The following is a 230,686-nucleotide window of genomic DNA, read 5'->3' as shown; positions in this document are numbered from 1 at the left end:
ATTCGATGGTCGACCCGTTCTACATGCTGTTGCTGATGGAGCAACTGGGCCGCGACTACATCGTCTGGGACAAGGCCGCGAGCATCGACTTCATCGCCCCGGGCAAGGGCCCGGTGTATGCCGAGTTCCACGTCGACGATGCCTTGCTCGACGAGATCCGCCAGCAGACCGCCAATGGCAAGAAGTACCTGCCGCGATTGCAGGTGGATATCCGCGACGGTGCCGGCGAGCTGGTGGCGCGGGTCGATAAAACCCTATACGTGCGGCTCAAGCCGCAAGCGAGGCAGGCGTAAGGCATGGAAATGCGCGCAGATCTGTTGATTGTCGGTGCCGGTATGGTCGGCAGCGCCCTGGCCCTGGCCTTGCGCCACAGTGGGCTGGAAATCTTCCTGCTCGACGGCGGCCCGTTGGCGGTCAAGCCGTTCGACGCCCAGGCGCCGTTCGAGCCGCGGGTCAGCGCCTTGTCGGCGGCCAGCCAGCGCATCCTCGAGCGCCTTGGCGCCTGGGAGGGCATCGTCCAACGGCGCTGTTCGCCGTATTCGGACATGCAGGTCTGGGATGGCAGCGGCACCGGGCAGATTCACTTTTCCGCCACCAGTGTGCATGCCCAGGTGCTCGGCCATATCGTCGAGAACCGCGTGGTCCAGGACGGCCTGCTCGAGCGCCTGCACGACAGCGATGTCGGCCTGCTGGCCAACGCCCGCGTCGAGCAACTGCGCCGCTCGGGTGACGAGTGGCTGCTGACCCTGGCCGATGGCCGGCGCCTGCGCGCGCCGCTGGTGGTGGCCGCCGACGGCGCCAACTCGGCGGTACGACGCCTGGCCGGCTGCGAGACCCGCGAGTGGGACTATCTGCACCATGCCATCGTCACCAGCGTGCGCTGCAGCGCGCCGCACCAGGGCACGGCCTGGCAGCGCTTCACCGACGAGGGGCCGCTGGCGTTCCTGCCGCTGTCGCGCGATGGCCTGCAGGACTGGTGCTCGATCGTCTGGTCGACGACGCCCGAGCACGCCGAGCAGGTCATGGCGACGGACGACGCGACCTTCCGTACGGCCCTGGAGCGAGCCTTCGAGGGGCGCCTGGGTCAGGTGCTGGAGGCCGATCCGCGGGTCAGCGTGCCGTTGCGCCAGCGCCACGCCAAGCGCTACGTGGACGAAGGCCTGGTGCTGATCGGCGATGCCGCGCACACCATCCACCCGTTGGCTGGGCAGGGCGTCAACCTGGGCTTTCTCGATGCCGCGGTGCTGGCCGAGGTGCTGGTCAATGCCTGTGAGCGGGGCGAGCGGCTGGCGGATGTGAAGGTGCTCAGCCGTTATGAGCGCAGGCGCATGCCGCACAACCTGGCGTTGATGGCGGCGATGGAGGGCTTCGAGCGGTTGTTCCAGGCCAATCCGCTGCCGCTGCGCTGGTTGCGCAACAGTGGGTTGAAGCTGGTGCAGCAGATGCCCGAGGCCAAGGCGTTGTTCGTGCGCCAGGCGCTGGGGCTTTCCGGGGATTTGCCGGAATTGGCCAAGGTTTGAGAGCGTTGGGGCCGCTTTGCGGCCCTTTCGCCACACAAGGCCGCTAACACAGGCGTTCTTCAGCAACATCCGGTAACGGCTCGGTGGGTGAGCCGGAAAATGGGATTCACTACCATTCGCACCTCTATACGATCCCGAGGAGCGCTTCCCATGTTGCCACGCAAGCCCCTACTGGCCGCCCTGGCCCTGACCCTGTTCGGTGGCGCCGCCCAGGCAGCTGACGAAGTGGTGGTGTACTCCTCGCGCATCGACGAGCTGATCAAGCCGGTGTTCGATGCCTATACCGCCAAGACCGGGGTCAAGATCAAGTTCATCACCGACAAGGAAGCGCCGCTGATGCAGCGCATCAAGGCCGAGGGTGAGAACGGCGTGGCCGACCTGTTGCTGACCGTCGATGCCGGCAACCTCTGGCAGGCCGAGCAGATGGGTATCCTGCAGCCGATCAAGTCGAGCGTCATCGACCAGAACATCCCGCCACAGTACCGCGCCTCGTCCCATGACTGGACCGGCCTTAGCCTGCGCGCCCGGACCATCATCTACGCCACCGATCGGGTCAAGCCCGAAGAGCTGAGCACATACGAAGCCCTGGCCGACAAGCAATGGGAAGGCCGCCTGTGCCTGCGCACGGCGAAGAAGGTCTACAACCAGTCGCTGACCGCCACCCTGATCGAGACCCACGGCGAGGCCAAGGCCGAGCAGATCGTCAAGGGCTGGGTCAACAACCTGTCCACCGACGTGTTCTCCGACGACAACGCCGTGATCCAGGCCGTCGAGGCTGGCCAGTGCGATGTCGGTGTGGTCAACACCTACTACTACGGGCGCCTGCACAAGGCCAACCCGAAGCTGGCGGTGAAAATCTTCTGGCCCAACCAGAACGACCGTGGCGTGCACGTCAATTTGTCGGGTATCGGCCTGACCAAGCATGCCCCGCATCCGCAGGCGGCCAAGGCGCTGGTCGAGTGGATGACGGGCGAGGAGGCGCAAAAGCTGTTCGCCGACATCAACCAGGAATTTCCGGCCAACCCGAAGGTGAAGCCTTCGGACGAGGTCGCGGCCTGGGGTAGCTTCAAGGCCGACAGCATTCCAGTGGAAATCGCCGGCAAGCGCCAGGCCGAGGCCATTCGCCTGATGGACCGGGCTGGCTGGAACTGAGTATTCTTGGGGCCTGTAACGGCCCTGTCGTCGGCAAGCCGGCTCCTGCAGGTACCGTACCGGCCCTGGCAAACGGTGAAGATCCTGTAGGAGCGGGTTTACCCGCGAACGACCGCGCAGCGGTCGCATTCCATTACCGAGACCAAACCTTTGCCCCACACCCGCCAACGCCGCTGGTACCTGCCGGTCGGCCTGATCGCCGCCCTGGTGCTGCTCCCCCTGAGCGTGTTGCTGCTGGCCTGGCAGTCGATCGACACGCAGATCTGGTCGCACCTGCTCGACACCCAGATGAGCCGCCTGCTGGGCAATACGCTGACCCTGGTGCTAGGCGTAGGCGTCGGTGTCACCCTGCTTGGCGTGAGCCTGGCCTGGCTCACCAGCCTCTGCCAGTTCCCCGGCAGGCGCTGGCTCGACTGGGCGCTGATGCTGCCGTTCGCGATTCCGGCCTATGTGCTGGCGTTCGTCTTCGTCGGCCTGCTGGACTTCGCCGGGCCCGTGCAAAGCGTCTTGCGCGAGGCGTTCGGGCCCCTGCGCCTGCCACGGGTGCGCTCCACGGGCGGGGTCATCGTCGTGCTGGTGCTGGTGTTCTATCCCTACGTCTACCTGCTGGCACGTACCGCCTTCCTGGCCCAGGGCAAGGGCCTGATGGAAGCGGCGCGGGTGCTCGGCCTGTCGCCGCTGCAAGCGTTCTGGCGGGTGGCCCTGCCGATGGCGCGCCCGGCCATCGGTGCCGGCATCGCCCTGGCGCTGATGGAAACCCTGGCCGACTTCGGCGCGGTGGCGGTGTTCAACTTCGATACCTTCACCACGGCGATCTACAAGACCTGGTATGGCTTCTTCAGCCTCTCCAGCGCGGCGCAGCTGGCCAGTCTGCTGCTGCTGGCGGTGATGCTGGTGCTGTATGGCGAGCGGCGTGCCCGTGGTGCCAGCCACAGCACCAACGAGCGGCCGCGAGGGCAGGCGCTGTATCACCTGCGCGGCTACAAGGCGCTATTGGCCAGCGGTTGGTGCCTGCTGGTGTTCGCCTGTGCCTTCGTCATCCCAGTGCTGCAGTTGCTGGTGTGGTGCTGGCAGCGCGGCCGCCACGACCTGGACGAGCGTTACCTGGGGCTGGTCATGCATACCCTCTACCTGGGCGCCCTGGCGGCGCTGCTGACGGTGTGCGTGGCCTTGCTGCTGGCGTTCGCCCGGCGCCAGGCACCCAGCGGGGCGATCCGTGCCGGCGTGGGCATCGCCAACCTGGGTTACGCCTTGCCCGGCTCGGTGCTGGCGGTGGCGATCATGCTGGCCTTCAGTTACCTCGACAACCACTGGGTGATCCCCTTTTCAAACTGGCTGGGCGGCGCCGGCAAGCCACTGCTGCTGGGCAGCATCGGCGCCTTGCTGCTGGCCTATCTGGTGCGTTTCATCGCCGTGGCCTACGGGCCGCTGGAAAACAGCCTGGCGCGCGTCCGTCCGTCGCTGCCCGAGGCCTCGCGCAGCCTCGGCGTGGGTGGCGCGAAGCTGTTCTTCAAGGTCTACCTGCCGCTGCTGGTGCCGGGTGCGCTGAGTGCCGGGCTGCTGGTGTTCGTCGATGTCCTCAAGGAAATGCCGGCCACCTTGCTGATGCGCCCGTTCGGCTGGGACACCCTGGCGGTGCGGGTTTTCGAGATGACCAGCGAGGGTGAATGGGCGCGCGCCTCGCTGCCGGCGCTGACTCTGGTGCTGGTGGGCCTGCTACCGGTCATCGGGCTGATCCGCCGTTCCGCCAGGCGGCCCGGTCACAGTCACTAAAGGTGCCAGCCTGCGTCCTTGCGGCTACAATGCGCGGCATTCTCGCGGCGGTACCAACAACAAGAGCTGACGGCCCCACGTCATCACCCGCCGCCGCTTCGCCACGCCCGGAAGGAGAAACCCATGGGACAGCGCACGCTATTGTATGACCTGCACCTGGCACTCGGCGCCAAGACCGTCGACTTCGGTGGCTGGGACATGCCCCTGCACTATGGCTCGCAGGTCGAGGAGCACCATCAGGTGCGCAGCGATTGTGGCGTCTTCGATGTCTCCCACATGACCGTCATCGATGTCACCGGCAGCGACGCCCGTGCCTGGCTACAGCGTCTGCTGGCCAACGATGTCGCGCGGCTCGACGACGTCGGCCAGGCCCTGTACAGCCCATTGCTCAACGAGCACGGTGGGGTCATCGACGATCTGATCGCCTACAGCACCGAAACCGGCTACCGCCTGGTGACCAATGCCGCGACTCGGGAAAAGGTCCTGGCCTGGCTGGGCGGGCAACGCGAAGGCTTCGAGGTGGACGTCCAGGTCCGCCCGGATCTGGCGATCCTCGCCATCCAGGGCCCTCAGGCCCACGACAAGGTCGCGGCATTGCTCAGCGCCTCGCGCGCCGCGCTGATCCGTGAGCTGCGTCCGTTCGAAGGCGTCAGCGAAGGCGACTGGTTCATCGCCCGCACCGGCTACACCGGTGAGGATGGCCTGGAGATCATCCTCCCGGGCGCCGAGGCGGTGGGCTTCTTCAACGACCTGGTGGGCGCCGGTATCGCCCCCAGCGGCCTGGGTGCGCGTGACACGCTGCGCCTGGAGGCTGGCATGAACCTCTACGGACAGGACATCGACGAGACCCACACCCCGCTGACCTCCAACCTGGGCTGGTGCATCGCCTGGGAGCCGGCCGAGCGCGACTTCATCGGCCGCGCCGCGCTGCTGGCGGAAATCGAGCAGGGCGTGCAGAGCAAATTGGTCGGCCTGGTGCTGGAGGAACGTGGCGTATTGCGCGCCCATCAGGTAGTTCGTGTCGCCGGGATTGGCGAAGGAGAGATCACCAGTGGTAGTTTCTCGCCTACGCTGAGCAAATCCATTGCCCTGGCGCGCGTACCCATGGCCACGGGCGACCGGGCCGAGGTCGAAATACGCGGCAAGTGGTACCCGGTGCGGGTGGTCAAGCCGACCTTCGTGCGCCACGGCAAGATTCTGATCTGAACATTTATTGGCGGGCCGACCGCTGACCCTATCGAGGAATTCAAGACATGAGCAATATCCCCGCCGACCTGCGTTTTGCCGAAAGCCATGAATGGGCACGCCTGGAAGCCGACGGCACGGTGACCGTGGGCATCAGCGACCACGCCCAGGAGGCACTGGGTGACGTGGTGTTCGTCGAGCTGGCCGAGGTCGGCAAGGTGTTTGCCGCTGGCGATACAGCAGGCGTGGTCGAGTCGGTCAAGGCCGCTTCGGACATCTACTCGCCGGTTGCCGGTGAAGTGATCGCCGTGAACGAAGAGCTGGCCGAAAGCCCGGAGCTGCTCAACGAAGCGCCCTATGAGGCGTGGATCTTCAAGCTCAAGCCAAGCGACAAGGCTGAGCAGGAAAAGCTGCTCGATGCCGCAGGTTACAAAGCTGCCATCGGCGAGTGATAGCGCATCGCCCTCTCGCGGGCAAGCCCGCTCCCACAGGTACGGCGCGGGTTTTCGGCCTGTAACTGTCCTGTAGGAGCCGGCTTGCCGGCGATGGGGCCGGCCCTGCAAAAGCAAGTTTCCCCGCAAAATCGACAATCCTTCCTAGACTTAAGAATCTCCATGAGAACGGGTCCAGGAAGAGATCGTCGCCATGTCCCAGTCGCCATCCCTGCATCAACTGCAAGCGCTCAACCCGTTTCTGCATCGCCACCTGGGGCCCGACACCTCGGAGCAGCAAGCCATGCTCAGCGCCCTGGGCGTCGCCAGTCGCAGTGAACTGATCGAGCAGACCGTCCCCCCTGATATCCGCATCAACCGCCCCCTCGACCTGCCTGCGGCGCTGGACGAACAGGCGGCCCTGGCCAAGCTTGCCGGCTATGCCGAGCAGAACCAGGTGTGGACCAGCCTGATCGGCATGGGTTACCACGCCACCATCACGCCCACGGTCATCCTGCGCAACGTACTGGAGAACCCCGGCTGGTACACCGCCTACACCCCCTACCAGCCGGAGATCGCCCAAGGCCGGCTGGAGGCGCTGCTGAATTTCCAGCAGATGGTCATCGACCTGACCGGCCTGGCCCTGGCCAATGCCTCGTTGCTCGACGAGGCCACCGCAGCCGCCGAGGCCATGGCCCTGGCCAAGCGCGTGGCGGGCAACAAGAGCAACGCCTTCTTCGCCGATGAGCACTGCCATCCGCAGACCCTGTCGGTGCTCAAGACCCGTGCCGAGGGCTTTGGCTTCGAGCTGATCGTCGACAGTGTCGACAATCTGGCCAAGCACTCGGTATTCGGCGCCTTGCTGCAATATCCCGATACCCACGGCGAAGTGCGCGACCTGCGTCCGCTGATCGACCAAGTGCACGCGCAGCAGGGACTGGCCTGTGTCGCTGCCGATTTGCTCAGTTTGCTGGTGCTGGCGCCTCCGGGTGAGCTGGGGGCCGACGTGGTGCTCGGCTCGACCCAGCGTTTTGGCGTGCCCATGGGCTACGGTGGGCCCCATGCGGCCTATTTCGCCTGCCGTGACGACTACAAGCGGGCCATGCCCGGGCGGATCATCGGGGTATCGCGTGACGCCCGTGGCAACACGGCCCTGCGCATGGCCCTGCAGACCCGCGAGCAGCACATCCGCCGCGAGAAGGCCAACTCCAACATTTGCACGGCGCAGGTGCTGCTGGCCAACATCGCCGGCTTCTATGCGGTCTATCATGGCCCCGAGGGGCTGCGGCGCATCGCCCAGCGCGTGCACCGCCTGACCTTCATCCTGGCCGCCGGCCTGCAGGCCAAGGGCATCGCACGGCTCAACCAGCACTTCTTCGACACCCTCACGCTCGATGTTGGCGGTGCCCAGGCTGCGATCATCGAGAGCGCCGAGGCGGCGCGGATCAACCTGCGTATCCTCGGCCGGGGCCATCTGGGCGTGAGCCTCGACGAGACCTGCAACGAACAGACCGTGCTGCGCTTGTTCGACATCTTCCTCGGGGTCGACCATGGGCTGGACATCGCCACCCTCGACCAGCAAGCCCTGCCCGAGGGTATTCCGGCCGCGCTGGTGCGGCGCTCGGCGTTTCTCGAGCATCCGGTCTTCAACCTGCACCACAGCGAAACCGAGATGCTGCGCTACCTCAAGCAGCTGGAGAACAAGGACCTGGCGCTGAACCAGTCGATGATCCCGCTTGGCTCCTGCACCATGAAACTCAACGCCACCAGCGAGATGATCCCCATCACCTGGCCCGGCTTCGCCCTGCTGCATCCATTTGCGCCTGCCGCCCAGACCGTGGGCTACCAGGCGATGATCGACGAACTGGAGCGTTGGCTGTGCGCCATCACCGGCTTCGACGCCATCTGCATGCAGCCCAACTCGGGCGCGCAGGGCGAATACGCCGGGCTCATGGCGATCACCCGCTACCACCGCAGCCGTCATCAGCCCAAGCGCACGTTGTGCCTGATCCCATCCTCGGCGCACGGCACCAACCCGGCTTCGGCGCAAATGGCCGGCATGGAGGTGGTGATCGTCGACTGCGACGAGCACGGCAACGTCGACCTCGGCGATCTCAAGGCCAAGGCGCAGGCCGCAGGCGAGCGGTTATCCTGCCTGATGGTGACCTACCCCTCCACCCATGGGGTGTACGAGGAAGGCATCCGGGAAATCTGCGAGGTGGTGCACCAGCACGGCGGGCAGGTGTACATGGACGGGGCCAACCTCAATGCCCAGGTCGGCCTGGCGCGGCCGGCGGACATCGGCGCCGATGTTTCGCACATGAACCTGCACAAGACGTTCTGCATTCCCCATGGCGGGGGCGGCCCGGGCATGGGCCCGATTGGCGTGCGCGCGCACCTCACGCCCTTCGTCGCCAGTCACCCGGTGGTGCCGGTGCCTGGGCTGGACCCGAACAACAGCGCGGTCAGCGCCGCGCCCTGGGGCAGCGCCAGCATCCTGCCGATCAGCTGGATGTACATCGCCATGATGGGGCCGCAACTGGCCGATGCCAGCGAGGTGGCGATCCTTTCGGCGAACTATCTGGCCAGCCAGTTGGGCGGCGCCTTCCCGGTGCTTTACCGCGGGCGTAACCTGCGCGTGGCCCACGAATGCATCCTCGATCTGCGCCCGCTGAAGGCGCAGACCGGCATCACCGAGGAGGACGTGGCCAAGCGCCTGATGGACTATGGCTTCCATGCGCCGACCATGTCGTTCCCGGTGCCGGGCACCTTGATGGTGGAGCCGACCGAGAGCGAGTCGAAGGCCGAGCTGGACCGCTTCGTCGAGGCGATGCTGGCGATTCGCGAGGAGATCGATCTGGTGCAGGACGGCACCTGGCCGGCCGAGGACAACCCCCTCAAGCACGCGCCGCACACCCTGGCCGATGTGCTGGCGCCGTGGAATCGGCCGTATGGCCTGGAGCGCGGCATCGCGCCCAGTGCCCACGTGCGCCAGCACAAGTATTGGCCAGCGGTGAACCGGGTCGACAACGTGTATGGCGATCGTAATCTGTTTTGCGCGTGTGTGCCGGTGGAGGCGTATCGCTGAAGCTGAGGTAACCGTTCAGACCGCTCCCATAGAACAAAACATAACTCACTGATTTAGCGGGTATCTGTGGGAGCGGGCTTGTCCCGCGAACACCGGCGAAGCCGGTGCCATCCACCGCGTCGCTTCATTCGCGGGACAAGCCCGCTCCCACAGGGGCCACAGTTCTCTGGGCGACAGCGCAGCCCACCCACAGGTGCTTTTAATCGGCTCGTGCGTTCTTGGCCAGGATGGCGTTGGCCAGTTCCATGTCGCTGGCTTGCAGATCGGGTTGTTCGGCGCGCACCTGGCGAATGGCAGCCTCGAGGAACGGGCCGCGGATCTCACCGTCGCTGGCGACGAAGCTGCCGGCATCGTCCTGGGCTGCCATTACCAGCTTGTGATCGCGCGAGGTGATGTAGGACGTTGCGGTGGTTGCACCGGATGTCATGATATTGCGCCAAAAGGTGTCGGCAACGGCGGAGCCAAGTGGCAGGGAGGCCAGGGCGGCGGCTGCAACGAGGGTTTTGAGACGCATGGTGAATTACCTCTGAGGATGAGGGCGATAGGGTGCCGGTTAGTCAGATTGGCCTGAGCCAAGTTCCTTGTGCACAAGGAAATTTTGCTCACCCACAGACCCGCATGACCTCGCTTTCGCACGTCGCCCCGCAGGCCACCTTGGCTTCCCCGCAGGCACGCAGGTCGACCAGCCCTTCGGCCCTGGCCTGCGTGCGCAAACCGGCGAGGTCGGTGCTTGGGCCGAGCAGCGCCCGTAGCCCATCGCTCACCACGAGTATTTCGAACAGCCCAGTGCGGCCCTGGAACCCGGTACCACGGCAAGCACGGCAGGCCTGGCCGTCGGTCGTGGCCGAGCAGCCCTGACAGCTGGCGCACAGCATGCGCACCAGGCGCTGGGCCATGACGCCAGCAAGCGTGGCCTTGATCAGGTAGTCGGCAACGCCCAGCTCCTGCAGGCGGATGACCGCGCTGCAGGCATCCTGGGTGTGCAGCGTCGACAGCACCAGGTGCCCGGTCAGTGCTGCCTGCACCGCGACCTGGGCAGTTTCACGGTCGCGAATTTCGCCGATCATGATGATGTCCGGGTCCTGGCGCAGCAGGGCGCGCACGCCGTTGGCGAAGCCGAGGTCCAGGGCGGGCTGGACCTGCATCTGGTTGAAGCTCGGTTCGAGGCGCTCGATGGGATCTTCGATGGTGCACAGGTTGACCTGTGGGGTGGCCAGTTGCCGGAGGCTGGTGTACAGCGTGCTGGTCTTGCCCGAGCCGGTCGGGCCGGTGACCAGGATGATGCCCTGGCGCCGCGCCAGCAGCGCCTGCCACTGCGCCAGTTGCGCGCCTTCGAGCCCCAGCTGGGTGAACCCCTGCAGGGGTTGTCGGGCATCGAACAGGCGCAGCACGAGCTTTTCGCCAAAGGGCATGGGCAGGCTGGACAGGCGCAGTTCGACTTCGCCGCCGCCGGGCAGGCGGCTCTTCACCCGGCCATCCTGCGGCCTGCGTTTTTCCGCCACGTCCATACGTGCCAGGTGCTTGAGGCGGCTGATCAGGGCCAGGGTGACGCTGGCCGGAAACCGGTAAACCGTGTGCAGCAGCCCGTCGATGCGATAGCGCAGGTGACCTTGGTCGCGGCGCGGCTCCAGGTGGATATCGCTGGCGCGCTGATCGATGGCGTACTGCAGCAGCCAGTCGACGATGTGCACGATATGGGCATCGTCGGCGCTGGCATCGGCCTGGCGCCTGCCCAGCTCCAGCAGTTGTTCCAGTTCGCCCAGACCGGTCGGTTGCTGGTGCTGGGCACCTTGCACCGAGTGAGCCAGGCGCAGCAGCGATTGCGCCAGTTCGCGCAGTTGTACCGGGCTTGCCAGGACCCGGCGGATCGGCTTGCCGAGGCTGCGCGAAAGGTCGGCCTGCCAATCGTCCTGGTAGGGCTGCGCGCTGGCGATGGTGACGCCTTCGGCGTCGGTGGCAACGGCGAGAATGCCATGGCGTTGGGCGAATGCTGGTGACATCAGGCCACCGACCAGGGCTAGGTCCAGGCGCAGCGGGTCGATGCGCAGGTAGGGTTGGCCAACCTTGCTCGCCAGCCATTGGCAGAGGCGCTCCAGGTCCAGAGGCTGGCCGGGCTGTCGGCGGTCTTCCAGGCCAACGGCGGCAATGGCTTCCAGCGGGTGAACGGTGGCCCGGTCGGCGGCGTGTTCCAGTACCTGCAGCGTGTCACCGGCATCGAGTCGTCGGTCGGCCAGCAGGGCGTCGAGCACGCGACGCAGGTCGAGTGCATGGGTGTGGGGGTTGTTCATTTCGGCATCCGTGCCAGGTAGCGGGGTCCTGCTCAAGGCTAGCCGGCGATGCCGAGTGCGCAGCGCCGAAAGCGTTTCCGGGCGTTGCCGGAGGCTTCAGACGGCGGCCAGTTCCACGCGTGCCAGGTTGTCCAGGCTGACTTCGCACACGCACACCAGATTGCGCATTTTTTGCGCAATTACCTGCGCCCGATGCCAACTGAGCCCGCCAATGCCGATTTCGATGTCCAGCAGGTCGTCCTGCTGGCTGACCTGCACGCTGTATGGCGTCAGAAATTGCAGGGCGAACAGGTTGAGCACGCGGCACAGGGTGTCGGGCTCGGCTTCGGCCTGCAAGCGGTAGTAGACCGTGCTGTGGCTGGCCGAGGCGGCCCAGGCATCGGTGCGGGGCGAGGGGCGTTCGAGTGCGTTCATGCTGGTCTCCGCGAATGTGGGAGAAATTCTTGCACGTTGGGCGGGGTATTTTTTCGCTATGATTCGATCAAAATCCCTACATGACGAATTGAACAATTCGTTTAAAAATGTCCTGGAGAATTATCTATGCAAGGCGAACTGGATGCCTATGACCGACGTATCCTGGAACTGCTGCAGGAGGATGCTTCGCTGTCCAGTGCACAGATTGCCGAGCGTGTGGGGCTGTCGCAGTCGCCGTGCTGGCGACGCATCCAGCGCTTGAAGGAGGAGGGGGTGATCCGTGGCCAGGTGACCTTGCTCGACCGCAAGAAGGTCGGCCTGAACACGCAGATTTTCGCCGAGGTGAAGCTCAACGCCCACGGGCGCTCCAATTTCACCGAGTTCACCGATGCGATTCGCGGCTTTCCCGAGGTGTTGGAGTGTTATGTGCTGATGGGGTCGGTGGATTTCCTGCTGCGCATCGTCACGTCGGATATCGAGGCGTATGAGCGCTTCTTCTTCGAAAAGCTATCGAACGTGCCGGGGATACAGGAGGTGAACTCGATCGTGGCGTTATCCGAGATCAAGTCCACCACCAGTCTGCCGCTATCGCGCTAGGCCCATCAGCCCTTGAGCAGATGCTTCCAGCCGCGGCTCTGATCGACGGCACGGGCCTGCTCGATACGCGCTTCCAGCAGCTCGTCGCTCAACGGTTGCTCGGCCAGCTCATGCAGCTTCTTGAGGTCGCCATACAGGCGGTCCATCTGCGGTGCGTCGAGCACCTGGCGGGCGTGGTGCAACCAGGCCAGCAGCTGTTTGATACGTGGCAACTGCTCGGCCAGGTCTTCGGGGCGCTGGGTGTACAGCGGCAGTTTCAAGGCACGGCCTTCCTCGCCCAGCAGGTGCGCGACCCAGCTGGCCAGCTGCGCCTTGCCCTGGCGTTCGCCCCGGCCCTTGCGCTCCGCGGTCCAGCCACGGGCCAGCAGCCAGCGCGAGGTGCCCAGGGAGAACTGGCCCCAGCGCACGTCTTCGAGCTCTTCGCTGAACTGCTCCGGCGCGACACGACGGATGTCTTCGTCGTCATTGCCGGCCAGCACCAGCGGGCGCCAGTCTTCGAGCAGCGCGTCGAGACTGGCGCGCAGTTCGCGGGTGGTCGCGCGCGGCGCCGCCTGGCCCATGCTGGCGACCAGCGCGCGCAGTTCGGCCAGGCACTGCACCCAGTCCTGCAGCAGGCGCCAGTGGCCATTGTGGCGGTACTGCTCGGCCAGGCGCTGGCTGCTGCCCAGCAACTGCCAGGCGAGCGCGGCGAAGGCGTCGTCCAGGGCCATTTCCGCGTCCAGCTCGGTGCCGGGCAGGCCCAGGTCGTAGCTGTCGGGGTCGAGCAGGCGGTAACCGCGCTCGGCCTTGCTGATGTCGCATGGCATCAGCGGCAGGCTTGCGGCCAGCTCCGAGGCCAGCTCGAGCAGCGCCTCGGGTGCGCCTTCCCGCAGCTCCAGCTCCAGTTCGCAGATTTCTTCCTTGCGCTTGCCGGCGATCACGAAGCCCTGGTCCAGGGCGGCCTCGATCACCACCTTGCTCTTGCCACGGCCCCAGGCGATCTCGGCGTATTCGCGGGTGAAGTCGGTGGTGAACAGCGGCTTGATGGTCTTCTTGTCGAGCCCGGCCAGTTGCTCGGGCCAGCAGGTGGCGTCGAGTTTTTTCAGGTCCAGCTTGACCTTGTCCAGCTGCCATTCGAATTCGTTGCGCTCGGACAGGCCGGCGACGCTCTGGCCACGGCACTTGAGGGTCTGGATGATGACCTCGCCGTCGCGGCGCAGGCGCAGGGCGACGCGAGCGGCGCTGAGGTCGCGTTCGGGGGTGTCGAAGTACTGGTTGAGCAGTTCGCGGGTCTGCCAGCCTGACTTGTTGCGCTTCTTCAGCAGGGGGTGCTCGCGCAGGGCGGCGAGGGTCTCGCGGCTGGCGCGGAGCTTGAGTTCGGTTTCTTTGTGCATCGCAGGCTCGAAGGAAGGGCGTGATGGTGCAGAGTCTACAGGAGTCGGCAGTGGGCTGCCGGGTTGTGGTGGTCGGTTCAAGGGGGTTGCCCTGCCAGAGCACGGCGTTGCTATGATGGGCAACGCTTTCCGAGGAGTACGCGCATGCCGTTGCCGACACTGAAAGACCAGTTTGCCGCATTGATTGCCGCGCCCTCGGTCAGTTGTACCCAGCCATCCCTGGACCAGTCCAACCGCCAGGTCATCGACCTGTTGGCCGGCTGGCTCGGCGACCTGGGCTTCAGTTGCGACATCCAGCAGGTCAGCCCAGGCAAGTTCAACCTGTTGGCCAGCCGCGGTACCGGCCCAGGTGGCCTGGTGCTGGCCGGCCACAGCGACACCGTGCCCTACGACGAGCAACTGTGGGCCAGCGATCCACTCAAGCTGACCGAGACCGATGGTCGCTGGGTGGGCCTGGGCAGCTGCGACATGAAGGGCTTCTTCGCGCTGATCATCGAAGCCGTGCTGCCGTTGCTCGAGCATGACTTCAAACAGCCGCTGCTGATCCTCGCCACCTGCGACGAAGAAAGCTCCATGTCCGGTGCCCGCGCCCTGGCCGAGGCAGGCCGCCCGCTCGGTCGCGCGGCGGTGATCGGCGAGCCCACGGGCCTGCGGCCGATCCGCATGCACAAAGGCATCCTCATGGACCGTATCGACATCCTCGGGCGCAGCGGTCATTCCTCCGACCCGAGCCTGGGCCACAGCGCCCTGGAGGCCATGCACGCGGTGATGGGCGAGCTGATGGGCCTGCGTCGGCAGTGGCAGGAAAGCTACCGCAACCCGCAATTCACCGTGCCCACGCCGACCATGAATTTCGGCTGCATCCACGGTGGCGACAACCCCAACCGCATCTGCGGGCAGTGCGCCCTGGAGTTCGATCTGCGCCCGCTGCCGGGCATGGATGTCGAGCAGTTGCGCGCTGCCATCGGCGAAAAACTCCGGCCATTGGCCGAGCGCCATGAGGTGCGCATCGACTATGCGCCGCTGTTCCCGGCGGTACCGCCGTTCGAGCAGCAGGCTGACGCCGAACTGGTGCAGGTGGCCGAGCGGCTGACCGGGCATCGCGCCGAAGCGGTGGCATTCGGCACCGAAGCGCCTTATCTTCAGCAACTGGGTTGCGAGACCCTGGTACTGGGCCCTGGCGACATCGCCTGTGCCCACCAACCGGGCGAGTACCTTGAAATGTCACGTATCGAGCCTACCGTGCGTCTATTGCGTGACTTGATCAGGCACTATTGCCTGCAGTAAACGTCCATCGAGTTGTTTCGTATTTGTCTAGAGGAGACCACGCGTGACCGCAAGCCTGTTCCGACGATGATCCTGAACGCCGTGTGAATCACCGTTCTCCGTCCACTTTATCCACAGGCCCTGTCATGCCCGAATACGTCAACTGGCTGCGTCATGCCTCTCCGTACATCAATGCCCATCGCGACTGCACCTTCGTGGTCATGCTCCCCGGCGATGGGGTGGAGCATCCCAATTTCGGCAATATCGTCCATGACCTGGTCCTGCTGCACAGCCTTGGCGTGCGGCTGGTACTGGTGCATGGCTCGCGCCCACAGATCGAGAGCCGCCTGGCCGCTCGCGGCCTGAGCCCGCACTACCATCGGGGCCTGCGCATCACCGACGCGGCTACCCTCGATTGCGTGATCGACGCGGTCGGTGCGCTGCGCCTGGCCATCGAGGCGCGCCTGTCGATGGACATCGCGGCTTCGCCGATGCAGGGTTCGCGCCTGCGCGTGGCCAGCGGCAACCTGGTCACTGCGCGGCCGATCGGCGTGGTCGAAGGCGTCGATTACCACCACACCGGCGAGGTCCGGCGGATCGACCGCAAGGGCATCGGCCGCCTGCTCGACGAACGGTCCATCGTGCTGCTGTCGCCGCTGGGCTACTCGCCGACCGGCGAGATCTTCAACCTGGCCTGCGAAGACGTCGCCACCCGTGCGGCGATCGAGCTGGGCGCCGACAAATTGCTGCTGTTCGGTGCCGAGCCTGGCTTGCTCGACGAAAAAGGCAACCTGGTGCGCGAGCTGCGTCCTCAACAGGTCGCGCCGCACCTGGCGCGCCTTGGCAGCGATTATCAGGGCGAGCTGCTCGATGCCGCCGCCGAGGCGTGCAAGGGCGGGGTGCCGCGCAGTCATATCGTCAGCTACGCCGAGGATGGCGCGCTGCTGACCGAGCTGTTCACCCGTGGCGGTGGCGGTACCCTGGTGTCTCAGGAGCAGTTCGAGGTGGTGCGCGAGGCGACCATCGACGATGTCGGCGGCCTGCTGGAGCTGATCAGCCCGCTGGAAGAGCAGGGCATCCTGGTGCGGCGTTCGCGTGAGGTGCTTGAGCGGGAGATCGAGCAGTTCAGCGTGGTCGAGCGCGAGGGCATGATCATCGCCTGTGCGGCGCTGTACCCGATCGCCGATTCCGAGGCCGGCGAGCTGGCGTGCCTGGCGGTGAACCCGGAGTATCGTCACGGCGGGCGCGGCGACGAGCTGCTCGAACGGATCGAGAGCCGGGCTCGGCAGTTGGGCTTGAATACCCTGTTCGTCCTTACCACGCGCACGGCGCACTGGTTCCGCGAACGTGGCTTTGCGCCCAGCGGCGTCGAGCGGCTGCCGTCGGCGCGGGCTTCGCTGTACAACTACCAGCGTAATTCGAAGATTTTCGAGAAGTCCCTGTAAGCCAGCGGCGGCCTCTGTGGGAGCGGCCTTGTGTCGCGAAAGGGCCGCGCAGCGGCCCCAAGGCCAGCACCGGGGGCTGATCCCTGGGGCTGCTGCGCAGCCCTTTCGCGACACAAGGCCGCTCCCACATCGCTTACACGGTATGCAGGTACCAGTTGTATTCGAGGTCGGAGATCGAGTGCTCGAACTCTTCCAGCTCGCTCTCCTTGCACGCGACGAAAATGTCGATGTACTTCGGATCGATGTACTTGTTGAGGATCTCGCTGTCGTCCAGCTCGCGCAGGGCATCGCGCAGGTTGTTCGGCAGACTCTGCTCCAACTGCTCGTACGAGTTGCCTTCGATCGGCTCGCCCGGCTCGACCTTGTTGGTCAAGCCATGGTGTACGCCAGCCAGTACCGCGGCCATCAACAGGTAAGGGTTGGCGTCGGCACCGGCCACGCGGTGCTCGATGCGCACGGCGTCGGGCGAACCGGTCGGGACGCGCAGCGCCACGGTACGGTTGTCCAGGCCCCAGCTCGGCGCGTTCGGAACGTAGAACTGAGCGCCGAAGCGGCGGTACGAGTTGACGTTCGGGCAGAGGAACGCCATGGACGCGGGCAGGGTCTCGAGCACACCGCCGATAGCGTGACGTAGCGCGGCGTTCTGCTCGGGATCCTCGCTGGTGAAGATGTTGTTGCCATCTTTGTCCAGCACGGAAATGTGAACGTGCAGGCCGTTGCCTGCTTGCCCCGGATAGGGCTTGGCCATGAAGGTGGTGTCCATTTCATGGTCGTAGGCGATGTTCTTGATCAGGCGCTTGAGCAGCACCGCGTAGTCACAGGCCTTGAGCGGGTCGGCGACGTGGTGCAGGTTGACTTCGAACTGCGCTGGGGCGCTTTCCTTGACGATGGCATCGGCCGGAATGCCTTGCTCCTTGGCACCTTCGAGGATGTCCTGGAGGCAGTCGGCGTATTCGTCGAGGTCGTCGATCAGGTAGACCTGGGTCGATTGCGGGCGCTTGCCGGAAATCGGCGAGCGTGGCGGTTGCGGGCGGCCGTTCACGTTCTCCTGATCGATCAGGTAGAACTCCAGCTCGAACGCGGCGCAGATGGTCAGGCCCATTTCGGTGAATTTGCTGACGACCTGACGCAGCACCTCGCGCGGGTCGGCGAAGAACGGCTCGCCTTCGAGCTCGTGCATGGTCATCAGCAGCTGGGCGGTAGGGCGCTTCTGCCAGGGTTCGTTGGAGAGTGTGTCCGGGATTGGATAGCAGATGCGGTCGGCATCGCCGATATCCAGGCCCAACCCGGTACTTTCGACGGTGGAACCGTTGATGTCCAGGGCAAACAGGGAGGCAGGCAGGTTGATGCCTTTCTCGTAAACCTTGTGGAGGCTGGTGCGCTCTATGCGCTTGCCACGCACCACACCATTCATATCTGCAATCAGAAGGTCAACGTAGAGAACCTCAGGATGTTCCTTAAGGAACGCGTTCGCTTCGTTAAGCTGAACGGCACGCGGGGGTACCGACATGATGCAACACCTTTGTTGTTAAAAATATCAATCAAGGGGGGCTTGCAGGTCCAGTCAATCGAAAAGACATACTGATGTCAAGCCGACCCCATGATGCCCTGAAATGGCACATCGACGGCAGATTTGCTGCATATCGGGGCGTGCCATTATCCGCTATTTCACCCTTGAAGGGCTATCTCCGACAGCCCGTGTTTTATTTTTTACGGAGGTGTTGTGTAAAAAAATGAACAAGGCTAAGCTCGGTCACAACCCAGAACACAATAATACGAGGGTCACATGGTCCGCTTTTTGCGACCTGAAAGCGCTGCATGCGCAGTGCGGTCGGGTGAATTCGCCGTCCTTGCCCGCCTCCGGGGTGCTCTACCTACGCTGGCCGCAATAATTGACGGAAATGGCCTTCACGCCTCACGTCGACGTGACCCTTCGCACGCTCCAACCTCTTTCTGCCCAATCTGCTCATCCGAGGTACGCTGTTCTCAGTGTATCCACTGTGCTCCTGCGCGGGGGTTTTTGCTTTAGCAATGTACTCCATCCAGAATCAACGCGCGGACCACCTTACCTCCTGAGGTATTTATGAGTAACAACCTCGACCAGCTCACCGATTGGTTGAAAGAGCACAAGATCACCGAAGTCGAATGCCTGATCAGCGACCTGACCGGCATCACCCGCGGCAAGATCTCGCCCACCAACAAGTTCATCGCCGAAAAAGGCATGCGCCTGCCCGAGAGCGTGCTGCTGCAGACCGTGACCGGCGACTATGTCGACGACGACATCTACTACGAACTGCTCGATCCGGCCGACATCGACATGATCTGCCGTCCCGACGAGGACGCGGTGTTCCTGGTGCCCTGGGCCATCGAGCCGACCGCCCAGGTGATTCACGACACCTACGACAAGAAGGGCAACCCGGTCGAACTGTCGCCGCGCAACGTCTTGAAAAAGGTCCTCAAGCTATACGCCGACAAGGGCTGGCAGCCAATCGTCGCGCCGGAGATGGAGTTCTACCTGACCAAGCGCAGCGAGGACCCGGACTTCCCGCTGCAGCCGCCGGTGGGCCGCTCCGGGCGCCCGGAAACCGGCCGCCAGTCGTTCTCCATCGAAGCGGCCAACGAATTCGATCCGTTGTTCGAGGACGTCTATGACTGGTGCGAACTGCAGCAACTGGACCTCGACACGCTGATCCACGAAGACGGCACGGCGCAGATGGAAATCAACTTCCGTCACGGCGACGCCCTGCACCTGGCCGACCAGATCCTGGTGTTCAAGCGCACCATGCGCGAGGCCGCGCTCAAGCACAACGTGGCCGCCACCTTCATGGCCAAGCCGATGACCGGCGAGCCGGGCAGTGCCATGCACCTGCACCAGAGCGTGGTCGACGTGGCCACCGGCAAGAACATCTTCAGTAATGAAGATGGCAGCATGAGCGAGCTGTTCCTGCATCACATCGGTGGCCTGCAGAAGTTCATCCCCGAGGCGCTGCCGCTGTTCGCGCCCAACGTCAACTCGTTCCGCCGCTTCCTGCCCGACACCTCGGCACCGGTGAACGTCGAGTGGGGCGAGGAAAACCGCACCGTCGGCCTGCGCGTGCCGGATGCCGGCCCACAGAGCCGCCGGGTGGAAAACCGCCTGCCGGGCGCCGACGCCAACCCCTACCTGGCCATCGCCGCGAGCCTGCTGTGTGGCTACATCGGCATGGTCGAAGGCATCGCCGCCAGCGCGCCGGTGCAGGGCCGTGGCTACGAGCGGCGCAACCTGCGCCTGCCGCTGACCATCGAGGACGCCCTCGAGCGCATGGAAAACAGCCGCGCGCTGGTGCAGTACCTGGGCAAGAAATTCATCACCGGCTACGTCGCCACCAAGCGCGCCGAGCACGAGAACTTCAAGCGCGTCATCAGCTCCTGGGAGCGTGAGTTCCTGCTGTTCGCCGTCTGATCAACCCTGAGGCCGCCTGGCGGCGGCCGCTGGAAACTGGAGAGGCACATGAGCGTCAACAACCCGCAAACCCGTGAATGGCAAACCCTGAGCGGCGAGCACCACCTTGCACCCTTCTCTGACTACAAGCAGCTGAAGGAGAAGGGGCCGCGCATCATCACCAAGGCGCAGGGTGTGCATTTGTGGGACAGCGAAGGGCACAAGATCCTCGATGGCATGGCCGGCCTGTGGTGCGTGGCGGTGGGCTATGGCCGTGAAGAACTGGTGCAGGCGGCCGAGAAGCAGATGCGCGAGCTGCCGTACTACAACCTGTTCTTCCAGACCGCCCACCCGCCAGCGCTGGAACTGGCCAAGGCGATCACCGAGGTGGCGCCCGAAGGCATGACCCATGTGTTCTTCACAGGCTCCGGCTCCGAAGGCAACGACACCGTGCTGCGCATGGTTCGCCATTACTGGGCGCTCAAGGGCAAGCCGCACAAGCAGACGATCATCGGCCGCATCAACGGCTACCACGGCTCCACCGTCGCCGGCGCAAGCCTCGGCGGCATGAGCGGCATGCACGAACAGGGCGGCCTGCCGATCCCGGGCATCGTGCACATCCCGCAGCCGTACTGGTTCGGCGAAGGCGGCGACATGACCCCGGATGCATTCGGCGTGTGGGCGGCCGAGCAGCTGGAGAAGAAGATTCTGGAAGTCGGCGAGGACAACGTCGCCGCCTTCATCGCCGAGCCGATCCAGGGCGCCGGCGGCGTGATCATTGCGCCCGATACCTACTGGCCGAAGATCAAGGAGATCCTCGCCAAGTACGACATCCTGTTCGTCGCCGACGAGGTGATCTGCGGCTTCGGCCGTACCGGCGAGTGGTTCGGCTCCGACTACTACGACCTTGCACCCGACCTGATGACCATCGCCAAGGGCCTTACCTCCGGTTACATCCCCATGGGCGGTGTGATCGTGCGTGACAAGGTCGCCCAGACGCTCAGCGAAGGCGGCGATTTCAATCATGGTTTCACCTACTCCGGTCACCCGGTCGCGGCCGCGGTAGGCCTGGAAAACCTGCGCATCCTGCGCGACGAAAAGATCGTCGAGCGGGCTCGCACGGAAGTGGCACCCTACTTGCAAAAACGTCTGCGTGAGCTGCAGGACCACCCACTGGTGGGCGAGGTACGCGGCCTGGGCCTGCTCGGTGCGATCGAACTGGTCAAGGACAAGGCGACTCGAAGCCGTTACGAGGGCAAGGGCGTGGGCATGGTGTGCCGCAACTTCTGCTTCGACAACGGCCTGATCATGCGCGCGGTGGGCGACACCATGATCATCGCGCCGCCGCTGGTGATCAGCCATGAGGAGGTCGACGAACTGGTGGAAAAGGCACGCAAATGCCTGGACCTGACCCTGGAAGCGATCAAATGATCAGCTGCTAGGCTAGCAATGTGACATTAAGTCGTTACAAGGGGCTGCTTTTCTTGAAACAGCGCCTTGTAACTTGCCAGACTAGCGACTGTTTCAGTCGCCCAGCGCTTGCACCGTGGGACCTGGCCGCTGAACAGATGGCTAAACAAAAAATTCTGGAGCATTACGCATGAAGAAATTGGGCAAGACGTTGCTGGCCGCCGCCCTGATGGGTGCCATGGCGACCGCTGTGCAGGCTGAGGACAAGGTGCTGAACGTCTACAACTGGTCGGACTACATCGCCCCGGACACCATCGCCAAGTTCGAGAAGCAGACTGGTATCAAGGTCAAGTACGACGTCTTCGACAGCAACGAAACCCTCGAAGCCAAGCTTCTGGCCGGCAAGTCCGGCTATGACATCGTGGTGCCGTCCAACAACTTCCTGGCCAAGCAGATCAAGGCCGGCGTGTACGAGGAGCTGGACCGCTCCAAGCTGCCCAACTGGAAGAACCTCGACGAGGACCTGCTCAAGGCCGTGGGTGATGCCAGCGACCCGGGCAACAAGTACGCCTTCCCCTACATGTGGGGCTCCATCGGCATCGGCTACAACCCCGAGAAGGTCAAGGCCGCGCTGGGCGTCGACCACATCGACTCGTGGGATGCCGTGTTCAAGCCCGAGAACATCGCCAAGCTCAAGAGCTGCGGCGTGAGCTTCCTCGATGCCCCGACCGAGATGCTGCCGGCGGCGCTGCACTACCTGGGCCTGCCGAGCAACAGCACCAAGAAGGAAGACCTGAAAGCCGCCGAGGACCTGTTCCTGAAAATTCGGCCTTCGATCACCTACTTCCACTCGTCCAAGTACATTGGCGACATGGCCAACGGCAACATCTGCGTAGCGGTCGGCTACTCGGGTGACCTGGAGCAGTCCAAGGCCCGTGCCCACGAAGCCGGCGACAAGGTCAAGGTCGACTACGTCATTCCGAAAGAAGGTGCCGGTACCTTCTACGACATGGTCGCCATTCCCAAGGATGCCGAGCACAAGGAAGCCGCCTACAAGTTCATGGACTTCCTGATGCAGCCGGAAATCATGGCCGAGATCACCAACGCCGTGCGCTTCCCGAACGGCAACGCTGCCGCCACCCAGTTCGTGGACAAGGAAATCACCAGCGACCCAAGCATCTATCCGCCAGCTGACGTGAAGAAACAGCTGTACGCGATCGCCGCGCCTGAGCAAGCCGCCCAGCGCGTCATCACCCGCAGTTGGACCAAGATCAAGTCGGGCAAGTAAGCCCGTAGCGGTGCCCTCTGGGCCGGGGGTTTCCGGCCCGGAGGCAGTTTATGGCAATTCATGATTGCGGCATCGAAGCTGCGAAGGTAAGTTGCGCGCCGGTTTTGCGTATGCGGTTGCGTGCAGGCCTGTAAGCATGCCGCCACCGAAGGCACTGATTGTGAGGACCACCCACTTGTCTATTTCTGTATTGCGCAAGGCCTTGATGGCTGGAGCGGGCCTGACGCTGGCTTGCAGCGTCCAAGCGGCGCCAACGGTGCACCTGTACAACTGGTCCGACTACATCGGGCCGACCACGCTCGCGGACTTCGAGAAAGCCACCGGCATCAAGCCCGTGCAGGACGTTTTCGATTCCAACGAAACCCTGGAAGGCAAACTGTTGGCCGGCAACACCGGCTACGACGTGGTCGTGCCGTCAAACCATTTCCTCGGCAAGCAGATCAAGGCGGGCGCGTTCCAGAAGCTCGACCGGAACCTGCTGCCCAATTATTCCAACCTGGATCCGGCGTTGATGAAGCGCCTCGAGAAGAACGATCCGGGCAACCAGTATGCCGTGCCTTACCTGTGGGGCACCAACGGCATCGGCTACAACGTCGACAAGGTCAAGGCCGTGTTAGGCGTCGATACCATCGATTCGTGGGCAGTGCTGTTCGAGCCCGAGAACATGAAGAAGCTCTCCAAATGTGGCGTGGCCTTCCTCGACTCGGCTGACGAGATGCTGCCGGCGGTGCTGCAGTACATGGGCCTGAACCCCAACAGCACCGACCCCAAGGACTATAAAAAGGCCGAGCAGAAGCTGCTGGCGGTACGTCCTTATGTCACCTATTTCCACTCTTCGAAATACATCACCGACCTTGCCAACGGCGACATTTGCGTCGCTGCCGGCTTCTCCGGCGATGTGTTCCAGGCCAAGTCCCGCGCTGAAGAAGCGAAGAAGGGCGTCAACCTGGCCTACGCGATTCCCAAGGAAGGCGGCAACCTCTGGTTCGATGTACTGGCGATCCCCAAGGACGCCAAGAACGTCAAGGAAGCCCATGCACTCATCAACTACCTGCTGAAACCTGAGGTTATCGCCCAGGTCAGTGACTATGTCGGTTATGCCAACCCGAACCCCAAGGCTGGCGACCTGATGGACCAGGACGTGAGAACTGACACTGCGGTCTACCCGCCGCAGGAAGTGCTGGACAAGATGTTCGTCAACGCCGAGTTGCCCCCCAAGGTGCAACGTCTGATGACCCGTAGCTGGACCAAGGTCAAGTCGGGCAAGTAACAACTATCCAGGCCCGCGCCGGTCTTGCGAAACAGGCGCGGGCACACAAATCTTGTTGGGAGTTTCACTCATGGCAGTTGCCTCCGGTGCCTATAAGAAAGCCCTCGAGGGTGGCCAGCAACCCAAGCAGGTGCTGGTCAAGATCGACCGGGTCACGAAAAAGTTCGACGAAACGGTCGCCGTGGACGATGTGTCCCTGGAGATCCGCAAAGGCGAGATCTTCGCCCTGCTGGGCGGCTCCGGTTCCGGCAAGTCGACCCTGCTGCGCATGCTGGCGGGCTTCGAGCGTCCGACCGAGGGGCGGATCTTCCTCGATGGCGTAGACATCACCGACATGCCGCCCTACGAGCGGCCAATCAACATGATGTTCCAGTCCTACGCGCTGTTCCCGCACATGACCGTGGCGCAGAACATCGCCTTCGGCCTGCAGCAGGACAGGATGCCCAAGGCCGAGATCGACGCGCGTGTCGCCGAGATGCTCAAGCTGGTGCACATGACCCAGTACGCCAAGCGCAAGCCGCACCAGCTGTCCGGTGGCCAGCGCCAGCGGGTGGCGCTGGCGCGTTCGCTGGCCAAGCGGCCGAAGCTGCTGCTGCTCGATGAGCCGATGGGCGCGCTGGACAAGAAACTGCGTTCGCAGATGCAGCTCGAGCTGGTGGAGATCATCGAGCGCGTCGGCGTGACCTGCGTGATGGTGACCCACGACCAGGAAGAGGCTATGACCATGGCCCAGCGCATCGCCATCATGCACCTGGGCTGGATCGCCCAGATCGGCTCGCCGGTGGACATCTACGAGACCCCGACCAGTCGCCTGGTGTGCGAGTTCATCGGCAACGTCAACCTGTTTGAGGCCGAAGTCATCGACGACGCCGAGGGGTATGCGGTCATCGCCTCGCCGGAACTGGAGCGCAAGATCTACGTCGGCCACGGCGTCTCGACCTCGGTCGAGGACAAGCACATCACCTACGCACTGCGCCCGGAGAAGATGCTGGTCACGACCCAGCAGCCAGAGTTCGAGCACAACTGGTCGCGCGGCAAGGTCCACGACATCGCCTATCTGGGCGGCCACTCGGTGTTCTACGTCGAGCTGCCGAGCGGCAAGATCGTCCAGTCGTTCGTCGCCAACGCCGAGCGCCAGGGCACGCGTCCGACCTGGGGCGATGAAGTGTACGTGTGGTGGGAAGACGACAGCGGCGTGGTACTGCGGTCATGAAACTGCGCAAGCTCAAGCGAGCCTTCCAGCGCATCACCCCGCAGGGGCGGCACGTGGTGATCGGCGTGCCGTTCATCTGGCTGTTCCTGTTCTTCATGCTGCCGTTCTTCATCGTGTTGAAGATCAGCTTCGCCGAAGCCGACGTGGCGATCCCGCCGTATACCGAGATCTACAGTTACGTCGAGGACAAGGTCCAGCTGGTGTTGAACCTGGCCAACTACGGGCTGCTGACCGAGGACGAACTTTACATCTCGGCCTACCTGGGTTCGTTGAAGATGGCGTTCTTCAGCACCCTGTTGTGCCTGCTGATCGGTTACCCGATGGCCTATGCCATCGCCAATGCCAAGAAGGAGACCCAGACGGTCCTGCTGTTGCTGATCATGATGCCGACCTGGACCGCGATCCTGATCCGCGTCTATGCCTGGATGGGCATCCTCAGCAATAACGGGCTGCTCAATGGCTTCCTGCTGTGGACGGGGCTGATCGACCAGCCGCTGCAGATCCTCAATACCAACCTCGCGGTGTATATCGGCGTGGTCTATTCGTACCTGCCGTTCATGATCCTGCCGCTGTTCGCCAACCTGGTGAAGCATGACCCGAGCCTCCTCGAGGCAGCATCGGACCTGGGTTCGAGCACGTTCAACAGCTTCTGGAAGATCACCGTGCCGCTGTCCAAGAACGGCATCATCGCCGGCTGCATGCTGGTGTTCATCCCGGTGGTGGGCGAGTTCGTGATTCCTGAGCTGCTGGGCGGTCCGGAAACCCTGATGATCGGTAAGGTGCTGTGGCAGGAATTCTTCAACAACCGTGACTGGCCGGTGGCCTCGGCCCTGGCGGTGGTGATGCTGGCGATCCTGATCGTGCCGATCCTGCTGTTCAACCGTAGCCAGGCCAAAGAGATGGAGGGCAGGGCATGAAGCGCTTCGGTTTCTCCAAGCTGATGCTGGTGCTCGGCTTGCTGTTCATCTACCTGCCGATGCTGATCCTGGTGATCTACTCGTTCAACGCCTCGAAGCTGGTGACGGTGTGGGGTGGCTGGTCGGTGAAGTGGTACGTCGGCCTGCTCGACAACACCCAGCTGATGGGTTCGGTGATGCGTTCGCTGGAAATCGCCTGCTACACCGCGGTGGCCGCGGTGGCCCTGGGTACCCTGGCGGCCTTCGTGCTGACCCGGGTCACTCGCTTCAAGGGCCGCACGCTGTTCGGTGGCCTGGTCACCGCGCCGTTGGTGATGCCCGAGGTGATCACCGGTCTTTCGCTGCTGCTGTTGTTCGTGGCCATGGCGCAGATGATCGGCTGGCCCCAGGAGCGTGGCATCGTCACCATCTGGATCGCCCACACCACGTTCTGCGCGGCCTACGTGGCGGTCGTGGTGTCGGCGCGCCTGCGTGAGCTGGACCTGTCGATCGAGGAAGCGGCCATGGACCTGGGTGCCAAACCGTGGAAGGTGTTCTTCCTGATCACCATCCCGATGATCGCGCCGTCGCTGGCTGCTGGTGGCATGATGTCGTTCGCCCTGTCGCTGGATGACTTGGTATTGGCGAGCTTCGTGTCCGGCCCGGGTTCGACCACGCTGCCGATGGAGGTGTTCTCGGCTGTGCGCCTGGGCGTGAAGCCCGAGATCAACGCCGTGGCCAGCCTGATCCTGCTATCGGTGTCGTTGGTGACCTTCCTGGTCTGGTACTTCAGCCGCCAGGCCGAAGAGCGCCGTCGCAAGGCCATCCAGCAGGCCATCGAGGAAGGCGCCGCCGCCAACGCCTCGCAGCCGCAGGTCAAGCGCCCGGTCCAGGCAGCAGCTTCGGCCTGACCGGCCCATTCGCGGGTAAACCCGCTCCTACAGGTCTACCACTGATCCCTGTAGGAGCGGGTTCACCCGCGAATGCCTCACCACCGTTCTACAGCCATACCGCATCCCAATGCGGATACTCCCTGACACTCCTCACCAACCCCGCCCTCAGGGGATTGGCGACTATGTACCTGGCTATGTGCCGGATACTCTCCTCGCGCCTTAGAGCGCGGTCCTGGTAGCCGGGTTGCCAGATACGCTCATGCGCTACCCCGGCCCGATGCAGAGCAAGGCTGGAGCGCGACTTGAACTTGCGCATCAGCGTGGCCAGCGAGGCGTCCTTGAGCTCGACGAGCCAATGTAGATGGTCGGGCATCAGTACCCAGGCGAGTGACTGACAGGTCCCTTCTTGCACCGATAACTGCAGTTGATGAATGACCAAGCGTGCCAGGTGAAAATCATGGAACAGCGGTTGGCGGTTTTGGGTCACGGTGGTCAGCAGATATGGCCTGCCGGGCTCCGAGTAGCGACCACGGCGAAGCAGATGAGCATGGTAGCGAGGCATTCGGGTTTACTCGGGAAGGATAGGTGTCGCAAGGCTAGCGGTCGCGTTGGCTTAGTGGCGTGTGGTTTGGTTTCTGGATATGGCTGCGGCTTTGCCGGCCTCTTCGCGGGTAAACCCGCTCCTACAGGAACAGTGTTGTTTTCCAAGACAGTGGTGATCCTGTAGGAGCGGGTTTACCCGCGAAAGGGCCAGCAGCCACACCTCATGCCTGGGGGACCTGCACCACCCCACCGCCTTTACCGATTCAGTCCAAGTGATGTTTATCGAACCCTGATCTACGCTAAGAGTCGCATCTCACAAATCATTTGTGCGCAAGCTTAGGAGCCTGCATGACGTTGATTCGTCCGCTGTCGGTCGTTTGCCTGGGGCTGTTGTACCTGCTCGGCGGCTGTAGCAAGGAGGAAGCCCCCGAGGTACTGCCTCGAGTCGGCGTGCTGCAGGTCCAGCCTACCGATTTCGCCGCCAGGGTGACCCTGACCGGTGACGTGCAGGCGCGGGTGCAGACCGACCTGTCGTTTCGCGTCGGCGGCAAGATCATCTCGCGTAGCGTCGATGTCGGGGACCACGTCAAGGCCAACCAGGTGCTGGCGCGGCTCGATCCCAAGGACCTGCAGAACAACGTGGACTCGGCCAAGGCCGAGGTGTTCGCCGCCCAGGCGCGTGTCACCCAGACCAGCGCCGCCTTCGTTCGCCAGCAAAAACTGCTGCCCAAGGGCTACACCAGCCAGAGCGAGTACGATTCGGCCGAAGCGGCGCTGCGCAGCAACCAGAGCGCGCTCAAGGCCGCCCAGGCGCAACTGGCCAACGCCCGCGAGCAACTGAGCTATACCGAGCTGGTGTCCGAAGCCGATGGCGTGATTACCGAGCGCCAGGCCGAGGTCGGCCAGGTAGTGCAGGCGACCATGCCGATCTTCGGCCTGGCCCGCGACGGCGACCGCGATGCGGTGTTCAACGTCTACGAGTCGTTGCTGGTCGCGCCGCCGAGCGAGGCCGGAGTGATCGTCAGCCTGCTCGACGACCCCAAGGTCCAGGCCCATGGTTACGTGCGCGAAGTCACCCCGACCGTGTCGGCGCAGAGCGGTACGGTCGAGGTCAAGGTCGCGCTCAAGGATGTGCCGCCGCAGATGCAGCTGGGTGCGCCGGTGACCGCCACCACCAACGCCCAGGGCCGGCCAAGCATCGAGCTGCCATGGTCGGCGCTGACCAAGGCCCTGCACGAGCCGGCGGTGTGGGTGGTGGGCGCGGGCGACAAGGTCGAACTGCGCAAGGTCGAGGTCACTCGCTACCTCACTGGCAAGATCGTCGTCGCCAGCGGTCTGAAGGGCGGCGAGACCGTAGTGGTCAACGGTGGCCAACTGCTGCACCCGGGCATGCAGGTGGAGAAGGTCGATGGCAACGCCCCGGGGGGTGAGCTATGAAGCGCCTGCTGCTGATGCTTGCAGCGAGCCTGTTGGCCGCCTGCGGCAGTGAAGAACAAGCCCCCGAGCCGATTCGCCCGGTGCTGTCGGTCAAGGTCGAGCCCCAGGCGCTGGCGCAGCTGGGGCGTTTCGCCGGGACCATCCAGGCGCGCTTCGAAAGCACCCTGGGCTTCCGTGTGTCCGGGCGCATCGCCCGGCGCTGGTTGGACGTCGGTGCCCAGGTCAAGCCGGGCGATACCCTGGCCACGCTCGATCCGACCGACCAGCAGAACCAGCTGCGCGCCGCCGAAGGCGACCTGGCGCGGGTCCAGGCGCAATGGATCAATGCCCAGGCCGATGCCCGCCGCCAGCAGCAACTGTACGACCGAGGCGTGGGCGCCCAGGCCCAGCTGGACATCGCCCAGACCAACCTGAAGACCACCGCTGCGGCATTGGAGCAGGCCCGTTCGGCGCTCAGCCAGGCCCATGACCAGCTCGACTACACCACCCTGCGCAGCGATCACGCCGCCGTCATCACCGACTGGAAGGCCGAGGCCGGGCAGACCGTCAGCGCTGGCGAGGCAGTGGTCACCCTGGCCCGCCCGGATGTGAAAGAGGCGGTGATCGACTTGCCGATCGGCCTCGCCGAGCAATTGAGCGAGGGCCTCACCTTCACCGTCGCCTCGCAACTTGAGCCGAGCATCAACACCACCGCCAGCCTGCGTGAACTGGAGCCACAGGCCGACGCCACCACCCGCACCCGACGTGCCCGCCTGACCCTGGCCAGCACCCCGGCGGCCTTCCACCTCGGGACCGCGATCAGCGTCACGCTCACTTCAGAGGTCACGCCGCGCAGCGAACTGCCGCTCAGTGCCCTGCTCGAGCGCGATGGCAAGCATCAGGTGTGGGTGATCGACCCCGGCAGCAAGACCGTGGCCACCCGCGACGTCACCCTGATCGATCGTACCGACGAGACCTTCGTCCTCAGCGCTGGCGTGCAGCCCGGAGAGCGGGTCGTGACGGCCGGTGTCAACAGCCTCAAGCCTGGCCAGAAGGTCGTCTTCGAAGAGGATGCGCAATGAAAGGAAGCTTCAACCTCTCCGAATGGGCGCTCAAGCACCAGTCCTTCGTCTGGTACCTGATGTTCGTTGGCCTGCTGATGGGGATTTTCTCGTACTTCAACCTGGGCCGTGAGGAAGACCCTTCCTTCACCATCAAGACCATGGTCATCCAGACCCGCTGGCCGGGCGCGACCCAGGACGAAACCCTGTACCAGGTCACCGACCGCATCGAGAAGAAGCTCGAGGAGCTGGACTCGCTGGACTACACCAAGAGCTACACCCGGCCTGGCGAGTCCACGGTCTACGTTTACCTGCGCGACACCACCAAGGCCGCCGACATCCCGCAGATCTGGTACCAGGTGCGCAAGAAGATCAACGACATCCGCGGCGAGTTCCCCGAGGGTATCCAGGGCCCTGGCTTCAACGATGAGTTCGGCGACGTGTTCGGCTCGATCTACGCCTTCACCGCCGACGGCCTCACCTTCCGCCAATTGCGCGACTACGTCGAGCAGGCGCGGGCAGAGGTGCGCGGTGTGCCGAACATCGGCAAGATCGAGCTGGTCGGCACCCAGGACGAAGTGCTCTACCTGAACTTCTCGACCCGCAAGCTGGCGGCGTTGGGCATCGACCAACGCCAGGTGATGCAGGCCTTGCAGGCACAGAACGCGGTGACCCCGGCGGGGGTGATCGAGGCCGGGCCCGAGCGCATCTCGGTGCGTACCACCGGCCAGTTCGCTTCGGAAAAGGACCTGCAGAACGTCAACCTGAAGATCAATGACCGCTTCTTCCGCCTGGCCGACATCGCCGACATCGAACGCGGCTACGTCGACCCACCTTCGCCGATGTTCCGCTATAACGGCCAGCCCGCCATCGGTCTTGCCATCGGCATGAAGGCGGGCGGCAACATCCAGGTGTTCGGCGCTGCGCTGAAAGAAAAGATGAACAGCGTGGTGGAGGAGCTGCCGGTGGGCGTGGGCGTGCACACCGTGTCCGACCAGGCAGTGGTGGTCAAGCAGGCCGTGGGCGGCTTCACCAGCGCGTTGTTCGAGGCGGTGGTGATCGTGCTGGCGGTGAGTTTCGTCAGCCTCGGCATGCGTGCCGGGCTGGTGGTGGCCTGCTCGATCCCGCTGGTGCTGGCCATGGTCTTCGTGTTCATGGAGTACAGCGGCATCACCATGCAGCGGATCTCGCTGGGCGCGCTGATCATCGCCCTGGGCCTGCTGGTGGACGATGCGATGATCACCGTCGAGGTGATGGTCACGCGCCTGGAGATGGGCGAGAGCAAGGAGCAGGCGGCGACCTTCGCCTACACCTCCACGGCGTTCCCCATGCTCACCGGAACCCTGGTGACCGTGGCCGGGTTCGTGCCCATCGGGCTCAACGCGAGTTCGGCCGGTGAGTACACCTACACGCTGTTCGCGGTGATCGCCGTGGCGTTGCTGGTGTCGTGGGTGGTGGCAGTGTTCTTCGCCCCGGTGCTTGGCGTGCACATCCTCAGCAGCAGCAAGATCAAGCCCCACGACGCCGAGCCGGGTCGCCTGGGTCGGGCGTTCGAGCATGGCCTGCTGTGGTGCATGCGCAACCGCTGGCTGACCATCATCGGCACCGTGCTGTTGTTCGTGCTGGCGATTTTCTGCGAGCGCTTCGTGCAGAACCAGTTCTTCCCGTCATCGGACCGGCCGGAGATCCTGGTCGACCTCAACCTGCCGCAGAACGCCTCCATCGAGGAGACCCGCAAGGTGGTCGATCGCCTCGAGGCGAAGATCAAGGACGATCCGGACCTGGTGCACTGGAGCACCTACATCGGCCAGGGCGCGATTCGCTTCTACCTGCCGCTGGACCAGCAGTTGCAGAACCCGTACTACGCCCAGTTGGTCATCGTCAGCAAGGGCTTCGAGGAACGCCAGGGCCTGATGGACCGCCTGCAGAAGCTGCTGCGCGAAGAGTTCGTCGGCATCGGCACCAACGTCCAGTCGCTGGAGATGGGCCCGCCGGTGGGCCGGCCGATCCAGTACCGGGTCAGCGGCAAGGACATCGACCAGGTGCGCAAGCACGCCATCGAGCTTGCGACCTTGCTCGACCAGAACGAGCACATCGGCGAGATGATCTACGACTGGAACGAGCCCGGTAAGGTGCTGCGAGTCGAAATCGCCCAGGATAAGGCCCGCCAGCTGGGGCTTTCGTCCGAGGACGTGGCGAACGTGATGAACAGCATCGTCAGCGGCGTGCCGATCACCCAGGTCAACGACAACATCTACCTGGTCGATGTGGTCGCCCGCGCCGAAGACAGCGAGCGTGGCTCGCCCGATACCTTGCAGAACCTGCAGATCCTCACGCCCAACGGCACGTCCATCCCGCTGCTGTCGTTCGCCACCGTGCGTTACGAACTGGAGCAGCCGCTGGTATGGCGGCGTGACCGCAAGCCGACCATCACCATCAAGTCGTCGGTGACCGGCGACATCCAGCCAACCGACCTGGTGGCCCAGCTCAAGCCCGACATCGACAAGTTCATCAGCGAGTTGCCGCCTGGCTACGAAGTGGCCACCGGCGGTACGGTGGAGGAGAGCGCCAAGGCCCAGGGGCCGATCCGCAAGGTCATCCCGTTGATGCTGTTCCTCATGGCGACGTTCCTGATGATCCAGCTGCACAGCGTGCAGAAGCTGTTCCTGGTGGTCAGCGTGGCGCCGCTGGGGTTGATCGGCGTGGTGCTGGCGCTGGTGCCCACGGGCACGCCGATGGGCTTCGTGGCGATCCTCGGGATCCTGGCCTTGGCGGGCATCATCATTCGTAACTCGGTGATCCTGGTGACCCAGATCGATGAGTTCGAGGCCCAGGGTTTCGAGCCCTGGGACGCCGTGGTGGAAGCCACCAACCACCGGCGCCGGCCGATTCTGCTGACCGCCGCCGCAGCCAGCCTGGGCATGATCCCGATTGCCCGGGAAGTGTTCTGGGGGCCGATGGCCTACGCCATGATCGGCGGGATCATCGTCGCCACGCTGCTGACGCTGTTGTTCCTGCCGGCGTTGTATGTGGCCTGGTACAAGATCCGCGAGCCGCAAAAACAGAGTGAAGCCCGGCGCAATCCCCTGTAGGAGCGGGTTTACCCGCGAATGCGATGGTGTGATCACCGACGCATTCGCGGGTAAACCCGCTCCTACAGAGCCTTGTTTATTTTTGGTTATATAAACATTCTTAAACAGTATTTTTAAGAATAACTCTGCCTCACTACTATTGCCCTCAAGCCAGGCGCAAATCCCCTTCACACTTCTGCCCGGCACCCTTACTCACAGGAGAACGAGCATGAGTGCATCTCTGCGTAGCATCGACGGTCAGGACGAAGCCACCATTCTGCGTGAAATCCAGAGCGCGCTGCGCGATCTGCGCTTCGGTGCGGTGGAGATCACTGTGCACAACGCTCAGGTCGTGCAGATCGAGCGCAAGGAGAAATTCCGCCTGCAACAGCCCGGCAACAAGTCCGGCTGATTTCGCGAAACATCCAAAACTAGAAAAATGCCAATCGGGAGCTTCACCATGTCCATCCGCCGTTATGCGCTTGCCGCCTTGGCCAGCGCCGTTTTTGCCGGTTCCGCCATCGCCAAGGACTACGAACTGCTGAACGTGTCCTACGACCCGACTCGCGAGCTGTACCAGCAGTACAACGCTGAATTCATCAAGCACTGGCAGCAGTCCCACCCGGACGACAAGGTGAAGATCCAACAATCCCACGGTGGTTCGGGCAAGCAAGGCCGTGCCGTGATCGACGGCCTGCGTGCCGACGTGGTGACCCTGGCCCTGGCCGGCGACATCGACGAGATCGCCAAGCTCGGCAAGACCCTGCCGGAGAACTGGCAGACCCGACTGCCGGACGCCAGCACCCCCTACACCTCGACCATCGTGTTCCTGGTGCGCAAGGGCAACCCGAAAGGCATCAAGGACTGGGGCGACCTGATCAAGAAGGATGTCTCGGTCATCACCCCGAACCCGAAAACCTCTGGCGGCGCCCGCTGGAACTTCCTCGCCGCCTGGGCCTATGGCCTGAAGACCGGTGGCAGCGAAGACAAGGCCAAGGAATACGTGAAGGAGCTGTTCAAGCACGTACCGGTGCTCGATACCGGCGCCCGTGGCTCGACCATCACCTTCGTCAACAACGGCCAGGGCGACGTGCTGCTGGCCTGGGAAAACGAAGCCTTCCTGGCACTGAAGGAAGACGGCGGCGCCGACAAGTTCGACATCGTCGTGCCTTCGCTGTCGATCCTCGCCGAGCCGCCGGTGGCGGTGGTCGACAAGAACGCCGAGAAGAAGGGCAATACCGAGATCGCCACCGAGTACCTCAAGCATCTGTACAGCCCGGCTGGCCAAAAGATCGCCGCCGAGAATTTCTATCGACCACGGGACGCGAAAGTCGCTGCCGAATTTGGCAAGCAATTCCCGAAATTGGACCTGGTGACCATCGACAAGGACTTCGGTGGCTGGAAGACTGCACAGCCTAAGTTCTTCAACGATGGCGGTGTGTTCGACCAGATCTACCAGGCACAGTAAGCGCCAAGGAACAGCGGGGCCGCTTTGCGGCCCTTTCGCGACGCAAGGCCGCCCCCACAATCAATCGCGATCCAATGTGGGAGCGGCCTTGCGCCGCGAAAGGGCTGCACAGCAGCCCCAGGATTCAGCAGCCAGCACCGGCCCGGGATATGTTCCGGGCTTCGTGCGTTCAACCAGGGACTTTTATGTCACGTCGCATTTCCCCCGTCATACCCGGCTTCGGGCTGACGCTGGGCTACACCTTGGTGTACCTCAGCCTGATCGTGCTGATACCGCTGGCCGCCATGTTCGTGCATGCCGCCCAGCTGACCTGGGAGCAGTTCTGGAACATCGTCAGTGCGCCGCGGGTGCTCGCCGCGCTCAAGCTGAGTTTCGGCACTGCTCTGTTCGCCGCCATCATCAACGGCGTGATCGGCACCCTGCTGGCCTGGGTGCTGGTGCGCTACACCTTCCCCGGACGCAAGATCATCGATGCGATGATCGACCTGCCGTTCGCCCTGCCCACCGCCGTGGCCGGCATCGCCTTGACCGCCCTGTATGCCCCGGCAGGCTGGGTGGGGCAGTTCGCCACCGACCTGGGCTTCAAGATCGCCTATACGCCGTTGGGCATCACCCTGGCGCTGACCTTCGTCACCTTGCCGTTCGTGGTGCGGACCGTGCAGCCGGTGCTGGCGGACATCCCGCGTGAAGTCGAGGAGGCTGCCGCCTGCCTGGGCGCCAAGCCGTTGCAGGTGTTCCGCCACGTGCTGGCGCCGGCATTGCTGCCGGCCTGGTTGACCGGCTTCGCCCTGGCCTTCGCCCGCGGCGTCGGCGAGTACGGCTCGGTGATCTTCATCGCCGGCAACATGCCGATGAAGACCGAGATCCTGCCGCTGCTGATCATGGTCAAGCTCGACCAGTACGACTACACCGGCGCAACCGCCATCGGCGTGCTGATGCTGGTGGTTTCCTTCATCCTGCTGCTGCTGATCAACCTGCTGCAGCGCCGCATCGAAACCCCTTGAAGGAGGCCGGCATGTCCAGTTCATCCCTGAGCGCAAGCGCCGCCGCCAATGCTGCCCGGCGTGGCAGCGCCACCTCGCGGCGTATCCTGATCGGCCTCGGCTGGCTGGTGTTCGCGCTGTTCCTGTTGCTGCCGCTGGTGATCGTGGTGTCCCAGGCGTTGAAAAACGGCTTTGGCACCTTCTTCGAAGCGATCTTCGAGCCCGATGCCTTGTCCGCCCTCGAGTTGACCCTGCTCGCGGTAGTCATCTCGGTGCCGCTGAACCTGGTGTTCGGCGTCAGCGCCGCGTGGTGCGTGAGCAAGTACACCTTCCGTGGCAAGAGCGTGCTGGTCACCCTGATCGACCTGCCGTTCTCGGTGTCGCCGGTGATCGCCGGCCTGGTTTACGTACTGATGTTCGGCGCCCAGGGCCTGTTCGGGCCGTGGCTGCAGGACCATGACATCCAGATCGTGTTCGCCCTGCCGGGCATCGTCCTGGCCACCATCTTCGTCACCGTGCCCTTCGTCGCCCGTGAGCTGATCCCGCTGATGCAGGAGCAGGGCACCCAGGAAGAAGAAGCCGCGCGCCTGCTCGGCGCCAATGGCTGGCAGATGTTCTGGCACGTGACCCTGCCGAACATCAAGTGGGGCCTGATCTACGGCGTGGTGCTCTGCACCGCCCGGGCCATGGGTGAGTTCGGCGCCGTGTCGGTGGTCTCGGGCCACATTCGCGGCGTGACCAACACCTTGCCGTTGCACGTGGAGATCCTCTACAACGAGTACAACCATGTCGCGGCCTTCAGCGTGGCCAGCCTGCTGCTGATCCTGGCGCTCTTCATCCTGCTGCTCAAGCAGTGGAGCGAGAACCGTATTAACCGCCTGCGCCACAGCGCAGCGGAGGAATAATTCATGTCGATCGAAGTTCGTAACGTCAGCAAGCGCTTCAACAGCTTCCAGGCCCTGGACAACATCAACCTGGATATCAACAGCGGCGAGCTGGTGGCCCTGCTGGGCCCGTCCGGCTGCGGCAAGACCACGCTACTGCGCATCATCGCCGGCCTGGAGACCCCGGATACCGGCAATATCGTGTTCCATGGCGAAGACGTGTCCGGCCACGATGTGCGTGATCGCAACGTCGGGTTCGTGTTCCAGCACTATGCGTTGTTCCGCCACATGAGCGTGTTCGACAACGTCGCCTTCGGCCTGCGCATGAAGCCCAAGGGCGAGCGCCCGAGCGAGAGCAAGATCGCCGAAAAGGTGCACGAGCTGCTGAACATGGTTCAGCTCGACTGGCTGTCCGATCGTTACCCCGAGCAGCTTTCCGGTGGCCAGCGCCAGCGTATCGCCCTGGCCCGGGCATTGGCGGTGGAACCCAAGGTACTGTTGCTCGACGAGCCCTTCGGCGCCCTCGACGCCAAGGTGCGCAAGGAGCTGCGCCGCTGGCTGGCACGGCTGCACGAGGACATCAACCTGACCTCGGTGTTCGTTACCCACGACCAGGAAGAAGCCATGGAGGTGGCTGACCGCATCGTGGTAATGAACAAGGGCGTGATCGAGCAGATCGGCTCGCCAGGTGAGGTGTACGAGAAGCCGGCCAACGACTTCGTCTATCACTTCCTCGGCGATTCCAACCGCCTGGCCTTGAGCGAGGGGCACCATGTGCTGTTCCGCCCGCACGAGGTGTCGTTGTCGCGGCATGAAACCGAGGGGCACCATGCCGCCGAGGTCCGTGACATCCGGCCGCTGGGCGCGACCACGCGGGTCACCCTGAAGGTGGAAGGGCAGAGCGAGCTGATCGAGGCCGAAGTGGTCAAGGATCATGACAGCCTGACTGGCCTTGCCCGTGGCGAGACGCTGTTCTTCCGGCCGAAGGTGTGGCAGAAGGTGGCGGATATCTGAGGCAACGGCATCGCATGAAAACCCGGGCTGGCCCCTGATGCTGTTGACTTGAGAATGCTGGGGCTGCTGCGCAGCCCATCGCGACACAAGGCCGCTCCCACATGTCCGTGCTTGCCCTGTAGATGGGGGGGACGCGGTCAGTGTGGGAGCGGCCTTGTGCCGCGATGGGCCGCAAGGCGGCCCCAAAGCCGGCGATGTAGAGCTTAAGTGAACAGCATTAGGCTGGCCCCGGGTTTTTTATTGCCTGCTCGATCGCCCGGGCAACATTCGATGCCATGCAGGCATATTTTCGATGCCGATGATGCATTCCCTGCAACGCCAGTTGCCACACCCCGCGAAACCCGCGGGCTTGAGCCTTCCCTTCAAATTCTATATTCCTAGAAGAACTAACTTTAATTTTAAACATTACTTTCAGAGATAAGTCTTGGGCCCGATGATTCAACCACACACCTGAATCGAGACCCCAGGAGTTTGATCAATGGGTAATGTCCAGTCGGCCGTCAGGGCCTACGACCAGCCATGGCGCCCGTCACCGGGTGACCTGGTCGACCTCGGACGGACGCTACGCCTGCCACTGGGCCAGTTGCGCCTGCAGCGCACCCCGGTCAGTGGCCTCAAGCGCCGCGACAAGTGGGCATTGGGCCTGCTGGTGCTAGCGCTGCATGGCGCCGCCGCCTACTGGATCAGCCAGGCGCCTACGCCTGAGCTGCCGGTCGTGCCGCCACAGATTCCACCGATGACCATCGAGTTCGCTGCGCCCGCACCACCGGTGGTCGAGCCACCACCGCCGGCACCGGCACCGCCCGTGGTCGAAACCCCGCCACCGCCGGTGGTCGATGAGTTGGCCGCCAAGCCCAAGCCCAAGCCAAAACCTGTGCCCAAGCCGGTGGTCAAGCAGCCGCCCAAGCCACAGCCCAAGCCGGTCGAAGCGCCGCCGCCGGCCCCGGCGCCGGTAGCTGCCCCAGCACCGCCTGCGCCACCCGCGCCGGCGCCGGTCACGCCGCCATCGGCCAACGCCGCGTACCTGAAGAACCCGGCGCCGGAGTACCCGCAGATGGCCCAACGCCGGGGCTGGGAAGGCACCGTGCTGCTGCGTGTCGAGGTCCTGCCCAGCGGCAAGCCGGGGCAGATCCAGATCCAGAAAAGCAGCGGCCGCGATGCGCTGGACAGTGCTGCCTTGGCAGCGGTCAAGCGCTGGAGTTTCGTCCCCGCCAAGCAGGGTGACGTGGCCCAGGCCGGCTGGGTCAGCGTACCGATCGATTTCAAGCTTCGTTAACTTTGCCCGAACATAGGAAGACATCATCATGAGCCTGTTGGCATCCCCTCTCGAATCCGTCGAAAGCGCAGTCATCTGGCTGCTGGTCGGCTTCTCCGTCGTCACCTGGGGCCTGGCCCTGGTCAAGGTCGTGCAGTTCGTACGGCTGAAGAACCAGGACAAGCGCTTCCACCAGCAGTTTTGGGCAGCTTCGAGCCTCGACTCGGCCGCCGAGCTCAGCCACGAACTCCCAGGCCCAGCGGCGCGGGTGGCGCAGTCCGGCTATGCCGCGATCGCCGTCGGCGATACCCAGGCCAACGACCTGAGCCATGCCATCAACCACCAGGATCGCCTCGAACGCGCCCTGCGCCAGCAGATCGTGCGTGAACGCCGCTCGCTGGAAACCGGCCTGGCGGTGGTGGCGAGTATCGGCAGCACCTCGCCGTTCATCGGCCTGTTCGGTACCGTGTGGGGCATCATGGAAGCGCTCAAGGGGATCAGCGCGGCAGGTTCGGCGAGCCTCGAGACCGTCGCCGGGCCGATTGGCGCGGCGCTGGTGGCCACTGGCGTGGGTATTGCCGTCGCGGTGCCGGCGGTGCTGGTCTACAACTACTTCCTGCGCCGTCTCAAGCTGACCGCCGCCGACCTCGACGACTTCGCTCACGACTTCTACAGCCTGGCGCAGAAGAATGCCTTCCGCGTGCTGGTGCACCCTGCCGTGCACAAGGCCCAGGCCGGCTTCACCCAACCGGTGAAGGAGGCGTCCTGATATGGCCTTTTCGACCCAGGACAGCGACGAAGTCCTCAGTGAAATCAACGTCACGCCACTGGTCGACGTCATGCTGGTGCTGCTGGTGGTGTTCATCGTCACCGCGCCGCTGCTGACCAATGCCATCCCCATCAACCTGCCCAAGACCGAGGCCGTGGCCCCGGTGGAGCAGAAGGACCCGTTGGTGGTGAGCATCGATGGCGACGGCAAGCTGTTCATCAACAAGGATGAGATCCAGCCCGACTTGCTGGAAACCAACCTCAAGGCGGCCAAGGAAAAGGACGCCGAGGTACGGGTGCAGCTGCAGGCCGACGATGGGGTGAACTATGGCGAGGTGGCGCGGGCGATGGCGGCCATCGAGCGTGCCGGGATCAGCAAGCTGGCGGTGATTACCGCGCGCTGATCGGCGACAGACTTCAGGCAAGTGACTCTCGCTCGTGCGAGGGGGGCCAAATCTCTTGGCAGGGGTTGGCCCTTTTTTTTGTCTGTGCCGGCCCTTTCGCGGGTGAACCCGCTCCTACAGGTCCCCCGCCTCCTGTAGGAGCGGGTTCACCCGCGAAAGGGCCGGTAAAGACAAAACTTACAGTTATTAATAAATAGCTTCTTATTCCTTTACTGATATAACTCCCGCCCTATACTTGTTGCCAAGCACGCAAACTTCACGGAGGCGTTCCCATGCGCAATGAGTCGATTCGTTACCTGATTGTGCCGGGCTGGCAAGGATCGCCAGACAACCATTGGCAAAGTCACTGGCAGCGCACCCTGCCCAACAGCGCCCGGGTCGAGCAGTACGACTGGCTGACCCCGCAGCGCCGCGACTGGGTGCAAGCGCTCGAGCAGGCGATTGCCGTCGACCGCTCGCCGGTGATCCTGATCGCCCATAGCCTGGGCTGCGTCACCGTCGCCCATTGGGCGGCGCAGGCCAGCCCGACGTTGCTGCGTCGCGTACGTGGCGCCCTGTTGGTGGCCCCGGCGGATGTCGAGCGACCTACCTGCGCGCCGGCCTTGCGCAACTTCGCGCCGATCCCGCAGCAGCCGCTGCCGTTCCCCAGCCAGGTGGTCAGCTCCGACAACGACCCGGCGGTAAGCGTGCCACGGGCGCTGCACCTGGCCCAGGCCTGGGGTGCCGAGGCAGGGTTGCTGACCAATGCCGGGCACATCAACGTCAAGTCCGGGCACGAGCGCTGGGAGCAGGGCTTCGCCTACCTCTACCGCCTGCAAAGCCGGGTCGAGCAGCGGGCGCTGCGCCGCGCCTGATCGGCCCTACCGTTCACCGTTTGCCTGACACCCGGCCCCGCAAGGCCTGGGGTGGGAGTTTCTCATGACGTTTCAAAACCCGTTCGGCCAGCCGCTGCTGACCTTCCCCGAAGTGGACAAGAGCCCGCTGAGCGTCCGTGCCAAGGCGCTGGTGTTCATCGACCCGCGCTCCCAGCAGTTGCGCCAGGCCCTCGAACGCCTGGCGCCGCAATCGCTACCGGTACTGGTGCGCGGCGAGACCGGTACCGGCAAGGAATTGCTGGCGCGACAGATCCACCGGGCCAGCGACCGGGGCGGGTTGTTCGTGTCGGTCAACTGCGCCGCCATCAGCCCCACCTACGCCGACGCCGAACTGTTCGGCTACACCGCAGGCGCCCACGGCGGCACGGCCAGCAGCCGGGCCGGCTGGTTCGGCTCGGCCAACGGCGGCACGTTGTACCTGGACGAAATCGCCGACCTGCCGCTGGCCATCCAGGGCAAGCTGCTGGCCGCGCTGGAAAACCGCGAGGTGACCCGTGTCGGGGCGCACCAGCCGCAGCCGGTGGACGTGCGCCTGGTGGCCGCGACCAGCATCGACCTGGCGCGCGTGGTCCGCGCCGGGCGTTTCAACGAGCGTCTGTACCTGTATCTGCGCGAAGGCGCGTTGGAGCTGCCGCCGCTTCGCGAGCGTCCGGGAGATATCCTGGCATTGGCCGAATACTTCGTGGGGATCTACAGCGCGCGCCTGCAGCGCGATGTGCCCTTGATCAGCGAGGCAGCCCAGCACGCGTTGGAGGCTCATGCCTGGCCGGGCAACACCCGGGAGTTGGAAAACGTCATTCACTTCGCCTTGCTGGTCAGCGAAGGCGAAGAGATCCTCCCGGAAGACCTCGACCTGCCCAATGCCGCGAGCTAGACGGGCGCGTAGCGGCTCATAAGCAAAAGTCATGATGGCAAGTTGTTTCTGTTATAAAAACCAAATAAAAAGATATTGTTGAGGAATAAAAAATCTCGGTATCGTCCGCCTCACGCCCGTAGGCCTGGCCGCGGGCACCCAGATATCGCCATCGAAGATGGCTCCCGCTCAAGTAAGGAACACCATGAAGAAGACCCTGCTGACCACGGCCCTGGCCGCCGCCCTGTCGTTCGCTGGCCTGGCCAATGCCGCCGAGAAACTGGTGGTCGCCGCCACCCCGGTGCCACACGCCGAAATCCTCGAATTGATCAAGCCGACCCTGGCCAAGGAAGGTGTGGACCTGGAAATCAAGGTCTTCACCGACTACGTGCAACCCAACGTGCAAGTCGACCAGAAACGCCTGGACGCCAACTACTTCCAGACCCTGCCTTACCTGCAGAACTTCAACGAAGGCAAGGGCACCCACCTGGAAACCGTGATCGGTGTACACGTCGAGCCGTTCGGTGGTTACTCGAAGAAGGTCAAGAGCCTGGACGAGTTGAAGGAAGGCGCCACCGTCGCCATCCCCAACGAGGGCAGCAACAGCGGTCGTGCCTTGCTGCTGCTGCAGAAGGCTGGGGTGATTACCCTGAAGGATCCGAAGAATGCCCTGGCGACCCCCAAGGACATCGCCGAGAACCCGAAGAAGCTGAAGTTCCGCGAGCTGGAATCGGCCATGCTGCCGCGTGTACTGGACCAGGTCGACCTGGACATGATCAACACCAACTATGCGCTTGAAGCTGGCCTGAACCCGGCCAAGGACGCACTGGTCATCGAAGGCAGCGACTCGCCGTACGTGAACTTCCTGGTTGCCCGCCCGGACAACAAGAACAGCGAAGCCATCCAGAAGCTGGCCAAGGCCCTGACCAGCGCGGAAGTCAAAGCCTTCATCGAGAAGAAATACCAGGGGGCGGTGCTGCCGGCGTTCTGATCGGTTGCAGGCCCTGTCATGAAAACGCCGACGCATTTGCGTCGGCGTTTTCATGTGTGGCGGGTGACAAAACCGCGTTAGCGCGGCCCACCCAGGGCTCGGCGCAACGCCATCAACCACAACAATTGTTCGTTCGGATCATTCAAGCAGGCACTGTTCATCAATTATCGTCCTTGTTGGTTTGATGGCCTTGCAATCACGGCAGGTGAAGCCATTTGAGGCGTGCGGGAGAAGAAAGTTTCAGTGATATCAATATGCAATAAAGGTATTTATTAAAAGTTTTTTATACCTTTAAAGTCTAGCGATCGCGGTCTCCGCCTACGCCAGATCTTCTCATGCCGTTTTTCGCAAAACTTGTGTCGAGGCGACATCCATGACCTTCGACACCGCATTCATGCTCAGCACCCTGCCTGCGTTCTTTCAGGCCGTGGGCGTTACCCTGAAGGTGGGCGCGATCGCCATCGTCACCTCGCTGCTGGTGGCCGTGGCCAATGCCATGATCCTGGTGCTGCGTACGCCTTATCTGTGGCGCCTGGTCAAAGGCTACGTCGAGCTTGCGCGCAACACGCCGTTGCTGATCCAACTGTTCTTCGTCTATTTCGCCTTGCCCGCCCTGGGCGTGAAGGTGTCCGGCTTCACCGCCGCGATCGTCACCATGACCTTCATGGGCGGCGCCTACCTGACCGAGGTGCTGCGTGCCGGCGTCGAGGCGGTACCCCGCGCGCAGCTGGAGTCGGGGCGCTCGATCGGTTTGTCGGAAGGACAGTTGCTGCGCCATGTGATCCTGCCCCAGGCGGGAATCCTCAGCCTGCCGGCGCTGTTCGCCAACTTCATCTTCCTGCTCAAGGAAACCACCGTGGTGTCCGCCGTGGCGGTACCGGAAATCCTCTACACCACCAAGAACTACATCGCCCTGTACTACAAGACCTACGAGATGCTCGCGGTCCTGACGTTGCTCTGCGTGGTGCTGTTCCTGCCGCTTTCGCTGTTGCTGCGTTACCTGGAAAGGAGGCTGCAACATGGCCAGTACGGCGCCTGAACTGTTATGGGTATCGCTGCCGCTGCTGGCCAAGGGCGCGGCGCAGACCTTGGCCATTTCCGCCCTGGGGATTCTCTTCGCCACGCTCGGCGGGGTGCTGTATGGCGTGCTCGCGAGCCTGGGCAACCGCGCACTGGACATCCTCTTGCAGGTCTATCTAGAGCTGTTTCGCGCCATCCCGGTGTTGGTCTGGCTGTACCTGGTGTTCTTCGGCTTGCCGATCTTCTTCGCCATCAGCATCCCCAGCTTCTGGTGCGCGGTGCTGGTGCTGGGGCTGTGGGGCGCCAGCGAGGTCGGCGAGGTGGTACGCGGCGCCTTGCGTTCGTTGCCCCGCGGCCAGCGTGAAGCGGGGCTGTCGATCGGCCTGTCCGGCTGGCAGTTGTATGGCTACGTGCTGCTGCCCCAGGCGCTCAAGCGCATGACCCCACCGACCATCAACATCTACACGCGGATCATCAAGACCAGCTCGCTGGCCGTGTTGATCGGCGTGGTCGAGGTGATCAAGGCCGGCCAGCAGATCATCGAACGCACCTACGAATCGGTGCTGATCTACGGCGTATTGTTCTTGTTCTTCTTCATCGTCTGCTATCCGCTGTCCGCCGCCTCGCGCGTGCTGGAACGCCGCTGGGCCCACTCATGAGCGCATTGATCGAATTCCAGGGTTTCAACAAGTATTTCGGCGAGCATCAGGTGCTCGACCATGTCGACTTGCAGGTGCATTCGGGGGAGGTGGTAGTGATCCTCGGCCCCAGTGGCTGCGGCAAGAGCACCTTGCTGCGCTGCCTGAACGGCCTGGAGCAGGCCCACAGCGGCCACTTGCGCCTCGATGGCGTGGACCTGCTGGCACCCGGCACCGACTGGCGCCAGGTGCGCCAGCGGGTCGGCATGGTGTTTCAGAGCTACCACCTGTTCGGCCACATGAGCGTGATCGACAATCTGCTGCTTGGCCCGCTGAAGGTTCAACGTCGTCAGCGCGCCGAAGCCCAGGCCCAGGCCGAGGCGTTGCTGGCGCGAGTCGGTCTGCTGGACAAGCGCGACGCTTTTCCCAGGCAGCTGTCGGGCGGGCAGCAGCAACGCATCGCCATCGTCCGTTCGCTGTGCATGAACCCCGAGGTGATGCTGTTCGACGAAGTCACCGCCGCCCTCGACCCGGAAATGGTCAAGGAAGTGCTGCAGGTGATCCAGGGTCTGGCCCGCGAAGGCATGACCTTGCTCATCGTTACCCACGAAATGGCCTTCGCCCGCGCGGTGGCCGACCGCATCGTGTTCATGGAGGCCGGCAGGATCCTTGAACAGAGCGACCCCGAGAGCTTTTTCAGCCAACCGCGGACCGCACGCGCGCAGCAGTTCCTGGACAAATTCTCCTTCGTAGAAAGCCTGCCAAAGACACTACACAAGGAACTGTCATGAAAACTGCCAACTTCACCAAGCTGCTGGCGCCGCTGTTCGGCCTGGCCCTGCTGGCCGGCTGCAACAAGGCCGAAGAGCCGAGCAAGCCCACCGCCGCGTCCCCTGCCACCAGCTACCTGGAGACCATCAAGGCGCGCGACAAGCTGATCGTCGGCGTATTCACCGACAAGCCGCCGTTCGGCTTCGTCGATGAGAGTGGCCGCTATGTGGGCTTCGATACCGACATCGCCCGCCGCCTGGCCAAGGATTTGCTCGGCGACGAGAACAAGGTCGAGTTCGTGGCGGTGGAGCCGGCCAGCCGGATTCCCTTCCTGCAAAGCGACAAGGTCGACCTGATCCTGGCCAACATGACCGTGACGCCGGAGCGTAAGGAGGCGGTGGACTTCACCAACCCCAATCTGCGTGTCGCGGTACAGGCCATCGTCGCCGACGCAAGCCCGGTCAAGCAGCTCGATGACCTGGCGGACAAGACCATCATCGTCACCACCGGCACCACGGCCGATATCTGGCTGACCAAGAACCACCCGGACTGGAAGCTGCTCAAGTTCGAGAAGAACAGCGAGTCGCTGCAGGCCCTGGCCAATGGCCGTGGCGATGCCTACGCCCAGGACAACCTGATCCTGTTCAGCTGGGCCAAGCAGAACCCGGGCTACCGCGTGTTGCCGCAGTTCCTTGGCGATGAAGCACCGATCGCGCCTGCGGTGAAGAAGGGCAACACCGAGCTGCGTGACTGGGTGAATGCCGAGCTGGCCAAGCTGGGTGAGGAGAAGTTCCTGCTCAAGCTGTATGACCAGTACGTGCGCAAGGAACTGAGCGATGACACCAAGCCTGAGAGCGTGATCGTCGAAGGGGGCAAGTGGCAGGGTTGATGGGTTGATCTGGAGGGGGCCGCTGAGCGGCCCAATCGCCGGCAAGCCGGCTCCTACTAGCGGTTGCGCGGCAGCCAGTTCAGCAGGAAGTCGTTGATCACCTGCGGGTTCTCCTGGCTCGAGATATGCCCGGCGAATGGAATCTGCGCTGCCAGGCAGCCGATGAGCCGCGCCATCTCGTTGCTCTCTTCGGGCGGGCGGGGAATGTCCTGGTCGCCGCACATCACGATGGTTCGTTCGCTGGGTAGTTCACCCAGTCGCGCCAACAGGTCGGGCCGGCCAAAAATCACCCGGCCCAGCGGGTCGAGGCTTTGCCGGATCACCTCTGCACTGCTCGACTTGAGCGCCGCACGAAACGCCTCGCGCAGCTCCGGCACCGTTTCGCCGCTGGCATGGAAGAAGATCGGCACGATGATATCCAGCAGCGCGTCTGGGAAGCAGCCTGCGGCGCTGGCCGCATCGAGCAAGGCGAAGTACTTGAGCCGGGTGGCTTCTGGTTCGGCGCCCAGGTAGGTATCCATCAACACCAGGCGGTCGACCCGCTGCGGATGATCGATGGCCAGTTCTGCCCCCCACATGCCGCCCACCGACAGCCCGACCAGGTGGCATTGGGCGATGTCCAGGGCATCGAGCAGCGCCAGGTGCTGGCGGGCCAGTGCGCTCATGTCGGTGGTGGTCGTCGGTGGTGCCTCGGAGTCGCCGTGGCCCCAGAGCTCGGGCACGATCACCCGAAAGTGTCGGGACAAGGCGTCGATCTGCGGTTGCCACATCGCCGCCGACCACAGGTAGCTGTGGCCCAGTACCACCGGGAAGCCCTGGCCTTGGTCGACATAGCTCATGCGCGCGCCGTCGATCTCGATGAAGTGTTTTTGCATGGGAAATCCTCGATCTGGAAGGGTTACCGACTGGGAACCAGGCGCAGGGTACTCTCGGCAGGTATCACCGCCATCAGCGCCTTCTGATACTGGCCCTGCACATAGCCTTCGGCCTGGTCGGAATAGTGCTTGTCGAATGGCACGCCACTCTGACCGACCGGGTTGGCGGTCAGTGCCTGGCCGGCGTCGGCGAAGTCGATCAGCCGCCGCGTGGAGGGGCCATAGTTCACCGCCCAGGGGGCGGGCCCGATCTTCGCCGACAGGTTGTTCGGCACCTCATGGCTGCCGGGCGCGGCGAACGGCCCGACGTTGAACAGCAGGTTGAGTGGCTTCTGGCCGCCCAGCGGGTGGTTGTGGGTCAGCGTGTGCGCCTTGCCCCACTGCCAGCTGGCGGGATCGCTGCCAAGGGTGGCGCGCAGGTGCTCCAGGCTCTTGCGCCAGGCCATGCGCACGATGGCGGTGCGATCGGTGCGTTCGCTGGCGCCGCGCAGGTTCCACCAGGGCGACTGTGCATCGGCGGCCAGGCGCGGCAGGGCCGCATCGATGGCGCGGGTGCTGAGCAGCACCGGGAACCAGGTGTCGCCGAGTTCGTCATGCAGGGCCGCGTAGGCGAGTTCGTAGAGGAACTGGTTGAACAGCGTGGCGCTGGTGGAGTCCAGCGGGTAGTCGCCGCGCCAGGCCGCCAGTTGCTCGACCAGCTCCTGTTCTTCGTCGCCCTCGGCGATGCCGCGCAGGGTCGCCAGCAGTGGCGCCAACGTGCGTGGGCCATAGTCGTTGCTGGTGTCCAACTGCAGCGCCTGGCTGTTCTGGGTGTCCCATTTCACCTCGGGGTTGGCCAGTTGCCGGTCCAGTTGGCGGCCACGGTCGGGCAGGTTGTAGTAGCCGGGGATCGGCACCACCGCAGGCGGCTGGTAGTTGGCCGAGACGATGTAGCCGCTGGCGGGATTTTCCTGCTGCGGGTTGACGCTGAAAGGGTAGAAACCGAGCTTGTCGGCTTGCGCGCTGCTGCCGTCGAGGATGAATGTCGGCTCGGCGCCATCCGGGCGAATCGGCAGCTTTGCCGCGGCCCACCAACCGATGTCGCCACGGGCGTTGGCCCATACCAGGTTGAGCCCCGGGGCCTGGACCTTCTCGGCGGCCTCGCGCATCTTCGCCAGGGTGTCGGCGCGGTTGATCTGGTAGAAGCCTTCGAGCACCGGGTTTTCGGTTTCCAGGAACGCCCACCACATGGCGATCGGGGCGCTACCGGAGGTGGCGCCGAGCACCGAGTTGACGATCGGGCCGTGGGGTGAGCGCAGCAGGGTGAGGGTGACGGGCGCCTCGCCCTTGACGGCAATCGTCTGCTCGGTCTTTTCCAGGGTTTGCCATTGGCCGTGCACCAGCACCTGGTCGGGGTTTGCCGGGTTGGTCTTTTCCGCGATCAGGTCGACGTCGTCGTTCTGGAACATGGTCAGGCTCCAGCCGAAGTCGCGGTTGTGGCCGAGCAGGGCGAAGGGGTTGAGCGCCTGGAAGTAGCCGTACAGGTTGAAGTCCGGCGCCGACAGTTCGGCCTCGTACCACACGGCGGGCACAGCGAAGCCGATATGGGGATCGCCCGCGAGCAGGGGCTTGCCGCTGCGGGTACGGCTGCCGGAAACGGCCCAGGCATTGCTGCCTTCGAACGCAGGGATGCCGGCCGCCCCCAAGGCCTCATGACTGACCCGCGCCAGGGCCTCGAGGCTGTGCCAGTCGGCAGCGGCCAGCGGGGTGGCGAGCTGGCCTTGCGGCTGCCAGTCGAGGTCGAAGATCTTCAGGTAGTCGGGGCCGAGCTGGTCACGCACGTAGGTCAGCGCAGGCTCGGTGCGAAAAGCGGCTGCAAAGCTGTAGGCCAGGTAGCCGGCGACGCTCAGGGTGTCTTCGGCTGTGAACGGCCGAGGGGTGATGCCGATCAGGTCGAACTCGACGGGCTTGGGGTGGCTGGCCTGCCAGCTGTTGATACCGTCGAGGTAGGCTTGCAGGGCTTGCCAGGCGGGGCTGTTCGGGTCGTGGCGCTGGACCATGGCTGCGGCGCGTTCGCGAATGCGCAGGCTGCGGAACAGGGTGTCGCTGGGCACCAGCTTGCTTCCCAGCACCTCGGCCAGTTCGCCACGGGCCAGGCGTCGGACGATTTCCATCTGGAACAAACGATCCTGGGCGTGCACGTAGCCGAGGGCGCGATACAGGTCCTGCTGGTTGCGTGCCTGCAGATGCGGTACGCCACGGGCGTCGTAGCGCACGCTGACCGGGGCCTGCAGGCCGGCGATCGCGACCTCGCCCTGGCGTTGCGGCAGCTTGCCGTGCACGTACCAGTAACCGCCGGCGCCAGCGGCCACGGCCACCAGGACGGCGAATAGGGTGAGGCTGCGTTTCATCGAGACTCCTTGTAGACGCGAGCGCAATGCCAGTGCCGGTCTTCGACGGGCCGGCGCACACAGCTTAGCCGCTCCAGGAGCAATAGCAGCCCACGGCCAAGGTGTTTGAGGCATTGACCGGGCGGCCGCCCTGCAGTGCCTTGATGATCGGTTCGACGAAGCTGTTGCTGGCGTTGCACACCGCCCCTTCGCTGTAGGGGCCGAAATAGGCGAGCTTGCCCTGTTGGTCCCAGATCGCCACGGCCGGCGAAGCGGGCAGGTGCTCGCTGCCGGGCAGGCTGGCGATGGCGTGCAGGCGGGCGAGGTTGGCCGGTAGCTGGCCATGGCTGCCGGGTTTTTGCAGCACATGGAAGGTGACGCCCTGGCCTGCGAAATGCTCGATCAGTTCGCCCAGGTGCTGCTGGTTGCCGACGTTGCACGGGCAGGCCGGGTCCCAGAGGTGCACCACGCGAATCGGACCCGGGCCGGCAAGCTCAGGGGGCAGGCGCAGTTGGCTGCCGTCGAACAACGTGGCCTGGCTGGCGAACGGGCGCAGGTAGCGGGCCTGGAAACTGCTGTAGGCCTGCCAGAGCACGGCGGCGCAGAGCACGAGTGCGAGGGCGATACCTAGCTGTCTGGTTCGGATGGACATGGGTGATCCTGGGTTGCCCGAAACGCGATGGAAAGCGGCCAAGCTTGCCACGATGCCGGCCAGAGCTGAATATCGCAGGTCAATACTCGTTGCGTTGTGGATTTGCCTGATGCCCGCTGCTTTTCATCCCGACCTCCTGCGCGCCAGCCTGGCGCCCCTCGCCGAGCGCCAGGCGCTGACCGACCAGGCGCGGGACTACCAGCGCTTCTACGGCCTCGACCTGCCCGCGCAGAGCTGGCTGGGCCGCTTCCGGGCAGCGGGGTTCGATGTGGTGGGGCAGGTATGGCTCCCAGAGCGGGCGAGCGCGACGCTGTTCCTGCTGCACGGCTATTACGACCACATGGGCCTCTACCGGCATGTGATCCGATGGGCGCTGGAGCGAGGCTATGCGGTGATCAGCTGCGATTTGCCAGGTCATGGCCTGTCCAGTGGCGAGCGTGCCAGCATCCGCGACTTCTCGCAGTACCAGCAGGTGCTCGAGGCCTTGTTCGACCAGGCCCGCCTCCTGGACCTACCGCAGCCCTGGCATCTGTGCGGGCAGAGCACCGGCGGCGCCATCGCCGTGGACCATCTGTTGCACAAGGGCGTGCAAAGCCCGATCGATGGCCAGGTCATTCTCCTGGCGCCGCTGGTGCGTCCTCGCGCCTGGAAGTGGTCGAAGTTCAGTTACCGGGTGCTGCGCCACTTCGTCAACGGCATCGAGCGACGCTTCAGCGAGAACACCAACGACCCGGCCTTTTTGCCGTTTCTCGAAGCCGATCCGCTGCAGCCGCGGCGTCTGCCCACGGCGTGGGTCGGCGCGTTGATGGCCTGGGTCAAGCGGATCCACGCCGCGCCGCACAGCACGCGGCGGCCATTGATCGTGCAGGGGGAGGCCGATGGCACGGTGGACTGGCCGTACAACCTGCAGGTGCTCAGGGCCAAGTTCAGCGAGCCGCAGATTCTCATGCTGCCCGAGGCGCGTCATCACCTGGCCAACGAACTGCCAGGCATCCGTCAACGCTACTTCGACTTCCTCGACCAGCGCCTGGGCTGACTTACTTCAGGTCTGCCGCGCTCTGGCCCACTGCCAGGCCGGCGCGAACCGCAGCCACAGCGGCCTGGTAGTAGGCCTTGCCTTCCGGCGACTCGGCGAAGGTGGCGAACTCTTCGAGCTCGGCGTCGGACAGGTCGCGGTAAACGTACAGCAGGGTGTTGTTGAGGTCTTCGCCGATCTGCTGCATCAGGCGCTGGCGCTGGCCGTCGAGCAGGCCCTGGGCCTGGCCGCCACCGAACAGCCCGGGGAGCATCGAACTGAGGCTGTCGGCGGCCACGCCGGCAATGGCCAGGCTGACCTCGGCACCGGCCTCGCGCGCGGGCAGGGCCTGGGCCAGGTGACCGATGATCAGCAGGCGGTTGTCGCTGGCCTCGATCTTGGGCAGGCCCTTGGCGTTCTTGGCCAGTTGGTCCTTGCGCGTGGCCAACAGCTCGGCGGCGACGATCTTGCGACCCAGCGGCGACTGGAAGAAGGCCAGGGCGGGTGAAGGGTTGGGCAGGGTGGCGCGCAGCTGTGCCTGGGCACGGCGGTCCATGGCCTGGGCCTGGAAACGTTGGTTGCTGTTGTTGACCAGGGCCTGGTAGACGGCCGGTGGCAAGCTGTTGCGATAGCGCTGCTGGGCCGCGCTCAGCGCATCGCTGAAGTGGGCGCGCTGGTCGGGCCAGCCGGCGGCCTTGTACAGCTGATCGAGGCTATCTGCCCAGACAGGCATGGTGCAGATCATCAGCAGAAGCAGGGAAAACAGACGGCGCATTCAGGACTCCTGTCGGCAGGAGGCTATTGTCCTTGGCTCGGCGCCGGTTTGTCGAGATACCGCAACGCTTCTCGGCCAAGTGGCGCTGTGCGAGTGCAGGGCGAATGGATATGATGCGCGCCATGCACACCTCCCTCGAACACCCGATGCTATCGGCCGTCGTCGATGACCTGGCCACCCGTGGCTGGTCTCAGCAGGCCCTATTCTTGCCTGCTGCGCTGGCGCGCGCGCTGGCGGCCGAATGCCGCCGTCGCCATGCCGAGGGTGAGCTCAACCCCGCCGGGGTGGGGCGCGGTGCGGCCCAGGAGGTGCGCGAGGCGATTCGCGGCGACCAGATTCAGTGGATCGACCCGGGTCAGGCCGAAGCCTGCGACCAGTATCTGGCGGCCATGGATGAGTTGCGCCAGGCCATCAACCAGGGGCTGTTCCTGGGCCTGGAGGACTTCGAGTGTCATTTTGCCCTGTATCCGCCCGGGGCGTTCTACCGGCGTCATCTGGACCGTTTTCGCGACGATGACCGGCGCATGGTCTCGGCGGTGTTCTACCTCAACGAAGACTGGCAGCCCGAAGATGGCGGCCAGTTGCGCATGTTTCTGGCAGGAGACGTGGCCCACGACGTGGAGCCACAGGCCGGCTCCCTGGCGGTGTTCCTGTCCGGCGAGATTCCCCACGAGGTGCTGCCCGCCGGGCGCGAGCGTCTGTCATTGACCGGTTGGTTCCGACGCCGTGGCAACGACCCGTTCTGAATTGCCCAAGGTGCTGGTCAGCGCCTGCCTGCTGGGCCAGCCGGTGCGCTATGACGGGCGCAGCAGCGGGCACCCCGATCTGTTGCAGCGCTGGCAGGCCGAAGGCCGGGTGGTGCCGCTGTGCCCCGAAGTGGCCGGCGGCTTGCCGACGCCGCGCCCGCCTGCGGAGATTCCCGGCGGGCAGGGCGGTGAGGTGCTCGATGGCGCAGCGGTGGTGGTGACGGTGACCGGTGACGATGTCAGCGCCGCGTTCGTTGCCGGGGCCGGGCAGGCCCTGGCGCTGGTGCGCAAGCATGGGATTCGGGTGGCGGTGCTGAAGGCGGGTAGCCCTTCGTGTGGCAACCGGTTGACCTATGACGGCACGTTCAGCGGTGTGAAGGTGCCGGGGGAGGGGGTGACCACCGCGTTGCTGCGGCGCGAGGGGGTGCTGGTGTTCGGCGAGTTGGAGCTTGAGCAGGCGCAGGTGGCGCTGGCTGGCCTTACGGAGTAGGTCTGCGGCGGCCTCTTCGCGGGACAAGCCCGCTCCCACAGGTTCAGTGCGGTACCTGTGGGAGCGGGCTTGTCCCGCGAAGAGGCCGCCACAGACCTACTCCGAACTTACTGCCCAGCCGCCGACTGCTGCGCACCCTTCAACCACTTCTGCTCCAACGCCGCCATGCGTCCGTCGTCCTTGATCCGCTGCAGGGCATTGTTGACCGCGCTTTCGAACGCCGGGTTGTCCTTCTGGAACGGAATCACCAGTTGCTGGCTGCTGTAGGGCTGGCTCACATCCAACTGCTCGCCCTGATTGCTCTTGGCCTGGTTCAGGCTGATGTCGTACTTGCCGTTCTCGACGCCGGTCATCGCTTCGTCGGCAGGCGCCTCGATGAATTCGGCGCGCAGGTCCAGTTCCTTGGCCAGGGCCTGGCCAACCTCTATCTCGAAACCGGTCAGGCGGTCGTTTTCCTTGAAGGCATACGGCGCGTTGTCTCCCTGCACGGCGATGCGCAGTTCCCCCCGGTCGGCGATTTCATCTATCAGCTCGGCGTGCGCCAGCGGCGTGATCAGTGCTGCCAGCAGTAGGCCTATGGTCGAGCGCATGAATGCCCCTTTTTCTTCTGTATATGAATAACTTTCGCCACGACTTTGTTCCTCGTCGCGGTCGAGCGCAGCCTATGACTGTGAAGCCTGGGCGATGTTTAACCCTAACTGAAATATTTCTCTTTGTGGGCTATGGTGAACTACCGCCGTCGTTGTCCATGGGCTGCGGTCAATGAATGAATCACAGGAGAAGTGAATGAACAGCCTATTTTCGCGTGCTGCCGTTGCCGGTCTGCTAATGGGGGCCTCGGTAGTTGCCAGCGCTGCGGACGCCCTGAAAAGCCAGGAGCCGCCCAAGGATGCCAAGGTCGTCATCGTTTCCCCCTCCGATGGCGCCACGGTCGACAAGACCTTCACCGTCAAGTTCGGCATCGAGGGCATGCAGCTCAAGCCAGCGGGTGACCAGACCCCGCACACGGGCCATCACCACCTGCTGGTGGATGTGGACGAGGAGCCGGTAGCCGACATGCCGCTGCCCTCCAGCCTCATGCCAGAGAGCGGCACCGCGCTGCCGGCTGGCCCGCAAGTGCTGCACTTCGGCAAGGCGCAGACCGAGACCACGATCACCCTCACGCCAGGCAAGCACACCCTGCAACTGATGCTGGGCGATCAATACCACGTGCCGTTCAAGCCGAGCGTCGAATCGAAGAAGATCACCGTCGAGGTGAAATAGCCCCACGCGGCGCAGACAAAAAAAGGGAGGCCACCAGGGCCTCCCTTCTTCATGCAGCGGCCACGTTCAGAACAATACGCGCGAGCGGATGGTGCCCTTGACGTGTTGCAGCTTCTCTTGCGCCAGGTCCGAGTACTCGGCGTCGACGTCGATTACCACGTAGCCGACTTTCTCGTTGGTCTGCAGGAACTGACCGGAGATGTTGATGCCGTTTTCGGCGAAGACCTTGTTGATCTCGCTGAGCACGCCCGGGATGTTTTCGTGGATGTGCAGCAGGCGGTGCTTGCCTGGGTGCGCCGGCAGGGCCACTTCCGGGAAGTTGACCGAAGACACCGAGGTACCGTTGTCGCTGTACTTGACCAGCTTTTCTGCCACTTCCAGGCCGATGTTGGCCTGTGCCTCGGCGGTGGAACCACCGATGTGCGGGGTCAGGATCACGTTGTCCAGGCCACGCAGCGGGCTTTCGAACTCTTCGTCGTTCGAGCGCGGCTCGACCGGGAAGACGTCGATGGCGGCGCCGATCAGGTGCTTGTCCTTGATGGCTGTAGCCAGGTGATCGAGCTCGACCACGGTGCCGCGGGCAGCGTTGATCAGGATCGCGCCTTTCTTCATCGCGCGGATTTCCTTCTCGCCGATCATCCACTGGGTGGACGGCAGCTCTGGCACGTGCAGCGAGACGATGTCGGCCAGGCCCAGCAACTCGTTGAGGCTGGTGACCTGCACGGCGTTGCCCAGTGGCAGCTTGGTCAGCGGGTCGTAGAAGTACACCTGCATGCCCAGGTTCTCGGCCAGGACCGACAGTTGGGTACCGATCGAGCCGTAGCCGACGATGCCCAGCTTCTTGCCACGGATCTCGAAGGAGTTGGCCGCGCTCTTGATCCAGCCACCGCGGTGGCAGGAGGCGTTTTTCTCGGGGATGCCGCGCAGCAGCAGGATGGCTTCGGCCAGCACCAGCTCGGCCACCGAGCGGGTGTTCGAGTAGGGGGCGTTGAACACGGCGATGCCGCGCTCGCGGGCAGCTTCCAGGTCGACCTGGTTGGTGCCGATGCAGAAGCAACCGACGGCGACCAGCTTCTTCGCACAATCGAAGATCTCTTCGGTCAGCTGGGTGCGCGAGCGGATACCGATGAAGTGGGCATCGGCGATCTTTTCCTTCAGCTCGGCTTCGGGCAACGAGCCAGTGAGGTACTCGATGTTGGTGTACCCGGCGGCCTTGAGGGTATCCACCGCGTTCTGGTGCACACCTTCAAGAAGAAGGAACCTGATCTTGCTCTTGTCGAGAGAAGTCTTGCTCATCTGCGTAAACCTGTATCCCGGAGAAAAAATGGCGAGGGGTGAAACGGCGTCGGCCTTAGCACGAACAGCGGGAGCGCTATGCTAGCATACGCGACACAATCTGAGCTTATCCCGACAGGTGAAGAGTGCTCAGGGTGACTATGAATAAGTCGAGAGTTCCTGCGATGACCCACCCCGCGGTAATTGATGAGCTGATGACCCTTGTAGACCCTGGCAAGGTCCTGACCGACGCCGCGTCCCTGGAGGCCTACGGCAAGGACTGGACCAAGCACTACCCGCCAGCACCGTCGGCCATCGTCCTGCCGCGCAGCATCGAACAGGTCCAGGCGATCGTCGCCTGGGCCAATCGCCATCAGGTGGCCCTGGTGCCGTCTGGCGGGCGCACCGGCCTTTCGGCGGGCGCGGTGGCGGCCAATGGCGAGGTGGTGGTCGCCTTCGACCTGATGAACCGCATTCTCGACTTCGATGCCTTCGACCGTACCGTGGTCTGCCAGCCTGGTGTCATCACCCGCCAGTTGCAGGCGTTCGCCGAGGAGCAGGGTCTTTATTACCCGGTGGACTTCGCTTCGAGCGGCTCCAGCCAGATCGGCGGCAATATCGGCACCAATGCCGGCGGCATCAAGGTGATTCGCTACGGCATGACCCGCAATTGGGTCGCTGGCCTTAAGGTGGTCACCGGCAAGGGCGAGTTGCTGGAGCTGAACAAGGACCTGATCAAGAACGCCACCGGCTACGACCTGCGCCAGCTGTTCATTGGTGCCGAAGGCACCCTGGGCTTCGTCGTCGAGGCGACCATGCGCCTGGACCGGGCCCCGCGCAACCTGACCGCGATGGTGCTGGGCACGCCCGATTTCGACTCGATCATGCCGGTACTGCACGCCTTCCAGGGGCGGCTCGACCTGACGGCCTTCGAGTTCTTTTCCGACAAAGGGCTGGCCAGGATCATGGCCCGCGGCGATGTGCCCGCGCCGTTCGACACCGACTGCCCGTTCTACGCCCTGCTCGAATTCGAGGCCAGTAACGAAGACATCGCCAACCAGGCCCTGGCTACCTTCGAACACTGCGTGGCGCAAGGTTGGGTGCTCGATGGGGTGATGAGCCAGAGCGAGACCCAGCTGAAGAACCTGTGGAAGCTGCGCGAGTACCTGTCCGAGACCATTTCCCACTGGACCCCTTACAAGAACGACATCTCCGTCACCGTTTCCAAGGTGCCGGCGTTCCTGCGCGACATCGACGCCATCGTCAGCGAGCATTACCCGGACTACGAAGTGGTCTGGTACGGCCATATCGGTGACGGCAACCTGCACCTGAACATCCTCAAGCCCGAGCACATGAGCAAGGACGCGTTCTTTGCCTCCTGCACCAAGGTCAACAAGTGGGTGTTCGAGATCGTCGAGCGCTACAACGGCTCCATTTCTGCCGAGCACGGCGTGGGCATGACCAAGCGCGACTACTTGCACTACAGCCGCTCGGCCGAGGAAATTGCCTGCATGAAGGCAATAAAGGCCGTGTTCGACCCTAACGGCATCATGAATCCGGGTAAGATCTTCGCTCCCGTATAAAAGCAGTACCAAAGGAGTCGGCCATGAGTTACCAGCATCAGTACGTAGACGGCACGCGCATCCACTTCCCGCTGGGCAAGGTGGTGTGCATCGGCCGCAACTATGCCGAGCATGCCAAGGAACTGAACAACCCCATCCCCAGCGAGCCGCTGCTGTTCATCAAGCCGGGCAGCTGCGTGGTGCCGCTGGAAGGCGGGTTCAAGATCCCGACCGACCGTGGATCGGTGCACTACGAGGCGGAAATCGCCGTACTGCTGGGCAAGCCGCTGTCCTCCAAGGCCACCGAGGAAGAGGTGCTGGACGCCATTTCCGGCTACGCCCCGGCCCTGGACCTGACCCTGCGCGACGTGCAGTCCAAACTCAAGGAGAAGGGCCTGCCGTGGGAACTGGCCAAGAGCTTCGACGGCGCCTGCGTGCTGCCGCCGTTCGTCAGCGCCGCGAGCTTCGAGGATGTCACCGACATTCCCGTGCGCCTGACCATCAACGGTGAGGTTCGCCAGGATGGCAACAGCGCGATGATGCTCAACCCGATCGTGCCGATCATCCAGTACATGGCCGCGCACTTCTCGCTGCAGGCCGGTGACGTGATCCTCACCGGCACCCCGGCCGGTGTCGGCGCGTTCAATGTCGGCGACAAGCTGGTGCTGGAGCTGCCTGGGGTTTCGCGTTTCGAAAGCCAGGTGCTCTGAGGCTGGCTGCTGCTCCTGCCAATACGTGAAGCAACTGTCGTGCTCGGTGGGAGCGGGCTTGCCCGCGAAGCCGACACCGTGGTGGATGGCACGGGCTTCGCCCGTGTTCGCGGGCAAGCCCGCTCCCACAGGGATCGCGCCAGCTTTTAGAAGTTGAGCAAGACAGTTGCTCCCACAATTGCCCTGGCGCGGCAGAGCCCAGCGGCAACATTTGCGTTTTTTTCACAACCTATCGGGATAATGCGCGGATCTACGCACATTTCTCAGGAACCCCGCATGCCCTCTCCCTCCAGCGCCCAGGCAACCCCCAAGCGCCGTTTCTTCCTGCGTTGGCCCTTTGGCCTGGCCGTCGTGGCGGTGATCGCCTATGGCGTGGCAATCGCGATGCATTGGGACGACCGCGGCGTGCTGTGGATCAAGGAGCATTTCGAGAGCAAGGTCGAGCAGCGCGAAAGCGTGTGGTTGCCGGCCTATCGGGTAGACATCGACGGCAAGGCCTTCGGCGATGAGGACGACGAAGCCTCGGACCTGGCGTTCAATCCCAAGACCCGCACGCTGTTCGCAGTAATGGGCAAGAACCCGTTCCTGGTCGAGCTCAGCCTCGAAGGCGATATGCTGCGCAAGATGCCCCTGCAGGGTTGGGAAAACCCCGAAGGCGTGGCAGTGCTGGAAGACGGGCAGTTGGCCATCGTCGATGAGCGGCGCCACGACCTGACCCTGGTCAAGGTCGACGCCAGCACCACCACGCTCAATCGCACTGACTTCCAGAGCTACGACCTGGGTGAGTCGGTCAAAAGCAACAAAGGCTTCGAGGCCGTGGCCTGGGATGCCGTGCGCAAGCGCCTGGTGATCGGCGAGGAGCGTCCGCCACGGCTGTTCACCTGGAGCACCGATGGCCGCAGCCCGCTTGCTGGCGACAAACAGCCCCTGGCCAACGACGAACTGGACCTGCGCAACCTCTCGGCATTGAACGTCGATCCACGCACCGGCCACCTGCTGCTGCTGTCGGCCGACTCGAACATGCTGCTGGAGCTGGACGAGCAAGGCCAGCAGGTCAGCTTCATGACCCTGCTCGGTGGCTTCAACGGCCTGGCCGATACCATTCCGCGCGCCGAAGGCGTGGCCGTGGACGATCAGGGCAACCTGTACATGGTCAGCGAACCGAACCTTTTCTACCGTTTCAAGAAAACCCAGTAAGTCCTTCGGACTTTTCGGACCCGGCTTTTAAGATTTACTTCAGTTGTGCATGGTTAGATGGGCCTTCCCCACGTTGAGCCTTTCTACCATGCGTCGTCCCGTTCGCTCGTTGTTCATCGTAGGCCTGGCCGGGTTGCTGTTGCTCGGTGGTGTGGCTGCCCAGGAATTTCGACTGTTCGAGCGGGCCTGGTTCAACCTCAAGACCTGGTGGCAGCCCGCCACGCAGGGCATCGGGCTTGAGCGTTACCAGGTGGCGCTCGAGGCACAGCCCATCGAGGGGTTGAACGCCGACATCTCCGCGCTGACCTACGACCCGGATCGCAAGAGCCTCTTCACCGTCACCAACAAGAACCCCGAGCTGATCGAGCTCTCGCTCGACGGGCGCATCCTGCGGCGGGTGCCGCTGACCGGTTTCGGCGACCCCGAGGCGGTGGAATACGTTGGCACCAACAGCTACGTGATCACCGACGAGCGCCAGCAGCGGCTGATCCAAGTGCGGCTGGACGACGACACAGGGTTTCTCGACGCCGCTGACGCCGAGCAACTGACCCTGGGCATCGGCCTCAATGGCAACAAGGGTTTCGAGGGCCTGGCGTACGATTCGGTGGGCAAGCGCCTGTTCGTGGCCAAGGAGCGTGACCCGATGCTGATCTACGAAGTGCACGGCTTCCCCCACGACAACCCCGAACGGCCCTATGCGGTGCATGTGGTGCAGGACCGCAAGCGCGATGCGCGGCTGTTCGTGCGTGACCTGTCGAGCCTGCAGTTCGACGAACGCAGTGGTCACCTGGTGGCGCTGTCGGACGAGTCGCGGCTGGTACTGGAGCTGGATGTGAAAGGCAGGCCGTTGAGCACCCTGTCGCTGCGCAAGGGGTCTCAGGGCTTGAAGCGGACGGTGCCGCAGGCGGAAGGGATCGCGATGGACGACGCGGGGACTATCTACCTGGTCAGTGAGCCGAACCTTTTCTATGTCTTCAGGTTGCCGGCCGATTGATGGGGCGTGGGCGTCTTCTTCGCGGGGCAAGCCCGCTCCCACAGAAACCCGCTGCCGGAGTACCTGTGGGAGCGGGCTTGTCCCGCGAAGGGCATCACTCGGCCTTGAGGCTCTTCACGCCTTCGGCGGTGCCCAGCAGCAACAGGTCGGCCGGGCGGGCAGCGAACAGGCCGTTGGTGACCACGCCGACGATGGCGTTGATCTGTGCCTCGAGCTCCACCGGATTGGTGATCTGCAGGTTATGCACGTCGAGGATGACGTTGCCGTTGTCGGTCACCACGCCTTCGCGGTAAACCGGGTCGCCGCCCAGCTTGACCAGTTGGCGCGCCACATGGCTGCGGGCCATTGGAATCACCTCGACCGGCAGCGGGAAGGCGCCCAGGACCGGTACCAGCTTGCTGCCGTCGGCGATGCAGATGAAGGTCTTGGCCACTGCCGCGACGATCTTCTCGCGGGTCAGCGCCGCGCCGCCGCCCTTGATCAGGTTCAGGTGGGCGTCGCTTTCGTCGGCGCCGTCGACGTAGAACTCCAGTTCGCTCACGCTGTTCAGCTCGTAGACCGGGATGCCATGGCCCTTCAGGCGCGCAGCGGTGGCCTCGGAGCTGGCGACCGCGCCGTCGAAAGCGGTCTTGTGCTGGGCCAGGGCGTCGATGAAGAAGTTGGCGGTCGAACCGGTGCCGACGCCGACGACGCTCTTTTCATCCAGCTTGGGCAGAATGAAGTCGACAGCGGCCTGGGCGACGGCCTGTTTGAGTTGGTCCTGGGTCATGCGGGCTCCGAAAGGGGCGGGGGAGGTTTTCAAAGGGGGCTAGTATAACGGCTCGCGCGGCTTTGCTGTGGTCGCCCGACGTAGCGCTGGGGTAGACTCCCAGGCCTTGTCCCGCGGCCCAGTGATGCTTTCCCGATGCTCGAACAGTACGTCAAGAAGATCCTCACCTCGCGCGTTTACGACGTCGCGGTAGAAACCCCGTTGCACAGCGCCGGGCAACTGAGCAAGCGGCTGGGCAACCAGGTGCTGCTCAAGCGCGAGGACCTGCAGCCGGTGTTCTCGTTCAAGATCCGCGGTGCGTACAACAAGCTCGCTCAGTTGAGCGCCGAGGAACTGGCCCGTGGCGTGGTCACCGCGTCTGCCGGCAACCATGCCCAGGGCGTGGCCCTGGCCGCGCGCGAGCTGGGGATCAAGGCGACCATCGTGATGCCCAAGACCACACCCGAGATCAAGGTCGAGGGCGTGCGTTCGCGAGGCGGCAAGGTGGTGCTGCACGGCGACTCGTTCCCCGAGGCGCTGGCCTATTCGCTGAAGCTGGTGGACGAGAAAGGCTACGTCTATATCCACCCCTACGATGATCCGCACACCATCGCCGGGCAAGGCACCGTGGCCATGGAAATCCTCCGCCAGCACCCCGGGCAACTGGACGCTATCTTCGTGCCGGTCGGGGGCGGTGGTCTGATCGCCGGCATCGCCGCGTACGTGAAGTACCTGCGCCCGGAAGTGAAGGTAATCGGCGTGGAGCCGGACGACTCCAACTGCCTGCAGGCAGCGATGGCGGCGGGCGAGCGGGTGATCCTGCCGCAGGTCGGGCTGTTCGCCGATGGTGTGGCGGTGGCGCAGATTGGCCAGCACACCTTCGACATCTGCAGCCGCTACGTGGACGAGGTGATCACCGTCAGTACCGATGAGATCTGCGCGGCTATCAAGGATATCTACGACGATACCCGCTCGATCACCGAGCCTGCTGGCGCGCTGGGTGTTGCCGGCATCAAGAAGTACGTCGAACTCAAGGGCGTCAGCGGGCAGACCCTGGTGGCCATCGATTCAGGCGCCAACGTCAACTTCGACCGCTTGCGCCACGTGGCCGAGCGCGCCGAACTGGGCGAAAAGCGCGAAGCGATCATCGCCGTGACCATCCCCGAGCGTCCAGGCAGCTTCAAGGCGTTCTGCGAGGCCATCGGCAAGCGCCAGATCACCGAGTTCAACTACCGCAAGCACACCTCGGACGAGGCGCACATCTTCGTCGGGGTGCAGACCCACCCGGAGAACGACCCGCGTGCCGCGCTGGTGCAGCAACTGATCGACCAGGGCTTCCCGGTCACCGACCTGACCGACAACGAACTGGCCAAGCTGCATATCCGGCACATGGTCGGCGGCCATTCGGCCGGCGCCAGCGACGAGATCGTGTTGCGCTTCGAATTCCCCGAGCGGCCCGGTGCGCTGTTCAACTTCCTGACCAAGCTGGGTGGGCGCTGGAATATCTCGATGTTCCACTACCGTAACCACGGCGCCGCCGACGGGCGTGTGGTGGCTGGCCTGCAAGTGCCGGAAGACGAGCGCCACCTGGTGCCGGCGGCCCTGGCCAAGATCGGCTACCCGTATTGGGACGAGACCGAAAACCCGGCTTACCGGCTGTTTCTGGGCTAAGCGGCTAAGCTTGGGCTGACGATCGCCTGTACAAGGACAAGATGACATGGAACACCTGACGACCCTGAAAGCCCTGCACATCGCCGCCACCGCGCTCCTGCTGCTGGGCGCGCTGGGGCTGGCGGTGTGGACCGTGCTCGCGCGCCGGCGCGGCGATACCGAGGCGTACGCCAAGCTGCTGCGCAGGCCGCTGGTGTTCGTCTGGCTGGTGATGGGGGTGAGCCTGCTGAGCATGCCGTTCAGCGGCTGGTGGCTGGTGCATCTGGTCGGTTGGCCGCTGGGGCAGACCTGGGTGCTGGCCTCCAGCGTCATCTATACCGTCGGGGCGTTTGCCGTGTGGTGGCTGGTGGCGCGTCTGAACCGGTTGCGCAAGGCCGAAGTGGTGGGCTTGCGTTTTACCTTGGCATTGGCGGTGTTCAGCGGGGTGTGCTTCCTGTCGATTGCCGGGTTGATGGGGGCCAAGCCGGTCTGACGGCCCTACAGGTACGGCGCCGCCCTCGGGAACGGCGCAGAGCCTGTAGGAGCGGGCTTGCCCGCGAAGAGGCCGGAACAGACAAGGCTCAATCGCGCAGCGACACCACCGGCCAACCCTGCCGCTCGGCCTCGGCCCGCAGGTTCGGATCCGGGTCCACCGCCACCGGATGCGCCACCCGCTGCAACAGCGGCAGGTCGTTCATCGAGTCGCTATAGAAGTAGCTGTCCTCCAGGTCGAAACCGTTCTCCATCATCCACCGCTCCAGCCTCGTCACCTTGCCTTCACGGAAGCACGGTATATCGGTACTACGCCCGGTATAGCGGCCGTCGACCTGCTCGCATTCGGTCGCCAGCAATGTGCGCACGCCCAGGCGGCGGGCGATGGGGGCGGTGACGAAGCGGTTGGTAGCGGTGATGATCAGCAGCTGGTCGCCGGCCTCGCGGTGGCGCTGCAGCAAGGCCAGGGCCTTGGGCAGGACGATCGGCTCGATGCAGTCACGCATGAAGTCGCGGTGCCACTCGTCGAGTTGGGCAGGCTCCGTGGCGGCAAGGATTTCCATGGAAAAGGCCAGGTAGGCCTGCAGGTCGAGGGTGCCGTTCAGGTAGTCCTGGTAGAAGGCATCGTTGCGCCGCTTGTAGGCGATCGGGTCAAGGATGCCGCGTTCGCACAGGTAGTCGCCCCAGGCATGGTCGCTGTCGCCACCGAGGAGGGTATTGTCCAGATCGAATAAAGCCAGGCGCATCGCGGTCACTCGCATCAGCTACGGGGTAGGCCCGCAGAATACGGAGTTTTCACCTCGCTGCACATAAGCTTGGCGGGCGCGTTGCTGCGCTCGCAGGCTTTGTGGAACAATGCGGTGACATGCGTTTGCGAGGTTGCTGCCGTGATCGACCCGGATGGTTTTCGCCCCAATGTCGGGATCATTCTCACGAATGATGCCGGGCAGGTGCTATGGGCTCGACGGATCAACCAGGATGCCTGGCAATTCCCGCAGGGTGGCATAAACCCTGACGAGACGCCGGAAGATGCCCTGTACCGCGAGCTGAACGAAGAAGTTGGCCTTGAACGCGACGATGTGGAAATTCTTGCCTGCACCCGCGGCTGGTTGCGTTATCGTTTACCCCAGCGCCTGGTGCGTACCCACAGCCAACCGCTGTGCATCGGGCAGAAGCAGAAGTGGTTCCTGTTGCGCCTGGTGAGCAACGAGCAGCGGGTGCGGATGGACCTGACCGGCAAGCCTGAGTTCGATGGCTGGCGCTGGGTCAGTTATTGGTACCCGCTGGGTCAGGTGGTGACATTCAAGCGTGAAGTCTACCGCCGCGCCCTGAAAGAGCTAGCACCGCGTCTGCTGACGCGCGACTGACGACGGAGTTCGACCCCGAGCCATGCTCAATACGCTGCGCAAGATCGTCCAGGAAGTGAACTCCGCCAAAGATCTCAAGACGGCGTTGGGGATCATTGTCTTGCGCGTCAAAGAGGCCATGGGCAGCCAGGTCTGCTCGGTCTACCTGCTCGACCCGGAGTCCAACCGCTTCGTGCTGATGGCCACCGAGGGCCTGAACAAGCGCTCCATCGGCAAGGTCAGCATGGCCCCCAACGAAGGCCTGGTCGGCCTGGTCGGTACCCGGGAAGAGCCGCTGAACCTGGAGAACGCCGCCGATCACCCGCGTTATCGCTACTTCGCCGAAACCGGTGAAGAGCGCTTCGCCTCCTTCCTCGGCGCACCGATCATCCACCACCGCCGCGTGGTCGGGGTCCTGGTCATCCAGCAGAAGGAGCGTCGCCAGTTCGACGAAGGCGAGGAAGCCTTCCTGGTCACCATGAGCGCGCAGCTCGCCGGGGTCATCGCCCACGCCGAGGCGACCGGCTCCATCCGTGGCCTGGGCCGTCAGGGCAAGGGTATCCAGGAAGCGCGCTTCGTCGGCGTGCCGGGCTCGCCCGGTGCCGCCGTGGGCCGCGCAGTGGTCATGCTGCCGCCGGCAGACCTCGAGGTGGTGCCGGATAAAACCGTCGAAGACATCGACGGCGAACTCAAGTTGTTCCAGAACGCCCTTGAAGGCGTGCGTGCCGACATGCGCAAGCTGTCGGCCAAGCTGGCCACCCAGCTGCGCCCCGAAGAGCGCGCGCTGTTCGACGTCTACCTGATGATGCTCGAGGATGCAGCCCTGGGCGGCGAGGTGACCGAGGTCATCAAGACCGGCCAGTGGGCCCAGGGCGCGTTGCGCCAGGTGGTGGGCGAGCACGTCAACCGCTTCGAACTGATGGACGACGACTACCTGCGTGAGCGTGCCTCCGACGTCAAGGACCTCGGTCGGCGCCTGCTCGCCTACCTGCAGGAAGCCCGCTCGCAGTCGCTGGTGTACGCTGACAACACCATCCTGGTCAGCGAGGAGCTGACCCCGGCCATGCTCGGCGAGGTGCCCGAGGGCAAGCTGGCCGGCCTGGTTTCGGTATTGGGTTCGGGTAACTCCCACGTCGCCATTCTCGCCCGGGCCATGGGTATTCCCACGGTGATGGGCCTGGTCGACCTGCCGTACTCCAAAGTCGACGGCATCGAGCTGATCGTCGACGGCTACAAGGGCGAGGTCTTCACCAACCCCAGCGAGGTGCTGCGCAAGCAGTACAGCGATGTGGTCGAGGAAGAGCGCCAGTTGGCCCAGGGCCTGGATGCGCTGCGCGAGCTGCCCTGCGTGACGCCCGATGGCCAGCGCATGCCGCTGTGGGTCAACACCGGCTTGCTGGCCGACGTCGCCCGTGCCCAGCAGCGTGGTGCCGAAGGGGTGGGGCTGTACCGGACCGAAGTGCCGTTCATGATCAACCAGCGCTTCCCCAGCGAGAAGGAACAACTGGCGATCTACCGCGAGCAGTTGGCCGCCTTCCACCCGCTGCCGGTGACCATGCGCACCCTCGACATCGGCGGTGACAAGGCGCTGTCGTACTTCCCGATCAAGGAAGACAACCCGTTCCTGGGCTGGCGCGGCATTCGCGTCACCCTCGACCACCCGGAAATCTTCCTGGTGCAGACCCGCGCCATGCTCAAGGCCAGCGAGGGCCTGAACAACCTGCGCATCCTGCTGCCGATGATTTCCGGCATCCACGAACTCGAAGAAGCGCTGCACCTGATCCACCGGGCCTGGGGCGAGGTGCGCGACGAAGGCACCGACGTGCCGATGCCGCCGGTAGGGGTGATGGTGGAGATCCCGGCTGCGGTCTACCAGACCAAGGAACTGGCGCGCCAGGTGGACTTCCTCTCGGTCGGTTCCAACGACCTGACCCAGTACCTGCTGGCCGTCGACCGCAACAATCCGCGGGTCGCCGACCTGTATGACTACCTGCACCCGGCCGTGCTGCAAGCCCTGTATACCGTGGTGCGCGATGCCCATGGCGAAGGCAAGCCGGTGAGCATCTGCGGCGAGATGGCCGGTGACCCGGCGGCGGCGATCCTGTTGATGGCCATGGGCTTCGACAGCTTGTCGATGAACGCCACCAACCTGCCGAAGGTGAAGTGGATGCTACGCCAGATCAACATGAGCAAGGCCAAGGAGCTGCTGGCCGAAGCCATGACTCACGATAACCCGCAGGTTATCCACAGTTCGTTGCAGCTGGCGCTGAAAAACCTGGGCCTGGCGCGGATGATCGGGCCGGGGGCCAACAAGCCGCTCTGAGGTCTGCGCCGGCCCTTTCGCGGGACAAGCCCGCTCCCACAGGTGCCACACTGTTCTCAAGGGCAGTGCAGTACCTGTAGGAGCGGGCTTGTCCCGCGAAAGGGCCGGCCATGATGGCATCAGACCTCCAGGCAAACCTCACCCAGATGCCCACCAAACGGCCCGAAGCTGCGCTCCACCAGCCGGCGTCGACCCTGATCATCCACGATCAGCACCGTACTCGCCCGAGTCCCATAGTTCTGGCTGGCAATGAACACGCTCGACAACAGCTTCTCCGTGGCCAACCCCACGCCCGTTTCCGGCAAGTCTGCATCCGCCGCGGTTTCTCCATCGGCCAGCAACGCCAGCAATCGCTGCGGGTCTGCCGACTCCAGCAACCCCTCCAGCCCCCTGCGCGCCTTCACCAGCTTCGGCCAAGGCGTATCCAGCCCGGCATTGGAAAGCCCATAAACCCCAGGTTCGAGTATCCGCGCAGCTGCCTCGCGCGCATGCAGGTAGCCCAGTTGCCGCCCATCGCCCACCAACAAGTTGAACCCCGAATACTGCCTGCTGCGGCTGGCCACCTGGTCAAGGTAGGCCTCGACGCCAAGCTCGCCCTGCAGGTACGCCGCCACCAGTTCGCCACGCGAGCGGGGCCCCAACGGTTGCCCGGGTTCACGAATGTTGGTCAATGCGGCGAAGCGCCCCTGGGGCCCGACACCCAGCCAGGTACCGCCAGCCTCCAGGTCGCGCCCGGCATGCACGCCGGGAGCGTCTTCCCACGCACCCAGCGCCTGGGTGGGTCGGGCATAGAACTCGTCGCGGTTGGCCGCGACGATCAGCGGCAGGGCGTGCCCCGGCCGCCAGGCGAATACGATCAGGCACATAGGTAGGATCCCTGTGTTTTCGCCCACTGTACCGAGCGCGGCGGTGGCGATCCATCCTGTCACAGAGTTCACTAGAGCGGCGGGGCCGGCTTCCGTTACCATGCCGCATCGATTTCTCGGGGACGACGAATGGAGTTCGTACTCTATCTGCTGTTGGGAGCCTGTGCCGGCGTGCTGGCCGGGCTGTTCGGCGTGGGCGGCGGCATCATCATCGTACCGGTGCTGGTGTTCAGCTTCACCTTGCAGGGCTTCGACGCCTCGGTGCTGACCCACCTGGCTGTCGGCACTTCGCTGGCGACCATCGTCTTCACCTCCATCAACGCCGTGCTCGAACACCACCGCAAGGGCGCGGTGCAGTGGCCGATCTTCGCCTGGATGACCCTCGGCATCCTCCTGGGTGCCGGTGTCGGCGCCAAGACCGCCTCGCTGATCCAGGGCCCGCAATTGCAGAAGATCATCGGCGTGTTCGCCCTGGTGATCGCCGCGCAGATGGCCCTGGACGTCAAGCCCAAGGCCAGCCGTGGCACCCCTGGCAAGCCGGCGTTGATCGGCATGGGCGGGGTGATCGGCTGGGCCTCGGCGATCTTCGGCATCGGCGGTGGCTCGCTCACCGTGCCGTTCCTGACCTGGCGCAGCCTGCCGATGCAGCAGGCGGTGGCCACGTCCTCGGCTTGCGGCCTGCCGATCGCCCTCGCCAGTGCCCTGAGCTTCATGCTGCTGGGCTGGCACGAGGAGCACCTGCCACCCCATAGCCTGGGCTTCGTGTACCTGCCGGCATTGGTCGGCATTGCCGTGACCAGCATGTTTTTCGCCCGTTTCGGCGCGCGTCTGGCGCACAAACTGTCGCCACGCCTGCTCAAGCGTCTGTTCGCCGCGCTGCTGTTCTGCGTGGGCCTGAGCTTTTTGATTTGAACCAAGAGGAATTTGCATGCTGCCTTACCCGCAGATAGACCCCGTGGCCGTAGCCCTCGGCCCGCTGAAGATCCACTGGTACGGCCTGATGTACCTGATCGGTATCGGTGGCGCCTGGCTGCTGGCCTCGCGCCGGCTGAACCGCTTCGATCCGACCTGGAGCCGGGAGAAGCTCTCCGACCTGGTGTTCTGGTTGTCGATGGGGGTGATCGTCGGCGGGCGCCTGGGTTACGTGCTGTTCTACGACCTGCACGCCTACCTGGCCAACCCGACACTGATCTTCGAGGTGTGGAAGGGCGGTATGTCTTTCCATGGCGGCTTCATCGGCGTGATGCTGGCGGCGCTGTGGTTCGGCAAGCGCAACAACAAGTCGTTCTTCGAACTGATGGACTTCGTCGCGCCGCTGGTGCCGATCGGCCTGGGCGCCGGGCGCATCGGCAACTTCATCAACGCCGAGCTGTGGGGCAAGCCCACCGACGTGCCTTGGGCGATGATCTTCCCGCCGTTCAGCGACCCCGCGCAGCTGCCGCGTCACCCGTCGCAGCTGTACCAGTTCGCCCTGGAAGGCGTGGCGCTGTTCGTCATCCTCTGGCTGTTCTCGCGCAAGCCACGGCCAACCATGGCGGTGTCCGGCATGTTCGCGTTGTTCTACGGCATCTTCCGCTTCATCGTCGAATTCGTCCGCGTGCCGGATGCCCAGCTGGGTTACCTGGCCTGGGGCTGGCTGACCATGGGTCAGATTCTTTGCGTGCCGATGATCCTGGCTGGCCTTGGCCTGATCTGGTGGGCTTATAATCGCAAACCCACGGCGAAACCCGCCTGAATATTCCCACGGCAGGGGTGATCCCCTTGCCGTTCTTGCTACAGGTAAGCCATGAAACAGTATCTGGACCTGGTCCGCGACGTCATCGAAAACGGCACGCTGCAGGAAAATCGCACCGGTATCCGCACCATCAGCCTGCCGGGCGCCATGCTGCGTTTCGACCTGCAGAAGGGCTTCCCGGCCATCACCACGCGCAGGCTGGCGTTCAAGTCGGCGATCGGCGAGATGGTCGGCTTCCTGCGGGGCGTGAAGAACGCTGGTGAATTCCGTGAGCTGGGCTGCAAGGTCTGGGACCAGAACGCCAACGAGAACGCCCAGTGGCTGGCCAACCCGTTCCGCCAGGGGCATGACGACCTGGGCGAGATCTATGGCGTGCAATGGCGCCAGTGGCCGGGCTACAAGCGCATCGCGCTGAGCAACCCGGCAGCCATCGAGATGGCCGAAAAGGCGGGCTTTCGCAAGATCGCCCAGGACGAGGAGAATGGCCAGGCGTTCGTGGTTCTGTACAAGGCCATCGACCAGGTGCGCCAGTGCCTGGACACCATCGCCAACGACCCGGGCAGCCGGCGCATCCTGTTTCACGGCTGGAACTGCGCGCAGCTGGACGAAATGGCCCTGCCGCCGTGCCACCTGCTGTATCAGTTCCATCCGAATGTCGAGACCCGGGAAATTTCCCTGACCCTCTACATCCGCTCCAATGACCTGGGCCTGGGCACGCCGTTCAACCTCACCGAAGGCGCGGCGTTGCTGTCGCTGTTCGGTCGGCTGACTGGCTACACCCCCCGCTGGTTCACGTACTTCATCGGCGATGCCCATGTGTACGAGAACCACCTGGACATGCTCAACGAGCAGCTCAAGCGCGAACCGCTGGAAGCGCCGAAGCTGGTGATCAGCGACCGAGTGCCGGATTTCGCCAAGACCGGGAAATACGAGCCGCAGTGGCTGGAGATGATCGAGCCGAGCGACTTCAGCCTGGAAGGGTACGAACACCACGCGCCGATGACGGCACCGATGGCGGTCTGATCCCTGGATTGACAGGGGCGCAAGGCCGCTCCCACAAGCGCTCCCCGTGGCAGCGGCCTTGCGTCGCGATTGGGCTGCAAAGCAGCCCCGCGATCTCAATGCCCGTGGCTGCGCCCGACGTGCGAATGCTCGGTATCCGGCACCGATACCGCACCATTCTCTTCCAGCCGCTGCAGGATCGCGCACTCGGCACCTTGCGCGCTGCAGCGCCTGCGCAGCTCCACCAGTTGTGCCTGCAGCGCCACCAGCCCGTCGATACGCGCCTGCACGTGCTCGATATGCTCGTCGATCAACGCATTGACGCTGCCGCATGAATCGTCTGGGCTGTCGCGCAGGCGCAGAAGGCTGCGGATCTCGTCCAGGGTCATGTCCAGGGTGCGGCAGTTGCGGATGAAGGTCAGCCGCTCCACGTGTGCCTGGGTGTACTGCCGGTAATTACCTTCGGTGCGCGCCGGCTCCGGCAGCAATTGCTCGCGCTCGTAATAGCGGATGGTCTCGACGGGGCAGTCGGTGGCCTTGGCCAGTTCTCCGATCTTCATGGCGAAAACTCCAGCAGATGGCTTGACCCTATAGTGGCTACAGGGTGTTCACTTGGCAACAGGCCCATTTAAGGACGTCCCCATGAACCAGCCTGTCAGTCACGACCATGATCACGAGCACGCATCCACGCATGCGCACGGCCACGCATGCTGTGGCTCGCATGCCGCGCCGGCCCTGGTGCAACTGACTGAAACGGCCAGTGACGCAGCCCAGGTCAGCCGTTTCCGAATCGACGCCATGGATTGCCCCACTGAACAGACCCTGATCCAGGACAAGCTGGGCAAGCTTGCAGGCATCGAACAGTTGGAGTTCAACCTGATCAACCGCGTGCTCGGCGTACGCCACACCCTGGGCGATACCACCGAGATCGAGCGCGCCATCGACAGCCTTGGCATGAAGGCCGAGCCGTTCGACGATGCCGATGACGCCGCCCCCAGCGCAGCGCAGCCCCATGCGACCCGCTGGTGGCCGCTGGCATTGTCCGGTATCGCCGCGGTCGCTTCGGAAATCGTGCACTTCGCCGGGCTCGCCCCTGAGTGGCTGGTGGCGCTCTTGGCCCTGGCCGCCATCCTCGGCTGTGGTCTGGGCACCTACAAGAAGGGCTGGATCGCCCTGAAGAACCGTAACCTCAACATCAACGCCTTGATGAGCATCGCCGTGACCGGCGCGGTGCTGATCGGCCAATGGCCGGAAGCGGCGATGGTCATGGTGCTGTTCACCGTTGCCGAATTGATCGAGGCGCGCTCGCTGGACCGCGCGCGCAACGCTATCAGTGGGCTGATGCAACTTACGCCGGACATGGCCACGGTCAGGCAGGCGGATGGCGAGTGGCGCGAGGTCGAGGTCGGCGACGTGGCCGTCGGCGCGTTGGTGCGCCTGCGTCCCGGTGAACGCGTCGGCCTGGATGGCGAGGTGACGAGCGGACAGTCCAGCGTCGATCAGGCGCCGATCACCGGCGAAAGCCTGCCTGTCGAGAAGGGCGTGGGCGACAAGCTGTTCGCCGGCACCATCAACCAGGCCGGCGCCCTCGAGTACCGGGTGACCGCCGCCGCAGGGCAGTCGACCCTGGCACGTATCATCAAGGCCGTTGAACAGGCGCAAGGGGCACGCGCGCCCACGCAACGCTTCGTCGACCGGTTCTCGCGCATCTACACCCCAGTGGTGTTCGCCTTGGCGCTTGCCGTTGCGGTCATTCCACCGTTGTTGCTGGCCGGCGCCTGGTTCGATTGGGTCTACCGCGCCCTGGTGCTGCTGGTGGTGGCGTGCCCCTGCGCGCTGGTGATCTCGACCCCGGTGACCATCGTCAGCGGCCTGGCCGCAGCGGCGCGCAAAGGCATCCTGATCAAGGGCGGCGTGTACCTGGAAGGCGGCCGCAAGCTGGACTTCCTGGCGCTGGACAAGACCGGCACCCTCACCCACGGCAAGCCTGTGCAGACCGATGCCCAGGTGCTCGATCCACGCTTCGAGGGCCGCGCCCAGGCATTGGCCGCGAGCCTGGCCACGCGCTCGGACCACCCGGTTTCCGGCGCCATCGCCCAGTTCGCCAAGGCGCAGGGTTTGTCGTTGAGCGAAGTCGACGGGTTCGCTGCCCTGGCTGGCCGTGGCGTGCGCGGGGACATCGACGGTGAGGCCTACCACCTTGGCAACCATCGCCTGGTCGAGGAGCTGGGGTTGTGCTCGCCAGCGCTCGAAGCGCAACTCGATACCCTGGAGCGCCAAGGCAAGACGGTGGTCCTGTTGCTCGACCGCTCCGGCCCGCTGGCGCTGTTCGCCGTGGCTGACACGGTCAAGGACAGCAGCCGCCAGGCCATTGCCGAACTGCATGCACTGGGCATCAAGACGGTCATGCTCACCGGTGACAATCCACACACCGCGCAGGCCATCGCTGCCCAGGTGGGCATCGATCGCGCCGAAGGCAACTTGTTGCCAGCCGACAAGCTGCAGAGCATCGAGCACCTGTATGCCCAGGGCCATCGGGTGGGCATGGTCGGGGATGGCATCAACGACGCACCGGCTCTGGCCCGCGCCGAGATCGGCTTCGCCATGGCGGCGGCCGGTACCGATACCGCCATCGAGACCGCCGACGTGGCCTTGATGGATGACGACTTGCGCAAAATCCCGGCGTTCGTCAGGCTGTCGCGCCAAAGTGCGGCGATCCTGGTGCAGAACATCGTTCTGGCGTTGGGCATCAAGGCCATTTTCCTGGCGATCACCTTCGCCGGCATGGCCACGCTGTGGATGGCGGTATTCGCCGACATGGGCGTCAGCCTGCTGGTGGTGTTCAATGGTCTGCGCCTGCTGCGCAAGTAACGAGGTCCTGCAATGCTGAGTGCCGAGCTCAAAGCCTTCTACATGGTGGCCCGCCTGGGCAGCATCACCCAGGCGGCGAAGAAGCTCGGGCTCAGCCAGCCCACGGTGACCACGCAGATCCGCAACCTGGAAAGCCACTACGCGGTGGAGCTGTTCTTCCGCGGCGGCCGGCGCCTGGTGCTGAGCGAAGAGGGCGTGCGCCTGTTGCCGATGGTCAAGGCACTGTTGCAGCAGGAGGCCGACATCGAGTTCGAGCTGCGCAACAGTGGCCAGGCCCAGGGCAGCTTGCGCATCGCCGCCACGGCGCCTTACTACATCCTTGACCTGGTGAAGATCTTTCGCGAGCGCCTGCCCCAGGTTGAGGTGGCGGTGGAGATCGGCAACTCCCAGCAGGTGGTGGAAATGCTCGAGGATTACCGGGTCGATATCGCCGCATCGTCGCAGCTGGTCGAAGATGCGCGGCTGGTGCGGCGAGTGCTGGGCACCGACCCGCTGGTGGTGGCGGTGCACCGCAATCATCCGTTGGCGCATCGCCAGTCAGTGTCCATCGAGGCGGTGGCCGGGCACTGCCTGCTGATGCGCGAGCAAGGCTCGACCACGCGCAAGCTCACCGAGCAGATGATGCAGGCTGCCGAGGTCACGGCCGGAGCGCTGTTGGAGATCGGCAGCCGCGAGTCGATCCGCGAGGCGGTGCTGCGCAACATCGGCATCAGCATCATCGCTCGGCATGAAGTGCCGCATAACGCCGAGCTGCGGGTGTTGGCGCTGGAGGATGCGCCGGTGATGCACGAGTACCTGTATTGCCTGAAAGAGCGGCGCCAGGCCCGGTTGCCGGCGGCATTTCTGGGGGTGGCGCAGGAAGTGGCCGGGTCGCAGTTCTAGCGTCGTCTTCTTCGCGGGCAAGCCCGCTCCCACAGGTACTGCTTCGCTCTCTGGTTCCGTGCAGTACCTGTAGGAGCGGGCTTGCCCGCGAAGAGGCCCTCAACGCCACTACAAAATCTGCCTATACCACTATCACCCGCTTTTGCCCTAAAGCCACATAACCTTCGCACTGCCTTCCTAGCATGGCCTCACTTGTTCGATGAGGCCTTGCCATGAACCACGCCACTCCAGGCGCACAGATGAAAGTGCGCGGTATCCACAAACGTTTCGGCGCCTTCACCGCGCTCAACGATGTTTCCCTGGACATATCCGCTGGTGAGCTCGTGTGCCTGCTGGGCCCGTCGGGCTGTGGCAAGACCACCCTGCTGCGTTGCATCGCCGGGCTCGAACGCCAGGATCGGGGCGAGCTGTACATTGGCCAGAGAGACATCTCCGAACTGCCGCCCCAGGCCCGTGACTACGGCATCCTGTTCCAGTCCTATGCGCTGTTCCCCAACCTCACCGTCGAAGCCAACATCGCCTATGGCTTGACCGGCAGTGGCCGTGACGCCAGCCGCCAGCGGGTGACCGAGATGCTCGAGCTGGTCGGCCTTGCCGGCAGCGAGAAGAAATATCCCGGCCAGTTGTCCGGTGGCCAGCAACAACGGGTGGCACTGGCCCGGGCGTTGGCGCCGTCGCCGTCGTTGCTGTTGCTCGATGAGCCGATGTCGGCGCTCGATGCCCGTGTCCGCGAGCACTTGTGTAGCGAGCTGCGCCAATTGCAGCGCCAGCTCGGCATCACCACGTTGATGGTCACCCACAACCAGGACGAGGCCATGCTCATGGCCGACCGCATCGCGGTGATGAACAACGGCCAGGTCGAGCAGTACGCCACCCCGCAGGAAATCTACGACCGTCCCGCCACCCCGTTCGTCGCCGATTTCGTCGGCCAGGGCAACTGGCTGCCGTTCCAGCGCAGCAGCGACAGCCATGCGCGGGTCGGTGGCATGAACATGCGCCTGGCCCCAGGGGCCACGCAGGCCCGCAGTGGCCGGCTGTTCTGCCGCCCGGAAGCGATCACCGTCAACCCCGTCGTGCATGAGGAAAACCTGTTTCCGGCCAAGCTCAACGAGATCACTTTCCTCGGCAACCGTTGCCGCATGAGCTTCGAGTTCAAGGCCCTGCCAGGCCATGCGCTGCTTGCCGAACTGGCGCCGGAGGCCATGCCGCGCCTGGGCTCGCAGGACATCTGGGTGGCGCTGCCGCCACAGAGCCTGCAGGTGTTCGCCTGAGATGGGCGCGCCAATGACCCTGCCGCTCGGCCAGGCCAAGCGTGCATCGCGTGGCGGAGTCGCCCTGGGTGACCGCCTGTTCGTAGTCGGCGGCAAGAGCTTGCTGCTGGTGCTCCTGCTGCTGGCGGTGGTGATGCCGCTGCTGGCGATCTTCTGGCGTGGCTTCAGTGGCGATGCCGGCCAGGGCGGTGGCGTGCTGGCGGCGCGCGAGTTGTTCGCCAGCGCCAACTTCCGCTGGCTGCTGGGCAACAGCCTGGCGGTCGCCTGCACCGTGGCCGCCATCGTGGTACCGCTGGCTTACCTGTTCGCCTACGCCCTGCAACGCACGCTGATCCCGGCCAAGGGCCTGTGGCGCGGCATCTCGCTGTTGCCGCTGTTGGCGCCGTCGATGCTGCCGGCCATTGCCCTGGTCTACCTGTTCGGCAACCAGGGCCTGCTGCGCGATTTGCTCAGCGACAACATCTATGGTTTCTGGGGCATCGTCCTGGGCGAAGCCATCTACACCTTCCCGCATGCGCTGATGATCCTGCTCTCGGCCCTGTCGCTGGCCGATGCGCGGCTGTTCGACGCGGCTTCGAGCATGGGCGCCGGGCCCTGGCGGGCGTTCTCCAGCATCACCTGGCCGGCTTCGCGCCAGGCGGTATTCGCGGCTTTCTGCCTGGTGTTCACCTTGACCATCACCGACTTCGGCGTCCCGGTCGTGGTCGGTGGCGACTATCAGGTGCTGGCGCTGGAGGCCTACAAGGCGGTGGTCGGTCAGCAACAGTTCGGCCGTGGCGCGTTGATCGGCATGGTGCTGCTGGTGCCGGCGCTGCTGAGCTTCGCCGTCGATGCCTGGCTGCGTCGACGTCAGGGCGACGCCATGAGTGGTCGTGCCCAGGCCTTCGAGCCCAAGCCGTCACGCCTGCGAGATGCCTGCTTCCTGGCCCTGGTGTTGCTGGTTTGCGCGGTGCTGCTGGTGGTGATCGGCATGGCGGTGTACTCGTCGCTGGTCACCTTCTGGCCATACAACCTGACCTTGTCGTTCAAGCACTACATGTTCGAGGACACGGCAGGCGGTGGCTGGCTGGCTTACCGCAACAGCGTGACCATGGCCATCTGCACCGCGCTGGTCGGCAGCCTGGTGATCTTCACCGGGGCCTACCTGATGGAGAAGACCCAGGGTCAGCGCCTGCTCAACCAGATCCTGCGTCTGTTGAGCTTCATCCCCATGGCGGTGCCGGGCCTGGTACTGGGTCTGGGCTACGTATTCTTCTTCAACCTCGCCGGCAACCCGTTGCACGTGTTCTACGGCAGCATGGCGTTGTTGGTGCTGTGCACCATCGCTCACTACCTGACCACTGCGCAGATGACCGCGACCACCGCGCTGCGCCAGCTCGATGGTGAGTTCGAAGCCGCCGCGCTGTCGCTCAAGGCGCCGCTGTACAAGCACTTCGTACGGGTCACCGTGCCGATTTGCCTGCCCGCGCTGCTGGATATCGTTCGCTATCTGTTCGTCTCGGCGATGACCACTGTCTCGGCGGCGATCTTCCTCTACAGCCCCGACACCATCCTGGCCGCCGTCGCGGTGTTGAACATGGACGACGCCGGCAACGTCGGTGGTGCCGCCGCCATGTCGACCCTGATCCTGCTCACCAGTGCCGCCGCGTCCCTGCTGCTGGCCGCGGCTTCGCGTGGCCTGCTGCGCCGCTCCCAGGCCTGGCGCCAGCGCGCGCCGGGTCACTGACCGATTGCCCACAACGTCTGATTGCCCAACGATAGGAACCGCATCATGTTCAAGCCCCTTGCACTTGCCGCTGCCGTGTCTGCCGTCTTCAGCCTGCAGGCTTCGGCCGCAGCCACCCAGTTGACCGTCTATACCGCCCTGGAAGCCGAGCAGCTGCGCAGCTACAAGCAGGCGTTCGAAAAGGCCAACCCGGACATCGAGATCAAGTGGGTGCGTGACTCCACTGGCATCATCACCGCCAAGCTGCTGGCCGAAAAAGACCGCCCGCAGGCGGATGCAGTCTGGGGGCTCGCGGCGTCCAGCCTGGCCATCCTCGACCAGAACGGCATGCTCGAAGCCTATGCGCCGAAAGACCTGGGCAAGATCTCGCCCAACTACCGCGACGCCGCCAATCCGCCGGCCTGGGTCGGCATGGACGTGTGGGCCGCGACCATCTGCTTCAACACCATCGAGGCCGAGAAGCAGGGCTTGAGCAAGCCGGTGAGCTGGCAGGACCTGACCAAGCCCGAGTACAGGGGCAAGATCGTCATGCCCAACCCAGCCTCGTCCGGCACAGGTTTTCTCGACGTGAGCGCCTGGTTGCAGACCTTTGGCGAGCCGCAGGGCTGGGCCTACATGGATGATCTGCACCAGAACATCGGCCAATACGTTCACTCCGGCTCCAAACCCTGCAAGCTGGCGGCGTCGGGTGAATTCCCGATCGGCATCTCGTTCGAATACCCGGCAGTGCAGCTCAAGCGCCAGGGCGCGCCGCTGGACATCGTGCTGCCCAAGGAAGGTCTGGGTTGGGAAATCGAGGCCACCGCGGTGATCAAGGGCTCGCCAAAGGCCGATGCCGCCAGGCGCCTCGCTGACTTCTCGGCAAGCCCGGCGGCGATGGAGCTGTACAAGGAAAACTTCGCCGTACTGGCCGCGCCGGGGATCGCCAAGCCGCAGACCGAACTGCCGGCCGACTATGAACAGCGGTTGATCAAGAACGACTTCGCCTGGGCTTCGAAGAACCGCGACCAGATTCTAGCCGAATGGCGCAAGCGGTATGACGGCAAGTCGGAGAAGGTGGCGCAGTAGGGTATGGCTTGAGAAGGCGGGTGTTCATGAGATCGAGCGCCGCGCGGGCGGCGCTCGATTTCAGAGGCGACACATACCTCAAGCGCACGCTTCGCGATGCACCGCGCGATGCAGCGCTCGATCTCAACGGCGCCACATCTCTAAAACCAGACCTCGGCCCACCCTATATCTGCAAAACCAGCGCCTCCAGTTGCTCCTGCCGCTCCGCCTGGTTCACCTTCGCCCCAGGGTTCAGCGTCGACCACTGCGGGTGGGCCCGTGCCTTGCTCAAGGCCTCGGGCAACTTGCCTTCGCGCCAGGCTTTTTCATCCAGCTCACCCAGTCGGATGCTGTCCTGCGCCGCATGCCCACGGCGGTCCAGCGCGGCCATCAACTGCTGTTGGCGCAAGGCCAGCAACCGCAGCACGGTGTCATCCACGGTCAGTTCCCGTTGCCCCTTGAGCTTGCCCATCAACCGCGACCCATAGTTGCGCGCCGTTTGCAGCGCGCCTCCGGCAACGGCACCGGCCAGTGCGGCAATGCCGAGGGTCAGCCCGCCCACCAGCAGGTCGACCCCGGCGCCGGCAGCGGCACCCGCTGCCACGCCGCTGCCCAGGCGAACACCCAGCAGCTTCAAGGTTTCGGGGTTGAACAGGTCATCGCCCCAGCGGCCATCGAGCAGCGGCAGGTCGCCGGCATTGGCATCCTCGCGGCGGAAGGCATACAGCTTGAGCAATGCCTCGACGCAGCGTTGCTCGCGCTGGCGAACGTCTTGGCGCAGCGCCTCGATGGCCCTGGCTTCGGCGGCAGGTTCGGCCTGGACACTGCGCCGGCAGGCGGCGCAGTCGAGCAGCAGTTCGGCGATCAGGCGCTTGCCGCTGTGCTGGCGGGCCAGACGCTGCGCCTGCTGGTCCTCGATCAGCCGTTGCAAGGCCGGGCGCGCGTCTTCGAGCAGCAGCGCCAGGCTTTCGTAGAGGCGCCGCTCGCCATCTTCTGGCGGCGCCACGCTGTCGAACCGCACCAGCGCATGCAGGCCAAGGCGAGCCAGGGCTTCACGCCATTCGGGCTCGCGGTGCTGGCTGCTGGCGACGAAGTTGAGTACCGGCAACAGCGGCTTGCCGCAGCCGGCGAGCACCTCCAGTTCGTCGCGGTACTTGGCCAGCACCGGCTCGCGTACGTCGATCACGTACAGGCCGGCATCGCTGGCCAGCAGTTGGCGCAGCACCTTGGCCTCCTGTTCGAAGCGCTGGCGGGCCTCGCTGCCTTGCAGGAAGCGTGCGAGGCGCGCCGGGCCGTCCAGGCGTTCGCCAGGGCGCTCGAGGCGTTCGAGGTAGTCGAGCAGGGCGATGGCGTCTTCCAGGCCAGGGGTGTCATAGAGTTCGAGCAGCGGCTCGCCGTCCACCGACAGGCGTGCACCTTCGACGTGGCGGGTGGTGCTGGGGCGGTGGGAAACCTCGCCAAAGCCGACGTCGCGGGTCAGGGTGCGCAGCAGCGAGGTCTTGCCGACGTTGGTGTGGCCGACCACGGCCAGTTTCAGCGGCTCAGTCATGGCCATGCTCCAGCCAGGTCAGGGGCGAGGTGTCGGCGTGGGGCAGGCCGAGGCGGTCGAGGGCTTCGTGCCAGTCGCCCAGGCGTTGTGCGTCCAGGGCTTGGCCCGGCTCGGCCTGGAGCAGCCAGATGCGCGTGGCGCCGGCGTAACGCGCCAGCTCCGCGAGCAGTGCCAGGCTGCCGCGGTCGGGCGAGCGACGCGGGTCGCAGGCGATGGCCAGGCGCGCCGGTGGAAAGCGGCTGAGCTGTTCGAGCAGGCGGTTGCGCGACTCGCGGCTGTCGAGCACGCCGGCGTTGGTCACTGCCTTGGGCATTGCCGGTGGCCAGGGGCGCTGGTCGTCCAGCTCAAGGCCGACCAGCAGGGCGCCGCTGCTGCCGCTTTCCAGCTGGCCGGCCTGGAATTGCGGCAGGCTCTCGGGCGCGGCGTCCTGCACACCGATCCGCTCGCTGCGCGGCATCAGGACCTCGCGCAGTTGCGCATAGCCCGGCAGGCTGAGATCCAGCGCCAGGCGTTCGCGGCCCTGGCGCCAGCGCCACAGGCAAAGGCCGGCCAGCAGCACGCGTGGCAGCAGGCCATAGACCAGGACCACGCCGAGCAGCCAACTGGCCCAGGCCTGGCGGGCGATATCCAGGGCCGGCAGGGTCGCGCCGCTGGCGCGGATCATGGTCTCGTCCGGCACGGCGAAGCCAAGCAGCGAAGGCAGGGCGCCGAGGGTTTCGGTCAGGCGGATGAAAGGCTCTGCTGCCAGCAATGTGGTTTCCCAGACGAAGCCATAGCGCCGCGTGGCCAGCAAGGCCAGGAGCATGGCCAGTGCCGCCAGCATCGCCAGCAGCCACAGACCATGCACCAGCACGCCCAGCAGCCAGCGGTTGAGGCGCTGGCGCTGCAGCAGCACCAGCAGGGCGGGGGCCAGTTGGGCGGCCTTGGCGTCGCGGGCCAAGCGTTCGCTCAGCCACAACCACAAGCGCCCGAGGCTGGCGCCGTGCTCGCCGCTGAGCACCAGGCCTGCAGCCCAGCCCAGCAGCATCAGCAGGTTCAGCCCCAGCAGGCTGCCCAGGGCCCAGAACACGTTGACCGGACGCAGGCCGTCGCCCAAGGCGGCGAAGGCCAGCCCGGCGCCACTGAGCACGGCCAGCAGTGCCAGGGCCAGCAACGCCAGGCGCGCCCCTTGCTTCCAGCGGCGCAGGGCCGCGCTCATGCCGTCGCGTTCGGCCAGGCACAGCGCCCGGGCCTCGATGCGCGTGGCCAGGTCGCCGCCTTGCTGGCGGGCGTTGCGATTGGCCTCCTGGTCCTCCAGGGGGCCGGCCTGTTCTTCGCGCAGGCGCACCGCTTCGGTGAGCCAACGTTTGTCCAGTGAAGTAGGTGCAGTCACAAGCTCTTCCATTGCACGGTTCAGGGCAGAAGCATAACCCACACGCCGGGTGCTATCCTCGCCGGCATGAATACATCACTTCCCCTCAGCCTGATCGCGGCGCATGCCGAGAACCGCGTGATCGGCATCGACAATTCCATGCCCTGGCACCTGCCGGGGGACTTCAAGTATTTCAAGGCCACCACCCTGGGCAAGCCGATCATCATGGGGCGCAAGACCTGGGATTCGCTGGGTCGGCCCTTGCCGGGGCGGCTGAACGTCGTCGTCAGTCGCCAGCCGGGGCTGGAGTTGGCGGGCGCCGAGGTGTTCGCTTCGCTGGAGGCGGCGCTGGTGCGAGCCGAGCAATGGGCGCGCGAGCAGGGCGTGGACGAGTTGATGCTGATCGGCGGGGCGCAGTTGTACGCGCAGGCGTTGGAGAAAGGCTTGGTGAGCCGGATGTACCTGACCCGGGTTGAGCTGCAGCCGGAGGGCGACGCGTGGTTCCCGGAGTTCGACACCGCGCAGTGGCAGCGGGTGTCGAGCGAGGCGCAGGCTGAAGAAGGCAAGCCTGCGTACCATTTCGAGGTTTGGGACAAGCGTTGAGGTTGCCGGGGCTGCTTTGCAGCCCTTTCCGACCGGTCCGGCGCCCCGGCAAGACCGCTCCCACAGGCTTCAGCGTCCGCCGGCCCCGCCGAAAACTGTCAGGAGTGCTTCAACTCGGCATGCTCATCGCCGCCCAGCAGGTCCTTGTCGGTTTCCTTGAGCAGTTGGCTGGTCACCACGCCCGCCGTCATCGAGCCATTCACGTTCAACGCCGTACGGCCCATGTCGATCAGCGGCTCTACCGAAATCAGCAGCGCCACCAACTCGACCGGCAGGCCCATGGCCGGCAGCACGATCAGGGCTGCGAAGGTCGCGCCACCGCCAACGCCGGCGACCCCGGCCGAACTCAGCGTGACGATGGCCACCAGGGTGGCGATCCACAGCGGGTCGAAGGTGTTGATGCCCACGGTCGGGGCCACCATCACCGCCAGCATCGCCGGGTACAGCCCGGCGCAGCCGTTCTGGCCGATGGTGGTGCCGAACGAGGCGCTGAAACTGGCGATCGACTGCGGCACGCCCAGGCGCCGGGTCTGCGCCTCGATGTTCAGCGGAATGCTGGCAGCGCTGGAGCGGCTGGTGAAGGCGAAGGTCAGCACTGGCCATACCTTGCGCAGGAAACGCAGCGGATTGACGCCGGTCAGCGCCTGGATGATGCCATGCACCACGAACATCAGGCCCAGGCCGAGGTAGGACACCACCACGAAGCTGCCCAGCTTGAGGATGTCGTCCAGGTTGGAGCTGGCGACCACCTTGGTCATCAACGCCAGCACGCCATAGGGCGTGAGCCGCATGACCACCCGCACCAGGCGCATGACCCACGCTTGCAAGGTGTCGATGGCCGACAGGGCACGCTCGCCCTGGGCGGCGTCATCCTTGATCAGCTGCAACGCGGCAAGGCCGACGAATACCGCGAAGATCACCACGGCGATGATCGAGGTCGGCCGTGCCCGGGCCAGATCGCCGATCGGGTTGCTGGGGATGAACGACAGCAGCAGTTGAGGAATGTTGAGGTCGGCGACCTTGCCGGCGTAGTCGCTGTGGATGGCCTGCAGGCGCGCGTGTTCCTGCGCCCCGGCCACCAGTCCGTCGGCACTCAGGCCGAACAGGTTGGTCAGGCTGATGCCGATCAGCGCGGCGATGGCGGTGGTCAACAGCAGCGTGCCAATGGTCAGCACGCTGATGCGGCCGAGCATGGAAGCGTTGTGCAGGCGCGCCACGGCGCTGAGGATCGAGGCGAAGATCAGCGGCATGACGATCATCTGCAGCAGACCGACGTAGCCGTTGCCGACCAGGTCGAGCCAGGCGATGGTGGCCTTGAGTACCGGGTGGCCGGCGCCGTAGACCGTATGCAGGGCCAGGCCGAAGGCCACGCCCAGCACCAGGCCGAGCAAGACCTTCTTGGCCAGGCTCCAGTCGGTGCGGCGGGTTTGTGCCAGGCCCAGCAGCAGGGCCAGGAACGCCAGCAGGTTGAGAGACAGCGGCAGGTTCATTGAAGCTCCAGGAAAAAGCAGTAGGGGGCGTCGCTTCTGTGAGCGATTGCGAACGCAAATGCTAACAGGCTGAAAACAAACGAACTTATACCCAAAACTAATTTAGTTGGTCGTTTTTGGAATATAGACGTGCCGTTCACACCTACGTTCACGACGCCCAGAGCTGCATGAGAGTCGCTGTCGGAGCCTGCGGGCCTGGGTGATTGCACTAGCGTCTTTGGGTCATTTCAGGAGAAACGCACATGAAGTTCGCTTCGAAAGCCCTCGCGGGCGGCTTGGCCCTGCTGTGCTGTGTCGAATCCTTTGCTACCGAGCTCCAGCACTGGCCGGCGGACGCCGCCCGGCATCTGAATGCCATGATTGCCGCCAATGCCCACAAAGGTAACTACGCGGTGTTCGACATGGACAACACCAGTTACCGCTATGACCTCGAAGAGGCCCTGCTGCCCTTCATGGAAAACAAAGGTCTACTGACCCGCGACAAGCTCGACCCGTCGCTCAAGCTCATTCCTTTCAAGGACACCGCCGAGCATAAGGAAACCCTGTTCAGCTACTACTACCGCCTGTGTGAAATCGATGACATGGTCTGCTATCCGTGGGTCGCCCAGGTGTTTTCGGGGTTCACCCTGAAGGAACTGAAAGTGCAGGTGGATGAGCTGATGGCCAGCAACAGGCCGATCCCCAGCACTTACTACGACGGTGATCAGGTCAAGCCTATCGAGGTGCAGCCGCCGAAGGTGTTCAAGGGCCAGGCCGAGCTGTACAACAAGTTGATGGAGAACGGCATCGAGGTCTACGTGGTGTCTGCGGCTTCCGAGGAACTGGTACGCATGGTCGCCTCGGATCCCAAATACGGCTATAACGTCAAACCGGAAAACGTGATCGGTGTCAGCCTGCTGCTCAAGGACCGCGATACCGGCCAGGTGACGACCGCGCGCAAGCAAGTCGCCGAGGGACGCTACGATGCCAAGGCCAACGAGCGGCTGGAGCTCACGCCTTACCTGTGGACGCCAGCAACCTGGATGGCGGGCAAACAGGCGGCGATCCTCACTTATATCGATCAATGGAAGAGGCCGGTGCTGGTCGGCGGCGACACACCTACCAGCGATGGCTACATGCAGTTTCATGGCGTCGATGTGGGCAAGGGCGGCATCCACCTGTGGATAAACCGCAAAGCCAAGTACCTGGACCAGTTGAATGGGATGATCGCGAAGAATGCGGCGGCGCAGGCCAAGGAAGGGTTGCCGGTGACGGCGGACAAGAACTGGGTGATCGTGACGCCCGAGCAGATCCAGTAAGCACCAGGCTGTGCTCACTAGCGTTCACTGCCGGCAGGGCGCTTTTGACCATGGTCGAAAAACCGGCGCTTGGAGCGCCGGTTTTTCACGCAGAGAGCCTCACAGCCCTTCGAGCATCGCCTTGTTACGCACCGCACCCTTGTCGGCGCTGGTGGCCAGCAGGGCGTAGGCTTTCAGCGCGGTGGTCACCTTGCGCGGGCGGACTTCGGCAGGCTTCCAGCCTTTCTTGTCCTGCTCGATGCGGCGGTGGGCCAGTTCTTCATCGCTGACCAGCAGGTTGATCGAACGGTTGGGAATGTCGATCAGGACCTTGTCGCCATCGCGCACCAGGCCGATGGCGCCGCCGGCAGCGGCTTCTGGCGAGGCGTGGCCGATCGACAGGCCCGAGGTACCGCCGGAGAAGCGGCCGTCGGTGAGCAGGGCGCAGGCCTTGCCCAGGCCCTTGGACTTCAGATACGAAGTCGGATAGAGCATCTCTTGCATGCCCGGGCCGCCTTTCGGGCCTTCGTAGCGGATGATGACGATGTCACCGGCCTTCACTTCGTCGGCGAGGATGCCGCGCACGGCGCTGTCCTGGCTCTCGAAGATCTTCGCGGTGCCTTCGAACACCAGGATCGACTCGTCGACACCGGCGGTTTTCACCACGCAGCCGTCCAGCGCGATATTGCCGTACAGCACGGCCAGGCCACCCTCTTGAGAATAGGCGTGCTCGACGCTGCGGATACAGCCGTTCTCGCGGTCGTCGTCGAGGGTTTCCCAACGGGTCGACTGGCTGAAGGCGGTCTGGGTCGGGATACCGGCCGGGCCTGCCTTGAAGAAGGTGTGCACGGCTTCGTCATCGGTCTGGGTGATGTCCCATTTGGCGATGGCTTCTTCCATGCTGCGGCTGTGCACCGTCGGCAGGTCGGTGTGCAGCAGGCCGCCACGGGCCAGCGAACCGAGGATGCTGAAGATGCCGCCGGCGCGGTGGACGTCTTCCATGTGGTACTTCTGGATGTTCGGCGCCACCTTGCACAGCTGCGGCACCTTGCGCGACAGGCGATCGATGTCGCGCAGGTCGAAGGCGACCTCGCCTTCCTGGGCGGCGGCCAGCAGGTGCAGGATGGTGTTGGTCGAACCGCCCATGGCGATGTCGAGCATCATGGCGTTCTCGAACGCCTTGAAGTTGGCGATGTTGCGCGGCAACACCGAGTCGTCGTTGTCGCCGTAGTAGCGCTTGCACAGCTCGACGATGGTACGGCCAGCGGTGAGGAACAGCTGCTCGCGGTCGGCGTGGGTGGCCAGGGTCGAGCCGTTGCCCGGCAGGGCCAGGCCCAGGGCTTCGGTCAGGCAGTTCATCGAGTTGGCGGTGAACATGCCGGAGCAGGAGCCGCAGGTCGGGCAGGCACTGCGCTCGTACTCGGCGACTTTCTCGTCGGAGGCCGAGGAGTCGGCGGCGATGACCATGGCGTCGACCAGATCGAGGCCGTGGCTGGCCAGTTTGGTCTTGCCGGCTTCCATCGGGCCGCCGGAGACGAAGATCACCGGGATGTTCAGGCGCAGGGCGGCCATCAGCATGCCGGGGGTGATCTTGTCGCAGTTGGAGATGCAGACGATGGCATCGGCGCAGTGCGCGTTGACCATGTACTCCACGGCGTCGGCGATGATCTCGCGGCTCGGCAGAGAATACAGCATGCCGTCGTGGCCCATGGCGATGCCGTCGTCGACCGCGATGGTGTTGAATTCCTTGGCCACGCCACCGGCGCGTTCGATCTCGCGGGCCACCAGTTGGCCCAGGTCCTTCAGGTGCACGTGACCTGGGACGAACTGGGTGAACGAGTTGGCGATGGCGATGATCGGTTTCTTGAAGTCTTCGTCCTTCATCCCGGTGGCGCGCCACAAGGCACGGGCGCCGGCCATGTTGCGCCCTTGGGTGGAAGTCTTGGAACGATAATCAGGCATGTAACACTCCTGGCGGCTTAATCAGGTCACGAATAGGGGAGTGAGCTTCTCTTGTCCTTAGCGCCGCAGGCCGGTTGCCACTGGCACGGATGGGGCCAAGACCCCGCGGGATCGCCGCGTGCTTGGCCAGAGCTCATAAACCCGCCGGGGATGACTGGCGATGAATACGCCGATTCTACACCGCTGGCGCGGTGAGGGAATGAAGATGTGGATGGTTGGCGGGCAGATTGGCAGCAAGGGGCCGCTGGGCGACCCCGCTGGAGCAGGTATCAGCTGTTGGGCAGCAACCGGCAGGTGATGCTCTTGATGTAGCGGGTTTCGGCGATGGCCGGGTGTACCGGGTGGTCCGGGCCCTGGCCGCCGCGCTCGAGCAGTTGCAGGTTGCGGTCCAGGTGGCGGGCGCTGGTCAGCAGGATGTTGTGCAGGTCATCCTCGGGCAGGTGCATCGAGCACGAGGCGCTGACGAGGATGCCGTCCTTGTTCAGCATGCGCATGGCCTGTTCGTTGAGGCGACGGTAGGCCGCTTCGCCGTTTTTCAGGTCCTTCTTGCGCTTGATGAAGGCGGGTGGGTCGGCAATGATCACGTCGAAGCGCTCTTCGGCGGCCTTGAGCTCGCGCAGGGCCTCGAACACATCGCCTTCGATGCAGGTCAGCTTCTCGCTGATGCCGTTGAGCGCGGCATTGCGCTCGACGCCGTCCAGGGCAAAGCCCGAGGCGTCGACGCAGAACACTTCACTGGCGCCGAACGCGCCAGCCTGCACGCCCCAGCCACCGATGTAGCTGAACAGGTCGAGTACGCGCTTGCCCTTCACGTAGGGCGCCAGGCGTGCACGGTTCATGCGGTGGTCGTAGAACCAGCCGGTCTTTTGGCCTTCGCGTACCGGGGCTTCGAACTTGACGCCGTTCTCTTCCAGCGCCACCCAGTCCGGTACCTCGCCGTAGACGGTCTCGACGTAACGTTGCAGGCCTTCGGCATCGCGTGCGGCCGAGTCGTTCTTGAACAGGATGCCGCTGGGCTTGAGCACCTGCACCAGGGCGGCGATCACGTCGTCCTTGTGCGCTTCCATGGTGGCCGAGGCGAGTTGGACCACAAGGATGTCGAAGAAGCGGTCGACCACCAGGCCAGGAAGCAGGTCGGAATCACCGTAGACCAGGCGGTAGCAGGGCTGGTCGAACAGCCGCTCGCGCAGCGAAAGGGCGACGTTCAGGCGGTGTACCAGCAGCGACTTGTCCAGCGCCAGCTTGATGTCACGCGACAGCAGGCGGGCGCAGATCAGGTTGTTCGGGCTCAGCGCGACGATGCCAAGGGGCTTGCCGCTGGCAGTCTCGAGGACGGCCTGTTGGCCGGCCTGCAGACCCTGCAGCGGGGTGGCGGCAACATCGACTTCGTTGCTGTAGACCCACAGGTGGCCGGCGCGCAGGCGGCGGTCGGCATTGGCTTTGAGGCGAAGGCTGGGCAGGGACATGACGTCGCTCCGGGAAAAAGAGCGGGATTATAGCGTGTTGGCGTGTGGCGCGTCCCTTGTGGGAGCGGCCTTCGCGACGCAAGGCCGCTCCCACAGGCGGGGCTGTGTCAGCCTTGCAGGGCCTTGATCAACTGTTCGTTGAACGCCGGAATGTCATCCGGCTGGCGACTGCTGATCAGGTTGCCGTCGACCACAACCTCTTCATCCACCCAGTTGCCCCCGGCATTGCGGATATCGTCCTGCAGGGTCTTGTAGCTGGTCATGCGCTTGCCTTCGACCAGCCCGCAAGACACCAGCAGCCAGCCGCCGTGGCAGATCACCGCCAGCGGTCGACCTGCGGCCGCATGGCTCTTCACCAGTTTCTGAGCCCCAGGGATCAGGCGAATGGTGTCGGAGTTCTGCACGCCACCTGGCAGTACCAGGGCGTCGTACAGATCGAGATGGGCGGCCTCGAAGGTCGCATCCACGGCAAAACCATCCGCCGGCTCGTCGTGGTTCCAGCCACGCACCGAGCCCTGCTGGTCGCTGAGGATATCCACCACTGCGCCGCGCTGCTGCAAGGCATCGCGAGGGCCGGTCAGCTCCACCTGCTCGAAACCATCGGTTACCAGAAAGGCGACGCGCTTGCCGCTCAGGTCGCTACTCATCGGCTGTACTCCTTTTTCAATGGGCCTGAACATGAAGGCCTGCGCGCCGTAGGCAAAGTTCCTGCGCATTGCGCCAGTGGTCACTGCGCCACGGATTGCTGCCTTGGGCGCCGCACAGGGGTTAGAATCCCCCGTCCCCCACGAGTAGGTACCAATGTCCCAGGAACTCAGCGCCGAACAGATCCAGCAGGCCCTGCAAGGCATCACCATCCCGCCGCAACCGCAGATCATGGTCGACCTGCAGTTCGAGCAATACATGCCCGACCCCGACCTCGAGACCATCGCCAAGCTGATCTCCCAGGATCCGGGCCTGGCCGGTGCCCTGCTCAAGCTGGTGAATTCGCCGCACTTCGGCCTTTCCAACAAGATCGGTTCGATCCAGCGCGCGGTGAACCTGCTGGGCAGCCGCTCGATCATCAACCTCATCAATGCCCAGTCGATCAAAGGCGAAATGAGCGACGAGACCATCGTCACCCTCAACCGCTTCTGGGACACCGCCCAGGACGTGGCCATGACCTGCCTGACCCTGGCCAAGCGCACCGGCATCCAGGCCGCGGACGAGGCCTATACCCTGGGCTTGTTCCACGACTGCGGCGTGCCGCTGATGCTCAAGCGCTTCCCCGAGTACATGGGGGTGCTGGAAGAAGCCTACGCCAAGGCCGACGAGCAGACGCGCGTGGTCGACACCGAGAACCGGGCGTTCAACACCAACCATTCGGTGGTGGGCTACTTCACCGCCAAGTCCTGGCGCTTGCCCGAGCACATCAGCGCGGCGATCGCCAACCACCACAATGCCCTGGCGGTGTTCCGCGAAGAGTCCTCGCGCAACGCCCAGACCCAGCTGAAGAACCTGCTGGCGGTGTTGAAGATGGCCGAACACATCTGCGCGTCCTATCGGGTGCTGGGCAACCAGTCGGTCGATCACGAGTGGCAAGCGGTCGGCCCGCTGGTGCTGGACTACATCGGGCTGACGGACTACGACTTCGAGCAACTCAAGCAGAACATCCGCGAGCTGGGAGGGCACTGACCCATGCCTGAATTACCCGAGGTCGAAACCACCCGGCGCGGTATCGCGCCGCACCTTGAGGGGCAGCGGGTCAGCCGCGTGGTGGTGCGCGACCGGCGCCTGCGCTGGCCGATCCCCGAGGACCTGGATGTGCGCCTGTCGGGCCAACGCATCGTCACGGTGCAGCGGCGGGCCAAGTACCTGTTGATCAATGCCGAGGTCGGCACGCTGATCAGTCACCTGGGCATGTCGGGCAATTTGCGCCTGGTCGAGATGGGGTTGCCGGCGGCCAAGCACGAGCATGTGGACATCGAGCTGGAGTCGGGGCTGATGCTGCGCTACACCGACCCGCGCCGCTTCGGCGCCATGCTCTGGAGCCTCGATCCGCTCAACCATGAACTGCTGCTGCGCCTGGGCCCGGAGCCGTTGACCGACCTGTTCGACGGCGAGCGGCTGTTCCAACTGTCACGCGGGCGTTCGATGGCGGTCAAACCGTTCATCATGGACAACGCCGTGGTGGTGGGCGTGGGCAACATCTACGCCACCGAGGCGCTGTTCGCCGCCGGCATCGACCCGCGCCGCGAAGCAGGCGGCATCTCGCGTGCCCGCTACCTGAAGCTGGCGATCGAGATCAAGCGGGTGCTGGCCGCGGCGATCGAGCAGGGCGGTACCACCCTGCGCGACTTCATCGGCGGGGACGGGCAGCCGGGGTACTTCCAGCAGGAACTGTTCGTCTACGGGCGCGGTGGGATGCCCTGCAAGCTGTGTGGCACGACCTTGCGCGAGGTGAAGCTGGGGCAGCGGGCGAGTGTGTTCTGCCCGCGCTGCCAGCGCTGATACAGGCGGCCCTAGCGCCGGCGTGCCGGCGCTAGAGGGCGATCAGTCCTTGCCGGTGATGCGGCGGTACTTGGCCATCAGCTGCTCTTCGGTCTCCGGGTGCGCTTCATCCAGCGGGATGCAGTCGACCGGACAGACCTGCTGGCACTGCGGCTCGTCGTAATGGCCCACGCACTGGGTGCACAGGTTGGGGTCGATCACGTAGATCTCTTCGCCTTGGGAGATGGCCTCGTTCGGGCACTCGGGTTCGCAGACGTCGCAGTTGATGCAATCGTCGGTGATGATCAGGGACATGGGGGCTCCGGCCTGGGCATTGGGCCCGGGCATGTTCAAACGCAATGGGCACAATTGTGCCGCATTCGCGCCCGCAGTGCACGCGGGCGCGATGGTCAGGCGATGGGGCTCACTTCTTGAAGCGTTCTGTCAGCGCGTCTGCCACCGCCGGATGGACGAACTTGGTGATGTCGCCACCCAGCGCCGCGATCTCCCGGACCAGGGTCGAGGAAATGAACGAATAACGCTCCGAAGGCGTCAGGAACAGGCTCTCGACGTCCGGGGCCAGTTGCCGGTTCATGTTCGCCAGCTGGAATTCGTATTCGAAGTCGGACACCGCGCGCAGGCCGCGCAGGAACACGTTGGCGCCTTGTTCCTTGGCGAAGTGCGCCAACAGCGAGGAAAAGCCGATGACCTCGACATTGGGCAGGTGCTTGGTGACCTCACGCGCCAGCGCCACCCGTTGTTCCAGAGGGAACAGGGGGTTCTTCTTCGGGCTGGCCGCCACCGCGATGATCACGTGGTCGAACAGCCGCGAAGCGCGTTCGACCAGGTCGCCATGGCCTTTGGTAATGGGGTCGAAGGTACCTGGGTACAACACTCGGTTCATCGCGTCATCCTGGCTGGAGTGCGTCGGGAGTCGGATGGTAGCGCAGCGAATGCGCTGCGGCCAAGTGACACGGCCGACCGAAGGCACTATAGACAGAGCGCGCGATTGTTGTCATGCGCTGTGTGCCAGGTGGTGGTCGCCGACGCCTGCTTCAACGGATGAACAACTTGTAGACCAGGCGTTGCAAGGCCTTGCCGTAGGGTGGGTAGATCAGCCGGGCGGCATTCAGGCGCTGCTTGGCCAGCACGGCCTTGGCCTTGCTGAAAGTCAGGAAACCATCGTGGCCGTGATAGTGGCCCATGCCGGAGGGACCGATGCCGCCGAATGGCAGATCGTCCTGGGCGACGTGCGACAAGGTGTCGTTCAGGCAGACCCCGCCGGAGTGGCTGTTTTCCAGCACGCGTCGTTGCTCGGCCCGGTCGTATCCGAAGTAATAGAGTGCCAGTGGGCGTGGGCGTCGGTTGATGTAGTCGAGCGCCTCATCGAGGTGATCGTATGGCACCAGCGGCAGCAGTGGGCCGAAGATCTCGTCCTGCATCACTTGCATGGTGTCGTTCACCCGCAGCAGCAAATGCGGCGGCAGGCGCCGGCCCTGGGGGGCTTCGTCGGGGTACAGGTCGATGACCTCGGCGCCTTTGTCGCGAGCGTCGGCCAGCAAGTGCTGCAAGCGTTGCAACTGCCTGGGGTTGATGATCGCGCTGTAGTCGGCGTTGCCGGCGATGCGAGGGTACAGCCGGTGCACGGCCTCGCGGTACGCCTCGCTGAAGGCTTGAAGACGTTCGCGGGGCACCAGCACGTAGTCGGGAGCGACGCAGGTCTGGCCGGCGTTGAGGGTCTTGCCGAAAGCGATGCGCTCGGCGGCGGTGGCCAAGGGCACGCTGGCCGAGACGATGGCGGGCGATTTGCCGCCCAGTTCCAGGGTCACCGGCGTGAGGTTGTCTGCGGCGGCCAGCATGACTTGCCGGCCGACGCTGGTAGCACCGGTGAACAGCAGGTGATCGAAGGGCAGCCTGGCGAAGGCCTGGCCGATTTCCACCTCGCCCAGCACTACGCTGACCAGGTCAGCCGGAAACACCCGTTCGAGCAGCGTCTTCAACGCCTGTGCAGTGGCCGGCGTGGCCTCGCTGAGCTTGAGCATGACCCGGTTGCCGGCGGCCAGGGCGCAGGTCAGGGGGCCGATGGCGAGAAACAGTGGGTAGTTCCACGGCACGATGATCCCCACCACGCCCAGCGGCTGGTACAGCACCCGTGCACTGGCGGGTTGGAACGCCAGGCCCACGGCTCGCCTGGCCGGACGCATCCAGCGTTGCAGGTGCCGCTCGGCATGGCGGATGCCTTGCACCGAAGGCAGCAGCTCGGCCAGCAGGGTTTCGTCGGCGCTGCGGCCGTCGAAGTCCTGGTCGATGGCTGCGATCAAGGCTTGCTGGTTTGCCAGCAGTGCCGCGCGCAGGTGCTTCAGCCATTGCTGGCGCTGCGCCGCAGGCGGCATCGGGTTGCCGGCGAACGCCTTGCGCTGGAGGGCAAACGTCGAGGTCAGGTCGGTGTCGGAAGGCACGGCAGGCAGGGCGATGGGCGAGGTCACGGCAGTGTCCCGTCTGAATCTGTTTTTCTAGAGCCTATATTCTAGATCGAGCTCTGGTGCGTTTTTTGGTTCTTCATGGATTGTTTGGGGGGGCTGGCTGGTTTGGCATTGGGACTGGGAACGATCCATTTTGTGTAGCGGCGCTACTGGCCCCTTCCGCCTTTACGGCCATCCCTTTCAAGGTCTTTTGGTTTTGGCGGCCTTAATGACCCGATCGGTTGAAACGTGTGCATGCACTGCCGTGCCTTGGACCCAGGCTTTGGGCTTGGGCACCTTGGGACCTCGGGGGCTTTTAGCTACTTGCTTAGGCTGGATGTTTCTGGCCAGTTCAAGTAGCCGCCGGGCCAGGTCTTCCATAGAGACAACCGGCATGTACTCGGTTGGCAAGGCAATCTGCATGCCTTCGTAACCTCCTCTGATCTGCACCGCCAAGTGATAGATCGAAGCTTCCCAATTCTCGGGCAAGGCATCGCGGTGAGCCTGTTCAACACTTCGCTTGAGCAAGGCCAGAACGTTGTATGCCAGCACGGCAGTGGTGAATCCAAGCAAGGCCGCTCGCGGACTGCCGAGGGTTTCGATTTCACTTTCCAGAATCGCTTCCAGTCGCTGGAACATCCCCTCAATGCTCCAGCGACGCCGATAGAAATCTGCGATCTGTTGTGCACTGATGCTCTCGGGCAGGTTGCTCCAGAACATCAAGCTTTTGTCACCTGAGTCATTTGGTGAATGAAGTGTCAGTTCCACACGCCGCCAGCGGTGCCCGCCTTTTACTTCGATGGATTGTTCGCGCACTGTGCCTGTCGCTACGGGCATTGGCGCCTGCCACTCACTCTCCTGGATCAAGCGTGGATGCTTGGCCTGCTGGCGAATGACAAACGATGTGTTCACCTGCTCGCATGCCTCCATTACAGGCAGCGTGCAGTAGAGCCGGTCAGCAATCCAAACCTGATTGGCCTTTGCTTCAGCCAGCAACGGCAAAACACAAACTCGTTCGCTTGTGTAGGCGTCCTCGCACGGCTGGAGGTCAATTACCTGATCCAGATCGGGGTCGTAAACCACCACCGAGAACCCGGGGCGAGCCGCCCCGCGCTCTTGGCGCAACGCGCCAAGACGCTTTTCGGTAGAGGCCAAGTGGCTTCCATCGACCACTCGAACTTGCCAGCCAGGAAGCATGGCTGAACAGCCCAATTCATGGATTGTGGGCGCCAAGCGCCGCGCGCAGCCTGTCACCAGAGCACGCAACAGGGCAGGTTCGGTTCGACTGATCTTGTCGTACAGGGCTGCCAAGCTGACGGGAAGGTCGTCCAGTTGTCTGGCCGCAGCATGCAGCGATGGCTTCAAACCCAATGAAACAAGCGACATCAACTTGACGATGGTCGAGAACAGCAGCTCGCGAGAATACTGCCGTTGCCGGTGCTCCTCGAAAACCTGATCGATCCACTCCGGCGCAATGGCCTGCTCCAAGGCAAGTTTGGCCATTACGCTGGCGGGTGCTTTTTTCTCGAATCGCGCTAGTACATCAGCCCACATCTCGGATCTTCCTGACTGGATTTCAGTGGATTCTACCGAAGACCTTGAAAGGGATGGCCTTTACGGCGGGCAACTTTTTTCTTGGAAAAAGTTGCTCAAAACCGCTTGCTCCCACATACGGCCCTCCGCTGCGCTACGGGTCCCCTCGCTACGGCGCCTTCCGGGCCCGCGCGGCCTACGACTTGCTGCGCAAGTCTACATCTCGCGCCTCCGGCTACGCCGGAGGGTGCTGCGCACCTGGCCCTCCAGCCGCCTACGCTCGGCCTCCTGAGGTCGCGGGTAGATCAAGATCAAGATCAAGATCAAGAGCAGATCAAAAACCAGAGCAACGGCAGGCGAATCGCTGCGCTCTCGCTGTTTACCTATCGCTTCGTGTTGGAGCGGCCAGCGCGTTCTGTCTTTCGAAGATAACGCCAGTGCAGGCGCCGCCCCTAACTTTGCGACGTCAGGAGGCCGAGCGTAGGTGCCTGTAGGGCCAGGTGCGAAGCACCCTTCGGCGTAGCCGAAGGCGCGAGATGTAGACTTGCGCAGCAAGTCGTAGGCCGCGCGGGCCCGGAAGGCGCCGTAGCGAGGGGACCCGTAGCGAAGCGGAGGGCCGGATGCAGGAGCAAGCGGTTTTGCGTCCCTTTTTCCAAGAAAAAAGGGACCCGCCGTAAAGGCGGAAGGGGCCAGTAGCGCCGCTACACAAAATGGACCGTTCCCAATCTCAATGCCAACAAGCCAAGCCAAGCTCCCCAACAATCCGTGAAGACCCATTTTTTCACGCAGCCGAACGGTGCATCGTGAGCGTGATCCACCGTAATATGGCTGCATTATCGAAAGCCTGCAGATTGGGAACTGAGCATGGCCCCGCGCATGAAGACCCGAGAGCGCATCGTGCACAACAGCCTGGAGCTGTTCAACCAGCAGGGCGAGCGCAGCGTGAGTACCAACCACATCGCCGCGTACATGGAGATATCGCCCGGCAATCTGTACTACCACTTCCCCAACAAGCAGGCGATCATCGCCGTGTTGTTCAGTCAGTACGAAGAACTGGTGGACAGTTTCCTACGCCCTGCACAGGGGCGCGCAGCCACCGTCGAGGACAAGCGCTTCTACCTCAAGGCCCTGCTCGCGGCGATGTGGAACTACCGCTTCCTGCACCGTGACCTGGAACACCTGCTCGACAGCGACCCAGAGCTTGCAGCCCGCTACCGGCGCTTTTCCGCGCGTTGCCTGCGCCAGGGCCAGGCGATCTACCGCGGCTTCGTCGAGGCCGGAATACTGGCCATGGAGCCGGCGCAGATCGAGTCGTTGACCATCAATGCCTGGATCGTCCTCACCTCGTGGGTGCGTTTTCTCAGCACCACCCGAGAACATTCTGCGCACCTGGGTGAAGAAGCCTTCAAGCGAGGCGTCTACCAGGTACTGGTGCTGGAGCTCGGCTTCGTCACCGCCAATGCTCGCGGCGCGGTGGACGCGCTGTGCGAGGAATTCCACGTTCCGTTCAACCAGGCCCTGGAGCAGTAGGCCCGGGCCATCGAGCCATCGATCAGGAGATTGTCATGCCCCTTGCGCAATTGATCACCCCGCAACAGCTGGCCGAGCGTCTGGGCTCGCCCAAGCTGGTGATCCTCGATTGTCGTTTTGCCCTGGAAGATGCCGACTACGGCCAACGCAGCTATGCCGAGGGGCATATCGCCGGCGCGCATTTCGCCGACCTGGAGCGTGACCTGAGTGGCCCGGTGAGCAAGGGCAGAACAGGGCGCCACCCGCTGCCGGATGCAGGTCGTCTGGTCGAGCGCTTGCGCGAATGGGGTGTGGACGACGACAGCGAGGTGGTGTTGTACGACGATGGCCCCGGCGCCTTCGCCGCTCGCGCCTGGTGGCTGCTGGCCTGGCTCGGCAAGCGCAGTGGCGTGGCGATTCTTGATGGCGGCCTGAAGGCCTGGCACGCCGCGCACCTGCCGCTGAGCCTGGATGCCCCGGTCAAGCGCGAAGGCAGCTTCGAGGGCGAGCCTGACGCCAAGCTGCTGATCGATGCCGAGCACTTGGCCAAGCGCCTGGGCAGCGCCGAGCTTACCCTGCTCGATGCGCGGGCCTTGCCGCGTTTCCGCGGCGAAGTGGAGCCGATCGACCCGGTGGCGGGGCATATTCCGGGGGCTCAATGCGCGGCATTCACCGACAACCTCGGCCCCGATGGGCGCTTCCTGCCGCCGGATGCACTCAAGCAGCGTTTTGCCCAAGCGCTGGCTGGGCGCGCGCCGGAGCAGTTGGTCGCGTATTGCGGCTCGGGGGTGACGGCGTGCCATAACCTGTTCGCCCTGGCATTGGCCGGCTATCCGCTTGGCAAGCTGTATGCGGGGTCGTGGAGCGAATGGATCAACGATCCGCGGCGGGGTGTGGCGACCGGAGAATAGGCCAGGCTCCAACACCTCAAGGGGGCGGTGCTGCTATCTGCCCTCTACCAGCCACTGCGGAATCCGCCGCTCCAGGTAGTAGCTCGGGTTGCGCAGGCTGCCCTCGACGAACCCCACGTGGCCGCCACGCCTATGCAGCTCGAGCTGCGTTTGCGGCGCCAGTTCATCGGTCGTGGGCAGACTGTGGCTGGAGACGAACGGATCGTCGTTGGCATGGATGATCAGCGTCGGTGTGCGATTCTGCCCAAGGAAATAGCGGCTCGATGAGCGCCGATAGTAGTCGTGCGCATCGGTAAAGCCATTGAGCGGCGCGGTCACCTTGCCGTCGAAATCCCAGAATGTGCGCAGGTTGCGCAATGGCCCCAGGCGGTCGAGGGTAGCCAAGCCCTCGTGTTGCCCCTGGTCGCGGAAGTGGCGTTGCTTCAACTGCACATAGGCCAGCATCTCGCGCATGAAGTGCGCCTGGTAGACCTTGGAAAAGCCCTGGCCAATGCGGTCGGCGCATTGATCCAGGCGAAACGGCACCGAAACCGCCACCGCTGCCTCCAGCCCGCTAGTGGCGCCGCTTTCACCCAGATACTTGAGCAATACATTGCCCCCCAGCGAATAGCCGACCGCGTACAACGGCGCCAAGGGACGCTGGGCGCGCAGGTGGGCGACCACCTCGGCCAGGTCTTCGCTGGCACCGGAGTGGTAGCTGCGTGGCAACAGGTTCGGCTCACCCGAGCATCCGCGCCAGTTCACCGCGACGCTGGCCCAGCCACGAGCCTGCAGCGATTGCTGCAAGCCTTTGACATAGGGCGAGTGGGACGAGCCGGTGAGGCCATGCAGCACCAGGACCAGCGGCGCGTCGGCCTGATGCGGGCCGTGCCAGTCGAGGTCGAGAAAGTCGCCATCGGCCAGCCACAGGCGTTCGCGGTTGCGCTCGAGCGTGGGTAGCTTGCGCCATAGCGGCCCCCACAGGGTCTGCAAGTGGGGGTTGGACAGGCCGGCGGCCGGACGGAAGGTGGTGGTGAAGGTGGGCATGCTGGGCGACTCGTGATGTGCCTGCCTAGAGTGCCATGAAATTGCACCACTGTACGTGCGCTATTGGTCGAGGGCGGGTAGTTCCGGCAACGGTTGCTGATCGACGGTCGGCCCGACACTGACCCACACCGCCTGGCGCAGGTCGAGTCTGCGCCTGAGGGTTTCCCGTACTGCGTCGGTGGTGAGGCCGGTCAGCATGGCGTTGTAGCCGTTCAGATAACCCTCCGGTTGGCGCTGCCTGGCGGTCGCCGACAACAAGCCGGCGAGTCGTTTGTTCTGGGCGACGTCACGCAGCAGCTCGCCAGCCAACTGGTGACGGGCCAGTTCCAGTTCCGCCTCGGTTGGTCCTTCGTCGATGAACCGTTGCAGCAGCGTGCCGACCAGTGTCTTGGTCGCCTCTACCAGGTGGGGGGCGATGTCCCATTCGATCATGAACACGCCGCCTGAGCGCATCGCCGAGATCTGCGAGCTCACGTCATAGGTCAGCCCCCTGCGCTGACGCAGTTCAGTCATCAGCCTGGAGTCCAGACCTGAGGTCAGGATCTCGCGCGCCAGCACCATGGCCGGGAATTGCGGATCGTTTGCCGGAACGTTCATGGGCAATGCGAGGAGCACGCAAGTGCTCGCGCCTGGTCGCTCGATATGCCGCGTCGTGCCTGGGGCTTCGACGACGGCTGGCGGCGGTGTGGCTACCCAGCCCTGTGGCAATGCTTGGCTGATGCGGTGGGCAATGGCCTTGGCCTCGGTAGTGGACAGGTCACCCACCAGGGTCATCTGCATGTTGCTGGCACTATAGGCTTTGCGGTGGAAAGCCCTGAGGTCGTCTACCGTGACGGCTTCGATTCCCTCCGGCGTGGTGCCAATCGGATTGCCATAGGGGTGGCCGTCGAATAGATAGCCAAAGGCCTCGGTGCGTGCCTGTACGACGGGGCTTCTGAGGCGTGAGGCGGCATAGGCGTGCGTCTGCGACTTCACTTTTTCCAGCGCGCCCGGCAAGAAGTCAGGCTTGGCGGCCATTGCGCCGAACAGCGCCAGGGCTGGGTCGAGCAAGGTCCGCTGGCTGAGGCTTCGCAAGCTCAGCACGGCTTGTTCCAAGCGCACATCCTTGCTGACCTCTGCGCCCAGGCGCTCCAGGCCCGCCGCATGCTCGCTCGCGGTGAGCCCATCGCTGCCTTCATCGAGCATGTACAGCGTCAGTGCGGCCAGGCCCGATTTGTCGGTGTCCTGGACGATCCCCGCGCCAAAGCGCAGGACCAGATCGACGACCGGTAGCCCTCGCGCTTCGACGAACTGGACGCGGGTGCCCGCCTCGGTCGTCCAGGTCTGCACGTGGGTATCGATAGATTCCAGATGGTTCAGGTCCAGCCCGTGGAGGGAAGTCAAACGGGGCATGTCATTCATGATGGCTCTCCTTACCACTCATGAAAGTGGTCGTCAGGCGGTCGTCGTTCAGGAAGGCTTCTGCGGCTTGGCAGACTTGCACGTCGGTCAGTGCCTCGATCATCGTTGTCTCGAACGCCAGTTCGGTTGGGTCGAGGCCACAGGCGGCCATGCGCCCCAACGTGTCGGCTTGTTCGGCGATGTCATCCCGAGCAAACACCTCTCTTGCCATCAGCTGGGCTTTGGCCCGCTGGAGTTCTGCAGCGGTGGGTGGCGTCAGGCGAAGTGAGCTGATTTCCTGCAGCAATTGTTCCTGCGCCTGTTGCGGCGTGGCTTTGGCGGGGTCGTTGAAGGCGTAGAGCGTCAGCAGGCCGTCGCCGCGAAGCAGAGGGTCATAGTCGCCATACACGCCTTGTAGCAACTGTTGCTCCGCGACCATAGAGCGCTGCAGCCGTGCGGAGGCGCCCTGGGTGAGCAGTTCGGGGATCAGGCGCAACGCCTGGGCTTGGGTCGGGTGTTTCGCGGTGGCCAGGCTGGGGCAGTTGAAGCTCATGATCAGGCCTTCGCGCAGGCCGTCGATGCGCACCGATTGCGTGCGGCGGGTCAGCGTCTGGTCGTGTCGAGGAAGTGGCGCGATGGGCAGGGGATGAGCGGGGATCGCGCCGAAATGACGCTCTACCAGCGTGCGCAGTTGCGCCGGGTGCGCGGCGCCAACCACCGCCAGTGTGGCGTTGTTGGGGTGATACCAGTGTTGATACCAGCTAAGCGCCGCGGCCTGAGCCAGCTGCTGCAGGTCTTCTCGGAAACCGACGGTAGGTGTGGCATAGCCGCTCTTGCCATGCGCCAGCAGCTTGTGTTGCTCGAGAGCGGCGGCAAAAGGTTTGTTGTCGACATCTGCCCGGCGCTCAGCCATGACGACTGCGAGTTCGCGCTCGAACGGTGCTTCGCTCAATGTCGCCGTGGCCATCGCATCGGCCATGGCTTCGAGGGCGACCTCCATACGGCTGGCCGGCAAGGTGATGGGATAGACGGTGGCGTCCGGGAAGGTATAGGCATTGGGATCGCCACCGAGTCGCGACATCAACTTGAAATATTCGCCCGCGGCCAGTTTGCTGCTGCCCTCGAACATCAGATGCTCAAGGGCGTGGGATAACCCGCTGTGACCCTCGGCCTCGTAGCTGGATCCCACGTGGTACCAGAGTTGGACGCTGACCAGCGGGGCGCGGTGATCTTCGCGCAGGTAGACCTTGAGGCCATTGGCCAGGGTGAAGTGCTGCAATGAAAATTGCGCACGGGAGGTATCGGGCATGGCTGAACTACTCCTGGACGAAATGGAAGGAGCAGCTTCAGCCATACCCGGGGGGCGACGGCGGTAGTTAAGTCTTCGGTGGGGCTATCTGCCCGGTCAACCTCTGTGCCACAAGGCGTAATGCACCTGACCGGTCTTTTTCTCGCGATGCAGGCGCCAGTTGCCTGGCATCGCCAGGCTCGACGGTGCCGCTTCGCTTTCGGTGTAGATCCAGGCTTGCTCACGCAGCCATGCGTTCTGCTCCAGCAGTGCACAGGTGTCGGCCAGCAGGTCCTGGTGGAACGGCGGGTCGAGGAATACCAGGTCGAACTGCTGCTTGGCCGGGCCCTGCAGGTAGCGCAGGGCGTCGGTCTGGAGGATCTGACCGCGTGGGCAGCGGAGGATCTCGAGGTTGTTCTTCAGGTTGGCGATCGCCGCTGGGTTGCTGTCCAGCGCCACTGCATCTTCGGCGCCGCGCGACAGCGCTTCGAGCACCAGGGCACCGCTACCGGTGAAGGCATCCAGCACCCGGGCCCCTTCGATGTACGGCGCCAGCCAGTTGAACAGGGTTTCGCGCACGCGGTCCGGGGTTGGCCGCAGGCCTTCGCCGTCCGGCACCGCCAGGCGGCGGCTACGCCACTGGCCGGCGATGATGCGCAGGTGGCCCTGGCCCTTGCTTTGGCCCGGTTGCGGGCGGGCGGGAGGGGTGGATCTCGGCATTAGTGCTCCGGTACGCCGAGCGGCTGCTCGGCGGGTTTGTCTGTGGGGGCCGGCAGCGGTTTCTGCGGCACTTTCGGGCCGACGGTGACGATCACCAGCTTATCGGCGGCCAGGTGCTTGTTCATCGCGGCCTTGACCTGGTCGACGGTCAGCGCCTGGGACTGTTGCATGAAATCTTCCAGCCAGGTCAGTGGCAGGTTATAGAAGCCGATGGCACCCAGTTGGCCGACGATGCTGGCATTGCTGGCGTTGGACAGCGGGAAGCTGCCGGCCAGCTCACGCTTGGCGTCGTCGAGTTCCTGCTGGGTCGGGCCGTTCTTCAGGTAGTCGCCGAGGATGTCCTGGACCAGTTTCAGGGTGCCTTCGCTGAGTTCGGCACGGGTCTGCAGGTTGATCATGAACGGGCCGCGGACCTGCATCGGGCTGAACACCGAGTATACGCCGTAGGTCAGGCCGCGTTTTTCCCGGACCTCGCTCATCAGCCGGGTACCGAAGGCGCCGCCGCCGAGGATCTGGTTGCCCAGCGACAGCGCCGGCCAGTCCGGATCCTGGCGATCGATGCCCAACTCGGCGAGCATGAGGTGGGTCTGCTTGCTCGGGAAGTCGATATGGGTCATGCCCGCCTTGGGGTCGGCCGGCTCGGCTGGCGCGGCCAGTGCCGGGCCTTTGGGCAGGGCCGCGGAGACCTGCGCGGCGACTGCTTCGGCTTCGCTGCGGCTGAGGTCGCCGACCAGGGCGATGACCGCGTTGCCGGCGCTGTAGGCCTTGGCGTGGAAGGCGCGCAGTTGCTCCAGGGTAATGCCCGGGATGCTTTCGGCGGTGCCGTCGCTGGGGTGGGCGTAGGGGTGGTCGCCATAGAGCTTGGCGAACAGCGCCTTGCCGGCGATCTTGCCGGGGTTCTGTTTCTCGTACTCGAAGCCGGCCAGCAGCTGGTTCTTGATGCGCTTGAGCGCGTCCTCGGGGAAGGTCGGCTTGCCTGCCACCTCGGCGAACAGCTTGAGTGCCGGCTCACGCTTGTCCTTAGCGCTGAGGCTGCGCAGCGAGGCCACGGCCATGTCGCGGTAGGAACCGTTGCCGAAGTCCGCGCCCAGGCCCTCGAAGCCTTCGGCGATGGCGGTCACGTCCTTGCCGGCCACGCCCTCGTTGAGCATGGCGTTGGTCAGGGTGGCCAGGCCTGGGGTGCTGCCGTCCTGGCTGCTGCCGGCGGCGAAGGTCACGCGCAGGTCGAACATCGGCAGCTCGCGGGCTTCGACAAACAGCACGCGGGCGCCTTCGGCGGTGGTCCAGTTCTGAATGTTCAGCTGGCGCCGGCTGGGGGCCTTGCTGTCCAGCTCGGCCAGCGATTGCAAGGTGTTGGCCGGGCGCGCAGCGCTGGCTTCGGCCTCGGAGTGGGCCGGGCGGGCCAGCACTGCGGCCACGGCCACCACCAGCGCGATGATGCCGGTGCCGATCAGGGTGTAGCGTGGTGCGCTGCGATCACTCATGAGCGGACTCCTCGGGCAATACATGGGCAACGCTCAGGCGTTCGCGGGTGAAATAGGTGCGCGCGGCGTTCTGGATGTCCTGCGGCGTTACACGCTTGAGTTCGTCCAGCTCGCTGTCGATCAGCTTCCAAGACAGGCCGACGGTCTCCAGCTGGCCGATGGTGGTGGCCTGGCTGCTGATGGAGTCGCGGTCGTAGACCAGGCCGGCGATCACCTGGGCGCGGACCCGTTCGAGTTCTTCGCTGCTGGGTGGGGTGGTCTTGAGTTCATCGAGCAGTTGCCAGATGCCTTTTTCGACGTCGGCCAGGGTCTTCTGCTTCTGCACGTTGGGCGTTGCCGAGATCATGAACAGGCTGTCGCCGCGGGTGAAGGCGTTGTAGCTCGACGAAGCGCCGGCCACCAACTCCTGGTCGCGCTCCAGGCGTGCCGGCATGCGCGCGCTGTAGCCGCCGTCGAGCAGCGCCGAGATCAGGCGCAGGGCGTGCACGGTGTTGGGGTCCTTGGCGGTGGCCAGGCCCGGCACGTTGAAGCCGTAGATCAGGCTGGGCAGCTGGGTGCGTACATGCAGCGTGAGCAGGCGATGACCAGGCTCGGCCAGCTCCAATGGCAGCTTGGCCGGCGGTACGGCGCGCTTGGGGATGGCGCCGAAGTACTTCTGGGCCAGGCCCTTGACCTCGTCGGCGGTGACATCGCCGACCACTACCAGGGTGGCGTTGTTCGGCACGTACCAGGATTCGTACCAGTGGCGCAGCTCCTCGACCTTCATGCGTTCGAGGTCGGCCATCCAGCCGATGGTCGGGGTGTGGTAGCCGCTGGCCGGGTAGGCCATGGCGCGGAACAGCTCGAAGGCCTTGGCGCTCGGCTGGTCGTCGGTGCGCAGGCGGCGCTCTTCCTTGATGACTTCGATCTCGCGGCTGAATTCGTCGGCCGGCAGGCGCAGGCTGGCCAGGCGGTCGGCCTCAAGCTCCAGGGCTACCGGCAGGCGGTCGCGGGCCAGCACCTGGTAGTAGGCGGTGTAGTCGTCGCTGGTGAAGGCGTTTTCCTCGGCGCCCAGGTCGCGCAGGATGCGCGAGGCTTCGCCAGGGCCTATCTTGGCGCTGCCCTTGAACATCATGTGTTCCAGGGCGTGGGAGAGGCCGGTCTGGCCGGGCGTCTCGTAGCTGGAGCCGACCTTGTACCAGATCTGCGAGACCACCACCGGAGCGCGGTGGTCCTCGCGCACGACCACCTTGAGGCCGTTGTCGAGAATGAATTCGTGGGTCGGCTGTGCATCGGCGGCGATGGCGGCCAGTGGCAGGCAGAGCGTGCTGAGCAGCAGGCCAGCGGCACGGCGGGCTAGAGCATTCATACGGTGTTTGACCTGTTCGGCGGCCCGCTGGGTTTAGCGTCGGCGGGCCAGGAGGTGCTAGGATACTGATCCGGTTGCCTGGCGACCATGCCTGTCGCCGTTCTGGCCCACAGGACCCTACGACAAAACGTTGCGCATGAACCAGCCGGATTCAAGATAGTCTGTTCTGCGTTTAGAGAATTCCTGATGCGCCAATGCTGGCCCATCGCTACCCTGAGATAGCCGTCTTCCATGTTTGGTTCCAACGACGACAAAAAAGCGCCGGCCGAGGCTGGCGAGAAAAAAGGCCTGTTCAGCTGGTTTCGCAAGAAGCCGCAGCAACCTGTCGCCGAACAGCCACAAGCCCCTGAAGCGCAGCCTGCCGAGCCGGTAGCGCCGCAGGTCGAGCCCCAACCTGCGCCAGCCCCAGCTGAGCCCGTGGCCGAGGTGCCTGCTGCCCCGGTGTCGGTGACCCTGCCCGACCCTGAGGGCCAGGCCGCTCCCGAGGCTCCGGGTACTTCTGCAGCGCCTGAGCCCGCGCAGCCTCCAGCGCCTGCCCTGGCGCCCGCGCCGGTGGTCCCTGCAGCCGCTACAGCGCCGGCGCCCGCGCAGCCTTCGCAGCCTGCCCCGGCCCCTGTAGGCGCCGGCTTGCCGGCGAGTGCGTCGCCCGCCGCAGCAGCGCCACAACCCCCTGCGCCGGTAGCCGTCGCCGCAGAGCCCGCGGAGCCTGCGCAAGCCCTGCCCGTCGAGGCGCCCGTCAGCAACCTGGTCCTGCCTGTCGCCGAAGAGCCTGTCGCCCTGGTGCCCGACCTTGAACCCAAGGCCCCGCCTGCCATCCCCGAGCGCCCCGCGCCCGAGCCGGCAGCGCCGGTCGTGGCTGCCCCGGCCAGCGCCGAGCAGTCCAAGCTGGGCTTCTTTGCCCGCCTCAAGCAGGGCCTGTCGAAGACCAGCGCCAGCATCGGCGAGGGCATGGCGAGCCTGTTCCTGGGCAAGAAGGTCATCGACGACGACCTGCTCGACGAGATCGAGACCCGCCTGCTGACCGCCGACGTGGGTGTCGAGGCCACTTCGGCGATCGTCCAGAACCTGACCCAGAAGGTTGCCCGCAAGCAACTGGCCGATGCCGACGCACTGTATCAGTCGCTGCAGGACGAACTGGCCGCGCTGCTGCGCCCGGTCGAGCAGCCGCTGAAGGTCGAGGCGCAGAACAAGCCCTACGTGATCCTCGTGGTCGGCGTGAACGGCGCCGGCAAGACCACCACCATCGGCAAGCTGGCCAAGAAGCTGCAGCTGGAAGGCAAGAAGGTCATGCTCGCCGCCGGCGACACCTTCCGTGCTGCCGCGGTCGAGCAGTTGCAGGTCTGGGGTGAGCGCAACAAGATCCCGGTGATCGCCCAGCACACCGGTGCCGACTCCGCCTCGGTGATCTTCGACGCCGTCCAGGCCGCCAAGGCCCGGGGTATCGATGTGCTGATCGCTGATACCGCCGGTCGCCTGCACACCAAGGACAACCTGATGGAAGAGCTCAAGAAGGTGCGCCGGGTCATCGGCAAGCTCGACGCCGAAGCGCCGCACGAGGTGCTGCTGGTGCTCGATGCCGGCACCGGGCAGAACGCCATCAGCCAGGCCAAGTACTTCAACCAGAGCGTCGAACTGACCGGCCTGGCCCTGACCAAGCTGGACGGCACCGCCAAGGGCGGGGTGATCTTCGCCCTGGCCAAGCAGTTCAAGCTGCCGATCCGCTTCATCGGCGTAGGCGAGGGTATCGACGACCTGCGCACGTTCGAGGCCGAGCCTTTCGTCAAAGCCCTGTTTGCCGAGCGGGAGCACCCATGATCCGATTCGAACAGGTTGCCAAGCGCTACCCCAACGGCCATGTCGGCTTGCATGAGCTGAGTTTCCGGGCGCGTCGGGGCGAATTCCTGTTCGTCACCGGGCATTCGGGCGCCGGCAAGAGCACCTTGCTGCGCCTGCTGCTGGCCATGGAGCGACCGACCAGCGGCAAGCTGATGCTGGCCGGGCAGGACCTGGGCCAGATCAGCAATGCGCAGATCCCGTTCCTGCGCCGGCAGATCGGCGTGGTGTTCCAGAATCACCAACTGCTGTTCGACCGCACGGTGTTCAACAACATCGCCCTGCCGCTGCAGATTCTCGGGCTGTCCAAGGCCGAGATCACCAAGCGCGTGGACTCGGCGCTGGAGCGCGTGTCGCTGGCCGACAAGGGCGAGCTGTTCCCCGCCGACCTGTCCACCGGCCAGCAGCAGCGGGTCGGCATCGCCCGCGCCATCGTCCACCAGCCGGCCTTGCTGCTGGCCGACGAACCGACCGGCAACCTCGACCCGCGCCTGGCGGCGGAAATCATGGGCGTGTTCGAGGACATCAACCGCCTCGGCACCACGGTTCTGATCGCCAGCCACGACCTGGCACTGATTGCGCGCATGCGTCACCGCATGCTGACCCTGCAGCGCGGCCGTCTGATCGGCGATGGGGAGGCCGGGCAATGAGCACTACACGTACACCCAAGGTATCCGAGCGCGTCGCGCCAAAGCCTGCGGACCCGCAACCGAGGAAGAAAAAACGCGGCGATCATGACGATGACGGCCCGGATTTTCGTACCCTGCTGCACGCCTGGCTGGAAAGCCACCGCGCCAGCCTGGCCGACAGCCTGCGTCGCTTGGCCAAGCAGCCGATCGGCAGCTTCTTCACCTGCCTGGTGATGGCGGTTGCCCTGAGCATGCCGATGGGCCTTTCGCTGTTGTTGAAAAACGTCGAGAAGCTTGGCGGCTCCTGGCAGCGGGCGGCGCAGATCTCGTTGTACCTCAAGCTCGATGCGGGCAGCCGCGAAGGCGAGGCGCTGCGTGACGAGATAAAGGGCATGCCGGGTGTGTCCGATGCCCAGTATGTCAGCCGCGAGCAGGCGCTGGACGAGTTCCAGCAGCAGTCGGGCCTGGGCGAAGCCCTGCGCGAACTGCCCGACAATCCGTTGCCTGGCGTGGTGGTGGTCACCCCGACCGAGGTCGACAAACCGGCACTGGAGGCCTTGCGTCAGCGCCTGGCCGAATTGCCGCGGGTCGAGGTGGCGCAACTGGACCTGGTCTGGGTCGAGCGACTGGCTGCCATCCTGAAATTGGGTGACCGCTTCGTCTTCGGCCTGGCAGTGATGCTGATTTCGGCGCTGCTGTTAGTAATCGGTAACACAATTCGTCTACATATCGAGAACCGCCGCACCGAGATCGAAGTGATCAAGCTGGTCGGCGGCACCGACAGCTACGTACGCCGGCCTTTCCTGTACATGGGGGCCTTGTACGGCCTGGGCGCGGGCGTGTTGGCCTGGGGTATCCTGGCCTTCGGCCTGAACTGGCTGAACGAGGCGGTGGTAGGGCTTTCGGGGCTATATAACAGTGACTTCGCCCTGGGCGGGGTGCCGGCCTCCGATGGTCTTTCTCTCTTGATCGGAGCGGTCTTGTTAGGGTATATCGGTGCATGGATCGCGGTCGCCCGTCACCTGAACGAATTGGCGCCTCGATAGTTTTTCTGTGCCAGCATTGACTTTTTTTCATCATGTGACGCCACCGGAACTTGTACAGTGGATTCCGGTCAATGTTGGCAGTGCCCACAAGGCACGAGTCTAGTGAGTCGGAGGTTCTTGAATGACCACTTCGTTGCAACCTGCCTATGCCCTGGTCCCTGGTGCGAACCTGGAAGCCTACGTGCACACGGTCAACAGCATCCCGCTGCTGACGGTCGAGCAGGAGCGTGAACTGGCCGAGCGTCTCTATTTCGAGCAGGATCTTGAGGCCGCTCGGCAAATGGTAATGGCCCACCTGCGTTTCGTCGTGCATATCGCACGTAGCTATGCCGGTTATGGTCTGGCACAAGCCGACCTTATCCAGGAAGGCAACGTTGGCCTGATGAAGGCCGTCAAGCGCTTCAACCCAGAAATGGGCGTGCGCCTGGTGTCGTTCGCCGTGCACTGGATCAAGGCGGAAATCCACGAATTCATCCTGCGCAACTGGCGTATCGTCAAGGTGGCCACCACCAAGGCCCAGCGCAAGCTGTTCTTCAACCTGCGCAGCCAGAAGAAGCGTCTGGCCTGGCTGAACAACGACGAAGTCCATCGCGTGGCGGAAAGCCTCGGCGTCGAGCCTCGCGAAGTGCGCGAGATGGAAAGTCGCCTGAGCGGCCAGGACATGGCCTTCGACCCGGCCGCCGAGGCGGACGACGACAGCGCCTTCCAGTCGCCGGCGTACTACCTCGAAGACCACCGTTACGATCCGGCTACGCAGTTGGAGGATGCTGACTGGAGCGACAACTCCACCAGCAACCTGCACGAAGCTCTGCAGGGCCTGGACGAGCGCAGCCGCGACATCCTCTACCAGCGTTGGCTGGCCGAGGAAAAGGCCACGTTGCACGAGCTGGCGGACAAGTACAGTGTGTCGGCCGAGCGTATTCGCCAGCTGGAAAAGAACGCGATGAACAAGGTCAAGGCATTGATCGCCGTGTGATCTAGCCTGGCTGGATTGAAAAGCCGCTGGCCCGGAGACGGGGCAGCGGTTTTTTTATGCTCGCCGTGAGGGCGGCGCCCGATATATACGGCGCTAAAACGCTCAAGCGTACGCCGCACTCGCCCTCAAGGCTGTCGCGAAGCGTCCAGCTGCATCAGGTAGCTCGGCCCACCCAACTGGCTCATCTGCCGGCGAATCCAGCTGGCACGGCTGGCCACATAGGCACTCGGCCGGCTGGCGCTCCACTTGATCGGACTGGGCAGCACCGCGGCCAGTTGCGCGGCCTGCTGGCGGCTCAGGCGGCTGGCATCGATGCCGAAGTGGTAGCGGGCGGCGGCTTGGGCACCAAACACGCCTTTACCCCATTCGGCGCTGTTGAGGTACACCTCGAGAATCCGCTCCTTCGACCAGAACAACTCGATCAAGGCGGTGAACCACGCCTCCAGCCCCTTGCGCAGCCAGCTGCGGCCCGACCACAGGAACAGGTTCTTGGCCACCTGCTGGGTCAGCGTGCTCGCGCCGCGGATACCGCCACCGCGCTCGTTGTAGGCCAATGCCGCCTGGATGGCCGGGATGTCGAAGCCCCAGTGGCTGGCGAACTTCTGGTCCTCGCCGGCGATGACCGCCACCTTGAGCTCATCGGAGATGTTCTCCCAGGGCTCCCAGTCGCGCTGCAGGTCGATCGGCTCACCGCTGACCCACGACTGGACCTTGCGCTCGACCATCAATGCCGTACCCGGCGGCGGTACCCAGCGAAACACCAGGACCAGCACGATGCTCGCGGCGGCGAACCAGAGCAGGGCACGGACGAATCGGCGAAAAAGGGATGACAGCATGGCGATGGCTTGGCCGGACCGGTGGAAGGGGCCATTATACAGACCCGTTCCAAGGAGTCGTCCCATGCTTCGCAGCTTCCTGATGCTTGCCGCGTTTTTCGGCTTCACCGGTGTCGCGCTCGGCGCATTCGCCGCCCATGGCCTGAAGAACCGGCTCAGCGCCGACTACCTGGCGATCTTTCATACCGGTGTAACCTACCAACTGGTGCATGCCCTGGCGATCCTCGCGGTCGCGGTGCTCTCGGTACACCTGCCCGGACGCCTGGTGGCCTGGTCGGGCGGGCTGTTCGCCGTGGGTATCGTGCTGTTTTCCGGCAGCCTGTACCTGTTGACCCTCACCGGACTGGGCAAGCTCGGCATCATCACCCCGATCGGTGGCCTGTGCTTTCTCGCCGGCTGGCTGTGCCTGGGCCTGGCAGCCTGGCGCCTGGGCTGACCAGGCGGTCCACAATCGCGACTAATGGTGCCCGGCGCCCTTGGGTTCGGAGGTTGATCGGGGCTAGAATGCGTGCCCCAAAGCACAATGGTGGCCGTGCGCATGCGCATTCAACTGAACGGTGAACCTTACGAATTGCCTGCTGGCGAAAGCGTCGCGGCCCTGCTGGCCCGGCTGGAGCTGGCCGGACGCCGCGTGGCGGTGGAACTGAACCTGGATATCGTGCCGCGCAGCCAGCACGACAGCACCTTGCTGAGCGAGGGCGACCAGGTCGAAGTGGTCCACGCCATCGGTGGCGGTTGAACCCGCCCGGCGATTCACCCGCAAGTCCCGTAACCTTTTCCCGAGGAACAACGATGAGCAACGTTCGTAGCGACAAGCCCTTCACCCTGGCCGGGCGTACTTTCCAGTCGCGCCTGCTGGTAGGCACCGGTAAATACCGTGACATGGAAGAAACCCGCCAGGCCATCGAGGCCTCGGGTGCCGAAATCGTCACCGTTGCCGTGCGTCGCACCAATATCGGCCAGAATCCGGGCGAGCCGAACCTGCTCGACGTGCTGCCGCCGGACCGCTACACCATCCTGCCCAACACCGCCGGCTGCTACGACGCGGTCGAGGCCGTGCGCACCTGCCGTCTGGCCCGTGAGCTGCTCGATGGCCACAATCTGGTCAAGCTGGAAGTCCTGGCCGACCAGAAAACCTTGTTCCCTAACGTGATCGAAACCCTCAAGGCCGCCGAAGTGCTGGTAAAGGACGGTTTCGACGTGATGGTCTACACCAGCGACGACCCGATCATCGCTCGCCAGCTCGCCGAAGCCGGCTGTATCGCGGTGATGCCGCTGGCTGGCCTGATCGGCACTGGCCTGGGTATCTGCAACCCCTACAACCTGCAGATCATCCTCGAGGAGTCCAAGGTGCCGGTACTGGTCGACGCCGGTGTCGGTACCGCCTCCGACGCCACGATCGCCATGGAAATGGGCTGCGAGGCCGTGCTGATGAACTCGGCCATTGCCCATGCCCAGCAGCCGGTGCTGATGGCCGAAGCCATGAAGCATGCCATTGTCGCTGGCCGCATGGCCTACCTCGCCGGCCGGATGCCGAAAAAACTCTACGCCAGCGCCTCTTCGCCGCTGGATGGTCTGATCAAGTAAGAGCCCCCGATGACTGACTCGCAAGATACGCCGATCCCCGCCGACGGCGACCAGCGCCACCACCGCCGCATCAAGAGCTTCGTGATGCGTGCAGGGCGCATGACCGAAGGCCAGCAACGTGGCCTGGAGCAGGGTGGGCCGCTGTTCATCCTGCCGCTGACCGACAGCCCGGTCGACTATGACCAGGTATTCGGCCGCTCGGCGCCGCGCACGCTGGAGATCGGCTTTGGCATGGGCCACTCCCTGCTGGAGATGGCCGCTGCCGCCCCGGAACAGGACTTCATCGGTGTCGAAGTGCACCGTCCGGGTGTGGGCGCGCTGCTCAACGGCGTGCTGACCCAGGGCCTGAATAACCTGCGAGTGTATGACTGCGATGCCATCGAAGTGCTCAACCGTTGCGTGGCCGATAACAGCCTCGACCGGCTGATGCTGTTCTTCCCGGACCCTTGGCACAAGGCGCGCCACCACAAGCGCCGCATCGTGCAGCTGGAGTTCGCCGAGCTGGTACGACGCAAGCTCAAGCCCGGTGGCGTGTTCCACATGGCGACCGACTGGGAGCCCTATGCCGAGTACATGCTGGAAGTGATGAGCGCAGCGCCTGGCTATCGCAACCGTGCTGCGGACGGTGCCTATGTGCCGCGCCCGGAAGAGCGTCCGATCACCAAGTTCGAACGCCGTGGCGAGCGCTTGGGGCATGGGGTGTGGGATTTGAAGTTCGAGAAGGTGGATTGATCGGCTGATCAGGCCTTTCGAAACGCTGTAGCCTGCCGCGATGCAGGCGAAAAAAAACCGCCTTTCAAAGGGCGGTTTTTTTGTGTGAGCGATAGGACTGAGTATCCATCGCTCTGGGACTTCACTGAAAACTCTACACAGTCACAAGATCATAAGCACGTTCAGCAGCAGGGTCAATGTGCGGAAATATCCGGCATCACGTGTGTCGAAGCGGTTAACAGCCTTGGCCGGAAAGTCCGAGTGCTATTGATTTGCTCCTGTGTGAGTCAATTCAGTGATGGGCCGGGTTAGAAGAAGAATTCTGCTTTCCGGCCCCTTCGACATGGCCTGAGAACCATGCCGGTGAATTTCTTCGAAGGGCCATCAACCTGGCCACTTCACTGAGAACTCTGCACAGTTTTCGAAGGCATCGAAGCACCGGTTAGATGCTGGAAGATTGGCCCGCCAACACGGAGGCCAAGGCTTATGAAGCGTTTGCTTGGTACGCTGAGCCGCGTCTGGAAGCTCGTCCGAATCTTGACTGTGTTCAAGACCGCTCGAGACTTCATGCGCGATCACTTCGATGACGCCCAGTAAGGGCTAGTCAGGTGGTTGGGCTGCCCCGGTCTTCCGGGGCAGCTTCTAGCAGCCTTAACCCCGGCGATCCGCCACCACGCCAATCAACACCAGCACCACCAGCAACACCGGTGCCAGCGCATAGTTGTTGAACTGTCCCAGTCCCTTCACCACCCATGGCGTGGCATAGATCAGCGCGGCCCCACTGCCGATCATCACCAGCAGCGCCATGAACGGCACGCGCAATGCGCCTGCCAGGCCGCCGAGGCGTTGTTCCACCCAGCCCTTTATGTCGGTGCCGAACAGCACCAGCAGGCAGCCGACCAAGGCCAGGGAAATTTCCGAGAGGTTGCTGCGGCTCCAGCGGGAAACCGTCGCGAGCAGGTCAAGTACCAGATCCATGGGTCATCCTTAGGTCAAGAAATACTGCAGCAGGTCGTTGAGGAACAACTGGCCGCGCGGTGTCGCCACCAGCCGATCCGGTTCGACCTGCAAAAGGCCCTTTTGTTCGGCCGCACGCCTCGCCTCGGCAAGCTGCGCCAGGGGCAGGCCGGTGCGTTGGGTGAACAGCTCGGCCTCCACGCCTTCGGTCAGGCGTAGGGCGTTCATCAGGAATTCGAACGGCAACTCGTCGACTGGCAGCAGCTTCTCGCCGGCCTTGAACGGTTTGGCGAGGTTCAGGTAATCCTTGGGCAGGCGGGTCTTCCAGGTGCGCAGGATTCGACCATCGGCGAAGGTCAGTTTGCCGTGAGCGCCCGCGCCGATGCCGATGAAATCGCCGAAGCGCCAGTAATTGAGGTTGTGCCGCGCGGCGCGCCCTGCCTGGGCGTAGGCCGACACTTCGTACTGCCTGAAGCCGTTTGCCGCCATCAGGGCCTGGCCGGCTTCCTGGATGTCCCAGAGGATATCGTCCTCGGGCAACTCCGGCGGCTGGTTCCAGAACACCGTGTTCGGCTCCACCGTCAGCTGGTACCAGGACAGGTGCATAGGCCCCAGGTCGATGGCTTGGCGCAAATCGCCCAGGGCATCGTCCAGAGACTGGTCGGGCAGGCCGTGCATCAAGTCCATGTTGAAGTTGTCGAAGCCGGCGGCGCGGGCCATGGCGGCGGCGCGGATCGCTTCATCGCCGTTGTGGATGCGCCCCAGCGCCTGCAGCTTGGCAGGCTGGAAGCTCTGCACGCCGATCGACAGGCGATTGATGCCGGTCTGCCGGTAGGCCTTGAACTTCTCCTGCTCGAACGTACCGGGGTTGGCCTCGAGGGTGATCTCGATATCTGCAGTGAACGGGATGCGTTGCTCCACGCCGCGCAGCAACCGCCCCAGCGCGTTGGCGCTGAACAGGCTCGGGGTGCCGCCGCCGAAGAAGATCGACGTGATCGGCCTGCCCTGCACGGCGGGCAGCTCCTGGTCGAGGTCGGTCAGCAAGGCATCGACGTAGGCCTCTTCCGGCAACTCAGGCCCGGCGGCGTGGGAGTTGAAGTCGCAGTAGGGGCACTTGCGCACGCACCATGGGATGTGGATGTACAGCGCCAGCGGCGGCAGGCTGGAAAGGCCTGTCGCGCCTGGCTGGGACAACGTTTCGATCATGCCAGGCCCAGACGTTTACGCAGCAGCGCCATGGCGCGGGCGCGGTGGCTGAGCTGATTCTTGTCCACAGGGGCGAGGTCGGCGCTCGAGCAGTCGCGCTCCGGCACCCAGAACAGCGGGTCGTAGCCGAAGCCATGCTCACCGCTGGCCTGGAACAGGATGCGCCCATGCCACAGGCCTTCGCAGAGGATCGGCAGTGGGTCGTCGGCATGCCGAACCAGGGCCAGCACACAGACGAACTGTGCGCCACGTTCGGCCTCGGGCACGTCCTTGAGGGCTTCGAGCAGCTTGGCGTTGTTCGCCGCATCGCCCTTGCCATCGGCATAGCGTGCCGAGTAGATGCCGGGGGCACCGCCGAGGAAGTCCACCGCCAGGCCCGAGTCGTCGGCCAGCGCCGGCAACCCGGAGATACGCGCGGCATTACGCGCCTTGAGGATGGCGTTCTCGACGAACGACAGGCCGGTTTCCTCGGGCTCGACCTGGCTGAACTCGCCGATCGAGCGCAACTGCACCGAGGCGCCGAGCATGGCCTGGAGTTCCTTGAGTTTGCCGGCGTTGTGGCTGGCCAATACGAGTTGCTGGAAATTCATCATTCGCCTGGGAACACTTCCTGGTTGAAACTGAGTGGATGGCTGATGCCGCCGGTTTCGACGTTCAGGTCGAAGGTCAGGGTCTCGGCCTGTTCGATCTTGAACTGGGCGATGTAGTACACCGCGCCCTGGTCGGTTATCTGCTTGAACGACAACGGGCTGCTGCGCCCGGTAAGGTCCTTCACCGTGCCGCTGACCACCGCCATGCTTGGCTTCCCGGTCTTGAGCACGGCGATGTTGAGCACGCCCTGGTTCTTGCTGCGGATCAGCCCGGTGGCAGCGGCAATGTCTGGTTGCAGCATGCTGGAGGTAAAGGCGCTGTAGTGGATCGTCACATCGCCGAACACTTCCTTGCGCTCGGGGCGGGCGGCGTCGGCCGCCAGGGCTGGCAGGGCCAGGCACAGGCTGATCAGGAACAGGGCTAGGCGACGCATGGTGCGAGTCCTCCGGTGGGCGTCAGACCGCGAGCTGATGCTCCTGCAGGCCTGGGCTGCTGACGCGGTAGATGCCGATTTCACCTAGAAGATTAGGCCAAAGCCGCCCGCCCCACCCGTTGCGGTGCAAGTGATCGACAGCCAGGCGGTCGAGGACCTTGGCATGGCGCTCGTGGCACAGCTCTTCGAAGTCGGCGAAGGTGCAGAAATGGATGTTGGGCGTGTTGTACCAGGTATACGGCATGAAGTCCGAAACCGGCATGCGGCCTTTGGTCGCCAGGTACCAGCGGCAGCGCCAATGGCCGAAGTTGGGGAAGGTGATGATGCACTGGCGCCCGACACGCAGCATTTCGTCGAGAATGCGATCGGGGTATTCAACGGCCTGCAGGGCCTGGGTCATGATCACCACGTCGAAACTGTTGCTGGCGAAGTTGCCCAGGCCTTTGTCCAGGTCCTGCTCGATGACGTTGACGCCCTTGGCCACGCACGCGGCGATGTTGTCGGGGTCGATCTCCAGGCCGTAGCCGCTGACCTGCTTGCGGTCACGCAGCGAAGCCAGCAGCTCGCCGTTGCCGCAGCCCAGGTCGAGTACCCGGCTGCCGGCGGGGATCCAGTCGTGGATGATTTCCAGATCGGCTCTCATGCTGTCCTCAGATGGCGATGCGGTTCATGTAGTTCGAGAAACCCTGCACGTAGCGAGGCGTGGGGATCAGGAAGGCATCGTGGCCGTACGGCGAGTCGATTTCCAGGTAGCAGACGTTCTTGCGCGCGGCCATCAGGGCATCGACGATTTCCCGCGAGCGGGCCGGCGAGAAGCGCCAGTCGGTGGTGAACGACATGATGCAGTAGTCCGCCTTGACGTGGGCCAGGGTGGCGGCCAGGTCGCCGCCCTGGGCTGCGGCCGGGTCGAAGTAGTCCAGAGCCTTGGTCATCAGCAGGTAGGTGTTGGCATCGAACCGCCCGGAAAACTCCTCGCCTTGGTAGCGCAGGTAGCTTTCGACCTGGAATTCGACGCTGTGGAAGTCGTAGTTGAGCTTGTCGCTCTTGAGCTCGCGGCCGAATTTCTCACCCATCGAGTCGTCGGACAGGTAGGTGATGTGGCCGACCATGCGCGCCAGCATCAGCCCGCGCTTGGGGATCACGCCCTGGTCCTGGAACGAGCCGCCGTGGAATTCGGGGTCGGTGAGGATGGCCTGGCGCGCCACTTCGTTGAAGGCGATGTTCTGCGCTGAAAGCTTCGGCGCCGAGGCGATGTCGACGCAATGGCGGACACGCTCGGGGTAGGTGATGGTCCATTGCAGCGCCTGCATGCCGCCGAGACTGCCGCCGACCACGGCGGCCCATTGGCCGATACCGAGGCGATCGGCCAGGCGCACCTGGCTGTGCACCCAGTCCTCCACGGTCAGTACCGGAAAGTCGGCGCCATAGGGCTTGCCGGTGGCCGGGTTGAGGCTGCTCGGGCCGGTGCTGCCATTGCAGCCACCGAGGTTGTTCAGGCTCACCACGAAGAAACGGTTGGTATCGATCGGCTTGCCCGGGCCGATGCAGCTGTCCCACCAGCCCGGCTTGCGGTCGGTGGCCGCGTGGTAGCCGGCGGCATGGTGGTGGCCGGACAGGGCATGGCAGATCAGCACGGCATTGCTCGCACGGGCGTTCAGGGTGCCATAGGTTTCGTAGACCAGCTCGTAGCTGGCCAGGGAACGGCCACAGGCCAGGGCCAGGGGCTCGTCGAACCGGGCGACCTGCGGGGTCACCAGACCGACGGAATCTTCGGGAAGGACAGTGGACATCGACCCTGCTCACGCTTGACGGAGGCGTAAGTCTAAAGAGCGCTACCCCCAGCGGCAAGCAAAGGCTTGCCGCTGGGCTCAACGAGCGCTGACCGGGGTCAGATCATCCGCCACAGTTCTTGCGGCATGCCGGCATAGGCGGCCAGCGGCGGCATGACGAACGACTGGATCACCTGGATGGCGATGAAGGCGAAGATCGGCGAAATATCCAGGCCGCCGAGGTTCGGCACCAGGCGGCGGAAGGGCGCGAGCACAGGTTCCGCGATCTGGTAGGCCAGTTCGGCAGCCGGGTTGTGGCTGTTGGGCGCGACCCAGGAGACGATCACCATGACGATCATCGCCACCCAGAAGATCTTCAGGAACAACGACGTAACGCCGATGATGGCCCACAGCAGCAGGTGCAGCACATCGCCGAACACGCCGTAGGTGAGCATCAGCACGAAGGCCATCAGCAGCGCCTGGATGACGATGGCGAGCAGCAGCGAAGAGGTGTCCAGCCCGCCGATGCTGGGGATGATCCGGCGGATCGGCTTGAGCAGCGGCTGCGTGGCACGCACCGCGAACTGGCTCAGCGGGTTGTAGAAGTTGGCCTTGACCAGTTGCAGCACGAAGCGCAGCAGGACGATCACCAGGTACAGGCTGACCAGGGTTTGCACCACGAAGATCGCGGCGCCGGACAGTGCATTCATCAAGAACTCCTTATTTGCCCAGTTGTTCGGCAAGTTCGGCAGAGCGCGTGGCCGCAGCCTGCAGCGCCTGCTCGACGATCGCCTCGAAAGCGTTGCCCTGGAACGACGTGATCGCCGCTTCCGTGGTGCCTGCAGGCGAGGTCACGCGGCGGCGCAGCTCGGCAGCGTCGACGTCGCTGGAAACAGCCATGCGCGCAGCGCCCAGGGCGGTTTGCAGGGTCAGTTGGGAGGCGGTTTCGCGTGGCAGGCCGAGCTTTTCGCCAGCGGCGGTCATGGCCTCGATCAGCAGGAAGAAGTACGCCGGGCCACTGCCGGAAACGGCGGTGACGGCATCCAGTTGCTGTTCTTGTTCCAACCACACGGCGGTACCGACAGCCGACAGCAGCTGTTCGGCCTGTTGGCGTTGGGCGTCGGTCACCTCAAGGGTGGCGTACAGGCCGCTGACGCCTTCGCGCAACAGCGCCGGGGTATTGGGCATGCAACGCACCACCGGGCGGGCACCGAGCCAGGCTTGCAGGCTGGCGCAGGTGATGCCGGCGGCGATCGATACGATCAGCTGGCCGTCCTGCAAGCTGGGCTGCAGCGCTTGGCACACGGCCTTCATTACCTGTGGCTTGACCGCCAGCACGATCACATCGGCAGCGGCGACAGCCTCGGCGTTGTCTTCGAACACCTCGATACCGTGCTCGGCATGGACGCGGCTACGCGTGTCGGCGCCTGGGTCGCTGGCGGTGATCTGCGAAGCGTCCAGGCCCTGGGCACGCAGGCCACCGATCAGACTGGCGGCCATGTTGCCGGCGCCGATAAAGGCGATACGAGTCTTGCTCATGTCAGGTCCTTGAGGGAAAGAGTGAGTAAAGCATGTAATCAGTGAGCTCCGTAGTCGCGCGCACCGAACAGGGCAGTGCCGATACGGACCCAGGTCGCGCCTTGGGCAATCGCCGCTTCCAGGTCGTGGCTCATGCCCATCGACAGGGTGTCCAGGCCAAGGCCCAGGTCATCGCGCAACTGGCGCACGGTGGCAAAGGCGGTTTCCTGGGCGGCGCGGTCGTCGGTCGGTTCGGGGATCGCCATCAGCCCGCGCAGGCGCAGGTTGGGCAGGGCCGCAACGGCCTGGGCCAGGCCCGGCAGATCTGCCGGGGCGCAGCCGGACTTGCTGTCTTCGCCGCTGACGTTCACCTGCAGGCAGATGTTCAGCGGTGGCAGGCCAGCAGGGCGCTGTTCGGACAGGCGTTGGGCGATCTTCAGGCGGTCCACGGAATGTACCCAGTCGAAATGTTCGGCGATGGCTTTGGTCTTGTTCGACTGGATGGGGCCGATGAAGTGCCAGATCAAGGGCAGGTCGGTGAGTTCCTGCTGCTTGGCCAGTGCTTCCTGGAGGTAGTTTTCACCCACGTCGCGCACGCCGGCGGCGTGGATCTCGCGGATCGCGCTGGCGGGCTTGGTCTTGCTCACCGCCAGCAACTGGATGCTCGCAGGGGCGCGGCCGGCAGCCTTGGCGGCGCTGTCGATGCGGGCGGCGAGGGCGGAAAGGTTGTCTGCTATGGTGGACATGGATCGATGCCGGCGGCTCAGGGGTCTGCGGCATTCTACCTGCTTGATGGTCTTTGGGGAGTCTCATGGATGTGACCGACCTGTTGGCCCTGGCTGTGGAAGCAGGCGCGAGTGACCTGCACCTGGCCGTGGGCGAGATACCGATGCTGCGCTGCGAGGGCGAGCTGCGACGCCTGGAGCTGCCGAGCCTGAAGCCGGCGATGCTGGACGATGCCTTGGCGCAATGGCTGGACCCTGGCCAGCAGCAGCGCTGGCTGCAAGGCGAGGACCTGGACCTGGCATTGGAGCTGCCGATACTCGGGCGTTTTCGCGTGAACCTGTACCGCCAGTTGCGCGGTGCGGCGGCCACGATGCGCCTGGTGCCGAATGCCATTGCCAGCCTCGCCGAACTCGACCTGGAAGAAGTGTATCGAGCTGTTGCCGGATACACCGATGGCCTGATCCTGGTCGGCGGCCCGACCGGCAGCGGCAAATCCAGCACTCTGGCTGCACTGCTGCAGCAGCTCGGTCGCCAGCGTGCGCTGCATATCGTCACGCTGGAAGACCCCATCGAAGTTATCCACAAGGCTGAGCGCAGTCTGGTGACTCAGCGGGAAATCGGCCGTCACTGCCGGGACTTTTCCCAGGGTCTGCGCAGTGCCCTGCGCCAGGATCCGGATGTGATCATGATTGGCGAACTGCGGGACCTGGAGACCATACGCCTGGCGTTGCGGGCGGCGGAGACCGGGCATCTGGTGCTGGCCACGGTGCACACGCGGTCGGCAGCCAGCAGCCTCGACCGCCTGGTGGAAGTGTTCGGCGCCGAAGAAAAGCCCCTGGTGCGGGCGATGCTGGCCGACTCACTGCGCATGGTGGTGGCGCAGGTGCTGGTCAAGCGTGTCGGTGGCGGACGTGTGGCAGCCAGGGAGGTGCTGATGGCGACGCCGGCGGTGCGCAACCTGATTCGCGAGGGGCGCATGGCGCAGCTGTGTTCGGTGATGCAGGCAGGGGGTGCCGAGGGGATGCGGACGATGGAGGGAGCGTTGCGGGAGCTGAAGGCGAAAGGTTCGATCGGTGACCTATAGCGTTTTGTTCGGGCCTCTTCGCGCCGAGCCGCGAAGAGCTCGGCAGGGAAAAGCGCCGATCTGATCAGCGCTTGGCCAGGTTCAGTTGCTGCTGGTCCTTGGGCAGTACGCGCTTGGCCACTACGTAATGCTTCTGCCAGTAAGGCTTGCTCAGGTTATCGATGCTCACCCGCTTGCCGCGGCGCGGGGCGTGGATGAAGCGGTCGTTACCCAGGTAGATGGCCACGTGGTTGACGCGACGGCTCTTGATGTTGAAGAAGATCAGGTCGCCAGGCTTGAGGTCGCCTTGCGCCACCTTGATGCCGTGACCCTGGGCCATGGCATTGGAGGTACGCGGCAGGTCGACATCGGCCACGTCGTTGAAGGCGTACTTCACCAGGCCGCTGCAGTCGAAGCCCTTCTTCGGGCTGCTGCCGCCCCAGCGATAGGGGGTGCCGAGCACGTTGACGGCGCGGCTGAGGACGTCGCTGCTCTGTTTCGGCGACATCGAGGCCACCGGCAAGCCGTGACTGCTGGCACCGTTGCTCGGGCGGGCACGCAGCGTGGTGTGCTTGACCGGGGCGTGTTTCACCGCAGCGTTGGTGGTATAGCCGGTAAACCCGTTGGGAAGGCGTTGCTCACGGTTGGTGGCGTGGGCGGCCAGGGGCAATAATAGGCAGAGGGTCAGCCATGTCTTGAACAAAGGCGGCATAGATGAAGCTCTTATGAATGTTGTGTGTTGGGCGCGCAACTTTATAACAGCTTTTTGATCAATTTCTGATCCGTTGGTCGATTGTCATGTTGCCGTACGTCGGCCTGCGCCGGAAAAGTCACATTTTCCGTTAGAAAATTTTTGGATAACCCCAGGGGGCTATGAATGGACAGTTATCAACAAGGCGTGCCGTATCACGACACCCATAGCAAGGTCATTGGCTACCTGTTGTGGATCTTCGGCTTCACCGGCTCGCACCGTTTCTACTATGGCAAGCCGATCACCGGGACCATCTGGTTCCTGACCCTCGGGGTGTTCGGTATCGGCTGGCTGATCGACCTGTTCCTGATCCCGTCGATGGACCGCGAAGCCGATTTGCGCTTTCAGTCCGGGCGTATCGACTACAACATCGCCTGGATTCTGCTGACCTTCCTCGGCATCTTCGGTGCCCATCGGTTGTATCAGGGCAAATGGATCAGCGCGATCATCTACTTCTTCACCGGCGGGCTGTTCCTGTTGGGCGTGCTGTACGACTTCTGGACGTTGAACAGCCAGGTCTCCGAGGGTAACGCCCGGCGTTGAGGGTGACGAGCTTCGCTCGCTCCCCGACAATCCGTGAGCCACAAAAAAAGGCCTTGTCGCAGGGTGCGACAAGGCCTTTTTCATTCCGCTGGCGTTACTGGCGAGTCTGCCGCTGTTGCAGAAGCAGGTTGCTGAAACCTGCCCCTGCCAACTGCTTCTGCGCCCCAGTCAGTTGCTCACGGTTGCTGAACGGGCCGACCAGTACGCGGTACCAGGTCTCGTCCTTGACCGTCCCCGACTCCACCTTCACCGCCTGGCCGAGCAGAATGATCTGCGCACGGACCCGGTCGGCATCGGCCTGCTTGCGGAACGAGCCAGCCTGCAGGAAGAACTGCGTGGTCGCTGCCGGCTTGATCACGGGCGGTGCCGGAGGCGGGGTCTGCCCCAACAATGCGGCCTGGGCGCGCGCGGTGTCGATCTTGGCCGCTTCGGCAGGCGTGACCGGGGTCACCGGCTGGGCCGGCACGGGCGGGGTCTTTTCCGGCACGGCTTCGGGCGGCACGATCACCTCCGATTCCGGCAGCAAGGTGTAGAAGTCGTACTTCGGCTTCACCGGCTGCTGCGGCGTGGTGGCGGTGGTGCCCTTGCTGGCCTCGGCCACCTTCTCCTGCTTCTGCTGTTCGGGCTTGGCGCGCTTGATGTCGCCGCCACCGGGTTCGAGCTTCATCAGGAAGACGATGAAAGCGCCCACGGTGAGGCCGACCGCCAGCCACACCCATCCCGGGATGGGCTGCTTGGCGGGGGCTTGCGGGCGGCTGGCGCCGCGTTTGGGAGCGGGTTTTTTCTTGGCAGCCAACTTACATGCGCTCCAGGGTTTCCAGGCCCAGCAGCTCGAGGCCCTGCTTGAGGGTTCGGCCAGTCAGGGCGGCCAGGCGCAGGCGGCTCTGTTGTTGCTCCGGGGTGTCGGCAGCGAGGATCGGGCAGTTTTCGTAGAAGCTCGAGAACAGGCCGGCAAGGTCGTACAGGTAGCTGCACAGCACGTGTGGCGTGCCCTTTTCGGCGACGTTGTTGAGGATTTCACCGAACTGGGCCAGGCGTGCGGCCAGGTCCTGCTCCTTCTCGGCCTGCAGTACGATCTGCCCATCCACCTCGTCGAAGCCCTTGCCCAGCTTGCGGAACACGCCGGCCACGCGGGTGTAGGCGTACAGCAGGTAGGGGGCGGTGTTGCCCTCGAAGTTGAGCATCAGGTCGAAGTTGAAGCTGTAGTCGCTGGTGCGGTGCTTGGACAGGTCGGCGTATTTCACCGCGCCGATGCCCACCACTTCGCCGATGTGGCGCAGCTCGTCCTCGGCCAGGCTCGGGTTCTTCTCCTTGACCAGGGCGTAGGCGCGCTCCTTGGCCTCGGTGAGCAGGTCGATCAGCTTCACGGTGCCGCCGTCGCGGGTCTTGAACGGGCGGCCATCGGCCCCGTTCATGGTGCCGAAGCCCATGTGCTCCATCTGCATCGGATGGCCGACGAACCCGGCCAGACGAGCGACTTCGAACACCTGGTTGAAGTGCAGCGCCTGGCGCTGGTCGACGAAATACAGGGCGCGGTCGGCCTTGAGCACGTTGCTGCGGTAGCGCACCGCCGCAAGGTCGGTGGTGGCGTACAGGTAGCCACCATCGGCCTTCTGCACGATCACCGGCAGGGGCTCGCCTTCGCTGTTCTTGAATTCGTCGAGGAACACGCACTGGGCGCCCTGGTCTTCGACAAGCAGGCCCTTGGCCTTGAGGTCTGCGACCACGTTGGCCAGGTCGTCGTTGTAGGCGCTTTCGCCCATCACGTCGGCCATGGTCAGCTTGACGTTGAGCAGCTCGTAGGTCTTCTGGCAGTGCGACAGGGAAATGTCCTTGAAGCGCGTCCACAGGGCCATGCAGTCGGCATCGCCGGCCTGCAGCTTGACCACCAGGCCACGGGCCCGGTTGGCGAACGCTTCGGACTCGTCGAAGCGCTTTTTCGCGGCGCGGTAGAAGTTCTCGAGGTCCGACAGTTCGTCGCTGGTGATCGGGTTTTCTTCCAGGTAGGCCAGCAGCATGCCGAACTGGGTGCCCCAGTCGCCCACGTGGTTCTGGCGGATGACATCATCGCCGAGGAATTCCAGGACCCGGGCGACGCTGTCGCCGATGATGGTCGAGCGCAGGTGGCCGACGTGCATTTCCTTGGCCAGGTTGGGTGCCGACATGTCGATCACCACCTTCTCGGCAGGGCCTGCCTTGCGCACGCCGAGGTGGTCGTCGGCGAGGGCGGCATCCAGGCGGCCGGCCAGGGCGCCGGTGTTCTGGAAGAAGTTCAGGAAGCCGGGGCCGGCGATCTCGACCTTGCTGATGTCGTCGCTGGCCGGCAGGGCATCGATGAGCTTTTCCGCCAGGTCGCGCGGCTTCATGCCGGCTTGCTTGGACAGCATCATGGCGATGTTGCTGGCGAAGTCGCCGTGGGTCTTGTCGCGGGCATTCTCGACCTGGATCGCCGGCGTCAGCCCTGCAGGCAGCACACCGTCGGTGGCGAGTTGGGTGAGGGCTTGCTGGATGAGCTGGCGAATGGTGTCTTTCATGGGATTCTCTTTTCGACCGCAAGCGCGGTGAGCGCCTGGATGCGCAGGTGGAAAAACTGGGTATTATCCGTTGCCGGGGCCAGGTTGCCAACCTTTGCGGCACGTGCCCTGGGCACGGTCAGTAAAGGTCGACGGGGTCCACGTCCAGCGACCAACGCACCTGGCGGCCACTCGGCATCTGCTCCAACACTAGCAACCAGGCGCTGATCAGTCGATGCAAGGGCGCCCGGGTGTTGGCCTGTATCAATAATTGTGCGCGGAAGCGCCCGGCGCGGCGCTCCATCGGTGCAGGGACCGGCCCGAGCAATTCGATGCCGGGAAGATGCTGCTCGGCCACCAGCCGTTCGGCGGCGCTGCAGGCCTCGTCGAGAAAGCCCTCCGCCTGGCCCGGCTTGTGCGCCTCGGCACGCAGCAGGGCGAGGTGCGAAAAGGGCGGCAGGCCAGCGTTGCGGCGCTCTTGCAGGGCCTGCTCGGCGAAGGCGAAATAGCCTTGTTCGGTCAGTTGCACAAGCAGCGGGTGGTCGGCCAGGTGGGTCTGGATGATGACCTTGCCCGGCTCCTCGGCACGCCCGGCGCGCCCGGCCACCTGGACGATGAGCTGGGCCATGCGCTCACTGGCGCGGAAGTCGCCGGAAAACAGTCCGCCATCGGCGTCGAGGATGGCCACCAGGGTGACCCGGGGGAAGTGGTGCCCCTTGGCTAGCATCTGGGTGCCGACGAGGATGCTCGGCTGGCCCCGCTGGATGGTGCTGAACAGGTTGTGCATGGCGTCCTTGCGCGACGTACTGTCGCGGTCCACGCGCAGTACCGGGTAGTCCGGGAACAACACCTTGAGGCGCTCTTCGGCGCGCTCGGTCCCTGCGCCCACGGCACGCAAGTCGACATGCTGGCACTTGGGGCAGTGATGCGGCAGGCGTTCGTCGTAGCCGCAGTGGTGGCAGCGCAGCACGCCCGAGCGCTGGTGCACGGTCATGCGCGCGTCGCAACGCGGGCATTCGGACAACCAGCCGCAGTCATGGCACAACAAGGTGGGCGCGAAGCCACGCCGATTGAGAAACACCAGCACCTGCTGGCCGGCTTCGAGGGTCTGGCGGATGGCCTGTTGCAGCGGGCCGCTGATGCCGCTGTCCAGGGGCAGGCTCTTGACGTCCAGGCGCAACATGCGCGGTGGGCGTGCGCCGCCGGCGCGCTGGTTCATGCGCAGCAGGCGGTAGCGCCCGGTCAGGGCGTTGTGCAGGGTTTCCAGCGACGGCGTGGCCGAGCCTAGCAGGATCGGGATGTTTTCCTGGTGGGCGCGCACCAGGGCCAGGTCGCGGGCATGGTAGCGCAGGCCTTCCTGCTGTTTATAGGAGCCGTCGTGCTCCTCGTCGATGATGATCAGGCCGGGGTTCTTCATCGGCGTGAACAGCGCCGAACGCGTGCCGATGATGATGTCTGCCTCGCCATCGCGTGCCGCCAGCCAGGCATCGAGGCGCTCGCGATCGCCCACTGCCGAGTGCAGCAGGGCGATGCGGGCGTTAAAGCGTTGCTCGAAGCGCGCCAGGGTCTGCGGGCCGAGGTTGATCTCCGGGATCAGCACCAGCGCCTGCTTGCCGGCTTCCAGGGTTTCGCGGATCAGTTGCAGGTAGACCTCGGTCTTGCCGCTGCCGGTGACGCCGGCCAGCAGGAACGCGGCGAAACCGCCAAAGCCTTCACGCACGCAGTCGAATGCCTCACGCTGTTCGTCGTTGAGCGGCAGTTCCGGTTGCGCCAGCCAGTGCTCGTGGCGTGTGCCCGGCAAATGGCGGCGTACCTCGACCTGAACCAGGTCCTTGGCCAGCAGCAGGTCGAGGCTGTCCTTGTTCAGGTTGAGCTTGCCCAGCAGGCTGTGTGCCACGCCGTGGGGGTGCTGGGCCAGGGTCTTGAGCGCGTCGCGCTGGCGCGGGGCGCGGGCGATGCGCGGGTCTTCCAGGCGTGCGCCGGGCGCCACGTGCCAGAAGCGTTCCTGGCGCATCTCGGCCGGCTCGCCCTGGCGCAGCAGGGTGGGAAGCGCCCAGCTCAGCGTGTCGCCAAGGCTGTGCTGGTAATACTGGGCGGTCCACAGGCACAGCTTGAACAACGAAGCCGGGATCGGCGAAACCGGGTCGAGCAGGGCCGTGGCCGGCTTGAGCTTGTCGGCGGGTACCTCGCTTTGCGTGCACACTTCCACCAGCACGCCGATCATCTCGCGCCGCCCGAACGGCACGCGGATGCGCATACCTGGCGTCAGGGCCAGGCGCGCCATGCTCGCTGGTGCCTTGTAGTCGAACAGGCGACGCAGGGGGGAGGGCAGGGCAAGGCGCAGGATGACGTCGGACACGCGGGAGGTCTCGGCAGGGCATTTCAAGATGTGGCGAGCCTAGCAGACGACCGCCGGTGCAAGCGACAACTTGCGCTGACGCCATGCTCTGGTATTATTCGCCGCCTAATTACGTGCGGTATTCAACAATTGGTGTTGGGTGGCGGCACGCAGCTCGAGGAAGTGACCATGAAAGCAGATATTCATCCGAACTACGAAGTAGTTGCAGTCACCTGCAGCTGCGGCAACAAGTTCGAAACCCGTTCGACCCTGGGCGACACCCTGTCGATCGACGTTTGCAACCTGTGCCACCCGTTCTACACCGGTAAGCAGAAAGTCCTGGACACCGGTGGTCGCGTACAGAAGTTCGCCGACCGCTTCGGCATGTTCGGTGCCAAGAAGTAATCATGCGCATGGCGAATCCTTCGGGTTTCGCGCTGCTGCAAAAAAAAGCGCCCCTTGTGGGCGCTTTTTTTGTGGGTGCGATTTGGCTTTTTCCTACTTCGGCCGCGGCCTTTTGCCCGCTGCCGACCCATCCGCAGACGGTGGCGGTACGCCAGGTGGTCGATGGTGACACCGTGCGCCTGAGCGACGGGCGCAGCGTGCGCATGATCGGCATCAACGCCCCGGAGATCGGGCGCAAGGGGCGCACCAGCGAACCCTATGCCGAGGCCGCCAGGCGCCGCCTGCAGGCGCTGGTCAAGGCCAGCGACGGTCAGGTCGGCCTGGTGCTGGGGGCAGAAGGCAAGGACAAGTACGGGCGTACCCTGGCTCATTTATATGGGCGCAATGGCGACAACCTCGAGGCGCGATTGCTCAGCGAAGGTCTTGGGTACCGGGTCGCGGTGGCGCCCAATGTCGGCCTGGTGGGCTGCCAGCAACAGGCCGAGCAGGCTGCGCGCACCGCCGGCGCAGGGCTTTGGCGGCAGTCGCCGGTGGTACGCGCCGATGCCTTGCGGCAGTCCGGCTTCGCCGTGCTTAGCGGCACGGTGCGTGGCATTGAGCGCAATCGCGGTGGGGTCTGGCTGGAACTGGACGATGCCGTGGTGTTGCAGGTGCCCGCTCGTCTGCAGCGGCGCTTCCCCTCCCGCTTTTTCGACGACCTCAAGGGCCGTCAGGTCGAAGCCCGTGGCTGGGTGCTGGATCGATCCCGCAAGGGCGGACTCAAGCCGGGTCAGCGACGTTGGGTTCTGCCGCTGACCGACCCGAGCATGTTGGAGCGCATTTCCGATTAAAACATGTAGACATTGTGGCGATGGATTGTACACACTGTTGGATGTATGCCCCGTGGGTTATAGCGTAAAGTCTTAGGCCCAAGGCCTTGACACAAGTGACTGAGCAGTCTTGTGGCTCCCCGGCTCTTTGCGTATCCTCGGCGGTCCGTCAGAACAGTAAACAAGCGGAATGCCCACCATGTCAGACCTGAAAACCGCCGCTCTCGAATATCACGCTCAACCTCGTCCGGGGAAACTGAGCGTCGAGCTCTCCAAGCCAACCGCCACTGCCCGCGACCTCGCCCTGGCCTACAGCCCAGGCGTCGCCGAACCGGTACGTGAGATTGGCCGCGATGCAGAGCTGGCCTATAAGTACACCGGCAAAGGCAACCTGGTTGCGGTGATTTCCGATGGTACCGCCATCCTCGGCCTGGGCGACCTCGGCCCACTGGCCTCCAAACCGGTCATGGAAGGCAAGGGCGTTCTGTTCAAGCGTTTCGCCGGTATCGACGTGTTCGATATCGAAGTCGAGTCGGAAAGCCCGCAGGCCTTCATCGACACCGTGCGTCGCATCTCCATCACCTTCGGTGGCATCAACCTCGAAGACATCAAGGCACCTGAGTGCTTCGAGATCGAACGCACCCTGATCGAACAGTGCGATATCCCGGTGTTCCACGATGACCAGCACGGCACCGCGATCGTCACTGCGGCCGGCATGATCAACGCCCTGGAAATCGCCGGCAAGAAGCTCGAAGAAGCCAAGATCGTCTGCCTGGGTGCCGGCGCTGCCGCCATTTCCTGCATGAAGCTGCTGGTCAGCATGGGCGCCAAGGTCGAAAACATCTTCATGATCGACCGCAGCGGCGTGATCCACGCTGGCCGTGACGACCTGAACCAGTACAAGGCCCAGTTCGCTCACGCCACTGACAAGCGCACCCTGGCCGACGCCCTGGACGGTGCCGACGTGTTCGTTGGTCTGTCCGGCCCGAACCTGCTGAGCCCGGAAGGTCTGAAGTCGATGGCCGCCAACCCGATCGTGTTCGCCTGCTCGAACCCGGACCCGGAAATCAAGCCGGAGCTGGCCCACGAAACCCGCAGCGACGTGATCATGGCCACCGGTCGTTCCGACTACCCGAACCAGGTCAACAACGTACTGGGCTTCCCGTTCATCTTCCGTGGTGCTCTGGACGTTCGCGCCAAGCGCATCAACGAAGAGATGAAGATCGCCGCTGCCATCGCCCTGAAGGACCTGGCCAAGCTGCCGGTGCCGAAGGAAGTCTGCGACGCCTACAACGTCCAGGCGCTGGAGTTCGGCCGTGAGTACATCATTCCGAAGCCGCTGGACCCACGCCTGATCACCGTGGTTTCCGACGCCGTGGCCAAGGCGGCCATCGAGTCCGGCGTGGCGACCCTGCCGTATCCGAAGCACTACCCGCTGAACAGCGTGGATGAAGTGTTCAACGGCTGATACCCGTCGTAGAAACACAGAAAAGCCCCGGCTCGCAGGAGTCGGGGCTTTTTGTTTGTCTGTGGATCGATGGGCGGGCCTGACAGCCCTATCGCCGGCACGCCGGCTCTGGCGATGGGGCCTACAGGATCTTGCGAATCAGAACAGGTCCATCGGTGCCGCTTCGTCGGCCGGCAGCGGGCTGCCTGGTGCTGCGCCGTTGCCCAGTTCGTCCACCGACGGTGGCGAGTCCTCGGCCTTGAACAGCTCGAAGTAGGCGTTCGGGGTGCTTGGCGAGGCTGCTCGGCCGCTGATCGGGTCGACCCGCAGGCTGAGGATGCCTTCCGGCTCGGCCGGCGGATGGCTCGGCTTGCCCTTCAGTGCGGCGCCCATGAAGTTCATCCAGATCGGCAGGGCCACCGTGCCACCGTACTCGCGGCGACCCAGGCTTTCTGGCTGGTCGAAGCCGACCCACACCGAGGTCACGTAGTCGGCGTTGTAGCCGGAGAACCAGGCGTCCTTGGATTCGTTGGTGGTACCGGTCTTGCCCGCCAGGTCGTCGCGGCCCAAGGCCAGGGCGCGGCGCCCGGTGCCACGCTTGATCACATCCTGCAGCATGCTGGTGAGGATATAGGTCGTGCGGCCATCGACGATCTGTTCGGCCACCGCCGGCGTCTGTGGCGGTGGCGCCACTTGGCCGAGGGCCGAAGGCGCCTCGCCTGGCAGGGCGGTGGTGCTGATCGGCTGCTCCGGCGCGGCTACCCCGGCGTTGTCCTCGGCGCCCTGTGGCACGCGGGCGGGGTTGGCGGTGAACAGGGTCTCGCCGCTGCGGCTTTCGATACGCTCGATCAGGTACGGGTTGATCTTGTAGCCGCCGTTGGCGAAGGTGCTCCAACCGGTGGCGATCTCCATCGGCGTCAGCGTCGCGGTGCCCAGCGCCAGGGACAGGTTGCGGGGCAGGTCCTGCTTGTTGAAGCCGAACTTGGCGATGTAGTCGATGGTGCGGTCCACGCCCATGGCTTGCAGCAGGCGGATCGACACCAGGTTGCGCGACTTGTACAGCGCCTCGCGCATGCGGATCGGGCCGAGGAAGGTGTTGGTATCGTTCTTCGGTCGCCAGACCTTGTCCAGGTACTCGTCGACGAACACGATCGGCGCATCGTTGACCAGGCTGGCGGCGGTGTAGCCGTTGTCCAGCGCGGCGCTATAGACGAAGGGCTTGAAGCTCGAGCCTGGCTGGCGCTTGGCCTGCATGGCACGGTTATAGTTGCTTTGCTCGAACGAGAAGCCGCCGACCAGGGCACGGATGGCGCCGCTGTACGGGTCGAGGGTTACCAGCGCGCTTTGCGCCGCCGGCACCTGGCTGAACTTGAGCGAGCCGTCTTCCAGGCGCTGCAGGCGTACCAGGTCGCCGACCTGGGCCACGTCCGCCGGCGATTGCGGCGCACGGCCCTGGGCGTTGGTGTTGAGGTAGGGGCGAGCCCACTTCATGGTGTCCCAGGCGACGTTCTCTTCCTCGCCGCCACGGGTCATGACCTTCAGGCCGGTCTTGTCGACCTGGGTGACGATGGCCGGCTCCAGCCCGCCCAGTGGACGTTGCTTGTTCAGTTCCTGCAGCCAGGCAGCGTGGGTCTTGCCCGGGAAGCGCGACTCAGGGCCGCGGTAGCCGTGGCGCTCGTCGTAGTCGGAGAGGCCGTTGAGCACAGCGGCGTTGGCCATTTCCTGCATGTCGCTGGGCACCGTGGTAGTGACCCGGAAGCCTTCGGTGTAGGCATCGCTGCCATAGCGGCCGACCATTTCGGCGCGGGCCATCTCGGCGATGTACGGCGCGTTCACTTCCGGCGTCGGCACGTGGTAGCTGGCGTTGAGCGGTTCGGCCAGGGCGGTTTCGTAGCTGGCCTGGTCGATTTTGCCGAGCTTGTACATGCGACCGAGAATCCAGTCGCGACGCTCTTTGGCGCGTACGGGGTTGGCCAGCGGGTTGAAGCGCGAAGGCGCCTTGGGCAGGCCTGCGATCATCGCCATCTGCGCCAGGCTGACATCGCGGATCGACTTGCCGTAGTACACCTGCGCCGCGGCATCGATGCCGTAGGCGCGGTTACCCAGGTAGATCTTGTTGACGTACAGCTCGAGGATCTCGTCCTTGGTCAGCTCGCGTTCGATCTGCAGTGCCAGGAGGATCTCGGTGGTCTTGCGCGAGAAACTGCGCTCGTTGGTGAGGAAGAAGTTCTTCGCCACCTGCATGGTGATGGTGCTGCCGCCGGTCTGGATATGGCCAGATTTCAACAACTGGGTCGCGGCGCGCATCAGGCTGCCAGGGTCGACGCCGTAGTGGTTGAGGAAATTGTCGTCTTCGGCTGACAGAAGTGCCTGGATGAATTGTGGGGGGATTTCCGCAAAGCGGATCGGCGAGCGGCGCATTTCGCCAAACTCGGCAATCAGCTTGCCGTCGTTGCTATAGACCCTCAAGGGGATCTGCAACTGGATGCTTCTGAGAGCGTCGACCGAGGGCAGGCTGGGACTAAGATACAGAAACGCACCGCTCACACCGAGTACGAGCGCGCAGATGACTGCGACGAGAGACCACCAGAAGAACTTCAGCAGGCGTATCAAGGCTTTTGGGTGTCCAGGTTGAGGAGTGGATTGCACGCGGCCAGCGCCGGAAAAACGCTGGGCATTATAAGCATTTTTCACCCCGCCGGGTCACCGCCTGGGCGGCTGGCCTCGGCACATGGCCTTTGTAGCCATCTGTCGGCGCGGGGTTCATCACACAGAGCAAAGGGAATCGCGATGCTTGGACGCTTCGGCAAGGATGCCGGATCACTGCTGGGGGTAGAGATCGCCTCCGATTCGGTGCGGGTCATTCAACTTCAGGGATGCCGCAGGCGCCACCGGGTGACGGCCTGCGTGTCGGAACCCCTGGCGCCGCAGGGGGCTGGTGGGGCAAACGCCGATCCAGACGCCATCGCCGCTGCCCTGCGAAGCGCCTTGCGGCGAAGCGGTAGCCGCCAACGCCTGGCTGCCCTGGCGCTGCCGGGGTCGCAGGTCATCTGCAAGCGTTGTCATCTGCCCATGGGCCTGGGGCCGGCTCAACTGGAGGCGCACTTGCTCGCGGATGCCGAGCGTCTGTTTCCGTTTCCACTGGAGGACTTGGCGCTGGACTTCCAGGTGCTTGGTGACGGTGGCGAGCGGGCCGGGTCCCAGGAGGTGCTGGTGGCCGCCTGTCGGCAACGTGCATTGGAGCCACTCGAACAGGTGGCTGTGCAGGCGGGGCTGCAACTGATGGCGGTCGAAGTCGACAGCATTGCCTTGCAGCGCCTCCTTCCAGCGGCCGATTCGGGTAACCAGGCGCTGTTGCGTCTGGAGCAGGGGGAAGCGACCTTGCATTATTGGCCGCGAAACCAAACGCCGCAACGGCATGCACTGGCCTTGTCGGCAGGCTCCTGGGGCGCGCCCTTGGCGCTGCAGTTACAGTCGCTGCCGGTCGTCGGCGACCAGGCGCAGGTACCTGAGCGTCTCGACGCATTTAGCAGGGTATTGGGTGTGCCGTGCCAACCACTGGCGGACTTGCCGGGTTTGGCGGCGGGCGACGGGGCCATGGCCCTGGCCTATGCCTTGGCGCTGGGAGGGCTGCGCTGATGCTGCGCCTGAACCTCTTGCCTTGGCGTGAGCGCCAACGCTTGTCGGCGGTACGTCGATTCAAGCAAGCATTGGTGGGCAGTCTATGCCTGGCCCTGTGCATGGTGCTGCTGGTCGACCAGCTGGCGAGGCAGCGCTTGCAACAACAGGCGAGCGTCAATGGTCAGCGTGAGCGAGCCATTGCGGCCCTGGATCGACAACTCGAACCACTCTCCGAGGTGCGCACGGCGCTCGAGCAAGTGCGCGGGCAGTCCCAGGCACTCGCTGCTCTTCGCGCCAGCCAGGAGCGCTTGCCAGCAGTACTGGGTGAGCTCGAGCGGGCGTTGCCAGAGGGTGTCGAACTGACCGAACTCACCTTCGACGGCACGCAGATGCAGATTGCTGGTTTCGCGGTGTCTGCCGGTTCGGTGGTGGCGTTCATGCACGGCCTGGAGGCGGGGGCGCGATTGCGAGAGCCGGCACTCAGGCATATGAAGCGCAAAGCGAGCGGCGAGCAATTTCGCATGACCGTGCGCGTATCGGCCTCGCCATCGTGATGCGCTGGCCTGGCGTTGACGCTGACTGGATCGCAAACCAGGCAGCCGGTGTGCGATGGGCGCTGGTGCTGTGCGCTGGGTCGCTGGTGCTTGTGGTGGGCGCCGCGTTGCGCTTGCCCAGCCTCTGGCTCATGCAGCAGGAACAGGGCTCGGCGGCCCAGGCGCTGCTCGGCATCGAGCAGGCTCGACGGGGCGAAGTGGCCGGGCTGGATGAGTTGCGAGCGACGTTGGCGGTCGCCGAACGCCAGTTGCAGGCGGCGCGTTGGCGGCTCTCGGCTGGCGAGGGGCTGGCCGGGCTGATGGAGCAGCTCGCCCGGTCGGCGCACGTGCATGGGTTGCTGGTCGAGCAACTGGACCTGCTCGAGGACGTCCGCAAGGACGGTTACTGGCAAACCCCCGTGCAGTTGCAGGTAATGGGGCGCTACGGCGCATTGCGGCTTTGGCTGGATGACTGGCTCGGGCAGTTGCGTCTGTTGGATACGGGCGACTCCCGATGGCAGCGGGTAGAACCCGATAGCGGTCTGCTGCGCTTGACGCTGCAGCTACATGCCTACCGGGCTGAAGGCGAACCACCCATGCCGGCCTCGTTGGCCGACGAGCCGGCTCGGCCCAAGCCCAGCGCGCCTGTCGTCGACCTGTTCGCCAGAGGCGTCGCCCCCGGCGAAACCGGGCTGGCCGCAATTGCGCTGGGGCGCTTGAGCATGGTCGGCAGCCTTTCCAGGGGCGAGGACCGCCAGGCCTTGTTGGTGGCCGGTGGGCATGTGTACCGGGTGCGGCTGGGTGATGCGCTGGGGCGCAACGAGGGGCGGGTGGTCGCCATCGACGAAACCTACGTGGAGGTTCGCGAGCGCTTGTTCGCCAGCGGTAGCTGGCATGAACACAGCGTATTTCTGCAGCTGGGCCAAGGTCGGCATGGAGAGGACAGGGATGAAGTTGCACACAAGGTGGAAATGGCTGTTGGCGCTGGTATTGCCGATCCCGCTGGCATCGGCGACGGCCCATCGCGGTGAGACGCTGTCGCTGAACGTTCAGGATGTGCAGGTACGCGCCGTACTCCAGCTATTGGCGGATCATGCCGGGGTCAACCTGGTGGCCAGCGATGCGGTCCAGGGCAGTGTCACCCTGCGCCTTCAGGACGTGCCTTGGGAGCAGGCCCTGGACCTGATCCTGCGTAGCAAGGGCCTGGCCAGGCGCGAGGAGGGCAATGTGCTGTTGGTCGCGCCCGTCGGTGAACTCGTCGGGCCAGCGGGCGAGCCCTATGCCGGGGAGCCTCATGCGCTGCCCTTGCAACCCCTGCGCCGCGAGTTGCTACCGGTGCACCATGCCAAGGCAGGCGAATTGGCAGAGCTGCTGCTGGCCACCCTCGCCGACGATGGCATCCTCACCGGCCGTGGCAGCCTGAGCGTCGATCCACGCACCAACACCTTGGTGGCGTACCAGCCGGCCGGGCGCCTGGCCGAATTGCGCAAACTGGTCGCGCAGCTGGACGTGCCGGTGCGCCAGGTGGCGATCGAGGCGCGGATCGTCGAGGCCAATGTCGACTACGAGAAGAGTCTGGGCGTGCGTTGGGGCAGGGAGCTGCATGGCGATACCGCGCAACTGGGCAAGGACCTGTTCGTCGACCTGGGTGTCGAGCGGGCAGGCGCAGGGGTGGGGTTGGGCCTGTTGCGCGGCGATGTGTTGCTGGACCTCGAACTGAGTGCCATGGAAAAAAGCGGCAATGGCGAGATCATCTCGCAACCCAAGGTGGTGACCGCCGACAAGGAAACCGCGCGGATCCTCAAGGGCACCGAGGTTCCGTACCAGGAAACCAGCAAGAGCGGCGCCACCTCGGTGTCGTTCCGCGAGGCCTCGTTGTCGCTGGAGGTCACTCCGCAGATCACGCCCGATGGCAAGGTCATCATGGCCGTGCGGGTGACCAAGGACGAGCCGGATTACGTCAATGCCTTGAACGACGTACCGCCGATCCGCAAGAACGAAGTCAATGCCAAGGTGCGCGTGGCCGATGGCGAGACCATCGTGATCGGCGGGGTGTACTCGACCACGCAAAACAAAGTGGTCGACAAGGTGCCATTTCTGGGCGATCTGCCGTATGTTGGGCGGCTATTTCGACGCGATGTATTACAAGAGAAAAAATCCGAGCTGCTGGTCTTCCTGACTCCGCGTATCATGAGTGACCAGGCGATTGCTGTGAGTCGTTGATTCTGTGCGAAATTTGATACTTGTAGGGCCCATGGGGGCCGGTAAAAGCACCATCGGGCGCCTGTTGGCCAAAGAGCTGCGCCTGCTGTTCAAGGATTCCGACAAGGAAATCGAACTGCGAACCGGTGCCAATATCCCGTGGATTTTCGACAAGGAAGGCGAACCGGGTTTCCGTGACCGTGAGCAGGCCATGATCGCCGAGCTGTGCGAGCTCGATGGCGTGGTCGTCGCCACCGGTGGCGGTGCGGTCATGCGCGAAGCCAATCGCCGGGCGCTGCACGCCGGTGGCCGGGTGATCTACCTGCATGCCTCGGTGGAGCAGCAGGTCGGGCGTACCGCGCGCGACCGCAATCGCCCGTTGCTGCGCACCGCCAACCCGGAGGCCACCCTGCGCGCCCTGCTGGAGGCACGCGACCCGCTCTACCGGGAGATCGCCGACCTGGTGGTGGAAACCGACGAACGGCCGCCACGCATGGTGGTGCTGGATATTCTCGAGCGTTTGCAGCAGTTGCCGCCCCGGTAAGCCGGGACTATTCTCGGCGACCACGCCGAGGCGAGGTTCAACGCGTGGCTCGCATGACAGGCGCCGCGCCCAAGTACATTGTGGGGATACATGCAGACACTAAAGGTCGACCTGGGCGAGCGTAGCTACCCGATCTACATTGGCGAAGGCCTGCTGGACCAGTCCGAGCTGCTGGCGCCGCACATTGCCGGGCGGCAGGTCGCAATCGTCTCCAACGAAACCGTCGCGCCGCTCTATCTCGAGCGCCTGAGCAAGACCCTGGGGGCCTACTCGGTCCTGCCGGTGGTGTTGCCCGATGGCGAGGCCTACAAGAACTGGGAAACCCTGCAACTGATCTTCGACGGCCTGCTGAGCGCCCGGCACGACCGCCGCACCACCGTGGTCGCCCTCGGCGGCGGCGTGATCGGTGACATGGCCGGCTTCGCCGCCGCTTGCTACCAGCGCGGTGTCGACTTCATCCAGGTGCCGACGACGCTGCTGTCCCAGGTCGACTCTTCGGTGGGCGGCAAGACCGGTATCAACCATCCGCTGGGCAAGAACATGGTAGGCGCGTTCTACCAGCCCAATGCGGTACTGATCGACACCACCAGCCTCAAGACCCTGCCTGCACGCGAGCTGTCCGCGGGCCTCGCCGAGGTGATCAAGTACGGCCTGATCTGCGACGAGCCGTTCCTCGGCTGGCTCGAGGAAAACATGGCCGCCTTGCGCGCCCTCGAGCCGACGGCGCTGACCGAGGCCATCCGTCGCTCCTGCGCGGCCAAGGCTGCCGTGGTGGGTGCTGACGAGCGCGAGTCCGGCGTGCGTGCCACGCTGAACCTGGGCCACACCTTCGGCCACGCCATCGAGACCCACATGGGCTATGGTGTCTGGCTGCACGGCGAGGCCGTGGCTGCCGGCACGGTCATGGCCCTGGAGATGTCCATGCGCCTGGGCTGGATCGACCAGGCAGCACGTGATCGCGGCATCCGCCTGTTGCGCGATGCTGGCTTGCCGGTGGTGCCACCACAGGAAATGACCCCGGCGCACTTCATGGAGCACATGGCGGTCGACAAGAAGGTCCTCGATGGGCGCTTGCGCCTGGTGCTGCTGCGCCAGATGGGCGAGGCCGTGGTGACCGACGACTATTCGAAAGAGATTCTTCAGGCCACGCTGTCGGCGGACTACCGCGCGATCGTGGCCCAGCTTTGAGGTTGTGACAGCGCAATGACCAGTTTGCATGCCGATGAGGCGTTTCTCGACCACTACCAGCTGAGCCACGACCCGTTCGCGCCGCGTGTGCCCGGCTTCAAGTTCTTTCCCGCCCAGCGCAAGCCTGTGCTCGGCCAGTTGCACCACCTGGCGCGTTACAGCCAGCTCATGCTGGTGGTCAGCGGCCCGGTAGGCAGTGGCAAGACCTTGCTGCGCCAGGCCCTGGTGGCCAGCACCAACAAGCAGTCGGTGCAAAGCGTGGTGGTCTCGGCCCGTGGCGCCAGCGATGCTGCCAGCGTACTCGGCCAGGTGGCTCAGTCGCTGGGCGTGGCGCAACCCGAAATGCAGTCGATCCTGTCCCAGGTGGTGCAGTTGGCGCTGACCGGGCAGGAAGTCTATCTACTGGTAGACGATGCGGAACAACTCGACGAGTCGGCACTCCAAGCGTTGCTGGAACTGGCGGCGGGTGTACCGGAAGGGCGCCCGCACGTGTTCCTGTTCGGCGAGCCTTCGCTGATCTCCTCCCTGGAGACGATCAACACCGATGAAGAGCGTTTTCATGTCATCGAGCTGGCGCCCTACAGCGAGGACGAGACCCGCGAATACCTGGAGCAGCGCCTGGAGGGCGCGGGCCGGGGCATCGATGTGTTCACTCGCGAGCAGATCGTCGATATCCATGAACACTCCGACGGTTGGCCTGGCAATATCAACCAGGTCGCCCGTGATACCTTGATCGAAGCCATGATCGCCACCCGCTCGACGGCCAAGCGACCATCCATGGGGTTCAAAATGCCTAAAAAACACGTGCTCGCCCTGTCCGCTGTTGTCGTGGTCGCCGTGGCGGCCGCCGTGCTCATGCCCAAGAAGGGCGACAAGGCGCCTGCCGAGGCGCCGGCTGCCCAGGCGCAGTTGCCGCTTGGCGAAGGCCAGCCGGGGGGCGCGCAATCCAATAACGGTGGCCCTGCCATCGAGTTCTCCGGCAACTCCCAGCCCATGCCGCTACCGTTGGTCGGCCAGTCCCAGCCCGTCATGCGTGAGCCGCTGGCCCAGGCTGCAGGCATGGGCGATGGCGAGGAAGGCGGACCGGCCGGCAATACTGCATTGCAGCCGTCCAACCCGCCGACCGTGACCACCACGGCGCCGCCTGAGGGCGTGGCCGCAGGCCCTGCGCCAACACCGGCGCAGCCGATCAGCGCCGCGCCGTCGCAGCCCGTTGCGCCAGTCCAGAAACCCGTTGCCGCCCAGCCTGCCAAGCCGGTTGCGCCTGCCAAGCCTGTGCAGCAGCAAACCCAGGTCGCCAGCGCCAAGCCGGCAGCCAAGCCTGCCACCGGCAACAGCAGCGGCGGCTGGTACAGTGGCCAGAAGCCCGGCAACTATGTCGTGCAGATCTTCGGCACCAGCTCCGAGGCGTCTGCCCAGGCATTCGTCAAGGCGCAGGGTGGCGACTATCGCTACTTCAAGAAAAACCTGCAGGGCAAGCCACTGTACGTCGTCACTTATGGTAGTTTTGCCAACCGTGACGCCGCGGTTGCGGCAATCAAGAACTTGCCAGCGAAGGTCCAGGCTGGTAAACCTTGGCCACGTACCGTCGCCAGCGTCCAACAAGAGCTGGCCTCGGCCCGCTGATACCTGCCGGGCGGCACCACCCCCGCCGCCCAGTTGCTGAGCGATAACTGACTTCTGTCTAGCCTGCTGCGCCCGAGCGCGGCAGGCTTTTCTGTCCCAGACTGCCGGCCACAAGCCTAACTTGCAGTCATGGCTGAAACGCTTCAGACTCGAGCCATGCCGCTATCACGGCGCATGGCGTAAAAACATTCAAAATTGCGACATAAATTTTCAATGGTGAGACATGAAAATTTGTGGGCATCGCTGTCGCTGTGCAACAATGGTTTTCCATGGCCACCGCAAAAAAGCTGGCATTTGATCGGCGTGGATGGTAAGTGGTTGTACTAAAAAGAGATTTGCCTCCGTTGAGAGGTGAACCTGGTGAGAAAGTGTCTATGAAAACAGGTCTGTACCATCCCGAAGAATTCAAGGACAACTGTGGTTTTGGCCTGATCGCCCATATGACGGGCGAACCGAGCCACCACCTTCTGCAAACCGCCATGCAGGCGCTGACCTGCATGACCCACCGCGGTGGCATCAACGCCGACGGCAAGACCGGTGACGGTTGCGGTCTGCTCATGCAGAAGCCCGATCAATTCCTGCGTGCCGTGGCCCAGGAGCACTTCGCCGTCGAGCTGCCCAAGCAGTACGCCGTCGGCATGGTGTTCTTCAACCAGGACCCGGTCAAAGCCGAAGCTGCCCGCGCCAACATGGACCGCGAGATCGTCAACGCCGGCCTGAAGCTGGTCGGCTGGCGCAAGGTTCCGATCGACACCAGCGTGCTCGGCCGCCTGGCCCTGGAGCGCCTGCCGCAGATCGAGCAGGTGTTCATCGGTGGTGAAGGCCTGAGCGACCAGGAATTCGCGATCAAGCTGTTCAGCGCCCGTCGTCGCTCGTCGGTGGCCAACGCCCATGACGCCGACCACTACATCTGCAGCTTCTCGCACAAGACCATCATCTACAAAGGCCTGATGATGCCGGCGGACCTCGCCGCATTCTTCCCGGACCTCGGCGACGAGCGCCTGCAGACCGCGATCTGCGTGTTCCACCAGCGCTTCTCCACCAATACCCTGCCGAAATGGCCGCTGGCTCAGCCATTCCGCTTCCTCGCCCACAACGGCGAGATCAACACCATCACCGGTAACCGCAACTGGGCCATGGCCCGTCGCACCAAGTTCTCCAATGACCTGATCCCCGACCTCGAAGAGCTCGGCCCGCTGGTCAACCGCGTGGGCTCGGACTCCTCGAGCATGGACAACATGCTCGAACTGATGGTCACCGGCGGCATTGACCTGTTCCGCGGCGTGCGCATGCTGGTGCCGCCAGCCTGGCAGAACGTCGAGACCATGGACGCCGACCTGCGCGCCTTCTACGAATACAACTCCATGCACATGGAGCCGTGGGATGGCCCGGCCGGTATCGTCATGACCGAAGGCCGCCACGCGGTCTGCCTGCTCGATCGCAACGGCCTGCGTCCGGCGCGCTGGGTGACCACCAAGAACGGCTACATCACCCTGGCTTCGGAAATCGGCGTCTGGGACTACAAGCCCGAGGACGTTCTGGCCAAGGGCCGGGTCGGCCCAGGCCAGATCTTCGCCGTGGACACCGAGACCGGCCAGATCCTCGATACCGATGCCATCGACAACCGTCTCAAGTCGCGCCATCCGTACAAGCGCTGGCTGCGCCAGCACGCCACCCGCATCCAGGCGACGCTGACCGACGACCAGGGCGTGGCCAGCTACGACAGCGACCAGCTCAAGCAGTACATGAAGATGTTCCAGGTCACCTTCGAGGAGCGTGACCAGGTGCTGCGTCCGCTCGGCGAGCAGGGCCAGGAAGCGGTCGGCTCGATGGGGGACGACACGCCGATGGCGGTGCTGTCCCAGCGCGTGCGTTCGCCTTACGACTTCTTCCGCCAGCAGTTCGCCCAGGTGACCAACCCGCCGATCGACCCGCTGCGCGAAGCGATCGTCATGTCGCTGGAAATCTGCCTTGGCGCCGAGCGCAACATCTTCCAGGAATCCCCCGAGCACGCCTCGCGGGTGATCCTCAGCTCGCCAGTCATCTCGCCCGCCAAGTGGCGTTCGCTGATGAGCCTGGAGCGCGAAGGTTTCGACCGCCAGCTGATCGACCTCAACTACGAGCAGAGCGTCGGCCTGGAAGCGGCCATCCGCAACATCGCCGATCAGGCCGAGGAAGCGGTACGCGGCGGCAAGACCCAGCTGGTGCTGAGCGACCGCAACATCGCCCCAGGCAAGCTGCCGGTCCACGCCTCGCTCGCCGTTGGCGCGGTGCACCACCGCCTGACCGAGCAGGGCCTGCGCTGCGACAGCAACATCCTGGTCGAAACCGCCACCGCTCGCGACCCGCACCACTTCGCCGTACTGCTGGGCTTCGGCGCCTCGGCCGTGTACCCGTACCTCGCCTACGAAGTACTCGCCGACCTGATCCGCACCGGTGAAGTCCTCGGTGACCTGGACGAAGTATTCAAGTACTACCGCAAGGGCATCTCCAAGGGCCTGCTGAAGATCCTGTCGAAGATGGGCATCTCCACCATCGCCTCGTACCGTGGTGCCCAGCTGTTCGAAGCCGTGGGCCTGGCCGAGGAAGTGGTTGGCCTGAGCTTCAAGGGCGTGTCCAGCCGCATCAAGGGTGCGCGCTTCGTCGACCTGGAAAGCGACCAGAAGCTGCTCGCGGCCGAAGCCTGGAGCGCGCGCAAGCCGATCCAGCAAGGTGGCTTGCTGAAGTTCGTCCACGGTGGCGAATACCACGCCTACAACCCGGATGTGGTCAACACCCTGCAGGCCGCCGTGCAGCAGGGCGACTACGCCAAGTTCAAGGAATACACCACGCTGGTCGACCAGCGCCCGGTGTCGATGATCCGCGACCTGTTGAAGGTCAAGGTCGCCGACCAGCCGTTGGCACTGGAGCAGATCGAGCCGTTGGAAGAAATCCTCAAGCGTTTCGACTCCGCGGGTATCTCGCTGGGTGCGCTGTCGCCGGAGGCCCATGAGGCGCTGGCCGAGGCGATGAACCGCCTGGGCGCGCGCTCGAACTCCGGTGAGGGCGGTGAAGACCCATCGCGCTACGGCACCATCCGCAGCTCGAAGATCAAGCAGGTGGCTACCGGCCGCTTCGGCGTCACCCCGGAATACCTGGTCAATGCCGAAGTGCTGCAGATCAAGGTGGCCCAGGGCGCCAAGCCCGGCGAGGGCGGCCAGCTGCCAGGCGGCAAGGTCAACGGCCTGATCGCCAAGCTGCGCTATGCGGTACCGGGCGTGACCCTGATCTCGCCGCCGCCGCACCACGACATCTATTCGATCGAAGACCTGGCGCAGCTGATCTACGACCTCAAGCAGGTCAATCCGCAGGCGCTGGTATCGGTCAAGCTGGTGGCAGAAGCCGGCGTTGGCACCATCGCCGCTGGCGTGGCCAAGGCCTATGCCGACCTGATCACCATTTCCGGCTACGACGGCGGCACCGGCGCTTCGCCGCTGACCTCGATCAAGTACGCCGGCGCGCCGTGGGAGCTGGGCCTGGCTGAAACCCACCAGACCCTGCGCGGCAACGACCTGCGCGGCAAGGTGCGGGTCCAGACCGACGGCGGCCTGAAGACCGGCCTGGACGTGATCAAGGCAGCCATCCTCGGTGCCGAGAGCTTCGGCTTCGGCACCGCGCCGATGATCGCCCTGGGCTGCAAGTACCTGCGCATCTGCCACCTGAACAACTGCGCCACCGGCGTGGCGACCCAGAACGACAAGCTGCGCAAGGACCACTACATCGGCACCGTCGACATGGTGATCAACTTCTTCACCTTCGTTGCGGAAGAGACTCGTGAGTGGCTGGCCAAGCTGGGCGTGCGCAGCCTGGGCGAGCTGATCGGCCGTACCGACCTGCTCGACGTACTGCCAGGCGACACCGAGCGCCAGCAGCACCTCGACCTGACCCCGTTGCTGGGCAGCTCGCACATCCCGGCCGACAAGCCGCAGTTCTGCGAAGTGGACAAGAACCCGCCGTTCGACAAGGGCGAGCTGGCCGAGAAGATGGTCGAGATGGCCCTGCCGGCGATCCGCGACCAGGCCGGTGGCGAGTTCAGCCTCGACATCTGCAACTGCGACCGCTCCATCGGTGCGCGTGTCTCTGGCGAAATCGCCAAGCTGCACGGCAACCAGGGCATGGCCGCGGCGCCGATCACCTTCCGCTTCAAAGGCACTGCGGGCCAGAGCTTCGGCGTGTGGAACGCCGGTGGCCTGAACCTGCACCTGGAAGGCGACGCCAACGACTACGTCGGCAAGGGCATGACCGGTGGCAAGCTGACCATCGTGCCGCCAGCCGGCAGCCCGTTCGAAACCCAGCACAGCGCCATCGTCGGCAATACCTGCCTGTACGGTGCCACTGGCGGCAAGCTGTTCGCCGCCGGTACCGCGGGCGAGCGCTTCGCTGTGCGTAACTCCGGCGCCCACGCTGTTGTCGAGGGTACTGGCGATCACTGCTGTGAATACATGACCGGCGGCTTTGTCTGCGTACTGGGCAAGACCGGTTACAACTTCGGTTCTGGCATGACTGGCGGCTTCGCCTACGTGCTCGACATGGACAATACCTTCGTCGACAAGCTCAACCACGAGCTGGTGGAAATCCAGCGTATCAGTGGTGAAGCGATGGAGGCCTACCGCAGCCACCTGGCGCGTGTCCTGGGCGAATACGTCGAAGAAACCGGCAGCGAGTGGGGGCGTGAGCTCTCGGAGAACCTGGACGACTACGTGCGGCGCTTCTGGCTGGTCAAGCCGAAGGCGGCCAACCTGAAGCAACTGTTGTCCAGCACCCGTGCCAACCCGCAGTAAGAACAGCTGCAAGTGGCGAGCCTCGAGCTGCATGTCGATGCAGCACGAGGTTTGCCCGGCTTAAGTGATCGTCTTGCGGCTTGCAGCGTGTAGCTTGCAGCTGCTGTAAAGAGGTTTTGAAAAATGGCTGAACGTCTGAACAACGACTTCCAGTTCATCGAAGTGGGCCGCAAGGACCCGAAGAAGAAGCTGCTGCGCCAGCGCAAGAAGGAGTTCGTGGAAATCTACGAACCCTTCAAGCCCCAGCAGTCCGTCGAACAGGCACATCGCTGCCTGGGCTGCGGCAACCCGTATTGCGAGTGGAAGTGCCCGGTCCACAACTTCATCCCCAACTGGCTGAAGCTGGTCTCCGAAGGCAACATCCTGGCGGCCGCCGAGCTTTCGCACCAGACCAACACGCTGCCTGAAGTCTGTGGTCGCGTGTGCCCGCAAGACCGCCTGTGCGAGGGTGCCTGCACCCTGAACGACGGCTTTGGCGCGGTAACCATCGGTTCGGTCGAGAAGTACATCACCGATACCGCCTTCGCCATGGGCTGGCGTCCGGACATGTCCAAGGTCAAGCCGACCGGCAAGCGCGTTGCCATCATCGGTGCCGGCCCGGCGGGCCTGGGCTGCGCCGATGTGCTGGTGCGTGCCGGGGTGACTCCGGTGGTATTCGACAAGAACCCGGAAATCGGCGGCCTGCTGACCTTCGGCATTCCTGAGTTCAAGCTGGAAAAGACCGTGCTGAGCAATCGCCGCGAAGTCTTCACCGGCATGGGCATCGAGTTCCGCCTCAATACCGAAGTGGGCAAGGACATCACCATGGAACAGCTGCTCGCCGACTACGACGCAGTGTTCATGGGCATGGGTACCTACACCTACATGAAGGGCGGTTTCCCAGGCGAGGACCTGCCGGGTGTGCATGACGCGCTGGACTTCCTGATCGCCAACGTCAACCGCAACCTGGGCTTCGAGAAGTCGCCTGAAGACTTCGTCGACATGCAGGGCAAGAAGGTCGTGGTACTGGGTGGTGGCGACACCGCGATGGACTGCAACCGCACCTCGATCCGCCAGGGCGCCAAGTCGGTGACCTGTGCCTATCGCCGTGACGAAGCCAACATGCCGGGTTCGCGCAAAGAGGTGAAGAACGCCAAGGAAGAAGGCGTGAAGTTCCTCTACAACCGCCAGCCGATCGCCATCGTCGGCGAAGACAAGGTCGAAGGCGTCAAGGTGGTCGAGACCCGTCTCGGTGAGCCCGATGCCCGTGGCCGCCGCAGCCCCGAGCCGATTCCCGGTTCCGAGGAAATTTTGCCGGCCGATGCCGTGGTGATCGCTTTCGGCTTCCGCCCGAGCCCGGCGCCGTGGTTCGAGCAGCATGGTATCCAGCTGGACAGCCAGGGCCGCGTGGTGGCGCCGGAGAAAGGCCAGTTCAAGCACCAGACCAGCAACCCGAAGATCTTCGCCGGTGGCGACATGGTGCGCGGCTCTGACCTGGTGGTGACGGCGATCTTCGAAGGCCGTACGGCTGCCGAGGGTATCCTGGACTATCTGGAAGTCTGATGGACCGATGGGGCCGCTTTGCGACCCTTTCGCGACACAAGGCCGCTCCTACAGGGAATTGCTTATTTCTGTAGGCGCGGCCTTGTGTCGCGAAAGGGCTGCAAAGCAGTCCCAGTGCATTGTTGTATACAAAATCGCTTGATCCAAGGCATCCAATAGACAAAACGCATGGTCACATCCGTGCCTTTTGCGCTGGCGTCTGAGAAAATACCGGCACTTTTTTGCCGGATGCCGACATGACTGCCCTGAAGAACGATCGTTTCCTGCGTGCACTACTCAAGCAACCCGTAGACGTCACCCCGGTGTGGATGATGCGCCAGGCTGGCCGCTACCTGCCTGAGTACCGCGCGAGCCGCGCCAAGGCTGGCGACTTCATGAGCCTGTGCATGAACCCCCAGTTCGCCTGCGAGGTCACCCTGCAGCCGCTGGACCGTTATCCGCTGGATGCGGCGATCCTCTTCTCGGACATTCTCACCATCCCCGACGCCATGGGCTTGGGCCTGTACTTCGAGACCGGCGAAGGCCCGCGTTTCGAGAAGGTCATCAGCACCCCGGCCGACATCGAGGCGTTGCCGATCCCCGATCCGCAGAAAGACCTCGGCTACGTCATGGATGCTGTCAGCACCATCCGCCGCGAACTCAATGGCCGAGTGCCGCTGATCGGCTTCTCCGGCAGCCCCTGGACCCTGGCCACCTACATGGTCGAGGGCGGTTCGTCCAAGGACTTCCGCAAGACCAAGGCCATGGCCTACGACAACCCCGAGGCCCTGCACCTGTTGCTGGACAAGCTGGCCCAATCGGTCACCAGCTACCTCAACGGGCAGATCCTGGCCGGTGCCCAGGCGGTACAGATCTTCGATACCTGGGGCGGCAACCTGTCGGCGGCGGCCTACCAGGAATTCTCGCTGGCCTATATGCGCAAGATCGTCAGCGGCCTGATCCGCGAGCACGAGGGGCGCAAGATCCCGGTGATCCTGTTCACCAAGAATGGTGGTCTGTGGCTGGAAAGCATCGCCGAGGCCGGTGCCGATGCCCTGGGCCTGGACTGGACCTGCGACATCGGCGATGCCCGCCGCCGCGTGGGCGACAAGGTGGCGCTGCAGGGCAACATGGATCCGACCGTGCTCTACGCCAAGCCCGAGGCCATCCGCAAGGAAGTGGCGCGTATCCTGGCCAGCTATGGCAATGGCAGCGGCCATGTATTCAACCTGGGCCATGGCATCACCCCGGAAGTCGATCCGGAACATGCCGGCGCGTTCATCAACGCCGTGCACGAGTTGTCGGCGCAGTACCATCAGTGAATTGATCGCTGACCTGAAAAGCCCGGCCCTGCGCCGGGCTTTTTTACATTAAGTTTTAATTCAGCGATCGTCGTTAACCTGGGGCCATCTAAACCTAAACGGGACACGATCCCCATGAAAGCCCGTTACCTCGCTCTGATCATCGCCCCACTGTTCAGTACCGCTGCTCTGGCCGCGGGCTACACCGGCCCAGGTGCGCAACCGGTGACCACCCTCGCCGCCGCCAAAGAGGCCGCCGACGATACGCCGGTCGTGCTGCAGGGGTATGTGACCAAGAAGATCAACAACGACGACAAGTACGAATTCAAGGACAGCACTGGCACCATCAACGTCGAGATCGACGATGAGGATCTGCCGCCGACGCCGTTCAATGAAAAGACCAAGGTCAAGCTGACCGGTGAGGTGGAGAAGCACCTGATGAGCCGCGAAGTGGATGTGGATATCGTCGAGATCATCAACTGATTCAACGTCCCTTCGCGGCGCGAACCGCCGCGAAGGGCCTTCAGGTGGTCTTGGGCGGCAACTTGCTCAGGTGCAACGCCACCAGCAATGCCACCGCCAGCAGGCTGCCGATGAACAGGCCGATGCCGTTCCACCCGGCATGGTGCCAGAACACCCCACCGGCAGTACCGGCCACGCTGGACCCTGCGTAGTAGCAGAACAGGTACAGCGAAGAGGCCTGCCCCTTGGCCTTGAGGGCGCGCCGGCCGATCCAGCTGCTGGCCACCGAGTGCGCGCCGAAGAAGCCGAAGGTGAATACCAGCAAGCCAACGATCACCAGCGGCAACGGGCTGGCCAGGGTCATCAGCAAACCACCCGCCATCACCAGGATTCCCGCCCAGAACACCCGGCGTCGTCCCAGCTTGTCAGCCAGGGCGCCGACCTGCGCAGAGCTGTAGATACCCGACAGGTACACCACCGACAGCAGGCCGACCAGTGCCTGGTTCATGTGGTAGGGCTCGGCCAGCAGGCGATAGCCGATGTAGTTGAACAGGGTGACGAAGGCGCCCATCAACAAGAAGCCTTCGAGGAACAGCCACGGCAGGCCGGCATCCTTGAAGTGCATGACGAAGCCATCCACCAGGCTGCGCGGGTTGAGCGTTTGCGCACGGAAGTTGCGCGATTCGGGCAACACCTTCCAGAACACCAGCGCCGCTACCAGGGCCAGGCCGCCGATCACCAGCATTGCCGTGTGCCAGCTGACGAAGTCGATCAATACCCCGGTGATCAGGCGTCCGCTCATGCCGCCGATGGCATTGCCGCCAATGTACAGGCCCATGGCCAGGCCGATGTGCTGTGGATGGATTTCCTCGCTCAGGTAGGTCATCGCCACTGCTGCCAGGCCGCTCAGCGACAACCCCACCAGCGCGCGGGTGGCCAGTACCAGCTCCCAGGTCGGCATCACCGCACTGGCCAGGGTCGACAGCGCGGCGCACAGCAATGCGGCGACCATCACCGGCTTGCGCCCGATGCGGTCGGAAATCGGCCCGGTAACCAACAGGCCGAATGCCAGCAGGCCGGTCGACACCGACAGCACCAGGCTGCTCTGCGCGGCGTTGATCGAAAACTCCTTGGACAGCAGCGGCATCATGGGCTGCACGCAGTACAGCAGGGCGAAGGTGGCGAAACCGCCGCTGAACAGGGCCAGTACGGTCTTCATGAAGGCGGGAGTGCCTTTTTCGATCCAGATATCGGTCAGCGGGGCAGGGTCGGGTTCGGCGCAGAGGGGGCTACAGCAGTTTTCACAGGGGATACCTCGGGTGCAATGAAAAAAGCATATAGCTGCCTAATGATTAGATCCAATATATTGTTCGACCTATTTAAGAGCTTTTACGACTCGTTTGGAGCCGAACATGGAATTGCGCCACCTGCGGTATTTCATCGCTGTCGCCGAAGAGCTGCATTTTGGCCGCGCCGCCCAGCAACTGGGCATCTCCCAGCCGCCGCTGAGCCAGCAGATCCAGGCCCTGGAACAGGAGCTTGGCGCGCGTCTTTTCGAACGCACCAACCGACGAGTGGAGCTCAGCGAGGCTGGCCGGCTGTTTCTCGAGGAGGCCCGCCAGGTGCTGGCGCAGGTGGAGAAGGCGGCCGACGTGGCACGCCGCGCCCAGCTAGGTGAGTTGGGCGAGCTTAAAATCGGCTTCACTTCCTCGGCGCCCTTCACCTCGAAGATCCCCAAGGCGATCCATGCCTTCCGCCAGCGCTTTCCTGCCGTGCACCTGCATCTGCAGGAAATGAGCAGCCGCGATGTGGCCCAGGCGGTGTTCGACGAGTCCATCGAGGTCGGGCTGATGCGGCCGATGCCCCTGCCCGATGGGCTGTTGGCCACGGAGTTGTTCCGCGAGCCGCTGGTGGCGGTGGTCAACGCCTCGCACCCACTGGTCGCCGGTACCGAGCGGGGTGTGCACATGTCGGCATTGGCCCACGAGCCTTTCGTGTTCTTCCCGCGCAGCTACGGCAGCGGGTTGTACGCCCAGCTGCAGAGCCTTGCGCGACAGGCCGGGTTCAGTCCGCACTTCGCCCAGGAGGCTGGCGAGGCGATGACCATCATCGGCCTGGTTTCGGCGGGCCTGGGCGTGTCGGTGCTGCCGGCGTCCTACCAGCGCATGCGCATCGAAGGCGTGGTCTATCGCACGTTGCTGGATGAAGATGCCGTGTCGGCGGTGTGGCTGGTGCAGCGCGAGCGCGGCGCATCGGCGATGGCCAGGGCCTTTGCCGAGTTGCTGACCGACCAGGTGAGCGGCTGAGTCCCATGTGCTCGGACGGTTGGTGCAGGGCCTGGATGAACAGGGCTGGTCAACGCCGCTTCGCCGCCACATACTCGGGCATTCGTTGATACACGGAGGTCTGTCATGCGGCGTGTGGTGTTCAATCAGAAAGGTGGCGTGGGCAAGTCGAGCATCGCCTGCAACCTGGCGGCGGTGAGTGCCAACGAGGGTTATCGGACCCTGCTGATCGACCTGGATGCCCAGGCCAACTCGACCCAGTACCTGACCGGCCTGACTGGTGAGGACATTCCCATGGGCATCGCCGACTTCTTCAAGCAGAGCCTGTCCAGCGGGCCCTTCAGCAAGAAGAACAAGGTTGATATCTACGAAACGCCGTTCGACAACCTGCATGTCGTCACGGCGACCCCGGAGTTGGCCGACCTGCAGCCCAAGCTCGAAGCCAAGCACAAGATCAACAAGTTGCGTAAGTTGCTCGACGAGCTGGACGAGGACTACGACCGGATCTATATCGATACACCACCGGCGCTGAATTTTTACGCTGTTTCTGCGCTGATCGCCGCCGATCGTGTGTTGATCCCCTTCGATTGCGACAGCTTCTCGCGCCAGGCCCTGTATGGCCTACTGGCCGAGATCGACGAACTCAAGGATGACCACAACGAAGAGTTGGTGGTCGAGGGCATCGTGGTCAACCAGTTCCAGTCGCGCGCCAGCCTGCCCCAGCAGATGCTCGACGAGTTGCTGGCCGAAGGGTTGCCGGTGCTACCGGTGTACCTGGGCAGTTCGGTGAAGATGCGCGAATCGCACCACGCCAGCCTGCCGCTGATTCACCTGGAACCGCGGCACAAGCTGACCCAACAGTTTGTCGAGTTGCACGACCTGCTTGAGCGTAGTGAGTGAGCGCAACATTCAAATCATTGCCCATTCGCTGAGTGCCATGCATATCTCCCAAAACGGGAGATATGCATGGATGCGCGTCATTGCTAAAAGCACCCTGGTGAGGTTCTGGGAATTACCGGGGTACGAGGATGCCAGAGCTCCGTTGGAGAGCTGGCACGATATGGCAACAAAGGCCATCTGGCGAACGCCGCAGGATGTAAAAAATCAGATTGGCAGCGCCAGCATAGGTGGCAGCAATCGCGTGGTCTTCAATATCGGGGGTAACAAGTACCGGCTTGTTGTCGAGATGCAGTATCGAGCCGGTATTGCCTGGGTGAAGTTCGTCGGTACGCACAAGCGCTATGACGAGATTGACGTGGAGACGATCTGTGAATATTAAGCCGATCCGCAATGATGACGACCTTCGAGCAGCTTTCCAGCGACTCGAAGCCATTTTTCAAGCTGAAGCGGGCACGCCTGAGGCTGATGAAATGGAAGTGCTTGTAGCTTTGATCGAGGTGTACGAGAACAAGCACTATCCCATCCACCCGGCCAATCCCATCGAGGCGATCAAGTTTTGCATGGATCAGCAGGGCCTGACGCCGCGTGATCTTGAACCTTTCATTGGTCCAAGCGGGCGGGTATCAGAGGTTTTGAATGGAAAGCGCGGACTTAGCCTTTCCATGATCAAGCGCCTGCACGATGGCCTTCGCATTCCCTACGAGTCCTTGTTGGCAAGCGCATAGAACCTAGACCCCCTGGCTGCGCAACCACTCCAGCAGCGACTGGAGCGGGAAGGCCCCGGCCTGGCGGCTGATTTCGCGGCCGTTCTTGAACAGGATCAGGCTGGGGATCGAGCGGATGCCCAATTGCCCGGCGAGGTTGCGGTTGGCTTCGCTGTCGAGCTTGGCCAGGCGGCAGCGGCCACTGAGCTGACGGGCGGCCTGCTCGAAGGTCGGGGCGAAGGACTTGCACGGGCCGCACCAGTCGGCCCAGACGTCGACCAGCAATGGCAGGTCGCCTTTGATCTGGCTGGCGTAGCTGCTTTCGGTCAGTTCGAACGGGGTGTTCAGCAGCACGTCCTGTTTGCAGCGGCCGCATTTGGGGGCATCGCCCAGGCGTGCGGCAGGCAGCCGGTTGAGGCCGTTGCAGTGGGGGCAGGGGATTACCAATGGCTCTGACATGTTCTTTCCTTGTGTGTTGTAGGTATCGGCCTATCGCCGGCAAGCCGGCTCCTACAGGTGTGCGCAATCTTTGTAGGAGCCGGCTTGCCGGCGATGAGGCCGGTACAGGCAGCATCGATCATGATGAACAGCTGATTTCCAGATGCTTGCCCCACTCGGGTGGTCGCTCGGCATAGGCCTGCATCCCAGGCTGTTCCGCAAACGGCGTGCTCAACACCCGATGCAGTCGCCGCACTTCACTGTAGTCCCCTGCCTCGGCCGCCTCGATGGCCTTCTGCGCCAGGTAGTTGCGCAACACGTACAGGGGGTTGACCGCATGCATCCGCTCACGACGCCCCTCGGCATTACCAGGTTCGCGCTCGCAGCGGGCCAGGTAATCCGCGCCCCAGGCATCGAAACCGGCGAGGTCGACGAAGTCGTCACGCACCTGCTTGAGCGCCTCGGCCACCGGCTGCTCACCCAGCTTGCGGAAGAACAGGGTGTAGTCCACGCCGCCGCTCTGCATGCGTTGCAGCAGCCGCTCGACCAGCGCCATGTCGTCCTCCTCGGCGCAGGTCAGGCCGAGGCGTCGGCGCATCAGGTCCAGGTAATGGGCCTGGTACAGCGGCAGGAACAGCCCCAGCGCTTCCTTGAGCGGCTCCACCTCGACCACCGTGGTCAGCGCCTGGGCCAGGGCGCTCAGGTTCCAGTGGGCGATCGGCACCTGATTGGCGTAGCTGTAGCGGCCTCGGTCGTCGGAATGGTTGCAGATGAAGTTGGCGTCGAAGTCATCGAGGAAGGCGTACGGGCCGAAGTCGAAGGTGATGCCGAGAATCGACATGTTGTCGGTGTTCATCACCCCATGGCAGAAGCCGTAGGCTTGCCAGCGTGCGATCAGCTCGGCGTTGCGCTCGACGATGGTGCGGAACATCGCCAGGTACGGCTGCTCGGCGTCGCGACATTCGGGATAGTGCTGATCCAGCACATGATCGATCAGCAGTCGCTGCTGCTCTGGCTGCTGGGTGTAGTAGAAGTATTCGAAGTGGCCGAAGCGCACATGGCTGTGCGCCAGGCGCGTGAGCATCGCGGCGCTCTCGCGGGTTTCACGCCACACCGGCGTGCTCGATCCGACCACGCACAGCGCACGGCTGGTGGGAATGCCCAAGGCATGCAGGGCTTCGGAGGCGAGGAACTCGCGGATCGACGAGCGCAGCACGGCGCGGCCGTCGCCCATGCGCGAGTAAGGCGTCTGGCCGGCGCCCTTGAGGTGCAGGTCCCAGTGCTCGCCGGCGTCATTGAGGACCTCGGCCAGCAGCAAGCCGCGGCCATCGCCCAGGCGCGGGTTGTACGAGCCGAACTGGTGACCGGAATAGACCATCGCCCGTGGGTCGGCGGCTTCCCACAACTTGGCGCCGCTGAACAGCTCGGCGAAGATCGGCAGTTCGGCCTGGGCCGGGTCGAGGTCGAGCAGGGCCATGGCCGACTCGCTCGCCACCACCAGGCGCGGCTCGGCGATGGGCTCGGGCAGGACCTGGGTGGAGAACGCATCGCCCAGGCGGGCGAAGCGGTTGTCGAAGGTGAGTTGGTCGAGGGCTTTCACGGAGGCGGCTCCTGGGTATCGGTTGCTTGGGGCCGCTTTGCGGCCCATCGCGGCACAAGGCCGCTCCTACACAGATCACCTTCTCCTGTAGGAGCGGCCTTGTGCCGCGAACGAGGGCGCAGCCCTCGCAGGGATTCTGCACAGAATAAAGTATTCGAGTGCACTCAGGCCGATGCAGTGCCATCGGATTTCGGTTGTTCCAGCGCAATCATCTGCTGCTTGCCGCCCTTGGCATCCATCAGGAACACCTCGACCTGGCGCACCGAGATCTTGATGCCGTGCGCCTTGAACTCGCGGTTGATGTAGCGGTTGATCTCGTCCAGGGTCGGGTTGCGGTCGCCCAGGTCGCGCACGTGCATGCGCAGCTCATGGTCCAGCGAGCTCTCGCCGAAGTTCAGGAAGTACACGATCGGCTCCGGGTCCTTGAGCACCCTTGGGTTCTCGTGGGCGCCCTTGAGCAGCAGCTCGCGCACCAGATCCAGGTCCGACCCGTAGTCGATGCCAAGCTTGAGCGTCACCCGGGTGACCGTGTCGGTCAGCGACCAGTTGATCAACTGGCCGGTGATGAAGGTCTTGTTGGGGACGATGATGTCCTTGCGGTCGAAGTCGGTGATGGTGGTGGCGCGGATGCGGATCTTGCTCACCGTGCCCGACAGGTTGCCGATGGTGATGGTGTCGCCGATGCGTACCGGGCGCTCGAACAGGATCATGATGCCGGAGATGAAGTTGGCGAAGATCTCCTGCATGCCGAAGCCCAAGCCGACCGACAGCGCCGCCACCAGCCATTGCAGCTTGTCCCAACTGACCCCGAGGGTCGACAGGGTACTGACGATACCGACCCCGACGATGGTGTACGACAGCAGCGTGGTGGTGGCATAGGCGCTGCCCTGGGCCAGGTTCAGGCGCGACAGCACCAGCACTTCGAGCAGGCCGGGCAGGTTGCCGGCGAGGGCGAAGGTGATGCCGACGATCACCAGGGCGCCGAGCAGGTCGCCGAGGCTGATCGGCACCATGCTGGCTGCGGCGCCGGTACCGCTGGTGTATTCGTACAGGGTGATGTTGTTGAGATAGGCGAACACCGAGATCAGGTCAGACCACACCCAGTACAGGCCAGCGATGAAGCCGCCGAGCAGGGCCAGGCGGATCAGGCGCAGCGACTGCTGGTTGACCTGTTCGATGTCCAGGGTCGGCTCTTCGCTGATGACCTCGCCATCGAGCCCTTCCTTGGCCGCCGCACGCTTGCTCAGCGCCCGTTGATAGGCCAGGCGCCGCGCCGCCACCGACAGGCCGCGGACGAAGGCGGCCTCGATCACCAGCCAGAACAGCAGCAGGTACAGGGTGTAGATCAAGCGGTCGGTCAGTTTCAGGGCCGTGTAGTAGTAGCCGAAGCACACCGCCACGAACAATGCGATCGGCAAGGCGGTGAAGGCGACCCCGACCGCCTTGCGGAACAGCGAGGTGTCGCGGTGCGCCGGGCTGCTGAGCAACAGCCGGCTGAGCAGCCAGGCCATCAGCGCATAGCAGGTGAGCACGATGCCGATGCCGAGCACGTCGTCGGCCAAGGCCGAGGGCTGGTGCTCGGCCACGGCCACCACGCCGACCAGTGCCAGCACCACTGTACCGAGGCGGCGCACCCAGCCGCGCAGGAACTCGACCTGGGGCTTGTGCCAGCGGAAGTGGATCTCGGCCACGCCGCCGGGGGCGAGGATGCGATAGGCGGTGTAGAACACCAGCCACGCCTGGGCCAGTTGCCAGAGCGCCGCGCCGAGGTTGGCGTTCTGCCCCCGGGCATCGATCTGCAGGGCGTAGCTGCACAATGCAAGGCCCAGGCTGACCGGCATCGCCAGGAGGATGTTGATCAGGATGGCCTGGGGCGTATGCCACTGGCTGTCGCGGCGGAAGTGGCCGATGTCCTGGTGCACCTTGCCCAGGCGCTGGTACAGGTACTTGCGCCGCCACAGCAAGGCGCCGATCACCAGCAGCAGGGGCAGGAACAGCAGCGGGCGCTGACTGAGGCCGTCGGCCAGCTCCTTGACCCCAGAACCCCACGGCAGGCTGGCGACCTGGTCGGCGAAGCGCTCGGGCACATATTGCACCCAATCCCAGTCCAGTGCCTTGTTGCTGGGGATCCAGAACATCTGTTCTTCAAGGGTGGTGCGCAGGCCCTGGGCGGTGCCGAGCAGTTGCTTCTGGTTGAGCTGCAGGGTGATCGACTCGTTGAGCAATGCCGACAGTTCGCGGTTCAGCCGCTCGAGCAGGTCGCTGCGGGTGATCGCCACTTCCAGCAGGGCCTTGCGCAGTTGCGGGGTGGCCTGCTCCTGGGGTTGGCTGGCGAGCAGTTTGTCGACATAGGCCAGCGGGCTGCTCATCTGTTCGCGCTGCTGGTTGACCTCGAACTGGTACAGGCGGATGTCGGCAATCTGGTCGGCCAGGTCGCGGTCGACCTTCAGGTGCGGCAGCGCCTGCTTCTGCTTGTAGAGGATCTTGGACAGCAACAGGCTGCCCTTGAGCACGTTGATCTGCTCGTCCAGGGCCTGGTCGGCCTGGGTCAGGCTGTCCAGTTGCTGCTTGGTGCGCAGGTTCTGCTGGGTCAGTTCGTTGAGCCGGTCGGTGCTTTTGAGCAAGTAGTCGGACAGCTTGAGGTTGGTCGCGCTTTCGGTGGCCAGCAACGTGCTGCCGCCGGCTTTCTGCGCTTCGATCGACTGCTGGGTGACCGTTTGCTGCGACTGCGCCAGGCGCTTGTCGTTGATCAGCGTCTGCAGGTCCTGGATTTCCTGTTCCAGGCGCGCGGCGCGTTCGATCAGCAGGTCGTGGCGGGCGTTACCCAGGTCCTGCAGTTGGCCGTTGCCGGCCAGCTCCTGGCGGCGCAGCAGGGTCAAGGCATTGAGCGCGGCAAGCTCGGCATTGAGCTGGTTGCGCTGGTCGGCGCTGATGGGCTTGCCATCGAGCTTGCCGCTCTTGAGGGTATTGTTGATCTGCTGGGTGCGGGTCTGGTTGTTGCTGATCTCGGCCTGGGCTCGCTCGGGGCGCGTCTGCGAATTGATGATCAGGCTGTTGGCTTCGGACAGGGCCTTTTGCAGCTCGCCCTGCTGGGTGCTGCGCTCGCTGAGCACTTGCTCGAGTTGCGGCACGTTGAGATCGGCGTAGCGCTGGGCCACCGGTACGCTCTTGCTGTCCTTCAACTTGGACAACTCACGCTGGCTCTCGGTGGTTTCCTTGGGGGCGTTGGCCAGTTGCTGCTTGAGCGCGGCGAGCTTCTTCTCGCTGTCCTCGGTGCTGGCGAGCAGGCTCAAGGTCTGCTCCAGCACTTGCTGCAAGGCCTTCTGTTCGGCCTCCGGGAGCTTGCGCTCGGCGATCTTGTCGAGGCTGCTCTGGATGCTGGCAGTGGTGGGTGCCTCGGCCGCGAGGGTCGTGAACGAAAGGGACAGGCACAGCCCGAACAGGGCTGCGCGGAGGGAATCGCGCAGGGACATAGGCAGACTACTTGGGATCGGGCTGAAACGGAGTTTAGAGGAACAATCCTGGACCTGGTCGCGTTCCTTCGGGGAATCTGACGCCCACCTTCTGGATCTTGTTCCCGTCCATGGTCGCCACGGTCCAGATCGTGCCGTGCCATTCGACCTGGTCGCCTACTACTGGAGCGCCTCCGACCTTCTGTCGGATGAACTGCGCCAGTGGCATTTTCGCATCCAGGCCGTCGAGTTTCAGGCCGTACAGCGCCGCCACCGCGCCCAGCTCGGCATCGCCTTCGAGCACGAAGTCGCCGAAGAAGCGCAGGTCGAGCCCGCGTTGCGGTGCCTGGCTGAACAGTTTGCCCAGGGCCGGCAGGTTGTGCTCATGACCGATCACGCAGAGCATGTCGCCCACCTCCAGCACCGTGCTGCCAGAGGGGTGCAGCAGTTGCTCGCCGCGAAACAGCGCGGCGATACGGGTGCCCGCCGGCATCTTCAGCTCGCGCAGGGCGGCGCCGATGCACCACTTCTCGGCACCCAGGCGGTAGACGAACAGCTCCCACTCGCTGGTGATGTGCACCTCCAGGGCCGAGCGCGAGATCGGCGCGGGATCGGGCGGTACCGTGACCTTGAGCAGCTTGGCCATCCACGGCAGGCTGGTGCCCTGTACCAGCAGCGATACCAGCACGATGAAGAACGCCAGGTTGAAGAACAGCTGGGCGTCCGGCAGGCCGGCCATGAGCGGGAACACCGCAAGAATGATCGGTACCGCGCCGCGCAGGCCGACCCACGAGATGAAACCCTTCTCGCGGCCATGGAAGGCCTTGAACGGCAGCAGGGCAGCTACCACCGACAGTGGCCGTGCGACCAGGATCATCCACAGCGCCAGGCCCAGGGCGGGCAGGGCGATCGGCAGCAGGTCGTGCGGCGTGACCAGCAGGCCGAGCACCAGGAACATGCCGATCTGCGCCAGCCAGGCCATGCCGTCGAGCATGTGCAGGATGCCGTGGCGACTGCGGATCGGCTTGTTGCCCAGTACCAGGCCGCACAGGTACACGGCAAGGAAGCCGCTGCCGTGCAGGGCGTTGGTCAGCGAGAACACCACCAGGCCGCCGGCCACTACCAGGATCGGGTACAGGCCGCCGGCCAGGTTGATGCGGTTGACCAGCTGCAGCATCAGCCAGCCGCCGCCCAGGCCCAGCAGGCCGCCGATGCCGAACTCGCGCAGCAGGTGGATGAGCAGGCTCCAGTGCAGGCCGGTCTGGCCGCTGGCGATCATGTCGATGAGGGTGACGGTGAGGAACACGGCCATCGGGTCGTTGCTGCCCGACTCGATCTCCAGGGTGGCCGTAACCCGCTCGTTCAGGCCCTTGCCGCCGAGCAGCGAGAACACCGCTGCGGCATCGGTGGAGCCGACGATGGCGCCGATCAGCAGGCCCTGGATCAGGCTCAGGTCGAACAGCCAGGCGGCGACCATGCCGGTCAGGGCAGTGGTGATCATCACGCCGACGGTGGCCAGCGACAAGGCCGGCCACAGCGCCACGCGGAAGCTGGCCACGCGCGTGCGCAGGCCACCGTCGAGGAGGATCACCGCCAGCGCCAGGTTACCCACCAGGTAGGCGGTCGGGTAGTTGTTGAAGATGATGCCGCCACCATCGACCCCGGCGACCATGCCGACGGCGAGGATGATGACCAGGATAGGAATGCCCAGGCGCGACGACAGCGAGCTGACCAGGATACTTGCGCCCACCAGCAATGCGCCGATCAAGAACAGGCTGTTGATGGTGCTTGCATCCAAAGGCAGGTACTCCGGGACAGCGCGGGAAGAAGGCTTGACTGGCAAGTCGCGTGCCAATCGATTCTAACCTGATGAATTAGCAGCCTGTAAAGCGTTTCTGCAGATGTAGATAGGCACCGTGGAGGGTAACGCTGCTCACTTAAGATTGCCGGGGGCTGCTGCGCAGCCCATCGCGACACAAGGCCGCTCCTACACGGACCGTGAAGGTCCCTGTTTATAGGGCCAGCACGGTCCGTGTAGGAGCGGCCTTGTGTCGCGAAAGGGCCGCTAAGCGGCCCCAGCGTTCATCAGCCTTGCTTCACCTCACGCATCGCCTTGCCCTTCACCGGTGCATCGCCCGCCACGTAGTACTTGGCGGTGCTGCGTGGCAGCGGCTTGCGGCCACGGATCTTGTCCGAGATCTTCTCGGCGATCATGATCGTGGTGGCGTTGAGGTTGCCGGTGATGATGATCGGCATGATCGACGCATCCACCACGCGCAGGCCCTGCATGCCATGCACGCGACCTTCGTTGTCGACCACGGCCATGTCGTCGGTGCCCATCTTGCACGAGCACGACGGGTGGAAGGCGGTCTCGGCGTGCTCGCGAATGAACTTGTCCAGTTCCTCGTCCGTCTGCACGTGCTCGCCCGGGCTGATCTCGCGGCCACGGTACGGGTCCAGCGCCGGCTGGGCCATGATCTCACGGGTCAGGCGGATGCCGTCACGGAACTCCTGCCAGTCCTGTTCGGTAGCCATGTAGTTGAACAGGATGCTTGGGTGCTGGCGCGGATCCTTGGACTTGAGCTTGATGCGGCCACGGCTTGGCGAGCGCATCGAACCCATGTGCGCCTGGAAGCCATGTTCTTTCACGCCGTTGGAGCCGTTGTAATTGATGGCCACCGGCAGGAAGTGATACTGGATGTTCGGCCACTCGAACTCGGGGCGGGTACGGATGAAGCCGCCGGCCTCGAACTGGTTGCTGGCGCCGATGCCGGTGCCTTTGAACATCCACTCGGCGCCGATGGCCGGCTGGTTCCACCACAGCAGCGATGGGTACAGCGACACCGGCTGGGTGCAAGCGTACTGCAGGTATAGCTCGAGGTGGTCCTGCAGGTTCTCGCCGACGCCCGGGAGGTCGTGTACCACTGGGATGTCGAGGCTTTCCAGCAGTTCGCGCGGACCGACGCCGGAGCGCTGCAGCAGTTGCGGCGAAGCGATGGCGCCGGAGCTGACGATGACTTCCTTGCGGGCACGGGCTTCGACGCGCTCTTCGCTGTCACCGACCAGGTACGTCACGCCAACGGCACGTTTGCCTTCGAACAGCACGCGGTCGGTCAGGGCGTGGGTGACGATGGTCAGGTTCGGACGCTTCTTGGCCTGGTCCAGATAACCACGGGCGGTGCTGGCGCGGCGGCCTTGCTTGGTCACGGTGCGGTCCATCGGACCGAAGCCTTCCTGCTGGTAGCCATTGAGGTCTTCGGTGCGAGGGTAGCCGGCCTGCACGCCGGCTTCGACCATGGCGTGGAACAGCGGGTTGTTGCCGGCCTTGGGCGTGGTCACGCTGACCGGGCCTTCGCCACCGTGGTAGTCGTTGGGGCCGATGTCGCGGGTTTCGGCCTTGCGGAAATACGGCAGGCAGTCGAGGTAAGTCCAGTCTTCCAGGCCTGGCAGTTTCGCCCAGCCGTCGAAGTCCATGGCGTTACCGCGGATGTAGCACATGCCGTTGATCAGCGACGAGCCACCCAGGCCCTTGCCGCGACCACACTCCATGCGGCGGCCGTCCATGTGCGGCTCCGGGTCGGTCTCGTAGGCCCAGTTGTAGCGGCGGCCCTGCAGCGGGAAGGCCAGGGCGGCCGGCATCTGGGTGCGGAAGTCGAAGCGGTAGTCGGGGCCGCCGGCTTCGAGCAGCAGCACGGTGACGTTGGCGTCTTCGGTCAGGCGGGTGGCCAGGGTGTTACCGGCGGAACCTGCGCCGACGATGATGTAATCGAATGCTTGGGACATGAGCGTTCCCTCGTTTGGCGGTGATCAGGAGGCGGGAACGCCCGTGCACGGTGGCACGGGCGTGGCTGGACCGGGTTTAGAAAACCGAGGTATAGCCGCCCAGTTCGACCTGGACCGACTTGATGCGAGTGTATTGAGCCAGCGAGCTGATGCCGTTCTCACGGCCAACGCCCGACTGCTTGTAGCCACCGACCGGCATTTCCGCCGGCGACTCACCCCAGGCGTTGATCCAGCAGATGCCGGCTTCGAGCTGGTGGATGATGCGGTGGGCGCGGGAGATGTCGTTGGTGCAGATACCAGCGGCCAGGCCATATTCGGTGTCGTTGGCGCGGCGGATGACTTCTTCCTCGGTCTCGTAGGTGAGGATGCTCATCACTGGTCCGAAGATCTCTTCCTTGACGATGGTCATGTCGTCGCGGCAGTCGGTGAACACGGTCGGGGCCACGAAGGCGCCCTTGGCGAAATCACCGGTGGTCAGGCGTTCGCCGCCGCACAGCACACGGGCACCTTCTTCTTTGCCCTTGGCGATGTAGCCGAGCACGCTTTCCATGTGCGCGAAGCTGACCAGCGGGCCGAAGTTGGTGTTCTCGTCTTCCGGGTTGCCGGCACGGATGCGGGCCACGCGCTCGACGATCTTGGCTTCGAAGGCGGCTTTCATTTCAGCCGGCACGAACACGCGGGTGCCGTTGGTGCAGACCTGACCGGAGCTGTAGAAGTTGGCCATCATGGCGATGTCCGCGGCCTTGTCCAGGTCGGCGTCGGCGCAGATGATCAGCGGCGACTTGCCACCCAGTTCCATGGTGACTTCCTTGAGCGAGGAGCTCGAGGCGCTGGCCATGACTTTCTTGCCGGTGGTGGTGCCGCCGGTGAAGGACACCTTCTCGATGCGCGGGTGCTCGGTCAGCCAGGTGCCGACTTCGCGGCCGCTGCCGGTCAGGACGTTGAACACGCCATCCGGCAGGCCAGCCTCGGTGTAGATCTCGGCCAGTTTCAGGGTGGTCAGCGAGGTGACTTCCGACGGCTTGAAGATCATCGCGTTGCCGGCGGCCAGGGCCGGGGCGGACTTCCACAGGGCGATCTGGATCGGGTAGTTCCAGGCGCCGATACCGACGGTCACGCCCAACGGCTCGCGGCGGGTGTAGACGAAGGACGACTCGCGCAGCGGGATCTGCTCGCCTTCGATGGCCGGTACCAGGCCTGCGTAGTACTCGAGCACGTCGGCGCCGGTGACGATGTCGACGTAGCGGGTTTCGGAATACGACTTGCCGGTGTCCAGGGTTTCCAGCATGGCCAGCTCGTCGTTGCGCTCGCGCAGGATGTCGACGGCGCGGCGCAGGATGCGCGAACGCTGCATGGCGGTCATCGCCGCCCAGACCTTCTGGCCGCGCTCGGCACTGGCCACGGCCTTCTCGACGTCGGCCTCGGTGGCACGCTGCACGTGGGCGAGGACTTCGCCGTTGGCCGGGTTGATGGCTTCGAAGGTGGCATCGCTGCCAGCGTCGACGTAACCACCATCAATGTAGAGTTTTTGCGTTCCGAAACGGGCCATAGTGTCCTCGCAAGTGCAGTGTGTGGTTGGCTGCGCGTCACGCTCCTGCCGGGTTGGCAAGCGCTGTGCGCGTTTGTTCAGCGGCCTGGCCGGTTGCGTCCAGGGTGTGCTGCTTAGCCAGTTGTAGATCCATGTATTCGTAAGCGATTCGTATCGCCTGGTCGGTGTCGAAAGCATCTCCCGACAGCGCGCCGCGCAGCCACAACCCGTCGATCAGAGCCGCCAGTCCGCGGGCTGCCTTGCGCGCATGGTAGAGCGGCAGGACGCGGCGGAACTGACAGCACAGGTTGGAATACAGGCGGTGGTCGTTGATCCGCTGCAACCTGTGCAAATCGGGCTGGTGCATGCTGGAGGCCCAGAAGGCCAACCAGGTTTTCATTGCCGGGCCATTCACCTGGCTCGCATCGAAGTTGCCCTCGATGATCACCTTCAGATGGGCTCGCGGGCTGTCGTCGGTCAGGGCCTGGCGCCGTGCTGCAACGCCTTCGTTGAGCATGGTCATGATGTAGCCCATGGTCGCTGCGATCAGGCCGTTCTTGTCCCGAAAGTAGTGACTGATGATGCCGTTCGACACACCGGCCAAACGGGCAATGAGCGCAATGCTGGCGTCCCCCAGGCCGACCTGATCGACCGCCTGCAGGGTGGCTTCGATCAATTGCTGGCGGCGGATGGGTTGCATACCGACCTTGGGCATCTTGCTTTCTCCTCAGGCCTGCGAGCAGACGACAAGCGGCTGACTCGGCGAAGGCCAGTCTATTTTGTTTTGATTGAACGTTCAATCAATAAAGAATAAGCTCTGCGACAATTTGTGCCATTGACAGTTGTTCAGGCGGTCGAGCCGGCACCAATTGACACCCCGGGAAATTTTCCAGGGTGCTTTTATAACACCCAGGGCAGTGGGGGTATTCCACCAATTGCTCGGGATAAGACTGATTAGCCTCCACAGCCGCACTGCCCGGAGCCTTCGTGCAATGAGTTCTGCCTCCCTAACCAAACCCCCCGCCGAGAGGGTAGGGGTCAATCGCGTGGTGTTCTTCACCTCCGCGCTGATGATCCTCGTTCTGACTGCCTTGCTGATCGCTGTTCCCGAAACCGCTGGCCAGGTCCTGGGCGTTGCCCAGAAATGGCTCACGCGTACTTTCGGTTGGTACTACATGCTGGTGATCTGTGGTTACCTGCTGTTCGTCGTCTACCTGGCGTTTTCCGACTACGGCAAGCTCAAGCTTGGCGGCAAGGATGACCAACCCGATTTCAGCTACGGCGCCTGGGCCGGGATGCTGTTCTCGTCCGGTATCGGTATCTCGCTTTTGTATTTCGGCGCCTCCGAGCCGCTGGACCACTACTTCAACCCACCTGAGGGCACCCCTGCCAGCCTCGAGGCTGCACGTCAGGGCCTGCAGTTGACCTTCCTGCACTGGGGCCTGCATGGCTGGGCGATCTATGCCCTGGTCGGCCTCGCCGTGGGCTACTTCGCCTATCGCCACAACCAGCCGCTGGCACTGCGCTCGGCGCTGTACCCGCTGGTCGGTGAGCGTTGGGTCAAGGGCGCTGCCGGCAATGCGGTGGACATCTTCGGCATGTTCGTCACCCTGCTGGGCCTGGTGACCAACCTGGGTATCGGCTCGATGCAGGTGGCCTCGGGCCTGGAATACCTGTTCGGCATGGACCACAGCAAGACCAACCTGCTGGTGGTGATCCTGGTCATGGCCGGGGTGGCCACCGTGGCGGCGGTCTCGGGCGTGGAAAACGGCATTCGCCGCTTGTCCAACCTGAACATCGCGCTGTTCAGCGGCCTGCTGATCTTCGTGTTGCTGGGCGGCCAGACCCTGCACCTGCTCAACGGCTTCGTGCAGAACGTCGGCGACTACCTCAATGGCATCGTGCTGAAGACCTTCGACCTGTACGTCTATGAAGGCGAGGCGGGCAAGTCCGAGCGCTGGCTGGGCCTGTGGACCGTGTTCTACTGGGCCTGGTGGATCTCCTGGGGCCCGTTCGTCGGCATGTTCATTGCCCGTATCTCCAAGGGCCGCACCGTGCGTCAGTTGGTCAGCGGCGTGCTGCTGATCCCGCTGGGCTTCACCCTGGCCTGGTTGTCGATCTTCGGCAACACCGCGTTGGACCTGGTCATCAACCAGGGCGCCGTGGAGCTGGGCAAGACCGCGTTGGAACAGCCGTCGATGTCCATCTACCAGCTGCTGGAATATTTCCCGGCAGCGAAGATCGTGATCGGTGTGGCAGTGTTCGTCGGCTTCGTGCTGTTCCTCACCCCGGCCGACTCCGGCGCGGTGATGATGGCCAACCTGTCGTGCAAAGGCGGCAAGGTCGATGAGGACGCACCGCACTGGATGGTGGTGTTCTGGTCGGTGGTGATCACCCTGGTGACCATCGGCCTGTTGTTCGCCGGTAACTTCGAGGCGATGCAGACCATGGTGGTGCTCGCCGGCCTGCCGTTCTCGGTGGTGCTGGTGCTGTTCATGTTCGGTCTGTACAAGGCCATGAAGCAGGACGTGGCGGTGGAGCAGGAGCGCGCCGAACTGGCCGCCCGCGGTCGCCGAGGCTTCAGCGAGCGACTGACCCAGCTCGAACTGCAACCGACCCAGGCGGTGGTGCAGCGCTTCATGGACCGCCAGGTGAGCCCGGCGCTGCAGGAAGCCGCCGCGCAGCTTCGTACCTTGGGCTTCGAGGTCGAGACCCGGGTTGGCCAGTCGCGCAACATGATGGGCTTGCGGGTGATGATGGAGGAGGGCAACCCCTTCGTCTATGAAGTGAGCCTGGACGGCTACCTGGCCGCGCCGAGCGAGGCGCCGGTCGAAGGCGAGCCCGAGGTACGTCAGCGCTTCTATCGCGCCGAGGTGTACCTGCATGACGGCAGCCAGGAATACGACCTGATGGGCTTCGCGCCCGAGCAGATCGTGCGTGATGTGCTCGATCAGTTCGAGAGCCATCGCCAGTTGCTGGGCCGCGTCTACAGCTAAGTGGCGCGCGTGGCCCTGCCAGCCAGGCAGGGCCACGTGGCATGTGTGCATTATGTAGCGCCCGCGTCGTACGCGATTGCGCAAGCCTTCCGGTTCATTCCACAGGAAGGCTGATGCATGTCCAGTTCCAACACCCCGGTTTTCGATTTCAAACGCGCCGTTGCCGTGCAGTTCGCCGATCGCCCCACCTTGCGAGAGGTGGTGAGCGACGCGCTGCTCCAGGTACTGTTGGTCGAGCTGCCCTGGCTCGCCTCCGTGCAGCCCACACTGACCTCGGCCGACGCCATCACGCTGGATAGCCCAGACCCATCGACGCCTTATTGGACCACGCAGCCGCTGGTCGAGCGGATTCTGCAGGCCCTGCTCGACAGCCAGTCGGTCGACCTTGAGCCTTTGGATGGGCGCCATCACAACTTGGGCTTGCGGGCGCCATTTCGCTTCGCCGGCTCCGACAGTCAGCTCGATACCCGGCCGCTGCAGGGCGTCAGCGGCGCCTTGAACGAATTGATCGAGCGCCTTTCGGCGTGCTTCTGTCAGGCGCAGCTCGACTACTGGAATGCGCAGGGAAGTGCAGGCGTCAGCCGCGACCAGTGGCTGCAATTACTGCTCAAGACCGCGCTGTTGCGTGGCCTGCCCTTGCAGGGCCTCGATGACCAGGAGCAGGCCTGCCTGCGCGGGCTGATCCGCGCAGGCACCGACCAGCCGCCGGTGAGTCTGGTGCGGGTGCGACTGGTCACCAGTGCCGGGACCTGGGATGAGCTCCAATGCGCGCTGCTGGTGACCGGGGAGTGGGATGAGCGGCAGGTCATCCTGTGGTGCGCGCCGTCAGGCAGGGTGCGCAGTTTCGCCTCGTGGCCGGCCTTCGCCTTGGCCCTGCGCGATGAGCTGGCGCAGCGCTACCGCTTCGATGAAATGTCCTGGCAGCGTTATCCCATCGAGGGAAATGCGTTCGCCCAGCAGACTGCACTGTTGCTGGAAAGCCTGTTCGACAGGGTCGACAAGGTGCGCTTTACGCAGTTGGCCGATGTCCCGGCGCTGGAGCGCCTCTTCGCGCAGTTGAGCGACCCCGCCCAGTGGCTGGGCGGCTATCTCGACGAAACCCCGGCGGTGAAGGCGCCGCCGGGAATGCTCCAGAACCAGGCCAGGCATGGCTTCGCCTGCCACACCGCGTTGCTGCAGCTGGCGGTCGACCAGCTGGATGCCGGGGAGGGAGGGGCGTTGGACGGTATTCAGAGCTTGCACGATTTCAGCTGCCAGCGGCTGAGCGAGCAGATGCAGCTCGATCATGGCGACGTTTCCTCGCCCGATGACCTGTTGCTGGAATTCGCCGTCGCCCGTGGCATGCCGGGAGGGGCTGGGGTGGGCGCCGGGGGTGGGGAGGCGCTGGCCATCGAGGGGGAATTGACCTTGACACGCTTCGCCATTGGCAAGCTGGGTGCGCTCAGCGGCGCCGCGATCCGGGGCATCCGCCACGCCGCTGGCCGAAACTTGCCGTCCTGGCTGGACGCCGAGGCCGTCAAGACACTGGTCAGTCGGGTGGATATCGGCGGCAGTTACCCAGGCTACGTAACCCAAGCACTGAACGACCCAGGTCAGCGCCCGTATCGTCTGGCCAGGTTTAGCCGGGAGTGGCGCAGTGCATTGCGCTTCAGTGCGTTATCGGCAAGGCTCGATGGCAAGGTCAGTGAAGCAGGCTTGCAATGCGTGTCGGAGTTCTGCGCCGGTCAGGTCGATCCGCTGGCGCCACGCCTGGCCTTGGCAGCGCTGGCGTTTCGGCGTCAGCCCCAGTCCAGCCTTCTGGACAGCGTACAAGGCATGTATTTGCTGTGCAGTGTCGAGCCCGCACTGGTGCTGTTGTATCGCCCACTGTACGCGCAGGACACGCTCCGCGAGTATGCCAGCCTGGAACAACTGCTCGAACACATCCAGGCATCGGACCTGCTGCAAGCGAGCCTGCTCGACTGGATGCAGCCCGAGGTACGTGGCATCTATGACCACGGCGGTTTTCGTGAGCCGCATGTCGCCCACCTTGGCATCGACCCCTATGACCTGCCGGAGAAGCCGCAACCGCCGATCATCGACCCGCAGTTCTGGTCTGGCGATATCGACGCCCAGCTCTACGAGGCCAATCGCGCTCTACTGGTCGAGTTGGCGGCCCTGCAGTCCACCTCGAATGCGCAGCGGCGCTGGGACACCCTCAGTGAAGGTGCCTGGCTGTTGTTCGACGTGGTGACCCTGGCCTTGCGTGGGCCGGTTGCCAGTATTGCCTGGCTCGCACAATTGCTGACGTCGCTGCAAAACGACCTGACGGCACTTGAACAAGGCAGCGGATTCGGGCGTAGCGCCGCGATCGCCGATCTGCTGCTCAACCTCGGGATGGTCCTGCTGCATGCCCGGCAGCCGCGTCTGCAGCCAAGTTCGCCAGGGGTGCAGGCGGACCCCCTGGCGTTCGAGCAGCCTGTCGCGCAGCGTGGCGCTTTCGGCGAAGTATCGGTCGTGCCGCACCTTCTCGAGCCGGCTGCGGTTGGCGACTTGGCGGCATTGCCCAACCGCCAGCTGGACCTTTCATGGCGTGGCAACCAGGGTTTCAACTGGCTGCCACCGATGCAGCGCAAGGCCCTGTTGGCCATGCGCTCAGAGGTATCGCTCGGGCAAACGGCCCGGCAGGTCACAGGCGATGCGGCGGGCTTGTATTCGGTCGATGGGCACTGGTACGCGCCCATGGGCGGCGATATCTACCCCGTCAGTGTCGAGGCCGGCGGTGTGTGGGTACTCGATGGCAAAGGAGGGCAAGGCCCGAGGTTGACCTACGCCCAAGGCGCCTGGCGGGTCGACTCGACACTACGGCTGATCGGCGGCATGCCGCGTGGCGACACGCGGGCGAAGCTTGCCGAACGCTTCGTCGGCCTGCGCATGGCTGTCGACAGGCTCGCTGTCCAGGCCAACGAGGCGACGGCCCGTTTCGTCGCAGTCGGCAACGAAGTGAACGTGTTGCAAGAAAAAATCGTGCAACTAGGCACGCTACGGACCCGCGAGCAGGCCAAGCTGGACGCGTTGGCCGCAGGGGATGAGTGGGACAAAACCAAGGCGATCATCGAACGCTACGATGCGCGTGCCGCCCAATGGCAGGCACAGATGCTCGGCATGCGTCTCCAGGCTATCGCACCCCTCGAAGAATCGCTGGAAGCGGACAGAGAATTGCTGGCGACCCTCGAGATCATGTTCGAGCCCAAATTCACCAACGCCCGTCGCCAGGGGTGGGAAAACGTGCTGCCCAAGCAGAAGCGCAAGGTTCAGGTCAGCCTAATCCGCAATGCCGACTTCGTGCTCAATGAACTCTGGCAGTTGGCGGACTATGCGCGGATATCGCGAATGCAGGCAACGCTCGACGGGCAGCCCTTGGGGCAGTATCTGGACGACTACCACGCATTCCGCGACAAGCTCGAAGGAGTGGCGGCCATCCAGGACCGGATGCTCAAAGCCTATGAGCTGTTGGATGAGGCGTTGGCCGAAGCGCCCGGTGATCTGGACGTGAGCCTCCCGGGCGACCCGGGCGTGCGCACGGTGGATTCGCTTATCGCTTCGCGAGCCCCAGGTTCGGTTCAGTTCCGATTCCACCAGGCATTGAGCCTCGCGGAGCTGGCCTTGCGTCTGGATGTCGTCGAGGGCAACGCTAATCTCGCCGTGTATCGCGCCGAGCTGGCAGGCGTGGCGTTGCGCAGCGCGGCAGAAGCGCATGGGCAGCTGGACTTTGCCAACCTGCCGGTCGAAGATCGGATTTCCATCCTGCAAGAGGCCTGGGACGAGTACGCTGCGGCCTTGCTCAACAGTGCGCGGATCGCCAAGGAAGGGGGGGCGTTGATCGAGGCTTCGATGCTCGAGCGCTATAGGGTTCATCTGGAGAAACTCAAGATGGACGCCGGCAGGCGCCTGGTCGAAGCGATCAAGGTACAAGAGGGGGCAAGTGTTCCCAGCCGGCGAATACCCTATGCCGTGTCCAGCGAGCCGCAGAGAGCGGTGCGCAATGACGCTGGGCAGATACTCATCGGCAACGAGCGGATCATCGATGGGCAAGCGGTGGTGGAGGTTCGCGAGCCCTTCCGTGACGCGGTACTGGCATCGTTCGATTGGCGCGATGGGCAGTGGCAGGAACGTCATAGCGCACCGGCGTCTGCCCCACAGACGCTGCCCGCCGCTACGGCGGCTCGGGTGCTGACCCTGCTGGAAGAAAATGAGCAGCTTCTGGTCAAGGCGGACGAATATGTCAGGAACGACATCAAGGGGAGCTTACTTGCTGGTCTGTTCGACCAGCAGATCGACAAGCTCGGTCGGGTTGCGGTGTCCTTGGGCAAGCAGGATGCAAGCCCGGCCCTGGTCCGTAGCGTGGAAGCCGCCTCCGACCGGCTGCGATCGGAAAAGAACCTGCGCCTGACCGCGCTCTACACCGACACCCGCTACCCGAACGCCGAAGCGTTACGGTTCTTGCACGAGCAGCGGTTGCTCCGGGTGGAATACGTACCGCCAAGAAAGCTCATGGCTAACGGCAGCACCTTCGATGAGTACAAGATCATGCGCCTGGCGCAGCCGGGGGCGACGTCCGGGCGTGCTCTGTGGGTCGCGCACTTCCACATGGCATCTGCCGATGCGCTGGCCCGCGACTTCACCCAGGGTCATCTGAAGACCTGGAGCCAGCGCCGCCTCAGTGGTCGGGAGGAGGGCGGGCCTGGCTACCGTGTGCATCGCGGCAAGCTGACCCTGGAGCAGGCGATCGGCATCATCCCCTTCGACTGACGGAGCTCAGCGGTTGCTGTAGCGGCCATGCCGGCCATGGGCTGGCATGGCCTGGTTGCTGCGTTCGGCAATCATCTGCCGCAGGCCGATCAGGACGATGCCCTGGGCCTTGAGGCGGGGGATTTCCTGTTCCAGTACCTGCAGCGTTTGTGGGTAGGGGTGGCCAATGACCACGGCCGAGCCCTGGCGCCGCGCCAATTCGACGGCCTTGTGCAGTTGGCCGCTGATTGCCTCTGGCGTGCGCTCGTCATCCAGGAACACGTCCCGCGAGACATGGGCAAGATCGTGTGCCTGGGCTTCGGCCGCCGCGACCGTGGCGGCGCTGGTACGGCTGTCGACGAAAAATAGGTGGCGGCGTTGCAACTCGCCCATCAGCCAGGCCATGGGTTCGCGCTGGGCGGTCATGCGGCTGCCCATGTGGTTGTTGATGCCGGCCACGTACGGCACCTTGGCCAGCGCCGCGTCCAGGCGCCGGGCCAGTTCTTCGAGCGGCAGGTCGGGGTGCCAGGCGTAGGGGCCGGTGGCCGGGTCCATGGGCATGTGCAGGATCACCGTACGCCCGGCCTTGTGGGCCTGGCGGGCAAAGTCGGTGGCATGCGGGGTGTCGGGCATGATGGCCATGGTCACCGGGCCCGGCAGGGCCAAGGTGCGGCTGTCACGTTCGGTGTTCTGGCCCAGGTCGTCGATGACGATGCTTAGGTAGGCCTTGTTGGCCGGCGCCGCTTGCGCGACGCCGGCCAACAGGCAGACCAGCAGACACAGCAGAGAACGCATGGGCAGGTTCAGTCGCCCTTGGTGATGTTCAGGCCCTTGAGCAGGCTCAGGGCCTGGCTCAGCTGGAAGTCATCGTCCTGTGGGCGTTCCTTGCGCTTGCTGCTGCCGGTCGGGCGGTCGGCGCCGCCGTTGCCGTTGCCCAGGTGGCCCTGCAGGTCGGCTTCCTTGAAGTTTTCGGTATCGGCTTCGGCGGTCAGCTTGGCCGGGCGCACTTCGATGTCGGGGACGATGCCCTGGGCCTGGATCGACCGGCCATTGGGGGTGAAGTACAGCGCGGTGGTGAGCTTCAGCGCACGGTCGTTGGCCAGCGGCAGCACGGTTTGCACCGAGCCTTTGCCGAAGCTGTCGGTACCCATGAGCACGGCGCGTTTCTGGTCCTGCAGGGCGCCGGCGACGATTTCCGAGGCCGAGGCGCTGCCGCCGTTGATCAGCACCACCAGCGGCACGCCTTCGCTGGCGTCGGCCGGGTCTGCCGAGAAGCGCAGCTCGGAGTTGGCGATACGGCCCTTGGTGTAGACGATCAGGCCCTTGGTCAGGAAGTGGTCGGCCACTTCGACCGCCGACTGCAGCACGCCGCCGGGGTTGTTGCGCAGGTCGAGGATCACCCCGCGCAGCTTCTTGCCGTTGTCCTTGCGCAGCTTGGCCAGGGCCTTGCCGACTTCCTCGCCGGTCTTGACCTGGAACTGGGTGATGCGGATGTAGCCGTAGTCGTTCTCCAGCAGCTGGCTCTTCACGCTCTTGACCTGGATCACCGCGCGGGCGAGGGTCACGTCGAACGGCGTGCCGCCGTCGCGGACCAGGGTCAGGGTGATCTTCTCGCCGACCTTGCCGCGCATCTTGTCGACCGCCTCGGTCATGCTCTGGCCACGGGTCGGCGCGCCGTTGATCTTGACGATCAGGTCACCGGCCTGGACGCCGGCACGCGAAGCCGGGGTGTCGTCGATCGGCGACACCACCTTGATGAAGCCGTCTTCCTGGCCCACTTCGATGCCCAGCCCGCCGAATTCGCCGCTGGTGCTTTCCTGCAGCTCCTGGAAGTCTTCGGGGCCGAGGTAGGCCGAGTGGGGGTCGAGGTTGCTGAGCATGCCCTTGATGGCGTTCTCCAGCAGGGTCTTGTCATCCACGGGCTCGACGTAGGCGGCCTTGATGCGGTCCATGACCTCGGCGAAGGTGCGCAGCTCTTCGAGCGGCAGCGGTGCCTTGGCGGCCTCGGTCGCCGGCGATGCGGCAGGCTTGACCGCCGCCGACTCGGCGGCGATGGCCAGGGGCGCACCGACCACGAGGGCGATGGTCAGGGCCAGCTGGGTGAGGCGAGGCGAGTGCAGCATGTCGAACGAACTCCTGATCCTGTAGGCGCTCCCTGCGGAGCATCGGTGCAGCGCCAGGCGCTACACCGGACAAATTGGATTTAGCCTCGGCACCATTGCGAAGGGTCGGTCGGCCGACCCTGCTGGCGAATGGCGAAGTACAAGCCTGCGCTGTCCTGGCCCCCGCTGTCGCCAACGGTGGAGATGGCTTCGCCGGCCTTGACGATGTCACCGGCGCTCTTGAGCAGGCTCTGGTTGTGGCCATACAGGCTCAGGTAACCATTGCCGTGGTCGAGAATGACCAGAAGACCGGCGCCGCGCAACCAGTCGGCGAACACCACGCGCCCGCCGTGCACGGCGCGCACCTGGGTGCCGGGGCTGGCGCTGATCATCACGCCGTCCCACTTGGCGCGGGCATCGCCGCCGCGCGAATCACCGAAGCGCGCCAGCAATCGACCATTGACTGGCCATGGAAGTTTTCCGCGTGCTGCAGAAAATGCCCCGCCATAGCTTGCGCCGTCGCTGGAAACCAGCGGGCCAAGGGTGGTGCGGGCCTTTTTCGGTGGCTCGGTATCGGCGGCATCACGCGCGGCCAAGGCCTCCTGCTGACGGCGTTTTTCCGCCTCCTGCTGGGCCAGAAGGGCCTTCTTGCGGGCTTCTTCGGCTTCGCGGGCCTGGCGGGCGAGGGTTTCCTCGATGGTCTTGAGTACCTTGGACAGGTCGGCCTGGTCCTGCTCGCGGGCTTGCAGCTTCTGGTCGCGGTCCTTCATGTCGCTGTTGAGCTTGGCCAGGACCTGCTGGCGCTTGGCGCGTTCGGCGTCGAGGGCCTGGCGACGGCTGTCGAGGTCGGCGCGCTGGGTCAGCAGTTGTTCCTGCTGGCGGCCGATGTCCTGCTCGACGCTGGCCAACTGGCGCAGGGTCTCGTTGAAGGCGCGCAGTTGTTCGAGGCGCGCCTTGCTGAGGTAGTCGTAGTAGGTCAGGGTGCGGGCGAATTTCTCGGGATTCTGCTGGTTGAGCAGCAGCTTGAGGTATTCCTCGCGGCCGTTCTGGTAGGCCGAACGGGCCTGGATGGCGATCAGTCGCTGTTGTTCAACGCGGGCGCTCTGGAGTTTTTTTTTCTCGGTATCAAGGCGCTCCAGATCGCCCTCGGTCTTTTTTAGTTCTTGCTGCAACGCCTCCACCTGCTTTTCGAGGTTACCGATGTCGGTCTCGGTGGCCTTGAGGTCCTTTTGTACGCCGGACTTCTCTTCCTGGAGCTTGCCCAGGGTTTTCTTGAGCTCGGCGATGTCCTGGCGGGTGGCGTCCAGTTGTTGCTGGGTCTGTGCGCGCTCATCGGCGAAAGCCGGGCTGAGCAGGCATGACAAGGCGAGGAGGATCAGGGCGCGAAGCATGGGGTTGGGGGTACCGAGGATGGAGATCGACCTAGTATGCCCGGCTGGGCCGGCAAAAAAAACGCCTCGCTGCGGGTGCAGCGGGGCGTTTGTCTGGAATTCATCTACAACTGGGGCTGCTTTGCAGCCCTTCGCGGGCAAGCCCGCTCCCACAGGTACGGGTTGTGTCACCGGGCCGGTGGGCGCGGGCTTGCCCGCGAAGGGCCGCAACGCGGCCCCTGCCCGAGGGTTCAGGCGTCGACCAGGATGGAGGTGCCGGTCATTTCCGCTGGCTTCTCGAGCCCCAGCAGCTTGAGCATGGTCGGTGCCACGTCGGCCAGGACGCCGCCTTCGCGGACCTTGACCGGGCGTTTGCCGACATAGATGAACGGCACCGGCTCGGTGGTGTGCGCGGTATGCGCCTGGCCTGTGCATTCGTCTTCCATCTGTTCGACGTTGCCGTGGTCGGCGGTGATCAGCGCTTCGCCGCCGACCTTGTCCAGCGCCGTGACGATGCGCCCGACGCAGCTATCCAGGGCCTCGACGGCCTTGACCGCAGCGTCGAACACGCCGGTGTGGCCGACCATGTCGCCGTTGGCGTAGTTGACCACGATCACGTCGTAGCGCTGCTGTTCGATGGCCTCGACGATGCGGTCGGTGACTTCCGGCGCGCTCATCTCCGGCTGCAGATCGTAGGTGGCGACTTTCGGCGAAGGGATCAGGATGCGTTCTTCGCCTTCGAACGGCTCTTCACGCCCACCGGAGAAGAAGAAGGTGACGTGGGCGTACTTCTCGGTCTCGGCGATGCGCAGCTGGGTCTTGCCGTTTTTCGCCAGGTACTCGCCGAGCACGTTGTTCAGGCTGGCCGGGGCGAATGCCGCCGGTGCCGGGATCTTTGCCGAGTACTGGGTCAGGCCGATGTAGGCCGCAAGCTTGGGCAGGCGTGCGCGTGGGAACTCGTTGAAGTCGGGCTCGACGAACACGCGCGACAGTTCGCGGGCGCGGTCGGCGCGGAAGTTCATGAAGATCACGGCGTCGCCATCCTCGACCTTCACGGCTTCGCCGATGCGGGTGGCCTTGACGAACTCGTCGCTCTCGTCGCGGGCGTAGGCGGCTTCAAGGCCGGCCAGCGCGCTATCGGCGCTATAGTCGGCAGCGCTGTCGACGATCAGGTTGTAGGCTGCGCTGACGCGGTCCCAGCGGTTGTCGCGGTCCATAGCGTAGTAGCGGCCGATCAGGCTGGCGATGCGGCCCTTGCCGAGCTTGGCGAAGGTCGCGTCGAGCAGCGCGATGGACGACTGGGCGCTGCGCGGCGGGGTATCGCGGCCGTCGAGGAAGGCATGCAGGTAGATCTTCTCGGCACCACGCTGGGCGGCCAGCTCGGCCATGGCGACCAGGTGGTCCTGGTGGCTGTGCACGCCGCCGTCGGAGAGCAGGCCAAGGATGTGCACGGCCTTGCCGGCACCGGCGGCCTTGTCCACCGCGTCGGTGAGCACCGGGTTGTGGAAGAACTCGCCGTCACGGATGGACTTGGTCACGCGGGTGAAGTCCTGGTAGACGACCCGGCCGGCGCCGAGGTTCATGTGACCGACTTCGGAGTTGCCCATTTGCCCGTCCGGCAGGCCGACATCCATGCCTGAACCGGAAATCAGGCCATGCGGCTGGCTGGCGCGCAGGCGGTCGTAGACCGGTGTGTTGGCGGCGTAGATGGCGTTGTATTCGGGGCTTTCGCTATGGCCGAATCCATCCAGGATGATCAGGACCAGGGGTTTGGGCGTACTCGTCATCAATCAAACTCACGGTTGTTCAAAGATGATAAAGACACGCATTTTAGGGCATTTACGCCAGCAACGGCGAATATTCGTCCCTGCGCCCGACCAGCGCGGGCAACCTGGCAACATGAAGGTACCTTTGCCGCCTGCCCGTCGGGCTTTGGTGGCACTGGGGGGCTGTGTATACTGGCCGGCATTTTCAATCGCCTGGAACACCGCTGATGGTTGCTCACCTGATTCAATTCGCGACAGATCACTACATCCTGGTCGCGATTTTCGTTGTTCTGCTGGTCCTGCTGCTCGTCAATGAAGTCCGCCGTGGCGGCCAGAGCCTGAGCAATGGCCAGCTGACCGCACTGGTCAACGCCGAGAAGGCCCTGGTCATCGACATCCGCCCGGCCAAGGAATACTCCGCCGGTCACATCGTCGGCGCGCTGAACATCCCGCAGGACAAGCTGGTCAACCGCATGACCGAGCTGGAAAAGCACAAAGAGAAGACCCTGATCGTCGTCGACGCGATGGGCCAGCAGTCCGGCACCATCTGCCGCGAACTGCTCAAGGCTGGCTACACCGCTGCCAAGCTCAGCGGTGGTGTTTCCAGCTGGAAAGCCGATAACCTGCCTTTGGTGAAGTGATATGAAGCCTGTCATCGTCTATTCCAGCGACTACTGCCCCTACTGCATGCGCGCCAAGTACCTGCTCGAGAGCAAGGGCGTTGCGTTCGAGGAAATCAAGGTCGACGGCAAACCGCAGGTTCGTGCCGAGATGAGCCAGAAAGCCGGCCGTACATCGGTGCCGCAGATCTGGATCGGCAGCACGCACGTCGGTGGATGCGATGACCTCTATGCCCTGGAGCGCGCCGGCAAGCTCGACGCGCTGCTGGCGGCCTGAATTTCTGCATTGAACAACATTAGGATAAGGATCTGCCATGACTGACCAACAGACCAACGGCGCTGCTACCGAAGAAGACAACAGCCCACAGTTCTCCATGCAGCGCATCTACGTGCGCGACCTGTCGTTCGAAGCGCCGAAGAGCCCTCAGATCTTCCGCCAGCAGTGGGAGCCGAGCGTCGCGCTGGACCTGAACACCAAGCAGAAGGCCCTGGAAGGCGACTTCCACGAGGTGGTCCTGACCCTGTCGGTTACCGTCAAGAATGCTGACGAAGTGGCCTTCATCGCCGAAGTGCAGCAGGCGGGTATCTTCCTGATCAAGAACCTCGACGCGGCTTCGATGAGCCACACCCTCGGTGCGTTCTGCCCGAACATCCTGTTCCCCTATGCCCGTGAAACCCTGGACAGCCTGGTGACCCGTGGTTCGTTCCCGGCACTGATGCTGTCGCCGGTCAACTTCGACGCCCTGTATGCGCAAGAAATGCAGCGCATGCAGGAAGCGGGCGAAGCGCCGACCGTGCAGTGATTGCCACGGCAATGAGAAAAGCGCCCTTCGGGGCGCTTTTTTGTTGCCTGTGCCGGCCTCTTCGCGGGCACAGGCAGCAGATCAACTCCCGGCAAACCCGTTCTGCCGCCACGCCTCGTACACCGTCACCGCCACGGTATTGGACAGGTTCAAGCTGCGGCAGCCGGGCCGCATCGGCAGGCGCAGGCGTTGCTCCGCCGGCAGGCTGTCCAGCACCTCGGCGGGGAGGCCGCGGCTCTCTGGCCCGAAGAGGAAAGCATCCCCCGGTTGGTAGGCGGTTTCGTGGAAGGGATGCGAGCCTTTGGTGGTGAAGGCGAACAGGCGCGGGTTGCCCAGGCTTTCCAGGCATCCGGCCAGGCTTTCGTGGCGCTTGAGCGTGGCATACTCGTGATAGTCCAGCCCGGCGCGGCGCAGGCGCTTGTCGTCCAGCTCGAAACTGATCGGCTCGATCAAGTGCAGGTCGCAACCGCTGTTGGCGCAGAGGCGGATGATGTTGCCGGTATTCGGCGGAATTTCTGGTTGAAAAAGGATGACGTGAAACATGCACGGCTCCAAGCGTGAAGATGACGAGCATTCTACCCTCGAACCGGACGAGCGTTCGAAGGCTTGGCCGCGTGTGCTGTTCTCGCTGGCTATTTTCGGGATGCTGGTGGGTTTGATGATCGGCCGCCTGACCGCGCCTGAAGAGCGCGTATTGGAACAGATAGCGGTCGTGCAGGACGGCCTGGACCTGTGGTTCAACGAACAACCCAAGCTGCATGGCGAAAACGTGGAAGGTACCGTGGCGCTGCTGTTCGAGGCCGAGGGCAAGGTACAACGCGGTCAGCTCGACCTGCAGGGCAAGCCGGTCGCTTGGCAACTGCGCAAGAGCAAAGAGGGGTTGTTGCTGACGGTGGTTGCCGCGCGTCCCCTGCACGGCGAGTGGGCCGGTGCAGAGGACGCTGGGCGTTGGCGTGTGCAGGTGAGGCTGCACGAATAAAAGAGGGGATTCCCGGCCTGCCTGTACCGAGGTCCCCAAAACTGCATTACCGCGAATAAAAGGGGGGTTCACCCGGCCTGCCTGTACCGAGGCCCCCAAAACTGGAGATACAGTACTTATTGCAGGTGGCGTGCCAACTTTGAAAACCCCGTAAACAGTGCGTTTGCGGGTGATTTGGCCGGCTTTTGAGGGGATTTATGCCTTCGCGGGGTGCGCGCAGCACAACATCGGTGCACGAAAGGGCAGAAACGACTGGGGCCGCAAAGCGGCCCCAGGATCTCAACGGTTGGACTGATGATCAGTGATCGTCACCTTCGTCATCGTCTGCGCCGTCCACGTTCATGCCCAGTTCCTTGATCTTGCGGGTGAGGGTGTTGCGCCCCCAGCCCAGCAGCAGCGCCGCATCGCGCCGACGGCCGGCGGTATGCTTGAGCGCGGTCTCGATCATGATCCGCTCGAAGCTGGGCACTGCGCTGTCGAGCAGGTTCGACTGGCCACGGGCAAGGGCCTGATCGGCCCATTGGCGCAGGGCCTGCTCCCAGTTTGTGACCGGTGCCGCGTCCTGCGGCAGGTTGAGCAGTTCGGGGGGCAGGTCGCCGATCAGCACTTCGCGGCTGGAGGCCATCACGGTGATCCAGCGGCAGGTGTTCTCCAGCTGGCGTACGTTGCCTGGCCATGGCAGGTTGCGGATGAACTCTTCGGTTTCCGGCTTCAGCAACTTGGGCTCCACTGCCAACTCCTGGGCGGCGCGGCCGAGGAAGTGGCGTGCCAGCGCCGGGATGTCTTCGCGGCGGTCGGCCAGGCGCGGAATGTGGATGCGGATCACGTTGAGGCGGTGGAACAAGTCCTCACGGAACTTGCCCGCCTGTACCAACGACTCGAGGTTCTGGTGGGTGGCGGCGATGATCCGCACGTCGACCTTGACCGGTACATGGCCACCGACGCGATAGAACTCGCCATCGGCCAGCACCCGCAGCAGGCGGGTCTGGGTGTCGGCCGGCATGTCGCCGATTTCGTCGAGGAACAGCGTACCGCCATCGGCTTGTTCGAAACGCCCGCGGCGCAGGTTGGCGGCGCCGGTGAAGGCGCCTTTCTCATGGCCGAACAGTTCCGACTCCATCAGGTCCTTGGGTATGGCCGCCATGTTCAGGGCGATGAACGGCGAGGCCGAGCGCGGACTGTGGCGGTGCAGGGCATGGGCCACCAGCTCCTTGCCGGTCCCCGACTCACCGTTGATCAGCACGGTGATGTTGGAGTGGCTGAGGCGGCCGATGGCGCGAAACACCTCCTGCATCGCCGGTGCTTCACCGATGATCTCGGGAGTGCGGGTCAGGTTCTGCGGTACATCCAGGCCTTGCTGCTCCTGCGCGTGCTGATTGGCACGCTTGACCAGCGACACCGCTTCGTCCACGTCGAACGGCTTGGGCAGGTACTCGAACGCGCCGCCCTGGTAGGACGCCACGGCGCTGTCCAGGTCGGAATGGGCGGTCATGATGATGACCGGCAGGCGCGGGTGCTGCTCGCGGATCTGTGCCAGCAGGTCGAGTCCGCTGGCGCCGGGCATGCGGATATCGGAGATGATCACGTCGGGTTGCTGGCGCGCCAGGCGACCCATCACGCCATCGGCGCTGTCGAAGCTCTGGGTGGTCATGCCTTCCTGTTGCAGGGCTTTTTCCAGTACCCAGCGGATGGAGCGATCATCATCGACGATCCATACGGTTTCACTTCGGCTCATGAGGCGGTGGCTCCTTGTTCCAAGGGCAGGAAGATCGAGAAGGCGGTGTGCCCTGCGTGGCTTTCACACTCGATCAGGCCCTGGTGCTGGCTAATGATGTTCTGGGTGATGGCCAGGCCCAGCCCGGTACCGTCCGGGCGCCCGCTGACCATGGGATAGAAGAGGGTGTCCTGCAGTTCCGCAGGAATGCCCGGGCCGTTGTCGATGATTTCGACCCGGGCTACCAAACGGTGGCGTACATGGCCGATGGTGAACTGGCGTACCGCTCGGCTGCGCAAGGAGATGCGACCCAGCCGCAGTTCGTTCTGCGAGCTGATCGCCTGCATGGCGTTGCGCACGATGTTGAGCACCGCCTGGATCATCTGCTCGCGGTCGATCAGCACGTCCGGCAGGCTTGGGTCGTAGTCACGCACCAAAGTGATGCAGCCCTGGCTTTCTGCCTCGACCAGGCTGCAAACGCGCTCCAGCACTTCGTGGATGTTGGTCATGGCCAGTGAAGGCAGCTTGTTCGAGCCGAGCATGCGGTCGACCAGGTTACGCAAGCGGTCGGCTTCTTCGATGATCACGTTGGTGTAGTCGCGCAGGCCGTCGTCGGGCAGTTCTCGGGCGAGCAGTTGCGCCGCGCCGCGGATGCCGCCGAGCGGGTTCTTTATTTCGTGGGCCAGGCCGCGCACCAGCATCTTGGTGGTTTCCTGCTTGCTCAGCTGGGCTTCTTCCTTGGTGATGCGCAGCAGGCGATCGCGTGGGTGCACCTCCAGCAGGAGCAGGGTATTGCCCTGGTGCAGGATCGGCGTGACGGCGTAGTCGACGGTGATGGTCTGCCCGGTCAGCGAGGTCAGTTGCGCCTCGCGCTTGGTGAACGGGTGCGCCTGTTCCACCGCCTGGCGCAGCGAGTTGAGCGCCTCGGTGGATTCGGTGAACAGCTCGCTGATGAACTGCCCGTGGCTGCGCTGGCCGCTGACGGCGAGAAGCATTTCCGCAGCCGGATTCATGTACTCCAGGCGCAGTTCGCCATTGAGCAGGAGCGTGGCGGTGGTCAGGTTGTCCAGAAGCAGACGGTGCTGTGCATCGCTGATGGTCATAAGGCGTCGTTGACCTCTATTGGCGCCGGCCTGGCAATGCGTGGCCAGGGCGTGGCGCGCTGTGGATCCGCTGATACCCGGAAAATGCAAGAAACAAACCAAGGCTCCGAAAAGAAGCGGAATTTGCCGATAAAGGCCTGCAACTGCGCAAATTCGGACCAGAATTTTCTGGTTTCGGGTTTCTTATGACCTTTTTTGGGGTGCATCGAGGGGCGTCGGTCTTTTTAATGCACCAATATAGAGCATAGAGGATTCAGTCGTTATGACACAGCTGGCCGGTGGCGCGAACCATGGCTTGCTTTAGCATCGGGCTCAACGTCTTCCCCTCGATCCTCGCCATCACCTGGCTGGCGCAATCGGGGCGATAGTTGTTCTCGAATTTGGCGAGGCTCTTCAGTAGCTGGTCCTGGAGGCTGTCCAGCTGAGGCCTGAGCGTCGTATACAGGTCGCGGCGGGGCACTTCAGGGGCTGCGCCGCGTGCTTGCCATTGGTGGATCAACCCGTACTGCACCATCTTGTTGGCTTCGATCTGGTCAGCGAAGAAGTCAGCGGCGCGCTCTGGTGCGAGTTGATAGCGCCATGCGCTGTGACGAACGTTGGTCAGCACCTGCTGCTCGCGCGCTACCGCTTGCACCGCCTGGGCCGTATCCCATTTGTGCAGTGCGATTTCCTCGGCGATTGCCAGGCGCTGCTGGATCTGCGCAAGCAGCGTGTCCATCGGCTCGTCTCTGGCGACCACCGGTGGCTGGCATTGGGCTTCGCGCTGGGAGAAGGTGAGATGATCGGCTCCGGCATGGAACATCAACACCGTGGCCGGCTCATCCGCTGTATGCCCTCGATGCACGTCGTTGACGACCTCGGCGAGGCTGTCGCCCGCCGTCAGTCGTATCCGTTTGCCTCCGGTGGTTTCCACCTCGAGTTTGCCTTCTTGCAGGTAGCCGAGGGTGAAGGTTTGATGGCAATGCCAGTCAAGGGTGGTGTTGGCGGGTATGCTGACTTTCACCAACGACAGCATGGGCTGCCCTTCGGGATAGTGCGTGTAGGGCGTGCCATCCCAGCTGGCGGTGGCACGATGGAGTACCTCGGAACGCACTTGGCCGGGTTCGGCGGTGCTTTTGCCGCAGCCAGCCAGAAGTGCGGCTAGCACAAGGGTGATGGGAACTAAGGTGCGCATGGTGGTGTGCTCTATGAAAAAAATGAGCGCTTACCCTGCGAGTTTTCATTGTCGGAGGCTGCCGGTGTGAGCTGAGTTTTTTGAACGAAAAAAGGCCTCCCGAGGGAGGCCTTTTCCTAGATCGACGGGTTGACCCCGTCGATTGGCTTACACGCTGTAGTACAGATCGTATTCCAGCGGGTGAACGAAGGTGCGGACCTTGATCTCTTCTTCCGACTTCAGCTCGATGTAGGCATCGATGAAGTCGTCGGAGAACACGCCACCCTTGGTCAGGAACGCACGGCCCTTGTCCAGCTCTTCCAGGGCTTCCTTCAGGCTACCGCAAACCTGTGGGATTTCCTTGGCCTCTTCAGGCGGCAGGTCGTACAGGTTCTTGTCGGCGGCATCGCCTGGGTGGATCTTGTTCTGGATACCGTCCAGGCCGGCCATCAGCAGTGCAGCGAAGCACAGGTACGGGTTGGCAGCCGGGTCCGGGAAGCGCGCTTCGATACGGCGGGCTTTCGGGCTGGAAACGTAAGGAATACGGATCGAGGCCGAACGGTTACGCGCCGAGTAGGCCAGCATTACCGGGGCTTCGAAACCTGGAACCAGACGCTTGTAGGAGTTGGTGGCCGGGTTGGTGAAGCCGTTCAGGGCCTTACCGTGCTTGATGATACCGCCGATGAAGTACAGGGCGGTGTCGGACAGGCCGGCATAGCCTTCACCCGAGAAGGTGTTCTTGCCGTCTTTGGAGATCGACATGTGAACGTGCATGCCCGAGCCGTTGTCGCCGTACAGCGGCTTCGGCATGAAGGTCGCGGTCTTGCCGTAGGCGTCGGCTACGTTGTGCACGCAGTACTTCAGGGTCTGAACTTCGTCAGCCTTGGTGACCAGGGTGTTGAACTTCACACCGATTTCGTTCTGGCCGGCAGTCGCCACTTCGTGGTGGTGAACTTCGATGACCAGGCCCATTTCTTCCATGGCGTTGCACATGGCAGTACGGATTTCGTGGTCGTGGTCGCACGGCGGAACCGGGAAGTAGCCGCCTTTGACGGCAGGGCGGTGGCCCTTGTTGCCGCCTTCGACGTCCTGGTCGGTCATCCAGGAGCCTTGCTCGGAGTAGATCTTGAACATCGAGCCGGAGATGTCCGACTTGAACTTGACCTGGTCGAAGATGAAGAACTCAGGCTCCGGGCCGACGAATACGGTGTCACCGATACCGGTGGACTTCAGGAACTCTTCGGCACGCTTGGCGATGGCGCGTGGGTCGCGGTCGTAGCCTTGCATGGTGGACGGCTCGATCACGTCGCAGACCAGGATCAGGGTCGGCTCTTCGGTGAACGGGTCCAGCACGGCGGAGGAGTCATCCGGCAGCAGAATCATGTCGGAAGCTTCGATGCCTTTCCAGCCTTCGATTGACGAGCCGTCGAACATCTTGCCAGCTTCGAAGAAGTCGTCTTCCAGCGCGTCGCGAGCCGGCATGGTGACGTGGTGCTGCTTGCCTTTGGTGTCCGTGAAACGCAGATCAATCCACTTAACGTCATGATCTTTGATGAGTTGAACCGACTTCGACATGTTGTCCTCCGGATGAACGAGAGCGCGGTGGGCCGCTGCCCTGGAAAAAGGGTGTTGCCGGGCGCGGATAGTCGGCCAAGCTTACCTGCCTCACAAGGGAGCAAATTGCATGCCAGTGCCCGAAAATGGCGAGGGCGGGATAAAAGGGGGCGTTTGCGGGCATTTGACCGGCGTCCGGCGTGAAAAAGTGCACCCTTTGGAGGCGTTTCTTTGAGGCTTTGCACCAAATATGTGCGAGTCGCGGTTTTTGTGGTGCGCCTGAGATCGCGCCTCCCGCGCGGCGCTCGATCTCACAGGCAGGGTAAAACCCGCCCTTTGGCATCCCTCTCAAACGCCCTGACCAAAAGTTGGTCAAAACCTGAGCAATTTCCGCTATAATTCGCGCCCCTCATTTTCGGCAGGCCCTGCGCGCGCTGTTAACCCAATGAAACTTATCGTCAAAGTCTTCCCAGAAATCACCATCAAGAGCCGGCCGGTGCGCAAGCGCTTCATCCGCCAGCTCGGCAAGAACATCCGCGTCGTGCTCAAGGATCTCGATCCAGAGCTCGCGGTCGATGGTGTCTGGGACAATCTCGAAGTGGTCACCCGCGTCGAGGACGAGAAGGTCCAGCGCGAGATGGTCGAGCGCCTCAGCTGCACGCCGGGTATCACCCACTTCCTGCAGGTCGAGGAATACCCGCTGGGCGACTTCGACGACATCGTCGAGAAGTGCAAGCAGCACTTCGGCCACCTGCTGGCCGGCAAGCGCTTCGCCGTGCGCTGCAAGCGCGGTGGTCACCACGATTTCACCTCGATGGACGTCGACCGCTATGTCGGCAGTCAGTTGCGCCAGCAGTGCGGCGCTGCCGGCATCGACCTCAAAGCACCAGAAGTCCTGGTGCGTATCGAGATTCGCGACCAGCGCCTGTACGTGATCCACAATCAGCACCAGGGCATCGGCGGCTACCCGCTGGGCGCCCTGGAGCAGACCCTGGTACTGATGTCCGGCGGCTTCGACTCCACCGTGGCGGCCTACCAGATGATGCGCCGTGGCCTGATGACCCACTTCTGCTTCTTCAACCTCGGTGGCCGTGCCCACGAGTTGGGGGTGATGGAGGTGGCCCACTACCTGTGGAAGAAGTTCGGCAGCAGCCAGCGCGTGCTGTTCATCAGCGTGCCGTTCGAGGAAGTGGTCGGCGAGATTCTCAACAAGGTCGACAACAGCTACATGGGCGTGACCCTCAAGCGCATGATGCTGCGCGCCGCCGCGCGCATGGCCGACCGCCTCGAGATCGATGCGCTGGTCACCGGCGAGGCGATTTCCCAGGTGTCCAGCCAGACCCTGCCGAACCTGTCGATCATCGATTCGGCCACCGACAAGCTGGTCCTGCGCCCGCTGCTGGCCAGCCACAAGCAGGACATCATCGACCAGGCCTACGCGATCGGCACCGCCGACTTCGCCAAGCACATGCCGGAGTACTGCGGGGTGATCTCGGTGAACCCGACCACCCATGCCAAGCGCCACCGCATGGAGCACGAAGAGAAGCAGTTCGACATGGAGGTACTTGAGCGTGCGCTGGAGCGCGCCAAGCTGATCTCCATCGACCACGTGATCGACGAGTTGGGCAAGGACATCGAGATCGAGGAAGTGGCCGAGGCCCTGCCCGGTCAGATCGTCATCGACATCCGCCACCCCGATGCCCAGGAGGACGAACCTCTGGTGCTCGAAGGCATCGAAGTCCAGGCCATGCCGTTCTACGCGATCAACAGCAAGTTCAAGCAGCTCGATGGCAATCGCCAGTACCTGCTGTATTGCGACAAGGGTGTGATGAGCCGTTTGCACGCACACCACCTGCTCAGTGAGGGACATGCCAATGTGCGTGTTTATCGTCCGACATAAGACGCCGGGGTTGTATGGCGGCAGTATTCGCCATCGCCCTCCCGACCGCCGGGCCCGCTGAGCCTTAAACAGTACATATTGGCCGCCTAGACTAGGCGGCAACCGAATCCTCTGATCGAGATACAGTTGTGATCGAAAATCTGCGTAACATCGCCATCATCGCCCACGTTGACCATGGTAAAACCACCCTGGTCGACAAACTCCTGCGCCAATCCGGCACCCTGGAGCGTAACGAGCTCAACGACGAGCGCGTGATGGACTCCAACGACCAGGAAAAAGAGCGCGGCATTACCATTCTGGCGAAAAACACCGCCATCAACTGGAACGGCTACCACATCAACATCGTCGACACCCCCGGTCACGCCGACTTCGGTGGCGAGGTTGAGCGTGTAATGTCGATGGTCGACTCCGTGCTGCTGCTGGTCGACGCCCAAGACGGCCCGATGCCGCAAACCCGCTTCGTGACCAAGAAGGCCTTCGAAGCCGGCCTCAAGCCGATCGTCGTGATCAACAAGGTCGACCGTCCGGGCGCGCGTCCTGACTGGGTTCTGGACCAGATCTTCGACCTGTTCGACAACCTCGGCGCCACCGATGAACAGCTGGACTTCAAAGTCGTCTACGCCTCGGCCCTGAACGGCATCGCCGGTCTGGACCACACTGACATGGGCGAAGACATGACCGCGCTGTACCAGTCGATCGTCGACAACGTACCGGCACCGAGCGTTGACCGTGACGGTCCGTTCCAGATGCAGATCTCCGCACTGGACTACAACAGCTTCCTCGGTGTTATCGGCGTTGGCCGTATCGCCCGTGGTCGCGTCAAGCCGAACACCCCGGTCGTCGCCATCGACACCAACGGCAAGAAGCGTAACGGTCGTATCCTCAAGCTGATGGGTCACCACGGCCTGCACCGCATCGACGTCGAAGAAGCCCAGGCTGGCGACATCGTCTGCATCAGCGGTTTCGACGAGCTGTTCATTTCCGACACCCTGTGCGCCCCGGATGCGGTAGAAGCGATGAAGCCGCTGACCGTTGACGAGCCGACCGTTTCCATGACCTTCCAGGTCAACGATTCGCCGTTCTGCGGTAAAGAAGGCAAGTTCGTCACCAGCCGTAACATCAAGGACCGCCTGGACAAGGAGCTGCTGTACAACGTTGCTCTGCGTGTTCAGGAAACCGACTCCCCTGACAAGTTCAAGGTCTCGGGCCGTGGTGAGCTGCACCTGTCGGTGCTGATCGAAACCATGCGTCGTGAAGGCTTCGAGATGGCCGTGGGCCGTCCTGAAGTGATCATCCGCGAAGTCGACGGCGTCAAGCAGGAGCCGTTCGAGAACGTCACCATCGACATCCCTGAAGAATCCCAGGGCAAGGTCATGGAAGAGATGGGTCTGCGTAAAGGCGACCTGACCAACATGGTGCCGGATGGCAAGGGCCGTGTTCGCCTGGAATACAACATTCCAGCCCGTGGTCTGATCGGTTTCCGTAACCAGTTCCTGACCCTGACCAACGGTGCAGGCATCCTGACCTCGATCTTCGATCGCTACGACACCATGAAGTCGGGCCAGATGTCTGGCCGCCTCAACGGCGTACTGGTTTCGGTCGAGACCGGCAAGGCACTGACCTACTCGCTGGAGACCCTGCAGGCGCGTGGCAAGCTGTTCGTTGAACACGGCCAGGAGATCTACAACGGTCAGATCATCGGCCTGAACAGCCGTGACAACGACCTGGGCGTGAACCCGACCAAAGGCAAGAAGCTCGACAACATGCGTGCTTCGGGCAAGGACGAAGTCATCGCCCTGGTACCGCCAGTTCGCCACACCCTGGAACAGGCCCTGGAATTCATCCAGGACGACGAGCTGTGCGAAGTCACGCCGAAGTCGATCCGTCTGCGCAAGAAGATCCTGGACGAAGGCGAGCGTACCCGCGCTGCCAAGAAAGCCAAGAACTGAGTTAGCTCAGGCTGAATGAAAACGCCCCGGTCGAAAGGCCGGGGCGTTTTTGTTTGTCTGCGGTAATGGTCAGCCTGTCATGCCCAGCTCGGCGTCGTCCATTAAGGCCTTGGCCAGGGCGCTGAGGTAGTACGCGGCCCAGATCTGTTGTGGGTCGTTGTCCATTACCGCGTTGAGCGTGAGGTCGCGGACACAGCCTATCAGTTCGGACGCTTGTTCGCGGGCATGCTGGCAGGGAATGCCGGGGGCGATCTGGAACAGGGCCTGTTTGTGTTTTTCACCCTGGTAGAAGCAGGTTTTGCCTGGGGTAGTCTTGTTGTCGTCGGTCATGGGTTCCTCTCCCTGATTCTTGTTGTGGAAGCGACGCAGATCAATGCAGGCTTCCGCTACGCTCCACGGCGATCGACAAGGCATCTGCCTGGCCCCAGGCCAGCTGCACGGCACGCAGGCCATTTACCAGTGTCTCTCGCGTCTGCTCATCGGCAATGCCGTCAAGGGCGCGGTGGCTATGGTTGTAGGCGATCATCAGCTAGTGGGTGATGTTGACCACGACGTAGTCGAGGGGGACAAGGTTTTTGCAGATGGCATGGGTGAGGGTCGTGCCGTCTGGTAGGTCGAAGTGGTGGGGTGGAGCGAGGACGATCTTTGTCATATTGGCACCATGTAGTTCATGTGCCACCCCTCGGTTTCCACACATTGGGGTGACAGCTGTACACGGGGTGGAAAACCAGGCACATGATAAACCCGGTAGGCCCGAGGCCTCCCGCGTACAGCTGTCATGACGACAGTCATCATGTTGAATTGCCGGGTTTCCACACCCGATCGCTGAACCGTTCAGCGACCTGGGCAGCCTAGAGAGATAGGTTTCCAGCCACAATCAGACGCTAGCCGACAGAGCTTGTAGGGTATTTCGCGGGGGCTGATGCCGCTAGGGCACATGTGTAGGAGAGTTCCGAATGTGCTGTGAGTTTCAGGAGTTCGCCGTGACATTTTCAGCGGCGATGAGATCGAGCGCCGCGCGGGCGGCGCTCGATGTTCGCCACGGCATCAGAACCAAGACATGCGCCCGGTGGCCATCACCCGTTCACAATGCAAATCACCGCCCTGCCACCTTGGGCTTATAGGCACAATACCCCGGCCGCGGCCCGACCTTGGGGTGGTTGCGGCAGGTATCCGGGCGCTTGTCGTAGATCGTGCACAAGCGGCTCTTGCGATCCAGGTACAGGCAATCGTCGTTGCTCATCCGGGTCAGGGTGAAGATCCCCGACTTCTGGTTGAAGCGCTCGATGATGCCGTCCTTCTGCAGGCGTTTGGCGATGTTCTTCGGTGGCTCGTCCTTTTCGAACTCATCCACCACGCCAATGCGGATCAGATCCTTGATCTTCACCTCCACCGGCAGGGTGCAACAGGTCGAATGGCAGCCGTGGCACATGTGGCTGGCGTAGCGCTGCCAGGTCTCCAGGCTGTCGACTTCGGCGGCGGCGATCAGGGTGGTTTTCATCGTTATATAGGGCGGATCACGGTCTTTGGGCGCGCGATCATACCGGAGTTGTTCAATTTGTGAACAACCTTTTGACCGATTGCACGGCGCTTTGCGAAAAGCCGCATGAAAACCGCGAACCCAGGCTGTCGCTCCCGGTCGAACCGACTAGGCTCAACAGTCTCCCTCCGTATTCGTCAACTTGCCCGAGGATGCCGCATGTCCCAGGAACCCAAAGCTCGTGACGCCGAGGTGGCCGAATTCCGCGCCGCTGTACTGGACAAGCTGACCTACGCGGTCGGCAAGGACCCCGAGCATGCCTTCGATCACGACTGGTTCGAAGCCATCGCCCTGGCCGCGCGCGATCACATGGTCGACCACTGGATGGATCACACCCGTCAGGCGTACCGCCGCAGCCAGAAGCGGGTGTACTACCTCTCCCTGGAATTTCTCATCGGACGCCTGCTCTACGACAGCCTGAGCAACCTTGGCCTGCTCGACGTCGCTCGCGAAGCGCTCGAAGGCCTGGACGTCGACCTCGAGCGCATCCGCCTGCTCGAGCCCGATGCGGCGCTGGGCAACGGCGGCCTGGGGCGGCTGGCCGCCTGCTTCATGGAAAGCATGTCGACCTTGGGCATCGCCGCCCATGGCTACGGCATTCGCTACGAGCACGGCCTGTTCCGCCAGGCCCTGGTCGATGGCTGGCAGCAGGAGCAGACCGAGAACTGGCTGGATTTCGGAAACCCCTGGGAGTTCGAGCGGGCCGAGGTGATCTACCCGATCAGCTTCGGCGGCAGCGTCGAAACGGTGCACGACGCCCACGGCCAGCAACGCCAGGTATGGTGGCCGGGCGAAACGGTACGGGCGGTGGCCTACGACACGCCCGTGGTGGGCTGGCGTGGCTCCAGCGTCAACACCCTGCGCCTGTGGCGGGCGCGTGCCCTGGAAGAGCTGCACCTGGAGCGCTTCAATGCCGGTGACCACCTGGGCGCGGTGGCCGAGGTGGCCCGCGCCGAAAGCATCTCGCGGGTGCTGTACCCGGCCGACAGCACCGAGGCCGGCCAGGAACTGCGCCTGCGCCAGGAGTACTTCTTCGTCTCGGCGTCGCTGCAGGACCTGCTGCGCCGTCACCTGAACATGCACGACAACTTGCTCAACCTGCCGGATGCAGCGGCCATCCAGCTCAACGACACCCACCCGTCGATCGCCGTGGCCGAGCTGATGCGCCTGTTGGTCGACCAGCACGAGATAACCTGGGACACAGCCTGGGAGCTGACCGTCGGCACCCTGGCCTACACCAACCACACCCTGCTGCCCGAGGCTCTGGAAACCTGGCCGGTAGCGCTGATGGAGCGCATGTTGCCGCGGCACATGCAGATCATCTACCTGATCAACGCCTACCACATCGACGCCTTGCGGGCGAAGGGCATGCACGATTTCGACGTGCTGCGCGCAGTGTCGCTGATCGAGGAAGACAACGGCCGCCGGGTGCGCATGGGCAACCTGGCGTTTCTCGGCTCGCACAGCGTCAACGGGGTCTCGGCGCTGCACAGCAAGCTGATGAAGAGCACGGTTTTTTCCGAGTTGCACAAGCTCTACCCGCAGCGGATCAACAACAAGACCAACGGCATCACCTTCCGCCGCTGGCTGTACCAGTCCAACCCGCAGTTGACCGAGATGCTCGTCGAAGCGCTCGGGCCGGAGCTCAAGGACGATCCGGAGCGGTTGCTGGCCAACCTGGTGCCGTTCGCCGACAAGGCGGGTTTCCGCAAGCAGTTCGCCGCGCAGCGCCTGCACAGCAAGCGTGCACTGGCTAGCATCATCCAGGATCGCCTGGGCGTCACGGTCAACCCCGAGGCGCTGTTCGACGTGCAGGTCAAGCGCATCCACGAGTACAAGCGCCAGTTGCTCAACCTGCTGCACACCGTGGCGCTGTACCAGGCCATGCGCAACGACCCCGGCACCAACTGGGTGCCGCGGGTGAAGATCTTCGCCGGCAAGGCCGCGGCCAGCTACCACCAGGCCAAGCTGATCATCAAGCTGGCCAACGATATCGCCCGGGTGGTCAACAACGACCCAACCCTGCGCGGCTTGCTCAAGGTGGTGTTCCTGCCCAACTACAACGTCAGCCTGGCCGAAAGCATCATCCCCGCGGCCGACCTGTCCGAGCAGATATCCACCGCTGGCTATGAGGCCTCGGGCACCAGCAACATGAAGTTCGGGCTCAACGGCGCGCTGACCATCGGCACCCTCGATGGCGCCAACGTGGAGATGTGCGAGCACGTGGGGGCCGAGAACATGTTCATCTTCGGCCTGACCGCGCAGCAGGTGGAGGCGCGCCGGCGGGCGGGCGACTTCGGCGCCAGTGCCGCCATCGCCGCCTCAAGCCGTCTTAACGATGTGTTGCAGGCGATCCGCAGTGGGGTGTTCTCGCCGGATGATCCGGGGCGCTATGCCGGGCTGGTGGACGGGCTGGTGGCCTACGACCGCTTCCTGGTCTGCGCCGACTTCGAAGCCTACTGGGAGGCCCAGAGCCGGGTCGAGGCGCTGTGGCACACGCCCCAGGAATGGTGGCGCATGGCGGTGCTCAATACTGCGCGGATGGGCTGGTTCTCTTCGGACCGGACCATTCGCGAGTATGCCGGGGAGATCTGGAAGGCGCTGGATTGAAGTAGCGCGCTGGAACCCTGTGGGAGATCACCCAGCCCTTGTGGGAGCGGGCTTGTCCCGCGAATGGGGCGACGCGGTGAATGGCACCGGCTTCGCCGGTGTTCGCGGGGCAAGCCCGCTCCCACAGAGCCAAGCTGAACAATGAGTTATGTTTTGTTCTATGAGAGCGGCCTGGTGTACGGGGCAACCGACCGCTGACCGGGTGCCTGCTGAACTCAAGGCCGGAACTCGAGTCTCTTTGCTCGCTAGCCTGCAACTCTCCCTGTAAACTGCGGGGGTTTTCTCCCCCTATCCTTCGGAGCCATACATGTCCCGCGTTACCCTGAGTCGCTATCTGATTGAGCAGACCCGCAGCAACAATACCCCTGCCGATCTGCGCTTCCTGATCGAAGTGGTGGCGCGTGCGTGCAAGGAAATCAGCCACCATGTGTCCAAAGGCGCCCTCGGCGGCGTACTGGGCAGCATGGGCACCGAGAACGTGCAGGGCGAAGTCCAGAAGAAGCTGGACGTGATCTCCAACGACATCCTGCTCGAAGCCAACGAATGGGGCGGCCACCTGGCCGGCATGGCGTCCGAGGAAATGGACAACGCCTACCAGATCCCGGGCAAGTACCCCAAGGGTGCCTACCTGCTGGTCTTCGACCCGCTGGACGGTTCGTCGAACATCGACGTCAACGTCTCGGTCGGCACCATCTTCTCGGTACTGCGTTGCCCTAACGAGTACCTGAGCCAGAACGAAACCCTCAACGAAAACGCCTTCCTGCAGCCAGGCACCCAGCAGGTCGCCGCCGGTTACGCCATCTACGGCCCGCAGACCATGCTGATCCTGACCCTGGGCAACGGCGTCAAGGGCTTCACCCTGGACCGCGAACTGGGCAGCTTCGTCCTGACCCACGAGAACATCCAGGTGCCGGCAACCACCGCCGAGTTCGCCATCAACATGTCCAACCAGCGCCACTGGGAAGCCCCGGTACAGCGCTACGTGGGCGAGCTGCTGGCCGGTGAGACCGGGCCGCTGAAGAAGAATTACAACATGCGCTGGATCGCCTCGATGGTGGCCGACGTGCACCGCATCCTGACCCGTGGCGGCCTGTTCATGTACCCACGTGACGCCCGCGAGCCGAGCAAGCCGGGCAAGCTGCGCCTGATGTACGAAGCCAACCCGATGTCGTTCATCATCGAACAGGCCGGCGGCGCATCCACCAACGGTTACGAGCGTATCCTCGACATCCAGCCAGAAAGCCTGCACCAGCGTGTGTCGGTGATCCTCGGCTCGAAGGAAGAGGTCGAGCGCGTGACCGCCTACCACAAGGAGTAAGTCATGCTCGCACCTTGGCAGCCGTTGCTGGAATGGTGGTTCGGTTGGGGCACCAGTGCCCAGGCCGTGGCTGACGAGAAGAGTACGCTGTGGTTCGGCAAGCATCACGATGCCGAAGCCCAGGCGCTGTTTGGCGATCTGGTCGAGCAAGCCCTGGCGGGCGGGCTCGACGAGTGGCAGCAGTCGCCGCAGGGCTGGCTGGGCCTGCTGATCTTGCTGGACCAACTGCCGCGCATGATCTACCGCGACACGCCTCGCGCCTTCGAGGGCGACCGGCGAGCGCAGGTGGTGGCGATGCAGGGGCTACAGAAGGCCTGGGATTACCAGTTGCTGCCGATCCAGCGGGTGTTCGTGCTGCTGGTGCTGGAGCATGCCGAGGTGCTCGATTGGCAGAACCTGAGCGTCGAGCGCTACCAGATGCTGCTGGAAGAGCAGCCTGAGGCCAACCAGCGCTTGTTCGAAGGCTTCCTCGACTATGCCGAGCAGCACCAGCGGGTGATTGCCCGGTTCGGGCGCTTCCCGCATCGCAACCTGATGCTGAATCGTCCGAGCACCAGTGAAGAGATGGACTTCTTGCTGGAGCCTGGATCCAGGTTCTAGTGCCAGTGGGGCTGCTTTGCAGCCCTTTCGCGGCGCAAGGCCGCTCCTACAAGGGATCGCAGTTTCCTGTAGGAGCGGCCTTGTGCCGCGAAAGGGTCGCAAATCGACCCCAGTGGTTTCAGATCCGGAAACTCCCCACCAGATGCTGCAACCGCTCGGCCTGGCGCTCCAGGTCGGTGCAGGCACGCAACGTGCTCTGCAGGTTCAGTACCCCTTCCTGATTCAAGGTATTGATCTCGTTGATGTCGACATTGATCGACTCGACCACGGCCGTCTGCTCCTCGGTCGCGGTGGCCACCGACTGGTTCATGCCATCGATCTCGCCAATGCGCTGGGTAACGCTGCCCAGGCGCTGACCCGCCTGGTTGGCGATGCCGACGCTGTGGTCGCTGTGCTGGCGGCTCTGGTTCATGGTGCTGACCGCCGTCTGCGCGCCGGCCTGCAGTTCCTCGATCAGGCTCTGTACCTGCTGCGCCGATTCCTGGGTGCGATGGGCCAGGTTGCGCACCTCGTCCGCCACCACCGCGAAGCCGCGCCCGGCCTCACCGGCACGCGCCGCCTCGATCGCGGCATTGAGCGCCAGCAGGTTGGTCTGCTGGGAGATGCCACTGATCACGTCGAGGATCTGGCCGATATTGGCGGTGTGGGCATTGAGCGTCTCGATGTTGCCGCAGGCGTCGCTGATGCGCGCCGACAGTTGGTTCATCACCTCGATGGTATTGCCCACCACTTGCTGGCCGTCCTCGGCCAAGCCCCGCGCCTCGCTGGAGTGCTGCGAGGCCAGTGCCGCGTTCTGGGCGATTTCCTGGGCGGCGGCGCCCAGTTGGTTGATCGCCGCAGCCACGCTGCTGGTCCGGCTGGATTGCTGGTCGGCCTTGTCGATCGAGGCATTGGAGGCATTCACCACCTGTGCGGCAACGGCATTGACCTGGCCGGTGGCCGAGGCCACCTCGCGGATCGACTCGTGGATACGCTCGACGAAGCGGTTGAACGATTGGCCGAGGCTGCCGAATTCGTCCTGGGCATGGATGGTCAGGCGCCGAGTGAGGTCGCCTTCGCCCTCGGCGATGTCGCGCATGGCCCGGCCCATCACATGCAGCGGGGCCATCAGTACGCGAATCAGCAAGCCGAGCAGGGCGATGATCGCCACTACCGCGATCAGCGTCGCGACCATGGCCGAGGTGCGTAGCTCGCCGAGCATGGCGAAGGCGGCGTCCTGATCCAGCACCAGCGCGACGTACCAGTCGGCCGACGGCACGCCCTCGACGCGGGTGAAGCTGATGAACTGCTCGCGGCCACCCTCGCTTACCGCCTGCAGGCCAGCGGCGATGCGCGGCGTACCTTGCGGATAGAGGTCGGCCAGGGACTTGAGCGCCATCTCGGCCTTGGGATGGATGAGCACCTTGCCTTCGCCGTTGACGATGAAGGCGTGGCCCTGGCCATCGAAATCGAGGGCGTTGACCAGGTTGCTGATGGTTTGCAGGTCGGTGTCGGCGCCGCTGACACCGATCAGTCGGCCATCCTGCTGCACCGGGGTAGCCAGCGTGATCACCAGCTTGCCGCTGGACGCCGCGATGTATGGCTCGGTGACGATGGTCTGGCTGGCGCCGCTGGCGGCCTTGTACCAGCCGCGCGCGCGTGGGTCGTAATCGGCGGCACGGTTACCCGCCGGCACCGACTGCATGCTGCCGTCCTGGCCGCCGAAGTAGGTGAGCTGGAAATTGCGAGCGTATACCGGCAGTGCCAGGCTGCGCGCGAGGCTGGTAGTGGCTGGGCCATCCACGGCCACTTGCTGGGCCAGGGAGTCGAGCAACTGGATGCGGCTGTCGAGCCAGGTGCGGATGGTGCCTGCGGACAGCCTACCGAGGTCTTGCAGGTTGGTCTGTACATCGTTGCGCAACGACTGGCGTTGGCGGTAGTCGTTGAACAGCACGAAACAGCTAAAGGCGACGGCCACCACGAGGGCGGCGGCCAACAGGATCTTGTGGCTGAACTTCAGGTTCTTGGTCATTTTTTTCGGTCTGCGCAAGGCAATTCGGAGAGTGCTGCCATGGCGATGTGCCACAGCGTATACGCTGTGTCGTCACCGTCCGGGAGAAGCTTGAACGTTTGCGCAGCACCAGCCGACCAACGGCTAAAAACGAAAGGGGGGAGAGTAGGGAACCAGGGACCGATTTTCCCGTCGAAGGTCACTGCAGGCCACTTGCCTGTAGTTACTGTCCAGGAGTGTCCCTTCATGTCGTTGCGTTCCCTCGCCCTGTTGTCCTTGTGCGTCGTCCTGACTGCGTGCAGCAAGATCAACCAGGAAAACTATTCCAAGCTCAAGGCCGGCATGAACAAGGCCGAGGTCGAGCAGTTGCTCGGCACGCCCACCGAGTGCTCGGGTGCACTGGGCATGAGCAGCTGTACCTGGGGGGACGAAAAGAGCTTCATCAGTGTGCAATACGCGGCCGAGAAGGTGTTGATGTACTCCGGGCAGGGTCTCAAATGACCCGTCTGCACCTGCTGCTGGGGTTGTGCCTGGCGATGCTTCTGGGCGGCTGCGCGACCTCCGCCACCGACCCGCTGGTACCGAAGACCGCCGGTAACGTCGACCTCAAGCGCTACCAGGGCAAATGGTTCGAACTGGCGCGCCTGCCGATGAAGTACCAGGCCGAGTGCGCGCAGTCCGAGGCGCACTACAACCTCAAGCCCGATGGCTCGTACGGCGTGCTCAACCGCTGCCGAACGATGGGTGATGAATGGTTGCGCGCCGAAGGGCACGCCAACATCCAGGAGCCGGGGCATACCGACCGGTTGTGGGTCGAGTTCGACAACTGGTTCACCCGCCTGGTCCCTGGCGTAGCCAAGGGCGAGTACTGGATCCTCTACGTTGACGAGCACTATCGCACGGCAGTGGTCGGCAGCCCGGATCGCAAGTACCTGTGGCTGTTGTCGCGTACACCGACGATGCCGGCCTGGGAACGCGAAAGCCTGATGTCCAAGGCGCGCCAGCAAGGCTATGACACCAGCCGGTTGATCTGGCGCACCCCCGACAAGCAGATCGTGCAGATGCATTGATATCAGCCTTATCGCCAGCTTCCGGCGTGACGCAGGAGGCTGGCTGTCGAGAGGGCCGCCGATCTCAACGCCTCATCCCAACAGCTGCCGCAATACATCAGCGAACGCCCGCGCGCTCTCCGCTTCCTGGGCATGGTGCCCCTGGCGCACGACCCACTGTCCATTGACCATCACGTCCCGCACCTGGCGATCACCCCCGGCGAACAGCCAACGGTTCAGAATGCCGTCGCCATCGGCGGTTGCGATGTAAGGGTCCTGCCCGTCCAGCACGAGCCAGTCAGCTCGCTTGCCCGCTGCCAGGCTGCCGACGGGTTGGCCCAACGCCTGGGCGCCACCGCCCAGCGCTGCGTCATACAACGTACGTCCTACCATGGGCTGATGCTCGCCATACAGCCGGTTGCGGCGCTGGTCTCGCAGGCGCTGCCCGTATTCCAGCCAGCGCAACTCTTCCACCACGCTCAGCGAGACATGGCTGTCCGAACCGATGCCAAATCGCCCGCCCTGAGCCAGGAAGTCCACCGCCGGGAAGATACCGTCACCCAGATTGGCCTCGGTGGTCAGGCACAGGCCGGCGACGGCGCCACTGCGGGCCATGGCCGTCACTTCAGCGGGGTTGGCGTGGGTGGCATGCACCAGACACCAGCGCGGATCGACGCTGACGTGCGCGTATAACCATTGCAGCGGGCGCAGACCGCTCCAGGCCAGGCAGTCATCGACCTCTTTTTGTTGCTCGGCAATGTGGATATGAACAGGGCCATGCGGGCTGGCTGCTGCCAGCACCTGGTCGATCTGCCCTGGGGTGACCGCACGCAGGGAATGGAAGCACAGGCCCAGCTGTTGCGCGGGTTCTGCTGCCAGGAGAGGGGCGAGCTGCGCCTGCAGGCTCAAATACTGTTCGGTGGTGTTGATGAAGCGGCGCTGGCCGTCATTGGGGGCCTGGCCGCCAAAGCCTGCATGGCTGTACAGAACCGGCAGCAAGGTCAGGCCGATGCCGCTGCTAGCGGCGGCGGCACTGATGCGTCGGGACAGCTCGGCTGGGTCGGCATAGGCCTTGCCAGTCGGATCATGATGGACGTAGTGGAATTCGGCCACCGAGGTATAGCCGGCCTTGAGCATCTCGATATAGAGCTGGTGGGCGATGATCTGCAGTTGCTCCGGCGAGACTTTGCCGACCATCCGGTACATCAGCTCACGCCAGGTCCAGAAACTGTCGTTGGGGTTGCCGGCCACCTCGGCCAGACCTGCCATGGCACGTTGGAAGGCGTGGGAATGCAGGTTAGGCATGCCCGGCAGCAGCGGTCCGCTCAACCGTTCGGCGCCATCAGCACTGGCATTGGCTAGCACGTCTGTCAGATAGCCATCGTCGGCTACCTCCAGGCGGACATCGTGAGCCCAACCGCTGGGCAGGAGGGCGCGTTCGGCAAAGTAGGCGGGCATCGGGCTATCCTGTTGGTGTTCAACTTGTATATACATATACAGCCGTTTGCCTGCCGGGTAAACTCCGGCAAGCTACCGCTCAATCAATTCGCACAAGGACAAACGCCGTGCCGACACCTCCTGTCTCCACGTTGGTCGCCCAGATGGGCGAAGGGCCGGCGCCGCTGTATGCGCGGGTCAAGCAGATGATCATCCAGCAGATCGAAAACGGCAGCTGGCCGCCACACCATCGGGTTCCCTCGGAAAGCGAGTTGGTCAGCGAGCTCGGTTTCAGCCGCATGACCATCAACCGCGCGCTGCGCGAGTTGACCGCGGAGGGCCTCTTGGTCCGCATGCAGGGCGTGGGTACCTTCGTGGCCGAACCCAAGACCCGCTCGGCGCTGTTCGAAGTTCATAACATCGCCGACGAAATTGCCGCCCGTGGCCACCAGCATAGCTGTCAGGTCATCACCCTCGCCGAAGAGGCGGCCGGCTCCGAGCGCGCGCTGGCCTTGGACATGCGTGAAGGCCAGCGGGTGTACCACTCGTTGATCGTGCATTACGAGAATGGGGTACCGGTGCAGATCGAGGACCGCTACGTCAATGCGGCGATCGCCCCGGATTACCTCAAGCAGGATTTCACCCGCCAGACCCCCTATGCCTACCTGTCCCAGGTCGCACCGCTGACCGAAGGCGAGCACGTGGTCGAGGCCATCCTCGCCGACCCCGATGAGTGCCAGTTGCTGCAGATCGAGCGTGGCGAGCCTTGCCTGCTGATCCGCCGCCGTACCTGGTCGGGTCGTCTACCGGTGACCGCTGCGCGGTTGATCCATCCCGGTTCCCGTCATCGCCTGGAAGGACGTTTCAGCAAATGAGCCAGTTGCAGTGCTTACGTGCGCGGGATTACCCGCGGATGCCCTGGAAGAACGGTGGCGGTTTCACCGAAGAGATCACCCGCGACTCGGGGGGTGGTCTGGACGGTTTCGGCTGGCGGCTTTCCATTGCCGATATCGAAGCATCAGGCGGATTTTCCAGCTTCGCCGGCTACCAGCGGATCATCACGGTGTTGCAGGGTGACGGCATGCGCCTGAGTGTCGAGGGTGTCGCGTCGCGGCCATTGTTACCGTTCGATGCGTTCGCCTTCGATGGCCACAGCCAGGTGAGCTGTCACCTGCTGGGTGGGCCGATTCGCGATTTCAACCTCATCTATGCACCGGAGCGTTACCGGGCACGCCTGCAGTGGTTCAATGGCAGCACCCGATTGTTCAGTGCCGCGAGCACCTTGCTGGTGTTCAGCGGGCAGGCTCAGCTGCAACTGAGTGTCGGCGGCCAGCCTGTGGATGACCTCGACCGTTATGACTGCCTGCGCCTGAGCGATAACGAACAGCTGGTGGAGCTGGCGATCACTGGGGTGTGCTGTGTCATCGAACTGAACGACGTTTCCCGGTAACGCACTGCAATCGCGCATTCTGTTACCGAATGTCCCAAGGTGGCGCAATGCCGCCTTGACCTGAATCCTGCCTCGCAACGTCCTTTCAGATTTTTCTCACGTCCCCTAGCCCCCGAATGACGGGGTTTTCCTCCTCTTCACAGGTGGCGGTCGCCTGCCCAGGTCAGCGACTTGGCAATTCAATTGCATATGCTTGTATGTACAAGTAAAGCCAAGTGCGCGAAAGTGGATAGGCCGTCCCTCTCGCGTTTGACACAACGCACCACTGGCCCGCCGATCACGTCGGGTTTGGATAGATCGCTCAAGGAGCACTTTTCGTGACTGACAACAACCTGAACAAATTCCGTGACGTCGAGATTCGCGCCCCGCGTGGCAACAAGCTGACCGCCAAGAGCTGGCTGACCGAAGCACCGCTGCGCATGCTGATGAACAACCTCGACCCGCAAGTGGCGGAGAATCCCAAGGAGCTGGTGGTCTACGGTGGCATCGGCCGCGCCGCGCGCAACTGGGCCTGTTACGACAAGATCGTCGAGAGCCTGACCAACCTGAACGATGACGAAACCCTGCTGGTGCAGTCGGGCAAGCCAGTCGGGGTGTTCAAGACCCACGCCAATGCCCCGCGTGTGTTGATCGCCAACTCCAACCTGGTGCCGCACTGGGCCAGCTGGGAGCACTTCAACGAGCTCGATGCCAAGGGCCTGGCCATGTACGGCCAGATGACCGCCGGCAGCTGGATCTACATCGGCAGCCAGGGCATCGTGCAGGGCACCTATGAAACCTTCGTCGAGGCCGGTCGCCAGCATTACAACGGCAACCTCAAGGGCAAATGGGTACTGACCGCCGGCCTGGGCGGCATGGGCGGCGCCCAGCCGCTGGCCGCGACCCTGGCCGGTGCCTGCTCGTTGAACATCGAATGCCAGCAGAGCCGCATCGACTTCCGCCTGCAGACCCGGTACGTGGATGAGCAGGCCACCGACCTGGACGACGCCCTGGCGCGCATCGCCAAGTACACCGCCGAAGGCAAGGCCATCTCCATCGCCTTGCACGGTAACGCCGCCGAGATTCTGCCTGAGCTGGTCAAGCGAGGGGTGCGCCCGGACATGGTCACCGACCAGACCAGCGCCCACGACCCGCTCAATGGCTACCTGCCGGCCGGTTGGACCTGGGAGCAGTACCGCGACCGTGCCCAGACCGAACCGGCTGCGGTGGTCAAGGCCGCCAAGCAGTCCATGGCCGTGCACGTCCAGGCCATGCTCGACTTCCAGAAGCAGGGCATCCCGACCTTCGACTATGGCAACAACATCCGCCAGATGGCCAAGGAGGAGGGCGTGAACAACGCCTTCGACTTCCCAGGCTTCGTGCCGGCCTACATCCGTCCGCTGTTCTGCCGTGGCATTGGCCCGTTCCGCTGGGCGGCGCTGTCCGGTGATGCCGAGGACATCTACAAGACCGACGCCAAGGTCAAGGAACTGATCCCGGACGACGCCCACCTGCACCGCTGGCTGGACATGGCCCGTGAACGCATCAGCTTCCAGGGCCTGCCGGCGCGTATCTGCTGGGCTGGCCTGGGCCTGCGGGCGAAGTTGGGCCTGGCGTTCAACGAAATGGTGCGCAGCGGCGAGCTGTCGGCACCGATCGTGATCGGCCGTGACCATCTGGATTCCGGCTCGGTAGCGAGCCCCAACCGCGAAACCGAAGCCATGCGCGACGGTTCCGATGCCGTATCGGACTGGCCGCTGCTCAACGCCCTGCTCAACACCGCCAGCGGCGCCACCTGGGTGTCGCTGCACCATGGCGGTGGGGTGGGCATGGGCTTCTCGCAGCATTCGGGTATGGTCATCGTCTGTGACGGCACCGACGAAGCTGCTGAACGTATCGCCCGCGTGCTGACCAACGATCCGGCCACCGGCGTGATGCGCCATGCCGATGCGGGGTACCAGATTGCGATCGACTGCGCCAAAGAGCAGGGCCTGAACCTGCCGATGATCACTGGCTGACGAGCCGGCAAGGGGCCTCGGCCCCTCTTTTCAATCCCTGCCGATGTCCACTTACAAGTTTGGGAGCGTCACGCAATGAAAACCAACAAGACCCTGCTCGCCTCGCTGTTCGCCCTGGGCTTGCTCGGTGCTGCCGGTAGCAGTCAGGCCGCAGGCTGGTGTGAATCCGGCAAGCCGGTCAAGTTCGCCGGGCTGAACTGGGAAAGCGGCATGCTGCTGACCGACGTGATGCAATTCGTACTCAAGCACGGCTACGGCTGCGAGACCGACAGCCTGCCCGGTAACTCCATCACCATGGAGAACGCCCTGGGCACCAATGACATTCAGGTGTTCGCCGAGGAGTGGGTGGGCCGCAGCGAGGTCTGGAACAAGGCCGAAGCCGCCGGCAAGGTGGTGGGGGTCGGTGCCCCGGTCGTGGGCGCAGAGGAGGGCTGGTACGTGCCGCGCTACGTGATCGAGGGCGATGCCAAACGCAAGCTCGAAGCCAAGGCGCCAGACCTGCACAACGTCGCCGACCTGGCCAAGTATGCCAGCGTGTTCAAGGACCAGGAGGAGCCGAGCAAAGGTCGCTTCTACAACTGTCCGGCCGGTTGGACCTGTGAGCTGGACAACTCCAAGATGCTCAAGGAATACGGCCTGGAAAGCAGCTACACCAACTTCCGTCCCGGCACTGGCCCGGCACTGGATGCCGCAGTGCTGTCGAGCTACAAGCGCGGCGAGCCGATCCTCTTCTACTACTGGACGCCGACTCCGTTGATGGGCCAGGTCGACCTGGTCAAGCTGCAGGAGAAAGCGGGCGTGAACAAATCAGTGACGATCAAGGTCGGCCTGTCCAAGGTGTTCCATGACCAAGCCCCTGAACTGGTGGCGGTGCTGGAGAAGGTCAATCTGCCGATCGATCTGCTCAACCAGAACCTGGCGCGCATGACCAAGGATCGGATCGAGTCACCGGAACTGGCCAAGGCATTTCTCAAGGAACATCCTGAAGTCTGGCAGTCCTGGGTCGGCGCGGATGCCGCCAAGAAGATCAACGCGGCGCTCTGAGCGTCCTCAGCTGATGAGTGGAACCTATGTTTCCTGACAACCTGACATTCTCCATCGCCGATTGGGTCAATGGCTGGGTCGACGCCCTGGTGACCAACTACGGCGATGTGTTCCGGCACATTTCCGACACTCTGCTCTGGGCCATCGTCAGCCTAGAAGGCCTGCTGCGCGCTACACCCTGGTGGCTGATGCTGGCGGTGGTGGCCGCCATCGCCTGGCACGCCACGCGGCGAATCCTGCCGACCCTGGTGATCGCCGGTCTGCTGTTCCTGGTCGGCGCTGTCGGCCTCTGGGACAAGCTGATGCAGACCTTGGCGCTGATGCTGGTGGCGACCTTGATCTCGGTGCTGGTGGGCATCCCGCTGGGGATCCTGTCTGCCCGCAGCAATCGCCTGCGCGCAGTGCTGATGCCGCTGCTGGATATCATGCAGACCATGCCAAGCTTCGTGTACCTGATTCCGGTGCTGATGCTGTTCGGCCTGGGCAAGGTGCCGGCTATCTTCGCCACCGTGATCTACGCCGCGCCGCCTCTGATTCGCCTGACCGACCTGGGCATTCGTCAGGTCGACGGCGAAGTGATGGAGGCCATCAACGCCTTCGGCGCCAACCGCTGGCAGCAGTTGTTCGGCGTGCAGTTGCCGTTGGCGCTGCCAAGCATCATGGCCGGCATCAACCAGACCACCATGATGGCGCTGTCGATGGTGGTGATCGCCTCGATGATCGGTGCCCGTGGGCTGGGCGAGGACGTGCTGGTCGGGATCCAGACCCTCAACGTCGGCCGTGGCCTGGAAGCGGGCCTGGCTATCGTCATTCTCGCGGTGGTGATCGACCGCATTACCCAGGCCTATGGCCGGCCACGCCATGAGGTGAGCAAATGAACACGCAGGCGACCAACAAGATCGAGGTGAAGAATGTCTTCAAGATCTTCGGTGACCGCGCCGAGGAAGCGTTGCGGCTGATCCGCAACAAGCAGAGCAAGGACCAGGTGCTGGCGCAGACCGGTTGCGTGGTCGGGGTCAACGACCTGTCGCTGTCCATCGGCAGTGGCGAGATCTTCGTGATCATGGGCCTGTCCGGTTCCGGCAAATCCACGCTGGTGCGCCACTTCAATCGCCTGATCGACCCCACCAGCGGGCAGATCCTGGTCGATGGCGAGGACATTCTTCAGTACGACATGGAAGCCTTGCGCGAATTTCGTCGGCGCAAGATCAGCATGGTGTTCCAAAGCTTCGGCCTGTTGCCGCACCGTCATGTTCTGGACAACGTCGCCTATGGCCTGAAGGTGCGTGGCGAGAGCACGCAAGTGTGCGCCGAGCGTGCCCAGCAGTGGATCGAGACCGTGGGCCTGAAGGGCTACGAGAAGAAGTTTCCACACCAGCTGTCGGGAGGCATGCGCCAGCGTGTCGGCCTGGCCCGTGCCCTGGCGGCGGACACTGACATCATCCTCATGGACGAGGCGTTCAGCGCCCTGGACCCGCTGATTCGCGCCGAAATGCAGGATCAGTTGCTCGATCTGCAGAAGACCCTGCACAAGACCATCGTGTTCATCACCCATGACCTGGATGAAGCCGTGCGCATCGGCAACCGCATCGCCATTCTCAAGGATGGTCGCCTGATCCAGGTCGGTACGCCGCACCAGATTCTGCACAACCCGGCTGACGAATACGTTGACCGTTTCGTCCAGCGCCGCGCGGTTGCGGTATGAGAAGCGCCATGTCGCAAGCCCAAACCGTGGTCATCACGGGCGCCCCGGTGCGCTGGCAGGACATCGCCGCCGTCGCCCGCCATGGCGCCCGGCTTGAGCTGGCACCTGCGGTGTGGGCGCGCATCGACAATGCCCAGGCCATCGTGCGGCATATCGTCGAGAGCGGCGAGCGGGCCTATGGGGTCAACACCGGCCTCGGCGCGCTGTGCAACGTCTCGCTGCAAGGCGATCAGCTGAGCGCGCTGTCGCGCAACACCTTGCTCAGTCACGCCTGTGGCGTGGGGCCGGTGCTGCCGGATGAGCAGACCAGGGCGATCATCTGCGCCGCCATCGTCAACTACAGCCATGGCAAGTCCGGCCTGCAGCGGGGCGTGGTCGAGGCGCTGCTGGCGTTGCTCAACCATGGCATCACGCCCCAGGTACCGTCCCAGGGGTCGGTGGGCTACCTGACCCACATGGCCCATGTCGGCGTGTGCCTGTTGGGTATCGGCAAGGTCAGCTATCGCGGGCAGGTCGTGGAAGCTGCCCAGGCCCTGGGCGCCGAGGGGCTGGCGCCTGTCCAGCTGGGTGCCAAGGATGGCCTGTGCCTGGTCAACGGCACGCCGTGCATGACCGGTTTGGCCAGCCTGGCGTTGGACGATGCCAGCCGCCTGCTGCAATGGGCTGATGTGATCGGGGCCATGAGCTTCGAGGCGTTGCGTGGACAGATCGCCGCCTTCGATCCGGAGATCATTGCACTCAAGCCGCATCCGGGCATGCAGGTGGTGGGTGCGAATCTGCGTGCCTTGCTCCAGGGCAGCGAAGTGATTGCCACCAGCAAAGGCATGCGCACCCAGGATGCCCTGAGCATTCGTTCGATTCCGCAGGTGCATGGCGCTGCCCGCGACCAGTTGGCCCATGCGGCACGGCAGATCGAGGCGGAACTCAATGGCGCCAACGACAACCCCTTGCTGCTGGGCACCCCGGAAGACTTCCGTGTGGTCTCCCAGGCCAATCCCCATGGTCAGTCGGTGGCCATGGCCGCAGACCTGCTGGCCATCGCCATGGCCGAGATCGGTTCGATCGCCGAGCGCCGTCTGGACCGCCTGGTGAACCCGCACGTCAGCGGCTTGCCGGCGTTCCTGGTCAGCGAGCCTGGCGTCAATTCGGGGATGATGATCGCCCAGTACGTCGCGGCCTCGCTGTGCGCGCAAAACCGTCAGCTGGCGCAACCGGCCGTGCTCGACAATTTCGTCACCTCGGGCTTGCAGGAAGACCACCTGAGCCTGGGCACCAATGCTGCATTGAAACTGCATCAAGTGCTGGAAAACTGTACCCAGATCCTCGCCATCGAGTACCTGCTGGCAGCCCAGGCCTTCGAGTTCCTCAAGGAGCAACGTCTGGGCATCGGTACCGACGCTGCCTGGCGTCTGTTGCGCGAGCAGGTCCCAGCCTACCTGCAGGACCGTTGGCTGGCACCGGACATCGCCTGTGCCGCAGCCCTGCTCAAAGATTCCCGGTGGCCGCAGCCTTTGCTGTCGGCACTGAACTGAACAACAACAAGGAGCCTGCACATGCAAGCTTTCAACCTGGTTCCCGGCAGCCTCACCTTGGCGCAATTGCGCCAAATCCATCACGCACCGGTTCGCCTGGCCCTGGACCCGAGCGCTGACGCAGGCATCGACGCCAGCGTCGCCTGCGTCGAGCGCATCATCGCCGAAGACCGCACGGCCTACGGCATCAACACCGGTTTCGGCCTGTTGGCCTCGACCCGTATCGCCAGCCATGACCTGGAGAACCTCCAGCGCTCGTTGGTGTTGTCCCACGCCGCTGGTATCGGCGCGCCGCTGGACGATGCCATGGTGCGGCTGATCATGGTGCTGAAGATCAACAGCCTGAGCCGTGGTTTTTCAGGTATCCGGCGCAAGGTCATCGATGCGTTGATCGCCTTGGTCAATGCCGAGGTCTACCCGCACATCCCGCTCAAGGGCTCGGTCGGCGCTTCCGGCGACCTCGCGCCGCTGGCGCACATGTCGCTGGTGCTGCTGGGCGAAGGCAAGGCGCGCTACCAAGGTGAATGGCTGCCGGCCAGCGAAGCCCTGGCCATTGCCGGTCTCGAGCCGCTGACGTTGGCTGCCAAGGAAGGCCTGGCACTGCTCAACGGTACCCAGGCCTCCACTGCCTATGCGTTGCGCGGGCTGTTCCAGGCTGAAGACCTGTTCGCGGCGGCCATCGCCTGTGGCGGGCTGACCGTGGAAGCCGCGCTTGGCTCGCGGGCGCCGTTCGATGCCCGCATTCATGCCGCGCGCGGTCAACCTGGGCAGATCGATACCGCGGCCTGCTTCCGTGACCTGCTGAGCGAATCGACCGAAGTGTCGCGCTCGCACCAGAACTGCGGCAAGGTCCAGGATCCATACTCCCTGCGTTGCCAGCCTCAGGTCATGGGCGCCTGCCTGACCCAGTTGCGCCAGGCGGCGCAGGTGCTGGCGGTGGAGTCCAACGCCGTGTCCGACAACCCGCTGGTGTTCGCCGAGCAGGGCGATGTGATATCCGGCGGCAACTTCCACGCCGAGCCGGTGGCGATGGCGGCCGACAACATCGCCCTGGCCATCGCCGAGATCGGCGCGCTGAGCGAGCGCCGCATCTCGTTGATGATGGACAAGCATATGTCCCAGCTGCCGCCGTTCCTGGTGGAAAACGGCGGCGTCAACTCTGGCTTCATGATCGCCCAGGTCACCGCCGCCGCGCTGGCCAGCGAGAACAAGGCCCTGTCCCATCCACACAGCGTCGACAGCCTGCCGACCTCGGCCAACCAGGAAGACCATGTGTCCATGGCGCCAGCCGCTGGCAAGCGCCTGTGGGAAATGGCCGAGAACACCCGTGGCGTGCTGGCCATCGAATGGTTGGGCGCCTGCCAGGGCTTGGACCTGCGCGAGGGGTTGAAAACCTCGGCGAAGCTGGAGCAGGCGCGCCAGGTGCTGCGCCGCGAGGTGCCGCATTATGACCGCGACCGCTTCTTCTCGCCGGACATCGAAGTGGCCAGCGCCTTGTTGGCTGAAGGCAGGTTGACCGCGCTGTTGCCAGCCGGTGTGCTGCCCAGCCTCTGACAGGAGTACCCGCATGAGAACCCTTTGGCAGCATTGCCACGCGGCAACCATGGCCCAAGGCAGCTACTCGATCATCGAGGACGCGGCCATTGTCAGCAACGCCGGCCTGATCGAGTGGATCGGCCCGCGTGGCGAACTGCCGCCGCTGGAGATTGGCCGCACGGTGGAGCTGAACGGCGCCTGGGTCACCCCGGGTCTGATCGACTGCCACACCCACGCCGTGTTCGGTGGCAACCGCAGCGGTGAGTTCGAGCAGCGTCTGCAAGGTGTGAGCTACGCCGAGATCGCCGCCCAGGGTGGCGGCATCGCCAGCACTGTGCGGGCCACCCGGGCGGCCAGCGAGGACGAACTGTTCGCCAGTGCCCACCAGCGGGTCCAGGCCTTGATGCGCGATGGCGTGACCACCCTCGAGATCAAGTCCGGCTACGGCCTGGACCTGGCCAACGAGCGCAAGATGCTGCGTGTGATCCGGCGCCTGGCCGACGAACTGCCGCTCGCGGTGCGCGCCACCTGCCTGGCCGCCCACGCCCTGCCGCCGGAGTACGCCGGCAGGGCCGACGACTACATCGCCCACATCTGCGATGAGATGCTTCCAGCGCTGGTAGGCGAAGGGTTAGTGGATGCGGTGGACGCTTTCTGCGAGCACCTGGCGTTCTCGCCGGCGCAAGTCGAGAAGGTCTTCATCAAAGCGCGCGAACTGGGCGTACCGGTCAAGTTGCATGCTGAGCAGTTGTCGTCACTGCACGGTTCGAGCCTGGCTGCACGCTATCAGGCATTGTCGGCAGATCACCTGGAGTTCATGACCGAAGACGATGCCCGCGCCATGGCCCAGGCCGGCACGGTGGCGGTGCTGCTGCCAGGCGCCTTCTACTTCCTGCGTGAAACCCAACTGCCGCCGCTCGATGCCTTGCGCCGCCACGGCGTGAAGATCGCCCTGGCCAGCGACCTCAACCCAGGCACCTCGCCAGGGCTGTCGTTGCGCCTGATGCTGAACATGGGCTGCACGCTGTTTCGCCTAACCCCGGAAGAGGCCCTGGCCGGCGTCACCCTGCATGCCGCCACGGCGCTGGGCCTTGGCGACAGCCACGGATCGCTGGAGGTCGGCAAGGTAGCCGACTTCGTTGCCTGGCACATCCAACGCCCTGCCGACCTGGCCTACTGGCTCGGCGGCGACCTGCCCAAGCGCGTGGTGCGCAAGGGCCATGAAATCTCCAATTGAGCGAGGCAGGATGGATAACGTACTGCATTACCACAAAGGCCGGTTGCCGCTGCTGATCAGCATGCCCCACGCAGGCCTGAACCTCACGCCCGCCGTGCGCGACGGTCTGGTCGATCAGGCGCGTAGCCTGCCCGACACCGATTGGCACATCCCGCAGCTGTACGATTTCGCCCGCGAGATGGGCGCCAGTGTGGTTGCGGCCGAGTACTCGCGGTTCGTCATCGACCTCAATCGTCCGGATGACGACAAGCCGCTTTACACCGGTGCCACCACAGGCTTGTATCCGGCCACGCTGTTCGATGGCGAGCCTCTGTTCAAGGCGGGCCAAGCCCCCAGCGCTGGCGAGCGCGACACCTACCTTGAGCGAATCTGGCGGCCTTACCACGCAGCCATTGCCCAGGAACTGGCACGCCTGCGCGACACCTTTGGCTATGCACTGCTTTGGGACGCGCATTCGATTCGCTCGCAGGTACCGCGCCTGTTCGACGGTAAGCTGCCGGACTTCAATCTCGGCACATTCGACGGTGCCAGCTGCGACGCCGAACTGGCCGCGCGGCTCGAGGATGCCTGCGGCCAGGCCCAAGGCTACAGCCACGTGCTCAATGGTCGTTTCAAGGGTGGCTACATCACCCGGCACTACGGCGACCCGGCCAAGGACATCCATGCGGTGCAGTTGGAGCTGGCGCAAAGCACCTACATGGATGAAGTGGAGCCGTTCACCTACCGCGACGACCTGGCACGACCTACCCAGGCCGTCTTGCAGCGGTTGCTGGAGACTGCGCTGCACTGGGGCAGCGCACGTTACGGCGGTTGATTCACAGCGCCTCGCGGTCTGGGTTGGCGAGAATGGTCAGTTCGCGAATCAGCTCGTTCTCCCTGGACGCTTTGTCATTTTCCAGCGCTTTGTACTCGGCGCCCAGGTGCTCGATAGGAGTGCCAGGAAAAGCATCCGGCAATGCCAGCACCCGGGCCTGGTAGTCCTGCTCGATGGCCTCGAAGCGATCGGCGTGCTGGTGGCGCAGGTAGCGTCTCCATCCTTCCTGCTGGACTGCGAACAGCAAAAAGCGCTCGCCACGCTCTGCTCGCTGGATTTCCGACCTGGCAGCCAGCACTTCTGGCTGCTTCAGGTCGGCGCAGGATGCGAAACTCATTTCGTCTGGAGGCAGACCCAGCGCGAGGTCTTCATTCAAATTGAGCCTGAAGGCCAGGCGTACCTCGGCTTCGTCCCGCCCAGCGGCCTTGCTGATCGCGTGCTCATCCAGTGCCTGTACGCGGAACAGACGGCGCAGTTCGCGGTACATGCCCTCTGGGGTGTCGGAGGCAGTGTCGAGAATTCGCTGGTTGGCGATCAGCATTTCGATGCTCTGGAACAACAGCAGGATACCGTCCTGGCACGTGGGATGGGGCTGCGTCAACTGATCCTCGGCGATCAGGTTGAACAGGTAGCATTGCTGCGCATTGCTCAGTGCGATGGCCAATACCCTGCGTACACGTCGGCACAACTCCTTGCGCAGTAGGGGATTCTTATAGACTTCCGTCTCTCTGAGCCGACCGATCAGCTCCAGCAGATAGGGTGCCTGCCCGTTTTCTTCCAGCTCCTCCCAAGCGCTCTGCAACGCGGTGTTTTCGTCCACGGAAGCATGCAACCAGTCCGCGGCACTGGACTCGCCCTCGGCAGAGACGGGGTCGGGTATGTGCAAATGGCCCTGTTCGATCTCCTCGTCCGACCAATGCAGCTCTTGTATGTCTTGCGGCAAGTCCATGGCGAACGTGAAGCTGCGCTGGCTTTCCGAGGATGCACGCGCGCGGGTGATGGTTTCGTTGCTCAGCGGGTTGCCGTATAGCGCGATGGAAGAAATGGGGAAGCTGTTGTCCAGGTTGCTCAGTACGAAAGGGGGCAGATCTGTCAGCTCATTACCGCTGAGGTCCAGTACCTCCAGCGGCAACAACTGATTCACCCAGCTCGGCCATTCGGTCAGCGCCATATCGTTGAGGTCGAGGCGGCGTAACGGCTGTAACCCGGCGGGCGCAGTATCGACGTTGCCCATCCGGTTGCCGGATAGATCCAGAGAGCGCAGATTTTCCAAGCCTGACAGGTGGGCGAGCAGTGCGTCGTCGACTTCCAGGCCCATGTTGCGCAACCCCAGATCCAGCAAGCCAGGGCGCTGCAGCAGTGCGGTGGGTAGATTCGAGTCGGCATTCACCTGGCCATCGATGTTGAGTTCGGTGACGTTGGCAAAACGCCGGAGCAGGGCGGCGAGTTGCTCCGTGGTTCCGGTGACCTGGGACAGGGTCAGACTGAGCACCCGCTCTTCGAAGAACGAGGGCAGGCGCATCGGGAAGTGGGCGAGGTCGACCTCTTCCAGCCGCAACGGTGCATGCAGTATGCCTTGTTCCTGGTGGCGCCAGAACGTATTGATAGCATCGCCGATCCTGTTGCGCTGCGCGGTCATGGTGGCGTCTGGCGAACTGCTCGAGCCCGAGGCGTTGGCCCAGTTGTCCAGGATGTCATGAATGACTTGCCGTTGCTGTCGGTAGCGTGCCAGTCGTGCGTTGAGGATGTCGGACACGTCCACATCGAACAGCGGAGCCCGACCATCCTCATTGAGCAGTACGCGTTGCAGGTGTTCGCCGATGATGTCGTTGCCCTGCAACGAAATCGCCGGGTGATGGGCCAGGTCTAGCTGGTTCTCCAGTAGAAAAGCCGGCAACAACCTCAGCCCGTTCTCACGCATGCCCAGCAGACCGATACGCCGCAAGGCGTTGATGCCCAGCCCCTCTTCAGGCCATTGACCCAGGCCCATGCGATCCAGTATGAGGGTGTCCAGCGAAAGCTCGCTGAAGTCCGGTGGTGAGCTCAGACGCAGGCGATTGCCTGCCAGGTTCAGATACCGCAGATGCTGCAGCCCACTTAGGCTGGTGATATCGGGGGCGGAAACTCCGATGTTAAGGTCCATCAGGGTCAAGCTCTCGAGCCGTGGCAAATGCTCGGCGATGACCGGTATCGCGAACACAAACGCGATGGGTTGCACCGGGCCATACATTTCCAAGGAGCGCAGGTTGGGAAACTGGCGCAGAAAACGGGTGATATGCCGGCTTTGTTGCGTCCAACCGGGGAAGACCTCCAAGAGAGGGTGTTGCAGCAGTAGATGGCTAGTGCTTTCCCTGAAAAACGCGGGCAGGTCGAGCGGGAAATGTGACAGCGAAACGTTGTGCAGTCCCAACACAGGCTCCCGACGATTAAGCTCCGGCAGCGCCATTTGGTACCAGTGCTGCTGAAGTGCGTCGTGTAAACGGTCGGCGTCGATTTGCGGTGGTTCGGGCATGGCGGACAGGCGTGTTCGCCAGTCTTGCAGTGAGCTTTGCAAGGTATCGCGCTGCACCAGCAGTTCACTCAAGCGGCTGCGTATATTGGAGCGGTTCAGACCCGCGTTTTCCAGCGCGGTGAGCAATTGTTCGGGTGATCGGGACAAGGCCTGGTCCAGGCCGACTTGCTGGATTTGCGCGAGCAGGGCGCGTCGGGTGATGTTTCCTCCCATGCCTCCCATACCCCCTAACGGATAACCGAAGCGGCCATCGGCAAGCCGCAGGGGCGAGCGGTACCCAGGGCGGATCTCGCGCAGGCCCAGCACTTGCCTGAGGGCAGAGCGCGGCAAGGGCGGCGCTTGGCGTAGACGTTGGCGCAGCGCCCGTGGCGTGTCGATGTCCAGCGATTGGCGCTGGTCCAGGGTCAGCGTTTCGAACAGTGCCTGGTGCAAATAGGGATGCATAGACGCAGGTTTCGTGCCTTGCCCGGGCATCATCAGATAGCCGGTGCGGGTACTGATGATATGCCTGTGCACGGGGGCATCGGTGGGGCCGATAGTGTCGAGCTGCGATGGCCAGTGTTGACGTAGCTCAAGGCGCAGGGTCAGGTCCGCAGGCCATCCGGACAGGTGGGGCAAGCTATGCAGGATCAGGCGATCACTGTCGTCGTTGCGCGGGCAATCGAGGTAGAGCCCTTCGTAGGCGCGGGCGAGTCGCACCTGTTGTTGATGGTCTCGAACCTCATGGGCGATCTGCAGGGGAATCTGGCCATCGGCCAGGGCCTGCCGCTCAGCGCTGGACGCATCGCGCAGCAGTGCTTCTACCACGCTTGGCGGCAGATGCGGGTAGCGAGTCTGCAGGGTACTGGCTCCAGGCATGAACAGCTGGGACGATTGGGCGTACTGGTTGGCGAAGGCTTCGTGCAGTTGCTGGGGGGGCGCGTCTGGCTGGGCCTCACGGATTTGACGATCCAAATCGAACCGGATCAGGGTGTCCTCCATCAGCGCCGGCAATCGCTGATTTTCGGTCACGATGCGCCTCAGAGCGTCTTCGTGGATGTCGCTGACCTGCAGGATCTGTTGGGCTGTCGCCTCGTCGAGTTGCGCGCTCAGCGGGCCGGCGCGGCGCAACAGGGTCATACGTGTCCAGCGGTGGGGCTGGTCCAGTTCGTGCAACCAGGCGCCGGCACCGTTGTGCTGCAGGGGCGGTTGGTAGCTCGACGGTTTGTGCGGATGGGCCAGGTAGTGCACGCCTTTCTGCGCATCGGATCCCAGTTCGAAGATCTGGTCTTCCAGAGCCAGCCAGGTCTTGCCCTCGTGGTAGTACAAACCGAACTCATCGGGCTCCAGCCCTGCGGGCAGCAGGATGTCGTGGGCGAAGGGCAGCAGGTCTGGTTTCCACAATCGGGTACTGCCATCGGGCAAGGTGACGGTCTTGAGCTCTTCGATGAAGGAAGGCGTTTCCACTGGGATTCTTTCCACGGCTGGGGTGCCGGGGCGGCTGCCTGCCGCGCCCAGGGCGGCGGTGAATGCCACATTCTCGATCACATCCAGCAGGTAGCCTACCGCCTGATCGCGTTCGCCGTCGGCCCAGCTTTCCAGGCCCTCGAACAGTTCGTAGCTCAGTTGCGCCACGCTCAAGCCCATCATCAGTTGGCCAAGGCCGGGGATGAAGAAGGCGCCGAGGTTGATGGCATTCATCGCCAACTGCGAGAAATAGGCCCAACGCCTTGCCGCGCTTTTCTGGTCTTCGCTGGCGGTGGGCACGGCATGGAACTGGGCATCGTCCTTCAGTCGCTGTCGTTTGGCTTCGACCAGTTCATCAATCAGCGGCCGGTTGAACGCTTGCAGTGTGAGTGGCACCCACGCGTTCGGGTCTCGCGCTCGCTGAACTTCCGCCCCGAGGTGACCGGGAAGCATCTTCACCGTCTCCCAATCCAGGGGATTCAAGCAATCGAGCAGCGCCTGCAGAAAATCGCTGCGCTCGGAGGCGCGAATTCGGGTCAGCAGGGTCGGCACATCCCAGGCCCAGAGCTGTTCACGCACGTAGGCCTGCACCGCCTGGCCAGTAGCATGGACAGTCAGTGGATCCGGGGCTCCCGGCAGGTAGGTCAGCAGCAGGTTCTTGAATGGCAAATGAAGGGGATCGTAGGACAGCAGCCTTTCGACAAACGGCACGAGGCCAATCATCAGGGCCCCCTCGATTCGGTAGCCGAAGGCCTCGATGAAGGCACAGCGCATCGTGCTACCCAGGTATTCGCACTGTCCATCGCGGGCGAGCCCCGAGAGTGCCTCGCGAAGCGGTTGATCGATTTTCTTTGCCAGGAATGCTCTGTCGACATCGAGTAGAAAGGCGCAGCGCTCGGTTTCGCTGAACGTGGCCCATACCTGATCGGCCGATTCGCCCTCATTGGCTGTGTAGAGCTTATCGATCAGGCGCTGGTATTGGCCGCCGATGTCCAGATCTCGACACAGTGCAGCGAACGCGTGGGCGCTGATCGCCACCTCCTTGCCAAGCGGCCAGGGGCCTAGAAACTGGTCGCTGTCCAGAACGGTGGCCGGCATGTTCGCGCCGTCCAGTCCTTTTGGTTGGGCCTCATAAGCCTCAAAGTTCTGCATGGCGCAATGCAGCAGGGATTGGGTTGCCAGCTTGAATGCGCGCATGGCACGGAGGATCGAGTCTCCCTGCAGGTATTGCTGGTAGGCCACCGCTTTGCCCGTGTTGAACAGATACGTCTTGTCGACATCCAGGTCCAGGCCGAAACGCGCCTTGATACCCGCCGACAGCTGTTCCCTGGCGAATGACTCCAGCGTAGGGAGCGTGTTCAGCCGCGCCTTTACCTGCGACTCGTGGGTCCGGTAGAGCGCGTAGTCCTCGACCAGCGTGCGTGCACCCAGTGGCGCTGTCTGGCATGCCTTTTCGAACCAGGGAATGGGGACTTTGCTGGCGGCGCGGAGTTCGCGGTGAGTGGCGGCGGACGCCTGTCGCATCCAGGGGGCGATCTTGCCCTCGATCAGCGTGGCGACGTTCTCGTGACTGGAAGGAGTGGTTTTTTCAGGGGTCATGGTCAAGCCTCGTCAGTGAGGCAAGACATGCTAGTCAGGCGCGCAGGGTGGGTGCGTTAGCATGGTAGTACGACCCAGGCCGCCGTCCTTGAGGAGGCCTGGGTCATGATCGGTCAAAGGGACAATGTGGTGCTCAGCTCACGAATCAGAGCCTGATACTCTGCGGCCTTTCGGCGCTCGAGCGCAGCATACTCCTCGGCCAGGTCATCGACGGCCCGATCGGGAAAAGCATCGGGAAGGGCAAGCACCTGCTGCCTGTACTGGTCTTCGATCACGGTAAAACGGTCCTCATAGGCGCTGCGCAAATAATCGACCCACATTGGATTGTTCGAGATGTAGTCCAGAAACTCGGTTCCGCCTTCGCGCCGCTGGACTTCTGCCATCACCAGATTCCGCTCGTTGGCATTCACCCCTGCCGTAGCCTCGTAGAGCATGCTCGAAGGTGCGAGCGGCAGGTTGAGCGCCTCTGCCAGGAGCACGCGATAGGCCAGACGCACTTCGGCCAGGTCCCGCCCTCCCAGCGCCAATACTTGCTGACCGCTCTGGGTGATTCCCGCATAGGCGATGTTGTCCAGTGACTCCATACGGAAGGACTGGCGCATCAGGCGCAGGAGCGCTGCACCGCGCTCCGGGCCGGTAAGCCCCTGCAAAGTTTGCTCGCTGAACAGCCGCAATTCGATCTGATTGAACTCCAGCAAGGCACCGTCGAGGCAGGTCCGACCCACCCGTGCGGCCTGCGCCATGGCATTGAACAACTGAAGATCGACAGGGTTTCGGGCAGCGTGCACGATTATCCGCCCGACACGTTCAGCGAAACCGTTGCGGGTCTCGGCATTCTGGTACGGCGCCGCCTGTTCCAAGCGTTGCACAAGGTGCAACAGATTGTCGGCGCCTGCATCGTTCTCGAGCTGTTGCCAGGCCTGACGAAGTGCTTCGTTCTCCTCGGGAGTCGAACGTAGCCAAGGCTCGACGGTGGGTTGTGGATTCGACTCAGGGCTGGACTCGGGGCTCGACTCATGGCTGTGGTAGGGCGAGTTGTCGCTGGAGCTGGAGTGTGCCGGCGAGAGTGCCTGGATGTCCTCCGGCAGATCCATTTGGAACCTGAAACGTCGATTGAACCCTTCGCTGGTATGGGCGCGAATCATGCTGTCGCGCTCTAACGGGTTGCCCATCAGTGAAATCTCGCTCTGCATTTGCTGGGTGCGGGGGTTGGCGAGAATAGGTTCGGGCAGTGTGGTCAGTTGGTTACCGTTCAGATCAAGCAAATTCAATGGCAACAATTCGTCTACCCATGCCGGCCACGCCTGCAGCTGGGTGTTCGTCAGGTAGAGGCGGCGAAGCGTGGAGAGCGAGGTTGCCGCTCGGGTGAACGGGGCCAGCCGATTACCCGAGAGATCGAGCGTCAGCAGCCCGTTGATGTCATTGAAGCTGTCCATCATGGCTTGGTCGATGAGCAAACCTTGGTCATGAAGCGTCAAGGCTTGCAGGTTTCGCATGTTGGAAAGGGCTCGAGGCAGTGCGGTCATGGGTTGAACATGGCCAGAGAACTGCAACTCCGATAGGTGCGGGAACAGCGTTAGAAAGGTGTTCAACTGTTCGGCAGTCGCGGCGACGCGAGTAAGCACCAGGTTTTGTACCAACGCCTGAAAAAACATTGGTAGTTGTGGAAAGTGTGCCAGGTCCACATCGACCAGGTTCAGCGGCACGCCCTGTCTTGTTCTGGCTGTACGCCAGTAATCTATGAGTACCTCGCCAAGTCGTGCACGGGCCTCGAGTGTTTCGGCATTCGGGATGGCGCCGGAACTGGAACTATGCGTCCACTGATCGATTGACACACGAAGTTCCGTGAGTTGATTGCGCGCGTTGTTGATCTGGATCCGAAGGAAGTCCGGTATGTCCATTTCAATAACGAAGCGTCTTGGTGTTTCCAGGCCGAAGCGCCAGATCTGCGCAGACGGCAATGGGTTGCCTTGGAGCGAAATCCGGGTGGTGCTCTGGCCCGCAGTGCTTTGCGAGAGCAGGAAGTCGGGTAATTCGCTGATACGGTTGTAGCGCAGTGAAAGCGTTTCGAGGTTCTCCAGGGCTTCGGCGTCTAGCCAGGCCGGCCATTGGTCGAGTGAAGCTTGGTCGAGCGTGAGGTGGCGCAGTGACGGGTTGCGCAATGGGGGCAGTGCCGTCTGGGGCAGGTACGCGCCACTGAGGTCGAGCGTCTGTAATTGGGTGAGCGTGGTCAGCGCCGAAAAATCGGATGCGTCAACGGCCAGCCCCAAGTTGCCCAGGCGCAATGTGCGCAGTTGTGGCAGTTGCTGGACCACGAGGCTGGCAATGTTTGGGAAAGGCGAGGCGAGATGGGCATCTGTTGGCCAGCGACACACGGTCAGGGAAGTGAGGCGGGGGAAACGTTCGAGAAAGCCCTGCAAGGTCTCCAAGCCTTGCGGGCTGAACGGGACGATGCCGCCTGGCGCATCCAGACCCATGTCGAGCAGATCCAGGTTCCGGGTGCGCTCGTAGATGAAGCCAGGTAGCTGGCTTGGAAAGTCCGCCAGATTGGCCTGATTCAGGTGGAATGTCGTCTCGATGCCACCCAGTTCGAGTAGGCTGGTGCTGAACCAGTGCCGCCAGATAGCCCTGCCGATGTTCGTGCGGCTCGATGTCCTTGCCGGTAGATCGACCGTCGATGCCGACTCGGCGGCCCAGTTGATCATCGCCAGCTCCAGGGTCTGGCGCTCCTCCAGCAATTGCTGAAAGCGGCTGAAGATTTGCGGGCGGGTCATGCCGGTGCTTTCGAGCTGGCTCAGTATGCTTTCGGCTGAAAGTGGGTAATGCTCTTCGATCCCCAGCAGGCGGATCATGTCGAGCAGCGTATCGCGAAGGATGTAGCCGGCGAGGGCGCCGCGGCCGCTGAGCGGGTAGCCGATCCTGCCATCGGCCAGGCGCATCGGGGGCACGAAGCCTGGTTGACGTGCAGGGATTCCCAGCAGTTCGCGTAACGCTTTGCGCGGCATCAAGGGCGCCTGTTGCACTTGCTGTTCCAAACCAGCGGCGGCGTTGTCCGTGGTCAGCCCCAAAGCAGTCAATTGCGCTGCGGGCAAGGCTTCGGCGATGGCGGAATAGAGTGTTCGCCCACCTTCCCCGGTGCCGCCGTCGGTCGGCTGCAGGCGATAGCCATCGGGCTCGCGGCTGAGGAATCGGGTGATGGCGGCGTCGGTCGGCCCTATGCTGTCCTGCAGAGGGCCGGCGAACGCTCCGTCGTGGATCTCGATGCGTACCTGCTGCTGCCAGCCTGGCAGGCGCTCCAGGGTATGCATGATCAGCTTGTCGGTATCGAGCGAGCGTACCGAGCTTATGAACAGGTTTTCATAGGCGCGGGTCAACCGCACGTTGGGTAGGTAGGCATCGATTTCCGCTTTCAGGCGAGGTGGCATGACTCTCTGGTCGAGGGCTTGCAGCTCGGCGGCAGTCGCCTCGCGCAGCAGTTCCTGGCGGATGGCCGCAGGCAATCGAGGGCCCGCCTCGAGAATCATCTCGTCGCGCAAGCTCTGCGGTGGCTGCTGTTCGCTGTACAGTCGATGGAACAGTGAACTTCTATCTGAGAACGGAGCGTCTGCGAGGTGTTGCGCGACCTTCTCATCCAGGAAGAAGCGCTGCAGGGTGTCTTCCAATTGCCCTGGCAGGCGCTTGCCTTCGCTGACTATTCGGCGCAGCACCGCTTCGTGGGTATCGGTGATGCGCAGGATGCGATTGGCGACCTCATCACTGAAATGTACGTTGTGCGGGCCGCTGCGGCGGAACAACTGGATGCCCTCCCATTGCAATGGGCGGTCCGTTTCATACAGCCAGTTACCCGCGCCGTTGTGGCGGACGGTCGGTTCATAGCGGGAGGGGTCGGTAGGGTGCTCGATCTTGAACAGGTCGGGCGTTTCCGTCGGCCTGATCGAGTAAGCCCGGTCTTCCACGGTGAGCCAGGTCTTGCCCTGGTACTCGTAGACGCCGAACTCGTTGGGCCGCAAGTCGCCAGGCAGGACGATGTCATGGCCAAAGGGCTCGAGGTCCGGTTTCCACAGGCGCGGCTCGCCATTGGGCATGTCGATGGCGTCCAGTTCCTCGATGAACGATGGCATTTCAACCGGAGTGTGCTCGATGGCAGGCATACCCGTCGAATGCCCGGCGGCACCCAGGGCCGCCATGAACGCGACGTTTTCGAGTACATCGAACAGGTAGCCGAGGGCTTGCTCGGTTTCCCCCTTGGTCCAGCTGTCGATGCCTTCGAACACCTCGTGGGCCAGGTCGAACGCGGCGACTCCCATCATGACCTCGCCCAGGACAGGAACGAAGAAGGCGGCGACACTCAGTGCCTGCATCGTCTTTTGCGCAAAGTACTCCAGGCGCTCCCAGAATGCCCGGTCGTCAATCAGCGCAGTGGGCACTGCATGGAACCGCGCATCGTCTTGCAGGCGTTCGATCTTTTGGCTGGCCACCTGGACGAGCAGTTTCGTCAGCACCTCGCTTTCGCCCAGAGGCAGGCGTGCATTGGGGTCGGGCACCCGAGGTCGATACCCGATCGGCAAGAATCCTGACTTGGGGTTCAGACAGTCTTCGAGCTTGCTCAAGAAGGTATTCAGGTGACGCGCCGGAACGAACCGCTGGAAGAACGACAGATAGCTTGCATCGCGCAGCCGATCGCGCAGTTCAGCGGTAAAGGCGCCGGTCGATTCGTATTGTTTCAGGGGGCATATCGGGTCGTCAGGAATGAACACCACCACCGGCACGGGTTTGCTGGAGACTTCACGGTCCGGGCCAATGGCGACGATTCCGGTAAGCTCCATATCCCAGAGCTTGAGGAAGCTACAGCAGACCGACGTTCCCCGGTATTGCGGATGGGCCATTTTCGGCACGAGCAGCAGGGCTGCGTACATGTCGGCATCGACATGCCCTTGGAGCATCGCCAAATGCGCATGCGAGCGCAGGCTGGCGTGCTCCGACGCCTTCAGTCGCGTAAGCAGCGGATCGTCCTCGGCGGCGCTCACGCCTGCTTGTGCAGGCACGGGGGTGCGCAATGCGCTGAGCAGGTTCTGGTACTGGCCGCCCAGGTCCAGTTCACGGGCGAGGGCGGCAAACTCGTCCGGCGGTATCGCGACCGGCTTGCCTTCAGGGACATGGAGGCGGAAAACATTGCTGTCGAGCACCACCGATCTGAACGTTGCTTCCTCATCGAGCCCGCCAGCCTTGGCCTCGGAAGCTTCGAAGTTTTGCAAGGCGCAATGCAGCAGGGATTGGGTTGCTCGTTTGAGGGCTCTGCTGGCGACGACGAAGTCATCGTGTCCGCTCTCGTCAGCGCGTTTGTAGGCTGCGGCCTTTTTCGCGTTGAACAGGTAGGTACGCCGCACATCGAGCTTGAGCCCAAAGCGCTTCTCGATAGCCTTGGTCAACAACGGCGCGGCGAAGGCATCCGGCTTTTTGAGGGGCTTGAGCAGTGCCTTGAGGCTGGCTTCGGCCTGAATGTGAAGGACATGATCAAAGCGCTGTTGCAGGACAATTTCCGGTTGCTCCAGGAGCGCTTTTTCCAGCCAGGGCAACGGGGTGGCGACTGCTTTGCGCAAGGCCTTGTGGGTCGTGCTTGGCGCTGACTTCATCCAGTCGGGGATTTTTCGCTCGATCAGCGCATAAGGAGTATTGGCGTTGGAGGTGGACACTACGATGGCTCCGCTATTGAGAGGAGCGGAGCGTGGAGTACCTGTCTGGATGACGCGCGTTAGATACGTCAAGCTTCTGCCGGCCTACGCTTTCAGGCGAGCATTCGACAAGGCATGCTCAAATGGGCGATTCAGGTTTATGATGGCCAACGGCCGAATCAATCCCCACACGGAGTGCGCAATGCAGACCCTGTACCCGCAGATCAAACCCTACGCCCGGCACGATCTGGCCGTGGAAGCGCCGCATGTACTGTACGTCGATGAAAGCGGTTCGCCGGAAGGTCTGCCGGTGCTGTTCATCCATGGCGGCCCAGGCGCCGGTTGCGATGCCCAGAGCCGTTGCTACTTCGACCCCAATCTGTACCGGATCATCACCTTCGACCAGCGCGGCTGTGGCCGCTCCACGCCCCATGCGAGCCTGGAGAACAACACCACCTGGCACCTGGTCGAGGACATGGAGCGCATTCGCGAGCAGCTTGGCATCGACAAGTGGGTGCTGTTCGGTGGCTCGTGGGGCTCGACCCTGGCGCTGGCCTACGCCCAGAAGCACCCGGAGCGGGTGCATGGCCTGATCCTGCGCGGCATCTTCCTGTGCCGGCCGCAGGAGATCGAGTGGTTCTACCAGGCTGGCGCCAGCCGCCTGTTCCCCGACTACTGGCAGGACTACATCGCGCCGATTCCGCCCGAGGAGCGCGGCGACCTGGTCAAGGCCTTCCACAAGCGCCTCACCGGCAACGACCAGATCGCCCAGATGCATGCGGCCAAGGCCTGGTCGACCTGGGAGGGGCGCACCGCCACCTTGCGCCCGAACCCGCTGGTGGTCGACCGTTTCTCCGAACCGGCACGCGCCTTGTCGATCGCCCGTATCGAGTGCCACTACTTCACCAACAACGCCTTCCTCGAGCCTGACCAGCTGATTCGCGACATGCCCAAGATCGCCCACCTGCCGGCGGTCATCGTGCATGGCCGCTATGACGTGATCTGCCCGCTGGACAACGCCTGGGCACTGCACCAGGCCTGGCCGAACAGCGAGCTGAAGGTCATCCGCGATGCCGGTCACGCGGCCTCCGAGCCCGGCATCACCGACGCCCTGGTGCGCGCCGCCGACCAGATGGCCCGTCGCCTGCTCGACCTGCCTTTGGAAGAAGCATGAAGGGCCTGCTGCAGCGCGTGCGTGGCGCACGCGTCGAGGTGGGCGGGGAAATCGTCGGCGCCATCGACCAGGGCCTGCTGGTGCTGGTGGCGGTGGAGCCTGGAGATACCCGCGAGCATGCCGATAAGCTCTTGCACAAGCTGCTCAACTATCGGGTGTTCAGCGATCCACAGGGCAAGATGAACCTGTCGCTCAAGGATGTGCAGGGCGGCCTGTTGCTGGTGTCGCAGTTCACCCTGGCAGCCGACACGCGCAGTGGGATGCGTCCGAGCTTCTCGACAGCGGCGCCACCCGCCTTGGGGGCCGAGCTGTTCGATTATCTGCTGGAGCGAGCCCAGGGCCAGCATGCCGATGTGGCATGCGGGCGCTTTGGCGCGGACATGCAGGTGCACCTGGTGAATGATGGCCCTGTAACATTTATGTTACAAATATGAGGTCGAAAAACCCCGTGTTTGTAGGAAAACAAGGGGTTTTGTACGATAAATAGTTGTACAAGCCTGATGCGTTGTAACGCGACCTGCTGGATAATCGCGCGCTACATGAGCCTGCGTCCGCAGGTTCGTTTCACTCCGACTCGAGCATTGTCTGGATCCGTTTGGGGAATCATTACGCCCTCACGGGGTCCGAACAGTGCTCGCCAACCCGGCAATGGTAGCTGGCCGTTGGTTTCATGATCTGTTTTCGGCGAGGGTTGCTCGTGATTGTAAGTCCCCAAAAAGCGTCAAGAATCCCTGGCACCCGCCTGCGCTCTGCGCTGATGGCCGGTGTGGCACTGTTCGGCCTGATGAGCGCGGGTCAGCTGTGGGCATTCAATCTTGACGATGTTGCAGCCAAGGCAAAGGATCTGGCCGGCCAGAAGTACGAGGCACCGAAAAGCAATCTCCCGGCCGTGTTCCGCGACATGAAGTTCGCGGACTACCAGAAGATTCATTTCCTGCAGGAAAAAGCCGAGTGGGCCAAGGACAAGACCCCCTTCAAGCTTTCCTTCTATCATCAGGGCATGCACTTCGATACCCCGGTGAAGATCAACGAGGTCACCGCCACCAAGGTGGAGGAAATCAAGTACGACCCGAGCCGCTTCGAGTTCGGTGACGTGCCGCACGACCCGGAAACCACCAAGAACCTCGGCTACGCCGGGTTCCGCGTGCTCTACCCGATCAACAAGGCCGACAAGCAGGACGAGATCATGACCCTGCTTGGCGCCAGCTATTTCCGTGTCGTCGGCAAGGGCCACGTGTACGGCCTGTCGGCCCGTGGCCTGGCCATCGACACCGCGCTGCCGTCGGGCGAGGAATTCCCGCGCTTCACCGAGTTCTGGGTCGAGAAGCCCAAGCCGGCCGACAAGCACCTGGTGATCTACGCCCTGCTCGACTCGCCGCGTTCCACCGGCGCCTACAAGCTGATCCTGCGTCCGGGCAACGACACCGTGGTCGATGTGCAGTCGCGCGTATTCCTGCGTGACCACGTCAGCCGCCTGGGCATCGCCCCGCTGACCAGCATGTACCTGTTCGGCCCCAACCAGCCGTCCAAGGTCATGAACTACCGTCCGGCCCTGCACGACTCCGAAGGCCTGTCGATCCATGCCGGCAACGGCGAGTGGCTGTGGCGCCCGCTGAACAACCCGAAACACCTGGCCGTGAGCAACTTCAGCGTCGAGAACCCGCGTGGTTTCGGCCTGATGCAGCGCCAGCGCGCCTTCAGCGACTATGAAGACCTCGACGACAACTACCAGAAGCGCCCGAGCGCCTGGATCGAGCCTAAGGGCGACTGGGGCAAGGGCACCGTCGACCTGGTCGAGATCCCGACCGCCGACGAGACCAACGACAACATCGTTGCCTTCTGGAGCCCGGAAAAACTGCCTGAGCCCGGCCAGCCGATCGAGTACGCCTACCGCCTGCACTGGACCATCGACGAGCCGAAGTTCCAGGCGCCGGACCTGGGCTGGGTCAAGCAGACCCTGCGCTCCACTGGCGACGTCAAGCAGTCCAACCTGATTCGCCAGCCCGACGGCAGCGTGGCCTTCCTGGTCGACTTCGCCGGCCCCGCGCTCGCCGCCCTGCCGGAAGATACCCCGGTGCGCAGCCAGATCAGCACCGACGACAATGCCGAGGTGGTCGAGAACAACCTGCGCTACAACCCGGAGACCAAGGGCTGGCGCCTGACCCTGCGGTTGAAGCTCAAGGAAGCCAACAAGTCGACCGAAATGCGTGCCGCGCTGGTGCGTGACGTGCCGGTCGAGGCGCCCAAGGCTGCCCAGGACGCCAAGCAGGACAAGGCCGCTGCCAAGCATGCCAAGGCCGACAAGGCCGCCAAGGCGGACGCCACCGCCAAGGCTGAACAACCTGCCGCCGACGCGGCGTCCACCAACGGGACCCCGGCCACCACCGAACAGGTGCTGACCGAGACCTGGAGCTATCAGTTGCCTGCCGATGAGTAACTCAAGCGCAAGGCCGGAATCGCTTGGCGAATACCTGGCCCACCTCCCACTGAGCGATCAGCAGCGCGCGGAACTCGCCAGCTGCACCTCGTTCGGTGAGCTGCACCAACGCCTGGCGGCCAACCCGGCTGCCGCCCCCGCCGAGGCCGTGCAGGCCTCGGTCGGTGCGCGCCTGACCGTGGGCAGTGCCGCCGAGCTGGAAGACGCCGAAATGCTCGGCGTCGACGGCAACGGCCGGCTGTGCCTGAAGATCGCGCCGCCGATCCAGCGTACCCGGGTGGTCCCGGAGCCCTGGCGCACCAATATCCTGATCCGCATGTGGCGCCGCATGACCGGCCGCACCAACGCCCCGCAGCCGCCCAAGCGCGAGCTGCCGCCGGCGCGCTGGCGCACGGTCGGTTCGATCCGCCGCTACATCCTGCTGACCCTGATGATCGGCCAGACCATCGTCGCCGGCTGGTACATGAAGGGCATCCTGCCGTACCAGGGCTGGTCGTTCGTCGACCTCGACGAGATTCTCAGCCAGTCGGTCTGGGACACCGTGGTGCAGGTCTGGCCGTACGCCTTGCAGACGTCCATCCTGATCCTCTTCGGCATCCTCTTCTGCTGGGTTTCGGCGGGCTTCTGGACCGCCTTGATGGGCTTTCTCGAGTTGCTCACCGGGCGCGACAAGTACCGGATTTCCGGCAGCAGCGCGGGCAACGAGCCGATCGCACCCGAGGCGCGCACCGCGCTGGTGATGCCGATCTGCAACGAAGACGTGCCGCGGGTGTTCGCCGGCCTGCGGGCAACGTTCGAGTCGGTGGCTGCCAGCGGCAACCTCGACCGTTTCGACTTCTTCGTGCTCAGCGACACCAACGACACCGACATCGCCGTGGCCGAGCAACAGGCCTGGCTGGACGTGTGCCGCGAGACCAAGGGCTTCGGCCGCATCTTCTACCGCCGTCGCCGGCGCCGGGTGAAGCGCAAGAGCGGCAACCTCGACGACTTCTGCCGTCGCTGGGGTGGCGAGTACAAGTACATGGTCGTGCTCGACGCCGACAGCGTCATGAGTGGCGAATGCCTGAGCGGCCTGGTGCGCCTGATGGAGGCCAACCCGGAAGCCGGTATCATCCAGACCGCGCCGAAAGCGTCGGGCATGGACACCCTCTATGCGCGCATGCAGCAGTTCGCCACTCGCGTGTACGGCCCGCTGTTCACCGCCGGCCTGCACTTCTGGCAGTTGGGCGAGTCGCACTACTGGGGCCACAACGCGATCATTCGCATGAAGCCGTTCATCGAGCACTGCGCCCTCGCGCCGCTGCCAGGCAAGGGCGCATTCGCCGGCGCGATCCTTTCCCACGACTTCGTCGAAGCCGCGCTCATGCGCCGCGCCGGCTGGGGCGTGTGGATCGCCTACGACCTGCCGGGCAGCTATGAAGAACTGCCGCCCAACCTGCTCGACGAACTCAAGCGTGACCGGCGCTGGTGCCACGGCAACCTGATGAACTTCCGCCTGTTCCTGGTCAAGGGCATGCACCCGGTGCACCGCGCCGTGTTCCTTACCGGGGTGATGTCGTACCTGTCGGCGCCGTTGTGGTTCCTGTTCCTGGTGCTGTCGACCGCCTTGCTGGCGACCAACACGCTGATGGAGCCGCAGTACTTCATCGAGCCCTACCAGCTCTACCCGTTGTGGCCGCAGTGGCATCCGGAGAAAGCCGTGGCGCTGTTCTCCACCACCATCGTGCTGCTGTTCCTGCCCAAACTGCTCAGCGTCATCCTGATCTGGGCCAAGGGCGCGACGGAGTTCGGCGGGCGCATCAAGGTGACCCTGTCGATGCTGATGGAGATGCTGTTCTCCATGCTGCTGGCGCCGGTGCGGATGATCTTCCACACCCGCTTCGTGCTGGCCGCGTTCCTCGGCTGGGCGGCGACCTGGAACTCACCGAGCCGCGACGACGACTCGACGCCCTGGAGCGAAGCGGTGCGTCGCCATGGCCCACAGACCCTGCTGGGCTTCGCCTGGGCCGGACTGGTCGCGTGGTTGAACCCGAGCTTCCTATGGTGGCTGGCGCCGATCGTTGGCTCGCTGCTGCTGTCGATCCCGGTTTCGGTGATTTCCAGCCGCGTGCGCCTGGGCCTGGCGGCCAAGGACGAGAAGCTGTTCCTCATCCCCGAGGAGTACGCCACCCCGCAGGAGCTGCTGGCCACCGACCAGTATGCCCACGAAAACCGCTGGCACGCCCTGCGTGACGGCTTCGTGCGTGCTGTGGTCGACCCGCGGCAGAACGCCCTTGCCTGCGCCATGGGCACGGCACGACACGGCCAGGCCGCGCCGATCGAGGCCTTGCGCGCCGAGCGCGTGGCCAAGGCGCTGGAAGTCGGCCCGCAAGGGCTGGACCTGGCGACCCGGCTGGCGCTGCTGAGCGACCCGGTGGCCTTGTCGCGTCTGCACGAGCAGGTGTGGGCAGGGCATCACTCGGCCTGGATCGACGCCTGGCGGGCATCGATCGACAGCGATCCGCATTCGCCGCTGCTGCCGTTGCATCCGGAAAACGAAGGTCAGCCGGCGCTCGTCGGCGCCTGACCTGAGTGGCCCAATCGCCGGCAAACCGGCTCCTACAGGATTACCACCGGACCTGTAGGAGCCGGCTTGCCGGCGAAGCTTTTTAGGGCCCAGAGGCCTATTTTGGCCAACAAAGTCCCCGCCAACGCTAGGTCCCAGGCCCGCCATGCGTTAGCATCCCTCTCCGATATCGCGCACAGCCCAAAAGAGCCGTGCCTACAAAAAAATTCGCAATTTTCTTTGCTAGGGGATCTGGTGATGATCAAGAAATACCTCTCGCGACTGCTGGTGGGCGTGACCGCCCTGGTCGCGGTTACGGCGGCCCAGGCCGGTGCCATCGACGATGCGGTCAAGCGCGGCACCCTGCGCGTCGGCATGGACCCGACCTACATGCCGTTCCAGATGACCAACAAGCGTGGCGAGATCATCGGCTTCGAAGTCGATATCCTCAAGGCCATGGCCAAGTCCATGGGCGTCAAGTTCGAGGCGGTGTCCACGGCCTATGACGGCATCATTCCGGCCCTGCTGACCGACAAGTTCGACATGATCGGCAGCGGCATGACCCTGACCCAGGAGCGCAACCTGCGCCTGAACTTCTCCGAGCCCTTCATCGTCGTTGGCCAGACCCTGCTGATCCGCAAGGAGCTGGCTGGCGAGATCAAGTCGTACAAGGACCTGAACAACGAGAAGTACCGCATCACCTCCAAGCTCGGCACCACCGGCGAGATGGTGACCAAGAAGCTGATCAGCAAAGCCAAGTACCACGGCTACGACAACGAGCCGGAAGCGGTGATGGACCTGGTCAACGGCAAGGCCGACGCTTTCGTCTACGATGCCCCCTACAACGTGGTGGCCGTGGAGAAGATGGGCGCCGGCAAGCTGGTGTTCCTCGACGAGCCATTCACCTTCGAGCCGCTGGCCTTCGGCCTGAAGAAGGGCGACTACGACAGCATCAACTTCATCAACAACTTCCTGCACCAGATCAAGCATGACGGGACCTACGATCGTATCCACGACAAGTGGTTCAAGAACAAGGACTGGCTGAAGGAAATGGAATAAGGCCCAGGCCACAAGCCCAGGCTTTGACCCCGACGCGCAGGTAAACCCTGCGCGTTCGCATTTACGGAAGTACCCACGTGATCAAACACAAGAAAGCCCAGTGGCCCTGGCATGCGCTGACCGCGCTGGTCCTGGTGGGCCTGGTGTTCAGCCTGTACCTGGCCACCTCGATGATTTCCTACGAGTGGCGCTGGAACCGCGTACCGCAGTATTTCGCCTACAAGGCCGAAGAAGCGCAGCGTGCGGCCGGTAATGGGACCGTACAGGAAATCGTCGTTTCCGGTGACGCCGCGCGTGTCACGCTCAAGGACGAAAACGGCGATGAGCAGGTGCTCGACGTGGCCAAGGACAGCCTGCAACTGAGCCGCGGCGACGACGTCGCCGAGGGCGACCAGGTCGGCGTGACCCGCCACTGGGCAGCCGGCCCGCTGGCCTGGGGCTTGTGGACGACCTTGTGGATTTCCGTGGTATCCGGGGCGCTGGGCCTGCTGATCGGCCTGGCAGCCGGTTTGTGCCGCCTGTCCAACAACCCGACCCTGCGCGATCTGTCGACGGTGTATGTCGAACTGGTGCGCGGCACGCCGCTGCTGGTGCAGATCTTCATCTTCTACTTCTTCATCGGCACCGTGCTCAACCTGTCCCGCGAGTTCGCCGGGGTGGCGGCGCTGGCGCTGTTCACCGGCGCTTACGTGGCCGAGATCGTGCGTGCTGGTGTGCAGTCGATCGCCAAGGGACAGAACGAGGCGGCCCGCTCGCTGGGCCTTAACGCCGCCCAGTCGATGCGCCACGTGATCCTGCCCCAGGCCTTCAAGCGCGTGCTGCCGCCGTTGGCCGGGCAGTTCATCAGCCTGGTCAAGGACACCTCGCTGGTCTCGGTGATCGCCATCACCGAACTGACCAAGAGCGGCCGTGAGGCTATCACCACCTCGTTCTCGACCTTCGAGATCTGGTTCTGCGTGGCAGGCTTGTACCTGCTGATCAACCTGCCGCTGTCGCACCTGGCCAGCCGGCTCGAGCGGAGGCTTGCGCAAAGTGATTGAAGTTCGTGACCTGCTGAAAGTCTTCGATACCCGTGGGCAGGTGGTGCGCGCGGTGGACAACGTCACCACCCAGGTCGCCAAGGGCGAAGTGGTGGTAGTGCTCGGCCCGTCAGGCTCGGGCAAGTCGACCTTCCTGCGCTGCCTCAATGGCCTGGAGCATTTCGACCAGGGCCATGTGGCCATCAACGGCCTGCAGCTGGAGGACCCGAAGACCGACATCAACGCCTACCGCCGCGAAGTCGGCATGGTGTTCCAGCACTTCAACCTGTTCCCGCACATGACCGTGCTGGAAAACCTGTGCCTGGCGCAGAAAGTGGTGCGCAAGCGCGGCAAGGCCGAGCGCGAGGCCAAGGCGCAGGCGCTGCTGGAAAAGGTCGGTATCGCGCAGAAGGCCAACGAATATCCTTCGCGGCTTTCCGGTGGCCAGCAGCAGCGCGTGGCGATCGCCCGGGCGCTGGCCATGGAACCCAAGGTGATGCTGTTCGACGAGCCGACCTCTGCGCTTGACCCGGAAATGGTCGGCGAGGTGCTGGACGTGATGAAGACCCTGGCCCAGGAAGGCATGACCATGGTCTGCGTGACCCACGAGATGGGCTTTGCCCGAGAAGTGGCCGATCGCGTGCTGTTCTTCGATCACGGCAAGCTGCTCGAGGATGCCTCGCCAGCGGCGTTCTTCGATGCCCCGCAGGACCCGCGGGCCCAGGCCTTCCTGCGCCAGGTGCTGTAACCGTACCGGCCTGTTCGCGCCGAACCGCCGCGAACAGGCCGGTACAAGCTGCCTATTCTTCAGATCAGAGCTTGAACCGCCCCACCAGCCCCTGCAGGTGCGTCCCCAGACGCGCCAGTTCCACGCTGGAACTGGCCGTCTCTTCACTGGCCGCCGACGTCTGGTCGGAAATGTCCCGCACGTTCATCACGCTCCGGTTGATCTCCTCGGCTACCGCGCTCTGTTGCTCGGCGGCCGTGGCGATCTGCTGGTTCATTGCCTGGATCGCCGACACGGTGCGGGTGATGGTTTCCAGTGAGCCGCCGGCACGCCGGGTCAGCTCGACGCTGCTGTCGGTCAGCTCGCGGCTGTTCTGCATCACGCTCGCCACCCGCTGGGTGCCGCCCTGCAGGCTGGCGATCAGTTCCTCGATTTCCTCGGTCGACTGCTGGGTGCGCTGGGCCAGGCTGCGCACTTCGTCGGCGACCACGGCAAAGCCACGTCCGGCCTCGCCGGCCCGTGCAGCTTCGATAGCGGCGTTGAGGGCCAGCAGGTTGGTCTGCTGGGCCACCGACTTGATCACGTCGAGCACGCTGCCGATCTTGTCGCTCTCGGCCTTGAGCTGGTTCATCGCTTCACTGGAATTCACCACCTCGCCCGCCAGGCGCTCGATCTGCGCCACGGCCTCGCCGACCACGCGGTCGCCTTCACGGGCTTGTTGATCGGCAACCAGGGCCGCCTCCGAGGCCTGTTCGGCGTTGCGCGCGACTTCGTGCACGGTGGCGGTCATCTGGTTCATGGCAGTGGCGACCTGGTCGGTCTCGACCTTCTGGTTGTTCACCCCGGCGCTGGTCTGTTCGGTCACTGCCGATAGCTCCTCGGCGGCGCTGGCGATCTGCGTGACGCCGTCGCCGATGCCGCCGACCAGTTCGCGCAGGTTCTCGGTCATGCGCTGCATGCTGGCTTGTAACTGGCCCATTTCATCGCGGCGGGTGGTTCGCGGGGACTCGCGCAGGTCGCCGCTGGCCACGCGCTCGGCGGTCGCGAGGGTCTGGCGCAGGGGGATGATGATCTGCCGGGTGATGGCCCAGGCGGCCAGCAGGCCCAGGGCCAATGCCAGGGCAGTGGCACCACCGAGCAGGGTCTTGGCCTGGCGCGCATCGGCGTTGCGGACCTTGGTCTGGGAAACGGTCATGGCCTGGCTGGTTTCGAGCAACCTGCCACCCAGGTCTGCCATGCGTTGCAGCGCTTGGCTGGCGGCGGTACTGCCGGCGGCGGCCTGGCGGTAGTCGGCGAAGAGCTGTCGGTACTGGCGCGCGGCATCCAGTTGCTGGGCCAGGCGTTGCTGGTCGCTGGGCTTTTCGATCAATGGTTGCATGCGCTGGATCTGCTGCTCGAGGTTGTCCAGGGCTGTCTCGATTTGCGCCGTGGTGGTGCTGTCGGGCTTGATCACATAGGCCTGGCGCGCGATCCGCAGTTCCAGGGTGCGCTGGTGGATCACCGAGATGTTGCCCAGTTTGTCGCCCCGCTCGATGATGCCGTCCATGCCCCGCCAGCCTGTGGCGGTGATGACCAGGGTGAACAGCAGTACCAGGCCGAACCCCAGCCCCAATTTACGGTTGACGCTTACATTCCCCAGCGATTGGGCAAACCATCGGTACATAGGTGACTCCCCGGCGTGTGGCAGCACGATTGTTGTTGTGTTGCCAGGGCATCGGCCCACGCTGGAGAAACTTGATGGCTTGAAGCTAACCGATCGGTCAGAAAATCCGCGAGAGCAGGGCAGTGACCGCGGTTTCTACGCGAAGGATGCGATCGCCAAGCTGAACAGGGGCCAGACCGGCTTTGGCCAGCAGGTCCACTTCATAGGGAATCCACCCGCCTTCCGGGCCGATCGCCAGGGTTACCGGGCCTTGCACGGCTCGCGGGCAGGCCGGGTAGGGGCCGGGGTGGGCGACCAGGCCCTGGGTACCTTGGGCGATGGCCGGCAGGCGATCCTCCACGAACGGCTTGAAGCGCTTCTCGATGATCACCTCGGGCACCACCGTGTCGCGTGCCTGCTCGAGGCCGAGGATGAGGTTCTCGCGCACGCTTTCAGGGGTGAGGAAGGGCGTCTGCCAAAAGCTCTTCTCGACCTTGTAGCTGTTGACCAGGATCAGCCGCGGCACGCCCAGGGTGGCGATGGTCTGGAACAGCCGGCGCAGCATCTTCGGCCGAGGCACGGCCAGCACCAGGGTCAGCGGCAGCTTGGCCGGTGGCGGCTGGTCGAAGGCCACTTGCAGTTCGGCCTCGTGGCGCTCCAGGCGCATCACCGTGGCCTGGCCGATCAACCCTCCGATACGGCCGACGCGCAGGGTATCGCCCACCGCCACGCCGTGGATTTCCTGCATGTGGGTAAAGCGCCGGTCCGCCAGCACGACATGGTCGGCCGAGACGAAGTCGGCCTCCTCGAGCAACAGCAGGTTCACGGTTGGGTCGCTGGCGGCTGGTCGTTGTGGTCGTCGGCCGGCTGCTCTTCGTGGCCGCGTTTGCGGATCAGGCTGCCACACAGCACGCCGACCTCGAACAGCAGCCACATCGGCACGGCGAGCAGGGTCTGCGAGAAGATATCGGGCGGCGTGAGGATCATGCCGACCACGAAGCAACCGATGATCACGTACGGGCGGATCTTCTTCAGGTACTTCACGTCGACCACGCCGATCCACACCAGCAGCACCACCGCCACCGGGATCTCGAAGGCCACGCCGAAGGCGAAGAACAGCGTCATGACGAAGTCGAGGTAGTTGGCGATGTCGGTCGCCATCGTCACGCCATCCGGCGTGGCAGCGGCGAAGAACTTGAACATCAGCGGGAATACCAGGAAATAGGCGAAGGCCATGCCGGCGTAGAACAGGAAGATGCTCGATATCAGCAGCGGTATGGCGATGCGTTTTTCATGGCGGTACAGGCCGGGCGCGATGAAGCCCCAGATCTGCTGCAGAATGAAGGGAATCGCCAGGAACAGCGAAACGATCATGGTCAGCTTGAACGGCGTCAGGAACGGCGAAGCCACGTCGGTGGCGATCATCGTCGCATTGGCCGGCAAGTGCTCGCGCAGGGGCGCCGACACCAGGGTGTAGATCTGCT

Annotated in this window: 193 protein-coding genes and 1 pseudogene (2 of these 194 cut by a window edge); 119 read left to right on the top strand and 75 right to left on the bottom strand. The window is 63.9% G+C overall.

Annotated elements, in window-relative coordinates; all coding sequences use genetic code 11:
- The 7 genes from E6B08_RS29085 to gcvP all read left to right on the top strand — a co-directional run.
- Positions 1-293: the 3' portion of a DUF4442 domain-containing protein gene (locus E6B08_RS29085; RefSeq protein WP_136917128.1), read on the top strand. The gene continues 190 nt to the left of window position 1, outside the view; 293 of the gene's 483 nt are visible here — the last part of the coding sequence; its start codon lies off the left edge, out of view; the stop codon is at positions 291-293.
- A 9-nt stretch (positions 294-302) separates the two neighbouring features.
- The gene (locus E6B08_RS29080) at positions 303-1,520 is read left to right on the top strand and encodes a 2-octaprenyl-3-methyl-6-methoxy-1,4-benzoquinol hydroxylase (protein WP_192938711.1); all 1,218 of its coding nucleotides are present in this window, start codon (positions 303-305) and stop codon (positions 1,518-1,520) included.
- A 150-nt stretch (positions 1,521-1,670) separates the two neighbouring features.
- Positions 1,671-2,672 carry an extracellular solute-binding protein gene (locus tag E6B08_RS29075; RefSeq protein ID WP_136917126.1) on the top strand — a complete coding sequence of 334 codons (1,002 nt, stop codon included), beginning with the start codon at positions 1,671-1,673 and terminating at the stop codon, positions 2,670-2,672.
- Positions 2,673-2,822: 150 nt separating this feature from the next.
- Positions 2,823-4,445, top strand: coding sequence for an ABC transporter permease (locus tag E6B08_RS29070; protein WP_136917125.1), 1,623 nt, complete (start codon positions 2,823-2,825; stop codon positions 4,443-4,445).
- 123 nt (positions 4,446-4,568) lie between these two features.
- Positions 4,569-5,651, top strand: a complete 1,083-nt coding sequence (gcvT, locus tag E6B08_RS29065; RefSeq protein ID WP_136917124.1) for a glycine cleavage system aminomethyltransferase GcvT — start codon at positions 4,569-4,571, stop codon at positions 5,649-5,651.
- Positions 5,652-5,698: 47 nt separating this feature from the next.
- The gene (gene gcvH, locus E6B08_RS29060; RefSeq protein WP_136917123.1) at positions 5,699-6,082 is read left to right on the top strand and encodes a glycine cleavage system protein GcvH; all 384 of its coding nucleotides are present in this window, start codon (positions 5,699-5,701) and stop codon (positions 6,080-6,082) included.
- A 193-nt stretch (positions 6,083-6,275) separates the two neighbouring features.
- A complete protein-coding gene (gcvP, locus tag E6B08_RS29055; protein ID WP_136917122.1) occupies positions 6,276-9,149 on the top strand; it encodes an aminomethyl-transferring glycine dehydrogenase in 2,874 nt (957 codons plus the stop codon).
- 199 nt (positions 9,150-9,348) lie between these two features.
- Here the strand turns inward: gcvP and E6B08_RS29050 are convergent, their stop codons facing one another.
- From E6B08_RS29050 to E6B08_RS29040, 3 genes are all read right to left on the bottom strand, one after another.
- Positions 9,349-9,663, bottom strand: coding sequence for a DUF2388 domain-containing protein (locus tag E6B08_RS29050; RefSeq protein WP_136917121.1), 315 nt, complete (start codon positions 9,661-9,663; stop codon positions 9,349-9,351).
- An 88-nt stretch (positions 9,664-9,751) separates the two neighbouring features.
- The gene (locus tag E6B08_RS29045; protein WP_136917120.1) at positions 9,752-11,437 is read right to left on the bottom strand and encodes a GspE/PulE family protein; all 1,686 of its coding nucleotides are present in this window, start codon (positions 11,435-11,437) and stop codon (positions 9,752-9,754) included.
- A 96-nt stretch (positions 11,438-11,533) separates the two neighbouring features.
- Complete coding sequence (locus E6B08_RS29040; protein WP_136917119.1) at positions 11,534-11,851, bottom strand: hypothetical protein; 318 nt, start codon at positions 11,849-11,851, stop codon at positions 11,534-11,536.
- Positions 11,852-11,977: 126 nt separating this feature from the next.
- On the opposite strand from E6B08_RS29040, the gene E6B08_RS29035 reads away from it, so the two are divergent.
- Positions 11,978-12,448, top strand: coding sequence for an Lrp/AsnC family transcriptional regulator (locus E6B08_RS29035; protein ID WP_136917118.1), 471 nt, complete (start codon positions 11,978-11,980; stop codon positions 12,446-12,448).
- 5 nt (positions 12,449-12,453) lie between these two features.
- Here E6B08_RS29035 and E6B08_RS29030 read toward each other — a convergent pair whose 3' ends face one another.
- Entirely contained in the window at positions 12,454-13,821 is a 1,368-nt protein-coding gene (locus E6B08_RS29030) for an inorganic triphosphatase (RefSeq protein ID WP_136917117.1), read from the bottom strand.
- Between the two features lie 144 nt (positions 13,822-13,965).
- Here E6B08_RS29030 and argE point away from each other — a divergent pair, with 144 nt between their 5' ends.
- Together argE and argA are read left to right on the top strand one after the other, a co-directional pair.
- Positions 13,966-15,108, top strand: coding sequence for an acetylornithine deacetylase (gene argE, locus E6B08_RS29025; protein ID WP_136917116.1), 1,143 nt, complete (start codon positions 13,966-13,968; stop codon positions 15,106-15,108).
- Positions 15,109-15,233: 125 nt separating this feature from the next.
- Complete coding sequence (argA, locus tag E6B08_RS29020) at positions 15,234-16,532, top strand: amino-acid N-acetyltransferase (RefSeq protein ID WP_136917115.1); 1,299 nt, start codon at positions 15,234-15,236, stop codon at positions 16,530-16,532.
- 133 nt (positions 16,533-16,665) lie between these two features.
- Here argA and E6B08_RS29015 read toward each other — a convergent pair whose 3' ends face one another.
- Positions 16,666-18,042, bottom strand: coding sequence for a glutamine synthetase family protein (locus E6B08_RS29015; RefSeq protein ID WP_136917114.1), 1,377 nt, complete (start codon positions 18,040-18,042; stop codon positions 16,666-16,668).
- Positions 18,043-18,615: 573 nt separating this feature from the next.
- On the opposite strand from E6B08_RS29015, the gene E6B08_RS29005 reads away from it, so the two are divergent.
- The 7 genes from E6B08_RS29005 (at position 18,616) to E6B08_RS28975 (ending at position 26,941) form a co-directional block, all read left to right on the top strand.
- Positions 18,616-19,974, top strand: coding sequence for a glutamine synthetase family protein (locus E6B08_RS29005; RefSeq protein WP_133325250.1), 1,359 nt, complete (start codon positions 18,616-18,618; stop codon positions 19,972-19,974).
- A 48-nt stretch (positions 19,975-20,022) separates the two neighbouring features.
- Entirely contained in the window at positions 20,023-21,384 is a 1,362-nt protein-coding gene (locus E6B08_RS29000) for an aspartate aminotransferase family protein (RefSeq protein ID WP_136917113.1), read from the top strand.
- Between the two features lie 169 nt (positions 21,385-21,553).
- Positions 21,554-22,651 (top strand): polyamine ABC transporter substrate-binding protein, encoded by a 1,098-nt coding sequence (locus E6B08_RS28995; RefSeq protein WP_136917112.1) that lies wholly within the window; start codon positions 21,554-21,556, stop codon positions 22,649-22,651.
- 175 nt (positions 22,652-22,826) lie between these two features.
- A complete protein-coding gene (locus E6B08_RS28990) occupies positions 22,827-23,921 on the top strand; it encodes a polyamine ABC transporter substrate-binding protein (protein ID WP_136917111.1) in 1,095 nt (364 codons plus the stop codon).
- Positions 23,922-23,991: 70 nt separating this feature from the next.
- On the top strand, positions 23,992-25,134 hold the full coding sequence (gene potA, locus E6B08_RS28985; protein ID WP_136917110.1) for a polyamine ABC transporter ATP-binding protein: 1,143 nt from the start codon (positions 23,992-23,994) through the stop codon (positions 25,132-25,134).
- Entirely contained in the window at positions 25,131-26,051 is a 921-nt protein-coding gene (locus E6B08_RS28980; RefSeq protein WP_136917109.1) for an ABC transporter permease subunit, read from the top strand. Before potA ends, E6B08_RS28980 begins: the two co-directional genes overlap by 4 nt.
- Complete coding sequence (locus E6B08_RS28975; protein ID WP_136917108.1) at positions 26,048-26,941, top strand: ABC transporter permease subunit; 894 nt, start codon at positions 26,048-26,050, stop codon at positions 26,939-26,941. Before E6B08_RS28980 ends, E6B08_RS28975 begins: the two co-directional genes overlap by 4 nt.
- Positions 26,942-27,029: 88 nt before the next feature.
- Here E6B08_RS28975 and E6B08_RS28970 read toward each other — a convergent pair whose 3' ends face one another.
- Positions 27,030-27,485 carry an REP-associated tyrosine transposase gene (locus E6B08_RS28970; protein WP_136917107.1) on the bottom strand — a complete coding sequence of 152 codons (456 nt, stop codon included), beginning with the start codon at positions 27,483-27,485 and terminating at the stop codon, positions 27,030-27,032.
- Positions 27,486-27,814: 329 nt separating this feature from the next.
- On the opposite strand from E6B08_RS28970, the gene E6B08_RS28965 reads away from it, so the two are divergent.
- The 18 genes from E6B08_RS28965 to E6B08_RS28875 all read left to right on the top strand — a co-directional run bounded on the left by E6B08_RS28965 (position 27,815) and on the right by E6B08_RS28875 (position 45,827).
- Positions 27,815-28,903 carry an efflux RND transporter periplasmic adaptor subunit gene (locus E6B08_RS28965; protein ID WP_136917106.1) on the top strand — a complete coding sequence of 363 codons (1,089 nt, stop codon included), beginning with the start codon at positions 27,815-27,817 and terminating at the stop codon, positions 28,901-28,903.
- On the top strand, positions 28,900-29,964 hold the full coding sequence (locus E6B08_RS28960; RefSeq protein ID WP_136917105.1) for an efflux RND transporter periplasmic adaptor subunit: 1,065 nt from the start codon (positions 28,900-28,902) through the stop codon (positions 29,962-29,964). Before E6B08_RS28965 ends, E6B08_RS28960 begins: the two co-directional genes overlap by 4 nt.
- Positions 29,961-33,035, top strand: coding sequence for an efflux RND transporter permease subunit (locus E6B08_RS28955; protein WP_136917104.1), 3,075 nt, complete (start codon positions 29,961-29,963; stop codon positions 33,033-33,035). Before E6B08_RS28960 ends, E6B08_RS28955 begins: the two co-directional genes overlap by 4 nt.
- Before the next feature lie 208 nt (positions 33,036-33,243).
- Positions 33,244-33,426, top strand: a complete 183-nt coding sequence (gene oscA / locus E6B08_RS28950) for a sulfur starvation response protein OscA (RefSeq protein WP_016489716.1) — start codon at positions 33,244-33,246, stop codon at positions 33,424-33,426.
- Positions 33,427-33,474: 48 nt separating this feature from the next.
- Positions 33,475-34,482 (top strand): sulfate ABC transporter substrate-binding protein, encoded by a 1,008-nt coding sequence (locus E6B08_RS28945; RefSeq protein WP_136917103.1) that lies wholly within the window; start codon positions 33,475-33,477, stop codon positions 34,480-34,482.
- A 185-nt stretch (positions 34,483-34,667) separates the two neighbouring features.
- Positions 34,668-35,486, top strand: a complete 819-nt coding sequence (gene cysT, locus E6B08_RS28935) for a sulfate ABC transporter permease subunit CysT (RefSeq protein WP_136917101.1) — start codon at positions 34,668-34,670, stop codon at positions 35,484-35,486.
- Between the two features lie 11 nt (positions 35,487-35,497).
- Positions 35,498-36,370: a sulfate ABC transporter permease subunit CysW gene (gene cysW / locus E6B08_RS28930; RefSeq protein WP_136917100.1), complete on the top strand. Its 873-nt coding sequence runs from the start codon at positions 35,498-35,500 to the stop codon at positions 36,368-36,370.
- A gap of 3 nt (positions 36,371-36,373) precedes the next feature.
- Complete coding sequence (locus tag E6B08_RS28925) at positions 36,374-37,363, top strand: sulfate/molybdate ABC transporter ATP-binding protein (protein ID WP_136917099.1); 990 nt, start codon at positions 36,374-36,376, stop codon at positions 37,361-37,363.
- A 478-nt stretch (positions 37,364-37,841) separates the two neighbouring features.
- Positions 37,842-38,639: an energy transducer TonB gene (locus E6B08_RS28920; RefSeq protein ID WP_136917098.1), complete on the top strand. Its 798-nt coding sequence runs from the start codon at positions 37,842-37,844 to the stop codon at positions 38,637-38,639.
- Between the two features lie 28 nt (positions 38,640-38,667).
- Positions 38,668-39,387: a MotA/TolQ/ExbB proton channel family protein gene (locus E6B08_RS28915; protein WP_136917097.1), complete on the top strand. Its 720-nt coding sequence runs from the start codon at positions 38,668-38,670 to the stop codon at positions 39,385-39,387.
- A gap of 1 nt (position 39,388) precedes the next feature.
- Entirely contained in the window at positions 39,389-39,790 is a 402-nt protein-coding gene (locus E6B08_RS28910; RefSeq protein WP_136917096.1) for an ExbD/TolR family protein, read from the top strand.
- A 272-nt stretch (positions 39,791-40,062) separates the two neighbouring features.
- Entirely contained in the window at positions 40,063-40,644 is a 582-nt protein-coding gene (locus tag E6B08_RS28905) for an alpha/beta hydrolase (protein ID WP_136917095.1), read from the top strand.
- A gap of 64 nt (positions 40,645-40,708) precedes the next feature.
- Positions 40,709-41,539 carry a sigma 54-interacting transcriptional regulator gene (locus E6B08_RS28900; RefSeq protein WP_136917094.1) on the top strand — a complete coding sequence of 277 codons (831 nt, stop codon included), beginning with the start codon at positions 40,709-40,711 and terminating at the stop codon, positions 41,537-41,539.
- 184 nt (positions 41,540-41,723) lie between these two features.
- A complete protein-coding gene (locus tag E6B08_RS28895; protein WP_136917093.1) occupies positions 41,724-42,509 on the top strand; it encodes a MetQ/NlpA family ABC transporter substrate-binding protein in 786 nt (261 codons plus the stop codon).
- A 373-nt stretch (positions 42,510-42,882) separates the two neighbouring features.
- Positions 42,883-43,548, top strand: coding sequence for an amino acid ABC transporter permease (locus E6B08_RS28890; protein ID WP_136917092.1), 666 nt, complete (start codon positions 42,883-42,885; stop codon positions 43,546-43,548).
- Complete coding sequence (locus E6B08_RS28885; protein WP_136917091.1) at positions 43,529-44,188, top strand: amino acid ABC transporter permease; 660 nt, start codon at positions 43,529-43,531, stop codon at positions 44,186-44,188. Before E6B08_RS28890 ends, E6B08_RS28885 begins: the two co-directional genes overlap by 20 nt.
- On the top strand, positions 44,185-44,958 hold the full coding sequence (locus tag E6B08_RS28880; RefSeq protein ID WP_136917090.1) for an amino acid ABC transporter ATP-binding protein: 774 nt from the start codon (positions 44,185-44,187) through the stop codon (positions 44,956-44,958). The genes E6B08_RS28885 and E6B08_RS28880 overlap by 4 nt, the downstream gene beginning before the upstream one ends.
- Complete coding sequence (locus tag E6B08_RS28875) at positions 44,955-45,827, top strand: transporter substrate-binding domain-containing protein (protein ID WP_136917089.1); 873 nt, start codon at positions 44,955-44,957, stop codon at positions 45,825-45,827. Before E6B08_RS28880 ends, E6B08_RS28875 begins: the two co-directional genes overlap by 4 nt.
- Positions 45,828-45,883: 56 nt before the next feature.
- Here the strand turns inward: E6B08_RS28875 and E6B08_RS28870 are convergent, their stop codons facing one another.
- The 3 genes from E6B08_RS28870 to E6B08_RS28860 form a co-directional block, all read right to left on the bottom strand.
- Positions 45,884-46,702: an alpha/beta fold hydrolase gene (locus E6B08_RS28870; RefSeq protein WP_136917088.1), complete on the bottom strand. Its 819-nt coding sequence runs from the start codon at positions 46,700-46,702 to the stop codon at positions 45,884-45,886.
- 23 nt (positions 46,703-46,725) lie between these two features.
- Positions 46,726-49,092: a penicillin acylase family protein gene (locus E6B08_RS28865; protein WP_136917087.1), complete on the bottom strand. Its 2,367-nt coding sequence runs from the start codon at positions 49,090-49,092 to the stop codon at positions 46,726-46,728.
- A gap of 64 nt (positions 49,093-49,156) precedes the next feature.
- On the bottom strand, positions 49,157-49,723 hold the full coding sequence (locus E6B08_RS28860) for a DUF6436 domain-containing protein (protein WP_136917086.1): 567 nt from the start codon (positions 49,721-49,723) through the stop codon (positions 49,157-49,159).
- 109 nt (positions 49,724-49,832) lie between these two features.
- On the opposite strand from E6B08_RS28860, the gene E6B08_RS28855 reads away from it, so the two are divergent.
- On the top strand, positions 49,833-50,759 hold the full coding sequence (locus tag E6B08_RS28855; RefSeq protein ID WP_136917085.1) for an alpha/beta hydrolase: 927 nt from the start codon (positions 49,833-49,835) through the stop codon (positions 50,757-50,759).
- A gap of 1 nt (position 50,760) precedes the next feature.
- On the opposite strand, the gene E6B08_RS28850 is transcribed toward E6B08_RS28855, so the two are convergent.
- Complete coding sequence (locus E6B08_RS28850) at positions 50,761-51,513, bottom strand: DUF2059 domain-containing protein (protein WP_136917084.1); 753 nt, start codon at positions 51,511-51,513, stop codon at positions 50,761-50,763.
- Between the two features lie 110 nt (positions 51,514-51,623).
- On the opposite strand from E6B08_RS28850, the gene E6B08_RS28845 reads away from it, so the two are divergent.
- Positions 51,624-52,259: a 2OG-Fe(II) oxygenase gene (locus E6B08_RS28845; protein WP_136917508.1), complete on the top strand. Its 636-nt coding sequence runs from the start codon at positions 51,624-51,626 to the stop codon at positions 52,257-52,259.
- Positions 52,240-52,749, top strand: coding sequence for a DUF523 domain-containing protein (locus E6B08_RS28840; protein ID WP_136917083.1), 510 nt, complete (start codon positions 52,240-52,242; stop codon positions 52,747-52,749). The genes E6B08_RS28845 and E6B08_RS28840 overlap by 20 nt, the downstream gene beginning before the upstream one ends.
- 107 nt (positions 52,750-52,856) lie before the next feature.
- Here E6B08_RS28840 and E6B08_RS28835 read toward each other — a convergent pair whose 3' ends face one another.
- Positions 52,857-53,339: a transporter substrate-binding domain-containing protein gene (locus E6B08_RS28835; RefSeq protein ID WP_136917082.1), complete on the bottom strand. Its 483-nt coding sequence runs from the start codon at positions 53,337-53,339 to the stop codon at positions 52,857-52,859.
- Positions 53,340-53,535: 196 nt separating this feature from the next.
- On the opposite strand from E6B08_RS28835, the gene E6B08_RS28830 reads away from it, so the two are divergent.
- Positions 53,536-54,012, top strand: a complete 477-nt coding sequence (locus tag E6B08_RS28830; RefSeq protein WP_136917081.1) for a DUF4399 domain-containing protein — start codon at positions 53,536-53,538, stop codon at positions 54,010-54,012.
- 66 nt (positions 54,013-54,078) lie between these two features.
- On the opposite strand, the gene serA is transcribed toward E6B08_RS28830, so the two are convergent.
- A complete protein-coding gene (serA, locus tag E6B08_RS28825; RefSeq protein WP_136917080.1) occupies positions 54,079-55,308 on the bottom strand; it encodes a phosphoglycerate dehydrogenase in 1,230 nt (409 codons plus the stop codon).
- Between the two features lie 164 nt (positions 55,309-55,472).
- On the opposite strand from serA, the gene E6B08_RS28820 reads away from it, so the two are divergent.
- From E6B08_RS28820 to E6B08_RS28800, 4 genes are all read left to right on the top strand, one after another.
- Positions 55,473-56,870: an FAD-binding oxidoreductase gene (locus E6B08_RS28820; RefSeq protein ID WP_136917079.1), complete on the top strand. Its 1,398-nt coding sequence runs from the start codon at positions 55,473-55,475 to the stop codon at positions 56,868-56,870.
- Positions 56,871-56,893: 23 nt separating this feature from the next.
- Positions 56,894-57,559, top strand: coding sequence for a fumarylacetoacetate hydrolase family protein (locus E6B08_RS28815; protein WP_136917078.1), 666 nt, complete (start codon positions 56,894-56,896; stop codon positions 57,557-57,559).
- Between the two features lie 276 nt (positions 57,560-57,835).
- A complete protein-coding gene (locus E6B08_RS28805; RefSeq protein ID WP_136917077.1) occupies positions 57,836-58,756 on the top strand; it encodes an SdiA-regulated domain-containing protein in 921 nt (306 codons plus the stop codon).
- Positions 58,757-58,844: 88 nt separating this feature from the next.
- Positions 58,845-59,750, top strand: a complete 906-nt coding sequence (locus E6B08_RS28800) for an SdiA-regulated domain-containing protein (protein WP_136917076.1) — start codon at positions 58,845-58,847, stop codon at positions 59,748-59,750.
- 94 nt (positions 59,751-59,844) lie between these two features.
- Here the strand turns inward: E6B08_RS28800 and rpiA are convergent, their stop codons facing one another.
- Positions 59,845-60,519: a ribose-5-phosphate isomerase RpiA gene (rpiA, locus tag E6B08_RS28795; protein WP_133325188.1), complete on the bottom strand. Its 675-nt coding sequence runs from the start codon at positions 60,517-60,519 to the stop codon at positions 59,845-59,847.
- A gap of 135 nt (positions 60,520-60,654) precedes the next feature.
- Between rpiA and ilvA the strand changes: the two genes are divergently transcribed.
- Positions 60,655-62,169: a threonine ammonia-lyase, biosynthetic gene (gene ilvA, locus E6B08_RS28790; RefSeq protein ID WP_136917075.1), complete on the top strand. Its 1,515-nt coding sequence runs from the start codon at positions 60,655-60,657 to the stop codon at positions 62,167-62,169.
- 46 nt (positions 62,170-62,215) lie between these two features.
- Positions 62,216-62,641 carry a DUF2269 family protein gene (locus E6B08_RS28785; protein ID WP_136917074.1) on the top strand — a complete coding sequence of 142 codons (426 nt, stop codon included), beginning with the start codon at positions 62,216-62,218 and terminating at the stop codon, positions 62,639-62,641.
- An 88-nt stretch (positions 62,642-62,729) separates the two neighbouring features.
- Here the strand turns inward: E6B08_RS28785 and E6B08_RS28780 are convergent, their stop codons facing one another.
- Entirely contained in the window at positions 62,730-63,386 is a 657-nt protein-coding gene (locus E6B08_RS28780) for an HAD family hydrolase (RefSeq protein WP_136917073.1), read from the bottom strand.
- Between the two features lie 141 nt (positions 63,387-63,527).
- On the opposite strand from E6B08_RS28780, the gene E6B08_RS28775 reads away from it, so the two are divergent.
- The gene (locus E6B08_RS28775; protein WP_003249017.1) at positions 63,528-64,007 is read left to right on the top strand and encodes an RNA pyrophosphohydrolase; all 480 of its coding nucleotides are present in this window, start codon (positions 63,528-63,530) and stop codon (positions 64,005-64,007) included.
- A 22-nt stretch (positions 64,008-64,029) separates the two neighbouring features.
- Positions 64,030-66,309, top strand: coding sequence for a phosphoenolpyruvate--protein phosphotransferase (ptsP, locus tag E6B08_RS28770; protein WP_136917072.1), 2,280 nt, complete (start codon positions 64,030-64,032; stop codon positions 66,307-66,309).
- Between the two features lie 119 nt (positions 66,310-66,428).
- Here the strand turns inward: ptsP and E6B08_RS28765 are convergent, their stop codons facing one another.
- The gene (locus E6B08_RS28765; protein ID WP_136917071.1) at positions 66,429-67,175 is read right to left on the bottom strand and encodes an NRDE family protein; all 747 of its coding nucleotides are present in this window, start codon (positions 67,173-67,175) and stop codon (positions 66,429-66,431) included.
- Between the two features lie 129 nt (positions 67,176-67,304).
- Here E6B08_RS28765 and E6B08_RS28760 point away from each other — a divergent pair, with 129 nt between their 5' ends.
- From E6B08_RS28760 to E6B08_RS28750, 3 genes are read left to right on the top strand one after another with little or no spacing between them, the layout of a single operon-like run.
- On the top strand, positions 67,305-68,087 hold the full coding sequence (locus E6B08_RS28760; RefSeq protein ID WP_136917070.1) for a sulfite exporter TauE/SafE family protein: 783 nt from the start codon (positions 67,305-67,307) through the stop codon (positions 68,085-68,087).
- Between the two features lie 16 nt (positions 68,088-68,103).
- A complete protein-coding gene (lgt, locus tag E6B08_RS28755) occupies positions 68,104-68,910 on the top strand; it encodes a prolipoprotein diacylglyceryl transferase (RefSeq protein ID WP_136917069.1) in 807 nt (268 codons plus the stop codon).
- Between the two features lie 51 nt (positions 68,911-68,961).
- Positions 68,962-69,933, top strand: coding sequence for a thymidylate synthase (locus tag E6B08_RS28750; protein ID WP_136917068.1), 972 nt, complete (start codon positions 68,962-68,964; stop codon positions 69,931-69,933).
- 95 nt (positions 69,934-70,028) lie between these two features.
- Here the strand turns inward: E6B08_RS28750 and cadR are convergent, their stop codons facing one another.
- On the bottom strand, positions 70,029-70,472 hold the full coding sequence (cadR, locus tag E6B08_RS28745) for a cadmium resistance transcriptional regulator CadR (RefSeq protein WP_136917067.1): 444 nt from the start codon (positions 70,470-70,472) through the stop codon (positions 70,029-70,031).
- 82 nt (positions 70,473-70,554) lie between these two features.
- Here cadR and E6B08_RS28740 point away from each other — a divergent pair, with 82 nt between their 5' ends.
- The 5 genes from E6B08_RS28740 (at position 70,555) to E6B08_RS28715 (ending at position 77,730) form a co-directional block, all read left to right on the top strand.
- Positions 70,555-72,783: a heavy metal translocating P-type ATPase gene (locus E6B08_RS28740; RefSeq protein WP_136917066.1), complete on the top strand. Its 2,229-nt coding sequence runs from the start codon at positions 70,555-70,557 to the stop codon at positions 72,781-72,783.
- A gap of 12 nt (positions 72,784-72,795) precedes the next feature.
- Positions 72,796-73,665: a LysR family transcriptional regulator gene (locus E6B08_RS28735; RefSeq protein ID WP_136917065.1), complete on the top strand. Its 870-nt coding sequence runs from the start codon at positions 72,796-72,798 to the stop codon at positions 73,663-73,665.
- 212 nt (positions 73,666-73,877) lie between these two features.
- Positions 73,878-74,936, top strand: a complete 1,059-nt coding sequence (locus tag E6B08_RS28725; RefSeq protein ID WP_136917064.1) for a putative 2-aminoethylphosphonate ABC transporter ATP-binding protein — start codon at positions 73,878-73,880, stop codon at positions 74,934-74,936.
- Position 74,937: 1 nt separating this feature from the next.
- Positions 74,938-76,662, top strand: a complete 1,725-nt coding sequence (locus E6B08_RS28720) for a putative 2-aminoethylphosphonate ABC transporter permease subunit (RefSeq protein ID WP_136917063.1) — start codon at positions 74,938-74,940, stop codon at positions 76,660-76,662.
- Positions 76,663-76,707: 45 nt separating this feature from the next.
- Positions 76,708-77,730, top strand: a complete 1,023-nt coding sequence (locus E6B08_RS28715) for a putative 2-aminoethylphosphonate ABC transporter substrate-binding protein (RefSeq protein WP_136917062.1) — start codon at positions 76,708-76,710, stop codon at positions 77,728-77,730.
- A gap of 163 nt (positions 77,731-77,893) precedes the next feature.
- Here the strand turns inward: E6B08_RS28715 and E6B08_RS28710 are convergent, their stop codons facing one another.
- Positions 77,894-79,258, bottom strand: coding sequence for a GTPase/DUF3482 domain-containing protein (locus tag E6B08_RS28710; RefSeq protein WP_136917061.1), 1,365 nt, complete (start codon positions 79,256-79,258; stop codon positions 77,894-77,896).
- Positions 79,251-80,642 (bottom strand): DUF2868 domain-containing protein, encoded by a 1,392-nt coding sequence (locus E6B08_RS28705; protein WP_136917060.1) that lies wholly within the window; start codon positions 80,640-80,642, stop codon positions 79,251-79,253. The genes E6B08_RS28710 and E6B08_RS28705 overlap by 8 nt, the downstream gene beginning before the upstream one ends.
- 54 nt (positions 80,643-80,696) lie before the next feature.
- Between E6B08_RS28705 and E6B08_RS28700 the strand changes: the two genes are divergently transcribed.
- Positions 80,697-81,212: a dihydrofolate reductase gene (locus tag E6B08_RS28700; protein WP_136917059.1), complete on the top strand. Its 516-nt coding sequence runs from the start codon at positions 80,697-80,699 to the stop codon at positions 81,210-81,212.
- A 98-nt stretch (positions 81,213-81,310) separates the two neighbouring features.
- Here the strand turns inward: E6B08_RS28700 and E6B08_RS28695 are convergent, their stop codons facing one another.
- On the bottom strand, positions 81,311-82,702 hold the full coding sequence (locus E6B08_RS28695; protein WP_136917058.1) for an L-cystine transporter: 1,392 nt from the start codon (positions 82,700-82,702) through the stop codon (positions 81,311-81,313).
- A 242-nt stretch (positions 82,703-82,944) separates the two neighbouring features.
- Here E6B08_RS28695 and E6B08_RS28690 point away from each other — a divergent pair, with 242 nt between their 5' ends.
- A complete protein-coding gene (locus tag E6B08_RS28690) occupies positions 82,945-84,000 on the top strand; it encodes a haloacid dehalogenase-like hydrolase (protein WP_136917057.1) in 1,056 nt (351 codons plus the stop codon).
- A 99-nt stretch (positions 84,001-84,099) separates the two neighbouring features.
- On the opposite strand, the gene ilvD is transcribed toward E6B08_RS28690, so the two are convergent.
- From ilvD to E6B08_RS28675, 3 genes are all read right to left on the bottom strand, one after another.
- Complete coding sequence (gene ilvD, locus E6B08_RS28685; protein WP_136917056.1) at positions 84,100-85,941, bottom strand: dihydroxy-acid dehydratase; 1,842 nt, start codon at positions 85,939-85,941, stop codon at positions 84,100-84,102.
- A 269-nt stretch (positions 85,942-86,210) separates the two neighbouring features.
- Positions 86,211-87,407: a class I SAM-dependent rRNA methyltransferase gene (locus E6B08_RS28680; protein ID WP_136917055.1), complete on the bottom strand. Its 1,197-nt coding sequence runs from the start codon at positions 87,405-87,407 to the stop codon at positions 86,211-86,213.
- Positions 87,408-87,514: 107 nt separating this feature from the next.
- Positions 87,515-88,054, bottom strand: coding sequence for a type 1 glutamine amidotransferase domain-containing protein (locus tag E6B08_RS28675; protein WP_136917054.1), 540 nt, complete (start codon positions 88,052-88,054; stop codon positions 87,515-87,517).
- Between the two features lie 208 nt (positions 88,055-88,262).
- Between E6B08_RS28675 and E6B08_RS28670 the strand changes: the two genes are divergently transcribed.
- Positions 88,263-89,081, top strand: coding sequence for an HDOD domain-containing protein (locus E6B08_RS28670; RefSeq protein WP_192938710.1), 819 nt, complete (start codon positions 88,263-88,265; stop codon positions 89,079-89,081).
- A 3-nt stretch (positions 89,082-89,084) separates the two neighbouring features.
- A complete protein-coding gene (gene mutM / locus E6B08_RS28665; RefSeq protein WP_136917052.1) occupies positions 89,085-89,897 on the top strand; it encodes a bifunctional DNA-formamidopyrimidine glycosylase/DNA-(apurinic or apyrimidinic site) lyase in 813 nt (270 codons plus the stop codon).
- A 42-nt stretch (positions 89,898-89,939) separates the two neighbouring features.
- Here mutM and E6B08_RS28660 read toward each other — a convergent pair whose 3' ends face one another.
- The 4 genes from E6B08_RS28660 to E6B08_RS28645 all read right to left on the bottom strand — a co-directional run bounded on the left by E6B08_RS28660 (position 89,940) and on the right by E6B08_RS28645 (position 93,841).
- Complete coding sequence (locus E6B08_RS28660; protein ID WP_016489663.1) at positions 89,940-90,191, bottom strand: YfhL family 4Fe-4S dicluster ferredoxin; 252 nt, start codon at positions 90,189-90,191, stop codon at positions 89,940-89,942.
- 109 nt (positions 90,192-90,300) lie between these two features.
- Positions 90,301-90,780 carry a pantetheine-phosphate adenylyltransferase gene (coaD, locus tag E6B08_RS28655; RefSeq protein ID WP_133325099.1) on the bottom strand — a complete coding sequence of 160 codons (480 nt, stop codon included), beginning with the start codon at positions 90,778-90,780 and terminating at the stop codon, positions 90,301-90,303.
- A 151-nt stretch (positions 90,781-90,931) separates the two neighbouring features.
- Positions 90,932-92,362 (bottom strand): coniferyl aldehyde dehydrogenase, encoded by a 1,431-nt coding sequence (locus E6B08_RS28650; protein WP_136917051.1) that lies wholly within the window; start codon positions 92,360-92,362, stop codon positions 90,932-90,934.
- A 177-nt stretch (positions 92,363-92,539) separates the two neighbouring features.
- Entirely contained in the window at positions 92,540-93,841 is a 1,302-nt protein-coding gene (locus E6B08_RS28645; RefSeq protein ID WP_136917345.1) for an IS4 family transposase, read from the bottom strand.
- A gap of 894 nt (positions 93,842-94,735) precedes the next feature.
- On the opposite strand from E6B08_RS28645, the gene E6B08_RS28640 reads away from it, so the two are divergent.
- Both E6B08_RS28640 and E6B08_RS28635 read left to right on the top strand, forming a co-directional pair.
- Complete coding sequence (locus E6B08_RS28640) at positions 94,736-95,401, top strand: TetR/AcrR family transcriptional regulator (protein WP_136917050.1); 666 nt, start codon at positions 94,736-94,738, stop codon at positions 95,399-95,401.
- A 35-nt stretch (positions 95,402-95,436) separates the two neighbouring features.
- The gene (locus E6B08_RS28635) at positions 95,437-96,291 is read left to right on the top strand and encodes a sulfurtransferase (RefSeq protein WP_136917049.1); all 855 of its coding nucleotides are present in this window, start codon (positions 95,437-95,439) and stop codon (positions 96,289-96,291) included.
- A 33-nt stretch (positions 96,292-96,324) separates the two neighbouring features.
- Here the strand turns inward: E6B08_RS28635 and E6B08_RS28630 are convergent, their stop codons facing one another.
- The 6 genes from E6B08_RS28630 to E6B08_RS28605 form a co-directional block, all read right to left on the bottom strand.
- Entirely contained in the window at positions 96,325-97,317 is a 993-nt protein-coding gene (locus E6B08_RS28630; RefSeq protein WP_136917048.1) for a hydrolase, read from the bottom strand.
- 60 nt (positions 97,318-97,377) lie between these two features.
- Positions 97,378-98,718, bottom strand: coding sequence for a M16 family metallopeptidase (locus E6B08_RS28625; RefSeq protein WP_238349272.1), 1,341 nt, complete (start codon positions 98,716-98,718; stop codon positions 97,378-97,380).
- Positions 98,711-100,006, bottom strand: a complete 1,296-nt coding sequence (locus E6B08_RS28620; RefSeq protein WP_136917047.1) for a M16 family metallopeptidase — start codon at positions 100,004-100,006, stop codon at positions 98,711-98,713. The genes E6B08_RS28625 and E6B08_RS28620 overlap by 8 nt, the downstream gene beginning before the upstream one ends.
- 96 nt (positions 100,007-100,102) lie before the next feature.
- Positions 100,103-100,705, bottom strand: coding sequence for a 16S rRNA (guanine(966)-N(2))-methyltransferase RsmD (rsmD, locus tag E6B08_RS28615; RefSeq protein ID WP_136917046.1), 603 nt, complete (start codon positions 100,703-100,705; stop codon positions 100,103-100,105).
- Positions 100,705-102,189: a M16 family metallopeptidase gene (locus E6B08_RS28610; RefSeq protein WP_136917045.1), complete on the bottom strand. Its 1,485-nt coding sequence runs from the start codon at positions 102,187-102,189 to the stop codon at positions 100,705-100,707. Before E6B08_RS28610 ends, rsmD begins: the two co-directional genes overlap by 1 nt.
- A complete protein-coding gene (locus E6B08_RS28605) occupies positions 102,182-103,537 on the bottom strand; it encodes a M16 family metallopeptidase (RefSeq protein WP_136917044.1) in 1,356 nt (451 codons plus the stop codon). The genes E6B08_RS28610 and E6B08_RS28605 overlap by 8 nt, the downstream gene beginning before the upstream one ends.
- Positions 103,538-103,768: 231 nt before the next feature.
- On the opposite strand from E6B08_RS28605, the gene ftsY reads away from it, so the two are divergent.
- The 4 genes from ftsY to rpoH all read left to right on the top strand — a co-directional run bounded on the left by ftsY (position 103,769) and on the right by rpoH (position 108,021).
- Positions 103,769-105,352 carry a signal recognition particle-docking protein FtsY gene (ftsY, locus tag E6B08_RS28595; RefSeq protein ID WP_136917042.1) on the top strand — a complete coding sequence of 528 codons (1,584 nt, stop codon included), beginning with the start codon at positions 103,769-103,771 and terminating at the stop codon, positions 105,350-105,352.
- The gene (gene ftsE / locus E6B08_RS28590; protein ID WP_133325071.1) at positions 105,349-106,020 is read left to right on the top strand and encodes a cell division ATP-binding protein FtsE; all 672 of its coding nucleotides are present in this window, start codon (positions 105,349-105,351) and stop codon (positions 106,018-106,020) included. Before ftsY ends, ftsE begins: the two co-directional genes overlap by 4 nt.
- Positions 106,017-107,045, top strand: coding sequence for a permease-like cell division protein FtsX (gene ftsX / locus E6B08_RS28585; RefSeq protein WP_136917041.1), 1,029 nt, complete (start codon positions 106,017-106,019; stop codon positions 107,043-107,045). The genes ftsE and ftsX overlap by 4 nt, the downstream gene beginning before the upstream one ends.
- Positions 107,046-107,166: 121 nt before the next feature.
- The gene (gene rpoH, locus E6B08_RS28580) at positions 107,167-108,021 is read left to right on the top strand and encodes an RNA polymerase sigma factor RpoH (RefSeq protein ID WP_133325067.1); all 855 of its coding nucleotides are present in this window, start codon (positions 107,167-107,169) and stop codon (positions 108,019-108,021) included.
- 125 nt (positions 108,022-108,146) lie between these two features.
- Here the strand turns inward: rpoH and mtgA are convergent, their stop codons facing one another.
- Entirely contained in the window at positions 108,147-108,857 is a 711-nt protein-coding gene (gene mtgA, locus E6B08_RS28575) for a monofunctional biosynthetic peptidoglycan transglycosylase (RefSeq protein ID WP_136917040.1), read from the bottom strand.
- Between the two features lie 64 nt (positions 108,858-108,921).
- Here mtgA and E6B08_RS28570 point away from each other — a divergent pair, with 64 nt between their 5' ends.
- The 4 genes from E6B08_RS28570 (at position 108,922) to trmB (ending at position 111,176) form a co-directional block, all read left to right on the top strand.
- On the top strand, positions 108,922-109,293 hold the full coding sequence (locus E6B08_RS28570; protein WP_136917039.1) for a DUF423 domain-containing protein: 372 nt from the start codon (positions 108,922-108,924) through the stop codon (positions 109,291-109,293).
- Positions 109,294-109,395: 102 nt separating this feature from the next.
- A complete protein-coding gene (gene thiS / locus E6B08_RS28565) occupies positions 109,396-109,596 on the top strand; it encodes a sulfur carrier protein ThiS (RefSeq protein WP_136917038.1) in 201 nt (66 codons plus the stop codon).
- Between the two features lie 53 nt (positions 109,597-109,649).
- Complete coding sequence (locus tag E6B08_RS28560; protein WP_136917037.1) at positions 109,650-110,444, top strand: thiazole synthase; 795 nt, start codon at positions 109,650-109,652, stop codon at positions 110,442-110,444.
- 9 nt (positions 110,445-110,453) lie between these two features.
- Entirely contained in the window at positions 110,454-111,176 is a 723-nt protein-coding gene (gene trmB / locus E6B08_RS28555; protein ID WP_136917036.1) for a tRNA (guanosine(46)-N7)-methyltransferase TrmB, read from the top strand.
- A 630-nt stretch (positions 111,177-111,806) separates the two neighbouring features.
- Here trmB and E6B08_RS28550 read toward each other — a convergent pair.
- From E6B08_RS28550 to E6B08_RS28510, 9 genes are all read right to left on the bottom strand, one after another.
- Positions 111,807-112,133, bottom strand: a complete 327-nt coding sequence (locus E6B08_RS28550) for a DUF3392 family protein (protein WP_023378203.1) — start codon at positions 112,131-112,133, stop codon at positions 111,807-111,809.
- A gap of 9 nt (positions 112,134-112,142) precedes the next feature.
- Positions 112,143-113,318, bottom strand: coding sequence for a radical SAM family heme chaperone HemW (gene hemW, locus E6B08_RS28545; RefSeq protein ID WP_136917035.1), 1,176 nt, complete (start codon positions 113,316-113,318; stop codon positions 112,143-112,145).
- A complete protein-coding gene (rdgB, locus tag E6B08_RS28540) occupies positions 113,315-113,911 on the bottom strand; it encodes an RdgB/HAM1 family non-canonical purine NTP pyrophosphatase (RefSeq protein WP_136917034.1) in 597 nt (198 codons plus the stop codon). Before rdgB ends, hemW begins: the two co-directional genes overlap by 4 nt.
- The gene (locus E6B08_RS28535; protein ID WP_136917033.1) at positions 113,908-114,342 is read right to left on the bottom strand and encodes a DUF4426 domain-containing protein; all 435 of its coding nucleotides are present in this window, start codon (positions 114,340-114,342) and stop codon (positions 113,908-113,910) included. The genes rdgB and E6B08_RS28535 overlap by 4 nt, the downstream gene beginning before the upstream one ends.
- A 22-nt stretch (positions 114,343-114,364) precedes the next feature.
- Entirely contained in the window at positions 114,365-114,985 is a 621-nt protein-coding gene (gene metW, locus E6B08_RS28530; RefSeq protein ID WP_136917032.1) for a methionine biosynthesis protein MetW, read from the bottom strand.
- Between the two features lie 7 nt (positions 114,986-114,992).
- Positions 114,993-116,132 (bottom strand): homoserine O-succinyltransferase MetX, encoded by a 1,140-nt coding sequence (metX, locus tag E6B08_RS28525; protein ID WP_136917031.1) that lies wholly within the window; start codon positions 116,130-116,132, stop codon positions 114,993-114,995.
- A gap of 98 nt (positions 116,133-116,230) precedes the next feature.
- Entirely contained in the window at positions 116,231-116,821 is a 591-nt protein-coding gene (locus E6B08_RS28520) for a YggT family protein (protein ID WP_136917030.1), read from the bottom strand.
- A gap of 10 nt (positions 116,822-116,831) precedes the next feature.
- A complete protein-coding gene (gene proC, locus E6B08_RS28515) occupies positions 116,832-117,650 on the bottom strand; it encodes a pyrroline-5-carboxylate reductase (RefSeq protein ID WP_136917029.1) in 819 nt (272 codons plus the stop codon).
- Between the two features lie 38 nt (positions 117,651-117,688).
- Positions 117,689-118,375: a YggS family pyridoxal phosphate-dependent enzyme gene (locus E6B08_RS28510; protein WP_136917028.1), complete on the bottom strand. Its 687-nt coding sequence runs from the start codon at positions 118,373-118,375 to the stop codon at positions 117,689-117,691.
- Between the two features lie 65 nt (positions 118,376-118,440).
- Between E6B08_RS28510 and E6B08_RS28505 the strand changes: the two genes are divergently transcribed.
- Positions 118,441-119,439, top strand: a complete 999-nt coding sequence (locus E6B08_RS28505; RefSeq protein ID WP_136917027.1) for a type IV pilus twitching motility protein PilT — start codon at positions 118,441-118,443, stop codon at positions 119,437-119,439.
- Between the two features lie 64 nt (positions 119,440-119,503).
- Here the strand turns inward: E6B08_RS28505 and E6B08_RS28500 are convergent, their stop codons facing one another.
- A complete protein-coding gene (locus E6B08_RS28500) occupies positions 119,504-120,130 on the bottom strand; it encodes a C40 family peptidase (RefSeq protein WP_136917026.1) in 627 nt (208 codons plus the stop codon).
- A 165-nt stretch (positions 120,131-120,295) separates the two neighbouring features.
- Between E6B08_RS28500 and E6B08_RS28495 the strand changes: the two genes are divergently transcribed.
- Positions 120,296-120,712, top strand: a complete 417-nt coding sequence (locus E6B08_RS28495; protein WP_136917025.1) for an NINE protein — start codon at positions 120,296-120,298, stop codon at positions 120,710-120,712.
- A 94-nt stretch (positions 120,713-120,806) separates the two neighbouring features.
- Here E6B08_RS28495 and E6B08_RS28490 read toward each other — a convergent pair whose 3' ends face one another.
- The 3 genes from E6B08_RS28490 to E6B08_RS28480 all read right to left on the bottom strand — a co-directional run bounded on the left by E6B08_RS28490 (position 120,807) and on the right by E6B08_RS28480 (position 125,584).
- Entirely contained in the window at positions 120,807-121,508 is a 702-nt protein-coding gene (locus E6B08_RS28490; RefSeq protein ID WP_136917024.1) for an SPOR domain-containing protein, read from the bottom strand.
- A 1-nt stretch (position 121,509) separates the two neighbouring features.
- On the bottom strand, positions 121,510-123,246 hold the full coding sequence (gene argS / locus E6B08_RS28485) for an arginine--tRNA ligase (RefSeq protein WP_136917023.1): 1,737 nt from the start codon (positions 123,244-123,246) through the stop codon (positions 121,510-121,512).
- Between the two features lie 118 nt (positions 123,247-123,364).
- On the bottom strand, positions 123,365-125,584 hold the full coding sequence (locus tag E6B08_RS28480; protein ID WP_136917022.1) for a primosomal protein N': 2,220 nt from the start codon (positions 125,582-125,584) through the stop codon (positions 123,365-123,367).
- A gap of 168 nt (positions 125,585-125,752) precedes the next feature.
- Between E6B08_RS28480 and rpmE the strand changes: the two genes are divergently transcribed.
- The 3 genes from rpmE to E6B08_RS28465 all read left to right on the top strand — a co-directional run bounded on the left by rpmE (position 125,753) and on the right by E6B08_RS28465 (position 128,245).
- A complete protein-coding gene (gene rpmE, locus E6B08_RS28475) occupies positions 125,753-125,968 on the top strand; it encodes a 50S ribosomal protein L31 (RefSeq protein WP_136917021.1) in 216 nt (71 codons plus the stop codon).
- A 2-nt stretch (positions 125,969-125,970) separates the two neighbouring features.
- Positions 125,971-126,798 (top strand): thermonuclease family protein, encoded by an 828-nt coding sequence (locus tag E6B08_RS28470; protein ID WP_136917020.1) that lies wholly within the window; start codon positions 125,971-125,973, stop codon positions 126,796-126,798.
- A 178-nt stretch (positions 126,799-126,976) separates the two neighbouring features.
- Positions 126,977-128,245, top strand: a complete 1,269-nt coding sequence (locus E6B08_RS28465; protein WP_136917019.1) for a malic enzyme-like NAD(P)-binding protein — start codon at positions 126,977-126,979, stop codon at positions 128,243-128,245.
- 138 nt (positions 128,246-128,383) lie between these two features.
- Here the strand turns inward: E6B08_RS28465 and E6B08_RS28460 are convergent, their stop codons facing one another.
- The gene (locus E6B08_RS28460; protein WP_416194417.1) at positions 128,384-130,834 is read right to left on the bottom strand and encodes a penicillin-binding protein 1A; all 2,451 of its coding nucleotides are present in this window, start codon (positions 130,832-130,834) and stop codon (positions 128,384-128,386) included.
- A gap of 180 nt (positions 130,835-131,014) precedes the next feature.
- On the opposite strand from E6B08_RS28460, the gene pilM reads away from it, so the two are divergent.
- The 11 genes from pilM (at position 131,015) to E6B08_RS28405 (ending at position 146,063) form a co-directional block, all read left to right on the top strand.
- A complete protein-coding gene (gene pilM, locus E6B08_RS28455) occupies positions 131,015-131,863 on the top strand; it encodes a type IV pilus biogenesis protein PilM (RefSeq protein WP_136917017.1) in 849 nt (282 codons plus the stop codon).
- Positions 131,863-132,399 (top strand): PilN domain-containing protein, encoded by a 537-nt coding sequence (locus E6B08_RS28450; RefSeq protein WP_136917016.1) that lies wholly within the window; start codon positions 131,863-131,865, stop codon positions 132,397-132,399. The genes pilM and E6B08_RS28450 overlap by 1 nt, the downstream gene beginning before the upstream one ends.
- A 50-nt stretch (positions 132,400-132,449) precedes the next feature.
- Positions 132,450-133,409, top strand: a complete 960-nt coding sequence (locus E6B08_RS28445; protein WP_192938599.1) for a pilus assembly protein PilP — start codon at positions 132,450-132,452, stop codon at positions 133,407-133,409.
- Positions 133,327-134,601 carry a type IV pilus secretin PilQ gene (locus E6B08_RS28440; RefSeq protein ID WP_136917014.1) on the top strand — a complete coding sequence of 425 codons (1,275 nt, stop codon included), beginning with the start codon at positions 133,327-133,329 and terminating at the stop codon, positions 134,599-134,601. The genes E6B08_RS28445 and E6B08_RS28440 overlap by 83 nt, the downstream gene beginning before the upstream one ends.
- A 4-nt stretch (positions 134,602-134,605) precedes the next feature.
- Positions 134,606-135,124 (top strand): shikimate kinase AroK, encoded by a 519-nt coding sequence (aroK, locus tag E6B08_RS28435; RefSeq protein ID WP_133325012.1) that lies wholly within the window; start codon positions 134,606-134,608, stop codon positions 135,122-135,124.
- A gap of 90 nt (positions 135,125-135,214) precedes the next feature.
- On the top strand, positions 135,215-136,312 hold the full coding sequence (gene aroB / locus E6B08_RS28430; RefSeq protein WP_136917013.1) for a 3-dehydroquinate synthase: 1,098 nt from the start codon (positions 135,215-135,217) through the stop codon (positions 136,310-136,312).
- A 15-nt stretch (positions 136,313-136,327) separates the two neighbouring features.
- The gene (locus tag E6B08_RS28425) at positions 136,328-137,938 is read left to right on the top strand and encodes an AAA family ATPase (RefSeq protein WP_136917012.1); all 1,611 of its coding nucleotides are present in this window, start codon (positions 136,328-136,330) and stop codon (positions 137,936-137,938) included.
- A 374-nt stretch (positions 137,939-138,312) separates the two neighbouring features.
- The gene (gltB, locus tag E6B08_RS28420) at positions 138,313-142,758 is read left to right on the top strand and encodes a glutamate synthase large subunit (protein ID WP_136917011.1); all 4,446 of its coding nucleotides are present in this window, start codon (positions 138,313-138,315) and stop codon (positions 142,756-142,758) included.
- Positions 142,759-142,881: 123 nt separating this feature from the next.
- On the top strand, positions 142,882-144,300 hold the full coding sequence (locus E6B08_RS28415; RefSeq protein ID WP_136917010.1) for an FAD-dependent oxidoreductase: 1,419 nt from the start codon (positions 142,882-142,884) through the stop codon (positions 144,298-144,300).
- Positions 144,301-144,536: 236 nt separating this feature from the next.
- On the top strand, positions 144,537-145,601 hold the full coding sequence (gene hemE, locus E6B08_RS28410; protein WP_136917009.1) for a uroporphyrinogen decarboxylase: 1,065 nt from the start codon (positions 144,537-144,539) through the stop codon (positions 145,599-145,601).
- Positions 145,602-145,715: 114 nt separating this feature from the next.
- Entirely contained in the window at positions 145,716-146,063 is a 348-nt protein-coding gene (locus E6B08_RS28405) for a YgiW/YdeI family stress tolerance OB fold protein (RefSeq protein WP_136917008.1), read from the top strand.
- A gap of 40 nt (positions 146,064-146,103) precedes the next feature.
- Here E6B08_RS28405 and E6B08_RS28400 read toward each other — a convergent pair whose 3' ends face one another.
- On the bottom strand, positions 146,104-147,300 hold the full coding sequence (locus tag E6B08_RS28400; protein ID WP_416194416.1) for an MFS transporter: 1,197 nt from the start codon (positions 147,298-147,300) through the stop codon (positions 146,104-146,106).
- A 154-nt stretch (positions 147,301-147,454) separates the two neighbouring features.
- On the opposite strand from E6B08_RS28400, the gene E6B08_RS28395 reads away from it, so the two are divergent.
- The 4 genes from E6B08_RS28395 (at position 147,455) to E6B08_RS28380 (ending at position 149,952) form a co-directional block, all read left to right on the top strand.
- The gene (locus E6B08_RS28395; RefSeq protein ID WP_136917006.1) at positions 147,455-148,348 is read left to right on the top strand and encodes a LysR family transcriptional regulator; all 894 of its coding nucleotides are present in this window, start codon (positions 147,455-147,457) and stop codon (positions 148,346-148,348) included.
- 105 nt (positions 148,349-148,453) lie between these two features.
- Positions 148,454-149,227 carry a ParA family protein gene (locus E6B08_RS28390; protein WP_136917005.1) on the top strand — a complete coding sequence of 258 codons (774 nt, stop codon included), beginning with the start codon at positions 148,454-148,456 and terminating at the stop codon, positions 149,225-149,227.
- A gap of 70 nt (positions 149,228-149,297) precedes the next feature.
- Complete coding sequence (locus tag E6B08_RS28385; protein WP_136917506.1) at positions 149,298-149,606, top strand: type II toxin-antitoxin system HigB family toxin; 309 nt, start codon at positions 149,298-149,300, stop codon at positions 149,604-149,606.
- A complete protein-coding gene (locus tag E6B08_RS28380; RefSeq protein WP_136917004.1) occupies positions 149,596-149,952 on the top strand; it encodes a helix-turn-helix domain-containing protein in 357 nt (118 codons plus the stop codon). Before E6B08_RS28385 ends, E6B08_RS28380 begins: the two co-directional genes overlap by 11 nt.
- A 3-nt stretch (positions 149,953-149,955) precedes the next feature.
- Here the strand turns inward: E6B08_RS28380 and trxC are convergent, their stop codons facing one another.
- The 7 genes from trxC to betI form a co-directional block, all read right to left on the bottom strand.
- On the bottom strand, positions 149,956-150,390 hold the full coding sequence (gene trxC, locus E6B08_RS28375) for a thioredoxin TrxC (RefSeq protein WP_136917003.1): 435 nt from the start codon (positions 150,388-150,390) through the stop codon (positions 149,956-149,958).
- A 118-nt stretch (positions 150,391-150,508) separates the two neighbouring features.
- A complete protein-coding gene (gene selO / locus E6B08_RS28370; protein WP_136917002.1) occupies positions 150,509-151,969 on the bottom strand; it encodes a protein adenylyltransferase SelO in 1,461 nt (486 codons plus the stop codon).
- 164 nt (positions 151,970-152,133) lie between these two features.
- Positions 152,134-155,442, bottom strand: coding sequence for a mechanosensitive channel MscK (mscK, locus tag E6B08_RS28365; protein ID WP_136917001.1), 3,309 nt, complete (start codon positions 155,440-155,442; stop codon positions 152,134-152,136).
- Between the two features lie 34 nt (positions 155,443-155,476).
- Positions 155,477-157,219: a potassium/proton antiporter gene (locus E6B08_RS28360; protein WP_136917000.1), complete on the bottom strand. Its 1,743-nt coding sequence runs from the start codon at positions 157,217-157,219 to the stop codon at positions 155,477-155,479.
- A 287-nt stretch (positions 157,220-157,506) separates the two neighbouring features.
- The gene (betA, locus tag E6B08_RS28355; RefSeq protein ID WP_136916999.1) at positions 157,507-159,204 is read right to left on the bottom strand and encodes a choline dehydrogenase; all 1,698 of its coding nucleotides are present in this window, start codon (positions 159,202-159,204) and stop codon (positions 157,507-157,509) included.
- 76 nt (positions 159,205-159,280) lie between these two features.
- The gene (gene betB, locus E6B08_RS28350; RefSeq protein WP_136916998.1) at positions 159,281-160,753 is read right to left on the bottom strand and encodes a betaine-aldehyde dehydrogenase; all 1,473 of its coding nucleotides are present in this window, start codon (positions 160,751-160,753) and stop codon (positions 159,281-159,283) included.
- A gap of 37 nt (positions 160,754-160,790) precedes the next feature.
- Positions 160,791-161,447 (bottom strand): transcriptional regulator BetI, encoded by a 657-nt coding sequence (gene betI / locus E6B08_RS28345; RefSeq protein ID WP_136916997.1) that lies wholly within the window; start codon positions 161,445-161,447, stop codon positions 160,791-160,793.
- A 277-nt stretch (positions 161,448-161,724) separates the two neighbouring features.
- Here betI and E6B08_RS28340 point away from each other — a divergent pair, with 277 nt between their 5' ends.
- Entirely contained in the window at positions 161,725-163,728 is a 2,004-nt protein-coding gene (locus tag E6B08_RS28340; protein ID WP_136916996.1) for a BCCT family transporter, read from the top strand.
- A 117-nt stretch (positions 163,729-163,845) separates the two neighbouring features.
- Positions 163,846-168,519 carry a dermonecrotic toxin domain-containing protein gene (locus tag E6B08_RS28335; protein ID WP_136916995.1) on the top strand — a complete coding sequence of 1,558 codons (4,674 nt, stop codon included), beginning with the start codon at positions 163,846-163,848 and terminating at the stop codon, positions 168,517-168,519.
- 6 nt (positions 168,520-168,525) lie between these two features.
- On the opposite strand, the gene E6B08_RS28330 is transcribed toward E6B08_RS28335, so the two are convergent.
- The 4 genes from E6B08_RS28330 to gpmI form a co-directional block, all read right to left on the bottom strand.
- Positions 168,526-169,293 carry a divergent polysaccharide deacetylase family protein gene (locus E6B08_RS28330; protein WP_136916994.1) on the bottom strand — a complete coding sequence of 256 codons (768 nt, stop codon included), beginning with the start codon at positions 169,291-169,293 and terminating at the stop codon, positions 168,526-168,528.
- A gap of 8 nt (positions 169,294-169,301) precedes the next feature.
- Positions 169,302-170,621 (bottom strand): S41 family peptidase, encoded by a 1,320-nt coding sequence (locus tag E6B08_RS28325; RefSeq protein ID WP_136916993.1) that lies wholly within the window; start codon positions 170,619-170,621, stop codon positions 169,302-169,304.
- An 80-nt stretch (positions 170,622-170,701) separates the two neighbouring features.
- On the bottom strand, positions 170,702-171,991 hold the full coding sequence (locus E6B08_RS28320; protein ID WP_136916992.1) for a murein hydrolase activator EnvC family protein: 1,290 nt from the start codon (positions 171,989-171,991) through the stop codon (positions 170,702-170,704).
- A gap of 230 nt (positions 171,992-172,221) precedes the next feature.
- The gene (gpmI, locus tag E6B08_RS28315) at positions 172,222-173,757 is read right to left on the bottom strand and encodes a 2,3-bisphosphoglycerate-independent phosphoglycerate mutase (RefSeq protein WP_136916991.1); all 1,536 of its coding nucleotides are present in this window, start codon (positions 173,755-173,757) and stop codon (positions 172,222-172,224) included.
- Between the two features lie 206 nt (positions 173,758-173,963).
- Between gpmI and E6B08_RS28310 the strand changes: the two genes are divergently transcribed.
- From E6B08_RS28310 to secB, 3 genes are read left to right on the top strand one after another with little or no spacing between them, the layout of a single operon-like run.
- A complete protein-coding gene (locus tag E6B08_RS28310; RefSeq protein ID WP_136916990.1) occupies positions 173,964-174,377 on the top strand; it encodes a rhodanese-like domain-containing protein in 414 nt (137 codons plus the stop codon).
- 1 nt (position 174,378) lies between these two features.
- Positions 174,379-174,633: a glutaredoxin 3 gene (gene grxC, locus E6B08_RS28305; protein ID WP_003249204.1), complete on the top strand. Its 255-nt coding sequence runs from the start codon at positions 174,379-174,381 to the stop codon at positions 174,631-174,633.
- A 37-nt stretch (positions 174,634-174,670) separates the two neighbouring features.
- The gene (gene secB / locus E6B08_RS28300; protein ID WP_133324943.1) at positions 174,671-175,159 is read left to right on the top strand and encodes a protein-export chaperone SecB; all 489 of its coding nucleotides are present in this window, start codon (positions 174,671-174,673) and stop codon (positions 175,157-175,159) included.
- A gap of 81 nt (positions 175,160-175,240) precedes the next feature.
- On the opposite strand, the gene trmL is transcribed toward secB, so the two are convergent.
- Positions 175,241-175,702 carry a tRNA (uridine(34)/cytosine(34)/5-carboxymethylaminomethyluridine(34)-2'-O)-methyltransferase TrmL gene (gene trmL / locus E6B08_RS28295; protein ID WP_136916989.1) on the bottom strand — a complete coding sequence of 154 codons (462 nt, stop codon included), beginning with the start codon at positions 175,700-175,702 and terminating at the stop codon, positions 175,241-175,243.
- Here trmL and E6B08_RS28290 point away from each other — a divergent pair.
- The gene (locus E6B08_RS28290; protein ID WP_136916988.1) at positions 175,701-176,138 is read left to right on the top strand and encodes a hypothetical protein; all 438 of its coding nucleotides are present in this window, start codon (positions 175,701-175,703) and stop codon (positions 176,136-176,138) included. The genes trmL and E6B08_RS28290 overlap by 2 nt on opposite strands.
- A gap of 298 nt (positions 176,139-176,436) precedes the next feature.
- On the opposite strand, the gene ntrC is transcribed toward E6B08_RS28290, so the two are convergent.
- The 4 genes from ntrC to glnA form a co-directional block, all read right to left on the bottom strand.
- Entirely contained in the window at positions 176,437-177,873 is a 1,437-nt protein-coding gene (ntrC, locus tag E6B08_RS28285; RefSeq protein ID WP_136916987.1) for a nitrogen regulation protein NR(I), read from the bottom strand.
- Positions 177,870-178,955, bottom strand: coding sequence for a nitrogen regulation protein NR(II) (glnL, locus tag E6B08_RS28280; protein WP_136916986.1), 1,086 nt, complete (start codon positions 178,953-178,955; stop codon positions 177,870-177,872). The genes ntrC and glnL overlap by 4 nt, the downstream gene beginning before the upstream one ends.
- Before the next feature lie 253 nt (positions 178,956-179,208).
- A complete protein-coding gene (gene aroQ, locus E6B08_RS28275) occupies positions 179,209-179,970 on the bottom strand; it encodes a gamma subclass chorismate mutase AroQ (protein ID WP_238349271.1) in 762 nt (253 codons plus the stop codon).
- 306 nt (positions 179,971-180,276) lie between these two features.
- The gene (glnA, locus tag E6B08_RS28270) at positions 180,277-181,683 is read right to left on the bottom strand and encodes a glutamate--ammonia ligase (protein ID WP_136916984.1); all 1,407 of its coding nucleotides are present in this window, start codon (positions 181,681-181,683) and stop codon (positions 180,277-180,279) included.
- A 424-nt stretch (positions 181,684-182,107) separates the two neighbouring features.
- Between glnA and thiI the strand changes: the two genes are divergently transcribed.
- Positions 182,108-183,562: a tRNA uracil 4-sulfurtransferase ThiI gene (gene thiI / locus E6B08_RS28265; RefSeq protein ID WP_136916983.1), complete on the top strand. Its 1,455-nt coding sequence runs from the start codon at positions 182,108-182,110 to the stop codon at positions 183,560-183,562.
- Between the two features lie 128 nt (positions 183,563-183,690).
- A complete protein-coding gene (typA, locus tag E6B08_RS28260) occupies positions 183,691-185,511 on the top strand; it encodes a translational GTPase TypA (RefSeq protein ID WP_136916982.1) in 1,821 nt (606 codons plus the stop codon).
- Positions 185,512-185,580: 69 nt separating this feature from the next.
- Here the strand turns inward: typA and E6B08_RS28255 are convergent, their stop codons facing one another.
- The 3 genes from E6B08_RS28255 to E6B08_RS28245 form a co-directional block, all read right to left on the bottom strand.
- Positions 185,581-185,841 carry a DUF3077 domain-containing protein gene (locus E6B08_RS28255; protein ID WP_136916981.1) on the bottom strand — a complete coding sequence of 87 codons (261 nt, stop codon included), beginning with the start codon at positions 185,839-185,841 and terminating at the stop codon, positions 185,581-185,583.
- A gap of 40 nt (positions 185,842-185,881) precedes the next feature.
- Complete coding sequence (locus E6B08_RS31235; protein WP_238349270.1) at positions 185,882-186,037, bottom strand: hypothetical protein; 156 nt, start codon at positions 186,035-186,037, stop codon at positions 185,882-185,884.
- Between the two features lie 570 nt (positions 186,038-186,607).
- Positions 186,608-187,012 (bottom strand): YkgJ family cysteine cluster protein, encoded by a 405-nt coding sequence (locus E6B08_RS28245; protein WP_136916980.1) that lies wholly within the window; start codon positions 187,010-187,012, stop codon positions 186,608-186,610.
- 198 nt (positions 187,013-187,210) lie between these two features.
- Here E6B08_RS28245 and E6B08_RS28240 point away from each other — a divergent pair, with 198 nt between their 5' ends.
- The 3 genes from E6B08_RS28240 (at position 187,211) to E6B08_RS28230 (ending at position 191,579) form a co-directional block, all read left to right on the top strand.
- Complete coding sequence (locus tag E6B08_RS28240) at positions 187,211-189,661, top strand: glycogen/starch/alpha-glucan phosphorylase (protein WP_136916979.1); 2,451 nt, start codon at positions 187,211-187,213, stop codon at positions 189,659-189,661.
- Positions 189,662-189,968: 307 nt separating this feature from the next.
- Positions 189,969-190,979 carry a class 1 fructose-bisphosphatase gene (locus tag E6B08_RS28235; RefSeq protein ID WP_136916978.1) on the top strand — a complete coding sequence of 337 codons (1,011 nt, stop codon included), beginning with the start codon at positions 189,969-189,971 and terminating at the stop codon, positions 190,977-190,979.
- 3 nt (positions 190,980-190,982) lie between these two features.
- Entirely contained in the window at positions 190,983-191,579 is a 597-nt protein-coding gene (locus E6B08_RS28230; RefSeq protein WP_136916977.1) for a DUF924 family protein, read from the top strand.
- Positions 191,580-191,697: 118 nt separating this feature from the next.
- On the opposite strand, the gene E6B08_RS31615 is transcribed toward E6B08_RS28230, so the two are convergent.
- Together E6B08_RS31615 and E6B08_RS31610 are read right to left on the bottom strand one after the other, a co-directional pair.
- Positions 191,698-192,423, bottom strand: a complete 726-nt coding sequence (locus tag E6B08_RS31615; RefSeq protein ID WP_409977265.1) for a methyl-accepting chemotaxis protein — start codon at positions 192,421-192,423, stop codon at positions 191,698-191,700.
- 129 nt (positions 192,424-192,552) lie between these two features.
- Positions 192,553-193,590, bottom strand: a pseudogene (locus E6B08_RS31610) (cache and HAMP domain-containing protein); the annotation flags it as partial.
- A 225-nt stretch (positions 193,591-193,815) separates the two neighbouring features.
- On the opposite strand from E6B08_RS31610, the gene bamE reads away from it, so the two are divergent.
- Together bamE and E6B08_RS28215 are read left to right on the top strand one after the other, a co-directional pair.
- Complete coding sequence (gene bamE, locus E6B08_RS28220; RefSeq protein WP_136916975.1) at positions 193,816-194,070, top strand: outer membrane protein assembly factor BamE domain-containing protein; 255 nt, start codon at positions 193,816-193,818, stop codon at positions 194,068-194,070.
- On the top strand, positions 194,067-194,639 hold the full coding sequence (locus E6B08_RS28215) for a lipocalin family protein (protein ID WP_136916974.1): 573 nt from the start codon (positions 194,067-194,069) through the stop codon (positions 194,637-194,639). The genes bamE and E6B08_RS28215 overlap by 4 nt, the downstream gene beginning before the upstream one ends.
- Positions 194,640-194,711: 72 nt before the next feature.
- Here the strand turns inward: E6B08_RS28215 and E6B08_RS28210 are convergent, their stop codons facing one another.
- A complete protein-coding gene (locus tag E6B08_RS28210) occupies positions 194,712-196,076 on the bottom strand; it encodes a formimidoylglutamate deiminase (RefSeq protein WP_136916973.1) in 1,365 nt (454 codons plus the stop codon).
- Between the two features lie 143 nt (positions 196,077-196,219).
- Between E6B08_RS28210 and hutC the strand changes: the two genes are divergently transcribed.
- The 10 genes from hutC to hutG all read left to right on the top strand — a co-directional run bounded on the left by hutC (position 196,220) and on the right by hutG (position 207,370).
- Positions 196,220-196,930: a histidine utilization repressor gene (gene hutC, locus E6B08_RS28205; RefSeq protein WP_192938709.1), complete on the top strand. Its 711-nt coding sequence runs from the start codon at positions 196,220-196,222 to the stop codon at positions 196,928-196,930.
- A complete protein-coding gene (locus E6B08_RS28200) occupies positions 196,927-197,505 on the top strand; it encodes a HutD family protein (protein ID WP_136916971.1) in 579 nt (192 codons plus the stop codon). Before hutC ends, E6B08_RS28200 begins: the two co-directional genes overlap by 4 nt.
- A gap of 317 nt (positions 197,506-197,822) precedes the next feature.
- Positions 197,823-199,502, top strand: a complete 1,680-nt coding sequence (gene hutU, locus E6B08_RS28195) for a urocanate hydratase (protein ID WP_136916970.1) — start codon at positions 197,823-197,825, stop codon at positions 199,500-199,502.
- A gap of 75 nt (positions 199,503-199,577) precedes the next feature.
- The gene (locus E6B08_RS28190) at positions 199,578-200,546 is read left to right on the top strand and encodes an ABC transporter substrate-binding protein (protein WP_136916969.1); all 969 of its coding nucleotides are present in this window, start codon (positions 199,578-199,580) and stop codon (positions 200,544-200,546) included.
- Positions 200,547-200,572: 26 nt separating this feature from the next.
- Positions 200,573-201,424: an ABC transporter permease gene (locus E6B08_RS28185; protein ID WP_133324900.1), complete on the top strand. Its 852-nt coding sequence runs from the start codon at positions 200,573-200,575 to the stop codon at positions 201,422-201,424.
- A complete protein-coding gene (locus E6B08_RS28180) occupies positions 201,421-202,251 on the top strand; it encodes a quaternary amine ABC transporter ATP-binding protein (protein WP_136916968.1) in 831 nt (276 codons plus the stop codon). Before E6B08_RS28185 ends, E6B08_RS28180 begins: the two co-directional genes overlap by 4 nt.
- A gap of 8 nt (positions 202,252-202,259) precedes the next feature.
- Positions 202,260-203,783 (top strand): HAL/PAL/TAL family ammonia-lyase, encoded by a 1,524-nt coding sequence (locus E6B08_RS28175; protein ID WP_136916967.1) that lies wholly within the window; start codon positions 202,260-202,262, stop codon positions 203,781-203,783.
- A gap of 21 nt (positions 203,784-203,804) precedes the next feature.
- Positions 203,805-205,337 carry a histidine ammonia-lyase gene (gene hutH / locus E6B08_RS28170; protein WP_136916966.1) on the top strand — a complete coding sequence of 511 codons (1,533 nt, stop codon included), beginning with the start codon at positions 203,805-203,807 and terminating at the stop codon, positions 205,335-205,337.
- A gap of 13 nt (positions 205,338-205,350) precedes the next feature.
- Positions 205,351-206,556, top strand: a complete 1,206-nt coding sequence (gene hutI / locus E6B08_RS28165; protein ID WP_136916965.1) for an imidazolonepropionase — start codon at positions 205,351-205,353, stop codon at positions 206,554-206,556.
- Between the two features lie 10 nt (positions 206,557-206,566).
- Positions 206,567-207,370: an N-formylglutamate deformylase gene (gene hutG / locus E6B08_RS28160; protein ID WP_136916964.1), complete on the top strand. Its 804-nt coding sequence runs from the start codon at positions 206,567-206,569 to the stop codon at positions 207,368-207,370.
- A gap of 1 nt (position 207,371) precedes the next feature.
- On the opposite strand, the gene E6B08_RS28155 is transcribed toward hutG, so the two are convergent.
- Both E6B08_RS28155 and E6B08_RS28150 read right to left on the bottom strand, forming a co-directional pair.
- Positions 207,372-212,927 carry a dermonecrotic toxin domain-containing protein gene (locus E6B08_RS28155; RefSeq protein WP_136916963.1) on the bottom strand — a complete coding sequence of 1,852 codons (5,556 nt, stop codon included), beginning with the start codon at positions 212,925-212,927 and terminating at the stop codon, positions 207,372-207,374.
- A 113-nt stretch (positions 212,928-213,040) separates the two neighbouring features.
- Positions 213,041-218,620 (bottom strand): dermonecrotic toxin domain-containing protein, encoded by a 5,580-nt coding sequence (locus E6B08_RS28150; RefSeq protein ID WP_136916962.1) that lies wholly within the window; start codon positions 218,618-218,620, stop codon positions 213,041-213,043.
- Between the two features lie 181 nt (positions 218,621-218,801).
- Here E6B08_RS28150 and pip point away from each other — a divergent pair, with 181 nt between their 5' ends.
- From pip to E6B08_RS28115, 7 genes are all read left to right on the top strand, one after another.
- Positions 218,802-219,773, top strand: coding sequence for a prolyl aminopeptidase (gene pip, locus E6B08_RS28145; protein ID WP_136916961.1), 972 nt, complete (start codon positions 218,802-218,804; stop codon positions 219,771-219,773).
- Positions 219,770-220,207, top strand: coding sequence for a D-aminoacyl-tRNA deacylase (gene dtd, locus E6B08_RS28140; RefSeq protein WP_136916960.1), 438 nt, complete (start codon positions 219,770-219,772; stop codon positions 220,205-220,207). Before pip ends, dtd begins: the two co-directional genes overlap by 4 nt.
- Before the next feature lie 263 nt (positions 220,208-220,470).
- On the top strand, positions 220,471-222,210 hold the full coding sequence (locus E6B08_RS28135; RefSeq protein WP_202877484.1) for a glucan biosynthesis protein G: 1,740 nt from the start codon (positions 220,471-220,473) through the stop codon (positions 222,208-222,210).
- The gene (mdoH, locus tag E6B08_RS28130; protein WP_136916959.1) at positions 222,203-224,776 is read left to right on the top strand and encodes a glucans biosynthesis glucosyltransferase MdoH; all 2,574 of its coding nucleotides are present in this window, start codon (positions 222,203-222,205) and stop codon (positions 224,774-224,776) included. The genes E6B08_RS28135 and mdoH overlap by 8 nt, the downstream gene beginning before the upstream one ends.
- A 240-nt stretch (positions 224,777-225,016) precedes the next feature.
- Positions 225,017-225,814: a transporter substrate-binding domain-containing protein gene (locus E6B08_RS28125; RefSeq protein WP_136917504.1), complete on the top strand. Its 798-nt coding sequence runs from the start codon at positions 225,017-225,019 to the stop codon at positions 225,812-225,814.
- 77 nt (positions 225,815-225,891) lie between these two features.
- Positions 225,892-226,854 carry an amino acid ABC transporter permease gene (locus E6B08_RS28120; protein ID WP_136916958.1) on the top strand — a complete coding sequence of 321 codons (963 nt, stop codon included), beginning with the start codon at positions 225,892-225,894 and terminating at the stop codon, positions 226,852-226,854.
- Positions 226,847-227,581, top strand: a complete 735-nt coding sequence (locus E6B08_RS28115) for an amino acid ABC transporter ATP-binding protein (protein ID WP_136917503.1) — start codon at positions 226,847-226,849, stop codon at positions 227,579-227,581. Before E6B08_RS28120 ends, E6B08_RS28115 begins: the two co-directional genes overlap by 8 nt.
- A gap of 64 nt (positions 227,582-227,645) precedes the next feature.
- Here E6B08_RS28115 and E6B08_RS28110 read toward each other — a convergent pair whose 3' ends face one another.
- The 3 genes from E6B08_RS28110 to tatC all read right to left on the bottom strand — a co-directional run.
- Complete coding sequence (locus E6B08_RS28110) at positions 227,646-229,223, bottom strand: methyl-accepting chemotaxis protein (protein ID WP_136916957.1); 1,578 nt, start codon at positions 229,221-229,223, stop codon at positions 227,646-227,648.
- Between the two features lie 97 nt (positions 229,224-229,320).
- Positions 229,321-230,028, bottom strand: coding sequence for a 16S rRNA (uracil(1498)-N(3))-methyltransferase (locus tag E6B08_RS28105; RefSeq protein ID WP_136916956.1), 708 nt, complete (start codon positions 230,026-230,028; stop codon positions 229,321-229,323).
- Positions 230,025-230,686, bottom strand: the 3' portion of a protein-coding gene (gene tatC, locus E6B08_RS28100) for a twin-arginine translocase subunit TatC (RefSeq protein WP_136916955.1). Its footprint extends 127 nt past the window's final position; 662 of the gene's 789 nt are visible here — the last part of the coding sequence; its start codon lies off the right edge, out of view — the gene reads right to left on this strand; the stop codon is at positions 230,025-230,027. Before tatC ends, E6B08_RS28105 begins: the two co-directional genes overlap by 4 nt.

The sequence above is a fragment of the Pseudomonas putida genome (assembly GCF_005080685.1).
GTDB lineage: Bacteria > Pseudomonadota > Gammaproteobacteria > Pseudomonadales > Pseudomonadaceae > Aquipseudomonas > Aquipseudomonas putida_V.
This window is presented reverse-complemented; position numbering and strand designations above follow the sequence as displayed.

Excerpts from the sequence above, each read along its gene's own strand:
- E6B08_RS29080 (WP_192938711.1), top strand. The coding sequence starts at position 303 with ATGCGCGCAGATCTGTTGATTGTCGGTGCCGGTATGGTCGGCAGCGCC.
- E6B08_RS29075 (WP_136917126.1), top strand. The coding sequence starts at position 1,671 with ATGTTGCCACGCAAGCCCCTACTGGCCGCCCTGGCCCTGACCCTGTTC.
- gcvT (WP_136917124.1), top strand. The coding sequence starts at position 4,569 with ATGGGACAGCGCACGCTATTGTATGACCTGCACCTGGCACTCGGCGCC.
- gcvH (WP_136917123.1), top strand. The coding sequence starts at position 5,699 with ATGAGCAATATCCCCGCCGACCTGCGTTTTGCCGAAAGCCATGAATGG.
- gcvP (WP_136917122.1), top strand. The coding sequence starts at position 6,276 with ATGTCCCAGTCGCCATCCCTGCATCAACTGCAAGCGCTCAACCCGTTT.
- E6B08_RS29050 (WP_136917121.1), bottom strand. The coding sequence starts at position 9,663 with ATGCGTCTCAAAACCCTCGTTGCAGCCGCCGCCCTGGCCTCCCTGCCA.
- E6B08_RS29045 (WP_136917120.1), bottom strand. The coding sequence starts at position 11,437 with ATGAACAACCCCCACACCCATGCACTCGACCTGCGTCGCGTGCTCGAC.
- E6B08_RS29040 (WP_136917119.1), bottom strand. The coding sequence starts at position 11,851 with ATGAACGCACTCGAACGCCCCTCGCCCCGCACCGATGCCTGGGCCGCC.
- E6B08_RS29035 (WP_136917118.1), top strand. The coding sequence starts at position 11,978 with ATGCAAGGCGAACTGGATGCCTATGACCGACGTATCCTGGAACTGCTG.
- E6B08_RS29030 (WP_136917117.1), bottom strand. The coding sequence starts at position 13,821 with ATGCACAAAGAAACCGAACTCAAGCTCCGCGCCAGCCGCGAGACCCTC.
- argE (WP_136917116.1), top strand. The coding sequence starts at position 13,966 with ATGCCGTTGCCGACACTGAAAGACCAGTTTGCCGCATTGATTGCCGCG.
- argA (WP_136917115.1), top strand. The coding sequence starts at position 15,234 with ATGCCCGAATACGTCAACTGGCTGCGTCATGCCTCTCCGTACATCAAT.
- E6B08_RS29015 (WP_136917114.1), bottom strand. The coding sequence starts at position 18,042 with ATGTCGGTACCCCCGCGTGCCGTTCAGCTTAACGAAGCGAACGCGTTC.
- E6B08_RS29005 (WP_133325250.1), top strand. The coding sequence starts at position 18,616 with ATGAGTAACAACCTCGACCAGCTCACCGATTGGTTGAAAGAGCACAAG.
- E6B08_RS29000 (WP_136917113.1), top strand. The coding sequence starts at position 20,023 with ATGAGCGTCAACAACCCGCAAACCCGTGAATGGCAAACCCTGAGCGGC.
- E6B08_RS28995 (WP_136917112.1), top strand. The coding sequence starts at position 21,554 with ATGAAGAAATTGGGCAAGACGTTGCTGGCCGCCGCCCTGATGGGTGCC.
- potA (WP_136917110.1), top strand. The coding sequence starts at position 23,992 with ATGGCAGTTGCCTCCGGTGCCTATAAGAAAGCCCTCGAGGGTGGCCAG.
- E6B08_RS28980 (WP_136917109.1), top strand. The coding sequence starts at position 25,131 with ATGAAACTGCGCAAGCTCAAGCGAGCCTTCCAGCGCATCACCCCGCAG.
- E6B08_RS28975 (WP_136917108.1), top strand. The coding sequence starts at position 26,048 with ATGAAGCGCTTCGGTTTCTCCAAGCTGATGCTGGTGCTCGGCTTGCTG.
- E6B08_RS28970 (WP_136917107.1), bottom strand. The coding sequence starts at position 27,485 with ATGCCTCGCTACCATGCTCATCTGCTTCGCCGTGGTCGCTACTCGGAG.
- E6B08_RS28965 (WP_136917106.1), top strand. The coding sequence starts at position 27,815 with ATGACGTTGATTCGTCCGCTGTCGGTCGTTTGCCTGGGGCTGTTGTAC.
- E6B08_RS28960 (WP_136917105.1), top strand. The coding sequence starts at position 28,900 with ATGAAGCGCCTGCTGCTGATGCTTGCAGCGAGCCTGTTGGCCGCCTGC.
- E6B08_RS28955 (WP_136917104.1), top strand. The coding sequence starts at position 29,961 with ATGAAAGGAAGCTTCAACCTCTCCGAATGGGCGCTCAAGCACCAGTCC.
- oscA (WP_016489716.1), top strand. The coding sequence starts at position 33,244 with ATGAGTGCATCTCTGCGTAGCATCGACGGTCAGGACGAAGCCACCATT.
- E6B08_RS28945 (WP_136917103.1), top strand. The coding sequence starts at position 33,475 with ATGTCCATCCGCCGTTATGCGCTTGCCGCCTTGGCCAGCGCCGTTTTT.
- cysT (WP_136917101.1), top strand. The coding sequence starts at position 34,668 with ATGTCACGTCGCATTTCCCCCGTCATACCCGGCTTCGGGCTGACGCTG.
- cysW (WP_136917100.1), top strand. The coding sequence starts at position 35,498 with ATGTCCAGTTCATCCCTGAGCGCAAGCGCCGCCGCCAATGCTGCCCGG.
- E6B08_RS28925 (WP_136917099.1), top strand. The coding sequence starts at position 36,374 with ATGTCGATCGAAGTTCGTAACGTCAGCAAGCGCTTCAACAGCTTCCAG.
- E6B08_RS28920 (WP_136917098.1), top strand. The coding sequence starts at position 37,842 with ATGGGTAATGTCCAGTCGGCCGTCAGGGCCTACGACCAGCCATGGCGC.
- E6B08_RS28915 (WP_136917097.1), top strand. The coding sequence starts at position 38,668 with ATGAGCCTGTTGGCATCCCCTCTCGAATCCGTCGAAAGCGCAGTCATC.
- E6B08_RS28910 (WP_136917096.1), top strand. The coding sequence starts at position 39,389 with ATGGCCTTTTCGACCCAGGACAGCGACGAAGTCCTCAGTGAAATCAAC.
- E6B08_RS28905 (WP_136917095.1), top strand. The coding sequence starts at position 40,063 with ATGCGCAATGAGTCGATTCGTTACCTGATTGTGCCGGGCTGGCAAGGA.
- E6B08_RS28900 (WP_136917094.1), top strand. The coding sequence starts at position 40,709 with ATGACGTTTCAAAACCCGTTCGGCCAGCCGCTGCTGACCTTCCCCGAA.
- E6B08_RS28895 (WP_136917093.1), top strand. The coding sequence starts at position 41,724 with ATGAAGAAGACCCTGCTGACCACGGCCCTGGCCGCCGCCCTGTCGTTC.
- E6B08_RS28890 (WP_136917092.1), top strand. The coding sequence starts at position 42,883 with ATGACCTTCGACACCGCATTCATGCTCAGCACCCTGCCTGCGTTCTTT.
- E6B08_RS28885 (WP_136917091.1), top strand. The coding sequence starts at position 43,529 with ATGGCCAGTACGGCGCCTGAACTGTTATGGGTATCGCTGCCGCTGCTG.
- E6B08_RS28880 (WP_136917090.1), top strand. The coding sequence starts at position 44,185 with ATGAGCGCATTGATCGAATTCCAGGGTTTCAACAAGTATTTCGGCGAG.
- E6B08_RS28875 (WP_136917089.1), top strand. The coding sequence starts at position 44,955 with ATGAAAACTGCCAACTTCACCAAGCTGCTGGCGCCGCTGTTCGGCCTG.
- E6B08_RS28870 (WP_136917088.1), bottom strand. The coding sequence starts at position 46,702 with ATGCAAAAACACTTCATCGAGATCGACGGCGCGCGCATGAGCTATGTC.
- E6B08_RS28865 (WP_136917087.1), bottom strand. The coding sequence starts at position 49,092 with ATGAAACGCAGCCTCACCCTATTCGCCGTCCTGGTGGCCGTGGCCGCT.
- E6B08_RS28860 (WP_136917086.1), bottom strand. The coding sequence starts at position 49,723 with ATGTCCATCCGAACCAGACAGCTAGGTATCGCCCTCGCACTCGTGCTC.
- E6B08_RS28855 (WP_136917085.1), top strand. The coding sequence starts at position 49,833 with ATGCCCGCTGCTTTTCATCCCGACCTCCTGCGCGCCAGCCTGGCGCCC.
- E6B08_RS28850 (WP_136917084.1), bottom strand. The coding sequence starts at position 51,513 with ATGCGCCGTCTGTTTTCCCTGCTTCTGCTGATGATCTGCACCATGCCT.
- E6B08_RS28845 (WP_136917508.1), top strand. The coding sequence starts at position 51,624 with ATGATGCGCGCCATGCACACCTCCCTCGAACACCCGATGCTATCGGCC.
- E6B08_RS28835 (WP_136917082.1), bottom strand. The coding sequence starts at position 53,339 with ATGCGCTCGACCATAGGCCTACTGCTGGCAGCACTGATCACGCCGCTG.
- E6B08_RS28830 (WP_136917081.1), top strand. The coding sequence starts at position 53,536 with ATGAACAGCCTATTTTCGCGTGCTGCCGTTGCCGGTCTGCTAATGGGG.
- serA (WP_136917080.1), bottom strand. The coding sequence starts at position 55,308 with ATGAGCAAGACTTCTCTCGACAAGAGCAAGATCAGGTTCCTTCTTCTT.
- E6B08_RS28820 (WP_136917079.1), top strand. The coding sequence starts at position 55,473 with ATGACCCACCCCGCGGTAATTGATGAGCTGATGACCCTTGTAGACCCT.
- E6B08_RS28815 (WP_136917078.1), top strand. The coding sequence starts at position 56,894 with ATGAGTTACCAGCATCAGTACGTAGACGGCACGCGCATCCACTTCCCG.
- E6B08_RS28805 (WP_136917077.1), top strand. The coding sequence starts at position 57,836 with ATGCCCTCTCCCTCCAGCGCCCAGGCAACCCCCAAGCGCCGTTTCTTC.
- E6B08_RS28800 (WP_136917076.1), top strand. The coding sequence starts at position 58,845 with ATGCGTCGTCCCGTTCGCTCGTTGTTCATCGTAGGCCTGGCCGGGTTG.
- rpiA (WP_133325188.1), bottom strand. The coding sequence starts at position 60,519 with ATGACCCAGGACCAACTCAAACAGGCCGTCGCCCAGGCCGCTGTCGAC.
- ilvA (WP_136917075.1), top strand. The coding sequence starts at position 60,655 with ATGCTCGAACAGTACGTCAAGAAGATCCTCACCTCGCGCGTTTACGAC.
- E6B08_RS28785 (WP_136917074.1), top strand. The coding sequence starts at position 62,216 with ATGGAACACCTGACGACCCTGAAAGCCCTGCACATCGCCGCCACCGCG.
- E6B08_RS28780 (WP_136917073.1), bottom strand. The coding sequence starts at position 63,386 with ATGCGCCTGGCTTTATTCGATCTGGACAATACCCTCCTCGGTGGCGAC.
- ptsP (WP_136917072.1), top strand. The coding sequence starts at position 64,030 with ATGCTCAATACGCTGCGCAAGATCGTCCAGGAAGTGAACTCCGCCAAA.
- E6B08_RS28765 (WP_136917071.1), bottom strand. The coding sequence starts at position 67,175 with ATGTGCCTGATCGTATTCGCCTGGCGGCCGGGGCACGCCCTGCCGCTG.
- E6B08_RS28760 (WP_136917070.1), top strand. The coding sequence starts at position 67,305 with ATGGAGTTCGTACTCTATCTGCTGTTGGGAGCCTGTGCCGGCGTGCTG.
- lgt (WP_136917069.1), top strand. The coding sequence starts at position 68,104 with ATGCTGCCTTACCCGCAGATAGACCCCGTGGCCGTAGCCCTCGGCCCG.
- E6B08_RS28750 (WP_136917068.1), top strand. The coding sequence starts at position 68,962 with ATGAAACAGTATCTGGACCTGGTCCGCGACGTCATCGAAAACGGCACG.
- cadR (WP_136917067.1), bottom strand. The coding sequence starts at position 70,472 with ATGAAGATCGGAGAACTGGCCAAGGCCACCGACTGCCCCGTCGAGACC.
- E6B08_RS28740 (WP_136917066.1), top strand. The coding sequence starts at position 70,555 with ATGAACCAGCCTGTCAGTCACGACCATGATCACGAGCACGCATCCACG.
- E6B08_RS28735 (WP_136917065.1), top strand. The coding sequence starts at position 72,796 with ATGCTGAGTGCCGAGCTCAAAGCCTTCTACATGGTGGCCCGCCTGGGC.
- E6B08_RS28725 (WP_136917064.1), top strand. The coding sequence starts at position 73,878 with ATGAACCACGCCACTCCAGGCGCACAGATGAAAGTGCGCGGTATCCAC.
- E6B08_RS28720 (WP_136917063.1), top strand. The coding sequence starts at position 74,938 with ATGGGCGCGCCAATGACCCTGCCGCTCGGCCAGGCCAAGCGTGCATCG.
- E6B08_RS28715 (WP_136917062.1), top strand. The coding sequence starts at position 76,708 with ATGTTCAAGCCCCTTGCACTTGCCGCTGCCGTGTCTGCCGTCTTCAGC.
- E6B08_RS28710 (WP_136917061.1), bottom strand. The coding sequence starts at position 79,258 with ATGACTGAGCCGCTGAAACTGGCCGTGGTCGGCCACACCAACGTCGGC.
- E6B08_RS28705 (WP_136917060.1), bottom strand. The coding sequence starts at position 80,642 with ATGGAAGAGCTTGTGACTGCACCTACTTCACTGGACAAACGTTGGCTC.
- E6B08_RS28700 (WP_136917059.1), top strand. The coding sequence starts at position 80,697 with ATGAATACATCACTTCCCCTCAGCCTGATCGCGGCGCATGCCGAGAAC.
- E6B08_RS28695 (WP_136917058.1), bottom strand. The coding sequence starts at position 82,702 with ATGAACCTGCCGCTGTCTCTCAACCTGCTGGCGTTCCTGGCCCTGCTG.
- E6B08_RS28690 (WP_136917057.1), top strand. The coding sequence starts at position 82,945 with ATGAAGTTCGCTTCGAAAGCCCTCGCGGGCGGCTTGGCCCTGCTGTGC.
- ilvD (WP_136917056.1), bottom strand. The coding sequence starts at position 85,941 with ATGCCTGATTATCGTTCCAAGACTTCCACCCAAGGGCGCAACATGGCC.
- E6B08_RS28680 (WP_136917055.1), bottom strand. The coding sequence starts at position 87,407 with ATGTCCCTGCCCAGCCTTCGCCTCAAAGCCAATGCCGACCGCCGCCTG.
- E6B08_RS28675 (WP_136917054.1), bottom strand. The coding sequence starts at position 88,054 with ATGAGTAGCGACCTGAGCGGCAAGCGCGTCGCCTTTCTGGTAACCGAT.
- mutM (WP_136917052.1), top strand. The coding sequence starts at position 89,085 with ATGCCTGAATTACCCGAGGTCGAAACCACCCGGCGCGGTATCGCGCCG.
- E6B08_RS28660 (WP_016489663.1), bottom strand. The coding sequence starts at position 90,191 with ATGTCCCTGATCATCACCGACGATTGCATCAACTGCGACGTCTGCGAA.
- coaD (WP_133325099.1), bottom strand. The coding sequence starts at position 90,780 with ATGAACCGAGTGTTGTACCCAGGTACCTTCGACCCCATTACCAAAGGC.
- E6B08_RS28645 (WP_136917345.1), bottom strand. The coding sequence starts at position 93,841 with ATGGCCAAACTTGCCTTGGAGCAGGCCATTGCGCCGGAGTGGATCGAT.
- E6B08_RS28640 (WP_136917050.1), top strand. The coding sequence starts at position 94,736 with ATGGCCCCGCGCATGAAGACCCGAGAGCGCATCGTGCACAACAGCCTG.
- E6B08_RS28635 (WP_136917049.1), top strand. The coding sequence starts at position 95,437 with ATGCCCCTTGCGCAATTGATCACCCCGCAACAGCTGGCCGAGCGTCTG.
- E6B08_RS28630 (WP_136917048.1), bottom strand. The coding sequence starts at position 97,317 with ATGCCCACCTTCACCACCACCTTCCGTCCGGCCGCCGGCCTGTCCAAC.
- E6B08_RS28625 (WP_238349272.1), bottom strand. The coding sequence starts at position 98,718 with ATGAATGACATGCCCCGTTTGACTTCCCTCCACGGGCTGGACCTGAAC.
- E6B08_RS28620 (WP_136917047.1), bottom strand. The coding sequence starts at position 100,006 with ATGCCCGATACCTCCCGTGCGCAATTTTCATTGCAGCACTTCACCCTG.
- rsmD (WP_136917046.1), bottom strand. The coding sequence starts at position 100,705 with ATGCCGAGATCCACCCCTCCCGCCCGCCCGCAACCGGGCCAAAGCAAG.
- E6B08_RS28610 (WP_136917045.1), bottom strand. The coding sequence starts at position 102,189 with ATGAGTGATCGCAGCGCACCACGCTACACCCTGATCGGCACCGGCATC.
- E6B08_RS28605 (WP_136917044.1), bottom strand. The coding sequence starts at position 103,537 with ATGAATGCTCTAGCCCGCCGTGCCGCTGGCCTGCTGCTCAGCACGCTC.
- ftsY (WP_136917042.1), top strand. The coding sequence starts at position 103,769 with ATGTTTGGTTCCAACGACGACAAAAAAGCGCCGGCCGAGGCTGGCGAG.
- ftsE (WP_133325071.1), top strand. The coding sequence starts at position 105,349 with ATGATCCGATTCGAACAGGTTGCCAAGCGCTACCCCAACGGCCATGTC.
- ftsX (WP_136917041.1), top strand. The coding sequence starts at position 106,017 with ATGAGCACTACACGTACACCCAAGGTATCCGAGCGCGTCGCGCCAAAG.
- rpoH (WP_133325067.1), top strand. The coding sequence starts at position 107,167 with ATGACCACTTCGTTGCAACCTGCCTATGCCCTGGTCCCTGGTGCGAAC.
- mtgA (WP_136917040.1), bottom strand. The coding sequence starts at position 108,857 with ATGCTGTCATCCCTTTTTCGCCGATTCGTCCGTGCCCTGCTCTGGTTC.
- E6B08_RS28570 (WP_136917039.1), top strand. The coding sequence starts at position 108,922 with ATGCTTCGCAGCTTCCTGATGCTTGCCGCGTTTTTCGGCTTCACCGGT.
- thiS (WP_136917038.1), top strand. The coding sequence starts at position 109,396 with ATGCGCATTCAACTGAACGGTGAACCTTACGAATTGCCTGCTGGCGAA.
- E6B08_RS28560 (WP_136917037.1), top strand. The coding sequence starts at position 109,650 with ATGAGCAACGTTCGTAGCGACAAGCCCTTCACCCTGGCCGGGCGTACT.
- trmB (WP_136917036.1), top strand. The coding sequence starts at position 110,454 with ATGACTGACTCGCAAGATACGCCGATCCCCGCCGACGGCGACCAGCGC.
- E6B08_RS28550 (WP_023378203.1), bottom strand. The coding sequence starts at position 112,133 with ATGGATCTGGTACTTGACCTGCTCGCGACGGTTTCCCGCTGGAGCCGC.
- hemW (WP_136917035.1), bottom strand. The coding sequence starts at position 113,318 with ATGATCGAAACGTTGTCCCAGCCAGGCGCGACAGGCCTTTCCAGCCTG.
- rdgB (WP_136917034.1), bottom strand. The coding sequence starts at position 113,911 with ATGATGAATTTCCAGCAACTCGTATTGGCCAGCCACAACGCCGGCAAA.
- E6B08_RS28535 (WP_136917033.1), bottom strand. The coding sequence starts at position 114,342 with ATGCGTCGCCTAGCCCTGTTCCTGATCAGCCTGTGCCTGGCCCTGCCA.
- metW (WP_136917032.1), bottom strand. The coding sequence starts at position 114,985 with ATGAGAGCCGATCTGGAAATCATCCACGACTGGATCCCCGCCGGCAGC.
- metX (WP_136917031.1), bottom strand. The coding sequence starts at position 116,132 with ATGTCCACTGTCCTTCCCGAAGATTCCGTCGGTCTGGTGACCCCGCAG.
- E6B08_RS28520 (WP_136917030.1), bottom strand. The coding sequence starts at position 116,821 with ATGAATGCACTGTCCGGCGCCGCGATCTTCGTGGTGCAAACCCTGGTC.
- proC (WP_136917029.1), bottom strand. The coding sequence starts at position 117,650 with ATGAGCAAGACTCGTATCGCCTTTATCGGCGCCGGCAACATGGCCGCC.
- E6B08_RS28510 (WP_136917028.1), bottom strand. The coding sequence starts at position 118,375 with ATGTCCACCATAGCAGACAACCTTTCCGCCCTCGCCGCCCGCATCGAC.
- E6B08_RS28505 (WP_136917027.1), top strand. The coding sequence starts at position 118,441 with ATGGATGTGACCGACCTGTTGGCCCTGGCTGTGGAAGCAGGCGCGAGT.
- E6B08_RS28500 (WP_136917026.1), bottom strand. The coding sequence starts at position 120,130 with ATGCCGCCTTTGTTCAAGACATGGCTGACCCTCTGCCTATTATTGCCC.
- E6B08_RS28495 (WP_136917025.1), top strand. The coding sequence starts at position 120,296 with ATGGACAGTTATCAACAAGGCGTGCCGTATCACGACACCCATAGCAAG.
- argS (WP_136917023.1), bottom strand. The coding sequence starts at position 123,246 with ATGAAAGACACCATTCGCCAGCTCATCCAGCAAGCCCTCACCCAACTC.
- rpmE (WP_136917021.1), top strand. The coding sequence starts at position 125,753 with ATGAAAGCAGATATTCATCCGAACTACGAAGTAGTTGCAGTCACCTGC.
- E6B08_RS28470 (WP_136917020.1), top strand. The coding sequence starts at position 125,971 with ATGCGCATGGCGAATCCTTCGGGTTTCGCGCTGCTGCAAAAAAAAGCG.
- E6B08_RS28465 (WP_136917019.1), top strand. The coding sequence starts at position 126,977 with ATGTCAGACCTGAAAACCGCCGCTCTCGAATATCACGCTCAACCTCGT.
- pilM (WP_136917017.1), top strand. The coding sequence starts at position 131,015 with ATGCTTGGACGCTTCGGCAAGGATGCCGGATCACTGCTGGGGGTAGAG.
- E6B08_RS28450 (WP_136917016.1), top strand. The coding sequence starts at position 131,863 with ATGCTGCGCCTGAACCTCTTGCCTTGGCGTGAGCGCCAACGCTTGTCG.
- E6B08_RS28440 (WP_136917014.1), top strand. The coding sequence starts at position 133,327 with ATGAAGTTGCACACAAGGTGGAAATGGCTGTTGGCGCTGGTATTGCCG.
- aroB (WP_136917013.1), top strand. The coding sequence starts at position 135,215 with ATGCAGACACTAAAGGTCGACCTGGGCGAGCGTAGCTACCCGATCTAC.
- E6B08_RS28425 (WP_136917012.1), top strand. The coding sequence starts at position 136,328 with ATGACCAGTTTGCATGCCGATGAGGCGTTTCTCGACCACTACCAGCTG.
- gltB (WP_136917011.1), top strand. The coding sequence starts at position 138,313 with ATGAAAACAGGTCTGTACCATCCCGAAGAATTCAAGGACAACTGTGGT.
- E6B08_RS28415 (WP_136917010.1), top strand. The coding sequence starts at position 142,882 with ATGGCTGAACGTCTGAACAACGACTTCCAGTTCATCGAAGTGGGCCGC.
- hemE (WP_136917009.1), top strand. The coding sequence starts at position 144,537 with ATGACTGCCCTGAAGAACGATCGTTTCCTGCGTGCACTACTCAAGCAA.
- E6B08_RS28405 (WP_136917008.1), top strand. The coding sequence starts at position 145,716 with ATGAAAGCCCGTTACCTCGCTCTGATCATCGCCCCACTGTTCAGTACC.
- E6B08_RS28395 (WP_136917006.1), top strand. The coding sequence starts at position 147,455 with ATGGAATTGCGCCACCTGCGGTATTTCATCGCTGTCGCCGAAGAGCTG.
- E6B08_RS28390 (WP_136917005.1), top strand. The coding sequence starts at position 148,454 with ATGCGGCGTGTGGTGTTCAATCAGAAAGGTGGCGTGGGCAAGTCGAGC.
- E6B08_RS28385 (WP_136917506.1), top strand. The coding sequence starts at position 149,298 with ATGCGCGTCATTGCTAAAAGCACCCTGGTGAGGTTCTGGGAATTACCG.
- trxC (WP_136917003.1), bottom strand. The coding sequence starts at position 150,390 with ATGTCAGAGCCATTGGTAATCCCCTGCCCCCACTGCAACGGCCTCAAC.
- mscK (WP_136917001.1), bottom strand. The coding sequence starts at position 155,442 with ATGTCCCTGCGCGATTCCCTCCGCGCAGCCCTGTTCGGGCTGTGCCTG.
- betA (WP_136916999.1), bottom strand. The coding sequence starts at position 159,204 with ATGTCCCAAGCATTCGATTACATCATCGTCGGCGCAGGTTCCGCCGGT.
- betB (WP_136916998.1), bottom strand. The coding sequence starts at position 160,753 with ATGGCCCGTTTCGGAACGCAAAAACTCTACATTGATGGTGGTTACGTC.
- betI (WP_136916997.1), bottom strand. The coding sequence starts at position 161,447 with ATGCCCAAGGTCGGTATGCAACCCATCCGCCGCCAGCAATTGATCGAA.
- E6B08_RS28340 (WP_136916996.1), top strand. The coding sequence starts at position 161,725 with ATGAGTTCTGCCTCCCTAACCAAACCCCCCGCCGAGAGGGTAGGGGTC.
- E6B08_RS28335 (WP_136916995.1), top strand. The coding sequence starts at position 163,846 with ATGTCCAGTTCCAACACCCCGGTTTTCGATTTCAAACGCGCCGTTGCC.
- E6B08_RS28330 (WP_136916994.1), bottom strand. The coding sequence starts at position 169,293 with ATGCGTTCTCTGCTGTGTCTGCTGGTCTGCCTGTTGGCCGGCGTCGCG.
- E6B08_RS28325 (WP_136916993.1), bottom strand. The coding sequence starts at position 170,621 with ATGCTGCACTCGCCTCGCCTCACCCAGCTGGCCCTGACCATCGCCCTC.
- E6B08_RS28320 (WP_136916992.1), bottom strand. The coding sequence starts at position 171,991 with ATGCTTCGCGCCCTGATCCTCCTCGCCTTGTCATGCCTGCTCAGCCCG.
- gpmI (WP_136916991.1), bottom strand. The coding sequence starts at position 173,757 with ATGACGAGTACGCCCAAACCCCTGGTCCTGATCATCCTGGATGGATTC.
- E6B08_RS28310 (WP_136916990.1), top strand. The coding sequence starts at position 173,964 with ATGGTTGCTCACCTGATTCAATTCGCGACAGATCACTACATCCTGGTC.
- grxC (WP_003249204.1), top strand. The coding sequence starts at position 174,379 with ATGAAGCCTGTCATCGTCTATTCCAGCGACTACTGCCCCTACTGCATG.
- secB (WP_133324943.1), top strand. The coding sequence starts at position 174,671 with ATGACTGACCAACAGACCAACGGCGCTGCTACCGAAGAAGACAACAGC.
- E6B08_RS28290 (WP_136916988.1), top strand. The coding sequence starts at position 175,701 with ATGCACGGCTCCAAGCGTGAAGATGACGAGCATTCTACCCTCGAACCG.
- trmL (WP_136916989.1), bottom strand. The coding sequence starts at position 175,702 with ATGTTTCACGTCATCCTTTTTCAACCAGAAATTCCGCCGAATACCGGC.
- ntrC (WP_136916987.1), bottom strand. The coding sequence starts at position 177,873 with ATGAGCCGAAGTGAAACCGTATGGATCGTCGATGATGATCGCTCCATC.
- glnL (WP_136916986.1), bottom strand. The coding sequence starts at position 178,955 with ATGACCATCAGCGATGCACAGCACCGTCTGCTTCTGGACAACCTGACC.
- aroQ (WP_238349271.1), bottom strand. The coding sequence starts at position 179,970 with ATGCTGTCGTTGGTGAAAGTCAGCATACCCGCCAACACCACCCTTGAC.
- glnA (WP_136916984.1), bottom strand. The coding sequence starts at position 181,683 with ATGTCGAAGTCGGTTCAACTCATCAAAGATCATGACGTTAAGTGGATT.
- thiI (WP_136916983.1), top strand. The coding sequence starts at position 182,108 with ATGAAACTTATCGTCAAAGTCTTCCCAGAAATCACCATCAAGAGCCGG.
- E6B08_RS28255 (WP_136916981.1), bottom strand. The coding sequence starts at position 185,841 with ATGACCGACGACAACAAGACTACCCCAGGCAAAACCTGCTTCTACCAG.
- E6B08_RS31235 (WP_238349270.1), bottom strand. The coding sequence starts at position 186,037 with ATGATCGCCTACAACCATAGCCACCGCGCCCTTGACGGCATTGCCGAT.
- E6B08_RS28245 (WP_136916980.1), bottom strand. The coding sequence starts at position 187,012 with ATGAAAACCACCCTGATCGCCGCCGCCGAAGTCGACAGCCTGGAGACC.
- E6B08_RS28240 (WP_136916979.1), top strand. The coding sequence starts at position 187,211 with ATGTCCCAGGAACCCAAAGCTCGTGACGCCGAGGTGGCCGAATTCCGC.
- E6B08_RS28235 (WP_136916978.1), top strand. The coding sequence starts at position 189,969 with ATGTCCCGCGTTACCCTGAGTCGCTATCTGATTGAGCAGACCCGCAGC.
- E6B08_RS28230 (WP_136916977.1), top strand. The coding sequence starts at position 190,983 with ATGCTCGCACCTTGGCAGCCGTTGCTGGAATGGTGGTTCGGTTGGGGC.
- bamE (WP_136916975.1), top strand. The coding sequence starts at position 193,816 with ATGTCGTTGCGTTCCCTCGCCCTGTTGTCCTTGTGCGTCGTCCTGACT.
- E6B08_RS28215 (WP_136916974.1), top strand. The coding sequence starts at position 194,067 with ATGACCCGTCTGCACCTGCTGCTGGGGTTGTGCCTGGCGATGCTTCTG.
- E6B08_RS28210 (WP_136916973.1), bottom strand. The coding sequence starts at position 196,076 with ATGCCCGCCTACTTTGCCGAACGCGCCCTCCTGCCCAGCGGTTGGGCT.
- hutC (WP_192938709.1), top strand. The coding sequence starts at position 196,220 with ATGGGCGAAGGGCCGGCGCCGCTGTATGCGCGGGTCAAGCAGATGATC.
- E6B08_RS28200 (WP_136916971.1), top strand. The coding sequence starts at position 196,927 with ATGAGCCAGTTGCAGTGCTTACGTGCGCGGGATTACCCGCGGATGCCC.
- E6B08_RS28190 (WP_136916969.1), top strand. The coding sequence starts at position 199,578 with ATGAAAACCAACAAGACCCTGCTCGCCTCGCTGTTCGCCCTGGGCTTG.
- E6B08_RS28185 (WP_133324900.1), top strand. The coding sequence starts at position 200,573 with ATGTTTCCTGACAACCTGACATTCTCCATCGCCGATTGGGTCAATGGC.
- E6B08_RS28180 (WP_136916968.1), top strand. The coding sequence starts at position 201,421 with ATGAACACGCAGGCGACCAACAAGATCGAGGTGAAGAATGTCTTCAAG.
- E6B08_RS28175 (WP_136916967.1), top strand. The coding sequence starts at position 202,260 with ATGTCGCAAGCCCAAACCGTGGTCATCACGGGCGCCCCGGTGCGCTGG.
- hutH (WP_136916966.1), top strand. The coding sequence starts at position 203,805 with ATGCAAGCTTTCAACCTGGTTCCCGGCAGCCTCACCTTGGCGCAATTG.
- hutI (WP_136916965.1), top strand. The coding sequence starts at position 205,351 with ATGAGAACCCTTTGGCAGCATTGCCACGCGGCAACCATGGCCCAAGGC.
- hutG (WP_136916964.1), top strand. The coding sequence starts at position 206,567 with ATGGATAACGTACTGCATTACCACAAAGGCCGGTTGCCGCTGCTGATC.
- E6B08_RS28155 (WP_136916963.1), bottom strand. The coding sequence starts at position 212,927 with ATGACCCCTGAAAAAACCACTCCTTCCAGTCACGAGAACGTCGCCACG.
- pip (WP_136916961.1), top strand. The coding sequence starts at position 218,802 with ATGCAGACCCTGTACCCGCAGATCAAACCCTACGCCCGGCACGATCTG.
- dtd (WP_136916960.1), top strand. The coding sequence starts at position 219,770 with ATGAAGGGCCTGCTGCAGCGCGTGCGTGGCGCACGCGTCGAGGTGGGC.
- mdoH (WP_136916959.1), top strand. The coding sequence starts at position 222,203 with ATGAGTAACTCAAGCGCAAGGCCGGAATCGCTTGGCGAATACCTGGCC.
- E6B08_RS28110 (WP_136916957.1), bottom strand. The coding sequence starts at position 229,223 with ATGTACCGATGGTTTGCCCAATCGCTGGGGAATGTAAGCGTCAACCGT.